Annotated in this window: 222 protein-coding genes, 4 tRNA genes and 3 pseudogenes (2 of these 229 only partly in view); 140 read left to right on the plus strand and 89 right to left on the minus strand. The window is 67.4% G+C overall.

What is annotated here, in order from left to right; all coding sequences use genetic code 11:
- The 9 genes from hisA to tatC form a co-directional block, all read left to right on the plus strand.
- Positions 1-229, plus strand: the 3' portion of a protein-coding gene (gene hisA, locus ACPYIS_RS06985; RefSeq protein WP_424859717.1) for a 1-(5-phosphoribosyl)-5-[(5-phosphoribosylamino)methylideneamino]imidazole-4-carboxamide isomerase. 512 nt of this gene lie to the left of the window's left edge; only the last 229 of its 741 coding nucleotides appear in the window; its start codon lies beyond the left edge, outside the window; it ends in the stop codon at positions 227-229.
- A gap of 16 nt (positions 230-245) precedes the next feature.
- A complete protein-coding gene (gene hisF / locus ACPYIS_RS06990) occupies positions 246-1,046 on the plus strand; it encodes an imidazole glycerol phosphate synthase subunit HisF (protein WP_314227498.1) in 801 nt (266 codons plus the stop codon).
- A gap of 41 nt (positions 1,047-1,087) precedes the next feature.
- Positions 1,088-1,486 carry a phosphoribosyl-AMP cyclohydrolase gene (gene hisI / locus ACPYIS_RS06995; RefSeq protein ID WP_299020855.1) on the plus strand — a complete coding sequence of 133 codons (399 nt, stop codon included), beginning with the start codon at positions 1,088-1,090 and terminating at the stop codon, positions 1,484-1,486.
- Positions 1,487-1,891 carry a phosphoribosyl-ATP diphosphatase gene (locus ACPYIS_RS07000; protein WP_299020854.1) on the plus strand — a complete coding sequence of 135 codons (405 nt, stop codon included), beginning with the start codon at positions 1,487-1,489 and terminating at the stop codon, positions 1,889-1,891.
- Positions 1,884-2,246 carry a DUF4870 family protein gene (locus ACPYIS_RS07005; protein WP_299020852.1) on the plus strand — a complete coding sequence of 121 codons (363 nt, stop codon included), beginning with the start codon at positions 1,884-1,886 and terminating at the stop codon, positions 2,244-2,246. Before ACPYIS_RS07000 ends, ACPYIS_RS07005 begins: the two co-directional genes overlap by 8 nt.
- A gap of 30 nt (positions 2,247-2,276) precedes the next feature.
- Positions 2,277-2,636 carry a histidine triad nucleotide-binding protein gene (locus ACPYIS_RS07010; RefSeq protein WP_299020851.1) on the plus strand — a complete coding sequence of 120 codons (360 nt, stop codon included), beginning with the start codon at positions 2,277-2,279 and terminating at the stop codon, positions 2,634-2,636.
- A 136-nt stretch (positions 2,637-2,772) separates the two neighbouring features.
- Complete coding sequence (tatA, locus tag ACPYIS_RS07015) at positions 2,773-3,012, plus strand: Sec-independent protein translocase subunit TatA (protein WP_299020850.1); 240 nt, start codon at positions 2,773-2,775, stop codon at positions 3,010-3,012.
- 16 nt (positions 3,013-3,028) lie between these two features.
- Positions 3,029-3,520: a Sec-independent protein translocase protein TatB gene (tatB, locus tag ACPYIS_RS07020; RefSeq protein WP_299020849.1), complete on the plus strand. Its 492-nt coding sequence runs from the start codon at positions 3,029-3,031 to the stop codon at positions 3,518-3,520.
- Positions 3,521-3,523: 3 nt separating this feature from the next.
- Positions 3,524-4,315 (plus strand): twin-arginine translocase subunit TatC, encoded by a 792-nt coding sequence (tatC, locus tag ACPYIS_RS07025; RefSeq protein WP_299020848.1) that lies wholly within the window; start codon positions 3,524-3,526, stop codon positions 4,313-4,315.
- Here the strand turns inward: tatC and ACPYIS_RS07030 are convergent.
- The gene (locus ACPYIS_RS07030; RefSeq protein ID WP_424859716.1) at positions 4,312-5,451 is read right to left on the minus strand and encodes a S1C family serine protease; all 1,140 of its coding nucleotides are present in this window, start codon (positions 5,449-5,451) and stop codon (positions 4,312-4,314) included. The genes tatC and ACPYIS_RS07030 overlap by 4 nt on opposite strands.
- A 129-nt stretch (positions 5,452-5,580) precedes the next feature.
- Here ACPYIS_RS07030 and ACPYIS_RS07035 point away from each other — a divergent pair, with 129 nt between their 5' ends.
- From ACPYIS_RS07035 to ACPYIS_RS07075, 9 genes are all read left to right on the plus strand, one after another.
- Positions 5,581-5,727: a DUF3149 domain-containing protein gene (locus ACPYIS_RS07035; protein ID WP_424859715.1), complete on the plus strand. Its 147-nt coding sequence runs from the start codon at positions 5,581-5,583 to the stop codon at positions 5,725-5,727.
- A 63-nt stretch (positions 5,728-5,790) separates the two neighbouring features.
- Positions 5,791-6,594: a Nif3-like dinuclear metal center hexameric protein gene (locus ACPYIS_RS07040; protein WP_424859714.1), complete on the plus strand. Its 804-nt coding sequence runs from the start codon at positions 5,791-5,793 to the stop codon at positions 6,592-6,594.
- A complete protein-coding gene (pdxA, locus tag ACPYIS_RS07045; RefSeq protein ID WP_424859713.1) occupies positions 6,594-7,652 on the plus strand; it encodes a 4-hydroxythreonine-4-phosphate dehydrogenase PdxA in 1,059 nt (352 codons plus the stop codon). Before ACPYIS_RS07040 ends, pdxA begins: the two co-directional genes overlap by 1 nt.
- A gap of 137 nt (positions 7,653-7,789) precedes the next feature.
- Positions 7,790-8,389 (plus strand): ubiquinol-cytochrome c reductase iron-sulfur subunit, encoded by a 600-nt coding sequence (petA, locus tag ACPYIS_RS07050; RefSeq protein WP_424859712.1) that lies wholly within the window; start codon positions 7,790-7,792, stop codon positions 8,387-8,389.
- Between the two features lie 41 nt (positions 8,390-8,430).
- Positions 8,431-9,852 (plus strand): cytochrome b, encoded by a 1,422-nt coding sequence (locus ACPYIS_RS07055; protein WP_424859711.1) that lies wholly within the window; start codon positions 8,431-8,433, stop codon positions 9,850-9,852.
- A 23-nt stretch (positions 9,853-9,875) separates the two neighbouring features.
- A complete protein-coding gene (locus tag ACPYIS_RS07060) occupies positions 9,876-10,646 on the plus strand; it encodes a cytochrome c1 (RefSeq protein ID WP_424859710.1) in 771 nt (256 codons plus the stop codon).
- 97 nt (positions 10,647-10,743) lie between these two features.
- Positions 10,744-11,355 (plus strand): glutathione S-transferase N-terminal domain-containing protein, encoded by a 612-nt coding sequence (locus ACPYIS_RS07065; RefSeq protein ID WP_299023123.1) that lies wholly within the window; start codon positions 10,744-10,746, stop codon positions 11,353-11,355.
- Entirely contained in the window at positions 11,355-11,750 is a 396-nt protein-coding gene (locus ACPYIS_RS07070; RefSeq protein ID WP_314227176.1) for a ClpXP protease specificity-enhancing factor, read from the plus strand. Before ACPYIS_RS07065 ends, ACPYIS_RS07070 begins: the two co-directional genes overlap by 1 nt.
- Positions 11,751-11,838: 88 nt before the next feature.
- A tRNA-Thr gene (locus ACPYIS_RS07075) sits at positions 11,839-11,914 on the plus strand.
- 106 nt (positions 11,915-12,020) lie between these two features.
- Here the strand turns inward: ACPYIS_RS07075 and ACPYIS_RS07080 are convergent.
- From ACPYIS_RS07080 to ACPYIS_RS07100, 5 genes are all read right to left on the minus strand, one after another.
- A tRNA-Ser gene (locus tag ACPYIS_RS07080) sits at positions 12,021-12,113 on the minus strand.
- Positions 12,114-12,165: 52 nt separating this feature from the next.
- Positions 12,166-13,458 carry a tryptophan--tRNA ligase gene (locus ACPYIS_RS07085; protein WP_425974090.1) on the minus strand — a complete coding sequence of 431 codons (1,293 nt, stop codon included), beginning with the start codon at positions 13,456-13,458 and terminating at the stop codon, positions 12,166-12,168.
- 48 nt (positions 13,459-13,506) lie between these two features.
- Positions 13,507-14,175 (minus strand): site-2 protease family protein, encoded by a 669-nt coding sequence (locus tag ACPYIS_RS07090; protein WP_424859708.1) that lies wholly within the window; start codon positions 14,173-14,175, stop codon positions 13,507-13,509.
- Between the two features lie 34 nt (positions 14,176-14,209).
- Positions 14,210-14,845 (minus strand): L-threonylcarbamoyladenylate synthase, encoded by a 636-nt coding sequence (locus tag ACPYIS_RS07095; protein WP_424894812.1) that lies wholly within the window; start codon positions 14,843-14,845, stop codon positions 14,210-14,212.
- A 6-nt stretch (positions 14,846-14,851) separates the two neighbouring features.
- Positions 14,852-15,709 carry a 3',5'-nucleoside bisphosphate phosphatase gene (locus tag ACPYIS_RS07100; protein WP_299023132.1) on the minus strand — a complete coding sequence of 286 codons (858 nt, stop codon included), beginning with the start codon at positions 15,707-15,709 and terminating at the stop codon, positions 14,852-14,854.
- Positions 15,710-15,746: 37 nt separating this feature from the next.
- Here ACPYIS_RS07100 and murJ point away from each other — a divergent pair, with 37 nt between their 5' ends.
- Both murJ and ACPYIS_RS07110 read left to right on the plus strand, forming a co-directional pair.
- Positions 15,747-17,309 (plus strand): murein biosynthesis integral membrane protein MurJ, encoded by a 1,563-nt coding sequence (gene murJ, locus ACPYIS_RS07105; RefSeq protein WP_299023134.1) that lies wholly within the window; start codon positions 15,747-15,749, stop codon positions 17,307-17,309.
- A 4-nt stretch (positions 17,310-17,313) separates the two neighbouring features.
- On the plus strand, positions 17,314-18,165 hold the full coding sequence (locus ACPYIS_RS07110; RefSeq protein WP_299023136.1) for a SirB1 family protein: 852 nt from the start codon (positions 17,314-17,316) through the stop codon (positions 18,163-18,165).
- Positions 18,166-18,187: 22 nt separating this feature from the next.
- Here the strand turns inward: ACPYIS_RS07110 and purM are convergent, their stop codons facing one another.
- Positions 18,188-19,219, minus strand: a complete 1,032-nt coding sequence (gene purM, locus ACPYIS_RS07115; protein WP_299023138.1) for a phosphoribosylformylglycinamidine cyclo-ligase — start codon at positions 19,217-19,219, stop codon at positions 18,188-18,190.
- 82 nt (positions 19,220-19,301) lie between these two features.
- On the opposite strand from purM, the gene ACPYIS_RS07120 reads away from it, so the two are divergent.
- The 5 genes from ACPYIS_RS07120 to folK all read left to right on the plus strand — a co-directional run bounded on the left by ACPYIS_RS07120 (position 19,302) and on the right by folK (position 23,792).
- Positions 19,302-20,402 carry an AI-2E family transporter gene (locus ACPYIS_RS07120; protein ID WP_299023141.1) on the plus strand — a complete coding sequence of 367 codons (1,101 nt, stop codon included), beginning with the start codon at positions 19,302-19,304 and terminating at the stop codon, positions 20,400-20,402.
- Between the two features lies 1 nt (position 20,403).
- Positions 20,404-21,090: a DnaA regulatory inactivator Hda gene (hda, locus tag ACPYIS_RS07125; RefSeq protein WP_299023143.1), complete on the plus strand. Its 687-nt coding sequence runs from the start codon at positions 20,404-20,406 to the stop codon at positions 21,088-21,090.
- 80 nt (positions 21,091-21,170) lie between these two features.
- Positions 21,171-21,845, plus strand: a complete 675-nt coding sequence (locus ACPYIS_RS07130; RefSeq protein WP_424895258.1) for an HAD family hydrolase — start codon at positions 21,171-21,173, stop codon at positions 21,843-21,845.
- Positions 21,842-23,311: a polynucleotide adenylyltransferase PcnB gene (pcnB, locus tag ACPYIS_RS07135; RefSeq protein ID WP_424894810.1), complete on the plus strand. Its 1,470-nt coding sequence runs from the start codon at positions 21,842-21,844 to the stop codon at positions 23,309-23,311. Before ACPYIS_RS07130 ends, pcnB begins: the two co-directional genes overlap by 4 nt.
- Positions 23,304-23,792, plus strand: coding sequence for a 2-amino-4-hydroxy-6-hydroxymethyldihydropteridine diphosphokinase (gene folK, locus ACPYIS_RS07140; RefSeq protein WP_424859704.1), 489 nt, complete (start codon positions 23,304-23,306; stop codon positions 23,790-23,792). Before pcnB ends, folK begins: the two co-directional genes overlap by 8 nt.
- Here the strand turns inward: folK and pdxH are convergent.
- Complete coding sequence (pdxH, locus tag ACPYIS_RS07145; RefSeq protein WP_424894809.1) at positions 23,789-24,427, minus strand: pyridoxamine 5'-phosphate oxidase; 639 nt, start codon at positions 24,425-24,427, stop codon at positions 23,789-23,791. The genes folK and pdxH overlap by 4 nt on opposite strands.
- Positions 24,428-24,486: 59 nt before the next feature.
- On the opposite strand from pdxH, the gene ACPYIS_RS07150 reads away from it, so the two are divergent.
- The 23 genes from ACPYIS_RS07150 (at position 24,487) to ACPYIS_RS07260 (ending at position 44,766) form a co-directional block, all read left to right on the plus strand.
- Positions 24,487-25,125 (plus strand): YceD family protein, encoded by a 639-nt coding sequence (locus ACPYIS_RS07150; RefSeq protein WP_424894808.1) that lies wholly within the window; start codon positions 24,487-24,489, stop codon positions 25,123-25,125.
- 82 nt (positions 25,126-25,207) lie between these two features.
- Complete coding sequence (gene rpmF, locus ACPYIS_RS07155) at positions 25,208-25,390, plus strand: 50S ribosomal protein L32 (protein ID WP_234266733.1); 183 nt, start codon at positions 25,208-25,210, stop codon at positions 25,388-25,390.
- Between the two features lie 84 nt (positions 25,391-25,474).
- Positions 25,475-26,527 (plus strand): phosphate acyltransferase PlsX, encoded by a 1,053-nt coding sequence (gene plsX / locus ACPYIS_RS07160; protein WP_424894807.1) that lies wholly within the window; start codon positions 25,475-25,477, stop codon positions 26,525-26,527.
- Positions 26,528-26,567: 40 nt separating this feature from the next.
- On the plus strand, positions 26,568-27,587 hold the full coding sequence (locus ACPYIS_RS07165) for a beta-ketoacyl-ACP synthase III (RefSeq protein WP_424894806.1): 1,020 nt from the start codon (positions 26,568-26,570) through the stop codon (positions 27,585-27,587).
- Between the two features lie 26 nt (positions 27,588-27,613).
- Positions 27,614-28,567, plus strand: coding sequence for an ACP S-malonyltransferase (gene fabD, locus ACPYIS_RS07170; protein WP_424859699.1), 954 nt, complete (start codon positions 27,614-27,616; stop codon positions 28,565-28,567).
- Positions 28,568-28,607: 40 nt separating this feature from the next.
- Positions 28,608-29,357 carry a 3-oxoacyl-ACP reductase FabG gene (gene fabG, locus ACPYIS_RS07175; protein WP_424859698.1) on the plus strand — a complete coding sequence of 250 codons (750 nt, stop codon included), beginning with the start codon at positions 28,608-28,610 and terminating at the stop codon, positions 29,355-29,357.
- An 85-nt stretch (positions 29,358-29,442) separates the two neighbouring features.
- A complete protein-coding gene (acpP, locus tag ACPYIS_RS07180) occupies positions 29,443-29,682 on the plus strand; it encodes an acyl carrier protein (RefSeq protein ID WP_068606668.1) in 240 nt (79 codons plus the stop codon).
- Between the two features lie 6 nt (positions 29,683-29,688).
- Positions 29,689-30,933 (plus strand): beta-ketoacyl-ACP synthase II, encoded by a 1,245-nt coding sequence (fabF, locus tag ACPYIS_RS07185; protein ID WP_424859697.1) that lies wholly within the window; start codon positions 29,689-29,691, stop codon positions 30,931-30,933.
- Positions 30,934-30,936: 3 nt separating this feature from the next.
- A complete protein-coding gene (locus tag ACPYIS_RS07190; protein WP_424859696.1) occupies positions 30,937-31,446 on the plus strand; it encodes a hypothetical protein in 510 nt (169 codons plus the stop codon).
- The gene (gene rpoE / locus ACPYIS_RS07195; protein WP_424859695.1) at positions 31,443-32,078 is read left to right on the plus strand and encodes an RNA polymerase sigma factor RpoE; all 636 of its coding nucleotides are present in this window, start codon (positions 31,443-31,445) and stop codon (positions 32,076-32,078) included. The genes ACPYIS_RS07190 and rpoE overlap by 4 nt, the downstream gene beginning before the upstream one ends.
- 37 nt (positions 32,079-32,115) lie before the next feature.
- On the plus strand, positions 32,116-32,775 hold the full coding sequence (locus ACPYIS_RS07200) for a sigma-E factor negative regulatory protein (protein ID WP_424859694.1): 660 nt from the start codon (positions 32,116-32,118) through the stop codon (positions 32,773-32,775).
- Between the two features lie 81 nt (positions 32,776-32,856).
- On the plus strand, positions 32,857-33,813 hold the full coding sequence (locus ACPYIS_RS07205; RefSeq protein WP_424894805.1) for a MucB/RseB C-terminal domain-containing protein: 957 nt from the start codon (positions 32,857-32,859) through the stop codon (positions 33,811-33,813).
- Between the two features lie 38 nt (positions 33,814-33,851).
- Positions 33,852-35,375, plus strand: a complete 1,524-nt coding sequence (locus tag ACPYIS_RS07210; RefSeq protein WP_424860135.1) for a DegQ family serine endoprotease — start codon at positions 33,852-33,854, stop codon at positions 35,373-35,375.
- A gap of 93 nt (positions 35,376-35,468) precedes the next feature.
- Positions 35,469-37,283 carry a translation elongation factor 4 gene (lepA, locus tag ACPYIS_RS07215; protein ID WP_424859693.1) on the plus strand — a complete coding sequence of 605 codons (1,815 nt, stop codon included), beginning with the start codon at positions 35,469-35,471 and terminating at the stop codon, positions 37,281-37,283.
- The gene (gene lepB, locus ACPYIS_RS07220; RefSeq protein ID WP_424859692.1) at positions 37,280-38,260 is read left to right on the plus strand and encodes a signal peptidase I; all 981 of its coding nucleotides are present in this window, start codon (positions 37,280-37,282) and stop codon (positions 38,258-38,260) included. The genes lepA and lepB overlap by 4 nt, the downstream gene beginning before the upstream one ends.
- Positions 38,257-38,676, plus strand: a complete 420-nt coding sequence (locus ACPYIS_RS07225; RefSeq protein WP_424894804.1) for a DUF4845 domain-containing protein — start codon at positions 38,257-38,259, stop codon at positions 38,674-38,676. Before lepB ends, ACPYIS_RS07225 begins: the two co-directional genes overlap by 4 nt.
- Positions 38,677-38,691: 15 nt before the next feature.
- Positions 38,692-39,384: a ribonuclease III gene (gene rnc, locus ACPYIS_RS07230; RefSeq protein WP_299019225.1), complete on the plus strand. Its 693-nt coding sequence runs from the start codon at positions 38,692-38,694 to the stop codon at positions 39,382-39,384.
- Between the two features lie 2 nt (positions 39,385-39,386).
- Positions 39,387-40,322 (plus strand): GTPase Era, encoded by a 936-nt coding sequence (gene era, locus ACPYIS_RS07235; RefSeq protein WP_299019227.1) that lies wholly within the window; start codon positions 39,387-39,389, stop codon positions 40,320-40,322.
- A gap of 1 nt (position 40,323) precedes the next feature.
- Positions 40,324-41,118, plus strand: a complete 795-nt coding sequence (gene recO, locus ACPYIS_RS07240) for a DNA repair protein RecO (protein ID WP_299019193.1) — start codon at positions 40,324-40,326, stop codon at positions 41,116-41,118.
- The gene (locus tag ACPYIS_RS07245) at positions 41,115-41,906 is read left to right on the plus strand and encodes a pyridoxine 5'-phosphate synthase (protein WP_299019195.1); all 792 of its coding nucleotides are present in this window, start codon (positions 41,115-41,117) and stop codon (positions 41,904-41,906) included. Before recO ends, ACPYIS_RS07245 begins: the two co-directional genes overlap by 4 nt.
- Positions 41,903-42,298 carry a holo-ACP synthase gene (gene acpS, locus ACPYIS_RS07250; protein WP_299019197.1) on the plus strand — a complete coding sequence of 132 codons (396 nt, stop codon included), beginning with the start codon at positions 41,903-41,905 and terminating at the stop codon, positions 42,296-42,298. The genes ACPYIS_RS07245 and acpS overlap by 4 nt, the downstream gene beginning before the upstream one ends.
- Positions 42,295-43,380, plus strand: coding sequence for a beta-N-acetylhexosaminidase (nagZ, locus tag ACPYIS_RS07255; RefSeq protein ID WP_424859690.1), 1,086 nt, complete (start codon positions 42,295-42,297; stop codon positions 43,378-43,380). The genes acpS and nagZ overlap by 4 nt, the downstream gene beginning before the upstream one ends.
- Before the next feature lie 174 nt (positions 43,381-43,554).
- Positions 43,555-44,766 carry a urate hydroxylase PuuD gene (locus tag ACPYIS_RS07260; protein WP_424859689.1) on the plus strand — a complete coding sequence of 404 codons (1,212 nt, stop codon included), beginning with the start codon at positions 43,555-43,557 and terminating at the stop codon, positions 44,764-44,766.
- A gap of 9 nt (positions 44,767-44,775) precedes the next feature.
- Here ACPYIS_RS07260 and ACPYIS_RS07265 read toward each other — a convergent pair whose 3' ends face one another.
- From ACPYIS_RS07265 to pilB, 4 genes are read right to left on the minus strand one after another with little or no spacing between them, the layout of a single operon-like run.
- Complete coding sequence (locus ACPYIS_RS07265) at positions 44,776-46,422, minus strand: tetratricopeptide repeat protein (protein WP_424859688.1); 1,647 nt, start codon at positions 46,420-46,422, stop codon at positions 44,776-44,778.
- A complete protein-coding gene (locus ACPYIS_RS07270) occupies positions 46,419-48,116 on the minus strand; it encodes a tetratricopeptide repeat protein (protein ID WP_299019204.1) in 1,698 nt (565 codons plus the stop codon). Before ACPYIS_RS07270 ends, ACPYIS_RS07265 begins: the two co-directional genes overlap by 4 nt.
- Positions 48,117-48,118: 2 nt before the next feature.
- The gene (locus ACPYIS_RS07275; protein ID WP_424859687.1) at positions 48,119-49,333 is read right to left on the minus strand and encodes a type II secretion system F family protein; all 1,215 of its coding nucleotides are present in this window, start codon (positions 49,331-49,333) and stop codon (positions 48,119-48,121) included.
- A 51-nt stretch (positions 49,334-49,384) separates the two neighbouring features.
- The gene (gene pilB, locus ACPYIS_RS07280) at positions 49,385-51,112 is read right to left on the minus strand and encodes a type IV-A pilus assembly ATPase PilB (protein ID WP_299019208.1); all 1,728 of its coding nucleotides are present in this window, start codon (positions 51,110-51,112) and stop codon (positions 49,385-49,387) included.
- Positions 51,113-51,221: 109 nt separating this feature from the next.
- Here pilB and accB point away from each other — a divergent pair, with 109 nt between their 5' ends.
- From accB to ACPYIS_RS07305, 5 genes are read left to right on the plus strand one after another with little or no spacing between them, the layout of a single operon-like run.
- Positions 51,222-51,692, plus strand: coding sequence for an acetyl-CoA carboxylase biotin carboxyl carrier protein (accB, locus tag ACPYIS_RS07285; protein ID WP_299019210.1), 471 nt, complete (start codon positions 51,222-51,224; stop codon positions 51,690-51,692).
- Positions 51,693-51,702: 10 nt separating this feature from the next.
- On the plus strand, positions 51,703-53,055 hold the full coding sequence (gene accC, locus ACPYIS_RS07290; protein ID WP_299019212.1) for an acetyl-CoA carboxylase biotin carboxylase subunit: 1,353 nt from the start codon (positions 51,703-51,705) through the stop codon (positions 53,053-53,055).
- Positions 53,042-53,980 (plus strand): 50S ribosomal protein L11 methyltransferase, encoded by a 939-nt coding sequence (gene prmA, locus ACPYIS_RS07295; protein ID WP_424894800.1) that lies wholly within the window; start codon positions 53,042-53,044, stop codon positions 53,978-53,980. Before accC ends, prmA begins: the two co-directional genes overlap by 14 nt.
- 8 nt (positions 53,981-53,988) lie before the next feature.
- Positions 53,989-54,870 carry a zinc-ribbon and DUF3426 domain-containing protein gene (locus tag ACPYIS_RS07300; RefSeq protein ID WP_299019217.1) on the plus strand — a complete coding sequence of 294 codons (882 nt, stop codon included), beginning with the start codon at positions 53,989-53,991 and terminating at the stop codon, positions 54,868-54,870.
- Positions 54,871-54,900: 30 nt separating this feature from the next.
- A complete protein-coding gene (locus tag ACPYIS_RS07305) occupies positions 54,901-55,788 on the plus strand; it encodes a carbohydrate kinase family protein (RefSeq protein WP_299019219.1) in 888 nt (295 codons plus the stop codon).
- A gap of 56 nt (positions 55,789-55,844) precedes the next feature.
- On the opposite strand, the gene ACPYIS_RS07310 is transcribed toward ACPYIS_RS07305, so the two are convergent.
- The 5 genes from ACPYIS_RS07310 to ilvA all read right to left on the minus strand — a co-directional run bounded on the left by ACPYIS_RS07310 (position 55,845) and on the right by ilvA (position 63,442).
- Positions 55,845-56,600, minus strand: coding sequence for a histone H1 (locus ACPYIS_RS07310; protein WP_424859683.1), 756 nt, complete (start codon positions 56,598-56,600; stop codon positions 55,845-55,847).
- Positions 56,601-56,673: 73 nt separating this feature from the next.
- Positions 56,674-57,927 carry a ribonucleotide-diphosphate reductase subunit beta gene (locus ACPYIS_RS07315; protein WP_424894799.1) on the minus strand — a complete coding sequence of 418 codons (1,254 nt, stop codon included), beginning with the start codon at positions 57,925-57,927 and terminating at the stop codon, positions 56,674-56,676.
- A 155-nt stretch (positions 57,928-58,082) separates the two neighbouring features.
- Positions 58,083-60,986, minus strand: coding sequence for a ribonucleoside-diphosphate reductase subunit alpha (locus ACPYIS_RS07320; protein WP_424894798.1), 2,904 nt, complete (start codon positions 60,984-60,986; stop codon positions 58,083-58,085).
- Positions 60,987-61,168: 182 nt separating this feature from the next.
- Entirely contained in the window at positions 61,169-61,786 is a 618-nt protein-coding gene (gene ampD, locus ACPYIS_RS07325) for a 1,6-anhydro-N-acetylmuramyl-L-alanine amidase AmpD (protein ID WP_424894797.1), read from the minus strand.
- 60 nt (positions 61,787-61,846) lie between these two features.
- Positions 61,847-63,442, minus strand: coding sequence for a threonine ammonia-lyase, biosynthetic (ilvA, locus tag ACPYIS_RS07330; protein ID WP_424859669.1), 1,596 nt, complete (start codon positions 63,440-63,442; stop codon positions 61,847-61,849).
- A 245-nt stretch (positions 63,443-63,687) separates the two neighbouring features.
- Between ilvA and ACPYIS_RS07335 the strand changes: the two genes are divergently transcribed.
- Positions 63,688-64,140 carry an OsmC family protein gene (locus tag ACPYIS_RS07335; protein ID WP_299019284.1) on the plus strand — a complete coding sequence of 151 codons (453 nt, stop codon included), beginning with the start codon at positions 63,688-63,690 and terminating at the stop codon, positions 64,138-64,140.
- 26 nt (positions 64,141-64,166) lie between these two features.
- Here ACPYIS_RS07335 and coq7 read toward each other — a convergent pair whose 3' ends face one another.
- From coq7 to ACPYIS_RS07365, 6 genes are all read right to left on the minus strand, one after another.
- Positions 64,167-64,841: a 2-polyprenyl-3-methyl-6-methoxy-1,4-benzoquinone monooxygenase gene (coq7, locus tag ACPYIS_RS07340; RefSeq protein ID WP_424859668.1), complete on the minus strand. Its 675-nt coding sequence runs from the start codon at positions 64,839-64,841 to the stop codon at positions 64,167-64,169.
- A 14-nt stretch (positions 64,842-64,855) separates the two neighbouring features.
- Positions 64,856-65,581: a DUF411 domain-containing protein gene (locus ACPYIS_RS07345; RefSeq protein WP_424894796.1), complete on the minus strand. Its 726-nt coding sequence runs from the start codon at positions 65,579-65,581 to the stop codon at positions 64,856-64,858.
- Positions 65,578-66,108: a cupredoxin domain-containing protein gene (locus ACPYIS_RS07350; protein WP_299019288.1), complete on the minus strand. Its 531-nt coding sequence runs from the start codon at positions 66,106-66,108 to the stop codon at positions 65,578-65,580. The genes ACPYIS_RS07345 and ACPYIS_RS07350 overlap by 4 nt, the downstream gene beginning before the upstream one ends.
- Entirely contained in the window at positions 66,092-67,495 is a 1,404-nt protein-coding gene (locus ACPYIS_RS07355; protein ID WP_299019290.1) for a multicopper oxidase family protein, read from the minus strand. Before ACPYIS_RS07355 ends, ACPYIS_RS07350 begins: the two co-directional genes overlap by 17 nt.
- Positions 67,496-67,497: 2 nt before the next feature.
- Positions 67,498-68,802, minus strand: a complete 1,305-nt coding sequence (locus tag ACPYIS_RS07360) for a TolC family protein (protein ID WP_424859666.1) — start codon at positions 68,800-68,802, stop codon at positions 67,498-67,500.
- Positions 68,803-69,329: 527 nt separating this feature from the next.
- Positions 69,330-69,839 carry a hypothetical protein gene (locus ACPYIS_RS07365; protein WP_424894795.1) on the minus strand — a complete coding sequence of 170 codons (510 nt, stop codon included), beginning with the start codon at positions 69,837-69,839 and terminating at the stop codon, positions 69,330-69,332.
- 123 nt (positions 69,840-69,962) lie between these two features.
- On the opposite strand from ACPYIS_RS07365, the gene ACPYIS_RS07370 reads away from it, so the two are divergent.
- Positions 69,963-70,958, plus strand: coding sequence for an MDR family oxidoreductase (locus ACPYIS_RS07370; RefSeq protein WP_424894794.1), 996 nt, complete (start codon positions 69,963-69,965; stop codon positions 70,956-70,958).
- Here the strand turns inward: ACPYIS_RS07370 and ACPYIS_RS07375 are convergent.
- Complete coding sequence (locus ACPYIS_RS07375) at positions 70,948-71,817, minus strand: DUF2189 domain-containing protein (protein ID WP_424859664.1); 870 nt, start codon at positions 71,815-71,817, stop codon at positions 70,948-70,950. The two genes, ACPYIS_RS07370 and ACPYIS_RS07375, sit on opposite strands and share 11 nt — an antisense overlap.
- 123 nt (positions 71,818-71,940) lie before the next feature.
- Between ACPYIS_RS07375 and ACPYIS_RS07380 the strand changes: the two genes are divergently transcribed.
- Positions 71,941-72,681: a 2OG-Fe dioxygenase family protein gene (locus tag ACPYIS_RS07380; protein ID WP_299018916.1), complete on the plus strand. Its 741-nt coding sequence runs from the start codon at positions 71,941-71,943 to the stop codon at positions 72,679-72,681.
- Between the two features lie 27 nt (positions 72,682-72,708).
- Here the strand turns inward: ACPYIS_RS07380 and ACPYIS_RS07385 are convergent, their stop codons facing one another.
- Positions 72,709-73,698, minus strand: coding sequence for a Bug family tripartite tricarboxylate transporter substrate binding protein (locus ACPYIS_RS07385; RefSeq protein WP_424859663.1), 990 nt, complete (start codon positions 73,696-73,698; stop codon positions 72,709-72,711).
- 70 nt (positions 73,699-73,768) lie between these two features.
- Here ACPYIS_RS07385 and ACPYIS_RS07390 point away from each other — a divergent pair, with 70 nt between their 5' ends.
- Genes ACPYIS_RS07390 through ACPYIS_RS07400 form a run of 3 tightly spaced genes read left to right on the plus strand, consistent with a single transcriptional unit; the run spans position 73,769 to position 75,940 of the window.
- Positions 73,769-74,629: a TatD family hydrolase gene (locus tag ACPYIS_RS07390; RefSeq protein WP_299018912.1), complete on the plus strand. Its 861-nt coding sequence runs from the start codon at positions 73,769-73,771 to the stop codon at positions 74,627-74,629.
- Positions 74,626-75,162: a DNA-deoxyinosine glycosylase gene (locus ACPYIS_RS07395; protein WP_299018910.1), complete on the plus strand. Its 537-nt coding sequence runs from the start codon at positions 74,626-74,628 to the stop codon at positions 75,160-75,162. Before ACPYIS_RS07390 ends, ACPYIS_RS07395 begins: the two co-directional genes overlap by 4 nt.
- Position 75,163: 1 nt before the next feature.
- On the plus strand, positions 75,164-75,940 hold the full coding sequence (locus tag ACPYIS_RS07400; RefSeq protein ID WP_424859662.1) for a spermidine synthase: 777 nt from the start codon (positions 75,164-75,166) through the stop codon (positions 75,938-75,940).
- On the opposite strand, the gene ACPYIS_RS07405 is transcribed toward ACPYIS_RS07400, so the two are convergent.
- Positions 75,937-77,253, minus strand: coding sequence for a diguanylate cyclase (locus ACPYIS_RS07405; protein WP_424894793.1), 1,317 nt, complete (start codon positions 77,251-77,253; stop codon positions 75,937-75,939). The genes ACPYIS_RS07400 and ACPYIS_RS07405 overlap by 4 nt on opposite strands.
- A gap of 115 nt (positions 77,254-77,368) precedes the next feature.
- On the opposite strand from ACPYIS_RS07405, the gene ACPYIS_RS07410 reads away from it, so the two are divergent.
- Positions 77,369-78,175, plus strand: a complete 807-nt coding sequence (locus ACPYIS_RS07410; protein ID WP_424859660.1) for an SDR family oxidoreductase — start codon at positions 77,369-77,371, stop codon at positions 78,173-78,175.
- A gap of 17 nt (positions 78,176-78,192) precedes the next feature.
- Here ACPYIS_RS07410 and ACPYIS_RS07415 read toward each other — a convergent pair whose 3' ends face one another.
- Positions 78,193-79,131, minus strand: a complete 939-nt coding sequence (locus ACPYIS_RS07415) for a DMT family transporter (protein WP_424859659.1) — start codon at positions 79,129-79,131, stop codon at positions 78,193-78,195.
- 159 nt (positions 79,132-79,290) lie between these two features.
- On the opposite strand from ACPYIS_RS07415, the gene ACPYIS_RS07420 reads away from it, so the two are divergent.
- Positions 79,291-80,280 (plus strand): quinone oxidoreductase family protein, encoded by a 990-nt coding sequence (locus ACPYIS_RS07420; protein ID WP_424859658.1) that lies wholly within the window; start codon positions 79,291-79,293, stop codon positions 80,278-80,280.
- Positions 80,281-80,296: 16 nt separating this feature from the next.
- On the opposite strand, the gene ACPYIS_RS07425 is transcribed toward ACPYIS_RS07420, so the two are convergent.
- The 4 genes from ACPYIS_RS07425 to ACPYIS_RS07440 form a co-directional block, all read right to left on the minus strand.
- Positions 80,297-80,692 carry a hypothetical protein gene (locus ACPYIS_RS07425; RefSeq protein WP_299021631.1) on the minus strand — a complete coding sequence of 132 codons (396 nt, stop codon included), beginning with the start codon at positions 80,690-80,692 and terminating at the stop codon, positions 80,297-80,299.
- A 65-nt stretch (positions 80,693-80,757) separates the two neighbouring features.
- Complete coding sequence (lspA, locus tag ACPYIS_RS07430) at positions 80,758-81,267, minus strand: signal peptidase II (protein ID WP_424859657.1); 510 nt, start codon at positions 81,265-81,267, stop codon at positions 80,758-80,760.
- Between the two features lie 9 nt (positions 81,268-81,276).
- Positions 81,277-84,177, minus strand: coding sequence for an isoleucine--tRNA ligase (ileS, locus tag ACPYIS_RS07435; protein ID WP_424859656.1), 2,901 nt, complete (start codon positions 84,175-84,177; stop codon positions 81,277-81,279).
- On the minus strand, positions 84,174-85,238 hold the full coding sequence (locus ACPYIS_RS07440; RefSeq protein WP_424894792.1) for a bifunctional riboflavin kinase/FAD synthetase: 1,065 nt from the start codon (positions 85,236-85,238) through the stop codon (positions 84,174-84,176). The genes ileS and ACPYIS_RS07440 overlap by 4 nt, the downstream gene beginning before the upstream one ends.
- A gap of 77 nt (positions 85,239-85,315) precedes the next feature.
- Here ACPYIS_RS07440 and ACPYIS_RS07445 point away from each other — a divergent pair, with 77 nt between their 5' ends.
- Entirely contained in the window at positions 85,316-85,873 is a 558-nt protein-coding gene (locus tag ACPYIS_RS07445) for an HNH endonuclease (protein ID WP_144328744.1), read from the plus strand.
- A 99-nt stretch (positions 85,874-85,972) separates the two neighbouring features.
- On the plus strand, positions 85,973-88,117 hold the full coding sequence (locus ACPYIS_RS07450) for a hypothetical protein (RefSeq protein ID WP_424894791.1): 2,145 nt from the start codon (positions 85,973-85,975) through the stop codon (positions 88,115-88,117).
- 9 nt (positions 88,118-88,126) lie between these two features.
- On the opposite strand, the gene ACPYIS_RS07455 is transcribed toward ACPYIS_RS07450, so the two are convergent.
- The 4 genes from ACPYIS_RS07455 to ACPYIS_RS07470 form a co-directional block, all read right to left on the minus strand.
- Positions 88,127-89,593 carry an aldehyde dehydrogenase family protein gene (locus ACPYIS_RS07455; RefSeq protein WP_424859653.1) on the minus strand — a complete coding sequence of 489 codons (1,467 nt, stop codon included), beginning with the start codon at positions 89,591-89,593 and terminating at the stop codon, positions 88,127-88,129.
- A 66-nt stretch (positions 89,594-89,659) separates the two neighbouring features.
- Positions 89,660-91,318 (minus strand): GMC oxidoreductase, encoded by a 1,659-nt coding sequence (locus tag ACPYIS_RS07460; RefSeq protein WP_424894790.1) that lies wholly within the window; start codon positions 91,316-91,318, stop codon positions 89,660-89,662.
- A 235-nt stretch (positions 91,319-91,553) separates the two neighbouring features.
- The gene (locus ACPYIS_RS07465; RefSeq protein WP_424859651.1) at positions 91,554-92,666 is read right to left on the minus strand and encodes an acyl-CoA dehydrogenase family protein; all 1,113 of its coding nucleotides are present in this window, start codon (positions 92,664-92,666) and stop codon (positions 91,554-91,556) included.
- Positions 92,667-92,691: 25 nt separating this feature from the next.
- On the minus strand, positions 92,692-93,864 hold the full coding sequence (locus ACPYIS_RS07470; RefSeq protein ID WP_425973455.1) for an acyl-CoA dehydrogenase family protein: 1,173 nt from the start codon (positions 93,862-93,864) through the stop codon (positions 92,692-92,694).
- 176 nt (positions 93,865-94,040) lie between these two features.
- Here ACPYIS_RS07470 and purN point away from each other — a divergent pair, with 176 nt between their 5' ends.
- Both purN and ACPYIS_RS07480 read left to right on the plus strand, forming a co-directional pair.
- Positions 94,041-94,670 (plus strand): phosphoribosylglycinamide formyltransferase, encoded by a 630-nt coding sequence (purN, locus tag ACPYIS_RS07475; RefSeq protein WP_424859649.1) that lies wholly within the window; start codon positions 94,041-94,043, stop codon positions 94,668-94,670.
- Positions 94,671-95,000: 330 nt separating this feature from the next.
- Entirely contained in the window at positions 95,001-95,990 is a 990-nt protein-coding gene (locus ACPYIS_RS07480) for an alpha/beta fold hydrolase (protein ID WP_424565384.1), read from the plus strand.
- Here the strand turns inward: ACPYIS_RS07480 and ACPYIS_RS07485 are convergent.
- Positions 95,912-96,952 (minus strand): integron integrase, encoded by a 1,041-nt coding sequence (locus tag ACPYIS_RS07485; protein ID WP_132963361.1) that lies wholly within the window; start codon positions 96,950-96,952, stop codon positions 95,912-95,914. The two genes, ACPYIS_RS07480 and ACPYIS_RS07485, sit on opposite strands and share 79 nt — an antisense overlap.
- Positions 96,953-97,196: 244 nt before the next feature.
- On the opposite strand from ACPYIS_RS07485, the gene ACPYIS_RS07490 reads away from it, so the two are divergent.
- The 7 genes and pseudogenes from ACPYIS_RS07490 to ACPYIS_RS07520 all read left to right on the plus strand — a co-directional run bounded on the left by ACPYIS_RS07490 (position 97,197) and on the right by ACPYIS_RS07520 (position 101,556).
- The gene (locus ACPYIS_RS07490; protein WP_424894789.1) at positions 97,197-97,493 is read left to right on the plus strand and encodes a hypothetical protein; all 297 of its coding nucleotides are present in this window, start codon (positions 97,197-97,199) and stop codon (positions 97,491-97,493) included.
- Between the two features lie 101 nt (positions 97,494-97,594).
- Positions 97,595-98,071, plus strand: a complete 477-nt coding sequence (locus ACPYIS_RS07495; protein WP_145867884.1) for a DM13 domain-containing protein — start codon at positions 97,595-97,597, stop codon at positions 98,069-98,071.
- A gap of 457 nt (positions 98,072-98,528) precedes the next feature.
- Complete coding sequence (locus ACPYIS_RS07500; RefSeq protein WP_001007673.1) at positions 98,529-99,356, plus strand: oxacillin-hydrolyzing class D beta-lactamase OXA-2; 828 nt, start codon at positions 98,529-98,531, stop codon at positions 99,354-99,356.
- 36 nt (positions 99,357-99,392) lie between these two features.
- Positions 99,393-100,231, plus strand: a pseudogene (locus tag ACPYIS_RS07505) (AadA family aminoglycoside 3''-O-nucleotidyltransferase).
- 21 nt (positions 100,232-100,252) lie between these two features.
- Entirely contained in the window at positions 100,253-100,549 is a 297-nt protein-coding gene (locus tag ACPYIS_RS07510; protein ID WP_424894789.1) for a hypothetical protein, read from the plus strand.
- A gap of 174 nt (positions 100,550-100,723) precedes the next feature.
- Complete coding sequence (gene qac, locus ACPYIS_RS07515; protein WP_000800531.1) at positions 100,724-101,056, plus strand: quaternary ammonium compound efflux SMR transporter QacL; 333 nt, start codon at positions 100,724-100,726, stop codon at positions 101,054-101,056.
- 125 nt (positions 101,057-101,181) lie between these two features.
- Positions 101,182-101,556 (plus strand): cupin domain-containing protein, encoded by a 375-nt coding sequence (locus ACPYIS_RS07520; protein WP_339584963.1) that lies wholly within the window; start codon positions 101,182-101,184, stop codon positions 101,554-101,556.
- A gap of 288 nt (positions 101,557-101,844) precedes the next feature.
- Here ACPYIS_RS07520 and ACPYIS_RS07525 read toward each other — a convergent pair.
- Positions 101,845-103,297 (minus strand): annotated as a pseudogene (locus tag ACPYIS_RS07525) (IS5 family transposase).
- 187 nt (positions 103,298-103,484) lie between these two features.
- Positions 103,485-103,874, minus strand: coding sequence for an AraC family transcriptional regulator ligand-binding domain-containing protein (locus ACPYIS_RS07530; protein WP_132963668.1), 390 nt, complete (start codon positions 103,872-103,874; stop codon positions 103,485-103,487).
- Between the two features lie 172 nt (positions 103,875-104,046).
- Between ACPYIS_RS07530 and ACPYIS_RS07535 the strand changes: the two genes are divergently transcribed.
- Both ACPYIS_RS07535 and ACPYIS_RS07540 read left to right on the plus strand, forming a co-directional pair.
- Positions 104,047-104,433 (plus strand): cupin domain-containing protein, encoded by a 387-nt coding sequence (locus ACPYIS_RS07535; protein ID WP_279388356.1) that lies wholly within the window; start codon positions 104,047-104,049, stop codon positions 104,431-104,433.
- Positions 104,434-104,471: 38 nt separating this feature from the next.
- Positions 104,472-104,786, plus strand: a complete 315-nt coding sequence (locus tag ACPYIS_RS07540; protein ID WP_132963670.1) for a cupin domain-containing protein — start codon at positions 104,472-104,474, stop codon at positions 104,784-104,786.
- Positions 104,787-104,838: 52 nt separating this feature from the next.
- Here ACPYIS_RS07540 and ACPYIS_RS07545 read toward each other — a convergent pair whose 3' ends face one another.
- Together ACPYIS_RS07545 and ACPYIS_RS07550 are read right to left on the minus strand one after the other, a co-directional pair.
- Complete coding sequence (locus ACPYIS_RS07545) at positions 104,839-105,423, minus strand: YqaA family protein (RefSeq protein WP_132963671.1); 585 nt, start codon at positions 105,421-105,423, stop codon at positions 104,839-104,841.
- 37 nt (positions 105,424-105,460) lie between these two features.
- Positions 105,461-107,080 (minus strand): peptide chain release factor 3, encoded by a 1,620-nt coding sequence (locus ACPYIS_RS07550; RefSeq protein ID WP_424859647.1) that lies wholly within the window; start codon positions 107,078-107,080, stop codon positions 105,461-105,463.
- 41 nt (positions 107,081-107,121) lie between these two features.
- Here ACPYIS_RS07550 and ACPYIS_RS07555 point away from each other — a divergent pair, with 41 nt between their 5' ends.
- Positions 107,122-108,471 carry an RsmB/NOP family class I SAM-dependent RNA methyltransferase gene (locus ACPYIS_RS07555; RefSeq protein WP_424894788.1) on the plus strand — a complete coding sequence of 450 codons (1,350 nt, stop codon included), beginning with the start codon at positions 107,122-107,124 and terminating at the stop codon, positions 108,469-108,471.
- A 34-nt stretch (positions 108,472-108,505) separates the two neighbouring features.
- Here ACPYIS_RS07555 and ACPYIS_RS07560 read toward each other — a convergent pair.
- Positions 108,506-108,590: transfer RNA gene (locus ACPYIS_RS07560), tRNA-Leu, on the minus strand.
- 75 nt (positions 108,591-108,665) lie between these two features.
- On the opposite strand from ACPYIS_RS07560, the gene ACPYIS_RS07565 reads away from it, so the two are divergent.
- On the plus strand, positions 108,666-109,289 hold the full coding sequence (locus ACPYIS_RS07565; protein WP_424859645.1) for a DUF6806 family protein: 624 nt from the start codon (positions 108,666-108,668) through the stop codon (positions 109,287-109,289).
- Between the two features lie 68 nt (positions 109,290-109,357).
- Here the strand turns inward: ACPYIS_RS07565 and ACPYIS_RS07570 are convergent, their stop codons facing one another.
- Together ACPYIS_RS07570 and ACPYIS_RS07575 are read right to left on the minus strand one after the other, a co-directional pair.
- Positions 109,358-110,908: a fumarate hydratase gene (locus ACPYIS_RS07570; RefSeq protein WP_424894787.1), complete on the minus strand. Its 1,551-nt coding sequence runs from the start codon at positions 110,906-110,908 to the stop codon at positions 109,358-109,360.
- A gap of 44 nt (positions 110,909-110,952) precedes the next feature.
- The gene (locus ACPYIS_RS07575; protein ID WP_299019692.1) at positions 110,953-111,546 is read right to left on the minus strand and encodes a TIGR00645 family protein; all 594 of its coding nucleotides are present in this window, start codon (positions 111,544-111,546) and stop codon (positions 110,953-110,955) included.
- A gap of 164 nt (positions 111,547-111,710) precedes the next feature.
- Here ACPYIS_RS07575 and acs point away from each other — a divergent pair, with 164 nt between their 5' ends.
- Entirely contained in the window at positions 111,711-113,705 is a 1,995-nt protein-coding gene (gene acs, locus ACPYIS_RS07580; protein ID WP_425973457.1) for an acetate--CoA ligase, read from the plus strand.
- Positions 113,706-113,846: 141 nt separating this feature from the next.
- Here acs and ACPYIS_RS07585 read toward each other — a convergent pair whose 3' ends face one another.
- Complete coding sequence (locus tag ACPYIS_RS07585; protein WP_299018923.1) at positions 113,847-114,152, minus strand: c-type cytochrome; 306 nt, start codon at positions 114,150-114,152, stop codon at positions 113,847-113,849.
- Positions 114,153-114,313: 161 nt separating this feature from the next.
- On the opposite strand from ACPYIS_RS07585, the gene ACPYIS_RS07590 reads away from it, so the two are divergent.
- Positions 114,314-114,553 carry a TIGR04438 family Trp-rich protein gene (locus ACPYIS_RS07590; protein ID WP_299018925.1) on the plus strand — a complete coding sequence of 80 codons (240 nt, stop codon included), beginning with the start codon at positions 114,314-114,316 and terminating at the stop codon, positions 114,551-114,553.
- Positions 114,554-114,648: 95 nt separating this feature from the next.
- Entirely contained in the window at positions 114,649-116,559 is a 1,911-nt protein-coding gene (gene ilvD, locus ACPYIS_RS07595; RefSeq protein ID WP_424894786.1) for a dihydroxy-acid dehydratase, read from the plus strand.
- Between the two features lie 16 nt (positions 116,560-116,575).
- On the opposite strand, the gene ACPYIS_RS07600 is transcribed toward ilvD, so the two are convergent.
- Positions 116,576-116,842 (minus strand): hypothetical protein, encoded by a 267-nt coding sequence (locus tag ACPYIS_RS07600; protein WP_299018929.1) that lies wholly within the window; start codon positions 116,840-116,842, stop codon positions 116,576-116,578.
- 107 nt (positions 116,843-116,949) lie between these two features.
- Between ACPYIS_RS07600 and lgt the strand changes: the two genes are divergently transcribed.
- Positions 116,950-117,744 (plus strand): prolipoprotein diacylglyceryl transferase, encoded by a 795-nt coding sequence (gene lgt, locus ACPYIS_RS07605; RefSeq protein WP_424894785.1) that lies wholly within the window; start codon positions 116,950-116,952, stop codon positions 117,742-117,744.
- Between the two features lie 2 nt (positions 117,745-117,746).
- Positions 117,747-119,291: a malonate--CoA ligase gene (locus ACPYIS_RS07610; protein ID WP_424894784.1), complete on the plus strand. Its 1,545-nt coding sequence runs from the start codon at positions 117,747-117,749 to the stop codon at positions 119,289-119,291.
- A 16-nt stretch (positions 119,292-119,307) separates the two neighbouring features.
- On the opposite strand, the gene ACPYIS_RS07615 is transcribed toward ACPYIS_RS07610, so the two are convergent.
- The 4 genes from ACPYIS_RS07615 to modA form a co-directional block, all read right to left on the minus strand.
- Positions 119,308-119,751: a universal stress protein gene (locus tag ACPYIS_RS07615; RefSeq protein WP_299018935.1), complete on the minus strand. Its 444-nt coding sequence runs from the start codon at positions 119,749-119,751 to the stop codon at positions 119,308-119,310.
- Positions 119,752-119,855: 104 nt separating this feature from the next.
- Positions 119,856-121,052 carry an ABC transporter ATP-binding protein gene (locus ACPYIS_RS07620; RefSeq protein WP_424859641.1) on the minus strand — a complete coding sequence of 399 codons (1,197 nt, stop codon included), beginning with the start codon at positions 121,050-121,052 and terminating at the stop codon, positions 119,856-119,858.
- Positions 121,049-121,729, minus strand: a complete 681-nt coding sequence (gene modB, locus ACPYIS_RS07625) for a molybdate ABC transporter permease subunit (protein ID WP_299018939.1) — start codon at positions 121,727-121,729, stop codon at positions 121,049-121,051. The genes ACPYIS_RS07620 and modB overlap by 4 nt, the downstream gene beginning before the upstream one ends.
- 19 nt (positions 121,730-121,748) lie before the next feature.
- Positions 121,749-122,588, minus strand: a complete 840-nt coding sequence (gene modA / locus ACPYIS_RS07630; RefSeq protein ID WP_299018941.1) for a molybdate ABC transporter substrate-binding protein — start codon at positions 122,586-122,588, stop codon at positions 121,749-121,751.
- A 77-nt stretch (positions 122,589-122,665) separates the two neighbouring features.
- Here modA and ACPYIS_RS07635 point away from each other — a divergent pair, with 77 nt between their 5' ends.
- From ACPYIS_RS07635 to ACPYIS_RS07680, 10 genes are all read left to right on the plus strand, one after another.
- The gene (locus ACPYIS_RS07635) at positions 122,666-123,088 is read left to right on the plus strand and encodes a winged helix-turn-helix domain-containing protein (RefSeq protein ID WP_299018943.1); all 423 of its coding nucleotides are present in this window, start codon (positions 122,666-122,668) and stop codon (positions 123,086-123,088) included.
- 62 nt (positions 123,089-123,150) lie between these two features.
- Positions 123,151-125,562 (plus strand): heavy metal translocating P-type ATPase, encoded by a 2,412-nt coding sequence (locus tag ACPYIS_RS07640; RefSeq protein WP_425973458.1) that lies wholly within the window; start codon positions 123,151-123,153, stop codon positions 125,560-125,562.
- Positions 125,563-125,576: 14 nt separating this feature from the next.
- Positions 125,577-125,714 (plus strand): cbb3-type cytochrome oxidase assembly protein CcoS, encoded by a 138-nt coding sequence (ccoS, locus tag ACPYIS_RS07645; protein ID WP_299018948.1) that lies wholly within the window; start codon positions 125,577-125,579, stop codon positions 125,712-125,714.
- Positions 125,715-125,786: 72 nt separating this feature from the next.
- Positions 125,787-127,223: a cytochrome-c oxidase, cbb3-type subunit I gene (gene ccoN, locus ACPYIS_RS07650; RefSeq protein ID WP_299018950.1), complete on the plus strand. Its 1,437-nt coding sequence runs from the start codon at positions 125,787-125,789 to the stop codon at positions 127,221-127,223.
- A gap of 19 nt (positions 127,224-127,242) precedes the next feature.
- A complete protein-coding gene (gene ccoO / locus ACPYIS_RS07655) occupies positions 127,243-127,938 on the plus strand; it encodes a cytochrome-c oxidase, cbb3-type subunit II (protein ID WP_299018952.1) in 696 nt (231 codons plus the stop codon).
- A gap of 12 nt (positions 127,939-127,950) precedes the next feature.
- Positions 127,951-128,088: a cbb3-type cytochrome oxidase subunit 3 gene (locus ACPYIS_RS07660; protein ID WP_299018954.1), complete on the plus strand. Its 138-nt coding sequence runs from the start codon at positions 127,951-127,953 to the stop codon at positions 128,086-128,088.
- Between the two features lie 22 nt (positions 128,089-128,110).
- Positions 128,111-129,016 (plus strand): cytochrome-c oxidase, cbb3-type subunit III, encoded by a 906-nt coding sequence (gene ccoP, locus ACPYIS_RS07665; protein ID WP_424894782.1) that lies wholly within the window; start codon positions 128,111-128,113, stop codon positions 129,014-129,016.
- Positions 129,017-129,101: 85 nt separating this feature from the next.
- The gene (gene ccoG, locus ACPYIS_RS07670; protein WP_424894781.1) at positions 129,102-130,520 is read left to right on the plus strand and encodes a cytochrome c oxidase accessory protein CcoG; all 1,419 of its coding nucleotides are present in this window, start codon (positions 129,102-129,104) and stop codon (positions 130,518-130,520) included.
- A gap of 66 nt (positions 130,521-130,586) precedes the next feature.
- Entirely contained in the window at positions 130,587-130,880 is a 294-nt protein-coding gene (locus ACPYIS_RS07675; RefSeq protein ID WP_299022632.1) for a nitrogen fixation protein FixH, read from the plus strand.
- A gap of 35 nt (positions 130,881-130,915) precedes the next feature.
- Entirely contained in the window at positions 130,916-131,239 is a 324-nt protein-coding gene (locus ACPYIS_RS07680; protein ID WP_299022634.1) for a hypothetical protein, read from the plus strand.
- Here the strand turns inward: ACPYIS_RS07680 and fnr are convergent.
- Positions 131,214-131,936: a fumarate/nitrate reduction transcriptional regulator Fnr gene (fnr, locus tag ACPYIS_RS07685; RefSeq protein WP_424859638.1), complete on the minus strand. Its 723-nt coding sequence runs from the start codon at positions 131,934-131,936 to the stop codon at positions 131,214-131,216. The genes ACPYIS_RS07680 and fnr overlap by 26 nt on opposite strands.
- A gap of 210 nt (positions 131,937-132,146) precedes the next feature.
- On the opposite strand from fnr, the gene hemN reads away from it, so the two are divergent.
- Positions 132,147-133,541 (plus strand): oxygen-independent coproporphyrinogen III oxidase, encoded by a 1,395-nt coding sequence (hemN, locus tag ACPYIS_RS07690; RefSeq protein WP_425974106.1) that lies wholly within the window; start codon positions 132,147-132,149, stop codon positions 133,539-133,541.
- Positions 133,542-133,584: 43 nt separating this feature from the next.
- On the plus strand, positions 133,585-134,256 hold the full coding sequence (locus ACPYIS_RS07695) for a sulfite exporter TauE/SafE family protein (RefSeq protein WP_299022645.1): 672 nt from the start codon (positions 133,585-133,587) through the stop codon (positions 134,254-134,256).
- Here the strand turns inward: ACPYIS_RS07695 and ACPYIS_RS07700 are convergent.
- The 7 genes and pseudogenes from ACPYIS_RS07700 to metG form a co-directional block, all read right to left on the minus strand.
- Positions 134,225-135,181 (minus strand): DMT family transporter, encoded by a 957-nt coding sequence (locus ACPYIS_RS07700; protein WP_424894780.1) that lies wholly within the window; start codon positions 135,179-135,181, stop codon positions 134,225-134,227. The two genes, ACPYIS_RS07695 and ACPYIS_RS07700, sit on opposite strands and share 32 nt — an antisense overlap.
- Positions 135,178-136,797 carry an L-aspartate oxidase gene (gene nadB, locus ACPYIS_RS07705; RefSeq protein ID WP_424859637.1) on the minus strand — a complete coding sequence of 540 codons (1,620 nt, stop codon included), beginning with the start codon at positions 136,795-136,797 and terminating at the stop codon, positions 135,178-135,180. The genes ACPYIS_RS07700 and nadB overlap by 4 nt, the downstream gene beginning before the upstream one ends.
- A gap of 36 nt (positions 136,798-136,833) precedes the next feature.
- Entirely contained in the window at positions 136,834-137,682 is an 849-nt protein-coding gene (locus ACPYIS_RS07710; protein WP_424859636.1) for a segregation and condensation protein A, read from the minus strand.
- Positions 137,679-137,891, minus strand: a complete 213-nt coding sequence (locus ACPYIS_RS07715) for a DUF3460 family protein (RefSeq protein WP_299022656.1) — start codon at positions 137,889-137,891, stop codon at positions 137,679-137,681. The genes ACPYIS_RS07710 and ACPYIS_RS07715 overlap by 4 nt, the downstream gene beginning before the upstream one ends.
- 35 nt (positions 137,892-137,926) lie before the next feature.
- Positions 137,927-138,385: a SulP family inorganic anion transporter gene (locus ACPYIS_RS07720; RefSeq protein WP_425973460.1), complete on the minus strand. Its 459-nt coding sequence runs from the start codon at positions 138,383-138,385 to the stop codon at positions 137,927-137,929.
- A gap of 187 nt (positions 138,386-138,572) precedes the next feature.
- Positions 138,573-138,722, minus strand: a pseudogene (locus ACPYIS_RS07725) (hypothetical protein); the annotation flags it as partial.
- 177 nt (positions 138,723-138,899) lie between these two features.
- A complete protein-coding gene (gene metG / locus ACPYIS_RS07730; RefSeq protein ID WP_424894778.1) occupies positions 138,900-140,987 on the minus strand; it encodes a methionine--tRNA ligase in 2,088 nt (695 codons plus the stop codon).
- A gap of 188 nt (positions 140,988-141,175) precedes the next feature.
- On the opposite strand from metG, the gene apbC reads away from it, so the two are divergent.
- From apbC to ACPYIS_RS07755, 5 genes are read left to right on the plus strand one after another with little or no spacing between them, the layout of a single operon-like run.
- Entirely contained in the window at positions 141,176-142,267 is a 1,092-nt protein-coding gene (gene apbC / locus ACPYIS_RS07735; RefSeq protein ID WP_425973461.1) for an iron-sulfur cluster carrier protein ApbC, read from the plus strand.
- Between the two features lie 30 nt (positions 142,268-142,297).
- Positions 142,298-142,921, plus strand: a complete 624-nt coding sequence (locus ACPYIS_RS07740) for a DUF3305 domain-containing protein (RefSeq protein WP_424860130.1) — start codon at positions 142,298-142,300, stop codon at positions 142,919-142,921.
- A complete protein-coding gene (locus ACPYIS_RS07745; protein ID WP_424859632.1) occupies positions 142,918-143,607 on the plus strand; it encodes a DUF3306 domain-containing protein in 690 nt (229 codons plus the stop codon). Before ACPYIS_RS07740 ends, ACPYIS_RS07745 begins: the two co-directional genes overlap by 4 nt.
- Positions 143,604-145,706 carry a 4Fe-4S dicluster domain-containing protein gene (locus tag ACPYIS_RS07750; RefSeq protein WP_424859631.1) on the plus strand — a complete coding sequence of 701 codons (2,103 nt, stop codon included), beginning with the start codon at positions 143,604-143,606 and terminating at the stop codon, positions 145,704-145,706. Before ACPYIS_RS07745 ends, ACPYIS_RS07750 begins: the two co-directional genes overlap by 4 nt.
- 14 nt (positions 145,707-145,720) lie before the next feature.
- Positions 145,721-146,353, plus strand: a complete 633-nt coding sequence (locus ACPYIS_RS07755; RefSeq protein WP_424859630.1) for a TorD/DmsD family molecular chaperone — start codon at positions 145,721-145,723, stop codon at positions 146,351-146,353.
- A 7-nt stretch (positions 146,354-146,360) separates the two neighbouring features.
- Here ACPYIS_RS07755 and ACPYIS_RS07760 read toward each other — a convergent pair whose 3' ends face one another.
- Both ACPYIS_RS07760 and ACPYIS_RS07765 read right to left on the minus strand, forming a co-directional pair.
- Complete coding sequence (locus ACPYIS_RS07760; protein WP_424859629.1) at positions 146,361-148,406, minus strand: sensor histidine kinase; 2,046 nt, start codon at positions 148,404-148,406, stop codon at positions 146,361-146,363.
- The gene (locus ACPYIS_RS07765) at positions 148,403-149,788 is read right to left on the minus strand and encodes a sigma-54-dependent transcriptional regulator (RefSeq protein WP_424859628.1); all 1,386 of its coding nucleotides are present in this window, start codon (positions 149,786-149,788) and stop codon (positions 148,403-148,405) included. Before ACPYIS_RS07765 ends, ACPYIS_RS07760 begins: the two co-directional genes overlap by 4 nt.
- Positions 149,789-150,201: 413 nt before the next feature.
- Between ACPYIS_RS07765 and ACPYIS_RS07770 the strand changes: the two genes are divergently transcribed.
- The 9 genes from ACPYIS_RS07770 to ACPYIS_RS07810 all read left to right on the plus strand — a co-directional run bounded on the left by ACPYIS_RS07770 (position 150,202) and on the right by ACPYIS_RS07810 (position 159,913).
- Positions 150,202-150,414 (plus strand): formate dehydrogenase, encoded by a 213-nt coding sequence (locus ACPYIS_RS07770; protein WP_424859627.1) that lies wholly within the window; start codon positions 150,202-150,204, stop codon positions 150,412-150,414.
- Between the two features lie 11 nt (positions 150,415-150,425).
- Positions 150,426-153,392: a formate dehydrogenase subunit alpha gene (locus ACPYIS_RS07775; RefSeq protein WP_424859626.1), complete on the plus strand. Its 2,967-nt coding sequence runs from the start codon at positions 150,426-150,428 to the stop codon at positions 153,390-153,392.
- Positions 153,393-153,402: 10 nt separating this feature from the next.
- Positions 153,403-154,005, plus strand: a complete 603-nt coding sequence (gene fdh3B, locus ACPYIS_RS07780) for a formate dehydrogenase FDH3 subunit beta (protein ID WP_424859625.1) — start codon at positions 153,403-153,405, stop codon at positions 154,003-154,005.
- A 2-nt stretch (positions 154,006-154,007) separates the two neighbouring features.
- Positions 154,008-154,259, plus strand: a complete 252-nt coding sequence (locus tag ACPYIS_RS07785; RefSeq protein ID WP_424859624.1) for a hypothetical protein — start codon at positions 154,008-154,010, stop codon at positions 154,257-154,259.
- A 16-nt stretch (positions 154,260-154,275) separates the two neighbouring features.
- Complete coding sequence (locus ACPYIS_RS07790) at positions 154,276-155,427, plus strand: formate dehydrogenase subunit gamma (RefSeq protein ID WP_424859623.1); 1,152 nt, start codon at positions 154,276-154,278, stop codon at positions 155,425-155,427.
- 16 nt (positions 155,428-155,443) lie between these two features.
- Complete coding sequence (locus tag ACPYIS_RS07795) at positions 155,444-155,782, plus strand: hypothetical protein (RefSeq protein ID WP_424859622.1); 339 nt, start codon at positions 155,444-155,446, stop codon at positions 155,780-155,782.
- A 117-nt stretch (positions 155,783-155,899) separates the two neighbouring features.
- Positions 155,900-156,691 carry a formate dehydrogenase accessory sulfurtransferase FdhD gene (fdhD, locus tag ACPYIS_RS07800; RefSeq protein ID WP_425973465.1) on the plus strand — a complete coding sequence of 264 codons (792 nt, stop codon included), beginning with the start codon at positions 155,900-155,902 and terminating at the stop codon, positions 156,689-156,691.
- Positions 156,688-157,332, plus strand: a complete 645-nt coding sequence (upp, locus tag ACPYIS_RS07805) for a uracil phosphoribosyltransferase (protein WP_424859620.1) — start codon at positions 156,688-156,690, stop codon at positions 157,330-157,332. Before fdhD ends, upp begins: the two co-directional genes overlap by 4 nt.
- Positions 157,333-157,381: 49 nt before the next feature.
- Positions 157,382-159,913, plus strand: coding sequence for an ABC transporter permease (locus ACPYIS_RS07810; protein WP_424859619.1), 2,532 nt, complete (start codon positions 157,382-157,384; stop codon positions 159,911-159,913).
- A gap of 29 nt (positions 159,914-159,942) precedes the next feature.
- On the opposite strand, the gene ACPYIS_RS07815 is transcribed toward ACPYIS_RS07810, so the two are convergent.
- Entirely contained in the window at positions 159,943-160,605 is a 663-nt protein-coding gene (locus ACPYIS_RS07815; protein WP_424859618.1) for a Smr/MutS family protein, read from the minus strand.
- 51 nt (positions 160,606-160,656) lie between these two features.
- On the minus strand, positions 160,657-161,370 hold the full coding sequence (gene radC / locus ACPYIS_RS07820; RefSeq protein WP_299020712.1) for a RadC family protein: 714 nt from the start codon (positions 161,368-161,370) through the stop codon (positions 160,657-160,659).
- Between the two features lies 1 nt (position 161,371).
- Here radC and ACPYIS_RS07825 point away from each other — a divergent pair, with 1 nt between their 5' ends.
- Positions 161,372-161,818, plus strand: a complete 447-nt coding sequence (locus ACPYIS_RS07825) for an FKBP-type peptidyl-prolyl cis-trans isomerase (protein ID WP_299020707.1) — start codon at positions 161,372-161,374, stop codon at positions 161,816-161,818.
- On the plus strand, positions 161,818-162,777 hold the full coding sequence (gene ispH / locus ACPYIS_RS07830; protein WP_424859617.1) for a 4-hydroxy-3-methylbut-2-enyl diphosphate reductase: 960 nt from the start codon (positions 161,818-161,820) through the stop codon (positions 162,775-162,777). The genes ACPYIS_RS07825 and ispH overlap by 1 nt, the downstream gene beginning before the upstream one ends.
- A gap of 48 nt (positions 162,778-162,825) precedes the next feature.
- Here ispH and ACPYIS_RS07835 read toward each other — a convergent pair whose 3' ends face one another.
- The 5 genes from ACPYIS_RS07835 to ACPYIS_RS07855 all read right to left on the minus strand — a co-directional run bounded on the left by ACPYIS_RS07835 (position 162,826) and on the right by ACPYIS_RS07855 (position 170,223).
- On the minus strand, positions 162,826-166,011 hold the full coding sequence (locus tag ACPYIS_RS07835) for a type I restriction endonuclease subunit R (protein WP_425973466.1): 3,186 nt from the start codon (positions 166,009-166,011) through the stop codon (positions 162,826-162,828).
- Complete coding sequence (gene rhuM / locus ACPYIS_RS07840) at positions 166,011-167,012, minus strand: RhuM family protein (RefSeq protein ID WP_424894776.1); 1,002 nt, start codon at positions 167,010-167,012, stop codon at positions 166,011-166,013. Before rhuM ends, ACPYIS_RS07835 begins: the two co-directional genes overlap by 1 nt.
- A complete protein-coding gene (locus ACPYIS_RS07845; protein WP_425973467.1) occupies positions 167,009-168,361 on the minus strand; it encodes a restriction endonuclease subunit S in 1,353 nt (450 codons plus the stop codon). Before ACPYIS_RS07845 ends, rhuM begins: the two co-directional genes overlap by 4 nt.
- Before the next feature lie 90 nt (positions 168,362-168,451).
- A complete protein-coding gene (locus ACPYIS_RS07850) occupies positions 168,452-168,676 on the minus strand; it encodes a hypothetical protein (RefSeq protein ID WP_424859611.1) in 225 nt (74 codons plus the stop codon).
- Complete coding sequence (locus ACPYIS_RS07855) at positions 168,673-170,223, minus strand: type I restriction-modification system subunit M (protein ID WP_424894775.1); 1,551 nt, start codon at positions 170,221-170,223, stop codon at positions 168,673-168,675. The genes ACPYIS_RS07850 and ACPYIS_RS07855 overlap by 4 nt, the downstream gene beginning before the upstream one ends.
- A 70-nt stretch (positions 170,224-170,293) precedes the next feature.
- Between ACPYIS_RS07855 and serS the strand changes: the two genes are divergently transcribed.
- From serS to ACPYIS_RS07885, 6 genes are read left to right on the plus strand one after another with little or no spacing between them, the layout of a single operon-like run.
- Positions 170,294-171,622: a serine--tRNA ligase gene (serS, locus tag ACPYIS_RS07860; RefSeq protein WP_424859609.1), complete on the plus strand. Its 1,329-nt coding sequence runs from the start codon at positions 170,294-170,296 to the stop codon at positions 171,620-171,622.
- A gap of 13 nt (positions 171,623-171,635) precedes the next feature.
- Positions 171,636-172,196: a sigma-70 family RNA polymerase sigma factor gene (locus ACPYIS_RS07865; protein ID WP_299018316.1), complete on the plus strand. Its 561-nt coding sequence runs from the start codon at positions 171,636-171,638 to the stop codon at positions 172,194-172,196.
- A gap of 37 nt (positions 172,197-172,233) precedes the next feature.
- Positions 172,234-173,289, plus strand: a complete 1,056-nt coding sequence (locus tag ACPYIS_RS07870; protein ID WP_424859608.1) for a permease — start codon at positions 172,234-172,236, stop codon at positions 173,287-173,289.
- A 39-nt stretch (positions 173,290-173,328) separates the two neighbouring features.
- The gene (locus ACPYIS_RS07875) at positions 173,329-174,267 is read left to right on the plus strand and encodes an MBL fold metallo-hydrolase (protein ID WP_425973468.1); all 939 of its coding nucleotides are present in this window, start codon (positions 173,329-173,331) and stop codon (positions 174,265-174,267) included.
- A 5-nt stretch (positions 174,268-174,272) separates the two neighbouring features.
- Positions 174,273-174,509, plus strand: coding sequence for a thioredoxin family protein (locus ACPYIS_RS07880; RefSeq protein ID WP_299021476.1), 237 nt, complete (start codon positions 174,273-174,275; stop codon positions 174,507-174,509).
- Positions 174,510-174,521: 12 nt separating this feature from the next.
- Complete coding sequence (locus ACPYIS_RS07885; RefSeq protein ID WP_299021473.1) at positions 174,522-174,779, plus strand: DUF2789 domain-containing protein; 258 nt, start codon at positions 174,522-174,524, stop codon at positions 174,777-174,779.
- 23 nt (positions 174,780-174,802) lie between these two features.
- Here the strand turns inward: ACPYIS_RS07885 and ACPYIS_RS07890 are convergent, their stop codons facing one another.
- From ACPYIS_RS07890 to ACPYIS_RS07900, 3 genes are read right to left on the minus strand one after another with little or no spacing between them, the layout of a single operon-like run.
- Positions 174,803-175,948, minus strand: coding sequence for a S1C family serine protease (locus ACPYIS_RS07890; protein ID WP_424859607.1), 1,146 nt, complete (start codon positions 175,946-175,948; stop codon positions 174,803-174,805).
- Positions 175,945-176,331, minus strand: coding sequence for a lactoylglutathione lyase (gene gloA, locus ACPYIS_RS07895; RefSeq protein WP_424894773.1), 387 nt, complete (start codon positions 176,329-176,331; stop codon positions 175,945-175,947). Before gloA ends, ACPYIS_RS07890 begins: the two co-directional genes overlap by 4 nt.
- 29 nt (positions 176,332-176,360) lie before the next feature.
- Positions 176,361-178,091, minus strand: coding sequence for a DEAD/DEAH box helicase (locus tag ACPYIS_RS07900; protein ID WP_424859605.1), 1,731 nt, complete (start codon positions 178,089-178,091; stop codon positions 176,361-176,363).
- 319 nt (positions 178,092-178,410) lie between these two features.
- On the opposite strand from ACPYIS_RS07900, the gene ettA reads away from it, so the two are divergent.
- From ettA to ACPYIS_RS07915, 3 genes are read left to right on the plus strand one after another with little or no spacing between them, the layout of a single operon-like run.
- Complete coding sequence (gene ettA, locus ACPYIS_RS07905; protein ID WP_314226665.1) at positions 178,411-180,075, plus strand: energy-dependent translational throttle protein EttA; 1,665 nt, start codon at positions 178,411-178,413, stop codon at positions 180,073-180,075.
- Between the two features lie 2 nt (positions 180,076-180,077).
- Positions 180,078-180,665, plus strand: a complete 588-nt coding sequence (locus tag ACPYIS_RS07910) for a DUF1415 domain-containing protein (protein WP_424894772.1) — start codon at positions 180,078-180,080, stop codon at positions 180,663-180,665.
- Positions 180,666-180,701: 36 nt separating this feature from the next.
- Positions 180,702-181,415: a helix-turn-helix domain-containing protein gene (locus ACPYIS_RS07915; RefSeq protein ID WP_424859603.1), complete on the plus strand. Its 714-nt coding sequence runs from the start codon at positions 180,702-180,704 to the stop codon at positions 181,413-181,415.
- Between the two features lie 15 nt (positions 181,416-181,430).
- Here the strand turns inward: ACPYIS_RS07915 and ACPYIS_RS07920 are convergent, their stop codons facing one another.
- The gene (locus tag ACPYIS_RS07920) at positions 181,431-181,922 is read right to left on the minus strand and encodes a YqaA family protein (RefSeq protein WP_424859602.1); all 492 of its coding nucleotides are present in this window, start codon (positions 181,920-181,922) and stop codon (positions 181,431-181,433) included.
- Between the two features lie 100 nt (positions 181,923-182,022).
- Here ACPYIS_RS07920 and dusB point away from each other — a divergent pair, with 100 nt between their 5' ends.
- Genes dusB through purH form a run of 3 tightly spaced genes read left to right on the plus strand, consistent with a single transcriptional unit; the run spans position 182,023 to position 184,912 of the window.
- On the plus strand, positions 182,023-183,036 hold the full coding sequence (gene dusB, locus ACPYIS_RS07925) for a tRNA dihydrouridine synthase DusB (protein WP_424894771.1): 1,014 nt from the start codon (positions 182,023-182,025) through the stop codon (positions 183,034-183,036).
- Positions 183,033-183,272 (plus strand): helix-turn-helix domain-containing protein, encoded by a 240-nt coding sequence (locus ACPYIS_RS07930; protein ID WP_424859601.1) that lies wholly within the window; start codon positions 183,033-183,035, stop codon positions 183,270-183,272. Before dusB ends, ACPYIS_RS07930 begins: the two co-directional genes overlap by 4 nt.
- Before the next feature lie 53 nt (positions 183,273-183,325).
- A complete protein-coding gene (gene purH / locus ACPYIS_RS07935) occupies positions 183,326-184,912 on the plus strand; it encodes a bifunctional phosphoribosylaminoimidazolecarboxamide formyltransferase/IMP cyclohydrolase (protein WP_299018574.1) in 1,587 nt (528 codons plus the stop codon).
- Positions 184,913-184,958: 46 nt separating this feature from the next.
- Here the strand turns inward: purH and ACPYIS_RS07940 are convergent, their stop codons facing one another.
- The gene (locus ACPYIS_RS07940; protein WP_424859600.1) at positions 184,959-185,744 is read right to left on the minus strand and encodes an SAM-dependent methyltransferase; all 786 of its coding nucleotides are present in this window, start codon (positions 185,742-185,744) and stop codon (positions 184,959-184,961) included.
- Between the two features lie 8 nt (positions 185,745-185,752).
- Positions 185,753-186,349, minus strand: coding sequence for a Maf family nucleotide pyrophosphatase (locus ACPYIS_RS07945; RefSeq protein WP_424859599.1), 597 nt, complete (start codon positions 186,347-186,349; stop codon positions 185,753-185,755).
- A 66-nt stretch (positions 186,350-186,415) separates the two neighbouring features.
- Here ACPYIS_RS07945 and ACPYIS_RS07950 point away from each other — a divergent pair, with 66 nt between their 5' ends.
- The 4 genes from ACPYIS_RS07950 to ACPYIS_RS07965 are packed head-to-tail and all read left to right on the plus strand — an operon-like array spanning position 186,416 to position 190,123.
- Positions 186,416-186,784 (plus strand): Rieske (2Fe-2S) protein, encoded by a 369-nt coding sequence (locus tag ACPYIS_RS07950; protein WP_424859598.1) that lies wholly within the window; start codon positions 186,416-186,418, stop codon positions 186,782-186,784.
- A 36-nt stretch (positions 186,785-186,820) separates the two neighbouring features.
- A complete protein-coding gene (locus ACPYIS_RS07955; protein ID WP_424859597.1) occupies positions 186,821-187,828 on the plus strand; it encodes a S49 family peptidase in 1,008 nt (335 codons plus the stop codon).
- 14 nt (positions 187,829-187,842) lie between these two features.
- Positions 187,843-189,072, plus strand: coding sequence for an FAD-dependent monooxygenase (locus ACPYIS_RS07960; protein WP_424860129.1), 1,230 nt, complete (start codon positions 187,843-187,845; stop codon positions 189,070-189,072).
- A gap of 46 nt (positions 189,073-189,118) precedes the next feature.
- Complete coding sequence (locus ACPYIS_RS07965) at positions 189,119-190,123, plus strand: Bug family tripartite tricarboxylate transporter substrate binding protein (protein WP_424859596.1); 1,005 nt, start codon at positions 189,119-189,121, stop codon at positions 190,121-190,123.
- 164 nt (positions 190,124-190,287) lie between these two features.
- Here the strand turns inward: ACPYIS_RS07965 and ACPYIS_RS07970 are convergent, their stop codons facing one another.
- Positions 190,288-191,802, minus strand: coding sequence for a potassium/proton antiporter (locus ACPYIS_RS07970; protein WP_424859595.1), 1,515 nt, complete (start codon positions 191,800-191,802; stop codon positions 190,288-190,290).
- A 29-nt stretch (positions 191,803-191,831) separates the two neighbouring features.
- Between ACPYIS_RS07970 and msrA the strand changes: the two genes are divergently transcribed.
- Both msrA and ACPYIS_RS07980 read left to right on the plus strand, forming a co-directional pair.
- Positions 191,832-192,377 carry a peptide-methionine (S)-S-oxide reductase MsrA gene (gene msrA / locus ACPYIS_RS07975; protein WP_299020337.1) on the plus strand — a complete coding sequence of 182 codons (546 nt, stop codon included), beginning with the start codon at positions 191,832-191,834 and terminating at the stop codon, positions 192,375-192,377.
- A 29-nt stretch (positions 192,378-192,406) separates the two neighbouring features.
- Positions 192,407-193,393 (plus strand): AEC family transporter, encoded by a 987-nt coding sequence (locus ACPYIS_RS07980; RefSeq protein WP_424859594.1) that lies wholly within the window; start codon positions 192,407-192,409, stop codon positions 193,391-193,393.
- Here the strand turns inward: ACPYIS_RS07980 and ACPYIS_RS07985 are convergent.
- Positions 193,383-193,838, minus strand: coding sequence for a hypothetical protein (locus ACPYIS_RS07985; protein WP_299020342.1), 456 nt, complete (start codon positions 193,836-193,838; stop codon positions 193,383-193,385). The genes ACPYIS_RS07980 and ACPYIS_RS07985 overlap by 11 nt on opposite strands.
- A gap of 4 nt (positions 193,839-193,842) precedes the next feature.
- Positions 193,843-194,376 carry an N-acetyltransferase family protein gene (locus ACPYIS_RS07990; RefSeq protein ID WP_424859593.1) on the minus strand — a complete coding sequence of 178 codons (534 nt, stop codon included), beginning with the start codon at positions 194,374-194,376 and terminating at the stop codon, positions 193,843-193,845.
- A gap of 115 nt (positions 194,377-194,491) precedes the next feature.
- On the opposite strand from ACPYIS_RS07990, the gene rpsP reads away from it, so the two are divergent.
- From rpsP to ACPYIS_RS08015, 5 genes are all read left to right on the plus strand, one after another.
- Positions 194,492-194,761: a 30S ribosomal protein S16 gene (gene rpsP, locus ACPYIS_RS07995; protein WP_299020346.1), complete on the plus strand. Its 270-nt coding sequence runs from the start codon at positions 194,492-194,494 to the stop codon at positions 194,759-194,761.
- A gap of 14 nt (positions 194,762-194,775) precedes the next feature.
- Entirely contained in the window at positions 194,776-195,369 is a 594-nt protein-coding gene (rimM, locus tag ACPYIS_RS08000; RefSeq protein WP_424859592.1) for a ribosome maturation factor RimM, read from the plus strand.
- 26 nt (positions 195,370-195,395) lie between these two features.
- Complete coding sequence (gene trmD / locus ACPYIS_RS08005; protein WP_424859591.1) at positions 195,396-196,205, plus strand: tRNA (guanosine(37)-N1)-methyltransferase TrmD; 810 nt, start codon at positions 195,396-195,398, stop codon at positions 196,203-196,205.
- Between the two features lie 108 nt (positions 196,206-196,313).
- The gene (rplS, locus tag ACPYIS_RS08010; protein ID WP_299020354.1) at positions 196,314-196,670 is read left to right on the plus strand and encodes a 50S ribosomal protein L19; all 357 of its coding nucleotides are present in this window, start codon (positions 196,314-196,316) and stop codon (positions 196,668-196,670) included.
- Positions 196,671-196,827: 157 nt separating this feature from the next.
- A complete protein-coding gene (locus tag ACPYIS_RS08015) occupies positions 196,828-198,165 on the plus strand; it encodes a DUF3422 family protein (RefSeq protein ID WP_424894770.1) in 1,338 nt (445 codons plus the stop codon).
- Positions 198,166-198,213: 48 nt separating this feature from the next.
- Here ACPYIS_RS08015 and ACPYIS_RS08020 read toward each other — a convergent pair whose 3' ends face one another.
- Entirely contained in the window at positions 198,214-199,179 is a 966-nt protein-coding gene (locus tag ACPYIS_RS08020; protein WP_424859251.1) for an IS481 family transposase, read from the minus strand.
- Between the two features lie 327 nt (positions 199,180-199,506).
- On the opposite strand from ACPYIS_RS08020, the gene ACPYIS_RS08025 reads away from it, so the two are divergent.
- A complete protein-coding gene (locus ACPYIS_RS08025) occupies positions 199,507-200,472 on the plus strand; it encodes an IS481 family transposase (RefSeq protein WP_424894768.1) in 966 nt (321 codons plus the stop codon).
- Here the strand turns inward: ACPYIS_RS08025 and ACPYIS_RS08030 are convergent.
- The 4 genes from ACPYIS_RS08030 to ftsY form a co-directional block, all read right to left on the minus strand.
- The gene (locus ACPYIS_RS08030) at positions 200,415-200,921 is read right to left on the minus strand and encodes a c-type cytochrome (RefSeq protein ID WP_424894767.1); all 507 of its coding nucleotides are present in this window, start codon (positions 200,919-200,921) and stop codon (positions 200,415-200,417) included. The genes ACPYIS_RS08025 and ACPYIS_RS08030 overlap by 58 nt on opposite strands.
- 146 nt (positions 200,922-201,067) lie before the next feature.
- Complete coding sequence (locus ACPYIS_RS08035) at positions 201,068-202,354, minus strand: FCSD flavin-binding domain-containing protein (RefSeq protein WP_424895257.1); 1,287 nt, start codon at positions 202,352-202,354, stop codon at positions 201,068-201,070.
- Between the two features lie 21 nt (positions 202,355-202,375).
- Complete coding sequence (locus ACPYIS_RS08040; RefSeq protein ID WP_424894766.1) at positions 202,376-202,675, minus strand: c-type cytochrome; 300 nt, start codon at positions 202,673-202,675, stop codon at positions 202,376-202,378.
- A 181-nt stretch (positions 202,676-202,856) separates the two neighbouring features.
- Positions 202,857-203,954, minus strand: a complete 1,098-nt coding sequence (gene ftsY / locus ACPYIS_RS08045) for a signal recognition particle-docking protein FtsY (RefSeq protein WP_424894765.1) — start codon at positions 203,952-203,954, stop codon at positions 202,857-202,859.
- Positions 203,955-203,986: 32 nt separating this feature from the next.
- Here ftsY and ACPYIS_RS08050 point away from each other — a divergent pair, with 32 nt between their 5' ends.
- From ACPYIS_RS08050 to ACPYIS_RS08070, 5 genes are read left to right on the plus strand one after another with little or no spacing between them, the layout of a single operon-like run.
- Positions 203,987-205,444, plus strand: coding sequence for a M16 family metallopeptidase (locus ACPYIS_RS08050; RefSeq protein WP_424894764.1), 1,458 nt, complete (start codon positions 203,987-203,989; stop codon positions 205,442-205,444).
- A complete protein-coding gene (locus tag ACPYIS_RS08055) occupies positions 205,441-206,781 on the plus strand; it encodes a M16 family metallopeptidase (protein WP_424894763.1) in 1,341 nt (446 codons plus the stop codon). Before ACPYIS_RS08050 ends, ACPYIS_RS08055 begins: the two co-directional genes overlap by 4 nt.
- Positions 206,778-207,389, plus strand: coding sequence for a 16S rRNA (guanine(966)-N(2))-methyltransferase RsmD (rsmD, locus tag ACPYIS_RS08060; protein WP_424894762.1), 612 nt, complete (start codon positions 206,778-206,780; stop codon positions 207,387-207,389). Before ACPYIS_RS08055 ends, rsmD begins: the two co-directional genes overlap by 4 nt.
- On the plus strand, positions 207,386-207,895 hold the full coding sequence (gene coaD / locus ACPYIS_RS08065) for a pantetheine-phosphate adenylyltransferase (RefSeq protein ID WP_299020375.1): 510 nt from the start codon (positions 207,386-207,388) through the stop codon (positions 207,893-207,895). The genes rsmD and coaD overlap by 4 nt, the downstream gene beginning before the upstream one ends.
- 34 nt (positions 207,896-207,929) lie before the next feature.
- Positions 207,930-208,211: a YfhL family 4Fe-4S dicluster ferredoxin gene (locus ACPYIS_RS08070; protein WP_424894761.1), complete on the plus strand. Its 282-nt coding sequence runs from the start codon at positions 207,930-207,932 to the stop codon at positions 208,209-208,211.
- Positions 208,212-208,230: 19 nt separating this feature from the next.
- Here ACPYIS_RS08070 and pth read toward each other — a convergent pair whose 3' ends face one another.
- The 7 genes from pth to ACPYIS_RS08105 form a co-directional block, all read right to left on the minus strand.
- A complete protein-coding gene (pth, locus tag ACPYIS_RS08075) occupies positions 208,231-208,890 on the minus strand; it encodes an aminoacyl-tRNA hydrolase (protein ID WP_424894760.1) in 660 nt (219 codons plus the stop codon).
- A gap of 120 nt (positions 208,891-209,010) precedes the next feature.
- The gene (locus ACPYIS_RS08080) at positions 209,011-209,637 is read right to left on the minus strand and encodes a 50S ribosomal protein L25/general stress protein Ctc (RefSeq protein WP_299020384.1); all 627 of its coding nucleotides are present in this window, start codon (positions 209,635-209,637) and stop codon (positions 209,011-209,013) included.
- Between the two features lie 126 nt (positions 209,638-209,763).
- Positions 209,764-210,738, minus strand: a complete 975-nt coding sequence (locus ACPYIS_RS08085; protein ID WP_299020387.1) for a ribose-phosphate pyrophosphokinase — start codon at positions 210,736-210,738, stop codon at positions 209,764-209,766.
- 38 nt (positions 210,739-210,776) lie between these two features.
- Positions 210,777-210,853: transfer RNA gene (locus ACPYIS_RS08090), tRNA-Gln, on the minus strand.
- A gap of 63 nt (positions 210,854-210,916) precedes the next feature.
- The gene (gene ispE / locus ACPYIS_RS08095; protein ID WP_299020389.1) at positions 210,917-211,807 is read right to left on the minus strand and encodes a 4-(cytidine 5'-diphospho)-2-C-methyl-D-erythritol kinase; all 891 of its coding nucleotides are present in this window, start codon (positions 211,805-211,807) and stop codon (positions 210,917-210,919) included.
- Positions 211,808-211,815: 8 nt separating this feature from the next.
- On the minus strand, positions 211,816-212,334 hold the full coding sequence (locus tag ACPYIS_RS08100) for a lipoprotein insertase outer membrane protein LolB (protein ID WP_424859581.1): 519 nt from the start codon (positions 212,332-212,334) through the stop codon (positions 211,816-211,818).
- Positions 212,331-213,776 (minus strand): tetratricopeptide repeat protein, encoded by a 1,446-nt coding sequence (locus tag ACPYIS_RS08105; RefSeq protein WP_424894759.1) that lies wholly within the window; start codon positions 213,774-213,776, stop codon positions 212,331-212,333. Before ACPYIS_RS08105 ends, ACPYIS_RS08100 begins: the two co-directional genes overlap by 4 nt.
- Positions 213,777-213,848: 72 nt before the next feature.
- Here ACPYIS_RS08105 and mutM point away from each other — a divergent pair, with 72 nt between their 5' ends.
- Both mutM and mutY read left to right on the plus strand, forming a co-directional pair.
- Positions 213,849-214,661, plus strand: coding sequence for a bifunctional DNA-formamidopyrimidine glycosylase/DNA-(apurinic or apyrimidinic site) lyase (mutM, locus tag ACPYIS_RS08110; protein ID WP_424859579.1), 813 nt, complete (start codon positions 213,849-213,851; stop codon positions 214,659-214,661).
- 5 nt (positions 214,662-214,666) lie between these two features.
- A complete protein-coding gene (gene mutY, locus ACPYIS_RS08115; RefSeq protein WP_424859578.1) occupies positions 214,667-215,746 on the plus strand; it encodes an A/G-specific adenine glycosylase in 1,080 nt (359 codons plus the stop codon).
- Here the strand turns inward: mutY and rapZ are convergent.
- Both rapZ and recN read right to left on the minus strand, forming a co-directional pair.
- Positions 215,704-216,651, minus strand: a complete 948-nt coding sequence (gene rapZ, locus ACPYIS_RS08120) for an RNase adapter RapZ (protein ID WP_424859577.1) — start codon at positions 216,649-216,651, stop codon at positions 215,704-215,706. The two genes, mutY and rapZ, sit on opposite strands and share 43 nt — an antisense overlap.
- A protein-coding gene (gene recN / locus ACPYIS_RS08125; protein ID WP_299022312.1) for a DNA repair protein RecN crosses the window boundary here: on the minus strand, positions 216,648-217,814 show its 3' portion. Its footprint extends 480 nt past the window's final position; the window shows 1,167 of its 1,647 coding nt (coding positions 481-1,647); its start codon lies beyond the right edge, outside the window; it ends in the stop codon at positions 216,648-216,650. The genes rapZ and recN overlap by 4 nt, the downstream gene beginning before the upstream one ends.

Raw genomic sequence — 217,814 nt, forward strand, 5'->3', positions numbered from 1 at the left:
CCGTGACGGCATGCTCACCGGCATCAACGTCGAAGCCACCGTGCGGCTGGCGCAGGCGCTGTCCATCCCGGTCATCGCCTCGGGCGGCCTGTCGGGGCTGGACGACATCTGCCGACTGTGCGAGGTCGAGTCCGAGGGCGTGGAGGGCGTGATCTGTGGCCGCGCCATCTACAGCGGCGAGCTAGACTTTGCCGCCGCGGTGCGGCTGGTCGACGAACTGGGCGCCTGACGGCCGCCCCGACGCCATGCTGGCCAAGCGCATCATCCCCTGTCTGGACGTCACGGGTGGCCGTGTCGTCAAGGGCGTCAACTTCGTGCAACTGCGCGACGCCGGCGACCCGGTCGAGATCGCCGCGCGCTACAACGACCAAGGCGCCGACGAACTCACATTTCTGGATATCACCGCCACCAGCGACGGGCGCGACCTGATCCTGCCCATCATCGAAGCGGTGGCCTCGCAGGTGTTCATCCCGCTGACGGTGGGCGGTGGCGTGCGCACGGTGGAGGATGTGCGCCGCCTGCTCAACGCCGGGGCGGACAAGGTCAGCTTCAATTCCGCGGCCATCGCCAACCCCCAGGTCATCCGTGACGCCTCGGGCAAGTACGGATCGCAGTGCATCGTGGTGGCCATCGACGCCAAGCGCCGCACTCCCGCCGATGAGGCGCGGCCCGGCCCCGACGGCCAGCCCATCGGTCCCGGGTGGGACGTGTATTCGCACGGCGGCCGCAAAAACGTCGGGCTGGACGCCGTGGCCTGGGCGCGCCAGATGGCCACTCTGGGCGCGGGCGAAATCCTGCTCACCAGCATGGACCGCGACGGCACGCAAGCGGGCTTCGACCTGGCGCTCACCCGTGCCGTCAGCGACGCGGTGGACATCCCTGTGATCGCCTCTGGCGGCGTCGGCACCCTGGAGCACCTGGTCGAGGGCATCCAGCAGGGCGGCGCGGACGCGGTGCTTGCGGCCAGCATTTTCCATTACGGCACCTACACGATCGCCCAGGCCAAGCAGCGCATGGCCGAAGCGGGCATCCCGGTGCGGCGCTGACGCCGCCGCCATCCCCTTGACGGACGTGCTACGCTAGACCCATGACGACGTGGCTGGACGACGTGCGCTGGGATGCGCAAGGGCTGGTGCCGGTGGTCGCGCAAGAGCGCGACAGCGGTGACGTGCTGATGGTGGCGTGGATGAACCGCGAGGCGCTGCAAAAGACCGCCGAGCTGGGCCGCGCGGTCTACTACAGCCGCTCGCGCGGCCGGCTTTGGTACAAAGGCGAGGAGTCCGGGCACGTGCAACGCGTGCACGAGATTCGCTTGGATTGTGACCACGACGTCGTGCTGCTCAAAGTCACGCAAACCGGCCACACCCCGGGCATCGCCTGCCACACGGGGCGGCACAGCTGCTTTTATCAGCGGCTGGATACGGCGCAGGGTGCGTGGCAGGCGGTCGACCCCGTGCTCAAAGACCCTGAGACCATCTACCGCTGAATGGCCATGACCGACACCGCCCCGCCGCTGGACACCCTGCTGCGCCTGGCCGCTGTCATCGACAGCCGCAAGCCCGCCGCTGGCGGCGACCCGCAGCGCAGCTATGTCGCGCGCCTGCTGCACCAGGGGCCAGACGCCTTTCTGAAAAAAATCACGGAAGAAGCGGGCGAAGTGGTGATGGCCGCCAAGGACCTGCAGCATGGCGCCGGCAGCGCCCAGGCGCTCGTGGGCGAGGTGGCCGACCTGTGGTTCCACAGCCTGATCGTGCTGGCGCACTTCGGCCTCGGGCCCGCCGACGTGGTGGCCGAACTCGCGCGCCGCGAGGGTTTGTCGGGCCTGGACGAAAAAGCGCTGCGCAAGGCGCGCGAGCGCGAGGCGGCCCACCCCGGAGCGGCCCATGGATGATCCCCGCATCATCGACGTTCGTGCCACGACGCCGCAGCAGCTCGAGAGCCTGCGCCGCCTGACGCTGGCGGTGTATCTGCTGTATGCCGCGTCGTGGTTTTTGGCGGTCACCGCGCTCATCGGCATCATCATCAACTACGTCAAGCGCGAGGACGTCGTCGGCACCCTCTACGAGAGTCACTTCACCTGGCAGATCCGCACCTTCTGGTGGAGCCTGTTGTGGGCGGTGCTCGGCTTCATCACCCTGTTCATCGGCGTGGGAGCGGTCATTTTGATCGCGGCGGCCATCTGGTCGCTGTACCGGCTCGTCAAGGGCCTGTTGTACTGGAACGACCGCAAGCCCATGCCCGTTTGAGGCGCCCGCATCCTTACGATGTCACCGACCATGTCGCACGACCCGAACTGCATCTTTTGCAAGATCGTCACCGGCCAGATCCCCAGCCGCAAGGTGTACGAGGACGACGAGCTGACCGCCTTTCACGACATCCACCCTTGGGCGCCGGTGCACTTTCTCATCGTGCCCAAGGCGCACATCCCGTCGATGGCGCAGCTCACGCCCGAGCACGAGCGCCTCATGGGCCGCCTGATGGTGCTGGCCCCGCGCTTGGCGCTGGAGCAGGGCTGCGAGCCGTATCCAAAAGGGGGGTTTCGCATCGTGTGCAACACCGGCGAGCACGGCGGGCAAGAGGTGCATCACCTGCATGTGCACGTCATCGGCGGGCCGAGGCCCTGGCGCAAGGGGTGAGCCCCGCCGGTCTTCGTCGCACGGCCGCGCTTTCGGGCACAATCACGGCAGGCGCTATTGGCGGTGCGGTGAACCCTCGGAGGCCGCACCGGATCGAAGGCATTATGGGGCGCAAGCCCCGTCATTGGAGTGAACCATGGGCAGTTTTTCCATTTGGCACTGGCTGGTCGTGCTGCTGATCGTGGTGCTGGTGTTTGGCACCAAGAAGCTCAAGAACATCGGCTCGGATCTCGGCAGCGCCGTCAAGGGTTTCAAGGATGGCCTGAAGGATGGGGGTTCGGCCCCCGACGCGGCCGCCACCGCCACGGCACAGGTCGGCCAGGACAAGGCGGCCGAGAAGACCACCATCGACGTCGACGCCAAGACCAAGTCGTGATCGCGGCCACTCCCGCATGATCGACCTCGGCATCTCCAAGCTCGCCCTCATCGGTGTCGTGGCGCTCGTCGTCATCGGCCCCGAGAAGCTGCCGCGCGTGGCCCGCACGGTGGGTGCGCTGCTGGGCAAGGCGCAGCGCTACGTCGCCGACGTCAAGGCCGAAGTCAACCGCACCATCGAGCTCGAAGAGCTCAAGCGCATGAAGGAGACGGTCGAGAAGACCGCGCGCGAGGTGGAGTCGCAAGTCAGCGCCACCGCCAGCGACTTCGAGCGCGACTGGGCCGAGGTGACCGCCGGGCTGGGTGGCACGTCGTCATCGGATTCGTTGGCCGACTCGTCCTCGATCGGCAGCCCCGTCTATCCCCAATACCGCCGGCCGAAGAAAAACTTCCGCCTCAAGCGCCAGGCCGTCCCCCAGTGGTACAAGGCTCGTGCCGGTGTTCGCACGCGGGCGTTGTCCGGTGCGGCCCGGGTGGCGCGTTACCGCCCCAAGATTCCCCCGCGCTGAGCCATGGCCGATTCCAAAGAGCCCGCCGACGAGCTTGCCGGCACCGAGCAGCCCTTCGTCGCGCACCTGATGGAATTGCGCGACCGAATTCTCTATGCCCTCTATGGCGTGGGGGTGGCGATGGCGCTGCTGGCCATCTGGCCCGGCCCCAGCGGCCTGATCGATCTGATCGCCGTGCCCATCCGTGCCCACATGCCACCGGACGCCAAGCTGATCGCGGTGGGGGTGTTCACGCCGTTTTTCGTGCCCCTGAAGGTGCTGATGATGGCGGGCCTGCTGCTGGCGCTGCCGTGGGTCATCTATCAGATCTGGGCCTTCGTCGCCCCGGGGCTGTATAGCCACGAAAAGCGCTTTGCCCTGCCGCTCATCATCAGCGGTAGCGCGTTGGCCTATCTCGGCATCGCGTTCGTGCAGTTTTTCGTGCTCGACAAGATGTTTGCCTTCATCCAGGGCTTCACGCCCGCCAGCGTCAACGCCACACCCGACATCGCCTCCTACGTCGAGGCCATTCTGTCGCTGTACCTGGCGTTCGGCCTGGCCTTTCAGGTGCCGGTGGTGGTGATGCTGATGGTGCGCTTCGACATGGTCACCATCGACAAGTTGAAGGCGTTTCGGGGCTATTTCATCGTCATCGCGTTCGTGATCGCCGCCATCGTCACGCCGCCGGACGTGATCTCGCAGCTGGCCCTGGCCGTCCCCATGTGCCTGCTCTACGAGCTCGGCATCTGGGGAGCGCGCTGGTTCGTCAAAACCAAGCCCGCCGAGGACGAGTCCGCCGCTGCAGACAGTCGCTAGCGGGCAGAAGGGGGCGGACGGCGCGCCGGAATCACCGTCAGCGTGCGGCGGCCTTCGCGCCGCAGCACCTCGACCTCGGTGGCCACTCCCGGTTGGCGTGCCGCCACCGCCGCCAGCAGGCCGGCAACGTCGCGCACGGGCGTGTCGCCCACGCGGCTGATGACGTCGCCGGGGCGGATGCCGGCTTGCGCCGCCGGCCCGTCTTGCAGCACGCCCGCCACCACCACGCCCTGCGCGCCTGGCAGGCCCAGGTGGTCGGCCAGTTCTGGGGTCAGCTCTTGCGGCTCCACACCGATCCAGCCGCGCGTGACCGCGCCATCACGCACGATCGCTTCCATCACCTCGCGCGCGGTGGCGATCGGGATGGCGAACCCGATACCCATCGAGCCGCCCGAGCGCGAGTAGATCGCGGTGTTGATGCCCACCAAATGCCCCTCGGCATCGACCAACGCGCCGCCTGAGTTGCCCGGGTTGATGGCGGCATCGGTCTGGATGAAGTTCTCGAACGTGTTGATGCCGAGTTGGCTGCGGCCCAGTGCGCTGACGATGCCCGCCGTCACGGTCTGTCCGACACCGAACGGATTGCCGATCGCCAACACCCGGTCGCCCACTTCCAGCAACTCCGAGCGCCCCAGCACGATCACGGGCAGATCGTCCAGCGCGATGCGCAGCACCGCCAAGTCGGTCTCGGGGTCGGTGCCGATGACCTGCGCCGGCGCTTGCCGACCGTCGCTGAGCTGCACCAGTATCTCGTCGGCCTCTTCGATCACGTGGTTGTTGGTCAGGATGTAGCCCGCTGGGCTGACGATGACGCCCGAGCCCAACCCCGTCTGTGGCTCGAATTCGGGTCGGTCGCCAAAAAAGAAGCGAAACCACGGCTCCTGCGCGTGCGGGTGGCGCACCGCCTTGCTGGTGCTGATGCTGACCACGGCCGGTGCCGCGGCGCGGGCGGCCGCGCTCAGGCTGGCGCTGGCGATGGTGGGGCTGCGTTGGTCGCCTTCGATCTGGAATACCGGCACCACGCTGGCCAGCGAGGGCCGCTGCGCGAGCCAGTGCGGCTTGAGCGTCGCGACGACGAACCACACCGCCAGCAGCACGGTGACGGTTTGCGAAAAGAGCAGCCAGTGGCGTTTCATGGGTTCCTCGGGCCGGTGCAGGCAAGTTTCATACCCCTGTTTGCAGCGGGGTTGATATGGGTCAATGCGTCGGCGGGCGCGCACCGCTTCAATGGAGGTCGCGTTTGTCGAACGACGCAGGAGCCGAACATGAAAGCGATTGTGGACCTTTTTTCGACCGACTATGGGCTCATGAGCGCCGGGGTGATTGCCTTCGTGATCGTCATGGGGGTGTGGTTCTACCGATTCTTCGCGCGCAAGATCGCCGAGTCGGAGCAAGCCGCGCGCAAGTCCTGACGCCCGGCGTGGCGCCAGCGGTCCGTCCGGGGCCGGGGCCGTCCGCGATGCGACAATGCGGGCATGTCTGATCGAAACACGGTCACCGACGCGTTGACGCCAGCGGACGGCGCGCCGCGCGAGGAGCTGCTGGCAGCGTTCGATGCGCTGCTGGAGCCCACGCGCTTTCAGGACTACGGCCCCAACGGCCTGCAGGTCGAGGGCAAGCCCCGCATCCGCCGCTTGGTCAGCGGCGTCACCGCAAGCCTGGCGCTGATCGAGGCCGCGGTCGAGGCGGGTGCCGATGCCATCGTTGTGCACCACGGGCTGTTCTGGCGCGGCCAGCGCGGCACCGTCACCGGCTGGATGAAAGCGCGCCTGCAGCGGTTGCTGGTACACGACATCAACCTCTACGCCTACCACCTGCCGTTGGACGCCCACGCCGAGCTGGGCAACAACGCCCAACTCGGGCGCCGCCTGGGCTTCGTGCCCGACGAAGGCGGCTGGCAGCGCTTTGGCGAGCAGCAGCTCGGGTTTTTGGGTGCGTGGGAGGGCTCGCACGCCCAGGCGCTGGCCGACCACGTGCAGCGGGTGCTGGGGCGCGCCGTGGTCTGCGTGCCGGGTGATGGGCGGCCGATCCGGCGTGTGGCCTGGTGCAGCGGTGGGGCGCAGGGCTATTTCGAGGCTGCCATCGCCGCGGGTGCCGACGCCTTTCTGACGGGTGAAATCTCGGAACCGCAGGCGCACTTGGCACGCGAGTGCGGGGTGGCATTCTTGGCCTGCGGCCACCACGCCACCGAGCGCTACGGGGCCCCCGCGCTCGCGGCACACGTGGCCGCGCAGTTCGGCATCGAGCACCGCTTCATCGACATCGACAATCCCGCCTGATGACCGACTCGCTCCCGATGCCGCCCGTGGCAGGCACCCTCCCGCTCGCGATCACCATGGGTGACGCAGCCGGCATCGGCCCGGAGATCGTCGCCGAGGTCTTTCGCCGCCGCCCCGAGTGGTCGCCGCGCTGCGTGGTCGTGGGCGACGTAGCGGTCATGCGGCGCGCGGTGCAAGTCACCGGTGGCGCATTGCCCATCGCCGTGCTCGACGGGCCCGCCGACGCGCACCGCGCGCCGCCGCGCTGCGTGCCGCTGTGGCCTGCCGTCAGCCTATCGGCCCTGCCCCGCTTCGGCGAGGTCAGCGCGGCATCGGGGCGTGCCGCGGCCGACGCCGTCATCGTGGCGGCGCAGGCCGCGCTGCGCGGCGAAGTTGCGGCGGTGGTGACGGCGCCGCTGAACAAAGCGGCCTTGGCGGCCGCTGGGGTCGATGCGCCGGGACACACGGAACTGCTGCAGGCGCTGGCGGCCCAACACCGTGGCGTTGCACCGGCCGATTTGCCCGTGCGCATGATGCTGTCCAACGACGAGCTGCGCACGGTGCTGGTGAGCATTCACGTGTCGTTGCGCGACGCCATCGCCGCCGTCACCGAAGCGGCAGTGTGGGAGACGCTGCGCATCACGCACGAACACTTTACCCGGTTGCTGGGCTGGCCGCACTGCCGCATCGCGGTGGCGGGCCTCAACCCGCACGCGGGGGAAGGGGGTTTGTTCGGCCGCGAGGAGATCGAGCACATCGCACCGGCCATCGCGCGCGCTCAGGCAGCGGGCTGGGCGGTCAGCGGCCCGCACCCACCGGACACGGTGTTCATGCGCGCGCGCCGCGGGGAGTTCGACGTCGTCGTGGCCATGTACCACGACCAAGGCCTGATCCCGGTCAAATACCTGGGCCTGGAGCGCGGCGTGAACACCACGCTCGGGCTGCCGTTCGTGCGCACCAGCCCCGACCACGGTACCGCGTTCGACCTCGCCGGGCGGGGCCGGGCCGATCCGTCCAGCCTGATCGCGGCGTTGGAGGCGGCTTGGGCGATGCGCGCGGGCCAGCGCGAAGTGGCATAGGCCAACGGGGTTGTTTGCGTCTCGTCAAGGTTTGCCCCCGTGGCGATCCCTTACAATGCCAAATGGTTTATACGCGGCGTGGCGTCCATGCTGCCAAGAGTCCGTCCATCGCATCCCGTTTTACCAGAGAGTCTCCCATGAGCGAAGCCACCCCAGATCCAGAACGCCGGACTTGGCTGATCACGTCGTGCGCTGTGGGCGGCGCAGGCGTGGCCGCCGCCGCGGTTCCCTTCGTTGCGTCCTTCGCGCCTTCCGAGCGGGCCAAGGCCGCCGGTGCCTCGGTCGAGGTGGACGTCTCCAAGCTGCAACCGGGCGAAAAAATCGTCGTCGAATGGCGCGGCAAACCGGTGTGGATCATGCGCCGCACGCCAGAGATGTTGGCCTCGCTGGAAAAGGTGGAGGATCAACTGGCCGACCCCAACTCCGACCGTAAGGCGTACCCCACGCCGCCTTACGCCAAGAACCGTCACCGCTCCATCAAGCCGGAATACCTTATTGCGGTGGGTATCTGTTCGCACCTGGGCTGCTCGCCCATCGACAAGCTGCAGCCCGGTGCGCAACCGTCGCTGCCCGACGACTGGCAAGGCGGCTTCTTGTGCCCCTGCCACGGCTCCACGTTCGACCTGGCCGGGCGCGTGTTCAAGAACAAACCGGCGCCCGACAACCTCGAAGTGCCGCCGCATTACTATGTCTCTGACACGGTGGTGCTGATCGGCGAAGACCCGCCCAAGGCCTGATTCATCGCCTTCGCACCGTCTCCACGCATGAGGGAACCACCATGGCCGAGTTCAAGGAAGCCCCACCCAACGCGTCCCGCGGCGAGCAGCTCCTGACCTGGATCGACAACCGCTTTCCGTTGTCCAAGCTCTACAAGGAGCATCTGGCGGAGTACTACGCGCCCAAGAATTTCAACTTCTGGTATTTCTTCGGGTCGCTGGCGCTGCTGGTGCTGGTTATCCAGATCGTCACCGGCATCTTCCTCGTCATGCACTACAAACCGGACGCGTCGCTCAACGCTGCCGGCGTGCCCGTGGCGTTCGCCTCGGTCGAGTACATCATGCGCGACGTGCCCTGGGGCTGGTTGATCCGCTACATGCACTCCACCGGCGCCTCGGCGTTCTTCGTCGTGGTGTACTTGCACATGTATCGCGGTCTCATCTACGGTTCGTACCGCAAGCCGCGCGAGCTGGTGTGGATCTTCGGGTGCGCGATCTTCCTGGTGCTGATGGCCGAGGCCTTCATGGGCTACCTGCTGCCCTGGGGTCAGATGTCGTACTGGGGCGCGCAGGTGATCGTGAACCTGTTCTCCGCGATCCCCTTCATCGGTCCCGATCTGGCCATCCTCATTCGTGGTGACTTCGTCGTCAGCGACGCGACGCTCAACCGCTTCTTCAGCTTCCACGTCATCGCCGTGCCGCTGGTGCTGCTGGGGCTGGTGGTGGCGCACATCATCGCGCTGCACGAGGTGGGCTCCAACAACCCCGATGGCATCGAGATCAAGGCCACGAAGGGCCCCGACGGCAAGCCGCTGGATGGCATCCCGTTCCATCCGTACTACACCGTGCACGACATTCTGGGCGTGTCCGTGTTCCTGATCGTGTTCTCGGCGATCGTGTTCTTCGCGCCCGAGCTCGGCGGCTACTTCTTGGAGTACAACAACTTCATCCCGGCCGACCCGTTGGTGACGCCGCCGCACATCGCGCCAGTGTGGTACTTCACGCCGTTTTACTCGATGCTGCGCGCCACGACGTCCGAGATGATGGTGGTCTTGGTGGCGGTGGTGCTCATCGGCGCCGTGCTGGCCGCGCTCAAGTCGCCCATGGGCATGGTCGGCAAAGCGGGCCTACTCGGTGGCGCCGTGGTGCTGTCGGCGCTCATGCTGACCATCGACGCCAAGTTCTGGGGCGTGGTCGTCATGGGGGGTGCGGTCATCATCCTGTTCTTCCTGCCTTGGCTGGACAAGGCCCCGGTCAAGTCGATCCGCTACCGGCCGAGCTGGAACAAGTATCTGTACGGCCTGTTCGTCATCAACTTTCTGATCCTGGGCTACCTGGGTGTGTTGCCGCCGTCGCCGATCGGCGAGCGCGTCTCGCAAGTGGGTACGCTGTTTTACTTCGCGTTCTTCCTGCTCATGCCGTGGTGGAGCCGCTTGGGTGAGTTCAAGCCCGTTCCGGCCCGCGTCAATTTCCAGGCCCATTGACAGACACACAGGAGTCGATTTCCATGAAACGATGGATTGCCACCGGCCTGGTGGCCTTGGGTGCGATGCTGGGCGGGGCCACCGCAGCCCTGGCGGCGGGGACGAATTTCCCGATGGACAAGGCCCCCCGCCTGACCACCGATCAGGCGGCGCTGCAAAACGGCGCCAAGATCTTCGTCAACTACTGCCTGAACTGCCACTCGGCGTCGTTCGTGCGCTACAACCGCCTGACCGAGCTGGGGTTGACCGAAAAGCAGATCAAGGAAAACCTGATGTTTACCACCGACAAGGTGGGGGACTTGATGATCGCGACCATCGATCCCAAGCAGGCCAAGGCATGGTTCGGCGCCCAGCCGCCGGATCTGTCGCTGGTGGCGCGCTCGCGCGCGGCACAAATGAGCTACAGCGGCAGCGACTACCTCTATACCCTGCTGCGCGGGTACTACCGTGACCCCAACCGCCCCACGGGCTGGAACAACGTCGTGTTCCACAACATCGGCATGCCCCATCCGCTGTGGGAACTGCAGGGCGAGCGCAAACCCATCTTCGAAAAGGTGGTCAGCCACGGGCACGAGACCGAGGTCTTCCGCGGCTGGGAGGTGGTCAAACCCGGCAAACTGACCGAAGCCGAGTACGACCGCACCGTTGCCGAGTTGGTGGCGTTCTTGGAGTGGATGAGCGAGCCCGTCAAAAACGATCGCATCCGCCTGGGTGTGTGGGTGCTGATCTTCCTGGGTATCTTTACCGTGATCGCCTGGCGCCTCAACGCGGCGTACTGGAAAGACGTCAAATGATCCCCATCTGACCGCGCGCCTGCGCGGTCTGCACAGTGGGTGCGCCAGCCGGCAGGCGGCCATCCACTGCTTTGCTTTGTCGAGGAGCGAACACACCATGATGGTTTTGTACTCGGGCACCACCTGCCCGTATTCGCACCGCTGCCGTTTCGTGCTGTTCGAAAAGGGCATGGACTTCGAAATCCGCGACGTGGACCTCTACAACAAGCCGGAGGACATCGCGGTCATGAACCCGTATGGGCAGGTACCGATCCTGGTCGAGCGTGACCTGATCCTGTACGAGTCCAACATCATCAACGAGTACATCGACGAGCGCTTTCCGCATCCCCAACTCATGCCGGGCGACCCGGTGGACCGCGCACGCGTGCGGCTGTTCCTGCTCAATTTCGAGAAGGAGCTGTTCACGCATGTCTCGGTGCTGGAACAGCGCACCCCGAAGCCGACGGACAAGCAGATCGAGAAGGCCAAGCTGCACATCCGCGACCGGCTGACGCAGCTCGCGCCCGTGTTCCTGAAGAACAAGTTCATGCTGGGCGATCATTTCTCGATGCTGGACGTGGCCATCGCGCCGCTGCTGTGGCGGCTCGACCACTACGGTATCGAACTCAACAAAAACGCGGCGCCGCTGCTCAAATACGCCGAGCGCATCTTCTCGCGCCCGGCCTACATCGAGGCGCTGACCCCGTCCGAAAAGGTCATGCGCAAGTGATGGACGCCGAACTGCCCTCCACCCGCCCGTACCTGATCCGTGCCATGCACGAGTGGTGTACGGACGGCGGTTTTACGCCCTATATCGTGGTCGCCGTGGACGAGCACGTGCAGGTGCCGCGCGAGTACGTGCGCGACGGCCAGATCGTGCTCAACGTTGGCTACGAGGCCACGGGCGGGCTGGTATTGGGCAACGACGAGATTCGCTTCAAGGCCCGCTTCGGCGGCGTGGCGCGCGAGGTCGTGGTCCCTGTCGACCATGTGATCGCGATTTACGCGCGCGAAAACGGCCAGGGTATGGCATTTCCGGCACCCGAGCCCTCGGCGGCTGAGGACGATAGGGAGCCGCCGGTGCCCCCGGGCAGCAAGCGTCCGGCACTCAAGCGCATCAAGTGAGGGCCCCGGCGGTGGGGCGGCACAAGGCACTACAATAACGAACGCTGCGGGGCCATCGGCGTCATCGGTCCGGTCGTGCGTCCCCCGAGCCGCTTTAGCTCAGTTGGTAGAGCACCCGCCTTGTAAGCGGTAGGTCGTCTGTTCGAGTCAGACAAGCGGCACCAGCGATGGCACCTTTGCGCACGGTGGCCACGAACGGCCCGCACTCCGTCGCGACACCCTAAAAAAACAAAAACCCTTTCCGCACGACCCATGCAGGAAAGGGTTGAGTGGCGGAGAGAGAGGGATTCGAACCCTCGATACGGGGAAGACCCGTATACCGGATTTCGAGTCCGGCGCATTCGACCACTCTGCCATCTCTCCGCAGGTGTCAAGCCTGCTATTGTAGCAGGCCCGTCGGGGGTTCTGCGGTGGCTCAGGTTTCGCGCAGCGCGGCCAGCGCTGCTTCGATGCGCTGCGGGTCGGCCAACGCGTGCACCTGGGTGTGCAGGTCGGCGCAGGCGGCCCAACCCTCGGTTTTGAGGCGCGCCACAGCCTGACCGGCTGTCTTGGGCGAGTCGAAGCCCGCGCTGTGCAGCAGCACGTGTCCCTTGGCGTCCGTGAGCTTGAAATAAAAGCGCCCGTCGGCCTCGCGGTATTGTTTAAAGATGGGTGGCGCGCTTTTGCTCGTGCGGACGGTGTCGGCTGGCGGCTGAGCGAGCGCGTCCAGCGACCGCAGACCGACGGCGGCGCGCAACCGGGCGGCAAAGGGGGTGGCTTGGGCACGGGCTTTGGCCGCCCCCGCGCGCAGGATGGCTTCGACGCGCTGCGGGTCGGCCATGAGGGCGTCGTAGGTGGCGCGCATGGGGGCGATCTCGCGGTCGATGCGCTCGAACAGCCGCTCTTTGGCCTGGCTCCAGGCGATGCCGGCGGCGAACTCGCGTGCAAAGACCGCCGTCTCCTCGGGTGTGGCAAAGGCCTGAAAGAGCTGGAATACGGCGGAGCCCTCCGTGTCCTTGGGTTCGCCTGGCACGCGCGAGTCGGTGACGATGCCCATGATGAGGCGACGCAACTGCTCGCGCGGCGCGAACAGCGGAATCACGTTGTCGTAGCTCTTGCTCATCTTGCGCCCGTCCAGTCCGGGCAGGGTCGCCACCTGCTCGTCGATGACCGCTTCGGGCAGGGTGAAATGCTCGCCGTAGAGGTGGTTGAAGCTCGACGCCAGGTCGCGCGCCATTTCGATGTGCTGGATTTGGTCGCGTCCCACGGGCACCCGGTGGGCGTTGAACATCAGGATGTCGGCCGCCATCAGCACGGGGTACATGAACAGCCCCATGGTCACGCCGTCGTCGGCGTCACGCCCGTCGGCCAGGTTTTTGTCCACCGCTGCCTTGTAGGCGTGGGCGCGGTTGAGCAGCCCCTTGCCGCAGACACAGGCCAGCAGCCAGGTCAGTTCGGGGATTTCCGGGATGTCCGACTGCCGGTAGAAGGTCACGCGCTCGGGGTCGAGTCCGCAAGCGATCCAGGTGGCGGCGATCTCCAGCGTGGAGCGCTGCACGCGTGCGGGATCGTGGGTGGAGATGAGGGCGTGGTAGTCCGCCAGAAACAGGTAGCTGTCGATGCCGGGCTCGCGGCTGGCGCGCACGGTGGGGCGAATGGCGCCGACGTAATTGCCCAGGTGGGGGGTGCCGGAGGGTTTGATGCCGGTGAGGACGCGAACGGTGGTCATGGGGCGGCAGGGTAGGGAGAAAAGCGGCGGTTTCAGGTCCGCCTTCGGTCAAAACAGCAGCCAGCGCAACGGGGTGAGCAGCACTTCGATGGCCTGAGCCGTCACGCGCATGAGGGGGCGCAGCCAAAGCGTGCTGACCACCCCGGTGAGCACGAGCGCCAGCACGATGAAAAAACCATAGGGCTCGACGCGCGACACGGCGATGGCCTGGCGCGTGGGCAGCAGGCCGACCAGGATGCGGCCGCCGTCCAGCGGAGGCAGCGGAAACAGGTTGAAGACGAACATCACGATGTTGACCAGCACGCCCGCACGCGCCATCCCATTGAAAAATGGCTCTTGCACGCCGCCCGCCACGAGCAGGTAGCCAACGGCGGCCCAGGCGATCGCCTGGATCAGATTGGCCCCGGGCCCGGCCAGCGCCACCCACACCATGTCGCGCTTGGGGTGGCGCAGGCGGCCAAAGTCGACCGGTACGGGCTTGGCATAGCCGAACAGAAAGGCCCCCGCCGTGGCAAAGTACAGCAACAGCGGCATGGCGATGGTGCCGATGGGGTCGATGTGCCGCATGGGGTTGAGCGTGATGCGGCCGAGCCGCTCGGCGGTGGGGTCACCGAAGTACCGTGCCGCGTAGCCGTGCGCTGCCTCGTGCACGGTAATGGCGAACAAGACCGGCAGCGCGTAAATCGTGACGGTCTGGATGATGTGGGCGATGTCCATGGTGGGATTGTCGCAGGTGCGCCGCGGCGCCGCCTCACAGCCCCAACGTGGCCAGCGGACCACGGCCAACGCGCAGCACCTCGGGGTCGCCGCCAGTGCTCATGGGCGTCAGATCGACGACGGTGGTGGGCTCTTGCGGGCACGAGCCAGCGTCGATGACGGCCGCCACGGCGTGTTGCAGCCGCTCGCGGATCAGGGCCGCGTCGTTGAGCGGGCTGTCGTCGCCCGGCAGGATGAGGGTGGTGGCCAGCAGTGGCGCGCCGTGCAGCGCCAGCAGTTCGCTCAGCGCCCGGTGTGCGGGCACGCGCAGGCCGATGGTTTTACGTTGCGGGTGGCTGACGCGGCGCGGTACTTCCTTACTCGCTTCCAGGATGAAGGTGTAGGGCCCCGGTGTGGCTGCCTTGAGCAGGCGGTACTGCCGGTTGTCCACGCGCGCGTAGCTGGCCAGCTCCGACAGGTCGCGGCACAGCAGGGTCAGGTGGTGCCGTTCGTCGATGCCGCGGATGCGCCGCAGGCGCTCGACGGCAGCCTTATCGTCCAGGTGGCACACCAGCGCGTAGCAGGAATCGGTCGGTACCGCCAACACCGCGCCCGCGTGGAGCGCCTGCACCGCCTGGCGCAGCAGGCGCGGCTGCGGATTGTCGGGGTGGACCTCGAACAACTGGGCCATGGTCGCTCAGTGCAGCACGCGGTGGGCCAGCAGCTCCCACACCGGGGTGAGCCGCCCGTCCAGATAGGGCAGCGCGCCCAGATCGGTGTGCGACTCGTCGGGGCTGTGGAAGTCGCTGCCGCGCGAAGCGGCCAGGTCGAACTCGCGCGCCATGTCGGCGTAGCGCACGATCTCGGCGCTGCTGTGGCTGCCGGTGACGACCTCGACCGCACGGCCGCCGTGCGCCTTGAACTCGGCAAACAGCGCATACTCCTGCGTTGCATTGGCCCACGCGTAGCGCGCCGGGTGGGCGATTACGGCGACGCCGCCCGCGTCGGTGATCCAGCGCACCGCGTCACCCAGGGCCGCCCAGCGGTGTTCGACGTAGCCAGGTTTGCCCTCGGTCAGAAAACGGCGAAACACCTCGTGCGTGTCGTGGCACACGCCAGTCTCGACCAGATAGCGCGCAAAGTGGGTGCGCGAGATCAGCTCTGGGTTGCCGACGTATTTGAGGGCCCCATCGTAGGCGCCGCGGATGCCGACGGCGGCGAGCTGCTCGGCCATCTCTCGCGCGCGCCGCTCGCGCCCGCCGCGCGTGTGCGCCAACCCCGCGACGAGTTGTGCATCGTCCGGGTCGATGCCCAGGCCCACGATGTGCACCGTCATCCCGGCGAAGGTGACCGAGATCTCGACGCCGCACAGATACGGCAGCCCCAGCGCCTGTGCGGCCGCTGCCGCCCGGTGTTGCCCGCCCACCTCGTCATGATCGGTCAGCGACCACAGCTCCACCCCGTTGCCGTGGGCGCGCGCGGCCAGCGCTTCGGGCGTGAGCGTGCCGTCCGAGACGATGGAGTGGCAGTGCAGGTCGGCGTTGACGATGCGCATGGCACGCCCATTGTAGGCGCGCGGCTACACTCGCGCGGTGTCTCTGTTCAAATCCGCTTCCATCGTCTCGCTACTGACGTTGGCGTCGCGCATCACCGGCTTGGTGCGCGAGCTGCTGATTGCTGCCACGTTCGGCGCCAGCGCGCTCACCGACGCCTTCAACGTCGCGTTTCGCATTCCCAACCTGCTGCGGCGCCTGTTCGCGGAAGGGGCGTTTTCGCAGGCCTTCGTGCCGGTGCTGGCGGCGACGCGCGCCACCGACGGTGACGCCGCCACCCGGGAGCTGATCGACCGCGTGGCCACCGTGCTGTTAGCGGCGCTGCTGCTGACTTGTGTGGTGGGCGTGCTGGGCGCCCCGGTGCTGGTGTGGGCCATGGCAGCGGGTCTGCAGCAGCACCCGCAGGGCTTCGAGACCGCGGTGGTGCTGACGCGCTGGATGTTTCCCTACATCGGCTTCATGTCGCTGGTGGCGCTGAGTGCCGGCATCCTCAACACCTGGCGTCGCTACGCGATACCCGCGGCCACGCCGGTGCTGCTCAACCTGGCCATGATCGCCGCCGCTTGGTGGGGGGCGCCCGCGCTCGCCCGTTGGGGCGTGGAGCCCATCTATGCGCTGGGCGGGGGCGTGATGCTGGGCGGGGTGTTGCAGTTGGGTGTGCAAATTCCGGCACTGGCGCGGCTGGGGCTGCTGCCGCGCGTGCGCCTGTCGTGGGCGGGCGTGCGCGCGGGCTGGCAGTATCCGGGCACGCGCCGGATACTCACGCTCATGGCGCCTGCGCTGCTGGGGGTGAGTGTGGCGCAGATTTCGCTGCTCATCAACACCCAGATCGCCTCGCACCTGGGGGCAGGCAGCGTGTCGTGGCTCACCTACGCCGACCGGCTGATGGAGTTCCCCACCGCCTTGCTGGGCGTGGCGCTGGGCGTGGTGCTGTTGCCGCAGTTGTCGGCGGCGCAGGCGGCGGGTGACGCAGATCGCTACAGCCAACTGCTCGACTGGGGGCTGCGCTGGGTGGTGCTGCTGGCCGTGCCCAGCGCGCTGGGGCTGCTGTTGTTTGCCCAGCCGCTGGTGGCGGTGCTCTACCACTACGGGGCCTTCACGGTGCACGATGTGCGCCAGACCGCGCTGGCGCTGACCGGCTACGGCGTGGGGCTGTTGGGGCTGATCGCGATCAAGGTGCTCGCCCCGGGGTTTTACGCCCGACAAGACATCCGCACGCCGGTACGCATCGCCATCGTGGTGCTGGTGTTCACCCAACTCATGAATGCGGTGTTGGTGCCGCGGCTGGCACATGCTGGCCTGGCGCTGGCCATCGGCATGGGCGCGCTGCTCAATGCAGGCTGGCTGCTGGTGGGTCTGGTGCGCCGGGGGGCGTATCGCCCGCAGCCTGGGTGGGGGCGCTTCGGGGGACAGGTGCTGGCGGGCGCGGTGCTGTTGGCGGTGTATCTGCTGTGGTTGGCGCAGGCATTCGATTGGACCGGCACATCCGCGCGTGCCCTGCGGGCGGGCGTGTTGGCCGCGGGGGTTGCCGGTGCGGCGGCGGTGTACTTCGGGGCCTTGGCGCTGGCGGGTTTGCCGCTGCGGCAATTTGTGCGAAAGTAGTGCCATGAACTGGGCTGCACGGGTGCCGTCGTCGCTGGACTACTTTGCTGCGCTGGTGGCGCAGGACGAGGGCTTCCCGTTGCTGGAGGCCACCGCCGCCGTGGCGCTGGATGAGTACCCGGAGCTCGATATCCAGTCCGTGTTGGACGACGTGGACCGGATGCTCGAGCGGCTGCGCCGCCGCCTGCCGGCGGATGCGGGCCACCTGCACCGGCTGCGCGTGCTCAACCAGTACTTTTTTCACGAATTGGGCTTTGGCGGCAACGTCAACGACTACTACGACCCCGAAAACAGCTACCTGCACACGGTGCTGCGCACGCGCCGCGGCATCCCCATCAGCCTGGCGGTGATTTGGCTCGAGCTGGCGCAGGGCATACGCCTGCGCGCGGCGGGCATCAATTTTCCCGGGCACTTTTTGGTCAAGGTCAACCTGCCGCAGGGGCAGGTCATCCTCGACCCGTTTACTGGCCAGTCACTCAGCCGCGAAGACTTGGCCGAGCGGCTGGAGCCGTACAAACGCCGCCATGGGCTGGTGGACGACTTCGACGTGCCGGTGGGCTTGTACCTGCAGGCGGCAGCGCCACGCGACATCGTGGCCCGCGTGCTGCGCAATCTGAAGGAAATCCACCACTCACAGGAGGACTGGTTGCGCCTGATTGCGGTGCTCGATCGGCTGATCGTGCTGCGGCCCGACGCCTGGGCCGAGGTGCGCGACCGAGGCCTGGCCTGGGCCGAGCTGGGGCAGCCCCAGCGCGCGCTGCAAGACTTGGAAGCCTACCTGCCACACGCCGACGATCCGCTGGAGGCGCAGGCGATCGCTGACCGGGTGGCTGCGCTGCGGCGGGCGGGCGGGTAGGGCAGGGCCAGTTTGGGCTATCTTAGCCGACGACCACCGCGGCACCATCGCCGCGCGGGGCGATGGTGCCGATGCGGTAGACCGTCTCGCCCTGGGCGGCCAGCGTCGCCGCAGTGGCGTCGGCGTGCGTGGGGTCGACGATGACCACCATGCCGATGCCGTTGTTGAAGGTGCGGTTCATCTCGTGGTCGTCGATACCCGCGGTGCGCTGCAGCCACGCGAACAGCTCGGTCTGCGGCCAGCTGCCCTTGACCAGGTGCGCCGCCAGCCCGTCGGGCAGCACGCGCGGGATGTTTTCCAGCAGGCCGCCGCCGGTGATGTGCGCCAGCGCTTTGATGGGGTGCTGCTGCAGCGCGGCGAGCACGGGTTTGACGTACAGGCGGGTGGGCGCCATGATCGCCTCGCGGAACGGGCGCCCGTCCAGCGTGGTGGGCAGGTCGTGCCCCGCGCGTTCGATGCACTTGCGCACGAGGCTAAAGCCGTTGGAGTGCACGCCGCTGGAGGCCAGCCCCAGCACCACGTCGCCCGCGCAGACGTCGGCGCCGGTGAGGATGCGCGATTTTTCGACCACGCCGACGCAAAAGCCCGCCAGGTCGTACTCGCCCGGAGGGTACATGCCGGGCATCTCCGCCGTCTCGCCGCCGATGAGTGCGCAGCCTGATTCTTCGCAGCCGCGCGCGATGCCGCCCACGACCCGCGCCGCGGTGTCGACATCCAGTTTGCCGCAGGCGAAATAGTCGAGAAAGAACAGCGGCTCGGCGCCTTGCACCAGCACGTCGTTGACGCTCATGGCCACCAGGTCGATGCCGACGGTGTCGTGCATATTCCAGGCGAAGGCGAGCTTGAGTTTGGTGCCGACGCCGTCGGTGCCACTGACGAGTACCGGCTCACGGTAGCGCCGGGGCACCTCGAACAGGGCACCAAAGCCGCCGATGCCGGCCAGCACGCCATCGCGCAGGGTGCGTCGTGCCAGCGGTTTGATGCGCTCGACCAGCGCGTCCCCGGCATCGATGTCGACGCCGGCATCCTTGTAAGAAAGCGGTGTGGTGTTCATGGGGTCGGTAGAATCCCCACGATTGTACGGGCGTCCCGACCCCCGGGGCCCGCAAGCGCGCTGTGCTGCTGCCACCCCTGCCATGCTGACCGAATCTCAACGACACGCCCTGCTGTGGCTGGCGCTGGCCGTCGCCGCCTGGTGGGGCGTGTCGGTGCTGGCGCCGGTGCTGCTGCCATTCGTGGTGGCGGCGGTGCTGGCCTATGCCTTGCAGCCCGCGGTGGCGTGGCTGGCGGCGCACCGGGTGCCGCGCGCGCTGGGGGCGGGCCTGGCCATCGCGCTGCTGATGCTGCTGTTGCTGGCGGTGGCCTTCATCATCGTGCCCGTGGTCAGCCAGCAGTGGCCCCTGTTGCGCGAGCAGATTCCCGCGCTGCTGGAACGGCTCAATGCCTGGCTGGTGCCGCTGTTGCGGCGCCACGGGATCGATTTGTCGATCGATGTCGATGGGGTGCGGGCCTTGTTGCGGCGCATGGTCAGCGGCCACGAGGATCAGTTGCTCGAGCACGTGCTGGCGTCGCTGCGCATCGGCGGCAGCGCGCTGCTAGCGCTGCTGGGCAACCTGGTGCTCATGCCGGTGGTGGCGTATTACTTGCTGTTGGATTGGGACGCGGTGGTGGCGCGCAGCGCCGCGCTGGTGCCGCCCGCGTGGCGATCTTCGGTGGGGCGTTTTTTGGCCGATGTGGACGCGGTGCTGGGCCAATATTTGCGGGGGCAACTGCTGGTCATGGGCATCATGGCCGTGTTCTACGCGGCGGGGCTGTGGTTGGCGGGGCTGCAATTGGCGGTACCGATTGGGGTCTTCACCGGGTTGGCGATGTTCGTGCCCTACTTGGGCTACGGGATCGGCCTGGTGCTGGCGCTGCTGGCGGCGCTGCTGCAATTCCAGAGTCTGGGGGGCGTGTTGCTGGTGGTGGCGGTCTATGCAGTGGGGCAGGTGGTGGAGAGCTTCTTCCTGACCCCGCGTTTGGTGGGCGAGCGCATCGGCCTGCATCCGATCGCGGTCATCTTCGCCCTCATGGCGTTTGGGCACTTGTTCGGGTTCGTCGGCGTGTTGATCGCGTTGCCGGCTTCCGCCGTGTTGTTGGTGGCGGTGCGCCGGTTGCAAGTGCTGTATGTGCGCAGCCCGCTGTATCGCGAGCGGCGGGCAGCGGCGGGGGCCGGACGCGCGGGGCAGGAGGACTAAAGTGGAGCAGCTCGTGCTCGACCTGGGATTGGCGCCCCAGCCGACGCTGGCCAATTTCGTGCCCGACGGCAACGAGTCCGCTTGGGAGTACCTGCGTGTGTGGCTGCAGGGTAGCCCCCGCTCGCCGCTGCCGCTGTACCTTTGGGGCCCCACTGGCAGCGGCAAGACCCATTTGTTGCGTGCCGTTGCGCTGGCGCTGCAGGCGCGTGGCGAGGCGGTAGGCTGGCTTGCACCCGACGTCCACGCGCCGGGGCCGTTCGACGAGCGCTGGTCGGCGGTGCTGTTCGACGACGTGCATCGGTACACGACCGAGCAGCAGGCGGCGGCGTTCAATTGGTTCGTCAACGCCCAGTCACCCGCCAGCGGCGGCCAGCGCGCCGTGCTGGCCAGCGGGGATCGCCCCCCGGCCGACCTGCCGCTGCGCGACGATCTGCGCAGCCGCCTGGGCTGGGGTCATGTCTTCCAACTGCAGCCGCTGGACGAGCGCGCCCGCCGTGCCGTGTTGCGTCGCGCGGCCGATGCGCGTGGCGTCGCGCTATCCGATGAGGTGATCGATTTTCTGCTCAGCCGCTTCGCGCGTGACCTGTCCAGTTTGATGGCCTTGCTCGATCGCCTGGACGGCTACGCGCTGCGCACCCAGCGCGCCATCACCATTCCACTGGTGCGCGCCATGCTCGCGACCGATTGATGTTGTCGATGTCGTCTGCTTCCTCCTCTGTTTCGCCTGTGGCAGCGCCGCCTGCTGCTTCCACCTTGCGCGATGGGCGCATCGCCGTTGCGCTGTTCGACCTCGACCACACGTTGCTGCCGCTCGACTCCGACTATGCGTGGGGTGAGTTCACCACGCGCATCGGCTGGACCGATCCGCAAGACTTCACGCGCCGCAACGATGCGTTCTTTGCCGACTACCAGGCGGGGCGGCTGGACGTGCATGCCTATGTGCGCTTTGCCACCGAGGCGGTGCGCCTGCGCGGGCCGCAGGCCGCGGCGCAGGCGCACGCGCGCTTCATGGCCGAGGTGATCGCGCCCGCCATCCGGCCCGAGGCGCGTGCCCTGGTTGCGGCCCACCGCGAGCGTGGCGAGCGCATCGCCATCGTCACCGCGACCAACGCCTTCGTCACGCGCCCAATCGCGCATGCGTTCGGGGTGGATGCACTCATCGCCGTGGAGCTGGCGCGTGGGCCCGACGGCTGGATCACCGGCGAGATCGACGGCGTGCCCTCGTTTCGCGAGGGCAAGGTCACGCGCGTGGCGCAGTGGCTGGCGCAGCAGGGCTTGGGCTGGGACGACGTGCACGTGACGTTTTATTCGGACTCCACCAACGACCTGCCCCTGCTGGAGCGTGCCGACGTCCCCGTGGCGACCAACCCCAGCGCGGGCTTGCGCGAGCTGGCGCGTGCGCGCGGCTGGCGCATCCTCGACCTCTTCGAACCCCACCCATGATCAAGACCCTGATCGACAAACTGCTCGACAAGACCGTGCGTCCGACGTTGCGCCGTTCGCGCTTTGGCAAGCGGCAGGACGTGCCGGCCACGGTGCATGGCATCGACCCGTCGCTGGTCGACGGGCGCGCCATCGACGTCGTGCGCACGCTCAAGCGGGCCGGCTACGAGGCCTACATCGTCGGCGGCGCGGTGCGCGACTTGCTGCTGGGCCTGCGACCCAAGGATTTCGACGTCGCCACCAACGCCACGCCAGAACAGGTCAAGGCGCTGTTTCGGCGCGCCTTCATCATCGGGCGGCGCTTTCGCATCGTGCACGTGGTGTTTGGCCGCGGCCGCGAGCACGAGGTGATCGAGGTCTCGACCTTTCGCGCCTATCTGGATGCCAACGCCGCCGAGGCCGTGGCGGGCGACGAGCGCAGCCACAAGCGAGAGCTGGCCGGCGTGTCGCACGCGGTCGATGCCAGTGGCCGCGTGCTGCGCGACAACGTTTGGGGCCCGATCGAGCAGGATGCGGCGCGGCGCGATTTCACCATCAATGCCATGTACTACGACCCGGAGACCGAAACCGTGGTCGATTTCCACCACGGCATTCGCGACGCGCGCAAGCGCGTGCTGCGCATGATCGGCGACCCCGCGACCCGCTACCGCGAGGATCCGGTGCGCATCGTGCGCGCGGTGCGCTTCGCAGCCAAGCTCAGCCACCTGGGTTTCAAGCTCGATGAGAAAACCCGCGCGCCCATGCTGCCGTGCTTGCCGCTGCTGGCGGACGTGCCGCCGAGCCGATTGTTCGACGAGATGCTCAAGCTGCTGCAGACGGGGCACGCGATCGCCAGCATCGAGGCGCTGCGGGCCAACGGGCTGGCGCGCGGCATCTATCCGCTGCTGGACGTGGTGGTGGCGCGCGGCGACGAACCCTTCGTGCGCGCGGCGCTGCTGGACACCGACCGGCGGGTGGCCGAAGGCAAGCCCGTCGCGCCGAGCTTTTTGCTGGCGTGCGTGCTGTGGCAGGACGTGCGTGCCGCGTGGCAGCGCCGCTTGGGCGAGGGCGTGCCGACGTTCCCGGCGCTGGCGGAAGCGGTGGACGAGGTGTTCGAGTCGCGCATCGGCGACGTCTCCGGGCGCGGCAAGCTGGGCGCCGACATGCGCGAGATCTGGATGATGCAGCCGCGCTTCGACAAGCGCACGGGGCAAAGCCCCTTCACGCTGGTGGAGCAGCCGCGGTTTCGGGCGGGTTTTGACTTTTTGCGCCTGCGCGCTCAGGTGGGCGAGGTGGAGGAGGAGTTGGCCCACTGGTGGGAAACCTTCAGCCTGGCGGGCGAGGCAGTGCGGCGCGACATGATCGAGGCCATCCGGCTGGAGCAACAGCGCAGCAAAACCCCGGGCAAGCGCCCGCGGCGCCGCCGCAAACCCGCCGCCGGGGGCGGTAGCGCGGCAGAGGCAGCGGGGCCTGTCCCCGATGCGTGAGGCGGTCACGGCCTACATCGGGGTCGGCGCCAACCTGGGCGAGCCGGAAGCGCAGGTGCGCACGGCGCTGCGCTGGCTCGACGAGCTGCCGCAGTCGCAGCGGGTAGCGGTCTCCAGCCTGTGGCGCACCGCGCCCTGGCAGGCCAGCGGCCCGGACTACTGCAATGCCGTCGCGGCCGTGTCGACGCGGTTGACGGCGCCGGACCTGCTGGCCGCACTGCAGGCGCTGGAAGCGCGCGCGGGTCGCGAGCGCCCATACCCCAATGCGCCGCGCACGCTCGACCTCGATCTGTTGCTCTACGGCCAGGCGCGTATCGCCTCGCCCGACTTGACCGTGCCGCACCCGCGCCTGTGGGCGCGCGCGTTCGTGCTGGTGCCGCTGGCGGAGGTGGCGCCCGCGTTGGTGCCCGTACACGCCCTACAGGCGGTGGCGGGGCAGGGCATCGAGCGCTGGGCCTCGGGTGGGGCCTCAGGCGACTAAGGGGCCAGCCGCTCGCGTACCCACCGCCCGTTGTCGAGCCGGTAGCGCAGCCGGTCGTGCAGGCGGCTCTTGCGGCCCTGCCAGAACTCCCAGGCGTCGGGCTTGAGCCGGTAGCCACCCCAGTGCGGCGGGCGTGGCGGGTTCAGTAGAAACTGCGCTGCGTACTTGGCCGCGTTGGCCACCAGCACCGCGCGGCTGTCGATGACTTGGCTTTGCGGACTGGCCCAGGCGCCGATGCGGTGGTCCAACGGGCGGCTGGCAAAGTAGGCGTCGCTTTCTTCGGGGGAGACCTTTTCCACCACGCCCTCGATACGTACCACGCGCTCGAGCTCCACCCAGTGAAACTGCAGCGCGGCATAGGGGTTGCCGGCCAGTTCGCGCCCCTTGCGGCTGTCATAGTTGGTGTACCAGACGATGCCGCGCTCGTCGCAGCCTTTGATGAGCACGACGCGCGTGCTGGGGCGCAGGTCGCTGCCCACGGTGGCCAGTGTCATCGCGTTGGGCTCGGGCAGCTCGGCGCGGATGGCTTCGTTTAGCCACTGGTCGAACTGCTGCAGTGGGTCGGCGTGCGAGGCGTCCTCGCTCAGCTCGGCTTTTTCGTAACTCTTGCGCAAGTCGGCGATGTTCATGCTCATGCCCATCAGTATGGCACGCGACCTTTGCGCCGCGCCACGGTCGGGGGATAATCGCGTCCATGTCCCCGCCCCCTTCCGACACCGCTGACACCCGCCACGAATGGATCGACGTCGAGGCCTTGGCGCGCCGCGCCGAGCCGCTTGCGGGGCGTTTTGCACTGTCCCGGCTGCCGCGCCTGCTGCTCGACGCGCCCGGGCTGCGGGACAGGGATCCCGCAGCGATCGACTGGCACGTCCGCGCCGAGTGGCGCGATCCGCCGCCCGCGGTGACGGCGGCCGTGCGGGCATTGGCGGGCGGCCGGCGCGCGGCCGTGCCGCGTCAGCTCTGGCTGCACCTGCGCTTGGCAGGCGCGGTGCCACTGGTGTGTCAGCGTTGCCTGGAGCCGTACTGGCAGCCGCTCGCGGTGGATCGCTGGTTTCGCTTCGTGGCCGACGAGGCGACCGCCGAGGCCGAAGACGAGTCGTGCGAGGAAGACCTGCTGGTACTGGCGGGGACGCGCTACCCGTTGCGCGAGTTGGTGGAGGACGAGCTGCTGCTGGCAGCGCCGTTGGTGCCCATGCACGACGCCTGCCCGCACCCGATTGCCCTGACCAGCGGGGAGGTGCTGACGCCTGCCGTCGCAGACGGGGACGAATCGGCCGAGGCGCGACGCCGTCCCTTCGAGGTGCTAGCCGCCCTCAAAGCGCGTCGGCCCTGAGGGCGCGTTGCCCCGATGACGGGCGGCCGGCTATAATACGGGGTTTTCCTAGACTATCCTTGTCTTTTTCCAGGAGCCGATCATGGCCGTTCAGCAGAACAAGAAGTCGCCGTCCAAGCGCGGCATGCACCGCTCGCACAACGCGCTGTCGGTGCCTGGGATCGCCGTTGAGCCCACCACGGGCGAGACGCACCTGCGCCACCACATCAGCCCCAACGGCTTTTATCGCGGCCGTCAGGTGCTCAAGAACAAGTCCGAGGCTTGATTTCCGCGACGGTTCCCGTCACGCGGGTGTCGGTCGCGCGCCGAGGTGGGCGCAGCGGGCCGCCCGCGCGCGCATGAAGCCACCGTGATCCGGATTGCCGTCGACTGCATGGGGGGCGACCACGGCCCCTCGGTGACCCTGCCGGCTTGCGCCGCGTTTCTTGCCAGCCATCCCGAGGCGTGCTTGCTCTTGGTGGGTCGGCCCGACGCGCTGTCGTCGCTGCCTGCCGGGCTCGACGCTGCCCGTTGCAGCGTGGTGCACGCCTCCGAGGTCGTGGCGATGGACGATCCGGTCGAGGTGGCCCTGCGCCGCAAGAAGGACTCGTCCATGCGCGTGGCGATCGCGCAGGTCAAGGACGGGGCGGCCGATGCGGCTGTGTCTGCTGGCAACACGGGGGCGCTGATGGCGATTGCGCGCTACGTGCTCAAAACGCTCGACGGCATCGACCGACCCGCCATCGCGACCCAAATGCCCAACGCGGCCGGTGGGGCGACCACCGTGCTGGACCTGGGGGCCAATGTCGATTGCACCGCCGAGCACCTGTTGCAGTTCGCGGTCATGGGCTCGGCGCTCGTGGCCGCCAGCGGTCGCGAGAACCCGACCGTGGGGCTGCTCAATATCGGCGAAGAGGTCATCAAGGGCAACGACGTCATCAAGCGCGCGGGGCAGTTGCTGCGCGAGGCCGCCGCGCGCGGTGACCTGAACTTCCACGGCAACGTCGAAGGCAACGACATTTTCAAAGGCACGGTCGACATCGTCGTCTGCGACGGCTTCGTCGGCAACGTCGCGCTCAAGGCCAGCGAGGGGCTGGCCAGCATGATCAGCACCTTTTTGCGCGAGGAGTTTGCGCGCAGCGCGTATGCGCGGCTGGCGGCGCTGGTGGCGTGGCCGGTGCTGATGCGCTTCAAGCGCCGGGTCGATCATCGGCGCTACAACGGCGCGGCGCTACTGGGCTTGCGCGGCCTGGTGTTCAAGAGCCACGGCTCGGCCGACGCGTTTGCGTTCGAGCAGGCGCTGCGGCGTGCGTATGATGCGGCCGAGGCCCGATTGCTGGATCGTGTGCAGCGTCGCATCGCCCACGCGGCCCCGTTGATGGCGACGGCCGCGCACGGGGTCGAGGCCGGCCCGTTTACTTGAGCAGGTCGTCCATGGTCTGTTGCCAACCACCGGAGCACCGATGAGTCTGTACGCCCGCATCACTGGCACGGGCAGCCATTTGCCCCAGCGGCGCCTGACCAACCAGGACATGGCCGAGTGGCTCGCCCAGCGCGGGCTGCAGACGAGCGACGAGTGGATCGTCGAGCGCACGGGCATTCGCGCGCGCCACTTCGCCGCCGACGGTGAGATGGCGAGCGACTTGGCGCTGGCTGCCAGCCTGCGCGCCTTGCAGGCCGCGGGGCGCGAACCGCACGAGGTCGATCTGATCGTGCTGGCCACGTCCACTCCGGACATGGTGTTTCCGTCCACGGCCTCCATCCTGCAGCGCAAGCTGCACGAGGCCGCCAGCGCCGAGGGCGGGCGCGGGCCGATCGGTGCGCCCGCGTTCGACGTGCAGGCGGTGTGCACCGGTTTCATCTACGCGCTGACGGTGGCTGATGCGCTCATCCGTACCGGCACGGCACGCTGCGCGTTGGTGGTGGGGGCCGAGGTGTTTTCGCGTATCCTCGACTTCGATGACCGCACGACCTGCGTGCTGTTTGGCGACGGCGCTGGCGCCGTGGTGCTGGAGGCCACCGAGCACGACGGCAGCGGCCCGGGCGTGCTGGCCACCGACATCCACGCGGATGGTCGGCACACGGGCATCTTGTGCGTGCCCGGCGGGGTGGCCGGCGGGCAGGTGCTGGGTGAGCCGCTGCTGCGCATGGATGGGCAGGCGGTCTTCAAGCTGGCGGTGCATGTGCTGGAGGAGACGGCCCGCACCACGCTGGCCAAGGCGGGCAAGACCGAGGCCGACGTGGACTGGCTCATCCCGCATCAGGCCAACATCCGCATCATGCAAAGCACGGCGCGCAAGCTGCGGCTGCCCATCGAGCGCGTGGTGGTCACCGTCGATCAGCATGGCAACACGTCGGCGGCATCCATCCCGCTGGCGCTGGACCACGCGGTGCGCGCCGGCCGTATCCAGCCTGGCCAGCTGCTGCTGCTCGAAGGGGTCGGGGGCGGCTTTACCTGGGGATCGGCCCTGGTGCGGGCATGAGGCGACGAACGACTCTAGGAGACACGATGACCGCATTTGCTTTCGTTTTTCCGGGGCAGGGCTCGCAATCGGTGGGCATGCTCGACGCCTGGGGTGATCACCCGGAGGTGCGCGCCACGTTGCAGGAAGCCAGCGACGCGCTGGGCGAGGACTTGGGCGCCCTGATCCATGAAGGCCCGAAGGAAGCCCTGGCGCTGACCACCAACACCCAGCCGGTGATGCTGGTGGCCGGGGTCGCCGCATGGCGGGTGTGGAAGGCCGAGGGCGGCGCCGACCCGATCGCGCTGGCCGGCCATTCGCTGGGTGAATACAGCGCGTTGGTGGCGGCCGGTGCCCTGACGCTGGCCGAAGCGGCGCCGCTGGTGCGCTTTCGCGCCCAGGCGATGCAGCAGGCCGTCCCCGTGGGTGCGGGGGCCATGGCCGCCATTCTGGGACTGGATGCCGATGCCGTGCGCACGGGCTGCGCGCAGGCACAAGCCGCCTTTGCCCCGGACAGCGGCGAGGTGGTGGAGGCCGTCAATTTCAACGATCCGGCGCAAACCGTCATCGCTGGCTCCAAGGCCGCGGTGGACAAAGCGTGCGAGGTGCTCAAAGGCATGGGGGCCAAACGGGCGCTGCCACTGCCGGTGTCGGCGCCGTTTCACTCCAGCCTGATGCGGCCGGCCGCCGAGGCGTTGCGCGAGCGTTTGGCCAGCGTTCCCCTGCGGCCGCCTGCCATTCCCGTGGTCAACAACATCGACGTGGCGGTCGAGACCGAGCCCGATCGCATCCGCGACGCCTTGGTGCGCCAGGCCGCTGGCCCCGTGCGCTGGGTGGAGTGCGTGCAGGCGCTGCGCGCACGTGGCGCACAGGCGATCGTCGAGTGCGGGCCGGGCAAAGTGCTCATGGGGTTGACCAAACGCATCGCGCCCGACGTGGCCGCCGCCGCTCTGTACGATCCCGCCAGTTTGACCGACGTCAAGGCGATGCTGGCGCGTTGACGCCAGTATCCCTTCCCGATATCCACAGGAGGAGCACCGCATGACCGAACCCATCTGGGAGGGGCAAATCGCCCTCGTCACCGGCGCCACACGCGGCATCGGCGCGGCCATCGCGCGCGAGCTGGCCAGCCGCGGCGTGCGCGTCATCGGCACCGCCACCACCGACGATGGCGCGCAACGCATCACGCAGGCGCTGGCCACGTATCCCGGGTGCCGCGGCGTGCGGCTGGACGTCACGGACGGCCCCGCAGCCGAAGGCTTGGTCGACGCGCTCGTCAAGGAGCACGGGGCGCTGCACATCCTGGTCAACAATGCCGGCATCACGCGCGACATGCTGGCCATGCGCCTGAAGGACGAGGACTGGGACGCCGTGCTCGACACCAACCTCAAGGCGGTCTTTCGCCTCTGCCGCGCCGCGATCCGCCCGATGATGAAGCAGCGCTACGGCCGCATCGTCAACATCACGAGTGTGGTGGGGGCGGCGGGCAACCCCGGGCAAGCCAACTACGCGGCGGCCAAGGCCGGCGTGGCGGGCATGACGCGCGCGCTGGCGCGCGAGCTGGGCAGCCGGCGCATCACCGTCAACTGCGTCGCGCCCGGCTTCATCGAAACCGACATGACCGCCAGCCTGCCGCCGGAGCAGCAGCAAGCGCTGCTGGCGCAGATCCCCCTGGGCCACCTAGGCAAGCCGGCCGACGTGGCGCACGCGGTGGCCTTTTTGGCCAGCCCGCAGGCGGGCTACATCACGGGACAGGAAGTGCACGTCAACGGCGGCATGTTCATGGCCTGATACCGGCCAGGCGCGCTGCCCTGGCCTATGCCGCGCCGGGGCCGCTACAATGCCGGGGCTTTTCAACCACCCGACGAGGGAATCCATGAGCGACATCGAAGCACGCGTCAAGAAGATCATCGCCGAGCAGCTCGGCGTCGAAGAGAGCCAGGTGACACCGGAGAAGGCGTTCGTCGCCGACCTGGGCGCCGACTCCCTCGACACCGTCGAGCTGGTGATGGCTCTCGAAGACGAGTTCGGCATCGAGATCCCCGACGAGGACGCCGAAAAGATCACCACCGTCCAGCAGGCGATCGACTACGCCAAGGCGCACCAGAAAGCCTGATCGCCCATGAGCCGCCGCCGTGTCGTCGTGACCGGCCTCGGCTGCATCAGCCCCGTGGGCAACACGGTCGATGCCGCCTGGGCCAATCTGCTCGCGGGGCGATCGGGCATCGATCGCATCACCAAGTTCGATGCCAGCGCCTTTGCCTGCCAGATCGCCGGTGAAGTCAAGGACTTCGATCTCGAGTCCTACCTCCCGCCCAAAGAGGCGCGGACGATGGACACCTTCATCCATTACGGTATCGCTGCGGCGGCGCAGGCCGTGGCGGACGCAGGATTGCCGGTGGGGGAGGCGCTGTCCGAAGACGAGGCGTGCCGCATCGGCTGCGTGATCGGCTCGGGCATCGGCGGCCTGCCCCTGATCGAGGCGACACACACCGAGCTCACGAATCGAGGGCCGCGTCGCATCTCGCCGTTTTTCGTGCCCGCGTCCATCATCAACATGGTCTCGGGCCACGTCTCCATGCGCTACGGCTTCAAAGGGCCCAACTTGGCGGTGGTGACGGCGTGCACCACCGGCCTGCACTGCATTGGCGAAGCGGGGCGCATGATCGAATACGGCGACGCCGACGTGGTCATCGCCGGTGGCACCGAGGCGACGGTCTCACCGCTGGGTATTGGCGGCTTTGCTGCCATGCGCGCGCTGTCGACCCGCAACGACGATCCGCAGGCCGCTTCACGCCCGTTCGACAAGGGGCGCGACGGCTTCGTGCTGGGCGAGGGGGCCGGGGTGATGGTGCTCGAATCCTACGAGCACGCCAAGGCACGCGGCGCGCGCATCTATGCCGAGCTCGCAGGCTATGGCATGAGCGCGGATGCCGGGCACATGACGGCGCCCAACATGGACGGCCCGCGCCGCGCCATGCTGGGCGCGTTGCGCAATGCGGGTCTGAATCCGCACCAAGTGGACTACCTCAACGCGCACGGTACCTCCACCCCGCTGGGCGACGTCAACGAAACCAACGCCATCAAGGCGGCGCTCGGCGATCACGCACGCCGCGTCGTGGTCAGCTCGACCAAATCCATGACCGGTCACCTGCTGGGCGGCGCGGGCGGGCTGGAGAGCGTCTTCACCGTGTTGGCCCTCTATCACCAGAAGATTCCGCCCACCATCAACCTGGTCGACCCCGACCCCGAGTGTGACCTAGACTACTGCGCCAACACCGCACGCGATGCGCGCATCGACGTGGCGCTGAAGAACAACTTCGGTTTTGGCGGCACCAACGGTACGCTGGTGTTCAAGCGCGTCTGACGCATGGACGACGGCGACACCGTCGAGGTGCGCGTGCCCGTGCGCTCGCGCGGGCCAGAAGCGTGGATGAGCGGCGTCGGCGGGTCGCTGGCCGGGCTGGCCCTGGCGCTGTGGGCGGTGCAGCGCCCGGATTTGCCCGGCCCTTGGTGGCTGATGCTGGTTGGGACAGGGCTGTCGGCGATCTGGACGTCGTGGGTTTGGCGGCGTCCGCTGCAGGGGACATTGCTGTATCGCGCGCCGCCGGATGCGGGCCTCGGGGTGACGGGTGGGTGGTTTTGGATCAGCCCGGCGCGGCCGCACGGGGTGGCGCTGACGGCGCCGCGCGTGGCCATCGACACGCCGTACGCCGTGCTGATCGACGCGCGGACGCCCGATGGTTTGCGTCTGTGGCTGTGGTGTCGGCAGCGCGAGGCCTCCACCCCGGCCGACTGGCTGGCGCTGCGACGGGCGCTGGCTGCCGGCGCTGGCGAGGGGCGATCGGGTATATTCGGGCCCGCCACGCCCGCGCCATGAAAGATGATCCGCCCCGCTCCCCTGATGCCGACGCCGCGCTTGTCCAGCGCGCGGTCGAGGGCGACCCGCGCGCGTTCGAGTTGCTGGTCATCAAATACCAGCGTCGCGTCGAGCGCCTGATCGCGCGCCTGGTGCGCGACAGCGACCTGGTGCAGGACCTGGCGCAGGAGACGTTCATCCGCGCCTACCGGGCGCTGGGCCAGTTTCGTGGCGACGCCAAGTTCTACACCTGGCTCTACCGCATCGCCGTCAACACCGCCAAGAAAGCGCTGCAGGAGCGCAAGCGCGACCCGGTGGTGACCATGAGCAGCCTGCACAACGGGGACGAGGGCGATGAAACTTCCAGCCTGGAACAGGAACTAAACGCCCAGGTGGCCGACACCGAGACGCCCGAGGCGGTACTGGCGAGCAAGGAGATCGCCCAGGCCGTGCAGTCGGCGGTCGAGGCGCTGCCGACCGAGCTGGCCCAGGCGATCACCTTGCGCGAGATCGACGGCTTGAGTTACGAGGAGATCGCGCAAGCGCTCGACTGTCCGATCGGAACGGTGCGTTCGCGCATCTTTCGCGCCCGAGAGGCGATTTCGGCGCGTATCAAGCCGATGCTGGAGCGGCAAAGCGGCAAACGTTGGTGACATGTCAGTGTGGCGTCACCCCACTGGATGAATGACCATGAAGCCTGAAGTCTCTGCGAACGAGTGCCGTACGGACGACGCCAGCGCCACCCGTGGCGAGTGGCTGTCCGCGCTGTTCGATGGTGAATGCACGATGCCGCAGGTCGAGGCTCTGTTGACCCGAGGCGACGCGGCGGCTGACCGCGCCACGTGGGATGCGTACCGTTGCATCGGCCAGGCGTTGCGGGCACAGGCCGCGGCGCACGGCGGGGCGGACCCGGCGTTCGTGCGTGCGGTGATGGCGCGCGTAGCGCACGAGACCGGCGAGACCTTTGTGGCGGCCTCGTCGGTATCTGAGGCGGCCACGCCGGGGGCTGTGTCCGCGCGGATGCCGGCCGCCAACGACGCGGTGTTTCGCTGGAAGGTGGTGGCAGGCGTAACCGCGGTGGCCGCCATCGTCGCGGTCGTGTGGGGTTCGGGGGCGCTGTCCGGTGCGCCCTCGGGTGGGGCGCAGTGGGCAGGGAGTACGCACAACAGTGCCCCGGTGCCCATCGTGGTGTCCGCGCCGGTGGTGCCCGCCAGCGCCAGCAGCGGCGTGGTCCGCGATCCCCAGATCGAGGAATGGATGGCCGCGCACCGCCAGTGGGGGGGCGCTTCGGCGCTGCAGACCAGCGCGGGTTTTCTGCGCGCGGCCAGCTATGACGTGCCGGCGCGCTGACACCCTGGCCCCCAAGCGATGATGCACGAGTCGATCGCCCTCGACCCTCTCCGCCGGCGCTGGGCGCGGCGCGTCGGGACCGTGCTCCTGGGTTTGGTCGTGTGGACGGCGGCTGCACCATCGATGGGGCGCGACGCGGCAGAGCCGCCGCGCGACATTCAAGGATGGATCGCCCGTCTGCACGAGGCCACGCGCAACCGTGCTTACAGTGGCACTTATGTGGTCACGCGCGGCAGCGAGATCGCCAGCGCCCGCATCGCCCACGTCTGCGATGGGCGCCAGCAAATCGAGCGTATCGAGGCGCTCAGCGGCCCCGCGCGGGTGACGTGGCGCCGCGACGACGAGGTGATGACGCTGATGCCGGAGCGCCAATGGGCCGTGCGCGACCGCCGCGAGCTGCTGCGCCTGTTTCCGGGGCCGCTGAAGGTGCCGGGTATCGATGTGGCCGATTTTTATCGCGCCGAGCTGCGCGGCAGCGAGCGCCTGGCCGGCTTCGACGCGTGGGTGGTGGAGTTTTTGCCCAGGGACGCCCTGCGCTATGGCTACCGCATCTGGTCCGAGAAGCGCACGGGGCTTGCGCTCAAGCTCCAAACCCTCGATGGTGGCGCGCAGGTGTTGGAGCAGGTGGCGTTCACCGAACTGCAGATCGACGCGCCCCTGCGGCTGGACGTGTTGGCGCGCCAGATGGAGGACACGCGCGGCTACCACATCGAGCGGCCGACGTTGCGCAAAACCACGCTCGAAGCCGAGGGCTGGCGCCTGGGGGCGGAGGTGCCAGGCTTTCGGCCGGTGACGTGCTGGCAGCGGGTCGAGGAGTCGAATCGACCGAGGTCCCCGCTGCAGTGCGTGTTCTCGGATGGTTTGGCGTCGGTGTCGTTGTTTTTCCCCGCGGGCGATGGCACGTCTGTCAACCAGGTGCGGGCGGGGGCAACGCACATGCTTTCGCGGCGCGTGGCGGGTCAGCTCGTCGTTGCCCTCGGTGAAGTGCCTCCGCAGACCCTGGAGCGATTTCTGGCTACGCTGGAGCGTAGTCGGTGAGTGTGTTTCGACAAGACCAAGGATAGGACATCATGGACATGCGTGAACCTTCTGCCGCGGCGGCCGCGTCGCCGCGTCGCCGCTCGGCCGTTTGGGCCGCCGTCTCGCTGCTGGCGGCGGTGGCCTTGGTGTGGGGCGCCAGCCAGCACGGCGTGGGCGCGCAGACCGCGCCCCGCAGCGCCGCGGCAGCCAGTGCATCGGCAACGCCGGGCGACGCGCCGCGCTTGACTGGTCTGCCCGACTTCACCGTGCTGGTGGACGAGGTGGGCCCATCGGTCGTCAATATTCGCACCATCGAGCGCGTGCAGCGCGAGCCCGATGCCGGCGGGCCCGACGAAGACATGCGCGAGTTCTTCCGTCGCTTTGGCATCCCGCTGCCGCCGGGCGCGTTTCCGCGCTCGCCCCAGCGTCCTGGGCCTGGCGGCCCCCAGGAGCGCCAGCGCGGCGTGGGCTCGGGCTTCGTCTATGGCGCAGACGGCTACATCATGACCAACGCCCACGTGGTCGACGGGGCTGACGAGGTGATCGTGACGCTGCCGGACAAGCGCGAATTCAAGGCGCGCGTCGTGGGGGCCGACAAACGCACCGATGTGGCCTTGGTCAAGATCGACGCCACCGGTCTCAAGCCGGTGCGCATCGGCGACGTCGAGCGGCTGCGCGTGGGCGAATGGGTCATGGCCATCGGCTCGCCGTTCGGGCTGGACAATACGGTCACCGCGGGCATCGTCAGCGCCAAGCAGCGCGAGACGGGCGACTTTTTGCCGTTCATCCAGACCGACGTGGCCATCAACCCCGGCAACTCCGGCGGGCCACTCATCAACATGCGCGGCGAGGTGGTGGGTATCAACAGCCAGATCTACTCTCGCTCGGGCGGCTTCATGGGGATCAGCTTCGCCATCCCGATCGACGAGGCGGTGCGCGTGGCCGAGCAGCTCAAGGCCACGGGCAAGGTCACGCGCGGGCGCATCGGCGTGGCGATCGAGCCGGTGGACAAAGAGGTGGCGGAGGCGCTGGGCCTGCCGCGTGCCGGTGGCGCGCTCGTGCGCGGGGTGGAGGACGGCTCGCCCGCAGCCAAGGCGGGGATCGAGCCGGGCGACATCATCCTGCGCTTCGATGGTCGGCCCATTGAAAAATCGGCCGATTTACCGCGCATCGTCGGCAACACCAAGCCGGGCACGCGCGCCACGGTCGAGCTCTGGCGGCGTGGCGCCACCAAGACCGTCACCGTGACCGTGGGCACGTTCGAAGAAGAAACCGCCGCCGCGCCCGCCGACAAGCCGCAGGCCGCCAAGGCTGGGCCGCTCGGGCTGACGGTGCGCGAGCTGACCGCTGCCGAGCGGCGCGAGCTCAAGCTCAGCGGTGGCGTGCGCGTCGACGAGGTGGCGGGCCCGTCCGCAGCCGCCGGTGTGCGCCCGGGCGATGTGATCGTGGGTGTGGGCAATCAGGAGGTCTCGGGCGTGCGCGAGTTCGAGCGCGCCGTCGCCGACTGGCCCAAGGGGCGGCCCCTGGGCCTGCTGATCCGGCGTGGCGATTGGGCCCAATGGGTGCTGGTGCGTCCCTGACGGGTGGCGGCGTGCGCGTGCCGCACCGCCTACAATCGGGGGTTTGATTTGATCGGGCGCGCTGCTGGTGGAGCGCGCCCTTTTTCTGTCGCCATGAAGCACATCCGCAACTTTTCCATCATCGCGCACATCGACCACGGCAAGAGCACGCTGGCCGACCGGCTGATCGCGCGCTGCGGGGGCTTGAGCGAGCGCGAGATGACCGAGCAGGTGCTCGACTCCATGGAGCTCGAGAAAGAGCGCGGCATCACCATCAAGGCCCAGACCGCCGCGCTGCAATACACCGCGCGCGACGGGCAGGTGTACAACCTCAACCTCATCGACACGCCCGGCCACGTGGACTTTTCCTACGAGGTGAGCCGATCCCTGTCGGCCTGCGAGGGGGCGCTGCTGGTGGTGGACGCGAGCCAGGGGGTGGAAGCGCAGACGGTGGCCAACTGCTACACCGCGCTCGACCTGGGTGTGGAAGTGCTGCCGGTGCTCAACAAGATGGACTTGCCGCAGGCCGACCCCGACCGTGCCAAGCAAGAAATCGAGGACGTGATCGGCATCGACGCCTCGGAGGCGATCCCCTGCTCGGCCAAAACCGGCATGGGCATCGACGATATCCTGGAGGCGGTGGTGGCCAAGATCCCGCCGCCGCGCGGCAACCCCGATGGTCCGCTGCGTGCGATGATCATCGACTCGTGGTTCGATAACTATGTGGGCGTGGTGATGCTGGTGCGCGTGGTGGACGGGTGCCTCAACCGTGGCGACCGCATCCGCCTGATGGCCACGGGCGCGCAGTACCAGTGCGAAAAGCTCGGCGTGTTCACGCCCGCCAACCAGCCGCGCGACCGCTTGCAGGCCGGCGAGGTGGGTTATGTGATCGCGGGCATCAAGGAGCTCAAGTCGGCCAAGGTGGGCGACACCATCACCTCATTCAAGGCCGCCAGCGGCGCCAACCTGACGGCCGCCACCGAGCCGCTGCCAGGTTTCAAGGAAGTGCAGCCCCAGGTGTTCGCGGGCCTGTACCCCACCGAGGCGAGCGAGTACGACCAACTGCGTGACGCGCTGGAGAAGCTTCAGCTCAACGACGCCTCGCTGCACTTCGAGCCCGAGGTGTCGCAGGCGCTGGGCTTTGGCTTTCGCTGCGGCTTTTTGGGCCTGCTGCACATGGAGATCGTGCAGGAGCGCCTTGAGCGCGAGTTCGACCAGGACCTCATCACCACGGCGCCGAGCGTCGTGTACCAGGTGGTCAAAGGCGACGGCGAGGTGCTGATGGTGGAAAACCCCTCGCGCATGCCGGAGCCGAGCAAGATCCAGGAGATCCGCGAGCCCATCGTCACCGTGCACATCTACCTGCCGCAGGACTATGTGGGCCCGGTCATGACGTTGTGCAATGGCAAGCGGGGGGTACAGCTCAACATGGCCTACCACGGCAAGCAGGTGATGCTGACCTATGACCTGCCGCTGGCCGAGATCGTGCTGGACTTCTTCGACAAGCTCAAGTCGGTCAGCCGCGGCTATGCGTCGATGGACTACGAGTTCAAGGAATACCGCCCGTCCGACGTGGTCAAGGTGGACATCTTGCTCAACGGCGAGAAGGTCGACGCGCTGTCGATGATCGTGCACCGCAGCCAGGCGCAGTCGCGCGCGCGGGCGGTGGTGTCCAAGATGCGCGAGATCATCAGCCGTCAGCAGTTCGACGTGGCCATCCAGGCCGCCATCGGGGCGCAAATCATTGCGCGCGAGACGGTCAAGGCGCTGCGCAAGAACGTGCTGGCCAAGTGCTACGGTGGCGACATCACGCGCAAGCGCAAGCTGCTGGAAAAACAAAAGGCGGGCAAGAAGCGCATGAAGCAGATCGGCACGGTCGAAGTCCCGCAGGAGGCGTTCCTGGCCATCCTGCAGGTGGAGGAATCATGAACGACCAGACCATGGGCACGCTGACCGGGGTCGTGCTGGGTGCTTTCGTCGGCTATGGGGTGGCGTGGTACCTCGGGGCCATCGACGGCAATTTTTCGCTGCTGCTGCTGCTGGCAGTCGTGGTGACGGGCGTGTATTGGGCGGCCGAGCGCTGGGTCTTTTTGCCCCGGCGACGCGCGGCGGCTGAGCGCGCCGTGGCCGACGCCCAGCGCCGCCAGCAGGAGCTGGCGCGCCAGGGCATCGCCGCCGAGCCGACCGACCTGCAGGCACTGCACCAAAAGCTGATGGCGCAGCCCTGGTGGCTGGACTGGACCGCGGGGCTGTTCCCGGTGATCCTGGCGGTGTTCCTGCTGCGCTCGTTTCTGTACGAGCCGTTCAAAATCCCGTCCGGCTCGATGATTCCTACGCTGCACATCGGCGACTTGATCCTGGTCGACAAGTACCACTACGGCGTGCGCTTGCCGGTGGTGCACACCAAGGTCATCGACAACCACGAACCGCAACGTGGCGATGTCATCGTTTTTCGCTACCCGCCGCAGCCGAGCCTGGACTACATCAAGCGCGTCGTCGGCCTGCCCGGCGACGAGGTGGCGTACCTGAACAAGCAGCTCTTCATCAATGGGCAGGCGGTGCCGCGCCAGCCCACCGACGATTTTTACGACGCCGAGGCGATGCGCTACCGCAAGCAGTTCATCGAGGAGATCGGTGGGCGGCGGGTGCGCACCCTGATCGACGACGAGCGACCGGCGTTCATCCCCGCGGTGGTCGATTTTCCGGGCCGCGAAGCGTGTCGATACACGGTCGAAGGTGTGACCTGCCGTGTGCCGGCGGGGCACTACTTCGTGATGGGCGACAACCGCGACAACTCGCTCGATTCGCGCTACTGGGGTTTCGTGCCCGAGCGCAACATCGTCGGCAAGGCAGTGCTCGTGTGGATGAACTTCCGCGACCTGAGCCGCATCGGCCGTTTCGAATGACGCCTGAGCGTGGTTTGCCGCTATCATGGCCCCAGGCCGCCATGGCGGCGGCCCACGACGATCCGGGGGTGGTGCAGATGCGACAACGTGGCGTGACCGTGTTCGGGATGTTCTTCGTCGGCGTGGTCGTCGCCGTGTGTCTGGTGCTGGCGGCCAAGATCGTGCCCGCGGTGACCGAATACCTGGCAATCCAGAAAGCCGTCAACCGGGCCGCCCAGAGTAGCAGCACGGTGGGTGAAATCCGCAGCGCCTTCGAGCGCGCCCGCACCGCCGACTACTTCGAAGCCGTCACGGGCAAGGATCTCGAGATCAGCAAGGACGGCGAACGCATCGTGGTCGAGTTCGCCTACGACAAGGAAATCCACCTGGCGGGCCCGGCGTATCTGCTGCTCAAGTTCCGCGGCCGTAATCAGTGATCCATGGCTGATCCCCTGTCCCCTGGGCTGGAGGCCCTGCAGAGGCGCCTCGGTCACCGTTTTCGCGACCCGGGTTTGCTGCTGCGCTCGCTGACGCACCGCAGCTATGGCGCCGATCATTACGAGCGACTGGAGTTTCTCGGCGATGCGGTGCTCGGCTTGGCCGTCTCGACGCTGCTGGTCGAGCGGCTGCCGCAGCAGCCCGAGGGCGAGCTCTCGCGCCTGCGCGCCAGCCTGGTGCGCCAGGATGCACTGCATCGCATTGCGCTCGACCTGGGGCTGCCGCCGTTGCTGCGCCTGGGCGAGGGTGAGCAGCGCTCGGGCGGACGCGAGCGCGCATCCATCCTGGCCGACGCCGTCGAGGCCTTGCTGGGCGCGCTGTATCTGGATGCGGGATACGAGGTGGCGCAGGCCGTGGCGCGTCGTTGGTACGAGGGGCTCGAACTGCGCCCGGGGCAGGGCAAGGATGCCAAGACCGCGCTGCAGGAGTGGCTGCAGGCGCGCCGCCGCCCCCTGCCGACATATGAGGTGGTGGCCATCCACGGCGAAGCGCATGCCCAAACCTTCGAGGTCGCGTGTCGGGTCGAGGGGGCTGGGCCCACGGTCGGGCGGGGGCCATCGCGTCGCGCCGCCGAGCAAGCCGCTGCCGCGCATATGCTCGAACTCCTGCAAACGGGCGGCACGAGCCGCCGCGCCCCTACGCCATGACCATGCTGCCTGCCGAGTCGTCTGCTGCGCCTTCCCCGTCTGCGCCCGCGCCGTCGTCGGCGCAGCGTTGTGGTTTCATCGCCATCGTGGGCAAGCCCAATGTCGGCAAGTCGACCTTGCTCAATGCCCTGGTGGGCCAAAAAATCAGCATCACCTCGCGCAAGGCGCAAACCACCCGGCACCGCATCACGGGCATTCGCACCGAGGGCGCGACCCAATTCCTGTTCGTGGATACCCCCGGCTTTCAAACCCGGCATGCCAGCGCCCTCAACCGCGCGCTCAACAAGGCCGTGCTGGGTGCGGTGACCGACGTCGATCTGGTACTGTTCGTGGTGGAGGCGGGCCGCTTCGACCTGGCCGACGCCAAGGTGCTGGCCCTGCTGCCGCCCGGGGTGCCGGTGATCCTGGTGGCCAACAAGCTCGACCGCGTGCACCGCCGCGTCGAGATCGCGCCCTGGCTGCGCAGCATGCAGGAGCGCCACCCGTTTGCCGAGTTCTTTCCGATGTCGGCCAAGCAGCGTCGCGACGTGCAGCGCCTGCTGGCGCTGTGCGAGCGCTACCTGCCCGAGCAGCCCTGGCTGTACGAGGCTGACGACCTGACCGACCGCAGCGAGCGCTTTTTGGCCGGCGAGCTGGTGCGCGAGAAGCTGTTTCGCCTCACGGGCGATGAGCTGCCCTACACCTCCACCGTGGTCGTCGATCGCTTCGAGCAAGAAGGCGAGCTGCGCCGCATCGCTGCCACCATCATCGTCGAGCGCGAAAGCCACAAGGGCATGGTGATTGGCGAGGGTGGCGAGCGGCTCAAGCGCATCGGCACCGAAGCGCGGCAGGAGCTGGAGCGCCAGTGGGGCGGCAAGGTGTACCTGGAACTCTGGGTCAAGGTGCGCTCCGGCTGGTCGGACGACGAAGCGCGGGTGCGCGCCTACGGCTACGAGTGACGTGGGATCGCGGCCGCGCGCGCGGGTGCACGACGAGCCCGCCTTCGTCCTGCATCGGCACGACTGGAGCGAGTCCAGCCTGATCCTGGAGCTGCTCAGCCGCCACCATGGGCGCGTGGCCCTGGTGGCCAAGGGGGTCAAACGCCCCACGTCGCAGTTTCGGGCCGTGCTGCTGCCGCTGCAGCCGCTGCGCGTGGATTGGTCCGGCGACGCCGAGGTGCGCACCCTCAAGGCTGCTCATTACGCTGGCGGACACGTCATGCCCGCGGGTGACGCGCTGTTGGCGGGCTACTACCTGAACGAGCTGCTGCTGCGCCTGATGGTACGCGACGACCCGCACCCGGTGCTGTTCGACCACTACGCGCGCGCGGTGTGCGCGCTCGCCCTGGGCGATGACGCCGCGGTGGTGTTGCGCGCGTTCGAGTTGTTGCTGCTGCGCACCTTGGGGTGGCTGCCCGATTTGGCGCGCGACGGCCTGCGGCTGCTGCCGCTGGAGCCGGCGCAGCCGTGCCGGCTCTCGCCGCACGCCGGCTTGCAGCCCGCCGCTGGTGAGTCGGCCGACACCTTGCCCGCCGCCGCGTGGACCGCTTTGCAGGCCGCGCTGGACGGCCCTGACCCGTGGGCAGCGCTGTGCACGCAGGCGCCGCTGCTGGCCACTGCCGCGCTGCGCACGGGGCTCGCCGGCCTGCTGCACTACCATAGCGGGGTCGCGTCGTTTCGTACCCGTGAGCTGATGCGGGCCGTGCGCCGCATCGCCCCCCGTCCGTTGCCGCCCACGAGCGAGCCCACACCATGAGTCCAGGTCTGCCATCCGCGCCCGTACGCACCGCGCTGTCCGTCAACGTCAACAAGGTCGCCCTGTTGCGCAACAGCCGGCATTTGGGCATTCCCAGCGTCACGCGGGCCGCCACGCTGTGCCTGCAGGCCGGGGCCGACGGCATCACCATCCACCCCCGACCGGACGAGCGCCACATCCGCTGGCACGATGTGTTCGATCTGGGGCACCTGATGCAGGCCTGGCCGCAGCGCGAGTTCAACATCGAGGGCAACCCGTTCCACAACCTGCTCGACGTGGCGCGCGAGCTGGTGCAGCAAGGCCTGCCGTTGCATCAACTGACCTTCGTGCCCGACGCGATGGACCAGTTCACCAGCGACCATGGCTGGCGTTTTCCGGACGACGCCGAGCGCCTGCGTCCGGTCATCGAGCAGGCGCACGCGCTGGGCGCTCGCGTCAGTCTTTTCATGGACCCTGTGCCCGAGCAAATGGCCGCGGCGCGGGCGGTGGGGGCGGACCGCGTCGAGCTCTACACCGAACCCTACGCCGCTGCTTGGCCTGACCCGGCGGCGCGCGCGGTGCAGCTGCAGCGCTACCGCGCCGCGGCCGAGGCGGCGCACGTCGTCGGGCTCGCCGTCAACGCTGGCCACGACCTCAACCGCGACAACTTGACTGACTTTTTGCGCGCCGTCCCGGGTGTGGCAGAGGTCTCCATCGGCCACGCCTTGATCGCCGACGCGCTCGAGCTCGGCTACACGGCCACGGTCCAGGTGTACCAGCGCTGCATCGACGCGGCGCACGCGCCATGATCGTCGGCATTGGCACCGACCTGTGCGATGTGCGCCGCATCGCCGCGGCCTTGGAGCGCCATGGCGAGCGCTTTGCGCGCCGGGTGCTGGCCGACGGCGAGCTGGCCACCTGGCACGAGCGGCGCCAGCGCTGGCCCGAGCGCGGTGTGCGTTTCGTGGCCACGCGTTTTTCGGCCAAGGAGGCGTTCGCCAAAGCCGTTGGCCTGGGCCTGCGCGCCCCCATGACCTGGCGCGACTGCGAGGTCATCCACCTGCCCGGCGGGCGTCCCGCCTTCCGGCTGCACGGACCGCTGCAGCAGTGGTTCGAGGCGCGGCGCTGGCGCGCGCACCTGAGCCTGACCGACGAATCCGACCATGCCGCCAGCTTTGTGGTGGTGGAGCAAGACCCATGACCCTGCATGCCCCCTTGATCATCGACATCGCCGGTACCCGGCTGACCGAGGCCGACCGTGCCCGGCTGAGCCACCCGCTGGTCGGTGGCGTGATTCTGTTTGCCCGCAACTGGCGCGACCGCACCCAACTGCAGGCCCTGTGCCGCCAAATCAAGCGTGTGCGCAAGGATCTGCTCATCTGCGTTGACCACGAGGGCGGGCGCGTGCAGCGCTTTCGCAGTGACGGCTTTACCCACCTGCCGCCGATGCGCGAGTTCGGCCGCTTGTGGCGCGAGGCGCCCGAGGCGCGCGCAGGGGAAGCCGCGCTGATCGCGTGCAATGCCGCCACGGCGGCGGGCTACGTGTTGGCAGCCGAGCTGCGCGCCTGTGGCGTGGACCTGAGCTTTGCCCCGGTGCTGGACCTGGACCATGGCCGCAGCGACGTGATCGGTGACCGCGCGTTCGACGCCGATGCGCGCGTGGTGACGCTGCTCGCGCAAGCGCTGATGCACGGCATGCGGTTGGCGGGCATGGCCCACTGCGGCAAACATTTTCCGGGCCACGGCTGGGCCGAGGCCGATTCGCACGTCGAGCTGCCCATCGACGACCGGCCGCTGGAAGCGATCCTGGACGACGACGCCGCGCCGTACGGGTGGCTCAGCGCATCGCTGGCCGCCGTGATGCCGGCGCACGTGGTCTATCCGCGGGTGGACGATGGCCCCGCCGGTTTTTCGCGTCGCTGGCTGCGCGACATCCTGCGCGAGCGGCTGGGCTTTACCGGCGCCATCTTCAGCGACGATCTGTCCATGGCCGCTGCCCGCCAATTGCGGGGGCAGTCGCTGACGTACACCGAAGCCGCACTGGCGGCGCTGGAGGCTGGCTGCGACCTGGTGCTGCTGTGCAACCAGAGCACGCAAGCGGGCGGCGTGGCGATCGACGACCTGATCGAAGGCCTCAGCCGCGCGGTATACGAGGAGCGCTGGCTGCCCGACGAGACGGCCGAGGTGCGCCGCCGCGCGTTGCTGCCCAACGGGCCGGCGCTCGATTGGGATGCGCTCATGGCCGATGCGCGTTACCAGCACGCGCTGGAGTGTTTGCCCTGAGCCCCCTCGCGGTGGCTGGCCAGCCGGTACACTAATACGGTTGGTCGCAGCGGCGCAGCGGCCACGCTTCGGATCCGCCGGGGCGTGACGCCGCAGGTCGCGGCCTGGGGCCCCCACAGCGCCCGCGGTGGTGGGGGTCGCACCACGTGCGCCACCGGGCGCATGGAGCGTGCCGTGGATGCCTATCTTCTGGACTGGGCCAACCTGTTGTTGCGTTGGTTGCATGTGGTGGCGGCCATCGCCTGGATCGGGTCGTCGTTTTACTTCGTGTTTCTGGACAGCAGCCTGACGCCGCCCGCGGACGAGCGCCTGCGGCGAGATGGCGCGACCGGTGAGCTGTGGGCGGTGCACGGGGGAGGGTTTTATCACCCCGTCAAGTACGCCGTCGCGCCGCCCCGCCTGCCCGAGCGGTTGCACTGGTTTTACTGGGAGAGCTACACCACCTGGCTCAGCGGTTTTGCGTTGCTGGCGGTGTCGTACCTGTGGCAGGCCGACATCTATCTGGTGGACGCGCGGGTGTACGCGTGGCCCGCGGCGTGGATGGCGGGCGCGGCGGCGATCGCGTTCCTGGTCGTGTTTTGGTTGCTGTACGACGCCATCTGCCGCTGGTGGGGTCAGACGCCTGGTGGCGACCGTAAAGTCGGGCTGGCGGTGGCGCTGCTGGTGGTGCTGGCCACGTGGCTGGCGTGCCAGTGGTTTGCGGGGCGTGCGGCGTTTTTGATCATTGGCGCGATGCTGGCCACCGCGATGAGCGCCAATGTGCTGTTTTGGATCATCCCCGGCCAGCGCAAGGTGGTGGCGGCGCTGCAGGCGGGGCAGACCCCGGATCCGCGCCATGGCCAGCGCGGCAAACAGCGCAGCGTGCACAACACCTACTTCACGCTGCCCGTGGTGCTGGCGATGCTGAGCAACCACTACGGCTTTCTGACCGGGCACGAGGCCAACTGGCTCGCCCTGCTGGGCTTGATGGCGGGGGGTGCGGCCATCCGGCAGTTTTTCGTGGCCCGACATGGGTACCGGCTTGGCCGCTGCGCGCACCCCTGGCCGTACGCAGCGGTGGGGGTGGCGCTGGTCGGGGCCGTCATCGTCGGGATACGCCCGGCGGCGCCGCAGGCGGGCGCGGCAGGCGACACGCCCGTCCCCCACGTAGAGCCGGCCCAGGTGTTGGCCGTGGTGCAGCAGCGCTGTGTGCCGTGTCACGGCGAGGCGCTGGCCTCCAAGGGCGTGCGGCTCGACAGCGCGCCGGCCCTGGCGCAGCACGCGCCAGCGGTGTATCAGCAGGTCGTGGTTACGCGGCAGATGCCGATCAATAACGCCACGGGTTTGACCGAGGCGGAGCGGGCGTTGATCGCCGCCTGGTGGCGCGCGGGGGCACCGGTTCCCTGACCAGGCGGGTCAGTCCTCGACGGTCTTGACGTCCATCACGCGCAGGCTGACGCCGCCGGCCTGGCGCGCCGCCTTGTCGCCGATGACGGGCTTGTTGGCGTAGGACTGGTAGCGGGTGCGCAGCGGCTGAATCGCCTGTGCCAGTTCTGCTGCATCATCGATGCGCGCTTCGTAGCGCTTGAGCACGCCCCAGGCCGACTCGATGATTTTGGCGTTGCAGGTGACACGCCCCTGCTCGAGGAGTTCGAGCACCGCGGCGCGCGGGTTGCCCGCCAGGCTTTGGCGCATGGCGTGCTCGATGATGCTCAGCACCTCGGTGTGCAGACTGGACAGCCGCTCGGCGTACGGCGGGTGGGCGTTGGCGGCCTGAGCCAGCAGCGCCGTCAGCGCCTTGGAGGTACAAAAACGCCGTCCGAGCACGGTCAGTCGCTCTTGCACCTCGTCGATCTGGATCGCGCGCTGCGCCACATACGCCAGCAGCGTCGTCAGGTTGCACGCCGCCTCGAAGTCGAAGTCCTCGTCGGTGATCGTGGCCATCATGGCGCGCAACTGTTGCAGCACGCGGGCCACTTGGGCGTCGTGCAGCAGCAGCGCGATTTCGAGCACCTCGGCCAGTCGGCGCAGGCGCTGCGACTGCGGGTGGCGCTCCACCATGCGCAGGGCATCATCCCAGTAGCGCTGCAAGCCCTTGCGGTCGCCCGCCTCGAAACGCATGAATCCCAACAGCACCAGCGACTGAGCGTCGAACATCTTGGAGTCCAGCCCCAGTCGCACCGAGCGCGCCAGCAGCTCCTCGGCCAGCGCGGTTTGGCCGCAGTAATGCGCCAGCATGCCATGCCGCTGCAGCCGGCTGATGGAGGCGGGCGTCAGGTCGGTGGCCATTTTGTAGACGGCCAGTGCGGCGTCGAAGTTGCCCAGCTCGATCTGCGCCCGGCCCATGACGTCGTAGGCGTCGGCGTAACCGGGGTCGTCGTCGATCAGGCTTTGCAGGGTTTGGCTGGCGCGCTGTGGCTGTCCGGCTTCGAGCTGCGCGCGCGCCACACCCAGGCGTGCCCAGGGCAAGGCCTTGGCCTCGACGACGGCTTCGTACAGGCGCTGAGCCTCGTCGTAACGCTCCAGTCGCAGCAGCAGTTCGGCGCCGACCCGGGCCGCGTACAGCCAGTAGTCGGCGCGCTCGCGAAAGCGCTGCAGGCACAGCTCGGCCGCACGCTCGAAATCGCGTTTTTCGACCGCCTCGAAAATGTCTTTGAGCACCGCTTTGCGGTGGCGCGCCTGCCCGATGCGCTGGGCGAGTTGGTTGGCGGTGAAGGGCTTGAGCAGGTACGAGTCGAGGGCGGATTCGGCGGCTTCGGCCACTTTCGAGTACGACGCCTCGGACGTGACCATGATGAAGACGGTGGCAAAGGGCAGCAGCCCCGCACGACGAAGGTCATCGAGCAGGGCTTGCCCGGTGCCGCTGTCGTTGGGAAAGTGCTGCTCGCACACCACCACGTCGAAGGTGCGAAATTCGAGCTGGCGGCGCGCATCCGCGATGCGCGGGCTTTGCGCGACGGTGCGCGCGCCCATGTCGCGCAGCTGTGACACCAGGATCGAGCGCGAGGTGGGATTGCCGTCGATGACGAGTGCCGTGGCGCCGTAGAGATCCATCGGGCTCATGCCGCCACATTATCGACCCGCACTGGCGCTGGCGCGCGATCCATCGGGCCCAGATGCACGCCACCCGAGGGGCGCAGGCGCGGGTCGCCCAGCGCCGGCCGGTTGCGGGCGGTGCCATAGCCCTGGCGCAGCGCCTGCACGCGCTGTTGCCAGCGTTCGGGGTTGGGCATGTCACGCTGGTAACGCTGCAGCACCAGCCAGGCCGACTCGACGGCGCGTGCGTTGAGCGTGTCTTGTGCGAGTGTGCACAGCTCGGCCAGTGCCAGCACCGGCTCGCCGTCGTGGGCGCGGCGCAGCGCTTGTTCGATGCGCTGCACCATCGTGGTCTCGCATTCGCGCAGGCGCTGCGCGTAGCGGGTGTGGTGGCTGGCGGCGCTGGCCAGCAGTTCGCCCATCGCCTTGGAGGTGGCAAAGCGCAGCCCCAGCCGCTCCACCAGCGCGTCGTGTTCCGGCGTGTAGCCCTGGTGCGCCAGCGCCGCCAGCGCGGCGAGCAGGTTGCACGCCGCCTCCATATCGAAGTCGGGCGTGCCCACACCGGGCGCCATCGCGGTCAGCTCGGTCGCCACCCGTGTTCGGCGCTCCTCGTCCGGGGTGGGCAGGGCCTGCGCCAGCAGATCGACGAGGGCGACGAAACGCTGCAGCCGGTTGTCGTCGGGATAGCCGCGCGCGCGCTTGGCAAGCTCGGCCTGGTGGCGCTCCAGTTCGGCCGCGTCGTGCCGCTCGAACGCCGCGATGGCCAGCAACACCAGGCTCTCGGCGTCGAACATCTTGGAGTCCAGTCCCAGGTAGGTGGCGCGCTGCAGCAGCTCGACGGCCTTGTCGCGGTTGCCGAGAAAAAATGCCAGCATTCCCAGCCGCTGCTGGCGGCCGATCGCCATCGGCGTCGCCTCGAGCGCCCGCTGCAGGCTGTCGAGCGCGTCGTCGAAGCGGCCCAGCTCCATCTGGGCGCGACCCAGCACGTCGTAGGCATCCGGGTAGTCGGGCGCGACTTCGATCAGTTGGCGCAGTGTCTCCAGCGCCGCCGAGGGCGCGCCGCTGTCGAGCTGGCAACGTGCCACCCCCAGCAACGCCCAAGGCTGGGCTTGCGCATCCCAGATCGACTGGAACAACGCCTGCGCCTGCCCGAAGCGCCCCAGCCGCAGCATGATCTCGGCCCCCCAGCGGGCCGCCGACAGCCACTGGGGGCCCTGGGTGGCAACGCGCTCCAGGCAGCGCTCGATCGCATCGTCGTAGCGGCGCTCCTCGAGCGCGCGGTAGATTTCCCACAGCGCCGCCTTGCGCCGCTGGGCCTGCTCGATGCGGTCGTACAGCGTGGCGGCCGAGTAGGGGCGCACGATATAGCTGTCCACCGAGGATTCGGCGGCTTCGACCACCTTGAGATAGGTGGCCTCGTCGGTGATCAGGATGAACACGGTGCCATACGGCAGCAGGCCCGAGCGGCGCAGATCGTCGAGCAGCTCCTGTCCGGAGCCACCGCGCGGGAAGGTGTCGGCGCACACCACCAGGTCGAACGGGTGGCGCTCGATTTCGCGCCGCGCATCGGCAATGCGCCCGGTCTGGCTGATGGAGGTGAAGCCAAAGCTGCGCAGCTGGCCCGCCAGCGTCATGCGCGTGGTCGGGTTGGCATCGACGACCAGTGCCGCGTTGCGCCGCAGGTCTGCCGGCAGGGGGGCGCCGGATCCGGCTGCGGACATGGTCAGACCACCGCGCCCAGCTTGAAGATCGGCAGGTACATCGCGACCACGATGCCGCCGATGATGGTGCCCAGAATGACGATGATGACGGGCTCCATGAGGCTCGACAGGCCAGCGACCATGTCATCGACTTCCTGCTCGTAAAAGTCGGCCGCCTTGCCCAGCATGTGGTCCAGCGAGCCCGACTCCTCGCCGATGGCGCACATTTGCAGCACCATTGAGGGGAAGATGCCAGCGTTGGTCATGGCCTGCGTCAGCGAGGTGCCGGTGGCGACCTCTTGCTGGATCTTGGCGGTGGCATCGGCATACACCGAATTGCCGGCGGCGCCGCCCACCGAATCGAGCGCCTCGACCAGCGGCACGCCGGCGGCGAACATCGTGGACAGCGTGCGCGTCCAGCGCGCGACGACGGATTTTTCGATCAGCTGGCCGAAGATGGGCACGCGCAACAGCAGCCGGTCCATGAAACGCTGAACCCGCTCGTCGCGCTTCCAGGCCTGGAAGAAGAAGTACAACCCGCCACCCAGTGCCCCGAAGATGAGCCACCAGTACGCGACGAAAAATTCGCTGATCGCGATTACCGCCAGCGTCGGTGCCGGCAGATCGGCGCCGAAGGAGGTGAACACCTCCTTGAACGCCGGTACCACGAAGATCATGATCACCGACACGACGATGAAGGCCACCACCATGACCGCGGTCGGGTACATCAGGGCGGACTTGACCTTGCTCTTGATCGCCTCGGTCTTTTCCAGGTACGTTGACAGCCGGTCCAGGATATCTTCCAGGATCCCGGCCGCCTCGCCCGCTTCGACCAGGTTGCAATAGAGCGAGTTGAAGTACGCCGGGTGTTTGCGAAACGCCGCGCTGAGTGAGGTGCCGGTCTCGACGTCAGAGCGAATGTCGTACAGCAGTCGGGCCACGCTCGGGTTGGGGTTGCCGCGTCCGACGATGTCGAAGGCCTGCAACAGTGGCACGCCCGCCTTCATCATGGTGGCGAGCTGGCGTGTGAAGATGGCGATGTCCTTGGGGCGGATGCGCTTGGCCGAGGCGAGCCGGCGCTTCTTGACCTTTTGCACCAGGATGCCCTGGCGCCGCAGTTGCGCCTGCACCTGGGCCTCGCCGGCCGCGCGCAGCTCGCCCTTGACCGTCTTGCCGTTGCGGTCCTTGCCTTCCCACTCGTAGACGTATTCTTTGATGGTCGGGGCTGTCGTGGCCATGGGTGCTCCGCTGCGGTTCGGGACGATGGGGCGTGCCGGGCGATGATTCGGTCAGTCGTTGGTCACCGCCAGAACCTCCTCCAGTGACGTGATGCCCATCTTAACCTTGCGCAGCCCACTTTCGCGCAGGGTGCGCACGCCTTCGGCGCGTGCCTGGGCGGCAATCTCCAGCGCGCTGGCGCCGCGCAGGATCAGCTGCTGGATGGCTTCGGTCACGGGCATGACCTGGTAGATGCCGACCCGGCCCTTGTAGCCTTCGTGGCAGGCCGGGCAGCCCACGGGGCGGTACGGTTGCCATTGGCCGTCCAGGTCCTCGGGCCGAAAGCCCGCGTCCAGCAGCGCACGCTCGGGAATGTCATGGTGCGGCACTTTGCACTTGGGGCACAACCGCCGCGCGAGGCGCTGCGCCGTGATCAGGTTGATGCTGGAGGCGATGTTGAACGGCGCCACCCCCATGTTGAGCAAGCGCGTGAGGGTGGAGGGCGCATCGTTGGTGTGCAGCGTGGATAACACCAGGTGGCCGGTCTGCGCCGCCTTGATCGCGATGTCGGCGGTTTCCAGGTCACGAATCTCGCCCACCATGATGATGTCGGGGTCCTGACGCAGAAACGCCCGCAGCGCAGCGGCAAAGGTCAGCCCCGCCTTTTCGTTGACGTTGACCTGGTTGACGCCCGGCAGGTTGATCTCAGCCGGATCCTCGGCCGTGGAGATGTTGACCCCGGGCTGATTGAGCAGATTCAGGCAGGTGTAGAGCGAGACGGTCTTGCCCGACCCCGTGGGGCCGGTGACGAGCACCATGCCATAGGGCCGGTTGATGGCTTCCAGCAGCTTGGCCTTTTCGTCGGGTTCGTAGCCCAGCGCGTCGATACCCATCTGGGCGCTGCTCGGATCCAGGATGCGGATCACCACTTTCTCGCCGAACAGCGTGGGCAGGGTGCTGACGCGAAAGTCGATCACCTTGTCGGGGCCGACCTTGAGCTTCATGCGCCCGTCCTGCGGCACGCGCTTTTCGGCAATGTCGAGCTTGGAGATGACCTTGATGCGCGACGCGAGCTTGTCCTTGATCGCCACCGGGGGAGAGGCGACCTCGCGCAGCTCGCCGTCGATGCGAAAACGCACGCGGTACTGGTGTTCGTAGGGCTCGAAATGCAGGTCCGAGGCACGCATCGTGTAGGCGTCGAGCAGCATTTTTTGCAAAAACCGCACGATGGGCGCGTCCTCCACCTCGGCCGACACCTTGTCGGCGGGCTCGTCCGAGGTCATTTCGATACCGTCGGCCGCGAAGTCGAACGTCTGGCCGACGATCTGGTCGATCACCTGCTGGGCACTCGCGGTGAAGGATTCGACCAGCTTGCCCAGCTTGTTGACCTCTGCGATGATCCAGTCGACGCTGAGCTGGGTTTCGAACTTGATTTTTTCTGCCGCCTGCAAGTCCGACGGATCCGCCGTGGCCACCGACAGCCGGTTACCGCGCCGCCCCAGGGGCACGACGCGGTACTGCTGGCAGGTTTTGGGGTCGAGCAATCCGTGGGGCAGGCGCTGCGGGTCGACGGCGTCGAGGTCGATCAGCGGCGCGGCAAAAGCCACCGACATCACGTGCGCCAAGTCACGCGGCGACACCGACTGGCTGCCGATGAGTTCGGTGATGAAGCCGGTCTGGCGCGCCTGGGCCTGGGCGTAGAGTGTCTCGGCCTGGCGCTGCGTGAGCACGCCCGCGCCGATCAGGGCGCGCGCCAGCCCCGGTAGGGCCATCGTGGCGACGCTGTCGTCATCGGTCATCGGGGGTTCCTGTGGGCGACGGTGGACAAGGGCTCGTGTATATTTCGCGCTCTTTCCGCGATGTTCGCGGCACGATCAACGCATGTTGGGTGCATCATACGGAGTCACCATGGATCTTCGCAAACTCAAGACGCTCATCGACCTGGTCTCGGAGTCGAACGTCTCCGAACTCGAGATCACGGAAGCCGAAGGCAAGGTCCGCATCGTCAAGGCGGCTCCCGCAGCACCCATGATGGTGCCTGCCCCCGCCCCGGCCCAGGCCGTGCCAGCCGCGCCCATCACCCTCACGGCGCCCGCGCCCTCGCCAGTGCCGCCGGCGGCGTCGGCCGCGCCGGCGCAGATCGAGGGACACGTGATCAAATCGCCCATGGTCGGAACCTTCTATCGTGCACCCAGCCCGGGGGCCAAGCCCTTCGTGGAAGTGGGCCAGGCGGTCAAGGAAGGCGAGCCGGTGTGCATCATCGAAGCCATGAAGATTCTCAACGAAATCGAGGCCGATCGTGCAGGTGTCATCAAGGAAATTCTGGTCGAGAACGGCCAAGCCGTCGAGTACGGCCAGCCCCTCTTCGTCCTCGAGTGAGGGCGCGGGCATGTTCAAGAAGATCCTGATCGCCAACCGCGGCGAGATCGCGCTGCGCATCCAGCGCGCCTGCCGCGAGTTGGGCATCAAGGCCGTTGTCGTGTACTCCGAGGCCGACCGCGAGGCCAAGTACGTCAAGCTCGCCGACGAGGCGGTCTGCATCGGCCCGGCGCCGTCGGCGCAGAGTTACCTGAGCATGCCGGCCATCATCTCGGCCGCCGAAGTGACCGACGCCGAGGCCATCCACCCGGGCTACGGTTTCCTGTCCGAGAATGCCGACTTTGCCGAGCGCGTCGAAAAGAGCGGCTTCGTTTTCATCGGCCCCACGCCCGAGTCGATCCGCCTCATGGGCGACAAGGTCTCGGCCAAGCAGGCGATGAAAGCGGCGGGCGTGCCCACCGTGCCGGGCTCGGACGGCGCCTTGCCCGACGACCCCGCCGAGATCAAGCGCATCGCGCGCAGCATCGGCTACCCCGTCATCATCAAGGCCGCGGGCGGCGGCGGGGGGCGCGGCATGCGGGTGGTGCACACCGAGGCCGCGCTGCTGCACGCGGTGCAGACCACCAAGAGCGAAGCGGGCGCCGCATTCAACAACCCGGAGGTGTACATGGAGAAATTTCTCCAGAACCCCCGGCACATCGAAATCCAGGTGCTGGCCGACCAGTACCGCAACGCGGTGTACCTGTTCGAGCGCGACTGCTCGATGCAGCGCCGCCACCAAAAGGTGATCGAGGAAGCGCCGGCGCCCGGCATCCCGCGCCGCCTGGTCGAGCGCATCGGCGAGCGCTGCGCGGCCGCCTGCAAGAAGATGGGCTACCGCGGCGCGGGCACGTTCGAGTTCCTGTACGAGAACGGCGAGTTCTACTTCATCGAGATGAACACGCGCGTGCAGGTGGAGCACCCGGTGACCGAAATGGTCACCGGCATCGACATCGTGCGCCAGCAAATCCTCATTGCCGCGGGGGAAAAGCTCCCGTTCACGCAGCGCCAGATCCAGCTGCGCGGCCACGCCATTGAGTGCCGCATCAACGCCGAGGATCCGTACAAATTCACCCCGTCGCCCGGGCGCATCACGGCCTGGCACGCACCGGGCGGTCCGGGGGTGCGGGTCGATTCGCACATCTACACCGGCTACACCGTGCCGCCCCACTACGACTCGATGGTGGGCAAGATCATCGTGCACGGCGACACGCGCGAGCAGGCGCTGGCGCGCATGCGCGGGGCGCTGGCCGAGGTGGTCATCGAGGGCATCAAGACCAATGTGCCGTTGCACCGCGAGCTGATGGTGGACGCCAACTTCGAGGCCGGCGGCACCAACATCCATTACTTGGAAAGCTGGTTGGCCCAACGTGAGCGCAGCTGACGCCGCCCCCGCCCCCGCCGCGCGCTGGCACGAGCTGGTGCTGCAGGTGCCCGAAGCCCAGGTAGAAGCCGTCTGCGACGCGCTGGAGGCGCTCGACGCGCTGAGCGTGGCGGTGGAAGATGCCGACGCCCACACCCCCGCCGAGCGGGCGCTGTTTGGCGAGCCGGGTCTGCCGCCACCGGCGGCGGGTTGGCAGCGCTCGCAGGTGGTGGCGCTGTTCGACACCGAAGCCCAGGCGCGCGAGGCGGCCGGGCTGTTGGCGGTGCAGGACTTCATGGCCGACGCGGCCGTGGTCGGCGTGCGCCCGGTGGCCGATACCGACTGGGTGTGTCTGACCCAGTCGCAGTTCGAGCCGGTGGCCATCACGCCCGACTTCTGGATCGTCCCCACTTGGCACGAGCCGCCAGCGGCAGCGCGCACCGTGCTGCGGCTGGACCCGGGCCTGGCGTTCGGCACCGGCACCCACCCCACCACGCGCATGTGCCTGCGCTGGATTGCCGCCCACCCGCCGCGCGGACGGCGCGTGCTGGACTATGGCTGCGGCTCGGGCATCCTGGCGATGGCGGCGGCGCGGTTTGGTGCGCAGGCGGTGGATGCGGTCGACATCGACCCCGCGGCCGTGGAAGCCACCCAGCGCAACGCTGCCGCCAATGGGGTGCGGCTGTCGGCCGGGTTGCCCGAGCGGGCGCAAGGCACCTACGACGTGGTGCTGGCCAACATCCTTGCCACGCCGTTGAAGGTGCTCGCGCCGCTGCTGTGTGCGCACGTCGCACCGGGCGGGCACCTGGTGTTGGCCGGCATCCTGGAGCGCCAGGCCGAGGAGCTGCGCGCGGCCTACGCGCCGTGGCTGGCGTTGCAGGTGCAGGAGGCGGACGAGGGTTGGATCCTGATGACGGCACAGCGTCCGGGGGCAACGCCGCCATAATCCGGGGCATGAGCTTCATTACCCGCTGCCCCTCGTGTGGAACGGCCTTCAAGGTCGTGGCGGATCAGCTCAAAATCGCCGATGGCTGGGTGCGCTGCGGGCGGTGCCAGCACGTATTCGATGCCACGCTGGATCTGGAGCCGGCCTCCGTGCCGCTGCCGACCGAGGCGCCGCGCCCGGCGACGCCAGATCCCCCACCCCCCCCGCCTTCCTCGTCCCCCGAGGTGGCGGCCCCCGATGTCGCCGACGCTCACGACACGGCGCGCCCCCCGACCGAAGATTGCCCGTCGCAGCCCCCTGACGAGTCGCCACCGGGATCCCTGCCCGAGGCCGCGCCGCCGAGCGTGCCCTTGTCAGACGGGTCGTTGCCGGACTGGTCGTTCGTGCGGCAGGCGCGCCGTCGGGCGTTCTGGCGCCGGCCGTGGGTGCGGGCGACGCTGATACTTGCAGCGCTGGGGTTGACGGCATCGCTTTTGGGCCAAGCGGTATGGCACTGGCGGGACACGCTGGCGGCGCGTTACCCCGAATCGCGGCCCGGGCTGCAGGTGTTTTGCGAAGTGCTCGGATGCACGATCGCGCCGCCCCGGCGGCCACAGGACGTGGTCATCGAAGGGTCGGTGCTGCTGCGCCGCGCGCCCGACCGCTACAGCTTCCATCTGGTGGTGCGCAACCATGCCGACATCGAGATCGCCGCGCCGGCGCTGGAGCTGACGTTGACCGATGCCCAGGATCGGGTCTTGGTGCGCCGGGTGTGGCTGCCGGCCGAATGGCCGCAGCCGCGGGCCACGCTGGCACCGGGGCAGGAGTGGCCGCTGCAGTTCGAGTTGGCGTTCGATCACCCGAAGGCGGCCCGCATGGCGGGCTACCGGGCAGTCTTGTTCTATCCCTGACCCGTTCGGGTCTCCTCGCGAGTCTTTTTCATGACCATCCTCGTTTGCGGTTCCCTGGCCTTCGACACCATCATGGACTTCGAAGGCCGTTTTGCCGACCACATCCTGCCGGACCAGCTGCACATCCTGAACGTGTCGTTTTTGGTGCCGGCGTTGCGGCGCGAGTACGGCGGCTGCGCGGGCAACATCGCTTACGGCTTGCGGCAGCTGGGGGCGGCGGTGCGGCCCGTGGCCACGCTGGGTGCCGACGGCCAGCCCTATCTGGCACGCCTGCAGGCCATGGGGGTGGACGTGTCGGCGCTGCGGGTCACGCCCGAGCATTTCACCGCCCAGGCGATGATCATGACGGATCGGGACAACAACCAGATCACGGCGTTTCATCCCGGAGCGATGGCGCTGGCGCACCACAACCCGATCGCAGAGACGGCCGGCGTGTCGATCGCCATCCTGTCGCCCGACGGCAAGCAGGCCACCTGGACGCACGCCGAGCAGCTGCACGCGGCGGGCGTGCCGTTCGTCTTCGATCCCGGGCAGGGGTTGCCGATGTTCGACGGCGCCGAACTGCGACAGTTGGTCGAGTGGGCCGATTGGGCCGCGCTCAATGACTACGAGGCCCGACTGCTGTGCGATCGCACGGGCCTGTCGCTGGCTGCCCTGTCACAGCGGTTGCGGGCGCTGGTGGTGACGCTCGGGGAGCACGGCTGCGACGTCTGGCAAGATGGCCAGTGCACGCGCGTGGCCGGCGAGCGCGCCAGCGCCATCGTCGATCCGACCGGCTGCGGCGATGCCTTCCGGGCCGCCCTGCTGTACGGGCTGGCGCACGGCTGGGGTGTCGAGCAGGCCGCGCGACTGGGCAACCGCATGGGCGCGGCCAAGATCGCCACCCAAGGCGGGCAGAACTACCGTTTCAGCCTTTGAGCCCGATGGGCCAAAGCCACCCCGCCACGCGGCAGGGAAGCGCAAGGCACCCGCACTCAGGGCCGTGGACCGGTCGGGAACGGCCACGCCGCCTTGGGGTTGAGCTTGGTTTGGGCGCTGGGCGCGGCAGCGGCCTCGGCCTTGCCTTTGGACTTGGCCTTGGCGCCAGACGCTTGGGTAGGAGCCTTGTCGCCAGCGGATTCGCCTTTGGCGGCTTTGTCCGTTTTGCCTGCCTTGGCGGTTTTTTTCGCCTTCGGCGCCTCGTCCTTCGAGGCCGTCGCCTTCGAGGCTTTGACCACTTTCTCGGCCTTGACGGCCGGTGTGGCGCTCGGGGTGGCCGTCTTCGCGCTCGATGTCTTTTTTGCCGGTGCTTTCACCGCCGTCTTTTCGGTCGTTTTTTCGGCCGCCTTTTTCGCCGGGGCGCTGGCCGCGGTGGACGTCGACTTCGCTGCGGTCGTCTTGCCGCTCGCGCTGGCGGCTGCGCTCGTTTTAGCCGCAGGTTTCTTGGTCGTGGGCTTCTGGGCGGTCGCCGCGGGTTCGGCGGTCACCGCGGCGGCCTTTTTCTTGGGCGCGGCTTTCTTGGCCGGCGCGGAAGCGCTGGCTGCCGTGGGGGCTGCGGTCTTGCTCGTCGCCTTGGGTGTGGCTTTGGATGACGCCTTGGTGGCCGCTTTGGAGGGCGCGGGTTCGGCGCCCGCCGCAGCCGTGGCGGGCGCTTTCTTGGCCGTCACCTTCTGGGTTGTCGGCGCAGCGGCGGCCGTCTTTTTCTTCGCGGACTCGGTGGCCGCGGCGGCGGCCTTCTTCGCGGTTGCCATGGGGGGTCTCCTGCTTGAGGTTGGCGGGTGGGGAAAACGGTGACGGCCGCGCGACCCAGGCGTTGGCGGGGGATCAGTCCCAGGACAGGGCGCCGCCGGACTGGTACTCGATCACGCGCGTCTCGAAGAAATTGCGCTCCTTCTTCAGGTCGATCATCTCGCTCATCCAGGGGAAGGGGTTTTCCTCGTTGGGGAAGAGCGGCTCCAGGCCGATCTGGGTGGCGCGCCGGTTGGCGATGTAGCGCAGATAGCCCTTGAACATGCTGGCGTTGAGCCCGAGCACGCCGCGCGGCATCGTATCCTCGGCGTAGCGGTATTCCAGGTCCACTGCGGTCAGAAACAGCTCCTTGATCTCCTGCTTGAACTCGGGCGTCCACAGGTGGGGATTTTCGAGCTTGAGCTGGTTGATCATGTCGATGCCAAAGTTACAGTGCATCGACTCGTCGCGCAGGATGTACTGGTACTGCTCGGCCGCGCCGGTCATTTTGTTTTGCCGGCCCAGTGCCAGGATTTGGGTGAAGCCGACGTAGAAGAACAGCCCCTCCATCAGGCAGGCGAAGACGATCAGGCTCTTGAGCAGTTTCTGGTCGTTTTCGGGCGTGCCGGTGCGGAAGTTGGGGTCCATGATCGCGTCGATGAACGGGATCAAAAACTCATCCTTGTCCCGAATCGACGGGATTTCGTGGTAGGCGTTGAAGATTTCGCCCTCGTCCAGCCCCAGCGACTCGACGATGTACTGGTAGGCGTGGGTGTGGATCGCCTCTTCGAAGGCCTGCCGCAGCAAAAACTGCCGGCATTCGGGTGCGGTGATGTGGCGATACGTGCCCAGCACGATGTTGTTGGCTGCGAGCGAATCGGCCGTGACGAAAAAGCCCAGGTTGCGCTTGACGATGCGGCGTTCGTCCTCGGTCAGGCCGTTGGGGTCTTTCCACAGCGCGATGTCGCGTGACATGTTGATTTCCTGCGGCATCCAGTGGTTGGCGCAGGTGGCGAGGTATTTCTCCCACGCCCATTTGTATTTGAACGGCACGAGCTGGTTGACGTCGGTCTGGCCGTTGATGATGCGCTTGTCGGCCACGTTGACGCGGCGGTATTGGGTGCCCGGCTGCGCCGACGCTGGCGAAACGGCAGTGGCCGCGGCAGGAGGATGCGCGCCGATCGTGGCGCTGACCGGCGACACATAGTCGAAACCCGCGACGGTCTGCGCAGGGCGTGCACCAAACACGGGCTGGGCCGCCACCGACGGCCGGTGCGTTGGAGCGGCATCGGGCGCTGGACGTGCCGGTTGGGGGGCAGCGGTGGGGGTGTGGTCTTCCCAAGTCAACATGGTGGTGTCCGATTCGGTGAATTATTGAAAAATCTCGTCGAAATGACAAGGGTTTGACGGGGCGTTGCGACTTTTGCGGGGGCTTGATGCCCCGGACTGTGGCGCCGGGGCATCAATCGGGTCATCCGCACGGGTGTCGTGGGCGCTGGCTCTCGTCATTGGCAGGCTTCGCAGCCCGGGTCGTCGATGGCGCAGAATTTGATGTCGGTCGCGGGCTCTGTCACCCTGGGCGTCATGGCAGGCGGCACGGTGGCCGCGGCGAGCGCCGACGTGCCACCCGCCGTCGGCACCGCGTTGAGCGCGCCGCTGCGCACGGTGGCTTTTTCAGCGTGCGTGGCGCTGGTGGTGCGCAGGTAGTAGGTGGTCTTGAGGCCGCGGATCCACGCGAGTTTGTAGGTTTCGTCCAGTTTTTTGCCCGAAGCGCCCGCCATGTAAATGTTGAGCGATTGGGCCTGGTCGATCCATTTCTGGCGCCGTGCCGCTGCCTCCACCAGCCACACCGGCTCGATTTCGAACGCCGTGCGGTACAGCTCTTTGAGCTCCTGTGGCACGCGATCGATGGGCCAGAGCGACCCGTCGAAATGCTTCAGGTCCATGATCATCACTTCGTCCCACAGGCCCAGGCGTTTGAGGTCCTTGACCAGGTAGTGGTTGATGACCGTGAATTCACCTGACAGGTTGGACTTGACCGACAGGTTGCCAAAGCACGGTTCGATCGAGGCGTCGACGCCAACGATGTTGGAAATCGTGGCCGTGGGGGCGATGGCGATGCAGTTGGAGTTGCGCATGCCGTCGCGCGCGATCTTGGCACGCAGCGCGTCCCAGTCCAGCGTGCGCGAGCGGTCCACCTCCAAATAGCCGCCGCGCTCTTGCGCCAGCAGGTCCAAGCTGTCGGGCGGCAGGATGCCGCGCTCCCACAGCGAGCCTTTGTAGGTCGAGTACCGACCGCGCTCCACCGCCAAGTCGCTGCTGGCCCAATAGGCGTAGTAGCACACCGCCTCCATCGACCGGTCGGCGAATTCGATCGCCTGCGGTGACGCATAGGGGATGCGCAGCTCGTAGAGCGCGTCTTGAAAGCCCATGATACCCAGGCCCACCGGTCGATGGCGCAGGTTGGAGTCGCGCGCTTTCTTGACGGCGTAGTAGTTGATGTCGATCACGTTGTCGAGCATGCGCATGGCCACCGTGATGGTGCGCTGCAGCTTGTCGTGGTCGAGTTCTTTGCCCGCGGGGCCGTCTTTGAGGTGCTGAGCCAGGTTGATCGAGCCCAGGTTGCACACCGCGGTTTCGGTGTCGCTGGTGTTGAGGGTGATTTCGGTGCACAGGTTGGACGAATGCACCACGCCGACGTGCTGTTGTGGGCTGCGGATGTTGCAGGGGTCCTTGAACGTGATCCAGGGGTGCCCGGTCTCGAACAACATGGTCAGCATCTTGCGCCACAGGTCGACGGCGCGCACCTGCTTGCTGGGTTGGATTTCGCCACGCGCGGCTTTTTCTTCGTAGGCGAGATAGGCTTCTTCGAACGCGCGCCCGACCTTGTCGTGCAGATCGGGCACGCTGGAAGGCGAAAACAGCGTCCACATGCCGTTTTCCATCACGCGCTTCATGAACAGGTCTGGAATCCAGTTCGCCGTGTTCATGTCGTGTGTGCGGCGCCGGTCGTCGCCGGTATTTTTGCGCAGCTCCAGAAATTCTTCGATATCGAGGTGCCAGGTCTCCAAATAGCAGCACACCGCGCCCTTGCGCTTGCCGCCCTGGTTGACAGCGACGGCGGTGTCGTTGACCACTTTCAGGAACGGCACCACGCCCTGCGACTCGCCATTGGTGCCCTTGATGTGGCTGCCCAGCGCGCGCACGCGCGTCCAGTCGTTGCCCAGGCCGCCGGCAAATTTGGACAGCAGCGCGTTTTCCTTGATGGCGTCGTAAATGCCTTCCAGATCGTCCGGGACGGTGGTGAGGTAGCAGCTCGACAATTGCGAACGCAGCGTGCCGCTGTTGAACAGCGTGGGCGTGCTGCTCATGAAGTCGAACGACGACAGCACTTCGTAGAACTCGATGGCACGCGCTTCGCGGTCGATTTCGTTGAGCGCCAGGCCCATGGCCACGCGCATGAAGAACGCTTGCGGCAGCTCGATGCGTTGCTTGCGTACGTGCAGAAAGTAGCGGTCGTACAGCGTTTGCAGACCGAGGTAGTCGAATTTCAGATCGCGCTCGGCCTTGAGCGCCGCGCCCAGCCGCTGTAGGTCGAACGTGAGCAGCTCGGGGTTGAGCAGCTCCGCCTCCACGCCTTTTTTGATGAAGGCGGGGAAATACTCCGCGTAACGCGTGTGCATTTGCGCATGCGTGACCTCCTCGCCCAGCACCTCTTTGTAGATGGTGTGCAGCAGCAGGCGCGCCGTGGCGTAGGTGTAGTCGGGGTCGGTTTCGATCTTCGTGCGCGCGGCCAGAATGGCGGCCTTGTGCACCTCTTCCAGCGGCACGCCGTCGTAGAGGTTGCGCAGCGTCTCGGCGACGATGGGTTCGGCCTGCACGTCCGGGCCCAGCCCTTCGACGGCGGAGTGGATCAAGGCCTTGAGTTGCGCCAGGTCGAGCGGGCGGCGCTCACCGCGGTCGAGTACATGCAGCACGGGCTGCACCGGCTGCGCCTGTGCGGCTTTGGCGGCGCGCTCTTGCGCCCGGCGCTCGCGGTACAGCACGTAGGCGCGCGCGACCTCGTGGTGGCCGCCGCGCATCAAGCCCAGCTCGACCTGGTCTTGCACGTCTTCGATATGGAACGTGCCACCGCCAGGGCGCGAGCGCATGAGCGCGCGCACGACCGCCTGCGTGAGTTGATCGACCGTCTCACGCACGCTGGCCGACGCGGCGCCCTGCGGGCCGTGCACGGCCAAGAAGGCCTTCATCATCGCGACGGCGATTTTGCTGGGCTCGAATGGCACCACGGCGCCGTTGCGCCGAATGATCTGGTAGTGCGGCAACGTGCCGGCGGGGAGGGGGCGGGCGGCCTCGGGCACGGCCGCGACGCTGGCGCCGGACGGGGGGGTGGAGAGGGTGGTCTGCATGGAGCCTCGCTGAGGGTGATGTCCACAGGGACGACGGCGAAACACTAGATCTAGTGTCCGTCGTTGAGAAAAAACACTACCGCTAGTGTAGCGGGCATGGCGGGCGGGACAAGAGGCCAGGCGCGAAAATTTTTCAATCTCGACGCCCCGCCGATATCCTCGGGTTGCCCCGGAGGGGACGACTAGCGCGGCATGGGGGCCGCGCCTGCGGTGCTGGCAAAGGCGTGCGCGGGCCAGCCGGTCAGCGCGATCAGGCGTGCCCAGTCGAAGCCGGGGCCCGGGTCACGCTTGCGGCCCGGGGCGATGTGTTCGTGGCCCGCCACCGCGCACAAGGTGGGCCAGCGCGCGCGCAAGGTATGGCACAGCTCGGCCAGTGCGTCGTACTGTGCGGGTTCGAAGGTGTCGCCTTCCAACCCCTCCAGCTCCACACCAATGGAAAAATCGTTGCAGTTGGCCCGCCCCTGCCACTGCGACACGCCGGCGTGCCAGGCGCGGCGCTCGCAGGCGACGAATTGCACGAGCTCGCCGTCGCGCCGGATCAGGAAGTGGCTGGACACCTCCAGCCCGCGGATGCGCTGAAAGTAGGGGTGCGCCTCCCAGTCAAGCGTGCCGGTGAAGAGCTGCTCGATCGCGGCGCCGCCGTATTCGCCGGGCGGCAGGCTGATCGAGTGCACGACGATCAAATCGAGCGACGCGCCGGGCGGGCGCGGGCCGTGGTGCGGCGACGGCACCCAGCGTGCCTGGGCCAGCCACGTGCCCTCGGTGGGGGCGGGGTGGTCGGGGGGTGCGAGAGGGATCATGCACTCCTCGGGGCGGATCAGCGCACCAGTTGGTTGAGCTGGAACGAGTTGGGAGTGGAATCACCCGCGCAAAAACAACCGGTACACGGGATTGTCGGTTTCTTCGACGTAGGGGTAGCCCAGTTCGCGCAGGAAGCGCTGGAATGCCTTGTCGTCCTTTGGGGGCACCTGCAGGCCGACCAGGATGCGGCCGTAGTCGGCGCCCTGGTTGCGGTAGTGGAACAGGCTGATGTTCCAGCTCGGGCGCATGAGGGTGAGAAACTTCAGCAACGCGCCGGGCCGTTCGGGAAAGACGAAGCGCAGCAGCCGCTCGTCCTGCGCCAGCGGCGAGTGACCGCCGACCATGTGCCGGATGTGCTCTTGCGCCAGGTCGTCGTGGGTGAGGTCCAGCGTCGCAAAGCCGTGCTTTTCGAAGGCCGCCGCGATCTTGGCGCTCTCGCCCCGGCCGTGCGTGGTCAGGCCCACGAAGACGTGGGCCTGCTGCGCGTCATGGATGCGGTAGTTGAACTCGGTGACGTTACGCGGCCCGCCGGGCAGGCTGCCGATGGCCTGCAAAAAGCGCAAAAAGCTGCCGCGCTCTTCGGGAATGGTGACGGCAAACAGCGCCTCGCGCTCTTCGCCGACCTCAGCGCGTTCGGCCACGAAGCGCAGGCGGTCGAAATTCATGTTGGCGCCGCACAGGATGGCGGCGTACGTCTCACCCCGCGTCTTGTGCTGGGCGACGTATTTTTTGATCGCTGCCACCGCCATCGCGCCCGCAGGCTCGACGATGCTGCGCGTGTCGACGAACACGTCCTTGATGGCGGCGCACACTTCGTCGGTGTCGACGGTGACATAGTCATCGACCAGTTCCCGTGCGATGCGAAAGGTCTCCTCACCCACGAGCTTGACCGCGGTGCCGTCGGAAAACAGCCCGACTTCATCCAGCTGCACCCGTTGGCCCGCGCGCACCGAGCGCAGCATGGCGTCGGAGTCGCTCATTTGCACGCCGATGACGCGGATGTCGGGTCGCACCGCCTTGAAGAAGTTGACCACGCCCGCGATCAGGCCGCCGCCGCCGATGGCGACGAACACGGCATCGAGCCGGTTCGACCCCAGGCCCTGCAGTTGGCGCAGCATTTCCATGGCGATGGTGCCCTGGCCAGCGATGACGTCCGGGTCGTCGAAGGGGTGCACGAAGGTCAGCCCCTGCGCTTGGGCCAGCGCGGTGGCGTGCTGGGCCGCGTCGGAGTAACTGTCGCCGTGCAGCACCACATCGCCACCGAGCGCGCGCACGGCGTCGATCTTGACCTGTGGCGTGGTGGTGGGCATGACGATGACTGCGCGCGCGCCCAGCTTGTGCGCGCCCAGCGCCACCCCTTGCGCATGGTTGCCAGCCGAGGCGCAGATGACGCCGCGCTGCAACTCCTCGGGCGACAGGTGCGCCAGCTTGTTGTAGGCGCCGCGCAACTTGAAGCTAAAGACCGGCTGCTGGTCCTCGCGCTTGAGCAGCACCTTGTTGTGCAGGCGGCGGCTGAGATGGCGCGCGGGCTCCAGCGGTGTCTCGCGCGCCACGTCGTATACGCGCGCGGTGACGATCTTTTTCAGATAGTCGGCCGGGGTCAATTCGGTGGCCGAGCCTAGAGCAGGGTGAGATGGAGGGGCTTTGGCGGGCATGACGATGACGTGAGCGTTGCGTCTATCATAAGGTGCCGTCGGCGCTGCGGCCCGCCGCCGGTGTTCAAAAAAAAGCCCAGGCGCGATGCCTGGGCTTGGAACCACCCATAGAGGGCAGAGGAGACAACCGTTGGAGGCTGAGCGCTTTTCGCGTCGCCCACGCCCTCTATTATAGCTGGCTGATATTGCGGTGCAACATTTTTGGCGTCACGAGGCGGTGCTCGTGTCGTTCTGGAGACAGTCGTATGGAATGCTCGGTGACCTGGACCGGCGCCCTGGGTGCCGGCTCGAACATGGGTTTCGTGGCCGCGACGGGCAGCGGGCACGTGGTGGCGATGGACGGCGCGGTCGACCCCGCCCAGCCGCAGACCAGTGGCGCCAATCTGGCCCCACGCCCGATGGAGCTGGTGCTGGCAGGCACGGGTGGCTGCACCGCCTATGACGTGGTGCTGATCCTGCGCCGGGGCCGCCACGACGTGCGCGGCTGCCAGGTGCAGCTCAAGGCCGAACGCGCCGAGACCGACCCCAAAGTGTTCACCGCCATCCACATGCACTTCGTGGTGCACGGCAAGGGCGTGCCGGCCACTGCGGTGGAGCGCGCCATCGCGCTGAGTCACGAAAAATACTGCTCGGCCAGCATCATGCTGGGCAAAACGGCCGCCATCACCACCAGCTACGAGGTGGTCGACGTCGCTTGACGGGCAGCGGTGCCAGAGCGCCGGCGTCAGATCCGGTGCGCGACCGTGGTCATGACTTTGGCGGCGGCGCGCATGACCCATTTGACGGGGGCCGGCAACTCGACCCCGCCGGCCTGCTGCGCCTCGCGTGCGTGGCGGACTTCGTCCGCTTTCATCTGCGCCACGATGGCGCGTGAGGCCTGGTCGGGCACGGGCAGGCGCTCCAGGTGGCCGTCCAAGTGAGCCTCGACCTGGCGCTCGGTCTCCACCACGAAGCCCAGGCTGATGCCGCGCCCAGCCAGCCCGGCACCCAGGCCGATGGCGAGCGCCCCGGCATACCACAGCGGGCACAGCAGCGAGCGGCGGTCGCCCAGTTCGTCCAGCCGCTGCTGACACCACGCCAGGTGGTCGGTTTCGTCCTGCGCGGCAGCCTCCAGATGGCGGGCCGTGCGCTCGCGCGTGCGGGCGTCGCCCGGTCCCAAGCGCGCGGCCAGCGCCTGGCCGGTGTAGAGTGCCTGGGCGCAGATCTCGCCGACGTGGTTGACGCGCATGAGCGCCCCCGACAAGCGCCGCTCCTCGGGCGACAGTGGCGCCGCCTCGCTACGTTGCCCCGACGCGGCACCCGGTGTGGGGCGTGCCGCGTGGTGCGGGGCCAGCAGCGTACGCAGCGCGTTGTCCGCGGTGATGAGCAAGGCGTCGGTCACGGTCGTCATGGCAAGCATGCTAGCCCAAACCGTCATGGCGCGGGTTTGATCTCGGTCACGACATACGCGCCCTGGTGTTTCTGGGCGCGAAAGCGCACTTTCATTCCCACTTGCAGGCCTTGCAGCATACTCGGGTCACGCACCTGAAAGGCCATGGTCATGGGCGGCATATCCAACTCGGCGATCTCGCCATGGCGCAGCGTGATCTTGCCCGCGCTCGGGTCGAGGCGACGCACCTCGCCGTCGGCCCAACCGGGCTCCACCCCCGGTGTGGCAGCGGTCGGTGCCTGTGTCTGGTGGTAGCTGGCATAGACCCGGGTAGTGCCGTCGCGCTGCACCAGCAATACATCGTACGGGTCGCGGCGGCCACCGTACTCGGGGCCGTCCATGCCGGGGCTGCCGACCGGCATGCGCGGCACGGCCAGTCCCAGCGCCGCCGGACGCTCGCGCAACAGCCGTTGGATGTCACTGGCGGGCACGTGGCCCTCGATCACATAGCCCCCCACGCGCGCGGTGTGGCACGAACCCAGCGCCTGGGGCATGCCGAGCCGCTGGCGTGCGGCGGTGTTGCCCACGTCGTGCGCCCGTACCCGAAACCCGTGCGCTTGCAGGTGGCGAATCCAGTCGTTGCAGCAGCCGCAGTTGGGGTCTTTCCACACCTCCACCTGCGGGGCTTCGGGCGCTTGTGCGAGCGCCAACCCCGCGGCGCTGGCGGCGATCCAGCCAGCACTCAGTCTGAGACAGTCGCGTCGTCTCATCGCGTGTTCCCCTTCTGCGCGGGTTCGACCCGGATACGTCCGACCATGCCGGCCTCGAAATGGCCCGGTATCAGGCAGGCGAACTCGAAGTCACCGGGGCGGTTGAAATGCCACACGATCTCGCCCGTCTGGCCCGGGGCCACGTGTGCCATGTACGGTTCGTCGTGTTCCATGCCCGGGTGTTTTTTCATGAGTTCGGCGTGGGCGGCGAGTTCCTCGGGCGTGCCGATGACGATTTCGTGCAGGACGCGGCCACGGTTGACCGCGCGCAGCCGCACCGTCTCGCCCTCGCGCACGGTCAGCCGGTCGGGGGTGAAGCGCATGTCGTCGCTCATGCGGATCTCGATGGTGCGGCTGACGCGGGCCGGATCGCCAGCGATACCCCAGGGCTTTTGCTCGGCTAGCATGGCGGCGCGCGCGGGGGCACCATGGCTGCCGTGGTGGCCCTGGGGGCCGTGGGCGGCGGCGTTCAAGGGCAGCCAAGCGGCCAGCGCCAGTGCCGCCAGACGTTCAATGGTGATGACCATGGTGAGCTCCTTGGGGTTTGCGGGCGTCGTAGGGGGCAGCGGCGGGCGCGGGCTGCGGCGACCGCGCGTCGGCCGGGGCAGCCACGTTGGCAGCGGGCCGGGCTTGGGTGCCGGGCGGCTGTCGGTACCAGCCCGGGTCCCGGTAGTCGCCGGGTGCCAGGTCGCGCCGCACCTTCAGGGTGGTGAACATGCCGCCCATCTCGATCGGGCCATAGGGGCCGCGGCCCGTCATCATGGGGGCGGTGTTGTCGGGCAGCGGCATTTCCATCTCGCCCATGTCGGCCATGCCGCGCTCGCCCATGACCATGTAGTCGGGCACCAGCCGCTGCAGGCGGTGCACCAGCCCGCGGTGGTCGACACCGATCATGGTGGGCACGCCATGCCCCATCGGACCCATGGTATGGTGGCTCTTGTGGCAATGCATGGCCCAGTCGCCTTCCTCGTCGGCGATGAATTCGATCTGCCGCATCTGGCCCACCGCGATGTCCACCGTGACCTCGGGCCAGCGCGATTCGGGCCGCGTGGGGCCGCCGTCCGTGCCGGTGACCTCGAACTCGATGCCGTGGATGTGGATGGGGTGGTTGGTCATGGTGAGGTTGCCGACGCGTACCCGCACCCGCTCGCCCAGGCGCGCCACCAGCGGGTCGATGCCGGGAAAGACGCGGCTGTTCCAGGCCCAAATGTTGAAGTCGAGCATGGTGTTGACGTTGGGCGTGCGCGCTCCGGGCGTGACGTCGAAGGCGTTGAGCAAGAAGCAGTAGTCGCGATCGACGTCGGCGATCCAGGGGTGTCGGCCCTTGGGGTGGGTGACCCAAAAGCCCATCATGCCCATGGCCATCTGCACCATCTCGTCGGCGTGGGGGTGGTACATGAACGTACCGGGGCGGCGGGCGACGAATTCGTAGACGAACGTCTGGCCCGGCGGGATTTGTGGCTGGTTGAGGCCGCCCACCCCGTCCATACCGTTGGGCAGGCGCTGTCCGTGCCAGTGAATGGTGGTGTGCTCGGGCAGTCGGTTGGTGACGTAGATGCGCACCCGGTCACCCTCGACCACCTCGATGGTGGGGCCGGGGCTGCTGCCGTTGTAGCCCCACAGGTTGACCGAAAAGCCGGGGGCGAATTCGCGCACCACGGGCTCGGCCACCAGGTGGAACTCCTTGACCCCGTCCTTCATGCGAAACGGCAGCGTCCAGCCGTTGAGGGTGACGACGGGCCGGTAGGGTCGACCGGCGCCAGTCACGCCCGGCGGCGTCCATGGCGCGGCGGTGTCCGTGCTCGTGCGGATGACGGGCTCGGGCAGACCCGCCAGCGCGTGGCGGCCCACCGCGGCGCTGGCCACCGCGGCGGTGCCCACCAGCGCTTGAGTGAAAAAACGACGTCGTTGCATGATCAGTGTCCTTTCGCGGCGGGGGTGGCGGCGTCACCGACGGGGCCGTCGGCGCGCGGTGTGTAGGGCAGTGCGGCCAGCACCGCTTGCAAGTCCAACCAGGCCAGCCAGGCATCGCGTGCGGCGGCCACGCTGGCTTGTTGGGTGGCCAAGCGCTCGCGCGTGGCCGCCAGCAAATCCCAGGTGCTGGCCAGCATTCCGTTGACGCGCAGCAGGGTTTCGTCTTCGAGCGCTTGGGCCAGCGGGAGCAGGCGCTGCTGGGTCTGCTGCCAGCGCTGCGTCTGGTGGTGCGCTGCAGCGAGCGCCAGCTCGAGATCGGTGTCGAGCTGTTGCGCCCGCTGCGCTTGCGCTTGCTGGGCGAGCAGTGCTTCTCCCCACGCGTGGGGCCAGCGGCGCGTGGGCGGATCGCGGTCGGCCAGCGCGGCGTCGAGGTTAGCGCGGGTCGCATCGGCCAGCGCGCGCTCGATGAGCGCCCAGGTGGCCGGCGCCAGCGCGGCCCGCGTCCGCTCGGCGTCTTGTCGCACCTGCTCCCATGCCGGGTCGTGGTCGCGCTGTTGGGTGGCCAACTGGGGGCGCTGCCCCTCGTCGGGGGGCGCAGGGGGGGCGGGCAAGGTCAGGGGCAAGCGTTGCGCCAGCGCCGTGGGTGGGTCGGCCAACCCCAGCCGCTGGCGCAGCCGAAGCAGTGCCTGTTGCTCGCGCCAGCGTGCCTGCTGCAGACGTGCCTGCACGTTCTCTAGCACCAGCGCCTCGCGCTGCAGGCGCTCGGCGCTGAAGTGGCCCACCTGGTGCATGCGCCGAGCCAGCTCGTGGCCGATGTCGGCCGCCTCGGCCATCCGTTCGGCCAGGCGGCTTTGCTCACGCGCCGCCACGGCGTCGATCCAGGCCGTTTGCGCCGCCAGCGCCACGCGGGTGGCGGCTTGGGCGCGCTGGCGCCGCTCGCGCTCGCTGAAGGTGGGCATGAGCAGCCAGGCGGCATCGGCGCGCAGGGCATGCTGGACGGCGGCGTCCAGGGTCAGCGGATCCCGCGGCGGTTCGTCGTCGGCCGGCGCACCGGTCCAGCCCTGGGCCTGTTCCCAGCGCAGCAGGTCTGCATGCCCGCGCGGGAACGCGCCCACCGTGTCGTTGGCGGCACGCCAGGCGGCGGCCGGATCAGCAGTGGGCAAAGGGGCCGCAGCCGCTGTGTGTGGGGTGTCGGGTACCCGGTCTGATTTGGGGGCCGGGTGGCTGTGGACTTGGGCATGGGCGGTCGGCAGCCAAGCCAGGGCCAACAGGCCCAGCAGGCGCCAGCCCATCGGGGGGTACGGCATGATGGTCGATCTCCTGAAAAAACCTCAGAACGCACGGCAGCCCGTAGGCGGCCGAGACGGTGCAGCGGTGTTCAGGCGATCGGGGGCTTGCGCGGCGGTGCCGGAAGGAGGGTGGGGGGCAGGGGCACCTGGGTCAGCGCCCAGTGGTGCTTGATGCTGTCGGACGCCCGGGCCGGGTGAGACAGGACCAGCCGCGGGTTGTGACAGACGTCACACACAGCGCACGCGGCATGGCCTGCAGCTGCCCACGGGTCACAGCCCGCGTGTGTGCCTGCGGATGGCTGCACGGAGGCGTCCTCAGGGGCGCCGTGAAGCGATCCATGATCGGCGTGAGAAGGGCCATGCGCTGGCGCCAGTGCCATGCTGGCGGCGACGTACCCGGCCGACGCGTCAGCGGCGCACGGCTGCAGCGGCATGGTGCCCGCCGCCCACAAGCGCCAGGGCAGCAGTACCAGCAAGCACCAAAGCATCCATCGCCGCATGAATGCGATGATAGCGGGCTTTCGGATGTCCGGGGGGCGACGAGTTCATTCGGCGCGGCGCGGCCGCTGCGGTCCGCCGGGCGGCAGCGCGAGCGTGGCCAGCGCCGCTGCGACGAATAGTGCGCCCAGCCAGGACAAGCGTTCGAAGCCGACGACGGCCAGCGCGGCACCGCCGATGGCCGAACCCAGCGCCGTGCCGATATAGACCATGGAGGCATTCACGCTCAGCAACAACGGGGCTTGTGTGAAGGCCAGCTCTGCCAGGCGGGATTGCTGCGGCGTCATGAGCCCGAAGCCGCACACCGTCCACACGGCAAACACGGCCGCCGTCCACGCCAGGTGGCCGGCCGTCCATGGCACGGCCACCATGACCAGCGACAGGATGCCCAGCAGCAGCGCGATCGTGCGCCGCGGGCCCAGGTAGCCCGTCATGCCAAAGGCGCCCGTGCCGATGACGAAATTGCACGCCGCAAACCACCACAGCAGCCCGGGCAGCGTGCGGGGATCATCCGGATCGTGGGTACTAGCGGCGGTGGTGGAGGAGGGACGGCTCATCTACCCGCATGGTAGGCCACCCCTGCCAGGCTGGGGTGGTACGCAGGTGACGCGGGGGCGTTCGCCCCGCCACCGTCGATGTGCCACAATGCCTCAGGATCGTGTCATGGAGTGGCTGCTGCCATGTTCAAAGCCCTGCTGATCGACAAAACCGACGCTGGTTATGGCTGTACGCTGGCCGAGTTGCCCGAGGAGCGCCTACCGCCGGGCGATGTGACGGTGCGCGTGTCGCACTCGACGCTCAACTACAAGGACGCGCTGGCGATCACGGGGCGCGCGCCAGTGGTGCGGCAGTTTCCGATGGTGCCCGGCATCGATCTGGCCGGCACGGTGGAGGCGAGTGACGACCCGCGCTTCGCACCCGGCGACGCCGTGTTGCTCAATGGCTGGGGCGTGGGCGAGGTGCACTGGGGCGGCCTGGCACAGCGCGCGCGCGTCAAGGCCGATTGGTTGCAGCCCTTGCCCGCGGGACTGTCGGCGGCCGAGGCGATGGCGATCGGCACTGCCGGCTACACCGCCATGCTGTGTGTGATGGCGCTGCAGGCGCACTGGCAGGCACAGGGCGTGACGCCCGGCAGCGGTGACGTGCTGGTCACCGGCGCCGGTGGTGGCGTGGGTAGCGTGGCCATCGCGCTGCTGGCGCGTGCCGGGCACCGGGTGGTGGCCTCCACCGGTCGGCCCCATGAGGCGGATTACCTGCACGCGCTGGGCGCGGCCGACGTCATCGATCGCGCCCAGCTTTCCGCGCCGGGCAAGCCGTTGCAGAAGGAGCGCTGGATCGGCGTCGTCGATGCGGTGGGCAGCCACACGTTGGCCAACGCCTGTGCCAGCACGCGCTATGGGGGTGCGGTGGCGGCGTGCGGGCTCGCGCAGGGCATGGACTTTCCGGCGACGGTGGCGCCCTTTATTCTGCGCGGGGTCACGCTCTACGGCATCGACAGCGTCATGGCGCCGATGGCGCGGCGCCGCGAGGCATGGTCGCGGCTGGCGGCGGAGTTGGATCGGGCGGTGCTGGCGCGCATGACGCAGACCATTGGACTCGCCGACGCCATCGGCGCCGCGCACGACGTGCTCGCTGGCCGGGTGCGGGGGCGGCTGCGGGTCGACGTCAACGCGTGACGGAGGCCGCCGCCGGTCCGGCGCCTTCGGCCACGGTGGCAGGCGGCGGTACGATGTGCCGGTAGGCGTGCCAAGTGGCGTGGCCCAGCACGGGCCCCACCACCAACAGCCCCAAAAAGGCGGGCAGCATCGCCAGCGCGCACAGCAGCGTGATCAGCGCGCCCCACAGCAGCATCACCCCCGGGTTTTGCAGGCAGGCCCGAAAGCTCATCAGGGCGGCCGAGACGGCGTCGGTCTGCCGGTCCAGGATCATGGGGATCGAGATCGCGCTGCTGACGAAGATCAGACCGGCAAAGATCGCCCCGACGATCACATAGGTGATCAGAAACTCCAGGTTGTCCAGACTCACCAGCGCGGCCAGCATGTTTTCGTTCGAGGGCATGGTGTTCATCGTGACCGCAAAAACCACCAGCGAGGCGCGGCCCCAGAGCATTTCCAGGATCAACAGCACACCGGCAAAGATGGCCATGGTCGACAGCGTCGGACGCCAGGCCAAGAGGGACGCGCGCAGCGATGGTTGCCGCCCCTGCTCCAGCGCCCGGCTGGCGTCATAGAGCCCCAGCGCCAGAAACGGCCCCAGCAGCAAAAACCCGGCGCTGAGCGCCAGTACGTAAGCGGGGGCATGCTGAAACACCTGCCACAGCGCCTGTCCCATGAGGGCGAAACACGCCCCGTAGAAAAGTCCAATACGCGGGCAGCGCCGAAAATCGCGCCACCCGAGCGCCAGCCAGCGCAGCGGGTCGCTGGGCCGCAGCGACGCCAGCGGCAGCGAAAAGACCGACTCGCGTGGGGCAGTGGCCTCGGTCGACGACGACGACGTCTCGGGCGTCGCGTCAGATTCGGGGTGCGTGACGGCCATCGGGTCCCTCCAAGCAAACCAACAGTTGATTTTTGTCAACCGGAAACGATAGGCCAGCGCGGCTGCGGCGTCCATAGCGTTTACCCGCATGTCGGCGGTGTGGGCGGCTACACTTGCGCCACCATGACCGTTCAATTCCCGCCCCCCGCCGTTGCTGCCGATGCGCTCGATACCACGCTGGCCCGCCAAGGCTATGCAGTGCTGGATGCGGCGGCCGTGCGGGCGTGGCTGGGGCTGGAGGCGGCCGCGCTGGCGGCGCTACAGCCGGCTTGGGACGACTTGCCCCCCGACCGCTACTTGAAAGACGGGGGGCGCTATCGGCGCCGTCGGCACGGCTGCTATGTGGTGGATGGCGAGCGCGTACAGCGAATGCCCGAGCGCGCGCACTACCAGCCTGTGGAATACAACGCCCTGCACGGGGGGATGTACCGCTGGTTTGCGCCGCTGACCGATGTGCTGACGGCGCAGCCCGCGTGGACGCGTCTGTTGCAGCGCACGGGAGAGGTCGCCTCGCGACTGCGCGGGGCGCAGCCCTGGTACGTCGAGGCGCACCCGTTTCGCATCGACACCACGGGGGGCATTGGTCGTCCCACGCCCGAAGGGGCGCACCGCGATGGGGTCGATCTGGTGGCCGTCTTTCTGGTGGCGCGCGAGCGCATCAAGGGGGGCGAGAGCCGCGTCTTCGAGGCCGACGGCCCCAATGGTCAGCGCTTCACCCTCACCGAGCCGTGGTCGGTACTGCTGCTCGACGATGCGCGCGTCATCCATGAGACCACGCCCATCCAGCCCGTCACCGAGGGCGAGGTGGGCTGGCGCGATACCCTGGTGTTGACCTACCGGGCAAGTGGGTTTTTGGGCGATTGACGCGCGCAGCGCGCGGGCGGTACGCCGTCACTGGGGCTGAAAGCCGCTGTCGCGAATGATGCGCGCCCATACCTCGGTGTAGGCGCGCTCGCGCTGGGCGAGTTGCTCGCCGCTCATGAATCCCACCGCCAACCCCATGGCGGTCAGCCGATCGCGCACCGTGGGCTGGGCCAGCGCCTTGGCCAGGGCGGCGCTGATCGGCTCCAGTGCCGCGCGTGGTGTGCCGGCGGGTGCGAACAGGCCGTAGTAGGGCACCTCCTCGAAGCCGGTGATGCCCAGCTCGGCCAGCGTGGGCACCTCGGGCAACAGCGCTTGGCGCGCGCGGCCCATCACGGCGACCACATGCAGCTTGCCCGCTTTGTGGTTTTCGATGAAGTCAGGGATCGAGCCCACCCCTGCGGGAATCTGGTTGCCCAGCATGTCGGCCATCATCGGCGCGCTGCCGCGGTACGGCACGGCCACGAGGTCGAGCTGCTCGCGCCGCGCCAGCGACTGCACCAGGAACTGCGGCACCGACGCCGGTGCCGGAATGCCCACGTTGGCGCGCCCACCCTGCTGGCGCACCCAGGCGATGAAGTCCCGATAGCTGCGCGCGGGCGTGGCGCCAGAGACCGCCAGCGCGTTGACGAACGTGGCAAAGCCTGCCACTGCGACGAAATCTTTGGCCGGATCGAACCCCGGGTTGCGCAGCACCTGCGGCAGGATGGAAATCGTGTGGTCGTGCGTCAGAAACAGCGTGCTGCCATCGGGGGCCGCGGCCTTGAGGGCCTGGGCGGCGATCTGCCCGCCGGCACCCGCGCGGTTTTCCACCACCACCGGCACACCCAGCGCCTCGCGCAGGGGCTCGGCCAGCAGGCGAGCGATGGCGTCCGTGCCGCCGCCGGGCGGAAAGCCCACCAGCAGTTTGACCGTGCGGCTGTCGGCCCAAACGGGCGCGGCGGGGGCTGCCAGCCCCACGGTGGCGCCGGCCAAGGCGGCGCCCAGCAGGTGGCGGCGTGTGAATCGGGACGCAGTCATCGGTGATCCTCCAAGCGACACCCGAGATGGTAACGCCGAGCGGCGCCGCTGGTCGATAATCGTGCGTACGATGTGGATCGACACCCACTGCCATCTAGACGCCCCCGAGTTCGGGCCGGATGCCCCGGCCGTGCGGGCGCAGGCGCGTGCGGCTGGCGTGGCGTGCTGTGTGCTGCCAGCGGTACAGGTGGCCAATTTCGCCACGGTGCGCGCGCTGGCGCACGCGTGGGGCGACGTGTATGCGCTGGGCATCCACCCGCTTTACGTTCCGCAGGCCAGCGACGATGACCTGGAGCGTCTCGCGCAAGCCCTGCGAGACTGGCGTGACGACCCGCAACTGGTGGCGGTGGGCGAGATTGGACTGGACTACTTCGAACCTGCCCTGTGCACCCCCGAGATGCGGACGCGTCAGCGGTATTTTTATCGCGCCCAGCTGCGGCTGGCGCAGCAGGCAGGTTTGCCCGTGATTCTGCACGTGCGCCGCGCGGTGGACGACGTGCTGGCCGGGCTGCGCGAGCAAGCCCGCGCGGGCCGGCGCTTGAGCGGTGGCATCGCGCATGCGTTCAACGGCAGCCTGGCGCAGGCGCAGGCCATGCAGGCCCTGGGGCTGCGCATCGGGGTGGGCGGGGCCGTGACGTTCGACACCGCGCGGCGGCTGCGCGCGTTGGCCAGCACCGCGCCGCTGGATGCGCTGGTGCTGGAGACCGACGCGCCCGACATCCCACCGCAGTGGCTGTACGTGCCGGCGGCCGAGCGGGCCGCGGGGCGGCCCCAGGGGCGCAACACCCCCGCCGAGTTGCCGCGCATCGGCGCCGTCTTGGCCCAGCTGCGCGGGCTGATGTCCGGCGAGCTGGCCCAGGCCACCACCGCCAATGCCTGCGCGGCGCTGCCGCGCCTGGCGGCGTGGTTGGCGCGGGAGGGCTGGGCATGATCGCGGGCGGCACCCGTTTGCAGGGCCTGCCCCCCGTCTTGGATCCCCGCACCCGACTGGTGGTGCTGGGGAGCTTCCCCGGCGCGGCGTCGCTGCGTGCTCAGCAGTACTACGCCCACCCGCACAACCAGTTCTGGACGATTCTGGGCGCCTTGTGGGGCTTGCCGCTGCGCGATTGGCCCTATGCCGACCGGCTGGCCGCGCTGCTGGAACATGGCCTGGGGTTGTGGGACGTGTACGCCGAGTGCGAGCGCGAAGGCAGCCTGGATAGCGCCATTCGCGCGCCGCGCCTCAACGACCTGGCGGCGTTGCGCCAGCACTGCCCGGCGTTGCGCGCCATTGCCCACAACGGCGGTGAAAGCTGGCGCCATGCCCATCTGACCCGCGCTTTGGGGGTGGCCGTGGAGCGGCTGCCTTCCACCAGCCCTGCCAACGCCTCCTGGAGCCTGGCGCGCAAAACCGCCGCCTGGGGCGCGGTGCTGGCTCGCCATGGCGTCCCGGTGCGGATCGCGGTAACCTCGCAAGGAGTTTGACATGGCGCCCCGAGCTGCCCCGGCTCGCCAACCGGCTGCTGCTTTGCCGCCGGTCACGCTGTCCGAAGAAGGTGGAGTGCGCCACCTGCACCTGGGCACACCGTGGATCCAAGGCAGCATGCGCATCGACCGCCCGACGGATCTGGTGCTGGAGTACGTGCAGCGCATGATGGCGTGGCTGCTGTTTGTGGAGTCCGACACCGTCCCCGCGCGTCGGGCGCTGCAGCTGGGGCTGGGGGCAGGTGCCCTCACCAAGTTTTGCCACCGTCGCCTGGGCATGGATACCACGGCCGTGGAGCTCAACCCGCAAGTGGTGGCGGCTTGCCGGACGTGGTTTCGCCTGCCGCCCGATGGCCCTGGGTTGCGGGTGGTGCTGGGCGATGCGGCGCACTGGGTGCACCATCCGGACTGGCAGGGCACGGTGGATGCGCTGGCGGTGGATCTGTACGACCACGACGCCGGCGCGCCCGTGCTGGACAGTGCGGCGTTCTACGCCGACGCACGTGGCCTGCTCACCCCGGACGGGTGCTTGACGGTCAACCTGTTTGGCCGGCGCGCCAGCTTGGCCCGTTCTCTCGACGCGCTTGCGCAGGCGTTCGGGCCCGAAGCGCTATGGGTTTTCAAGCCCACGCGCGAGGGTAACACCGTCGTGCTCGCCCAGCGCACACCGCAACGCCCCGCGCGCGAAGTCTTGCAGGCCCGAGCCGAGATCATCCGCAGCCGCTGGCGTCTGCCCGCCCCCCACTGGTTGCGCAGCTTGCAGCCGTATCAACCCTAACTGGGCTGGCGCGATGCAGGCGCCAGGCGGACGGTGTCGCGTCCAGCCGCTTTGGCCTCGTACAGGGCGGCGTCGGCACGGGTGAAGGCTTGTTCCAGGGTTTCCTGGCTGTCGGGCGGGATGACGGCCACCCCGACACTGATGGTGACCGGCCCGTCGGGCGTGCGCACGCTGCGCGCCACGCGTTCGCGCAGCGCGTCGGCCTTGCGCAGCGCCACTTCCTGTGGGCAGTCGGCCAGCAGGATGACGAACTCCTCGCCACCGTAGCGAGCCACCAGGTCGTGCGCCCGCACCCCGGTGGCCAGCGCCTGCGCCACGGCAGCCAACACCGTATCCCCGAACGCATGGCCAAAGCGGTCGTTGACACGCTTGAAATGGTCGATGTCCACCACCAGCAGCGCTATCGGTTTGCCGTCCCGCCGCGCGCGCTGCAGGTGCCTTGGGCCGAGTTGGTCGTAGGTGTGGCGGTTGGCGATCTGGGTCACCGGGTCGGTCAGCGCCATCGCTTGCAGCAAGCGTTCGCGGTCGCGCAGCTGCTGGTACAGCCGCCGCATGTAGACCAGGTTGTACACCCGCGCCAGCAGCTCGACGTCCGCCGGCGGTTTGACGACGTAATCGTTGACGCCCAGTCGATACAGCTCGTTCTTGCGCGCCGTGTCGTGGTAACCCGTCAGCACGATGATCGGGTGCTGCACGAAATCCTCCGGCTTGCGCCGCAGCTGGCGGATCAGACCGATGCCGCTTTGTGCGCCCATGAGCACCAGATCGATCAGGTACAGCTCGTATTCGTGCGCGGCGATGCATTCGCGCGCCTCATCCACGCTGCTGGCCGTATCGACCACATACCCGCGGTGCTGCAGGATCGCAGCCAGGTGCCGCTGCTGCGCGGCCGAATCCTCGACCAACAGCAGCCGCGCGCCCTGCACCGTGTCGGTCAGCGACGACAGGAAGTAGCGCAGGAAGTTGTCCAGGTGCTCCAGATCGTCGCGGGTGAACACGTCGGTCACCCCGGCCCGAAACGCGTCGTCGAGCAGCAGCGGCGAGGGACTGGCGCTGACGAGCACGATGGGCGTGGACTCGCGCACCACCGTTCGCAACTGGCGGGTCAAGGTGACGCCGTCGCCATCGGCCAGCAAACCGGCGGTCAGCACCAGGTCGAACGGCTGGCGCCGTGCAAGCGACAGGGTATCCGCCATGGTGGCCGCACGCAACACACCCAGGCCGAACTGCTGGAGCTTTTTCTCCAACACCAGGGATGCTGCCTCATTGGGGTCGACCAGCAGGGTTTGTAGTGTGGGGGTGGGCGTCGTCATGGTGGTCGGCTAACGGGCGTGTCGCGCATGTCTGCCCCCTGAGGTCGATCGGTTTTTATGATGGCGCGACGCTGAAATCATAACCAACCCGAAATGGCAAACGAGGAGGTCGGTCATGGACTTGGGCATCGCAGGCCGTTGGGCCATCGTGTGTGGGGCCAGCCGGGGGCTGGGCTGGGGGTGCGCGCGGGCGTTGGCGCTAGAAGGGGTACACGTGATCATGGCCGCGCGCGGGGCCGAGGCATTGCAGGCGGCCGCGGCGCGGCTGCGTGCCGAGCTGCCCGCGGGTGCCACCAACCGGGTGCTGGCCGTCGTGGCCGACGTGACCACCCCGGAGGGGCGCGCGGCGCTGCTGTCGGCCCCGGGCGGGCCAGGGCGGGACGTGGACATCGTGGTGACCAACGCGGGCGGGCCGCCACCGGGTGATTTTCGCCAGTGGGACCGCGACGCCTGGCTGCGCGCCATCGACGCCAACATGCTCGCCCCGATCGAGCTCATCAAATCGACGGTGGACGGCATGGCCGCGCGCGGTTTCGGCCGCATCGTCAACATCACCTCCAGCGCCGTCAAGGCGCCGATCGACATCCTGGGCCTGAGCAACGGCGCGCGCAGCGGTTTGACCGGCTTCGTCGCCGGGCTGGCGCGCAGCGCGCTGGCGGCGCGGGGCGTGACCCTCAACAACCTGCTGCCGGGCAAGTTCGCCACCGACCGGTTGCGCGCCACGCTGCAGGCCATGGCCGACAAGACCGGCCAGCCGCTGGCGGCCATCGAGCACCAGCAGCTCAGGGTCATCCCCGCCGGGCGCTTTGGCACACCCGAGGAATTTGGCGCTTTCTGCGCTTTCCTCTGCAGTGTGCAGGCCGGATATTTGACGGGGCAGAATATCTTGCTCGACGGCGGTGCCTATCCGGGGACGTTTTGAGCGCCGCTGCGCCGCCGTCACCCTCGCCGCGACGACACCACGATGCCGGCGACGATGAGTGCGAACGCCACCGCGTGAAACGCCTGCGGGGGCTCGCCCAGAAACGCCGCAGACATGATGGCCGCGAACAGGGGCGTCAGGTTGGTGAAAAAGCCGGCCACCGTCGGGCCGGCGCGCTGCACGCCGGCGCCCCAGCAGCGGTAGGCGATGATCGACGGCCCCACGGCCACGAACAGCAGCACCGCCGCCAGTGCCCCGCTCCAGTGAATGGTGGTGGGCATGTCGGTGGGCGCCGCGGTCGCGAGCCACACCCATTCGCCAGCCGTCAGCGCGGCTGCGCTGACCAGCCCCATCGTGGTCTGGGCGAGCAAGAAGGCGGCCCAGTCGTGGCGGATTTCGGGCGCCTCGTCGCGGCGCGTGAGCAGCCAGCTGTAGCAGGCCCAGGTGAAGGCGGCGGCCAGCATCCAGGCGTCGCCGGGCACGAAGTGCAGTTGCAGCAGCCGCTCCCACTGACCTTGCGACAGCACCACCAGCACCCCAGTCAGTGACAGCACGGCGCCCGCCAACTGCCGCGGCTGCACGGCAGCCCCAAAAAACAGCCGACCCACCAGCATCATCCACACTGGCATGCTGGAGGCCACCAGCGTGACGTTGAGCGGCGTGGAAGTGTGCAGCGCCAAATACTGCAGCATGTTGTAGCCTGCCACGGCGAGCAGCCCGAGCACGGCAAAGCGCCGCCACTGCCGCCACAGCGGGCTGTCTGCCCGTAGCACCCATGCCGCCAGCGGCAGCAGCAGCGCAAAGGCGATGACCCAGCGCAACAGATTGAAAGTGATGGGTGGAATCCACGCCGCCGCCAGTCGGCCCACCACGGCGTTGCCAGCCCACATGAGGGGCGGGATGGTCAGCAGCACAATGGTGGAGGCGTTCAAGGGCGAAGGCGTGGCGCGCGTCATATTCCGACTGTAGCCGAGCCGTCGGGTAGCGCCACGTCGCCTGCGCGCCACCCCGAGCCCCGAGGTTGGCCGCCAATCGTGGCACCATCACGGGTTGGGCGCTGTCCGCCGCGTTTCGCGCGCCAGCGCGTGGTCCACGACTCATTGGTAGGAGTTCCCATGACGCTCAGCCGTGCCGTGCAAATCGACGCCCCCGGCGGCCCGGAGGCGCTGCGCCTCGTCGATGTGGCTGTCGCAGACCCCGGTCCGGGGGAGGCACGCATCCGCCACCACGCCATCGGCCTGAACTTCATCGACGTCTATCACCGCACCGGGCTCTACCCGCTGCCGCTGCCGGCCCGCTTGGGCATGGAGGGCGCGGGGGTGGTGGAGGCGGTGGGCGAGGGCGTGACGCACCTGGCTGTGGGCGACCGCGTGGCGTATGCCGCGCAGCCACCGGGCAGTTACTGCGACGTGCGTGTGATGCCGGCGATGAACGTGTGCCGGCTGCCCGATGCCATCTCGTTCGAGGAGGGGGCGGCCATGATGCTCAAGGGCCTGACCGCGCAATACCTGCTCAAACACTGCCGCCCGGTCGAGGGGCTACAACCGGGGGATTTCGTCTTGTTCCACGCGGCGGCCGGTGGCGTCGGGCTGATCGCCTGCCAGTGGGCGCGCGTGCTGGGGCTGCGCCTGATCGGCACCGCGGGCACCGACGACAAATGCGCACTGGCCATCGCCAACGGCGCTGAGCACTGCATCAACTACCGCACCCAAAACTTCGTGGAAAGCGTGCGTGCCATCACCGGCGGCAAGGGCGTCAAGGTGGTGTACGACTCGGTCGGCAAAGACACTTGGGACGGCTCGCTGGACTGTCTGGCCCCGTTCGGGCTGATGGTATCGTTTGGCAACGCCAGTGGGCCGGTGCCGCCATTCGCGCCGGGCATTCTGGGTCCCAAGGGGTCGCTGTACGTGACGCGGCAGACGCTGTTCACCCACATCACGAGCCGCGAGCGCACGCAGGCCATGGCCGACGATCTGTTCGCCGTGGTCGCGTCGGGCCAGGTGCGCATCCATGTCGAGCAGCGCTATCCGCTGGAGCGGGTGCAGGAGGCACACCGGGCGCTGGAGGCGCGCCAGACGACGGGCTCGACCATCCTGCTGCCCTGAAGGGCCGCGTCACCCATCACTGCCGCGGCGGCAGATGTTCGCACCAGTAGGTGAGTTCGTTGCCGCGCACCGGCTCGCGTACCACCTGCAGGCCGGTAAAGCCGTGCGGCCCGGTGACGGGGGCACCGGGCAGATAGCTGGCCTGATGCAACAGCTGTGGTTGTCCCTCGCGCACGCTCAGCGTGCGCACGGTCACGCCGGCACCGGGGGCCGGGGGCAAGCGGTTGACGATTTCGACGGCGATGGACGAACTGGTGAGTTGGGGATCGGTCGGTTCGGCGTGCGCGCTGGGCGCAACGACAACGGTGCGGACCGCGCCGGCGTACGCCACGTGGCAAGCGACGGGTTGCGCCGAGGCGCCCGCACATGCCAGCGCCCCGATCAACCCCAACCAGACGAAGACACGTTTCATGCCGACGTTATAACCGACAGTCAAGGATCGCGGTCCATCGGCTCCGTCGCGCCTGGAGGTGGCCGTCAACGACTGCGGCGCACGCGCAACAGTTCGTCGACGATCAGGCCGACCGCCCCCACGGTGATGGCGGCGTCGGCGACGTTGAAGGAGGGAAAGTGCCCCCCCGCGAACAGGGGCGCAAGCCAGCGAAAGTGAAAGTCCAGCATGTCCACCACGTAGCCGCGCAGCAGGCGATCGATCACATTGCCCAGCGCGCCGCCCAGCAGACACGCCAGCGAAAAGGCAAACAGCCGCTGGTGCGCGTGGCTGCGCAGCGTCCAGACGATGAAGACGGCCACCGCCAGCCCGATGGCGGTGAAGAGCCAGCGTTGCCAGCCTCCGGCGTTGGCCAGGAAAGAAAACGCCGCCCCGGGGTTGTGCACGCGCACGATGTTGAAAAACGACGTCACCGGGGTGACCTCGCCCAGTCGGTAGAAGCCGACGATGAGTGTTTTGGTGAACTGATCGAGCAGGACGATGGCAAATGCCAGTCCGAGCCAGGTGAGCATGCCGCGCGACGATGCCTTGGCCATGGCGTGCCCTCAGGCGGCGTGGCGCGGCTCGCCCGCGCCGAACAGGTTGCTCGTGCAGCGGCCGCACAAGTGGGGATGGGCGGGGTCGTGCCCGACATCGGCGCGCCAGTGCCAGCAGCGCGCGCACTTGGGGTGGGGGGAGGGCGTGACCGACACCGCCAGCGCGGCGCCCGCGTGCAACGTCAGCGCCGAGACGATGAAGACGAACCGGGCGTCGTCGCCCAGGCTGGCCAGCAGCGCGTGGTCTTCCGGCGGCAGCGTCAGCGTGACTTCCGCCTGCAGCGAGGGGCCGATGCGGCCGGCGGCGCGTTCGTCCTCGATGGCTTTGTTGACCGCATCGCGGATGGCCAGGATGCGGCCCCACTTGGCCAGCAGCGCTTCATCCGGGCTGGGCAGGGCCCAATAGGTTTCGGTGAAGATGCTGGGCGTGTGCCCGATCAGGGCCCACGCTTCCTCGGCGGTGAAGGACAGGAACGGCGCCATCCAGCGCAGCAGTGCGTGCGTGATCTGGTGCAGGGCGGTTTGCGCGCTGCGGCGCGCCAGACTCTTGGGCGCGGTCGTGTAGAGCCGGTCTTTGAGCACGTCCAGATAAAACGCACCGAGGTCTTCCGAGCAAAAGACCTGCAGCTTGGCCACCACCGGGTGGAATTCGTAGCGTTGGTAGTGCGCCAGCACCTCGGCTTGCAGCTGCGCGGTGCGGGCGAGCGCCCAACGGTCGATCTCCAGCAACTGCGCTGTCGGAACCGCGTCGGCCTGCGGGTCGAAGTCGCTGATGTTGGCGAGCAAAAAGCGCAGCGTGTTGCGCATGCGCCGGTAGGCGTCCACCACGCGCGCCAGGATTTTGTCGTCGATGCCCAGGTCGCCCGCGTAGTCGGTAGCGGCCACCCACAGGCGGATGATCTCGGCGCCGAGCTTGTCGCTAACCTCCTGCGGGGCCACCACGTTGCCGAGCGACTTGCTCATCTTGCGGCCCTGGCCGTCCACCGTGAAGCCGTGGGTGAGCAAGCCGCGGTAGGGCGCGCGGCCGTACATGGCGCAGGCGGTCAGCAGCGAGGAGTGGAACCAGCCGCGGTGCTGGTCGTGGCCCTCCAGGTACAGGTCAGCCTCGGGCCCCTCGTCGTGCCCGGCGCCCGCGTGGCTGCCCTTGAGCACCGTGGTGTGCGTGGTGCCGGAGTCGAACCACACTTCCAGGATGTCGGTGCTCTTGGTATAGAGGCTTGGGTCGGTCGGGTCGCCGATGCGCTGCAGGATGTCGGTCACCGTGAGCTTGCTCCAGGCCTCGATGCCGCCAGCCTCGACCACCTCGGCCGCCAGATCGATGATCTCGGGTGTGCGCGGATGCGGCTCGCCACTGTCCACGTGCAGCAAGAAGGGCAGCGGCACGCCCCAGCTGCGTTGGCGGCTGATGCACCAGTCGGGCCGATGCGCGATCATGTCGCGCAGCCGGGCGCGCCCGCTTTCCGGGTAGAACTGGGTGTGTTCGATGGCGTGCAGCGCCATTTCGCGCAGCGATTGCGGCGCCGGGTCGGTGGCGAAGATGCCGCGCGTGGCCTCGGTCGGGGCGTCCATGCGCACGAACCACTGCGCCGCCGCGCGGTAGATGACCGGTGTTTTGTGGCGCCAGCAGTGCGGGTAGCTGTGCGTGATGGTCTGGGTGGCGAGCAGCCGCTCGGCTTGGCGCAGCGTGTCGATGATGAGCGGGGTGGCGTTCCAAATCGACTGGCCGCCAAAGAGTGGCAGGTCGCCGGCGTACACCCCGTTGCCCTGCACGGGGTTGAGGATGTCGGCCAGCGCCAGGCCGTGCGCGACGCAGGAATGGAAGTCTTCCACGCCGTAGGCCGGGGCCGAGTGCACGATCCCGGTGCCGTCCTCGGCGGTGGCGTAGTCCGCCAGGTACACGGGGGACAGGCGGTCGTATCCCGGGTGCACGTGTGCCAGCGGGTGGTGGAACGCGATGCGATCCAGCACCCGGCCCGGCGCCACGGCCAGTACCTGGCCTGTCAGCCCGTAGCGCTGCAGGCACGACTCGACCAGGGCCTCGGCCAGGATCAGCAGGCCGCGCGGCGTGTCCACCAGCGCATACGGCAGCTCGGGGTTGACGTTGAGCGCCTGGTTGGCGGGAATGGTCCAGGCGGTGGTGGTCCAGATGACGGCATACACGTCGCGCCCGGCCAGCGCGGCCAGGTCGGCGTGCGGCAGCGGGCTGGCGCTGGCAAACGCCTGCAGCACCGCATCGGGCTGGGCGCAGCGAAACGCCACGTCCAGCGTCTGGCTTTGTTTGTCGGCGTATTCGATCTCGAACTCGGCCAGCGACGAGCCGCAGTCGAAACACCAATACACGGGCTTCAAGCCCCGGTACACGAAGCCGCGCTCCATCACGCGCTTGAAGGCGCGGATTTCCTCGGCCTCATTCTTGAAGTCCATCGTGCGGTAGGGGCGCTCCCAATCGCCCAGCACGCCCAGGCGCTTGAAGTCGGCCATCTGTTGCGCGATCTGCTCGGTGGCAAAAGCCCGCGCCTTGGCCTGCATCTCATCGCGGCTCAAGCCCCGGCCGTACAGCTTCTCGATGGCGTTTTCAATCGGCAGGCCGTGACAGTCCCAGCCCGGGATGTACTGCGCGTCGAAGCCGGCGAGCTGGCGCGCCTTGACGATCATGTCCTTGAGAATCTTGTTGACGGCGTGCCCGATGTGAATGCGGCCGTTGGCGTAGGGTGGTCCGTCGTGCAGGATGAACTTGGGCGCGCCGGCGCGCGCCTCGCGCAGACGCCGATAGATGCCCTGTTCCTCCCACTGGCGCACCCAATCCGGCTCGCGCTGCGGCAGGTTGCCGCGCATCGGAAACGGCGTGTCGGGCAGGTTGAGCGTGTGGCTGTAATCGGGCAAAGTGTCGGCGGCGCGGCGTTCGGTCATGATGGGCGGGCGGGCGTGGGGCCGTGCGCGGCAAACCAAGCGCGGGCATCGGCGCAATCGTGGGCGATGCCGGCGGTCAGCGCATCGAGGCTGTCGTAGCGGCGCTCGTCGTGCAGCTTGTGCAGCAGCTCGACGCGAATGATTCTACCGTAGGCCTCCCCCGGCGTTGGCGCGTGCGCCAGTGCCGCTTGCACGCGCTCGGGCCACGCCAGGCAGTGGGTTTCCAGCAACACGCGCCCGCCGTTGACATCGTTCGGATCCAGCGAGGGCCGCACGCCCAGGTTGGCCACACCCGGCAACGGCGCCGCCCCCGGGGTGGGATCGAGCCCGTACACCTGCACCACGAAGATGCCGCTGGCGGCCGGCTTCCAGTGGTCGAAGCGCAGATTCAGCGTGCGAAAGCCGTCGCCGCGCTCGGGCGCCGAGGCCCCCAGCGCACGCCCCAATTTGCGGCCGTGCACCACATGCCCGCTGATGGCGTAGGGGCGTCCCAGCAGCGCGGCGGCGCGCGCCATGTCGCCGGCGGCGAGCGCGGCGCGCACCTCGGAGCTGGAGACGCGCACACCGTGTACCTCGTAGCTGAGCATGCGCGCGACGTCGAAGCCGCGTGCCGCGCCCGCTGCGTCGAGCAGCACATAGTCGCCGCGGCGCTGTGCACCGAAGCGAAAATCATCGCCCACCAACACATAGCAGGCGCCCAGCGCCTGCAGCAGCACCTGGTCGATGAAGGCTTCGGCTGACAGGGCAGCCAGCGCATCGTCGAACGGCAAGATGACGCATTCGTCGATGCCACAGCGGCGCAGTTCGGCCAGCTTGTCGCGCAGCGTGGCGATGCGCGCCGGGGCCAGCTCCGGGCGGCGCTGGCGCGCCGCGAAGAAATCGCGCGGGTGCGGCTCGAATGTGACCGCACAGGCGGGCACGCCGCGGTGCCGCGCCTCGTTGATGAGCAGCGCCAGCATGGCCTGGTGGCCGCGGTGCACGCCGTCGAAATTGCCGATCGTCAGCGCGCGCGCGCTGCGCGGGTGGCGGCGCAGGTTGTGCAGACCATACAGTATTTTCATCGGGACCCAAAACGCTCGCAGGGGGCAAGGGCGCGTGTCATGCGCGTGTCGCCAAAGCGCGCTACTATGACACAGCCATGAGAGTGCTCAAACTCACCGCGCAAGGCCTGCCGCAGGCGTGGCTCACGCTGGAGGAGGCCGTGTTGCACTATGCCGCCGGCGACGTGCGCTGGGTGGCCGGGGCGCACATTGCCACGTTTCGTGGCGGCGTCAATGCCCGCACCGGACGGCTATCGATGGTGGAGGTGCATTCGATCATCGGCACCCGCGGGCATATGCCGGTCAATCCGTTCGACGTGGTGCCGAGTCTCACCAACGCCAAGCTGTTTGCCCGCGACCGCCATCTGTGCGCCTACTGCGGCGACTGCTTCGACGAGGCGCTGCTGACGCGCGAGCACATCGTGCCGCTGGCGCAGGGCGGGCGCGATCACTGGATGAACGTGGTGACGGCCTGCCGGGCTTGCAACCACCGCAAAGGCAACCGCACGCCCGAGCAGGCGCGCATGGCGCTCCTGTATGCCCCCTACGTGCCCAGTCTGTGGGAAGACTTTATCCTGCGCAATCGCCGCATCCTGGCCGACCAGATGGAATTTTTGATGGCGCACCTGCCGCGCCACTCGCGCCTGTGCGCTTGATGGCCGGCGCCATGCCCTACACTGTGGCCATGGTCGTCGCCGATCGGGCACACCCCGGCTCGGCACGGTGTTGACAACCGGGCTGCCGAGGAGACGTCGATGAGTGCCATGCCCCCACGCCCCCCGATCGCCCATCGATGGCGGTTTTTTCGCGCGGGCGGGGTTGATCAGCCGCGTATCGACGACGCCGATGACCTGCGCGCGCTGCCGACGCTCGATGCCAAGCTGTGGGCGGCGCTCGCATGCCCCGTCCAAGGGTTGGACATGGCGCCGCAGACGCTGGCGCTGCTGGACCACGATGGTGATGGGCGTCTGCGCCGGCCCGAAGTCGTGGCCGCTGTGCAATGGGTGTGCGAGCGCCTGCATGACCCCAGGCTGCTGTGGCAACCCGGCGATGCGCTGCCTCTGGACGCGCTGGCCACCGATGGCGAAGGGCAGGCGTTGCGCACGGCAGCCAGCGCTTTACTGCAGCGCCTGGGGCGGCCACCCACCGTTCTTGCGCCAGCCGATGTGGCCGAGCCGGCGCGTCTTTTCCCGCCCGACCAGCCCAATGGCGACGGTGTCGTGCCCGCCGCCTTGGCCCAGGCCATCGATCCCGACGCGGTGCCGTGGCTCGAGCGCGTTGGCGCTGCGGTGGGGTGGATGCCCGACCGCAGTGGGCAGCAGGGAATCGATGCCGATGCGCTGCTGCGCTGCGCCGAGGCCGTGCGGGCGGTGCGCGCGTGGCGCGCCGCCCAGCCCGAGGGGGTGGCGGCGGTGCTGGATGCCGCGCTGGCGGCGCTGCAAGCGGTGGCGGCCAAGGTGGACGATCATTTCGTGCGCTGCCAGTTGGCGGCGTTCGACGCGCGCGCGGCCATCGCCCTGGATGTGCCGCTGGAGCCGATACAAGCGCTGGCGGCCACCACCCTGGCCGCCGGGCAGGCCGAGCTGGTGGCGTTGCCTTTGGCGCACGTCGATGCCGAGGCGGTGTTGCCGCTCACTCGGGGACTCAACCCCGCATGGCAAGCGGCGATGGCGCGCCTGTACGCCGACGCGGTGCTGCCGCTGCTGGGTGCGCGCGATCATCTGAGCTGGGCCGATTGGCAGGCGCTGCGGGCGCGCCTGGCGGACTGGGAGGCATGGCGCGCGCAGCGTCCGGATACGCCGGTGGCCGATTGGGACGAAGCGCTGCTGCAGGCGTGGGAGGCGCAGCGCGTGGGCGAGCGTTTGGGCGCGCTCATCGAGCACGACCGCAGTGCAGCCGCCTTGGCGCAGCGGCTCGACGATCTCGTCAAATTGCTGGCGTTGCGCCGAGATCTGGTCCGGCTATTGCGCAATTTCGTCAACTTCGCGGATTTTTACGGTGCCGCAGACGGTCTGTTCCAGTGCGGTCGGCTCTATATCGACCGGCGCGAGTGCCTGTTGTGTCTACCGGTGGCCGATGCGGCCGCGCATGCCCAGCTGGCGGGCTACAGCGGACTGTATTTGGTGTACTGCCACTGCGAGCGCGCTGACCAAGCCCCCCAGACCATCGTTGCGGCGCTGACGGCCGGCGATGCACCGGACTTCATGGTGCCGGGGCGCAATGGCGTATTCATCGACCGACAGGGCCGCGATTGGCACGCGCGCGTCGTCAAGGTGGTGGAAAACCCGATCAGCCTGCGCCAGGCCTTCTGGGCGCCGTACAAACGGGTGGCGCGGCTGGTGGGCGAGCAGGTGCGCAAGTGGGCCGCAGCGCGCGAGCAGCAGGTACAGACCGGCGCGGCGCAGCAGGTCGAAGGCCAGGCCGAGGCCGCGGCCGGCGCAGCGCGCAAAGAGGGCTCGGCGACGTTCGACATCGCGCGCTTTGCCGGCATTTTTGCCGCGATCGGGCTGGCCTTGGGCGCCCTGGGCTCGGCCCTGGTGGCGGTCGTCACCGGCTTCGTGCAGCTGGCCTGGTGGCAAATGCCGCTGGTCGTCGTCGGCGTCATGCTGTTGATTTCGGGGCCGTCGGTGCTGTTGGCCTGGTTCAAGCTGCGCGCGCGCAACATCGGCCCCTTGCTCGATGCCAATGGCTGGGCCGTCAATACCCGTGCCCGCATTGGCCCGGTTTTCGGGCGGCGCCTGACGGCGCTGGCTGCTTTGCCAGAGGGTGCCGAGCGCAGCGCTGCCGACCCCGATGCCAGCCGTGGGCTACCCTGGGGCTGGATCATTGCGGTGGCGGTGTTGGCGCTGGCAGCGCTGGGGTGGCGACTGGGTGGGTGGGCGAGCCTGGCCGGGTCGTGAGCGGCAGGCTCAGCGCCGCAGCATCCAGCGCAGTAAGCGCTGTGTCCAGGCCCCGTAGGGCGGACGCACCCAGCGGTCGAAAATCGCGCCTACCAGGGGGTGTTGCAGGTAGACCCCCTTGAGGTGCGAAAAACGCTCGAAGCCATGACGCCCGTGGTAGGCCCCGATGCCACTGAGGCCGACGCCGCCAAACGGCAGCCCATGCTGCGGCTGGTGCAGCATGCAGTCGTTGACCGTCACGCCGCCGCTGGTGGTGGCCTGCAGCACCCGCTCGATGGTGGTTTGGCGCTGGCTGAAGAGATACAGCGCCAGCGGCCGTGGGCCGGCGTTGACGTGTGCGATGGCGGCTTCGATATCGCCGTCGTAGCCCAGCACCGGCAGCAGCGGACCGAAGATTTCCTCGCGCATCAGGGCGCACTGCGGCGGTGGCTCCAACACCGCGATCGGGCCCATACGGTGCGCATTGGCGTCGCCATACGGTGACTCGTCTGCCATCAGCGGCACCAGGGTGGCGCCAGCGGCCGCTGCTTCCTGCGCCAGGCGCTGCATGCGCTGCCAGGCGGCACTGGACAGCAGGGACGTGTAGTCCGCATCGGCCAGGCCGCGTGGCCAGCGCCGCCGCACACTCGCACGCAGCGCCGCAACGAAGGCGTCACGCCGCGCGCGCGGCACCAGGCAATAGTCCGGGGCGATGCAGGTCTGCCCCGCATTCCAGCCCTTGGCGCTGGCGATGCGATCGGCGGCTTCGTCGAGGTCGGCGTCGTCGGCCACGACGGCCGGCGACTTGCCGCCCAGCTCCAGCGTCACCGGGGTCAGGCGCTCGGCAGCGGCCTGCATCACCCAGCGACCGACCCGGGTCGAGCCGGTGAACAGCAAGTGGTCCAACGGGGCAGCGGCCAGCGCTGCCGCCACGTCGGCACCGCCGATGACCACGCACACCACGTCGGGGGCGAAGGTGTCGGCCAGCACCCGTCGCAACAGGGCTGCCGTCTGTGGCGCCAACTCCGAGGGTTTGAGCAGAACGTGGTTGCCAGCGGCCAAGGCGTTGGCCAGCGGCGACAGCGTCAGCTGCACGGGGTAGTTCCAGGCGCCGATGATGCCCACCACTCCCAACGGCTGCGGCACGATGCGTGCCCGCGCGGGCCAAAACAGGGAGTTGACGCGCACCGGGCGTGGGCGCATCCAGCGCGCCACGTGGCGCCGCAGGTGGCGAATTTCATCGGCCAGTGGTGCGAGCTCCAGCAAGCGCGTCTCGGTGCCGCTGCGCCCGCCAAAGTCGGCATCGATGGCGCGTACCCATTCGGTTTCATGGTCCAGCACCGCTTCCAGCAGCCGCGTCAAGCGCTCGCGCCGCGCATCGGCGCTGGCCGCAGCCGAGACACGCCAGGCCGCGCGCATGCGCTCGCACTGGGCTTGCAAGGCCGCAGGCAGATCGCCAGGGGGCAAGTGGCTGAAATCGTGTCGCCAGGCATTCATCGTGGACGGTACGCGTGGGGGGTGAGCGATGCGGTCGCCTTCGCGGCGGCGGCGCCATGGGACCAATTACACCGCAGATTCGGCGGCGGCGTGGGCGTTGGCCGCGTGCGCCGTATGGGCCGGGGGAATCAAGCTGCAGGCGCGCTCAGCCAACGCGGCGATGGTCAGGCTGGGGTTGACTCCCAGGTTGGCCGCGATCACCGAGCCGTCCATGATGTACAGGTTGTGCTGACCAAAGACACGCTGCTGCGCGTCACACACGCCGGCGTCGGGGTGGGCCGCCATCACGGCGCCACCCAGGCAATGCGCGGTCATGGGGATGTGAAACAACACTTCGGGCAGAGACGCCATCGGCACCCCGCCGGTGGCGGCAGCGGCGCGCCGCGCAAAGGCCTGCGCCACCGCGATGGTGTGGGGCAGCGGCGCGCCATGGCTGCGCAGCCGGGGGACAAAGGGCCACCACCAGGGGCGCTCCCAACGCAGGGTCAAGGTGCCGTCCAGGGTCTGCATGCACAGCAAAATCATCGATTCGCGGGCCCAGCGGCCGGGCCACAGCAGCCGCGCCGTGGCCTGTGGGTGGCGCACAAGCTGCTGCACCAGCGTCGCCAGCCAACCCAAACGGGTGTTGTCGCGCCCCATCACGGTGGACAACAGCGCCATGGCGTCTGAACCCGCAGGGTAGCGTGTGGCCTCCACGGTCGTGTAGGCGTCGAGCCGGATCTTGGAGCCGATGGCCACACCGCGCGAGAGGTCTTCGGCACAGCCCGGCCAACGTATGCCGATCAGCGACTCGGCGTTGGTGCGCACGTGGCGTCCCAAGGCCGGTGAGAGAAACGGGAGATCACCACGGCGGCGCGCCTCCATCAGCAGCGCCTGGGTGCCCAGCGAGCCCGCGGCGCACACCACGGCGCGTGCCCGCACGATCGCGCGCTGCCGGGTGCCGCCGTCACTGCCGACCGTGTGCACGGCATAGCCATACTGCCCCCCGGGGGCGGCGCTGCCGTCGGGGGCGGGCAGGGGCACGATGCGCGTCACACGGGTTTGTGCTCGCAGCTCGGCACCGCGCCGTTGCGCCAGGTACAGGTAGTTGCGGTCCAGCGTATTTTTGGCGCCGACGCGGCAGCCCACCATGCAAGCGCCGCAGCCGGTGCACGAGGTGCGGGCCGGGCCCTCGCCCCCAAAGTAGGGGTCGGGGTAGAGGCGACCACCGGTGTCGTCGGCATCATCGCCGAAAAAGACACCAACGTCGGTCAATTGCCAGCTGTCGGCCACGTCGCAGGCCTCGGCCATGGCACGCAGGCGCTCGTCGGCGGCGGCGGCGCGCCGGTTGCGGGTCACGCCCAGCATGCGCTGGGCGGTGGCGTAGTGGCCTGGCATCACGCGGGCCCAGTCGTCCAGCGCGGCCCAGCTGCCTTGGGTCCATACCTCGGCCGGTGGCACCAGCAGCGTGTTGGCGTAGGTGATCGACCCGCCGCCTACCGCATTGCCGTGCAGCACCACCACGTGGCGGAAAAAGCGCAGGCTGAAAAATCCCTGGCAGCCCAGCGCCGGGTGCCACAGCCAGCGGCGCCAATGCCAGTTGGTGGCAGGAAAGTCCTCGGGCCGCCAATGCCGCCCTTGTTCCAGCACCACGACACGGTAGCCTTTTTCGGCCAGACGCAAAGCCGCCACCGCGCCGCCGAAGCCCGAGCCGATGATCGCGTAATCGACCTCATGTGCGTGCATGCCACGCATCGTCGGGCGAGCCCGCTGCGTGCTGCCAGCGGGAAAACCCGCAGACCGATGGCTCAGATGTCGCGGCGCCGACACCCGCGATCCACATCCGTGTTGCTTCGACCGTCTGCGCGCCGTGTGAGGCCGCGCCACTGGCCCCTATCGATCCAGCGCCTGGGCGCTGGCGCTGCCCGGCGTCCCCTGGCCCCGTCCCGGCCACCGCCGGAGCTCTGCCGCTGGCCGCGATTCAGGCGCCAACGGTAGCCTCTTCGGTCATGCCGGCGGCAACGATGCCCAGATGATGTGAGGTATCGCCCCAGCTGAGCTCCAGCTGCGTCAGCGTCTTGAAGCAGTGACCGATGGCGTATTCGTCGGTGACGCCGATGCCGCCGTGCAATTGCACCGCCTGCTGGCCGATGAAACGGGCCGACTGGCCCACCTGCACCTTGGCGCGTGCCACGGCCTGGCGGCGCTCGGCCTCGGGTGCGGTGAGTTTGAGCAGCGCATAGACGGCCATACCGCGCGCCAGCTCCAGCGCCATCTTCATGTCGGCAGCACGGTGCCGCAGTGCCTGGAAGCTGCCGATGGGCACACCAAACTGGTGGCGCGTCTTCAGATAGTCGACGGTCAGGGCCAGCGCCCGCTCCATGACCCCCACCGCCTGTGCGCAGGCCAAGGCAGCGCCGACATCGGCGCCCCACTGCAGGGTGGCAGCACCATCGCCCGGCAAGCGCTGCGCCGGTGTGGCTTCCAGCACCAAGTCGGCGGCTCGGCTGCCGTCTTGCAAGGGATAGGGCGATAGATGCACCCCGGCAGCGCTGCGCTCCACCCAAAACAGCGCCAACCCGTCGGGCGCGCGCGCCGAGACGATCCAAGCGGCGGCCTGATCACCGGCGGGCACCACGTGTTTGCGGCCGCTCAAGCGCCAATGGTCGCCGTCGGCACTGGCTTGGCAGGCCACACGCCCCAGGTCGTGACGGCTGCGCCGCTCCAGCAACGCCGGCACCACCAGTTCGCCCGCCGCCAGCCGCGGCAGCCACACCGCCTGCAGTGCCGAACCTCCGCCGTGCTGCAGCATGGCCGCCGCCACCCAGGCGGCAGCCAGCGGCTCCAGCAGCAGCGCGCTGCCCAGCGTCTCCATGACCACCAGGGCCTCCACCGGGCCCTGGCCCATGCCGCCGTGCGCCTCGGGGACGGTCAGTCCGGTCAAGCCGAGTTCGGTCAAAGCCTGCCAAACGCCCGAGTCAAAGCCACCGGCTGCGATGTGGGCGCGGCGTCGCTCGAAGGTGTAGGCGCGCTCGGCCCAGCGCGCCACCGCATCGCGCAGCTGCAGCTGCTCGTCGGTGAAGTCGAAATCCATGGTGCGTGCTCCGGTGTCGTGGGGGTCAGCCCAGCAGGGTTTGGGCGACGATGTTGCGCTGTACCTCGTTGCTGCCGCCGTAGATGGTGGTCTTGCGCATGTTGAAGTAGCGCGGCGCCAGCGGGGCAAGCGACGCATCCGCCGCGTCCACCGGCAGGCCGCTCAACGCCGGCTCCAAGTAGGGTAGCGCCATCGGCCCGGCTACGAGCAGCATCAGCTCGGTCAGGCGCTGCTGGATTTCGCTGCCGCGGATTTTGAGCAGCGCGGCGATGTCCAGCGCGGGCTTGCCGCTGCGCTCGGCGGCCAGCACCCGCAGCACCAGCATTTCCAGCGCCACGATATCCACCTCCAGCTGCGCGATGTGGTCGCGCAGACGGGCGTCGTCCCAGACCCCTTCGGCTTGCGCCAGGCGCTTCAGGCGCTTGAGCTCGCGCTTGCTGCGGTTGACGTCGGCGATGTTGGCGCGCTCGTGCGACAGCAGATATTTGGCGATCGTCCAGCCCTGGTTTTCTTCGCCGATACGGTTGTCCACCGGCACGCGCACGTTGTCGAACCACACCTCATTGACTTCGTACTCACCATCCAGCAGCCGGATGGGGCGCACGGTCACGCCCGGTGACTTCATGTCGATCAGCAAAAAGCTGATGCCGCTTTGCGGCTTGCCTTCGGCGCGTGTGCGCACCAGGCAAAATATCCAGTCGGCGTGCTGGGCCAGCGTGGTCCAGGTTTTCTGGCCATTGACGACGTAGTGTGCGCCGTCGCGCTCGGCGCGTGTGCGCAGGCTGGCCAGGTCGGAGCCTGAGCCCGGCTCGCTGTAGCCCTGGCACCACCAGACGTCGCCGCTGGCGATGCCGGGCAGAAAGCGCTGCTGCTGCTCGGGCGTGCCAAAGGCCATGATGACCGGCGCCACCATCACCGGGCCGAAGGGCAATATGGGCGGTGCACCCGCTTCGGCCAGGGCCTCATCGAACAGGTGCTGTTGCACCGGCGACCAGCCCGGGCCGCCGAAGGCGCGCGGCCAGCGGTACGCCAGCCAGCCTTGCCGGCCCAGGGTGCGTGCCCAGCCCTGGATCTCGTCTTTGCTCAGACGCAAGCCAGCGAGCACCTTGGCGGCCAGGGCCGGGTCGAGATGGGCGTCGATCCAGGCCCGTACCTCGTTGCGAAACGCCCGCTCTTCGGGCGTGAACGCCAGCTCCATCGCGTTGTCTCCTCTGCCGTGTGATGACCGACTTTATGCCGCAAACGCCGCACCGTACCTGTCGGACGGGTGACAGTGCGCGGTCGTGCCCGCCAGCGCCGATACCGGCCACTTCTGTCGCCTGCCGGGCGCAGCGCTGGGGTGGCTCGGGCTGCGCGCGCCGTTACACTGTCGGCATGGGTGTGAGCACACAGCACGAAGCGCGGCCGCCGCGGCCGCTGCTCATCTTGATCTCCGGCACGGGCTCGAATATGCAGGCCATCGTGCGCGCGGCGCAGGCGCAGCGCTGGCGCGAGCGCCATGGGGCGTTCGTCGCCGCCGTCATCAGCAACCGGCCCGACGCCAAAGGGCTGGCCTGGGCGGAAGGGGAGGGCCTGCCGACCGCGGTGGTGGACCACAAGGCCTACCCCAGCCGGGAGGCGTTCGACGCCGAGCTGGCGCGCACCCTCGATCGCTTCGACCCGCTGGGCAACGCGCTGGTCGTTCTGGCCGGCTTCATGCGCATCCTCACGCCGGATTTCGTGCAGCGCTATGCGGGGCGCATCGTCAATATCCACCCGTCGCTGCTGCCGGCCTTCCCCGGCTTGCATACCCACCGCCGCGCCATCGAGGCCGGTTGTCGCTTTGCCGGCGCCACCGTGCATCTGGTGACGGCCGAGCTGGACCACGGCCCGATCCTGGAGCAGGCGGTGGTGCCGATCCTGCCCGGCGACACTGCCGAGACCTTGGCCGCACGTGTGCTCACGCAAGAACACCTGATCTATCCGCGCGCCATCGAGCGTTGGTTGCGCGGTGCTGGCGCCTGAACGCACCGCTGGCGCCTGAACGCATCGCTGGCGCCTGAAGTCCATTGTCTGGCGTCATCGGTGATCGCCCAGGCGCGCCGCATCCGGCACAGTGGGGGTCTCGTTTGACCCCTTGTCGTTGGAGCCGTTTGCATGTCCGCCACAGGCCGTCTGTTGACTCGCATCGGGGCCGCTGCCGCCCTGACCCTACCCCTGACCCTGCCCCTGGAGGCAGGGGCGGTGACGAGCCCCATTCCGCCAGCCGTCACCCGTTACCTGACGCTGCCCCACGGCCGGATCGCCTATGACGATACCGGCGGATCCGGGCCGCTGGTGCTGGCCATCCCCGGCATGGGCGATTTGCGCCACGAATACCGCACCCTGCGGCCGTTGCTGTGGCGTGCCGGCTACCGGGTGGTGACGATGGACATCCGTGGTCACGGTGAGTCGTCGGTCGCGTGGGACGACTATTCGGCTTACGCCATCGGGCACGATGCGCTGGCCCTGATCGCGCATCTGCAGGCCGGCCCGGCGGTGATCCTGGGCAACTCGTTCGCCGCCGGCTCGGCACTGTGGGCCGCGCACGAGGGGCCGGCGTCGGTCACGGGTGTGGTGCTGCTGGGGCCCGTGGTGCGCGACGGCGAGCCGCCGTGGTGGGCGCGGGCGGCGGTGGCCGTCGGCTTTGCCGGGCCATGGCGTACCGCGTTTTGGTTGGCGTTTTGGGATAGCCTCTTTCCCCTGCGCAAGCCGGATGACCACGCGCAGGCGCACGCCGCCCAGCGGGTCGCCACCCACGGCGTCCTGAGCCCCGGGCACGTCGGTGAGGTCGATGTAGGCCTCGTCGATGCCGCGGTCCTCGATCTGCGGCGCGATCTCGGCCACCGCCGCCTTGAACAGTCGCGAGTAGCGACGGTACTCGTCGAAGTCGGTCGGCAGCAGCACCACCTCGGGCGCGAGCGCCGCGGCCTTCATGAGGCCCATGCCCGAATGCACACCCAGCGCCCGTGCCTCGTACGTGGCGGTCGTGATGACACCCCGTCCCGCGTACTCGACCAGCCGAGCGTAACGGCGGGTGCCGTCGGCCAGCAGCTCGGGCTGATGCCGGTGGCCGCCGCCGATCACCACCGGCTGACCGCGCAGGTCCGGGTAGCGCAGCAGCTCCACCGACGCGTAGAAGGCGTCCATGTCGAGGTGGGCGATGTAGCGGGGCATGGGAACGGGGCGGGAACAGCGGCCGGGACCGTGTCGCCCAGGCGCGGGGCTCAGTGTGTCAGCAGGGTGTCCAGGCGGTCGAGGGGGCTGTGCACACCGCCCCCGCCCACCTTCAGCACATGGGTGTAGATCATGGTGGTGCTCACGTCCGAATGGCCCAGCAGTTCCTGCACGGTGCGGATGTCGTAGCCGGCCTGCAGCAGGTGTGTGGCGAAACTGTGGCGCAGGGTGTGGGGTGTGGCCGCCTTGTGGATACCTGCTGCCTGCAATGCGCGTTTGAAGGCGCGCTGGAACGTCTGGTCGTACAGGTGGTGGCGCCGCACCACGCCGCTGCGCGGGTCCACCGCGTGCTGTGCCTGCGGAAACACCCAGAACCAGGGCCACGAGGCGCCGGCCCGGGGGTACTTCCGGGCGAGCGCATCAGGCATTTCCACCCCGCCGCGGCCGGCCTGCCGGTCGGCCACCCACAGGGCATGGGCCCGGGCCAATTGCTCGCGCAACGGTTGCTCCAGCGTGCGCGGCAGCATCAGCACGCGGTCCTTGCCGCCCTTGCCGTCGCGCACCACGATGGCCCGGTGGGCAAAGTCGAGGTCTTTCACCCGCAGGCGCAAGCCCTCGGTCAACCGCATGCCGGTGCCATAGAGCACCTGGGCCAGCAAACGGTGCTCGCCCTCCATCAACGCCAGCACGGCGGCCACCTCCTGCGCCGAAAACACCACCGGCAGCCGCCGCCGCGGCTGCGGCCGGGCGATGGTGTCCATCCAGGGCAGTTGCACGCCCAGCACCTTCCCGTACAAGAACAGCAGCGCCGACAACGCCTGCCGGTGGGTGCTGACCGACACCCCCCGCTCGCTCGCCAGCCAGGTGAGAAAGGCTTCAACCTCCGGCCCACCCATCTCGGCCGGGTGACGCAGCCGGTGAAACCGGATGAAGGCGCGGCACCAGTACACATAGGCCTCTTCGGTGCGCAGGCTGTAATGCAGGGCGCGGATGCGCTCCCGCAGTTGATCGAGCAGCCGCGTCGATTTCAACGGCGGCAGTGCCTCACCGCGCCGTGGCGGCCTGCCCGCCGCCGGATGGGTTTCATGCATCTTGTTCTCTCCCTTGGGGCCCCCTTTCGGGGGGGGGGTTGCCAACGCCCGCGCGCACAGGTAAAGTGCGTGGTACGAACGTTGCGCCAATTTGCATGAAATTTAGTACTGTACAAACATCCAGTCAATGCCTGGAAACGCAGGCTGGGCGCGGCTTTACGCCCGATCGAGCCGCCGGTGTTAGGGAGACAGCCGTCGGTGTTATGCAGCAGTTTTGCTCCCTATAACACGTTAGGGGTTACGCATGAAAGACATCGTGCTACTGCTAAGCTCGTTTGCTGGCGGCTTGTTCCTCGGCTACTTAACAGCCATCCTCACCTTCTTCGTATGGGGGCTAGTCAAGGAAGGCTTCGAGGCTCCAGGCCAAATGGCAATTCCAGCAATTTTTCTACTTGCAATATTCGGCACTGCGCTAGGTTACCTAACGGTTTTCGTGTTTCAGAGTTGGCCGGTATTCATCGGCGCAGCTATTACCTTTGCTCACGGGGCTCGCCCACTATTCCGCTCGGAAGAAGTCGATGATCAAACACAAAACCCCTAACTGGCCGCTCCAGCCGACCGTCAAAAAGCTGCGCTTTTTGCCGTCGGCTGAGCTTTCACGTTAGGCGTCACATCTGACCACCTGTTCACCTCCGCGTACCGATGAAAACACGAACAGCCATCCTGCTTGTTGCAACCCACCTAGCCGTAGCGGCAGCTGGCTTTGCTGGAGGCATCTACGCGCTGCCAATCCTCACGGCGCCAGCCCCACCAACGATGGACGAGATCAAAGCAGCTACTGGGCAAGCTCTGTTCTCAGGAGAGTTCAAACGTGAGCTCAAAGACAGCGACGCGCTGCATTGGGGCGAAGGCACCGTCACCATCGGGTCTAGCTCCATATCCTTCGTAGGAAAACTAGCACCGGGGCCAGACTACAAGCTCTACCTTTCACCCGAGTTTGTGGAAACCGAGTCAGACTTCAACCGCCTGAAGAACCAGATGGTTCGAGTAGGCGACGTGAAGACCTTCGAGAATTTCGTGGTCACAGTTCCTGGCGGCATCGATCCAGCCAAGTACAGCGCTGTTATTGTCTGGTGCGAGAGCTTTGGGCAGTTCATCACTGCAGCAAAGTACAGGTAGTGCAAGGTGCCGCCTAACCCCTCGGTCAAGCTGAGCACCAACGGCAGGCCACCAGGCCCGAGCCACAGGTACGGTGTACATTTTCTGTGGCTCGGGCCTGGCGTCCTGCCGTTGGCGCCAGCTTACCTCGAACGTTAGGCCGCATGGGCTTCCTGATCAGTGGAGTAGCTCGCATCGTGGCGGATCACGTGCTCCGGCTCTTTTCTGCACTGGCTCGCGGTTGCGCCCGGATGGTGTCGCGGCAGCTGGGCACCGTGGCTTCCTTGCTCCAGACAGCGTTTCCCGCGGCTTCTTCGCCGGGCGCCCGGTTCTGGTCGGATCTCGGGCCGTGGCGCTGGGGCGCTCTCGTCTACCCATTGCTGTCGCGCCGCGCTACAGTGCGGCCTAACAGTTCATTCAAGCCGACGCCGCTTCGCGGCGCGGCTTAATTCAGGCGTTGGGCATTAAGGAAAAGTTAATGGCAATCCGAATCTTCGCGATACTTTTCTCCATTTTTTCTCTTGCCACTTTCGCGCATGCGCAAGAAGGCACGCTAGAACGTTCTGACTGGAGGAAGTTTTTCAGCGAATTTCAAGCCAAAGGCACGATAGTTGTGGCAGACGAACGCCAAGCGGATCGTGCCATGTTGGTTTTTGATCCTGTGCGATCGAAGAAACGCTACTCGCCTGCATCGACATTCAAGATACCTCATACACTTTTTGCACTTGATGCAGGCGCTGTTCGTGATGAGTTCCAGATTTTTCGATGGGACGGCGTTAACAGGGGCTTTGCAGGCCACAATCAAGACCAAGATTTGCGATCAGCAATGCGGAATTCTACTGTTTGGGTGTATGAGCTATTTGCAAAGGAAATTGGTGATGACAAAGCTCGGCGCTATTTGAAGAAAATCGACTATGGCAACGCCGATCCTTCGACAAGTAATGGCGATTACTGGATAGAAGGCAGCCTTGCAATCTCGGCGCAGGAGCAAATTGCATTTCTCAGGAAGCTCTATCGTAACGAGCTGCCCTTTCGGGTAGAACATCAGCGCTTGGTCAAGGATCTCATGATTGTGGAAGCCGGTCGCAACTGGATACTGCGTGCAAAGACGGGCTGGGAAGGCCGTATGGGTTGGTGGGTAGGATGGGTTGAGTGGCCGACTGGCTCCGTATTCTTCGCACTGAATATTGATACGCCAAACAGAATGGATGATCTTTTCAAGAGGGAGGCAATCGTGCGGGCAATCCTTCGCTCTATTGAAGCGTTACCGCCCAACCCGGCAGTCAACTCGGACGCTGCGCGATAAAACCGCGCAGCGCCGGTTACTTCAACGTTAGACATCATGAGGGAAGCGGTGACCATCGAAATTTCGAACCAACTATCAGAGGTGCTAAGCGTCATTGAGCGCCATCTGGAATCAACGTTGCTGGCCGTGCATTTGTACGGCTCCGCAGTGGATGGCGGCCTGAAGCCATACAGCGATATTGATTTGTTGGTTACTGTGGCCGTAAAGCTTGATGAAACGACGCGGCGAGCATTGCTCAATGATCTTATGGAGGCTTCGGCTTTCCCTGGCGAGAGCGAGACGCTCCGCGCTATAGAAGTCACCCTTGTCGTGCATGACGACATCATCCCGTGGCGTTATCCGGCTAAGCGCGAGCTGCAATTTGGAGAATGGCAGCGCAATGACATTCTTGCGGGTATCTTCGAGCCAGCCATGATCGACATTGATCTAGCTATCCTGCTTACAAAAGCAAGAGAACATAGCGTTGCCTTGGTAGGTCCGGCAGCGGAGGAATTCTTTGACCCGGTTCCTGAACAGGATCTATTCGAGGCGCTGAGGGAAACCTTGAAGCTATGGAACTCGCAGCCCGACTGGGCCGGCGATGAGCGAAATGTAGTGCTTACGTTGTCCCGCATTTGGTACAGCGCAATAACCGGCAAAATCGCGCCGAAGGATGTCGCTGCCGACTGGGCAATAAAACGCCTACCTGCCCAGTATCAGCCCGTCTTACTTGAAGCTAAGCAAGCTTATCTGGGACAAAAAGAAGATCACTTGGCCTCACGCGCAGATCACTTGGAAGAATTTATTCGCTTTGTGAAAGGCGAGATCATCAAGTCAGTTGGTAAATGATGTCTAACAATTCGTTCAAGCCGACCGCGCTACGCGCGGCGGCTTAACTCCGGCGTTAGGGGTTACGCATGAAAGACATCGTGCTACTGCTAAGCTCGTTTGCTGGCGGCTTGTTCCTCGGCTACTTAACAGCCATCCTCACCTTCTTCGTATGGGGGCTAGTCAAGGAAGGCTTCGAGGCTCCAGGCCAAATGGCAATTCCAGCAATTTTTCTACTTGCAATATTCGGCACTGCGCTAGGTTACCTAACGGTTTTCGTGTTTCAGAGTTGGCCGGTATTCATCGGCGCAGCTATTACCTTTGCTCACGGGGCTCGCCCACTATTCCGCTCGGAAGAAGTCGATGATCAAACACAAAACCCCTAACTGGCCGCTCCAGCCGACCGTCAAAAAGCTGCGCTTTTTGCCGTCGGCTGAGCTTTCACGTTAGATGCCAGATTTGGCGTTGCGTATGCTCACAGAAAATCGATAGCCGCAAGACTGTTTTTGGCAACTCATAGCCACTACTATTTCTCCTTCATGCCGTAGAGGAGATTGCACGTGAAGAACTGGCTCTTTCTGGCTATTGCAATCTTTGGTGAGGTCGTCGCAACTTCCGCACTGAAGTCCAGCCATGGATTCACCAAGTTAGTTCCTTCTGTTGTAGTTGTGGCTGGCTACGGGCTTGCGTTCTATTTCCTCTCTCTCGCACTCAAGTCCATCCCGGTCGGCATTGCTTATGCTGTTTGGGCTGGCCTCGGCATCGTACTTGTGGCAGCTATCGCTTGGATCTTCCATGGCCAGAAACTAGACTTGTGGGCGTTCGTTGGCATGGGACTTATCGTTAGTGGCGTCGCCGTTCTAAATCTGCTATCCAAGGTCAGCGCACATTGACCGGGCTGGCATCTAACAATTCATTCAAGCCGACGCCGCTTCGCGGCGCGGCTTAACTCAGGTGTTAGGCGCTTGGTGCGCGGCGTAGTTCTTGCTTGCTTTGCACCATAACTCTCGGAGCAGCCATGAGCAGTCAGCGCGTATTCAAATCAAGTGACCACATGCAAGTAAGCGACGGTGAGCCGATCCGCTCCGTTGTCCAAGAGTCTGAACATTCAGTGATCGTCGCTTGGCACGTTGAGCCGGGACAAACGATAGCTGCGCATACGCATCCAGAAGGCCAAGATACCTGGACAATTCTGTCCGGTCACGGCGATTATCAAATCGACGAACAAGGCAACACCGTTGTGGTCACATCAGGCGATGTTGTCGTAGCCAAACGAGGCCAAGTGCATGGCGTCACTTGCACGAGCAGAGAACCATTGCGTTTCATTTCCGTAGTCGCACCATTCGAAGCAGGTTATGTTCTTCTTCCACCACGCGCGCGGGTTGACACGTGAAGTGCAACACTCAAAGCTTCAGGTCGAACTACTATGAAGACCTTCCACTCCGCGCAGCCTAACTGTTAGTTCAACGTGGACGCCAACAGCGGCCATGCCTTCGGCATTTTATTGGCCGCTGTTGGTGCCCTGCGCCCTTCGGGCTCCGGCGCCAGTTAACTCGTTCGTTAGGGGCTCTATGCCGTTTTGTGTGGAAACGCTTCGCGTCATGTCGGCATGGCTGGCGCGAACGGACTGGCCGGCAGGTGCTTGAGCTTGGACATGCGTAGGTAGTCGGCCCTGCAAAATTCATCTCGCGGCGCCGACGAGAAGCGCCGGACGTGCAAGAGTAGCGAGTCGATTCGCGGACGCTGCGAGCGCTGACAGCAGCCAAAGCGAGCGCAAAAAGGCTGGAGCAATGCCCCGCCGGGCGATGGCACGCAGCAGCCAGCGGATGTTGAAGCCGGCTGCGCACAACACCGCATGCAGCGCGTCACCCTCAGCGCCCTTGAGCCAGCAGCGCTTCATGCCGTGATCGTGCTTGGCATGCCCGATGGCCGGCTCGACCGCCTGACGCCGCTTCAGCCAGCGCCGCTGGCTGCGCGTGAGCGAGCGGCTCTTGCCGCGATGGATCAATGTCACCGCGCCAATGTGGGCATCCGCCCCCCGGTAGCCCAGGTCGACGATGGCCGTGTGCGGCTTGACGCCCAGCTCCTGCAGCAAGACGGTGGTCTGCTCCAGTTGCTCGGCCAGCGTGTGGCCGTCGTAGGGGTTGCCCGGCAGGCTGCGCGCACCGACCATCAAGCCCTGTTTGGCCGTGACGGCCACGCTGACCTTCACGCCGAACTCGTAGGGCTGGCGGGCCTTGCCCTTGCCGATGCACTCGACCTGCGGCGCATGCAGCGCGTACAGCTTGTGCTTGTCCTTGGGGCGCTGCGAGCGGATGCGCTCGGCGCGCTCCAGCCATGGCTGCAGGCGATCACGCACGTCTTGCGGCGCTGCCAGCAGGCGGCGTTGCACGTCGCGCAGCACGCGCCCGAGCACGGTGCGCTGGCGCTTGAGCACCCGGCGCAGCCGCTTGAACTGCTTGGCGTGCGCATAGCCGCCGGCACGCCGGCGCAGGCTGCGGCCCTCGCGCTCGAAGGTCTGCTTCAGCCGCAGCCCGGCGCGCTGCGCCAGTTGCACCACCTTGGCCCGCGCCACTTCCAGCAGCCGGCTGTCGGTGGGATAGGCCACCGCCTTCTCCTGCACCGTGGTGTCCACGATCACACGCTGCAGTTCGCTCTTGCGCACCACCTGCATCTGCACGGCCGCCTCGATCGTCTTGGCCAGCAACTCCTGCACGCCGGCCTCGCCCAGCACCCGCCTGAAGCGCCCGATCTGCGTGGCATCGCACGGCAGGCGTGGCTCGTAGTACTCCTGCCCGCTGAAGAACTGCCACACCACGTTCTCGGCCCAGCGCTCGACCACGGCCTGGTCGCTCAGGCCATAGGCGTGCTTGAGGTACAGCAGCGACACCATCCAAGCGGATCGCCAGGCGCGGGCGGCCTGCCGCGCTCACGCCTGCGCCGACCACCTGCAGCGTGGGGCCGAACAGGTCTGTACCTTCGATGCTGCGCCCGCGCCGGTCCTTGCGCGCCAGCAGCGGCGCCACGCTCGCTTCGATCTGCTGCCACGGCATGCGCGTGGCCAGCACCGCCAGCGGGTGGCGCAGGTCGATCATCTGGTCCAGTCGGGCGCGGAAAAAGTCCGGCGTGCTCATCGAAATCCCTCTCCAAACTCCCAGAAATTCGCATCGAGCCGATTCATCTTCGGGAGTTCCAACCCCGCAACATCACCTCACCAACTCAGTGTCCATGCGGCTTCAGGGCGTTTTGCAGGGCTGACGAATTCCACTGCATGTCGGCTGGGGCGGACGCTCGGGTCGGCAAACCGGTGTTCGATGCGCGTCACCGTGCCCTCGGGCTGGATGTCGAACGTGGCCACATCGTGCAGCAGCCGGTTGTAACGCGCCAGCCGCTGCAGGGCTGTGCCCAGATCGGCGCCGTGCGCACCGCATAGTCCAACACCTGGAACATCCCGGGACGGATCGCGGCGGCCACATGCAGACCGAAAGCCGGGTCTGCGCTGCGCTGCGCCGCCTCGTCCCACAGGCGCGTCTCGACCGTCAGCGGTATGCGCGCGTCGGGGTCGTGCAGCCAGGCGGGGTCGAAGCCGGCCGCAGCCATGAGCCCGTCGGCTGCCACACCGCGCGCCGCAGCTGCGGCCACGATCATGGCGCCCATGCGGGCAGACACCGTTGCAGAGGGGGACGCCGCGGTCGCGGCGGAATGCTTCATGATTGAAAATCGACCACGGCGAAAGCAAAGAACCCCATCCGGCAGCGCCAGCCGGCAGGAATCTATCGTTATGACACCTCATCTCCCAGGTCCGACCAGTGCGGCCGTTGTTGCCGCACATGTTCCACCCCGCACCCAGCCATCGCTCTATCCGCCACCGTTTGCGGCCCGCATGGCCGGCCGGGTCAAGCGCGCGCTGGGCGATGTGTTCGGGCTCAGGCGGTTTGGTGTCAACCTCACCGAACTGGCGCCTGGTGCGCTGTCGTCGCTGCGTCACGCGCACAGCCATCAGGACGAGTTCATCTACATTTTGCAAGGCTACCCCGTGCTGCGCACCGACGCTGGCGACACGCCGCTGGCTCCCGGCATGTGCGCCGGTTTTGCCGCGGGGCGTGGCGATGCGCACCAGCTCTTCAACCCGACGGCCGAGACGGTGATCTATCTGGAGGTCGGCGATCGAACCCCGCAGGATACGGTGTACTACCCCGACGATGACCTACGAGCCGTGCACATCGACGGGCGCTGGGTTTTTACCCACAAGGACGGCCGACCCTACTGAGGTCGTGTGCCGATCCCCCGTGACCCCGAAAGCGTTTCATGCCCACCATCACCCATCCCCGTGATTTCACCGCCGAGCGCGCTTGGGGGGCCCTCCAGATCGCCCAGCTCGACGGCGTCACCGTGCGTCTGCACTGGACCGATGCACCCTACCACTGGCACGTCAATGACGGTTCGGAGGTGTTCACCGTGCTCGACGGTCGTGTCGAGATGCGTTGGCGCGAGGCCGGCCAGGAGCGCTGCACGCTGCTCGCGCCGGGCGATATTTTCTTTGCCGAGACGGGCTGTGAGCACGTGGCCCATCCGCAGGGGCCAGCGCGCATCCTGGTGGTGGAGCGAGCCGGGTCGGTATAAGCGCCGAGACGATCGGATCGTCAGGGCCAGCGTCACCGAATCGGGTAGCGGGTCAGCGCACGGCGTACGCTACCGCGCCCACCACCACCAGCGCCACGATGGCCCAGCCGACGCGGTCGATATGCCGCCGCAGTTGTGCCTCCATCCGCGCGCCCCCCCAGCGCAACAGGGCCGCCACCAGGAAGAAGCGCGCCCCACGTCCGACCAGCGAGGCCAGCGTGAACGGTAGCACCGCCATCGACAGCGCGCCGGCCGCGATGGTGAATACCTTGTAGGGTATGGGCGAGAAGCCGGCCACGAACACCGCCCACACGCCCCACTGGCCGAACCAGGCCACCGCCTGTTGGTACGCGGCCGCGTAGCGACTGGCCAGCAGCCATGGCTCGATGGCGGTGAAGGCAAGCGCCCCGATGCCGTAGCCGATCAGGCCGCCCAGCACCGAGGTCCACGTCGTCAGCCAAGCCAGCCGCCAGGCTGCCTGCGGCTGCGCCAGCACCATCGGCGCCAGCATGACGTCGGGCGGCACCGGAAAAAACGACGACTCGGCGACGCTGATCGCGGCCAGGTAGCGCGGCGCGTGCCGGTGCCGTGCCCAGCCCAGCGCGCGGTCGTATAGCTGCCGAAACATTGATGCCATAAAACGCTCACCAACAAGAGGCCATTCCTGCGCGCCTTCACGCGTGGCCGTGAAAAACCAGCCCCGCGTGCTCGCGCATCGCGTGGAAGCGGATCTTGGGCCAGTTGCTCTCCACCGCCCGCAGCGTGGCAGCGTGATCGAGCAAGATGGCCGGCGCCTCCACCGCATCCCAGGCCATGCGGTGGACGTTGGCGTCGATGAAGCGCTTGAGTTCCGCCTCGCCGCCGTTTTCCGGCGGGCAGGTCACCCAGCGCACCACGTGGTAGGGGCTGGCGCCGATACGCGCCTTGACGCCGTACTCCGTCTCCAGCCGGTGCTGCACCACCTCGAACTGCAGCTGCCCCACCGCGCCCAGCAGCAGAACCGACCCTGCCATCGGCCGAAACACCTGGATCGCGCCTTCCTCGCCCAGTTGCTGCAGCCCCGCCTTGAGCTGCTTGGTGCGCAGCGGGTCGGCCACCTCTACGCTGCGAATGATCTCGGGCGCGAAAAACGGCAGCCCCGTGAACTGCAGCGCCTCGCCCTCGGTGAGCGTGTCGCCCAACTGCAGCAAGCCATGGTTGGGAATGCCGATGATGTCGCCTGCGTAGGCCTCCTCCAGCAGTTCGCGCCGTTGCGACAGGAACGACACCACGGTGTTGGGCTTGAACTCCTTGCCCGTGCGTGTGATGCGCAGCTTCATGCCGCGCTCGAAGCGCCCGCTGGCCACCCGCACGAAGGCGATGCGGTCGCGGTGTGCCGGGTCCATGTTGGCCTGAATCTTGAACACCACGCCACTGAATTTGGGCTCGGTCGGCGCCACCTCGCGCTGCAGCGCCGGTTTGGGCCCAGGCGGCGGCGCCAGCTCCACCAACGCGTCCAGCACCTCCTTGACGCCGAAGTTGTTGATCGCCGAGCCGAAGAACATCGGCGTCTGCGTGCCGGCCAAAAATGCCGCATGGTCGAAGGCCGGCGTGGCGCCTTCGACCAGCTCCAGCTCGTCGCGGGCCTGCTGCCACTCCAGGCCATAGCGCTCGGCAATCGCCGGGTTGTCACGGCCAGCCAGCACCTCCTCGTCGCCGCCGCGACGGTCCTCACCCGCCGTGAAGACGCGCATTTGATCGGTGCGCCGGTCCCACACCCCGTGGAAGCGCTTGCCCATGCCCACTGGCCAGGTGAACGGCACCACCGTCATGCCCAGCTCGCGTTCGATCTCATCGAGCAGGTCCAGCGGTGCCTTGACCTCGCGGTCCATCTTGTTGATGAAGGTCAGGATCGGCGTGTTGCGCGCGCGGCAGACCTGCAGCAGCCGCCGCGTCTGCGGCTCGACCCCGTTGCCAGCATCGATCACCATCAGCGCTGCGTCCACCGCGGTGAGCACACGGTAGGTATCTTCGGAAAAATCCTGGTGGCCGGGGGTGTCGAGCAGATTGATCACGCAGTCGCGGTACTCCATCTGCATGACCGAGCTGGCCACCGAAATGCCGCGCTGCTTTTCGATTTCCATCCAGTCGCTGGTGGCATGACGCGCGGCCTTGCGCGCCTTGACGCTGCCGGCAATGTGGATGGCCCCCGAAAACAGCAACAGCTTTTCGGTCAGCGTGGTCTTGCCCGCGTCGGGGTGGGAGATGATGGCGAAGGTGCGGCGCCGCCGCACCTCGGAGGCGATGTCTGGCATGGGCCGCGATTATCCCGCAGCGCTGGGCGACAATCGCGGCCATGTCGCGATCGTCTCGCCCATCGGCACGCCCGCCGGTCTCGGCCTCGCCCCTGGCGCTGGCCGCGCACCTGTTGCAGCAAACGCTGCAGTTTCAGCAGCCGCCCGACGCCTTGCTGGCCCACGCCATGCGCGGGCCGTCGCGGCTGGGCGCACGCCTGCGCACGGCCGTGGCCGACGCGCTCTTTGCCGCGCTGCGTGACTTGCCGCGCTGGCATTGGCTGGCCGCCCACGTGCGCGGGCGGGCGGCGACGCCGCTGGACGTCGCCCAATGGCGCCAACAGCCCGGCTGGTGCGAGGACATCGTCCGGCTCGCCTGGCCGTCGGCGGCGCTGCCTGCGCTGGCCGAGGCTGACGCGCATGCGGCCGCGGACGTGCAGCAGTGGCAGCAGCAGGTGGCGGGCGTCGATCTGGCGTCGGCGCCCGAGTCGGTCCGCCTCGGCCTGCCGCCGTGGCTGCTGCAACGCCTGCACGAGGTGGTGGGGGATGAGCGGGAGGCGCTGGCGGCGGCGTTGCGCCAGAGCGCCCCACTGGACTTGCGCGTCAACGCCTTGTGCGCCAAGCGCGCGGCCGTGCTGGACGAGCTGCGAGCGGCCGGCCTGCCCGCCGAGCCCACCCCGCACGCGCCCTGGGGCATCCGCCTGCCCCTGCGCGCGCCGCTGCAGCGCTTGGATGCGTACGCGCGTGGCGCCGTCGAGGTGCAAGACGAGGGCTCCCAACTGATCGCCGCGCTGGTGGGCGCGCGCCGAGGCGAGACGGTGGTCGATTTTTGCGCGGGCGGCGGCGGCAAAACGTTGGCGATGGGCGCCGACATGCGCGACACCGGGCGGCTCTACGCCTTCGACACCGTGGCCGCGCGCTTGCAAGCGCTGCCCGAGCGCGCCCGCCGCGCGGGCCTGACCCAAGTGCACACGATGGCGTTGGCGCACGAGCACGACGAGCGGCTGCTGCGGCTGGCGGGCAAAATCGACCGCGTGCTGGTGGACGCGCCTTGCAGCGGGCTGGGCACCGTGCGTCGCCACCCGGAACTGTTGTGGCGTCACACCCCGGCCGCGGTGAGCGAGTTCGCCGCGCTGCAGCAGCGCATCCTGGCAGCGGCGGCGCGGCTGGTGCGCCCCGGTGGGCGGCTGGTGTACGCCACCTGTAGCCTGTTGCCAGAGGAAAACGAAGCCCTGGCCGAGGCGTTCGAGCGTGCCGCGGCGGGGGACTTCGTGCCGCTCGAGGCTGCGCCGCTGCTCGCGCAAGCGCGTGTCAACGCCCCGGATGGGTTGGTGCAGGGGAGGTATCTGCGCCTGTGGCCGCACCGCCACGGGACGGACGGTTTTTTTGCTGCGGTCTGGCAGCGGCGCTGAGCGGTGCGTTGTCGGCCGCGCATGGGGCGCAGTTTGGTGCGAGTGGCGGGACTCGAACCCGCACGGCTTGCGCCTCAGGATTTTAAGTCCTGTATGTCTACCGATTCCATCACACTCGCCGCAAGAGTAGGTGCGGGCCAGATTCTACCGATGGCCCAGGTCGTACAATGCGCGTTTTGAGTCGGGTCGCGACCATGAGCCAAGACAACCCTCCGTTCGAGATCCACGTCCACGGCGACGTCCCGCTGCGCGACGACGTGGACTACACCCACATCCAGGAGGCGCTGCGCCCGTTGTGGAGCTATGTCGGTGCGCGCTCGCTCGTCGACGCTGCCGCCAGCGCCTACGAGGAAGAGCCCGGCATCCGCTTCGATCCGCAGGCGCACGTCCTGCAGATGTGCTGGACCATCGAGGGCGACGAGGATTTTCGACTCGCCATCGAAGAGGCCTGCATGGGCCTCAACGACATCGCGGCCGCCGGTGCGGCCATCGAGGTGTCGTTCTACGACCTCGAGTTCGACGAAGACGAGGCCCCCGAGGACGCGCAGGCGCGCGACGACTTTGTCATGTGCTTCGTGGGGCCGACGCCCGCGGCCATCATGCAGGTGCAGCGCGACTTGTTGGTGCAAGACGTGGTGCAGCTGATGGAGCGCCACTTCGACGCTTCCGAGCTGGGCGGCGTGGTCGAGGCGATCGACCAGCTGTTTGCCAACCGGTTCGACGCGATGGTCAACTCGCTGCAACTCGGCCGCCCGCCGCGCGGCGCGGGACCGAGCGGCGGCCACGGCGGGCCGCGCAAGCCGCGCCACTTGCACTGAACTGCAGCGGTACCTAGCCGCGACACCCGGCTCGCGACTGGGGTACAGCAGTACCGGGCGCCCTACCGTCAAGCGGCCGTGACCGCAATGCCTTTGAATTCGCCGCGCGCGATGCGCTCGCGCCACTCAGCGGGGCCGGTTTCGTGCACGCTGGTGCCGGTCGCGTCCACCGCCACCGTCACCGGCATGTCGCGCACCTCGAATTCGTAGATGGCCTCCATGCCCAGGTCTTCGAACGCGACCACGCGCGCCGAGCGGATGGCTTTGGCCACCAGGTACGCGGCGCCGCCCACCGCCATCAGGTAGGCCGAGCGGTTGTCTCGAATGGCCTCAATGGCGACCGGGCCGCGTTCGGACTTGCCGATCATCGCGATCAACCCGGTCTTTTCCAGCATCATGCGCGTGAACTTGTCCATGCGCGTGGCGGTCGTGGGGCCAGCGGGGCCGACCACCTCGTCGCGCACCGGGTCCACCGGGCCCACGTAGTAGATGACGCGGTTGGTAAAGTCGACGGGCAGCGGCTCCCCGCGCGCCAGCAAGTCGGCGATGCGCTTGTGCGCCGCGTCGCGGCCGGTCAGCATCTTGCCGTTGAGCAGCAATTTCTGGCCCACTTTCCACGACGCGACTTCTTCCTTGGTCAGGGTGTCGAGGTTGACGCGCGTGGCGCTTTGCGTGTCCGGCGTCCAGGTGACGGCCGGCCAATCCTCCAGCCGCGGCGGCTCCAGCCGCGCCGGGCCGCTCCCATCCAAGTGGAAGTGAACATGGCGCGTCGCGGCGCAGTTGGGGATCATGGCCACCGGCAGCGACGCCGCGTGTGTCGGGTAGTCCAGGATCTTGACGTCCAGCACCGTCGTCAGCCCCCCCAGCCCCTGCGCGCCAATGCCCAGCGCGTTGACCTTTTCGTATAGCTCCAGCCGCAGCTGCTCCACGCGCGTGAGCGCCGCGCCACTGCGCTGCTTGTCGATGAGCGTATGGATGTCCACCGGCGCCATGAGCGCTTCTTTGGCCAGCAGCATGGCTTTCTCTGGCGTGCCGCCGATGCCGATGCCCAAAATGCCCGGCGGGCACCAGCCCGCGCCCATGGTCGGCACGGTCTTGAGCACCCAATCCACGATGGAGTCTGACGGGTTGAGCATCACCATCTTGGACTTGTTTTCCGAGCCGCCGCCTTTGGCAGCGCAGATCACCTCGACGCCGTCACCGGGCACGATCTCGAAGTGCACGACGGCGGGGGTGTTGTCGCGCGTGTTCTTGCGCGCGCCCGCCGGGTCGGCCAGCACCGAGGCGCGCAGCGGGTTGTCCGGGTTCAGATACGCGCGGCGAACGCCTTCGTCGACCATCTGTTGCACGCTCATCGTCGCGTCGGGCCAGGTGACGTTCATACCCACCTTCAAGAACACGACCGCGATGCCCGTGTCCTGGCAAATGGGCCGATGCCCCTCGGCGCTCAGGCGCGAGTTGGTCAGGATTTGCGCGATGGCATCCTTGGCTGCGGGCGACTGCTCGCGCTCGTACGCCTGGCCCAGCGCCCGGATGTAGTCCAGCGGATGATAGTAGCTGATGTACTGAAAGGCGTCGGCGATCGATTGGATCAGGTCTTCCTGGCGAATGGCAGTCATGGGGGACTCCTGGGGGCGGTCGGTGTTTACTGACACCAGTCGTGTCAATGCGCCTCGCCGTCCGTGGTTTGGTGGATGAGCTTTTCGGTCAGGGCGATGGCCAGGGCGCTGAGCAAGAAGACGGCATGGATCACCGTCTGCCACAGCAGCACCTTGTCGGTGTAGTTGGCGGCGTTGATGAAGGTTTTGAGCAAGTGGATCGAGCTGATGCCGATGATGGCGGTGGCCAGCTTGACCTTGAGCACCCCGGCGTTGACGTGGTTGAGCCACTCGGGCTGATCCGGGTGGCCCTCCAGTCGCAGGCGGCTGACGAAGGTTTCGTAGCCGCCGACGATGACCATGATGAGCAGGTTGCTGATCATGACCACGTCGATGAGCGCCAGCACCACCAGCATGATGATGGTCTCGTTGAGACCGTCGAGCTGGGTTTCGGCCACGTAGCCGATGGAGCGCACCAGTTTGTCCAGTGCCTGCTGGTTGCCGAATGCCGCTTCGATCAAGTGCACCAGCTCCACCCAGAAGTGGTAGACGTACACCATTTGCGCCACGATCAACCCGATGTAGAGTGGCAACTGCAGCCAACGGCTCGCGAAGATCAATTTCGGCAAGGGCGGAATCGGCTTGTGGATCTGAGTCATGACACGCTCGGTGACGGATTGGGCGGGCCAATTGTAGTGGCGGGGCACATTCGGCGGGGCCCCACGGCGGTCGGCGTGCCGTGCGTAAGGGCCTCGTCAGAGACCCGCTGCACAGTCTTAGGCTGTCGTTTTTTGCATCCCAACGTCCCTGAGGAGACCCCGACATGGCTGAATCGACCGCCGCCATTGCCTCGATGCTGGTGGAAAACCGCGTCTTCGAACCCAACCCTGAGCTGGTCGCGCAGGCCCGTGTCTCGGGCATGGAGGCGTACCACGCGCTGTGCGCCGAGGCCGAGGCCGACTACGAAGGATTTTGGGCCCGGCGCGCGCGCGAGTTGCTGGTCTGGCACAAACCGTTCACCCAGGTGCTCGATCAGTCCAACAAGCCCTTCTACCGGTGGTTCCAGGACGGCGAGCTCAACGCCTCGGTCAACTGCCTGGACCGCCACATCGGCACCCCCGTCGAAAATAAAACCGCCATCATCTTCGAGGCCGACGATGGCGCGGTCACGCGCATCACGTACAAAGAACTGCTGGCGCGCGTGAGCCAGTTTGCCAACGCGCTCAAGGCCATGGGCGTGCGCAAGGGCGACCGCGTGGTCATCTACATGCCGATGACGATCGAGGGCGTGGTGGCGATGCAGGCCTGTGCGCGCATTGGCGCCACCCATAGCGTGGTGTTCGGCGGTTTTTCGGCCGGCGCGCTCAAAGACCGCATCCAGGACGCGGGCGCGGTCGCCGTGATCACCGCCAACTATCAGATGCGCGGCGGCAAGGAGCTGCCGCTCAAGGCCATCGTGGATGAAGCCATCGCCCTTGGCGGCTGCGAGACCGTGCGCCAGGTGGTGGTGTTTCAGCGCACGCCCACCGCGTGCCACATGGAGCCCGGCCGCGACGTCTGGATGCACGACGCGCTTGCGGGCCAGCCCACCGAATGTCCGGCCGAGATGGTGGGCGCCGAGCATCCGCTGTTCATCCTCTACACCTCCGGCTCCACGGGCAAGCCCAAGGGTGTGCAGCACAGCACCGGCGGCTATTTGCTTTGGGCCAAGCAGACCATGCTGTGGACCTTCGACCTTAAGGACAGCGATGTGTTCTGGTGCACGGCCGACATCGGCTGGATCACCGGCCACACCTACGTCGCCTACGGGCCGCTCGCCGCGGGCGCGACGCAAATCGTGTTCGAAGGTGTGCCCACCTATCCGAACGCCGGGCGCTTCTGGCAGATGATCGAAAAGCACGGCTGCACCATCTTTTACACCGCGCCGACGGCGATCCGCTCGCTCATCAAGGCCAGCGACACCGACGAAAAGGTCCACCCGAAGAACTGGAATCTGTCGACGCTGCGCATCCTGGGGTCGGTGGGCGAGCCGATCAACCCCGAGGCCTGGATGTGGTACTACCGCCACGTCGGCGGCGAGCGCTGCCCCATCGTCGACACCTTCTGGCAGACCGAAACCGGCGGCCACATGATTACCCCGCTGCCGGGCGCCACGCCGTTGGTGCCCGGATCGTGCACCCTGCCGCTGCCGGGTATCGCCGCGGCAATCGTCGACGAGCAAGGCAACGACATGCCCAACGGACAGGGTGGCATCCTGGTCATCAAAAAGCCCTGGCCGTCGATGATCCGCACCATCTGGGGTGATCCGGAGCGCTTCAAGAAGAGCTACTTCCCCGAGGAGCTCAAGGGCTACTACCTGGCGGGCGACGGAGCGGTGCGCTCCGAAGACCGCGGCTACTTCCGCATCACCGGCCGCATCGACGACGTGCTCAACGTCAGTGGCCACCGCATGGGCACGATGGAGATCGAGTCCGCCCTGGTGGCCAAGACCGACCTGGTGGCGGAAGCCGCCGTCGTCGGTCGACCCGATGACATCACCGGTGAGGCCATCGTCGCTTTCGTCGTGCTCAAGCGCCCGCTGCCGCAGGGGGAGGAAGCCAAAGCCATCGCCAACGAGCTGCGCAACTGGGTGGCCAAGGAGATCGGACCGATCGCCAAGCCGAAGGACATTCGCTTCGGCGAAAACCTGCCCAAGACGCGCTCAGGCAAGATCATGCGGCGCCTGCTGCGCGCCATCGCCAAGGGCGAGGCCATCACGCAAGACGTCTCGACGCTGGAAAATCCGCACATCCTGGAGCAGCTGGCCAAGACCAACTGAGCCACGGCAGCGGCTGCTGCGCCGCGGCGCGGGCCGCGGTGCCTGCGTGGGCCAGGCGGGCGCCAAGAAAAAAGGCTTGCCGTGCGGCAAGCCTTTCATCAGGTGCGCGTGGCCGCCCCGGCGGCGACGCGCACACTGCCGTCACTTCAGGCCCAACACCCAGGTGGCCAGCTTTTTGGCCTCGGCGTCGCTGACCTGAGGGTTGGCCGGCATGGGGATCGCGCCCCACACGCCCGCGCCGCCCTTCTGGATCTTGGTGGCCAGCATGTCGGCGGCCTTGGCGTCGCCGGCGTACTTTTTGGCGATGTCTTTGTATGCCGGGCCCACAAGCTTTTTGTCCACCGCGTGGCAGGCCATGCAGTTTTTGGCCTTGGCCAGGGCCTCGTCGGCCAGGGCGGGGCCAGAGATGGCAGCGGTTGCCGCCAGAATGAGCAGAGCGTGTTTCATGGTTTCAGTCCTCACTGTGGATTGAGGGAATCGGCGTTTCGGTATTTCCATTCTAATGAGGCGGTCCTCGGGCACAATGTTTGGTCACAGTTTGTTGCAAACGATACGACCCGGTACGCGGAGCCTAGGCCGCACCCGGTGGGTTTTCGAAGGGACGCACGATGGCCTTGTTGCTGGTCGGGGTGGTGTTGCTGGCCCTGAAGTGGGCCGAGGTCGGGCCGGTGGCGCAGTGGGGCTGGGGCTGGGTGCTGGCCCCCTTTGGTCTGGCGGCCGTTTGGTGGTGGTGGGCCGACTGGTCCGGCTATACGCAGCGCAAGGCCGTGGAAAAGGAAGAGGCGCGCAAAGCGGCGCGGCTGGCCAAGGCGCGCGACCGGCTCAAGCCCCCCGTGTCGCGCCGTTGAGGACGGCTGCTGGCACAATGCGGCCCAAGCGGCTGTGCCATCGGACGATGGAGCGCCGCGTTATCTTGGCTTGACTGCAAAACCCGAGCGTGACCATGCCCACCTACCGTTCCCGCACCACCACCGCCGGCCGCAACATGGCTGGCGCCCGCGCGCTGTGGCGCGCCACCGGCATGAAGGATGGCGACTTCGACAAACCCATCATCGCCGTGGCCAATTCGTTCACCCAGTTCGTGCCGGGGCACGTGCACCTGAAGGACTTGGGCCAACTCGTGGCTCGCGAGATCGAGGCGGCCGGCGGGGTCGCCAAGGAGTTCAACACGATTGCGGTCGACGACGGTATCGCCATGGGCCACGATGGCATGCTGTACTCGCTGCCCAGCCGTGAGCTCATCGCCGACAGCGTCGAGTACATGGTCAATGCGCACTGCGCGGACGCGCTGGTGTGCATCTCCAACTGCGACAAGATCACGCCCGGCATGCTGATGGCGGCGCTGCGCCTGAACATTCCGGTGGTGTTCGTCTCGGGCGGGCCGATGGAGGCTGGCAAGGTGCGCCTGGCCGTGCCGGGTGAGCAGACGGTGCAGATCAAAAAGCTCGATTTGGTCGATGCCATGGTCATGGCCGCCAACCCCGACGTGGACGATGCCACGGTGGCCGAGGTGGAGCGCTCGGCGTGTCCGACCTGTGGCTCGTGTTCCGGCATGTTCACCGCTAACTCGATGAACTGCCTGACCGAGGCGCTGGGCCTGTCGCTGCCCGGCAATGGCACGGTGCTGGCCACCCACGCCGACCGCGAGCAGCTGTTCCGGCGCGCCGGGCGCCTGATCGTCGAGCTGGCACGGCGCTACTACGAGCAGAATGACGAGCGCGTGCTGCCGCGCAGTATTGCAACCTTGCGCGCCTTCGAAAACGCGATGACGCTCGACATCGCCATGGGCGGCTCGACCAATACCGTGCTGCACCTGCTGGCCGCGGCGCAGGAGGCACAGGTGCCCTTCACCATGGCTGACATCGACCGCCTGTCGCGCCGCGTGCCCACCCTGTGCAAAGTGGCGCCCAACACCAACAAGTACCACATCGAAGATGTGCACCGCGCCGGTGGCATCATGGGCATACTGGGCGAGCTCGACCGCGCTGGCTTGCTGCACACTGACGTTCCCACGGTACACAGCGCCACGCTCAAAGACGCCCTCGACGCCTGGGACGTGATGCGTCAGCCCAGTGAGGCGGTGCAAACCTTCTACCGCGCGGGACCCGCCGGTATTCCGACCCAGACGCCGTTCAGCCAGGACACGCGTTGGCCGTCGCTGGACTTGGACCGCCGCTCGGGCTGCATTCGCAGCGTCGAGCACGCCTATTCCCGCGATGGCGGGCTGGCCGTGCTCTATGGCAACCTGGCGGTCGATGGTTGTATCGTCAAGACGGCGGGCATCGACGAGAGCATGTTCGAGGCCGAGCAGCTGCGCTACACGACCAGCGTGCCGACCTCGGTGCTGCGCGTCTTCGAGGGGCCGGCGCGCGTCTTCGAGAGCCAGGATGCGGCGGTCGAAGCGATCTTGGGCGACCAGATCCGCCCGGGGGACGTGGTCGTGATTCGCTACGAGGGGCCGCGCGGCGGGCCGGGCATGCAAGAGATGCTCTACCCGACGTCCTACCTCAAGTCCAAGGGCTTGGGCAAGGTGTGCGCCTTGCTGACCGACGGGCGCTTCTCGGGCGGCACCTCGGGGCTGTCGATTGGGCATGTCTCGCCCGAGGCGGCGGCGGGCGGCACCATCGGCTTGGTGCGCGACGGCGACCGCATTCGCATCGACGTCACCGGGCGCTCGATCGAGCTGCTGGTCAGCGACGAAGAGCTGGCCCGCCGGCGTGCCGAGCAGGACGCCAAGGGCTGGAAGCCCGCGCAGCCGCGCGCCCGCAAGGTGTCGGCCGCACTCAAGGCCTACGCGATGCTGGCCATGTCGGCCGACAAGGGAGCGGTGCGTGACCTCAGCCGGCTGGACTGAGCGGCCGCTGCCGCCGTCATCCGGCGTCGGTGTGGTTCTGGCGCCGACGCGCCTGGTGGGTGCGCTGCAGCGCCTGCACCAGCACGTACACTTGCAGCATGTCCAAATGGGGGTAGTGCTCGCGCAGGGTCAGGATGGCCTGATGCACCATGGGAACCCCCCGAATGCCGCGCTGCGGATCGAGGAAGGGCAGACAACGTTCGTAAGCATCCTCGAAGATGTCGCGCAATGCCGTGTCCCGGCGGCGTTCGCGTGGCGCCTTGTCCGCAATCGTGGTGGGCATGGTGACTCCCGTCAGGTTGGTTGTGGGTCGTTGTGGTTCGGGTCTGCGCGTCATGGTAGCGCGGAACCGCCCCGGTGCCCAAACCCGTTCGCGACAGGAGGCCGGGGATGTTGATGCATCCGGGCTGGGACCCCGTGGCGGTGCGCATTGGCCCGCTGGCCGTGCACTGGTACGGGTTGATGTACCTGGTCGGTTTTGCGCTGTTCGTCTGGTTGGGGCGGCGGCGCCTGCGGCACGAACCCTACCGCAGCCTGGGCTGGCAGCCGCGTGACGTGGAGGACATGCTGTTTTGGGGCGTGCTCGGGGTGATCCTGGGCGGGCGGCTGGGCTACGTGCTGTTCTACAAGCCGCTCGACTATTTGGCCGATCCGCTGCAGATTTTTGCCGTCTGGCAGGGGGGGATGAGCTTTCACGGTGGGCTGCTCGGGGTGCTGATCGCGCTGGCCCTGTGGGCGCGTCGGCACGGGCGGCCGTGGCTGCAAGTCATGGACTTTATCGCGCCGTGCGTGCCGACGGGGCTGGCGGCCGGGCGCATCGGCAACTTCATCAACGGTGAGCTTTGGGGTCGGGTGGCCAGTCCGGACCTGCCGTGGGCGATGGTGTTCCCGGGCGCTGGCCCCTTGCCGCGACACCCCTCGCAGCTGTATCAGGCGGTGCTGGAAGGGGTGTTGTTGTTCGTGCTGCTGTGGCTCTACGCGCGCCAGCCGCGCCGCCTGGGCGAGGTCTCGGCGGCCTTTCTGACGGGCTATGGGCTGCTGCGATTCGCGGCGGAGTATTTTCGTGAACCCGACGCCCACCTGGGCCTGCTGTCGCTGGGCTTGAGCATGGGGCAGTGGCTGAGCCTGCCGATGGTGCTGGCGGGCGTGGCGCTGTGGTTCTGGGCGCGCCGGGCTGCTCGATGACCATGACCATGACCAATCTGTACGACGCCCTGCGTGCGGCCTTTCCGGCGGACGGGGATGCCTGGGCCATCGAGACCGGCGATGGCCTGGTCTACACCTGGCGCGACCTCGACCGGGGCAGCGCCATGATTGCCAACCTGTTGGCCAGCCTCGATTTGCCGCCCGCGTCTCGTGTGGTGGCGCAGGTCGACAAGTCGGTCGAGGCGCTCATGCTGTACTTGGCGACGCTGCGCGCCGGTCACGTCTACGTGCCGCTCAACACCGCTTACCAGCCGGCAGAAGTCGAATCCTTCATCGCCGATGCCGAACCGGCAGTCGTGGTGTGCGTGCCCGAGCGCTTCGGGTGGGTCAGCAAGCTCGCCTTCCGGGCCGGTGCGCGCGCGGTGTTCACGCTGGGTGCCGATCGCAGTGGCACGCTGCTGGAGCGCGCGGCGCACCAGTCGGACGAACAGGGTCCGGTGGCGGTGGGCGCGCAGGCGCTGGCCTCCATCATCTACACCAGCGGCACCACGGGGCGCAGCAAGGGCGCCATGCTCACGCACGGCAACCTGTTGGCCAATGCTCAGGTGTTGCACGACTATTGGGGCTGGCGTGCGGGTGACGTGCTCATCCACGTGCTGCCCACGTTTCACGTGCATGGGTTGTTCGTGGCGGTGCATGGCGCGCTGCTCAACGGCAGCCCCATGCTGTGGGCGGCCCGGTTCGATGCGCGCACCGTGCTGGGCTGGTTGCCGCGCGCCACGGTCTTCATGGGCGTGCCCACGCTCTACACCCGCTTGTTGGCCGAGCCAGACCTCACGCCCGAGCGCTGCGCGTCCATGCGGCTGTTCATCTCCGGCTCGGCCCCGCTGCTGACCGAGACCTTCCACGCCTGGCAGGCGCGCACCGGCCACACTATCCTGGAGCGATACGGCATGAGCGAGACCCTTATGCTGACCTCCAACCCGTATGGGCCGGATCCGCGCTATGGCGGGCAGGCCGAACGCCGCGCCGGCACGGTGGGTTTTCCGCTGCCCGGGGTGGCGTTGCGCATCGCGGGCGACGACGACCGCCCGTTGCCGGTGGGTGACGTGGGCGGCGTGCAGGTGCGCGGCCCCAGCGTCTTTCAGGGCTACTGGCGCCTGCCCGACAAGACGCGTGCCGAGTTCACCGCCGATGGCTGGTTTCGCACCGGCGACGTCGGCTTCGTCGACGCGCGCGGGTATCTGACGCTGGTCGGGCGCAGCAAGGATTTGATCATCAGCGGCGGCTACAACGTCTACCCGGCCGAGGTCGAGGGCGCCATCAACGAGCTGCCCGGCGTGGCCGAGAGCGCGGTGATCGGCGTGCCGCACCCCGATTTCGGCGAAGTCGGGGTCGCGTTGGTGATTCCCCGCCCCGGCGCCCAGCCCGACCCGGAGGCGATCCTGGCGGCGCTGCGCACGCGGCTGGCCAACTATAAAATCCCCAAGCGCTGCGCGATCGTGGACGAGCTGCCGCGCAACGCGATGGGCAAGGTGCAAAAGAACCTGCTGCGCGAGCGTTGGCGCGACACCTTCACTGCTTGAAGCGCCCCGCGCGCCGTCAGCGCAGCACCAACACGGGCGTGTGGGAGTGCGTCAACACCTGTTGCGTCTCGCTGCCCAGCAGCAGGCGCTTGAGCCCCCGGCGCCCGTGCGAGGCCATCACGATCAGGTCGCATTTGTGGCGCTTGGCCGCAGCGATGATGGCTTCGGCGACCAGGTCCGACTTGACCGTGAGGGGCTTGACCTTGACCTGCCGCGGCTGGGCCCGGGTCTTGACCGCCTGCACCGTCGCGCGCGCTTCGTCTTCCCATTGCTTTTCGATCTGGCGCACCTCGGCCGTGCCCAGCGCCACCCCCCCTTCGAAGTAGGTCTGTGGGTAGCGCGGTACCACGCGCAGCGCCACCAGCTCGGCACCGGTCAGGTCGGCCAGGGCGATGGCGTGATCGACGGCACGGTCCGACAGCTCCGAGCCATCGGTGGCTACCAGAATGCGTTGGTACATGGGTGACTCCTCATCCGTTTTTTGAGACAGCGCCAGCGTAACCGCGCCGCCCGTCACCGATTTGACCCACGTCAAGCGCCGCGCAGAGCGCGCGTGTCCGCGTCTCAGGGGCGCCGCGTGGGCATGACGTGCACCCAATCGGGATCCAGCCGCACGCACAACCGCTGGCCCTGCTTCAGCCCCGTGCGTTGCGCCCCGGCCAGCGTCAGGCGCAGCCGCGTGCCCGGCACCTCGGTCAGCGTCAGGGTCGCCAGCGACAAGTCGCCCAGGTAGCGCAGCTCGGCGACCTGGGCACACAGCACGCTGGGGTTGCCAGGGGCGACCGGCGCATCGAGCAGGTGCAGCCCGTCGGCCTGGATGATCCAACTGACCCGCTGACCCGCGGGGATCCGGCCCTTGTCAGGCACGCGCAGGCGCCGTACGGGGGCGTCGGCGTCGCTGTCGTCGGCCAGCCAGCCCAGCCAGCCCATGCCAGGTTGGTCCTCGCACGGGCCCAGCCACACGCCCTGAAAGCGGTTTTGTACCCCCAGCAGGTCGGCCACGCGGGCGTTGCGCGGGCTGCGGTACAGGCGCGCCGGGCTGCCTTGTTGCAGCACCTCGCCGCCATCCATGACGGCCAGCGTGTCGGCCAGGTGGCGGGCCTCCTGCAAATCGTGGGTGACCAGCACGATGGGGATGTGCAGGTCGGCGCGCACGTCGGCCAGCGTGCGATAGAGGTCTTGCCGCAGCATCTGGTCCACGGCGGAAAACGGCTCGTCGAGCAGCAGCAGCCGCGGCGCGCGCGCCAGCGCGCGCGCCAGCGCGACGCGTTGCTGTTGCCCCCCGGACAGGGCTGCGGGGCGGCGCGCCTGCTGCTCGCGCGTCAGCTGTACCCGGTCCAGCCACTGCCGTGCCTGCGCCAGGCGCTGCGCCCGCGGCAGATGCAACAGCGCCAGCGCCACGTTGTCCAGTGCGCTCAGGTGCGGCATGAGGGCATAGTGCTGAAACATCAAGCCGACGCGGCGCTGCTGCGGCGGCAGGTGGATGCCAGCCTGCGTGTCGGACCACACCTGGCCATCCACGGCCACGTGGCCCTCGCTAGGGCGCAGCAACCCGGCCAGGATGCGCAGCAGCGACGTCTTGCCCGCACCCGAGCGCCCCACCAGGGCCAGCAGCTCGCCGGGCGGGCAGTGCAGCCGGGCGTGCACGCGCATCGGTCGATCTTGCTGTACCTCGACCCACAGGCCTTGCGTTGCTGCCGCCTGCGAGGCAGCAAGGGCATACGCTCCGTGCGCATCGTGAGACACGGACGCTGCGCTCATGACTGGCGCTCCCCGCGGGCGCGCGTCAAGCGCGCAGTGGCCACGAAAGAGGCCGCCACGGCCACCAAGGAGAGCAAAAAGAGCAGTCCCGCCATGCGATTGGCATTCTCCAGGTCGAACGCCTGCACGCGGTCGTAGATCGCAATCGCGATGGTCTTGGTCTCGCCCGGGATGTTGCCGCCCATCATCAACACCACGCCAAACTCACCCAGGGTGTGCACGAACGTCAAGATGCACGCCGAAAGGATACCCGGCCACGCCAGCGGAAGTTCCACCCGCCACAGTGTCGACCACGTCCCCAAACCGCTGACGTGCGCGGCCTCGATCAGCCGCGGATCGATCGACTCGAAGGCGCGCTGTATCGGCTGCACGATGAACGGAATATTGAAAACGATCGAGGCGATGAGCAGCCCTAGAAAATTGAACGTCAGCGCGACACCCCATGTCTCCTGCGCCCAGCGCCCGATAGGCGACGCGCCGCCCAACCCCACCAAGAGGTAGTAGCCCAGCACCGTGGGTGGCAAAACCAGGGGCAGCACCACGGCCGCTTCGATCAGTACCTTGCCCGCAAACTGGCGATACGCCAACCAACGACCCAGCCACAGTCCCACGGGCAGCAGCACGAGCAGAGTAGCCGTCGCCAACTCCAGCGATAGGGTCAACGCCTGCCAATCCATCCTGCCTCCGAACTGGCGTTCAGCGGGGCATTTCGAAACCGTATCGCTTCATGATTGCCTGTGCGGCGGGCGACGCGATGAAATCGTAGAACGCATCCGCTTGCGGCGGCGCCCCGGTGATGACCGCCATGCGTTGCGCCAGCGGCTGATGCCACTGGGCTGGGATCAGGTCGAAAGACCCGGTGCGCGCCACCTGGGGCGCCAACGCCAGCGACAGTGCGATGATGCCGCCCTGAGTGCTGCCAGAAGTGGCAAACTGCGCCGTCTGCGAGATGTTTTCACCCAGCACGAGAAACGGCTGGATCTCAGACCACAGTCCGGCGTGCTGCAGCGCTTCGCGCGCCCGCATTCCGTAGGGCGCATGCTCCGGGTTGGCAATGGCAAATTTTTTGAGCCGGCCATCACGCAGGGCAGCGCCCAAATCCTTGAGGCTGCCATCGGCTTTGAGCGGCGAGCCGTGTGGAACCATGATCCCGATGCGCCCGTAGGCGTAGAGCCGACCGCGGTCGCGCGTTTTGCCCGCATCGGCCAGCTTGAAGACGAACCCCTCATCGGCCGACATGAATACATGAAACGGCGCGCCTTGCAGAATCTGTGAGTAAAAATTGCCCGAAGACCCCAGCACCAACCGCACTTTGTACCCCGTCTGGCGCTCAAAGATCACACCCACCTCCTCGAGCGCGAACTTCAAATCCGACGCCGCGGCCACCGTCAAAGCGGTGGGCGATTGGGCGCGTGCCGCGACGGGAGAGGCTATGGCCAGCGTGGCGGCGGCCCATTGCACGAAGGCGCGGCGGTGGAGGGAAACCGTGGCACCCGAGCATCGGACGACAGACGCGTCGGCGCGAGCGTGGTTCATCCAATATCTCCTGTAGGCGATATCTACAGCTAAGTATAACCATAAAATCGGACGTGCATATGGGGGGCTGCACTGCCATGACATCTCAACTCCTTGCAGCGGCGGACGGTTCGGACCGCCCGCGCTTTCGCATTCAGGTCAAACACGCGATCGCCATCGGACCTGGCAAGGCGCAGCTGCTCGCGCTGATCGACGAGTGCGGCTCGATCGCCCAAGCCGCACGTCGGTTGGACATGAGTTATCAGCGCGCCTGGACGTTGGTCCATGCCATGAACCAGCATTTCGTTGGCCCTTTGGTCGCCAAGCACCGGGGGGGAGGGCAAGCGCGCGGTGCCCAACTGACCCCGCTGGGGAGGGAAGTGCTGCAGCTGTACCGCCAGATCGAGTCCGAAGCGGCGCGGGCGATCACCCCCTATCTGTCCCGCTTGGAGGGCTTGATCCGTACCGACGTGGTACCGCAGACGCGCCAAGCGACGCGAATCGAACGCGGTGGGGGTTAACCCCGATTCGTCATTTGACACTAATCAAACCAAGGTTGATGTCATTTCCGTAAGCTCCGCGCATGTCTGGAGTTGCGCCTTCCGCGGATCATGTACCTGCATCCGTTGTGCAGGCGGACGGGACGTCGCATTTACTCGGTGAGCACCGAGGGCCGCTCGTGGTGGCCGACGATTTTGCGGTGCTCGACGACCCCCTGGAGCAACAGGCATTCACCCAGGCAAGCGAGGCCGACGACGGTTTCGTCAACGAGTCGGTCCTGATGGTGCAAGGCATGTACTGCGCGGCGTGCGCCGATACGGTGGAGTCTGCCCTGGCGCGCTGCCCCGGTGTGCTCGAGGCGCAAGTCCATGCTGCCACTCGGCGCCTGACGCTGCGCTGGGATCCGGCGCGTACCCGTTTGTCCGAGCTGGCGCAGGCCGTCGGCCGCACCGGCTACCGGCTGCTGCCGATGCAGCAGGCGCTGGGCGTGAGCGAGCGGGTGAAGGAAACCCGCCAGGCCCTGTGGCGGCTCTTCGTCGCCGGTTTTTGCATGATGCAGGTGATGATGTACACCTGGCCGGAGTACGTCACCGCGCCGGGGGAAATTCCCGCCGACATCGTGCAACTGTTGCGCTGGGCGTCGTGGGTGCTCAGTTTGCCCGTGATGCTGTTTGCCAGCGGGCCGTTTTTTGCCAGCGCGTGGCGCGATCTCCGGCAGGGGCGCATCGGCATGGACACGCCGGTGTCGATCGGCATTTTGGTCACGTTCGTCGCCAGCAGCTTGGCCACGTTCGACCCGACCGGGCCTTGGGGGCAGGACATCTGGTTCGATTCGCTCACCATGTTCGTCTTCTTTCTGCTCGGCGGACGCTACTTGGAGCTCAAGTTGCGCGACCGCACGGCCGGCGCGCTCGACGCGCTCATGAATCGCCTGCCCGAGCAGTGCGAACGGGAGCGCCCCGACGGCACGGTCGAGCGCGTCTCCCTCAAGCGTTTGCAGGTGGGTGACGTGGTTCGCGTCGAAGCGGGACAAGCGTTTCCGGGTGACGGCACAGTGCTCAGCGACGCTGCCACCGTGGACGAGGCGCTGCTGACTGGCGAGTCGCATCCCATCACGCGCCGCCGGGGTGGCGCGGTCGTTGCCGGTAGCTACAACCTCGGCGGCACCGTGCGCGTGCGCATCGACCGCCTGGGCCGCGACACGCGGTTTGCGCAAATCGTCTCGCTCATGGAGCAGGCGAGCACGGAAAAACCGCGCCTGGCGCGGCTGGCGGATCGCATTGCCGCGCCGTTCTTGGTGCTGGTGTTGCTGGCCGCCGCCCTGTCGGCCCTGCTGTGGTGGAGCGTCGATCCGCACCGCGCGGTGGCCACGGCGGTGGCGGTGCTCATCGTCACCTGTCCGTGCGCCTTGTCGCTGGCCACGCCAGCTGCCATGTTGGCCTCGGCCGGGGCGCTGGCGCGGCGCGGCATCTTGACGCGGCGCCTGCAAGCCTTCGAGGCGCTGGCCGCCGTCGATACCGTGGTATTCGACAAGACCGGCACCCTGACGCAAGACCGCGTGGTGGTGCGCGAGGTGCGCGTGCGCGACGGCTGGACGGTCGAGCGTGCCCTGCGCGCGGCCGCGCCGCTGGCCCGCGCTTCGCTGCACCCGGTGTCGCGCGCCCTGGTGGCGCGGTTCGAAGACACCGCCACCGGCGATGGCCCGGCGCCGCTGCTGGAGGTGGCGGAAACCCCAGGGCGCGGGTTGACCGCCCGCGACACCGAGGGGCACGAGTGGCGCTTGGGGTCGGCCGCGCACTGCGGGTTGGACGAGGCCGCGTTGGTTCAGGCCGGGCGCAGCGTGGCGGACATGCCGTGTGCGTATCTGGCCGATGCGCATGGCTGGGTGGCGACGTTCGTGCTGGACGAAGGGGTGCGCCCCGATGCGCGCGCAGCGATCGAGCGGCTGCGCGCACTTGGTTTGCGGGTGCACTTGCTGTCGGGTGACCGGCTCGGGGCGGCGCTGCGCGTGGCCCGTCCGCTGGGGATCGACACCGCGGTTGCCGAGGCCAGCCCCGAGCGCAAGCTCGAACAAGTCGCCCGCTGGCAGGCGGGGGGGCACCGAGTGGCGATGGTGGGCGACGGACTCAACGACGGGCCGGTGCTCGCCCGCGCCGACGTGTCGTTTGCGCTGGGGCATGGCGCGCCGTTGACGCAGACCCGGGCCGATTTCGTGGTGCAAAGTGGTCGGCTCAGCGACGTCGTGTTCGTGGTCGAGCAGGCGCGCGCGACGATGCGCATCGTGCGCCAAAATCTGGCCTGGGCCGCCGGCTACAACGCCATCAGCGTGCCGTTGGCCTTGGTGGGCTGGATGCCTCCTTGGGCGGCAGGCCTGGGGATGGCGGCCAGTTCCTTGCTCGTCATCGGCAATGCCATGCGGCTGTCGCGCATGGTGGCCAAGGCACTCTCCAACGGCCTCCCCGCCGTTGCCGCTCCCACCCCCACCCCTGTCTGACGACGCCCCCCACCATGGAAATCTTGTACCTGCTCATTCCCCTGTCGGTCGTGCTCGTGCTGCTCATCATCGGCGTGTTCTGGTGGGCGCTGCAGTCTGGCCAGTTCGACAACATCGAGCGCGAGGGCGAGCGCATCCTGCGCCAGGATTGACTTAAGTCAAGGGCGCGCAAGGCCTCGTCCCGGATACTGCGCGCGAAAGATTTTCTCAACAGGAGTGTTCCTATGTCTGCAACCACTGCGGGATCCCACGGAGGGGTCTACAACGACAAGGTCGTGCGGCAGTTCGCCATCATGACCGTGGTCTGGGGCATCGTCGGCTTTCTGGTCGGCGTCATCATTGCCGCCCAGCTGGCGTGGCCCGAGCTCAACTTCGGCATCGAGTACCTGACGTACAGCCGCTTGCGACCGCTGCACACCAACGCGGTGATCTTCGCCTTTGGCGGCAGTGCCCTGTTCGCCACCGCGTACTATGTGGTGCAGCGCACTTGCCAGACCACTCTGTTCGCGCCGGCGTTGGCCTCGTTCACGTTCTGGGGCTGGCAGGCGGTCATCGTGCTGGCCGCGATCACTCTGCCCCTGGGCATCACCAGCGGCAAGGAGTACGCGGAACTCGAATGGCCTATTGACCTGCTGATCGCAGCCGTTTGGGTGGCCTTCGCGGTGGTCTTCTTCGGCACCATCGGCACCCGTAAGGTGCGCCACATCTACGTGGCCAACTGGTTCTATGGCGCCTTCATCATCGCCGTGGCCATGCTGCACATCGTCAACAGCGCGGCCATCCCGGTGAGCTTCTGGAAGTCCTATTCCGCCTACGCCGGGGTGCAAGACGCCATGGTGCAGTGGTGGTACGGCCACAACGCCGTGGGCTTTTTCCTCACGGCCGGCTTCCTGGGCATGATGTACTACTTCATCCCCAAGCAGGCCGAGCGCCCCGTCTACAGCTACCGGCTGTCGATCGTGCACTTCTGGGCGTTGATCTTCACCTACATGTGGGCGGGTCCGCACCACCTGCACTACACCGCGCTGCCCGACTGGGCGCAGTCGCTGGGCATGGTGTTCTCGCTCATCCTGCTCGCGCCGTCCTGGGGCGGCATGATCAACGGCATCATGACGCTGTCCGGCGCGTGGCACAAGCTGCGTGATGACCCGATCCTGCGCTTCCTGATCGTGTCGCTGTCGTTCTACGGCATGTCCACGTTCGAAGGACCGATGATGTCGATCAAGACCGTCAACGCCCTGAGCCACTACACCGACTGGACCATCGGCCACGTGCACTCCGGTGCCCTGGGCTGGGTGGGCTTGGTGACCATGGGCTCGATGTACTACCTGATTCCGCGCCTGTTTGGGCAAAAGCAGATGTACAGCGTCAAGGCCATCGAGCTGCACTTCTGGGTCGCCACCATCGGCATCGTGCTCTACATCGCCGCCATGTGGATCGCCGGCGTCATGCAGGGCCTGATGTGGCGTGCCGTCAACCCCGATGGGTCGCTGACCTACACCTTCGTCGAGTCCGTCAAGGCCAGCTATCCGTTCTATGTGATCCGCTTGCTGGGTGGCGTGCTGTACCTGGCTGGCATGTTCGTGATGGCGTGGAACGTCTGGAAGACCGCCACGCAGGGCAAGATCGAGCCCGTGGCCATCCCCGCCCCGGCTCACTGATGGAGGAAAGGGAAACACCATGGCTGCACAAGACCACAAGCCCAGCGGTCACGAGCGCATCGAGACCAACAATTTCCTCATGATCGTCCTCATCACGCTGGTGGTATCGGTCGGGGGGTTGGTAGAGATCGTCCCGCTGTTTTTCCAGCACTCGACCACCAAGCCGATCGAGGGCGTCAAGCCCTACCCGGCGCTGCAACTGGCCGGGCGCGACATCTACGTGCGCGAGGGTTGCTATGTCTGCCATTCGCAGATGGTGCGTCCGTTCCATGCCGAGACGCTGCGCTATGGCCCGTACTCGGTCGCGGGTGAGTTCGTCTACGACCACCCGTTCCAGTGGGGCTCCAAGCGTACGGGTCCGGATCTGGCGCGCGTGGGCGGCCGCTACTCGGACGAGTGGCACCGGGTGCACCTGATCAACCCGCGCGACTTGGTGCCCGAGTCCAACATGCCCGCCTACCCGTGGCTGGAGCGCCGCACGGTGGACGCCGAGTCGCTGCCCGCCAAGATGCAGGCGCTGCGCAAGCTGGGCGTGCCCTACACGGATGAAGAGATCGCCAAGGCGGTCGAGGAGGTGCAGGGTAAGACCGAAATGGAGGCGCTGATTGCGTACCTGCAGGGATTGGGCACCGCGCGCTCGTGGGACAAGCTGGCCAAGCCCCAGGCAGCGCAGGCGGCACAGGCCGATGCGCCCAGCACCGTGACCCAGCAATGACGGAGGCCGACCATGGACGTCAATGACCTGCGCGTCATCGTCACGGTGCTGAGCCTCGTGACTTTCGTCGGCATCTGGGCATGGGCCTGGTCCAAGAAAAACCGGGCCCGGTTCGAGGAAGCGGCACGGCTGCCGTTCCAGGACGAGTGAGCCCTGACAGGAGAGCATCATCATGAGCGATTTCATCAGCGATTTCTGGCATCTCTTCGTGGCCGGGGTCACCCTCGTCAGCATCTTGGCGTGCGCCTTCTTCCTATGGGCGAGCGGCAAGACGCGGGTGATCGCCGCGGCCGACAACACCACCGGGCACGTCTGGGACGGCGACCTGCGCGAGATGAACAACCCCTTGCCGCGGTGGTGGGTGTACCTGTTCATCATCACGGTCGTGTTTGCGTTGGCCTATGGACTGCTGTACCCCATGTTCGGCAAGTCGCAGGGCCAGCTAGGGTGGTCGTCCCATGGTCAGTGGGAAGTGGAGCGCAACAAGGCGCTGGCAGCGGTGGAGCCGCTGTACGCCAAGTTTCGCGGCATGGACCCGAAGGACTTGGCCAAAGACCAGCAGGCCATGGCCGTGGGGGAGCGCCTGTACATGAACTACTGCGCGCAGTGCCACGGTTCGGATGCCCGCGGCAGCAAGGGCTTCCCCAACCTGACGGATGCCGACTGGCTGGGCGGTGACGGTAGCCCCGAGTACATCCACAAGACAATCGTCGAGGGCCGGCAGGGCATCATGCCGCCGATGGCTGCCGCCGTCGGCACGGCTGAGGATGTCCGCAACCTCGCTCACTACGTGTTGAGCCTCTCAGGTAGCCCACACGACAGCGTTCGTGCTTCGCAGGGGGCGGCCAAGTGGGGCGCGTGCGCGGCCTGCCATGGCGCGGACGGCAAAGGCATGCATGCCACCGGCGCGCCCAACCTGACCGATCAGATCTGGTTGCACGGTTGGGGGGAGGAGGCGATCGTCCGCGCGATCGAGAAGGGTATCAACAACGTGATGCCGGCGCAAAACGCGCTACTGACGCCGGACCAGATCCACGTGCTGACGGGCTACGTCTGGAAGCTGTCGAACGCGAACTGAGGTTTGTTCAAAGTCAAACCCTTGGGCATCCGGTCGGGGTACCATACTCCGACCGGTTTTTGTTTCGCCGGCACGAGGTGACTCCATGAACACGGCCGCCAACATTCCCAGCTCTGCCTCCACCGACGAAGCGGTGGAGATTTCCCTGTACGCTGCGCGCAAAAAGCTCTACCCGCGTTCGGTGACGGGTACGTTCGCTCGTTGGCGTTGGGTCTTCGTCTGGCTGACGCAGCTCGTCTTCTATGGGTTGCCCTGGCTGCAATGGGGGCAGCGGCAGGCGGTGCTGTTCGATCTGGAGGCGCGCCGGTTCTACATTTTCGGGCTCGTGCTGTATCCGCAGGATTTCATCTACCTGACGGGTATTTTGGTGGTGTCGGCGCTGTCGCTGTTCCTGTTTACCGCCATCGCCGGCCGGCTGTGGTGCGGTTACGCGTGTCCGCAGACGGTGTACACCGAGATTTACCTGTGGATGGAAAAGCTCTTCGAGGGTGACCGTTCGGCGCGCATGCGACTGGACCAAGAGCCCTGGAGCCTGCGTAAGCTGGCACGCAAGGGCGGCAAACAGATCGCATGGATTGTGTTCGGTCTCTGGACCGGGTTTACGTTTGCGGGTTATTTCACGCCCATCCGTGAGTTGGGCGCTGCCGTCCTCGAGTGGAACCTGGGTCCGTGGCAGACCTTCTGGATTTTCTTCTACGGTTTTGCCACTTACGGCAACGCGGGCTACATGCGCGAGCAGGTCTGCAAATACATGTGCCCGTATGCGCGCTTCCAGAGCGCCATGTTCGACAAGGACACGATGATCGTGACCTACGACGCCGAGCGCGGCGAGCCGCGCGGCGCGCGCAAGAAGTCGGCTGACCCGAAGGCGTTGGGATTAGGTGACTGCATTGACTGCACACTGTGCGTGCAGGTGTGCCCCACCGGCATCGACATCCGCAATGGTCTGCAGTACGAGTGCATCGGTTGCGGTGCCTGCGCCGACGTCTGCGACGAGGTGATGGAGAAGATGGGCTATCCCAAGGGGCTGGTCAAGTACTCGACCCAAAACGGCATGGCCAACCACTGGAGCCGCGCCCAGATGATCCGCCGGGCGTTTCGTCCGCGCGTCTTGATCTACAGTGCCATTTTGCTCACCATCGTGGCGGCGCTCGGTGTCAGTCTGTGGATGCGGGTACCGCTCAAGGTCGACGTCATCCGGGACCGTGGCGCGCTGGCCCGCATGGTCGAGATGGGCCGGATCGAAAACGTCTACCGCGTGCAGTTCATGAACGCGTCCGAGTCCGAGCGCGAGCTGCAGGTGGCGGTCGAGGGCTTGCCGGGGGTGACGCTCGCGTCGGATCCCGTCGTACATCTGCTGCCCACCGAGGTGCGCTCGGTGCCGGTACGTGTGCAGGTTCCCCCGGGGTTGCAGCCCGGCTCTCACCCCATCGTTATGACTTTCCGCACCGCCGACGGCTCGATCGCCATGCGCGAGAAAACCACCTTCCTGATACCCCGATGACCCCCCAGGGTATTCGGGTTGATCCGTATCCCAAAGTACTCGCCAAAGGCCTACACTATGTCCACCATGTCTGGTACGCCCTCCGCGTCATCCGCCCCTTCCCGACCCTGGTACCGCGAGCCCATGGTCTGGATGGTCATCGGTGGCCCCTTGGTGGTCGTGATCGCGTCCATCGTGACGGTCACGATCGCCGTGCGCAATCCAGACCCCGTGCTGCCGCGCGAGGCGATGCCGGCGCCGGTCGCGGTCGCGCCGGAGCGCATGACGCCGGAGGAGCGCCTGCAGGCCGAAAAAGCGGTGCTGCCTGCCAACCAGGCGCGTAACCACGTCGTGTCCCCGACGTTGCCTAAAGACGATTGAGGCGGCGCGGGGCAACAACAAAGAGGAGACTGTCGATGCTGGCCCAACGCGTGATGTGGATTGCTTGGCCCGCTTTTTTGATGGCGGCTGTGATCGAAATGGTGGTGTTCGCCTTCGTCGATCCCCACGATCTGCACTGGGCGGGCGAATCGCTCGGTTGGTCGCGGCAGGCGGTCTACACGGTCGCGTTCTTCATTTTTTGGGCGCTGACCATGGCGTCGAGCGCGCTTACCACGCTGTTGTCGCTGTCGCCGTGGGAAATCAACCGCTGCCCGGTGCCGCCAGATCAGCGCCCGGCTGACTGCGCGCGCAACGCGCCGCTCAACTCCCCGCTTAATTCTCCTCGCGGCTCTGGTTGACAATGGCCGCGAGCGCGTCCGGGTCGAGGATGCGAACGTAGCGCTGCTTGACTTCGATGATGCCCTCGTCCTGAAAGCGCGAAAACGTACGACTGACCGTCTCGAGCTTCATTCCCAGGTAGCTGCCGATTTCCTCGCGCGTCATGCGCAACACCATCTCGGTGCGTGAAAAGCCGCGCGAATGCAGGCGCTGCACGAGGTTGAGCAAAAAAGCCGCCAGTCGTTCTTCGGCGCGCATGCTGCCCAGCAATAGCATGACGCCTTGATCGCGTACGATCTCGCGGCTCATGATGCGGTGTACGTGGTGCTGCAGCGTGCTGAACTCGCGCGAGAGCTGCTCGAGCTTGTCGAATGGCAGCACGCACACCTCGGCGTCTTCGAGCGCCACGGCCGAGCACGAGTGCTTGTCCTGCACGATGCCATCGAGCCCCAGGATTTCGCCCGCCATTTGAAACCCGGTGACCTGATCGCGGCCGTCCGCCGTCGTGACCACGGTCTTGAAAAATCCGGATCGTACCGCGTACAGCGACGTGAAGCCGTCGCCCGCGGCAAACAGGGTCCCGCCCCGCCGCACCCGGCGACGCGTGCTGATCAGGTTGTCGAGCTGCTCCATCTCGTCCGGCTTGAGGCCGACCGGGATGCAGAGCTCGCGCAGGTTGCAGCTGGAGCAGGCGACCTTGATGCTGTGCAGATCCATGAGGCGATGGGGGCCGGTGTGAGGCAGAGGTGGGTGAAACGAGGCGCAGACTCGCCATGAACGATATGCGCCCGATCATAACAACCCGATGCGCGTGCCGCCCCGTGCGGTGGGCCCATGCCCTGCAGGGTTTTGGGGAACGTCGCTCCCGCAGGGGGTTTGACTCACGTCAACCCACGCAAGGCTACGCTGGTGCACAGTTCGTCGCCTATGGAGCTGCCCGCCGTGAAACACGTCATCGACGAAGATCTGCTGCGCCGGTTCGACATTCCGGGCCCGCGCTACACGTCCTACCCGACGGCGGACCGGTTTGTCGAAGCGTTTACCGAGCGTGACTACGTGCAAGCCCTGCAACAGCGGCGAGCGGGGTCGCTGGCGCTGCCGCTGTCGGTGTATGTACACATCCCGTTTTGCGAGTCGCTGTGCTACTACTGCGCATGCAACAAGGTGGTGACCAAGCACCACGAACGCGCGGCGGAGTACCTGCGCTACCTGTCGCGCGAGCTGGAATTGCAGACCGAACACGTCGGGCGCGGGCACCGCGTGACGCAGCTGCACCTTGGGGGGGGCACGCCGACCTTCCTCAGCGACGCGGAGTTGTCCGACCTGATGGCGATGATCCGGCGCCACTTCGAACTCGTCCCTGGGGGCGAGTATTCGATCGAGGTCGACCCCCGCACGGTGACCGCGCAGCGCTTGGCCCATCTGCACCAACTGGGGTTCAACCGCCTGAGTTTTGGCGTGCAGGACTTCGATGGCGCGGTGCAGCGGGCGGTGCACCGGATTCAGCCGGCCGAGCAGGTGTTCGCCCTCGTGGCCGCGGCGCGCGAGATCGGCTTTGAGTCGGTCAACGTCGACCTCATTTACGGACTGCCTCAGCAGACCCCAGAGTCGTTTCGGCGCACGCTCGAGCTCGTCGAGCGCCTGCGGCCGGATCGCATCGCGCTCTACGCTTATGCGCATCTGCCGGCGCGCTTCAAGCCGCAGCGGCGCATCCACGCGGCGGAGTTGCCCAGTCCGGCGGACAAGTTGGCCATGTTGTCGCTGTCGCTCGACCATCTGAGTGCCGTGGGTTATGTGTACGTGGGCATGGACCATTTTGCGTTGCCCAACGATGCGCTGGCGGTGGCCAAGCGGCAGGGGCGGCTGCGCCGCAACTTTCAGGGCTACAGCACGCAGCCCGATTGCGACCTGATCGCGCTGGGGGTATCGGCCATTGGCCGCATCGGCGCCACCTACAGCCAAAATGCCAAGACGCTGGAGGAGTACTACGACGCGCTCGACCAAGGGCGGCTGCCCATCGTGCGCGGGCTGGCGCTGACGCGCGAGGATCTGTTGCGCCGCAGTGTGATCATGGCCATCATGTGCCAGGGGTTGGTCGATTTCGAGTCGATCAATCTGGCGCACCTGATCGATTTTCGCCAGCACTTCGCGCGCGAGCTGGAGCAGCTGCGCGCGTTCGAGCGCGATGGGCTGGTACGCATCGGCGATGCCCACATCGAAGTGACGCCCACGGGCTGGTATTTGGTGCGCGCCGTCGCCATGGTGTTCGACCGCTACTTGCAGGTCGATCAAGACCGGGCGCGGTTTTCCAAGATCATTTGAGGTGCTACCGGCAGGCCCAGCCGCGGGCTGTTAGCATCGTGCCATGCTGACCTCGATGACGCTGTCGGCCCTGGTGATGGGGCTGGTCGGCGGCCCGCACTGCGTGACCATGTGTGGTGCCGCCTGCGCGGGTATTGCCCGTGCCGCTGGCCCGCACCCGCAGCGGGCGCTGTGGACGTGGCAGTTCAGCCGGCTGGCCGGCTATGCGCTGCTGGGGGCGTTGGCGGGCGGCACGGTACAGGGCATGGGCTGGCTGGGGCAGCAGACCGCGGTGCTGCGGCCGGTGTGGACCATGATGCACGTGGCGGCGTTCGTGCTCGGGCTGGTGCTGCTGTGGCAGGCGCGGCAGCCGGCCTTTCTGGATGGCTGGGCGCAGGCCGTCTGGCGGCGGGTGCGCCCGGTCATGGCCCGCTTGGGCGCGCGCGCGCCCGTGGCGCTCGGGCTCGGCTGGGCGTTGATGCCCTGTGGGCTGCTCTACTCGGCGCTGCTGGTGGCGTCGTTGTCGGCGTCGGCGTTATCGGGCGCTGCCATCATGGCCGCGTTTGCCATCGGGACCATGGTGTCGCTGGCGGCAGGGCCGTGGCTGTTGCTGCGGCTGGCGCAGGCGCGCTCCGGTGGCTGGGGCATCCGCTTGGCCGGGTTGGCGCTGGCGGCCACGTCCGGCTGGGCGTTGTGGATGGGCATCACCCAGCCGACGGGTCTGTGGTGCGCGTAGGCGTGCGCCCGGGCAGGGTCGCCACCACCAGCCCCACCAGCGCCACGCCAAACGCCAGCCACTGCAGCGGCGTTAGCCGCTCGCCCATGAACAGCACACCGATCGTGGCCGCGCTGACGGGCAGCATCACGGTGAATACGCCAGCCCGGGCGGCGGGTACGTGGCGCAGGCCCGTCATCCACAGCCACACCGTCCAGACGCTGGCGGCCAGGCCATAAAATAGCAGCAGCGCCCACAGGCCCAGCGACAGCAGCGCCCAGCCGTCGAAGCGCAGCGCGGCCCACAGGCCCAGCGGCGTCATGAGCGCCAGGCCCCACAGGTTGATGATCGCCGCGATGCGCCGCGCGCCCAGTTGACCGGTCAGCCGCTTGCCGATGACGACGTAGGCGGCCTCACACACGACAGCGGCAAAGACCAGCGCGTTGCCCCACAGTGGCAGCGGCACGCCCAGCCACATGCCGTGCGCCGCGGCGGCGCCGGGGGCGGCCTTGTCGAGCGAAAACAGCCCGATGCCGACGGCCGCCAAGACCACCGCGGTACCGGATCGCATGTCCAGCCGCTCGCGCAGGAAGAGCGCCGACTGCAGCGCGACCACGGCGGGAATGGCCGCCATGATGACGCCAGCGGCGCTGGCCGTGGTCAGGCTGACGCCAAACAGCATGCACAGCGAAAACAAAAAATTGCCCAGCAGGGCCTGTAGGAAGAGCAGCCCGTGCGTGTGCCGGTCGAGCGCCGGCTCCGACGCCGGTTTGCGCAGCCAGTGCACCATGGCGGCCGCGCCGATCAGGTAGCGCAGCCACGCCAGCAGGAACACCGGCAGCGCCGCCACCAGCGGTTTGGACAGGGCCACGTAGCTGCCCACCAGTGCCATGCTGGCCGCCAGCGACCCGTAGGCCAGCCATGGGGTAGCAGGGCGGGCGCTCATCGGGCGTCGGGCGTGAGGAGGGTGGGTCGCGCCTGCGGCAGGGTGTAGGGGTAGTCGCGGCTATAGTGCAGGCCGCGGCTTTCCTTGCGCAGCTGGGCGCAGCGCACGATCAGGTCGGCCACTTGCACCAGGTTGCGCAGCTCCAGCAAGTCGCGGCTGACGTGAAAGCGCGCATAAAACTCCTGGATTTCGGCCTGCAGCAGGGCGATGCGGTGCGCGGCGCGCTCCAGCCGCTTGTCGGTACGCACGATGCCCACGTAGTCCCACATGAAGCGGCGCAGCTCGTCCCAGTTGTGGCTGATGACGACTTGCTCGTCGGCGTCGATGACGCGGCTGTCGTCCCACGGCCGCACGGGCGCTGTGGGGATGCGCGCTTGCGCCGCCATGTCACGCGCGGCGGCGCGGGCAAACACCAGGCATTCCAGCAGCGAATTGCTGGCCAGCCGGTTGGCGCCGTGCAGCCCGGTGTAGCTGGCCTCGCCCACACAGTACAGGCCGGGCAGGTCGGTGCGGCCGCGCAGGTCGGTCACCACCCCGCCGCAGGTGTAGTGGGCAGCAGGCACCACCGGGATGGGCTCACGCGTGATGTCGATGCCCAGCTCGGCGCAGCGTTGGAGGATGTTGGGAAAATGCTCGTGCAAAAACGCCGCGGGCTGGTGCGAGATGTCGAGATAGACGCACGGGATGCCGTGCTTTTTCATCTCGAAGTCGATGGCGCGTGCCACGATGTCGCGCGGTGCCAGCTCGGCGCGCGGGTCGTGGTCGGGCATGAAGCGGTGGCTGCCCAGGTGGGGGGGCAGCTTGAGGATGCCGCCTTCACCGCGCACGGCTTCGCTGATCAGAAAGCTCTTGGCCTTGGGGTGGTACAGGCAGGTGGGGTGGAACTGGATGAACTCCATGTTGGCTACCCGGCAGCCCGCTCGCCAGGCGGCGGCGATGCCGTCTCCCGTGGCCGTGTCCGGGTTGGAGGTGTAGAGATACACCTTGCCTGCGCCCCCCGTGCACAGCACCGTGTGCGGGGCGGCAAAGACCTCGATGGTGTCGGTGGCCTCGTCCAGCACATACGCGCCCAGCACCCGCCGCGGCAGTTCGCGGCGCGCGGCGTGGCGGTCGCTCAGGATCAGGTCGACCAGCGCGTGGGTTTCGAACACGTCAATGTGACGGGCGGCACGCACCCGCTCGATGAGTGTTTGCTGGATGGCCGCGCCGGTCGCGTCCGCCGCGTGCACGATGCGGCGCGCGCTGTGGCCACCCTCGCGCGTCAGGTGCAGGCCGTCGCCTTCGGCCGTGAAGGGCGTGCCCAACTCGCGCAACCAGGCGATCGCCTCGGGTGCGTGCTCGACCGTGAAGCGCGTGGCGGCCGGATCGCACAGGCCGGCACCCGCGATCATCGTGTCTTGGATGTGCTGCTCGAAGCTGTCGTCGTCGGCCAGCACGGCGGCGATCCCCCCCTGGGCCCAGCCGCTGGAGCCGTCTGCGATGGAGCGTTTGGTGACGATGGCCACGCGCCAGTCGCTGGGCAGCAGCAGGGCCGTGGCCAGTCCGGCCAGACCGCTGCCGATGATGAGCACGTCGTAGTCGCGTGGTGGGGCCGGGTTCGGGGTGGAATCGGTCATGGTGGCGGCGTGGTCAAGCGGTATGGGCGTGTCCGGTCAAGAGGGCACGTAGGCCAAGCGGACGTAGATGGGGGCGTAGGCCTCGGCCTGCGTCAGCTCGATCAGGTGTTCCTTGGCCAGCTCGAGCATGGCAACGAAGGTGACCACGGCCACCGCCACACCGCGCGCGGGGTCGAACAGCTCGGTGAACTCGACGAAGCGGCGCCCCTGCAGCGCGCGCAGCACCGCGCTCATCGACTCGCGTACCGACAGCGTCTCGCGCGTGATGGTGTGCCGCTGCGCGAGTCGGGCCCGGCGCAGGATATCACGCCAGGCCGCCCGCAGGTCGTCCACGCACACCTCGGGCCAGCGCGGGGTGAGCGACTGCTCGATGTGCACCTGCGCGCGCCAGAAATCGCGCCCGAGTTGCGGCAGCGCCTCGAGCTGGCGCGCGGCCAGCTTGATTTGCTCGTACTCCAGCAGTCGGCGCACGAGTTCCGCGCGCGGGTCCTCGGGCTCCGTGCCGTCGGCGCTGGGCGTCGGGGGCAGCAGCATGCGCGACTTGATCTCGATGAGCATGGCCGCCATCAGCAGGTATTCGGCAGCGAGTTCGAGGTTGCGCTGACGAATCTGCTCGATATACCCGAGATATTGGCGCGTGACCTCGGCCATGGGGATGTCGAGGATGTTGAAGTTTTGCCGCCGGATCAGGTACAGCAGCAGGTCCAGCGGTCCCTCGAACGCCTCGAGAAAGACCTCGAGCGCATCCGGCGGGATGTACAGGTCCTGCGGCAGCGCAAACAGGGGCTCGCCGTACAGGCGCGCGATCGCGACCTGATCCACCACGGCCGGTGGGTCGGTCGCTGGCGCGGGCGCAGGCGGGAGCTCGGCCAATGGGCCGTTCACTTCAGCGACGGCTCGGTTTGGTAGACGTAGGGCTTTTGCGGCACGCGGGCGTGCTGCGCTTCGCGCCAGAAGTCGCGATCCTGCGGCCGATCCCACAGCAGGGCTCGGCCCGCGCGCTGTTCGGCCTCCAGGCTGGGCTTGTTGCGCTTGAGCGATTCGAGGAACTGGGTGGCGTCCGAGACGTAATCAGGCAAACCAAGCGGGTTCATGGTGGTGCGCAATCCAACAAAACGACGCGCGCATTTTAGGCGGGCCCCGCCGTGGATGGGTCGGCGCAGGCAGACCAGCCATGCACGCGCTCGAGAAAACCGCTGCGCTGCATCAGCGACAGCGGCTGCGCGTGCAGCTGCTCGATGACGAGGGTACCGCCGCGCCGCTCGATCGTTTGGGCGAGTGATTCCAGCGCATCGAGCCCCTGGTTGGGATCGTGTTTGCGCCCGGCGTGCAGCTGATCGGCGACGCGCGCGCACAGCAGGGATTCGATGGCGCCCAGCGCGGCGATCGTCAGCGTGGGCATGACCAGTTGGCGAACGGTGTCCCAACTGACATCGGGCCACACCAAAGTCGGCAGACTCTGGGGAATGCCGCCGAAGCGGCTGCCGATGGTTTCCACCGGCCAGTCGAGCCAGGCGGCCAGTAGGCTGAGGGTGACGAGCACCACCACGGGCGCGGGCAGGCGCGACGTGGCACGCAGCGCCGACACGCCCTCCAGGGTCTGCAGCCGCTGGCGAAAGGCGGAATCCTGGGCCCAGAGCCGGGGCCAGATAATCGGGGCCGGTACACAAACAACAGCAGCCCGGCGCAGAAGGTCGACACCAGCAACCCGCCGACTCCGCGACGATGGCCGTCCACAACCCGGCCTGGGGCGACAGCCCGCTGGCGATGGAAAACGCCATGGCCAGTGGCAGTGCCACCACGCCGACAGTCAATCCTGCACCGATGTCACGCCACAGGCGTGTGCGGTCATAACCCGAAAGATCGTCCAGCAGCCGGGGACGAAACCGGTGAACATTGCATTGCGCCATGATCCCCATCTCCATTCCACGTTTGGCAAGCGAAAAGCCCCTCGGCGGCGAGATGGGGATGGGGCGGGCCGCAGTGGCGCAGCCGCGTGATGAAACGCCGCCTTGCCGTCAGACCGGTGGAGCGGCGATGGGAGGGGTGGCGCTGAGTGGGACCCATTCGGACCGCAGTGTACGCCATCCACAACGCGATGCTCAACGTACCCGCATGCCGGGGGTGGCCCCGTCGTGGGGTTGCAGCAGAAACAACCCAGGTTGGCCGCCGTCGGCGGCGCTCGCGGCGAGCACCATGCCCTCACTGACGCCAAACTTCATCTGACGCGGTGCAAGGTTGGCCACCATCACCGTCAGTTGCCCCACCAGTTGCTCGGGCGTGTAGGCCGAGGCGATGCCAGAGAACACTTGCCGCGTGCGGCCCTCGCCGACGTCCAGCGTCAGGCGCAACAGCTTGGTCGAGCCTTCGACCCGCTCGCACGCGACGATGCGCGCGATGCGCAAGTCCACCTTGGCAAAGTCGTCGATGGTGATGGTGGGGGCGATCGGCTCCCCGCCCGGCGCGGGCGCGGACGGGGCTGCCGCTGGGGCCGCAGCCGGCTCGAACAGCGCGTCCAGGGTCTTCGCATCGACGCGCTGCATCAAGTGACTGTAGGGCTCAATGGCGTGTCCGGCCCCCAAGGGCTGGCGTGCGTTGTCGAAGTCCAGCGGCGCGCAGCGCAGGAAGGCCTCCACCCGCTCGGCGGTGGCAGGCAACACCGGCTTCAGCATCGCCGTCAGCAGCCGGAATGCCTCCAGGCAGGTGGTGCAGACGTCGTGCAGGCGCTCGCTCAGGGCCGGGTCCTTGGCCAGCTCCCAGGGCTTGTTTTGATCCACGTAGGCGTTGACGCGGTCGGCCAGGGCCATGATGTCGCGCACGGCCTTGCCGTATTCGCGCTCGGCCCACAGCTGCGCCACCGCAGGCAGCGCGGCCTGCAGGGTGTCCAGCAGCGCCTCGCCGTCGGGCGAGATGGCGCCCAGTTGCCCGCCAAAGCGCTTGGTGATGAAGCCCGCCGCGCGCGAGGCGATGTTGACGTATTTGCCGACCAGGTCGCTGTTGACGCGAGCGACGAAATCGTCCGGGTTGAAGTCCACGTCCTCGACGTGCGGGTTGAGTTTGGCTGCCAGGTAGTAGCGCAGCCACTCGGGGTTGAGTCCCAGGCGCAGGTAGCGCATGGGGTCGATGCCGGTGCCGCGGCTCTTGCTCATCTTTTCGCCGCTGACCGTGATGAAGCCGTGCACGAAGACGTGCGCGGGCGTTTTGCGGCCCGAAAAATGCAACATGGCCGGCCAAAACAGCGTGTGAAAGTAGGTGATGTCCTTGCCGATGAAGTGGACCTGTTCCACTGCCGGGTCGGCCACGAACTCGTCGAAGCTCTGTGCGGTGCGCGACGGGGCGTGCCAGTGCTGCGCGGCCTGTCCCTTGTCGAAATGGTTTTTTAGGCTGGCCAGATACCCGATGGGAGCATCGAGCCAGACGTAGAAATATTTGCCCGGTGCGTCGGGGATTTCGATGCCGAAGTAAGGTGCGTCGCGGCTGATGTCCCAGTCGCTCAGTGCCCCGCCCGAGCCGTCACCCAGCCACTCGCGTATTTTGTTGACCACCTCGGGCTGCAGGCGCCCGGGGGTGCTGGTCCAGTCCTGCAGAAATTGCACGCAGCGCGGGTCGGACAGCTTGAAGAAGTAGTGCTCAGACTGGCGCAGCTCCGGCGTGGCGCCCGACAGCGCGGAGTACGGCTGGCGCAGCTCCGTGGGGGTGTAAACCGCGCCGCAGGCTTCACAGGCGTCACCATACTGATCCGCAGCACCGCAACGCGGGCACTGTCCCTTGATGTAGCGGTCGGGCAGGAACATGCCCTTGACCGGGTCGTAGAACTGCTCGATGGTGCGGGTCTCGATCAGTCCCGCCCCCTTGAGCGCCCGGTAGATGTCCTGCGCGAGCTGGTGGTTTTCGGGTGCATCGGTGCTGTGCCAGTTGTCGAAGCGCACGTGAAAGCCGTCCAGGTAGGCCTGGCGGCCGGCGGCAATCTCGGCCACGAACTGCTGGGGCGTCTTGCCGGCCTTCTCCGCGGCGATCATGATCGGCGCGCCGTGCGCATCGTCGGCGCCGACGAAATGCACCTCGTGCCCCAACAGCCGCTGGGTGCGCACCCAGATGTCGGCCTGGATGTATTCCATGATGTGGCCGATGTGAAAGTGGCCGTTGGCGTAGGGCAGGGCAGTGGTGACGAACAGTCGGCGCTGTGGCATGGGGCAGTCCTGTGACGGCGAACGGGGCCGGACCATCGGGCGGCCGGCAAGGGGCAAAGGTGACCCGTCGCACAAGTCCGCGATTTTACTGAGGGCACTTCGCCGGCGCCGGCGCGAAAATCGCCCGACAGCGGCTAGACTGCACGGTTATCGGCCACACTGACCCGTTACCAGGAGACACCCGATCCATGAGCATCAACCCCGAAGTGCTGCAGCGCGCGCTGCAAACCGTCGTCGACCCCAACACCGGCAAGGATTTCGTTTCCACCAAGGCGCTGCGCAACCTGCAAATCAGCGGCGGTGATGTGGCGTTCGAGGTGGAGCTGGGCTACCCCGCGCGCAGCCAGTGGCCCGAGTTGCGGCGCGCGCTCATCGCGGCCGCCAAGGGCGTGCCCGGCGTGGACAACGTGTCGGTGCAGATCGTCACCCGCATCCAGGCCCATGCGGTCCAGCGCGGCGTGCAGCTGCTGCCGCAGGTCAAGAACGTCATCGCGGTGGCGTCCGGCAAAGGTGGCGTCGGCAAAAGCACCACCACCGTCAACCTGGCGCTGGCGCTGGCGGCGGAAGGGGCCCGTGTGGGTATCCTGGATGCCGACATCTATGGGCCCAGCCAGCCGATGATGATGGGCATCGAGGGGCGGCCGGAAAGCCTGGACGGCAAGACCATGGAGCCGCTGGAGAACTACGGCGTGCAGGTCATGTCGATTGGTTTTCTGGTGGACAAGGACGAGGCCATGATCTGGCGCGGCCCCATGGCCACCCAGGCGCTGGAGCAGCTGCTGTGGCAGACCAACTGGAAGGATTTGGACTACCTGCTGGTGGATATGCCACCGGGAACCGGCGACATCCAGCTCACGCTGTCGCAGCGCGTGCCGCTGACCGGGGCGGTGATCGTGACCACCCCGCAGGACATTGCCTTGCTCGACGCCCGCAAAGGCATCACGATGTTTCAGAAGGTGGGCGTGCCGATCCTGGGCATCGTGGAAAACATGGCCGTCTATTGCTGTCCGCAGTGCGGACACACGGAGCACATTTTTGGTGCCGACGGCGGCAAACGCATGGCCCAGGAGCTGGGCGCGGCCTACCTGGGCGCGCTGCCGCTGAACCGGCAGATCCGCGAGCAGGCCGACACCGGGCGCCCGACCGTGGTGGCCGACCCGGAGGGCGAGATCGCCAAGATATACGCTGCAGCGGCGCGGCAGGTGGCCATCGCAGTGGCGGCGCGCGCCAAGGACTATTCGAGTAAGTTTCCCACGATCACCATCAGTCGAGAGACGTAAGCGACATCGGCTCCGGTGCAGACCATGGATATGCTGACGGGCAGCAACCCTTCTCCTGCCCCCCGGGCGGCGGAGCGGATCGTGACGGGCGTCGTGATGCGACGCGAGCCCGTGCCGGGCCCGATGGCGCGCTGGCAGCCGTGGCGCTGGACGCTGGCAGACGTGCAGGTGCTGCAGGGGCCGCACGAGCTGACCTGCGCCGTCTGGCCGACACTGGCCGGGCGCGGGCCGGTGGCGCTCGAGCCTTGTGATGCCCCCGCGTCGGCCGCCCAGAGTCATTGGGGTTTTCCGGGCTACGTCGTGTCGTTGCACCCGGAGGATGCCGAGGGCTTGTATTTGAACCTGACCGCGCCGCAGCCGTGCTTTTGGGTGATGTGGCGCTCGGGGGAGACCGACGACGATTTACCCGAACCCCAGATCGTCACGCTCAGCTACCACGACGCGGGGCGCTGGCTCGATGCCCAAGAGCGGGTGGACCAGGTGCCCGCGCCTGCCGACGTCATCGGCTGGATGGCGCGGTTCGTGCAGCGGCACTACCGGCCCGAGCCCAAACGTCGGGCCAGACCGGCGAGTTTTCAGCCGCTGACGGATCGGTTTGGGCAGTCCGTGCGCATCAGCACCGGCGCACGCCCTGCGCGCGAGGAGGGGACATGAGTGCGGATGAAGAGGGGTTTTTCTCACGCTGGTCGCGCCGCAAGGCGCTGGCCCGCGCAGGGCAGTCGCTGCCGCCCGAGGAGGGGCACCCGCCCGAACCGATGGCTGAGCTGGCGCCCGGCTGCCCGCCATCGGTGTCGCCAGCGGTGGATCGGGCCGTGGTGCCAGTTGATGATGTGACCCAGGTCGAGCAGGGGCGCGAGGGGAGTTCGCAGCCACCGGCGCCCGCAACGTCCCCCCCGCCGCCCACCCTGGAGGATGTGCGTCAGCTGACGCTGGACGCCGATTTCCGCCCCTTCGTGGACCGCCGGGTGCCCCCTGAGGTGCGCAATGCCGCCTTGCGCAAGCTGTTTTCCGACCCGCACTTCAACGTGATGGACGGGCTCGACGTCTACATCGACGACTATTCGCGCCCCGATCCGTTGCCGACCGAGATGGCGCGCCGCATGGTGGCGGCGCAGTTCATGGGGTTGTTCGACGAACGGCCCGCCCCCGAGTCGGCGAAGTCGGCCGAGGACGCCTCCCATGCGGCCAACCCCGCACAGTCGGCTGCTGCCGACGCGGTACGGGCGGAGCCGCCATCCCTCTCGCCGTCGGGCGACGAAACGGCCGATGGCGCCGATTGCCCCGACGTGACCGAGTGCACCCGCCACCCCATCGATCGCCCCCAGGCTTCTGCGACATGACCACGCTCGTCTGCAACTGCAACCGCACCATGCCGCTGGATGGCGCAGCCCTGAGCCGCGCCCTCGGTGAACACCTGGACGTGCACACCACGCTGTGCCGTCGCGAGGCCGCGGCTTTCCAGCGCGCAGCACGCCTGCCGGAGGCGCTCGTCGTGGCCTGCACGCAGGAGCAGCCGCTGTTTACCGAACTGGCCGAGGCGACCGTGGGTGCGGTGCCATTGCAGGAGCGACCGATCCGCTTCGTCAACCTGCGTGAGACCGGCGGCTGGTCGCGGCAGGCTGCCCACGCCATGCCGAAAATGGCCGCGCTGTTGGCAGTCGCCCGTCTGCCGGATCCCGAACCGGTTCCCGTGGTGCGCTACGAAAGTCAGGGGCGGCTGCTCATCATCGGTCCGTTGCCCGAGGCGGAAGCGATGGCCGATCGGTTGCGTGACGTGTGGCAGGTCACGCTGCTGGCAACGGGTGGGGACGGCGGACAATACCGGCGCGACCCGGTGCTGGCCGGCCGTGTGCTGAGCCTGACCGGATGGTTGGGGCAGTTCACGCTGCGCTGGGCAGAGGACAACCCCATCGCACTCGACCTGTGCACGCGCTGCAATGCATGCATCGCGGCCTGCCCGGAAGGCGCCATCGGGTTGGACTACCAGATCGACCTGGCGCGCTGCCGCAGCCATCGCGACTGCGTACGGGTGTGCGAGGCACCGGGTGCCATCGACTTTCAGCGCGAGCCCGAGCCGCAGGAAGCGACCTTCGACGCCGTGCTCGACCTGCGTCCGGCGCCGGCGTTCACCCAGCACGCCCTCCCGCAGGGCTACGTGCACGTGCCGCCCTCGCTGGGGGCCGAGCAGCGCGTGGAGCGCCTGTGGTGGTTGCGCGACGCGGTTGGCACTTTCGAGAAGCCCAAGTTTTTCCGCTACCAGCAGCGCCTGTGTGCGCACGCACGCAACGAAAAAGTGGGTTGCAGCGCGTGCGTGGAGGTGTGCTCGGCCAGCGCCGTGCGCAGCGACGTGGCGCACCACCGTATCGTCGTCGAGCCCCATTTGTGCGTCGGCTGTGGTGCTTGCACCACGGTGTGTCCCACGGGGGCACTGACCTATGCCTACCCGGATGCCACGTACCAAGGACGGGTCTTCAAGACCCTGCTGTCGACGTTTCGCGCCGCAGGCGGGCGCGATGCGGTGCTGCTGTTGCACAGCCAAACGGCGGGACAGCGCCTCATCGAAGCCTGGGGCCGGGCAGCGCAATTGGACCGCGACGTGCACGGCGTGCCAGCCCGTGTGCTCCCGTGGGCGCTGTGGCACACCGCAAGCGTCGGGCTGGAGTTGTGGTTGACCGCCATCGCCTACGGCGCCAGCCAGGTTTGGGTGCTGCTGACCGATGAGGAAGCGCCCCAGTATCGCGACGCGTTGCAAGCCCAAATGGCCGTGGCGGAAGCCATCTTGCAAGGCTTGGGCTACGAGGGGGAGCACTTCCGCCTGTGGCAGGCGCGCGATGCGCGCGATATCGCCACGCTCGACCAAGCGGCTCGGGTGCCGGCGGCGCGCGGTGTGGCAATGGTGGCCAGCTACGCGGTGCAAGCGGATAAGCGGGCCACGCTGGAACTGGCGCTGGAGCACCTGATCGCCCAGGCACCTGCCCCCATCGGTGCCGAGATCGTGTTGCCAGCCACCGGGGCGCCGCTGGGCACGCTGCACCTCGACACCGAGGCCTGCACGCTGTGCATGAGCTGCGTGGGGGCCTGCCCGACGGGCGCGCTGCAGGACAATCCCACTGCGCCGCAGTTACGCTTCATCGAAAAAAACTGTGTTCAGTGCGGCTTGTGTGTCAAGACTTGTCCAGAACAGGCCCTGCGGTTGCAGCCCCGGCTGTGGCTGGACGGGCAGCGTCGGCAGGCCCGCATCCTGCACGAGCAGGAGCCATTCCGATGTGTGCGTTGCGGCAAGCCCTTCGGCACGCTCAAAGGGGTGGAGACCATGATCGCGCGCCTGGCTGGTCATGCGATGTTTCAGGGCGCGGCCGCCGAACGGCTGCGTATGTGCGGCGACTGCCGGGTGATCGACATCCACACCGGTCCGCAAGCCCGCATCACCGATCTGTGAGGAGCCGTGCCACCATGTCGTCCACCACCGTCACCGTGCATCCGATGCCCTCACGCTCTGCGTTCGACGAGGAGACGGCACGCGCCGAGATTTATGGCGTGCTGGCGACCCTGTTCTATGCCCCGCCCGATGAGACGCTGCTCGCGCGACTGCGGGTGTCGGTGACCGAAGTGGGTGCCGACGGCGCGTTTCTGCAAGAACCCTGGCGTGCCCTGGTGGCGGCGGCTCGCGCCCAAACGGCGCCGGCCATCCGCGACGAATACGAGGCACTGTTCGTCGGCGTCGGGCGCCCCGAGGTGCACCTCTATGGCTCGCACTACTTGTGCGGCTTTCTCAACGACAAGCCGCTGGCAGCGCTGCGGGACGATTTGGCAGCGCTCGGTCTGGGCCGCAGCGAGACGATGCCGGAGACCGAAGATCACATCGCCTATCTGTGCGAGGTGATGCGCTACCTCATCGCTGGTGACGATGCAGCCGTGTGCAACCTGGCGCGCCAGCAAGCGTTCTTCGCCCGCCACCTGCAGCCGTGGGTGGTCGCGCTGTGCGATGCGATCGAGGCCCAACCCAATGCCCGTTTCTACGCCGCGCTGGCCGCTTTCACCCGCGCCTTCATGCAAGTCGAGGCGCAGGCATTCGACCTGTTGTGACCCCGCGTCAGGCACCCGGCTCCGTTGGCAGCTCTGCGCTGCCGGCGGCGGGCGTTGGTTCTTGCGGCTCGCTGTAGAGCCAAACGCGGAAGATCGCCCCGGACCGATCGGTTCGGTTGTCGGCCTCCAGCCGACCCCCGTAGCGCTCTACCAATCCCAGACTGATCCATAGGCCCAGCCCGTTGCCCTCGGGCTTGGTGGTGAAGAAGGGGCGGAATAACCGTTCTCGCACCGTGGCATCCAGCCCCGGCCCCTCGTCGATCACGGCCAGCCACGCGCCCACTGGGCGGCCGTTTTCTATCCAGTCGCCCGTCTTCAACTCCAGCCGCCCACTCGCAGGCGATGCCTGGATGGCATTGACCAACAGATTGATCACCACTTGCTGCAGTTCTTGCCGGTTGCACGCTACCCGTACGTCTGCACGGTCGTCACGCGTGACGACCAGCTGGCGCTGCTGCACCAGGTGGGCCACGAGTACCAAGCAGTCATCGACCACGGATGACAGGGTCAGCGGCTCCACGTAGCCCGCAAACTCCGTCGGACGCGCGTATTGCAGCAGGCGCGTCACGATCAGCCGCATGCGCTCGATCTGCGCGTCGAGCAGCGCCATTTCGGCTTTGACCGGATCGGCGGCGGGGCCCAGGGTTTCGCGGATCAGGTCCAGGTTGCCCTGGATGACGGCGATGGGATTGTTGATTTCATGGGCGACGCTGGCGGTTAGCTGGCCGATGGCGGCGAGCTTTTCGGATTTCACCAGTTGTTGCTGGGCCAAGCGCAGCTCGCGTGTGCGCTCGGCCACTTCACGGTCCAGCGTTTCTCCCCACGATCGCAAGCGTTGGGTGTTGTCGGCGATCACGTCCAGCAGTCGGTCCAGGTGCTGGGCCAGCGTGCCGAGTTCGTCTTGCGACGGCAGCGGGCCTACCCGTGCCGTCGTGTCGCCCTCTTCGATGCGCCGCATGGTGGCATGCATGCGCTCCACCGGCTGGATCAGCGCGCGCGCCCAGCGCAGTGACCACGCGACCGTCGCCACCATGACGGCCGCGAACAGCGCCGCAGTACCGATCAGCACCCCCAGGCGTACCCAACGCAGCGGCGCTTCGAGGATGCCGACGTACAGCATGCCAATGCGGTGCCCCGATGCGTCGTGCAGGGGTTCGTACGCGCTGACGTACCAGTCATTGACCACGAAGGCCCGATCCAGCCACGTCTGGCCCTGTTCGAGCACCGCGTCGCGCACCGCTTGCGACACGCGCGTGCCAATGGCACGCCGATCGCCAAACAGCCGCACGTTGGTGCTGATGCGCACGTCGTCGAGGAACAGCGTGGCCGTGCCCTGGCTACCGAAAGGCAGCGCCCCCTCGGGATAGACAATGCGGTTGATGTGATCGATCAAGTCGAGGTTATGGTTGAGCAGCAGCCCTCCATGCAGTACCAGTCCTGGCACGGGTGCATCCGGGGGCACTGGCATGCTCGCCAGCATCAGCATCGCTCGGTCTTCGATGGTCCGGTCGGTGGGCGCGGCATTGCGCGTGGGCATCAGCGGGATGGCCGCCCGCGCTGCCAGGCCCGGTGCGTGCGTCTCCAGTTGCGCCGCAGACCAGACGACCAGGCGAGCGGCGCTGTCAAGGGTTTGGGCAGGCGCCGCCATGGAGTCGTGTATGGGGCGCAGCACCAAAAAGTCCAGCCCCAAGCGCGCTCGTTCGCGCTCGAGCCAGTCGAGCAGTGCCGGATCGTCGAGCGGGGCACCTCGTGGCTCGCGCGACTGGCGTGCGCGGGCGGTCCGCAATCTTTCGTGCAGGGCGTGTGAGATGGCTGCCGCGCGCGTGCCTGCTCCCACTTCGGCCAGAACCTGGCCAAAATAGCCCCGGGCCACCGCCAAGTCGGCGCGTACCTTGGTGTGCAACAGGCGATCGTAGGCAAAGTCGGTCCACGCGGACAGCGCCAGCAGCAACAACGGCAGCGCGATCAATAGTGGCGCCAGCGCGATCGCGAGCAACTTCAGCCGCACCGAGCGGCCCAGGCGCTCGCGCCAGCGCTGCACGATCGCGATCACGTTCCGGCTCCCCCTTGCGCTGCCCACTCGGCCACGCGGCGCTCCAGGGTGCGCCGCGATACCCCGAGCAGTTGGGCGGCGCGTGCTTTATCGCCTCCCACCGATTCGAGCACGGCCAAGATATGGCGGCGCTGCAGGGTTTCGAGGTCCAACCCGTCCCCTGCCACCGCGGGCGCGGCTGCGTGCAGCGGCGGATACAGCGCCGAGACGTTGACCTCGCCCAGGATGAGGGAGCGCTCGACCCAGTTGCGCAGCTCGCGCACATTGCCCGGCCAGCGGTAGGCACGCAGCAGGGCCATGGCTTCGGTACTCACCTGCAGCGGAGCCACGCCCAGCGCTGGCGCCAACACGTGAATGAAGTGCTCGACCAGCATCGGAATGTCCTCTGGGCGCTCGCGCAGCGGCGGCAGTGTGATGTCCACCACGCGCAGGCGAAAGTAGAGATCCTCGCGGAACCGGCCAGCCGTTACTTCGTCCGCCAGCGAGCGGTTGGTCGCGGCGATGATGCGCACATCTACCGGTATCGTCTGTTGGCTGCCCACGGGGCGAACCTGCAGCTCCTCCAGCACGCGCAGCAGGCTGGCTTGCACCGGCAGCGGCAGGTCGGCCACTTCGTCCAAGAACAACGTGCCCCCTTCCGCGTACACGAACAGACCGTCGCTGGCCATCTGGTTGCCGCGGGCCAAGCCGAACAGCTCCTGGGCAATGTGCTCGGGCGACAGCGCGCCACACTGCACCGGCACGAAGGGCCGGTTGACTTGCGGACTGCAGGCATGCAGTGCGCGCGCCACCAGCTCCTTGCCGGTGCCCGACTCGCCTTGAAGCAGCACGGTGCTGGGCGTGGGGCCGATGCGCTCGATCGTGGCGCGCAACTGGCGGGTGGCCAGCGATTCGCCGATCAAGGGGGTACCGATGGAGCGTGAGACGGTGGCGGCGCGCCGCAGCACGAAGTTTTCCCGCCGCAGGCGCGCCCTTTCGTGGCACTGTCGAATGGCGTTGAGAATCTGTGGTACCCGAAACGGCTTGAGAATGAAGTCCGACGCCCCTGCCCGCAAGGCCTCGATGGCGGTGTCGAGTGCCGCGAAGGCGGTGATCAGGATCACCTCGCCCATATAACCCTGCGCGCGCAGCGCCTGCAGCCACTGCACGCCGCTTTGGCCCGGCAAGGCAATGTCCAGAATCACGACGTCGAAGCGCTGGGTCCGCATCCACTGCGCCCCTTCTTCGGCGCTGCCCGCGGCGGCAACGAACCGGCAGCGCGGAGCCAAGACCTTGATGAGAAAGTTGCGCATGCCCGGCTCGTCGTCGACGATCAGGATCGAGCCTTCGGGCCACGCGTCCGGTTTGTTTTCGGCGGGGGAGGGCGATGCGGGAATCGTCATGCCCGGGATTGTATGAATTCCGACCAAAAAAGTCGGAATGTGTCACGTACGAGACAGGGTGATGGGGTGGCCATGGCGGGCGCGCTTGCGACAAATTGTCGCAGCGCGTCCGTCAAATCGGACGCGCCAAACGCAGCGTTCAGGCATACGGTCGGTGAACGCGTCACCATGGTTTCATATGTTGCATCGCGTCAAAAATCCATTCATCATCGACGGCTGATGGAATGAAGTTTGCTTGAATCGAAAACCAAGCATCGCTTGAATGGACCTCTCGACGGACCTCCCGCGGCGTACGAGGAGGTACCTGACATTTCTCACCTTGCGCGCTGGCTCCAGCGGCGTTAGCCTTACTGCACCAAACACGTTGGCGCAAGGTGAGTGCGCCGACTTGCGTGCAGCCCGAGGAGAGTCCCATGGAATCCAAGTCATCCGCTTTCGTTGCCGGCCGGCGACGCTGGTTCGTCGCGGCGGGCACTCTTGGTGCCGCTGCCGCCGTCGCCAGTGTCGTGCCTGCCACCCCGGTGGCCCCCGCGCAGTCATCGCCGAGCCGCCCCACCCCGAACCGCGGCGGTGGCTATCACGTCTCTGCCCACGTCGAGCACTACTACCGCACTGCCCGCATTTGAGGAGCGCTGCCATGCTACTGACCAAAACGTCTGCACGGACCCACGGGTCGCGCGCCGAAGGGGCCCTGGTCGATCGTCTGCGTCAGGGGCTGGCGCGTGCCATTCCCACGGTCGATCGCCGAACGTTTCTGCGCCGCTCGGGGCTCGGGCTGGGTGTTGGTTTGGCGGCCACCCAGTTGTCGTTGGTTCGGCGTGCCGAAGCCGCAGCAAAGTCTGCACCCGGCGAGGTGGGCGGCAAGATCGAGGTCAAGCGCACCGTCTGCACGCATTGTTCGGTCGGTTGCGCCATCGATGCCGTTGTCGAAAACGGTGTCTGGGTGCGGCAAGAGCCCGTTTTCGATTCGCCCATCAATTTGGGTGCTCATTGCGCGAAAGGTGCCTCGATACGTGAGCACGGGCATGGCGAATATCGCTTGCGCTATCCTATGAAGCTGGTCAATGGCAAATACCAGCGCATTACGTGGGATCAAGCCTACGACGAAATCGTGGCCCGGATGAAAGCGCTACGCGATGAAAGCGGGCCGGATTCGGTGTATTTCGTCGGCTCGTCCAAACACAGCAACGAACAAGCTTATTTGTTGCGCAAGTTCGTCAGCTTTTGGGGCACCAACAACTGCGACCACCAGGCGCGCATCTGCCACTCGACGACGGTGGCGGGCGTGGCCAACACCTGGGGTTACGGGGCGATGACCAATTCGTACAACGACATGCAAAACAGCAAGGTGGCGTTGTACATCGGCTCCAACGCGGCGGAGGCGCACCCCGTGTCCATGCTGCACATGTTGCACGCCAAGGAGCTGGGCTGCAAGATGATCGTGGTCGATCCGCGCTTCACGCGCACGGCCGCCAAGGCGGATGAATATGTGCGCATCCGCTCAGGCACCGACATCCCCTTCCTGTTTGGGGTGCTCTACCACATCTTCAAAAACGGCTGGGAAGACAAGCAGTACATCCACGACCGCGTCTACGGCATGGATAAAGTCCGCGAGGAGGTGCTGGCCAAGTGGACTCCCGACAAGGTCGAAGAAGCCTGCGGCGTCAAGGAGGAGCAGGTCTTCAAAGTGGCCAAGATGATGCACGAGAACCGGCCGGGCACCATCGTCTGGTGCATGGGGCAGACGCAGCATACCATCGGCAATGCCATGGTGCGCGCTTCCTGCATCTTGCAACTGGCGTTGGGCAATATCGGCGTCAGCGGTGGTGGGGCCAACATCTTCCGCGGGCACGACAACGTGCAAGGCGCCACCGACGTCGGCCCCAATCCGGACTCGCTGCCCGGCTATTATGGCCTGGCCGAGGGGTCGTGGAAGCATTACGCGACCGTGTGGGGCGTGGACTTTGATTGGATCAAGTCCCGCTACGCCGAGGGCATGATGACCAAACCCGGCATCACCGTCTCGCGCTGGATCGACGGGGTGCTGGAGAAAAACGAGCTGATCGACCAAGGGCCCAACATCCGCGGCATGTTTTTTTGGGGGCATGCGCCCAACTCGCAAACGCGCGGGCTGGAGATGAAAAAAGCCCTGGACAAGCTCGACTTGCTGGTCGTCATCGACCCGTATCCTTCGGCGACGGCGGCGATGGCAGCCATGCCCGGGGATCCGGCCGATCTCAACCCCAACCGCGCGGTGTACTTGCTGCCCGCGGCCACGCAGTTCGAGACCAGCGGCTCGTGCACCGCCTCCAACCGCTCCATCCAGTGGCGCGAAAAAGTCATCGAGCCGCTGTGGGAGAGCCGCACCGACCACATGATCATGTACCAGCTGGCCCAGCGGCTGGGTTTCGACAAGGAACTGTGCAAGAACTACACGTTCCAGAAAGTCAAGGGCATGGACGAGCCGGTGCCCGAAGACATTCTGCGTGAAATCAACCGCGGGGTGTGGACGATCGGCTATACGGGCCAGAGCCCGGAGCGCATCAAGGCACACATGCGCCACATGCACGCGTTCGATGTCAAGACGCTCAAGTGCAAGGGTACCGTCGTCGACAAAGAAACCGGATACGACTTGACCGGTGACTATTTCGGTCTGCCGTGGCCCTGCTTCGGCAAGCCCGAGCTCAAACATCCGGGTTCGCCCAATTTGTACGACACGTCCAAGCATGTCATGGAGGGGGGCGGCAACTTCCGCGCCAACTTCGGTGTCGAGCGCGACGGCGTCAGCTTGCTGGCCGAAGACGGCTCGCATTCCAAGGGGGCCGACATCACCACGGGCTATCCGGAGTTGGACCACATCCTGCTCAAGAAGCTGGGCTGGTGGGACGAACTCACCGAAGAAGAAAAAAAGGCGGCCGAGGGCAAAAACTGGAAGACGGACCTGTCGGGCGGCATGATTCGCGTCTTCATGAAGAACCACGGCTGTCATCCCTTCGGCAACGCCAAGGCGCGCGCGGTCGTGTGGAATTTCCCCGACCCCATCCCGCAGCACCGCGAGCCGATTTACGGCACTCGTCCCGATTTGATCGCCAAGTACCCGACGCACGACGATCAGAAGAACCGCTGGCGCCTGCCCATCCTGTACAAAACCCTGCAGCAAAAGAACGTCGAGGAGCGGCTGCACGAGAAATTCCCGCTCGTCATGACCTCCGGGCGGCTCGTGGAGTACGAAGGCGGCGGCGAGGAGACACGCTCCAACCCCTGGCTGGCCGAGTTGCAGCAGGAGATGTTCGTCGAAATCCACCCCGCGGCGGCGGCGCAGCGAGGCATTCGCAACGGCGACCGCGTGTGGGTGACCACCCCCACCGGAGCGCGCATCAACGTGCAGGCGCTGGTAACCGAGCGGGTCGCGCAGGATCACGTCTTTCTGCCGTTCCATTTTTCGGGGCGCTGGCAGGGCAAGGACATGTTGCCCTATTACCCCGAGGGGGCCTACCCGATCGTGCGCGGAGAGGCGGTCAACACCGCCACGACGTACGGTTACGACATCGTGACCATGATGCAAGAAACCAAGACCACGATCTGCAACGTGGAACGCGCCTGAGGAGCACGCCATGGCCCGCATGAAGTTTATTTGTGATGCCGAGCGCTGCATCGAGTGCAACGGCTGCGTGACCGCGTGCAAGAACGAGCACGAGGTACCTTGGGGCGTCAACCGCCGGCGCGTGGTCACGCTCAACGACGGCGTGCCCGGTGAAAAATCGATCTCGGTGGCGTGCATGCACTGCTCGGACGCGCCGTGCATGGCGGTGTGCCCTGTGCAGTGCTTCTACCGTACCGAAGAGGGCGTGGTGCTGCACGACAAAGACGTGTGCATCGGTTGTGGCTATTGCAGTTACGCCTGCCCGTTTGGCGCCCCCCAATTCCCAGCGCAGGGCACCTTTGGTGTGCGCGGCAAGATGGACAAATGCACGTTCTGTGCGGGCGGCCCCGAGCCCAACGGCAGTCAAGCCGAGTTCGAAAAGTACGGCCGCAATCGCCTTGCCGAAGGTAAGTTGCCGGCGTGTGCCGAGATGTGCTCGACCAAGGCATTGCTGGCCGGTGACGGCGATGTCATCGCCGATATTTTCCGCACTCGCGTCGTGCAACGCGGCAAAGGTGCCGAGGTGTGGGGATGGGGTACCGCGTACGGCGCCCAGTCCAAGGCAGGAGCATGACCATGAGCGCACGCCGTTTGACATGGATGATGGGGGCCGTGGCCATCGCATTGAGCCTGGCAGGTTGTGGCGAAAAACCCCAAACCGCCAGCGGCATCAAGTCGGATCAACCGCCCTACACCGGCGCGGGCGGCAGCCCGTTTGCCGAACGTGGCTGGACAACCGGTGACAAGACCTCATGGGCGCAGCACCTACGCGCGCGGGCACAGTACGGGCAAAACGAGTACAGCCGCCCCGCAAGCGCGGCCCAATGATTCCGGGAGCTTGGCCATGAACGCCCTGTTTCTCTCCAGCGCCGTCACTGCGTTGCGCAGTGGGTTGCTCGTGGCGACTTTGGTCGCGGCGGCAACCGTGTCGGCACAGTCAGCGCCGACAGCAGCGTTGCCGGAAGCCCCTGCGCGTGCGGTGTCCGACGCCTCCACGCTGCCAGGCTATGCCGCACAAAGCAACGCGGAGCGTGCCCAGGTTCAGCCGGGCAACAACGCGCCTATGTGGCGCCAAGTCGGGCAGGGTGTCGAAGGCACGGTCAACTTTCCGTACCGCGAGTACGGGGTGCTGATCCAGCCCACGGTGCAGTATCCTGGCGTGGCGCCCACCAACGCGGGTGAGGCATGGCGCCAAGTGCGCAACCGCTGGATCCTGCCGTATGGGGGGGCGCTCGTTTTCATCGCGCTGCTGGCAGTGGCCATCTTCTATTTCAGCCATGGGCCTCTCAAGCTGCATGGGGCCGAGACGGGACGCAAGATCGAGCGCTTCACGGCGTTCGAGCGGGCGGCACACTGGACCAACGCCGGCGCCTTCGTTTTGCTGGCCGTGTCGGGCTTGGTGATGGCGTTTGGTCAGTACCTTCTGTTGCCAATCATCGGCAAGACGCTCTTTGGCTGGTTGACGTATGCCCTGAAAAACGTGCACAACTTCGTCGGGCCGTTGTTTGCGGTCTCGTTGCTGATCGTGTTCGCGACTTTCGTGCGAGACAACCTGCCGCGCAAGGAGGATTGGGCGTGGATCAAGCGGTTCGGCGGCCTGTTCGGGGGCGAAGAAGTTCCTTCCCACCGATTCAACGCGGGCGAGAAGATCGTGTTTTGGGTGGGGGTGTTCGCGCTGGGGCTGGTGGTGGTGGGCTCCGGCCTGGTGCTCGACAAGCTGGTGCCCGGGTTCGACTACCTTCGGGGCAATATGCAGATTGCGCACATGATCCACGCCAGCGCTGCCATTCTGATGATCGCGCTGTTTATCGGTCACATCTATATGGGCACGCTTGGCACCGAGGGCGCCTATCAAGCGATGAAGACCGGCTACGTGGATGAGACCTGGGCGCGCGAACACCATGAGCTGTGGTACGAAGACATTCGCGCTGGTCGGATTCCAGCCGAGCGCAGTTCAACCGCTTCGGCCGCCTCGTCTGCAGAGGTTCGCGCTTGAGGAAGGAGATGCAGATATGAAGACTTCTTTGCGTGTGTCGGTGGTGCTGGGGCTGTTGGCGGCGCTCGGTACGGGTATTGCCCATGCCAAATTGCCTGCGCCCAACCTGACCGACGAGCAGAAAGCTGCGGCCGAGGTTGCCAAGGCCAAGGCCGCGCACCAGGCGAAGGTCGACGCCTATCTGACCTGCAAGGCCGCCGACAAGGCTGCGGCCCACTATTTTAAGAACCACCCGCAGGCTGCCAAGCCGGCCAACGCGCCCGCTTGTGTCGATCCTGGGCCATTCGTGCCGCCGACGGCCGCTGGTATGCCGGCGCCGGCTGCAACGACGCCGCCCGCGGCGAAAAAATCCTGAACGTGCCCGCTCGAAGGATGGTCTTCCATGTGGCTCAATGAACCACTGGCTTTCGGCGGGCTGCCATCCCGATCGTTGGCGCCTCCGTTGCCTCGGCTCAGTGCGGCCAGCGCTGCGATGACCCGGGCCGTCGAGATCGTCGACGAGTACGGCCAGCGGCGCACCCTGCGCATCCCTGCCGAGCGGCCGTTGACGGTGTACGTGGACAAGCGCGAGCTCATCACGCTGATGACGTTGGGCGCCCACCCCGAGTGGCTGGTGCTGGGGTATTTGCGCAATCAGCGCCTGATCCAGTCGGTACATGAAATCGAGTCGATCACGGTGGACTGGGACGTGGGGGCTGCGGCGGTGCGCACCCGTCATGGTCTGGCCGATATCGAGGATCGCACCGCCCGGCGCGTGGTGACCACCGGTTGCGGCCAGGGTAGTGTCTTTGGGGGGCTGATGGACGAGGTCGAGCGCATCCGTCTCAACCCCGACGCCCGGCTGCGCCAGTCTGAGTTGTACGGCATCCTGCGCGTGATTCGCGAGCAAGATTCGGTATATAAGCAGGCGGGTTCGGTGCACGGTTGCGCGCTGTTTCGCGGTGACGAGCTGCTGCTGTTCGTCGAGGACGTCGGCCGACACAACGCGGTGGACACGATCGCGGGTTGGATGGCGTTGCAGGGGGAAGACGTGGCTCGCGGTGATGACAAGGTGTTCTACACCACGGGGCGGCTGACCAGCGAAATGATCATCAAATCTGCGCAGATGGGGGTGCCAATCGTCGTGTCGCGCAGCGGCACCACCCAGATGGGGTTGGAGGTGGCCGAGCGCCTGGGGCTATGCGCCATCGGCCGCGCCACCCACACCCGCTTTTTGTGCTACACCCACGCGCACCGGCTGGTGTGGGATACTCCACCGCCATGAGCGAACCCAGTCTGCGACAAGTACACATCATCGATCACCCGCTGGTGCAGCACAAGCTGACGCTGATGCGCCGCAAAGACACGAGCACCAAGACCTTTCGCCAGCTCATCCATGAATTGAGCGCCCTGCTGGCCTACGAGGTCACGCGCGACATGCCCACGCAAGAGGTCGACATCGAGACCCCGCTGGAAAAAACCACCGGTCGCGTCATCGATGGCAAGAAAACCGTGCTGGCGTCCATCCTGCGCGCGGGTAACGGGTTTCTGGACGGGATGCTGGAGGTGTTGCCCAGCGCGCGCGTGGGCCACATTGGCCTGTACCGTGACCCGCAGACCCTCAAGCCCGTGGAGTACTACTTCAAAATGCCCTCGGGCATGGAAGAGCGCGATGTCATCGTGCTCGACCCGATGCTGGCGACGGGCAACTCGGCCGTGGCGGCGGTGGATTTGCTCAAACGGTTGACGCCGCGCTCTATTCGCTTTGTGTGTCTGGTGGCGTGCCCCGAAGGCATTGCCAACTTCCACGGCCATCACCCCGACGTGCCCATCTACACGCCGGCGGTGGATCGCGGGCTCAACGACCACGGCTACATCGTCCCGGGTCTCGGTGACGCGGGCGACCGTATCTTCGGAACCAAGTGAGCGCCGGGCCGGTCGTATCGGCGTGAATCCATCCACGGCTTACCCGTCCATGCTGCGCCCACCCTCAGCCTGGGCGCTGGGCTGGCGCGCGCTGTGGCGCGACTGGCGGGCCGGGGAGTTGACGGTGCTGGTGCTGGCGATCGCGCTGGCGGTGGCAGCGCTGACGGCCGTGGCCTTTTTTGCCGACCGCCTGCAGGGGGGGCTGCAACGCGACGCGCGGCAGTTGCTGGGGGGCGACGTGGTGCTGCGCAGCGACCATGCCTTGGCGACCGATTACGAGCAACAGGCACGAGCGCTCGGGCTGTCGGTGACGCGTCACTCGACCTTTCCAACCATGGCGCGCGCCGACGATGCCGACGGCGGCGAGGCGCGGCTGGTCTCGCTCAAGGCGGTGGCGCCCGGGTATCCGTTGCGGGGTGAGCTGCGCACCGCGCTGGACCCCGACGACCGCGTGGGCCAACCCGGCCCGGGCGTGCCTGCCCAGGGGGAGGCGTGGGTCGATGCCGCGCTGCTCGAAATTCTAGGGTTGCGCGTGGGCCAGCCCTTGTGGCTGGGTGAGCGGGTATTTCGCATCGCGCGCGTCATCGTGTTCGAACCCGACCGTGGCGCGGGTTTTTTGACCTTTGCGCCGCGGGTGTTGATCGCCGAGGCCGACCTGGACTCCACGGGGCTGGTTCAGCCGGCCAGCCGCATCCAATACCGGTTGGCCGTGGCAGGTGACGACGCGGCGGTGCGCCGCTTCGAGGCCTGGGCCAAGGCCCGCGTGGCCGCGACGGGCGAGCGCGGCACCCAGATCGAGAGCGTGGAGTCGGGTCGCCCCGAGTTGCAGCAAACCCTGCGCCGGGCCGAGCAGTTCTTGAGCTTGGTGGCGCTGCTGACGGCGCTGCTGGCGGCGGTCGCGGTAGCGGTGACAGCGCGCCAGTATGCCCAGCGCCACTTGGACGATTGCGCCATGCTGCGCGTGCTGGGGTTGGCTCAAGGCACGATGGCGCGCTCGTACACCGTGGCGTTCGGCCTGGCCGGTCTGGCGGCGGCCGTCCTGGGCACGCTCATCGGGTGGGCGGTGCACTTCGTGTTCGTGTGGTGGCTGTCCGGCTTGCTGCAGGCCGACCTGCCGCTGCCGGGCTGGCGCCCCGTGGGGCTGGGGCTGGGTGTGGGGTTGACGTTGATGGCGGCATTCGGGCTGCCGCCCGTGTTGCAACTGGCGCGGGTGCCGCCGCTGCGCGTCATCCGGCGCGACGTCGGCGGGGTGCGCGCCGCGTCCCTCGCGGTGCTCGTGGGCGGTGCGCTCGGGTTTGCGCTGTTGCTGCTCGTTGCCAGCGGCGACATCACACTAGGGGGCATCGCGGTGGGGGGCTTTGCCGTGGCCGTCGCGGTGTTTGCCGGGGTGGCCTGGGGGGCGCTGTCGCTGCTGCGGGTGTTGGTGCGCGAATCGCACGCACCGCGTTGGCTGGTGCTGGCGACGCGCCAGATCACGGCCCGGCCGGCCTACGCAGTGGTGCAGGTGGCCAGCCTGGCGGTGGGGCTGCTGGCGCTGCTGCTGCTGGTGCTGCTGCGTACCGACCTCATCGACAGCTGGCGGCGCGCCACACCCCCGGACGCACCCAACCGCTTCGTTATCAATATCCAGCCCGATCAAGCCGAGGCATTCCGTGCTCATCTGCGCGAACACGGCGTGGCACGCTACGACTGGTACCCCATGGTGCGGGGGCGGCTGGTGGCCATCGACGGCCAACCAGTAAGGCCAGAGCAATTCCAGGGCGACCGCGCGCAGCGGCTGGTCGAGCGCGAGTTCAACCTGTCGTACAGCCGCGATTTGCCCACGCACAACCCACTGGCCGCTGGGCGCTGGCAGCCCGACGAAGCCGGTGCCATCAGTATCGAAACCGGGCTGGCCGACACACTGGGGCTGCGCTTGGGCCAGCGCCTGACCTTCGACATTGCGGGCGTGGCGCACGAGGCGCGCATCACGAGCCTGCGCAAGGTGGACTGGGCGTCGATGCACGTCAACTTCTTTGCGCTCTTTCCGGTCGCAGCCATGCCGGGCGACGTCCCCTATACGTACATCGCGGCCTTTCGCGCCCCCGAGCAGGCGGGCTTCGATCGCGAGCTGTTGCGGCGTTTTCCCAACGTGACCAATGTGGACACGAGCGCCGCCGTGGCCCAGGTGCAGCGCGTGCTGGGGCAGGTGATCCGCGCGGTGGAGTTTTTGTTTGCTTTCAGCCTGGCGGCAGGCGTGGTGGTGCTGCTGGCGACGGTGGGGGCCACGCGTGCCGAGCGCGAGCGCGACTACGCCATTTTGCGTGCGCTGGGGGCGCAGTCGGCCGTGTTGCGCCGTGTGCAGCGGGCCGAGCTGTTGGGTGTGGGGGCACTCGCTGGGCTGCTCGCGTCGGGCGTGGCGGTCGTCGTCGGCTGGGCGCTGGCGCGGTTCGTCTTTGACTTCGAGTGGCGCGTTTCCGTCTGGGTGCCGTTGGCCGGCATCGGCGCTGGTGCCGCCCTGGCGCTGCTGGCTGGGTGGTGGACGCTGCGCGGCGTCTTGCGCACGCCGGTGGTGCAAACCCTGCGCCGCGCGGCGCTGTGAAGCGGGCTGCGGCGCCGTGGCCCCCGCCGTTACGCCCGGTGGTGTCCCCCGGCGCGCAGCAAGACGATCAAGGCACCCGCGCCACCGTCGGCCGGCCGCGCCTGCACGAAGGCCAGCACCTCACTCTTTTGCACGAGCCAGCTGTGCACCCGTCCTTTGAGCACGGGCGTCTTGCCGGGCGAGCCCAACCCCTTGCCGTGCACCACGCGTATGCAGCGCAGTCCCCGCCGCTGGGCTTCGCGCACGAACGTCGCCAGTTGCGTGCGCGCCTCGTCGGTGCGCAGGCCATGCAAATCGATTTCTGCCTGAATCGACCAATGCCCCAGGCGCAGGCGTCTGACCACGTCTGGCCCGATGCCGGGGCGGCGAAAGCTCAAGTGTTCGTCCGTGTGCAGCAGGGTTTCGACGTCGAAGCCGTCGCTGAGTGCTTCGTGCATCACGGCACGCTCGTCGGCCTGGCGCTGCTGCGGCACCGGGCGCGGCCGAGGGCGTTGCAGCTCGACGCGGCCATGTGGCGCGAGTCGCTGCACAGGGCCGACCGCACGCTCGAACAACAGCCGCTCGCGCTGGGCGCGCTCCTCGGCCTCGCGGCGGGCGGCCTCGGCGGCGGCGCGCGCAGCCGCGGCTTGCGCCGCACGTTGCGTCATCACTTGATGGATTTGCCGCAGTTCGGCCAGTGTTCGCACTTTCATCGCGGTGCCGATTTTGGGCCAAGCGACCGGGCCGCGCCGGGGGCAGCCGAATCAGACCAGGCCGCGCTCGGCCATCGAGGTGCAGCCCGCGCGCGTGACGATGAAGTGATCCAGCACCCGGATGTCCAACAGCGCCAGCGCCGCCTTGAGGTTGCGTGTGAGCGCTTCGTCCGCGCGCGAGGGCTCGGCCGCCCCGCTGGGGTGGTTGTGCGCCAGTACCACGGCCGCCGCTCCATGGTGCAGTGCCCGCAGCGCCACCTCGCGCGGATAGACGCTGGTCTGGTCCAGGGTGCCGCGAAACAGCTCCTCCAGCGCGATCAGCCGGTGCTGCGTGTCCAGAAACAGCACCGCAAACACCTCGTGCGGGCGGTGCGCCAGTTGCAGCCGCAGCACGTCGGCCACGGCGGCGGGGGAGTCCAACACCGGCCGCTCGCGCAGGCGCTGTGCCAGCGCGCGACGCACCATCTCGGTCACCGCCAGCAGCTCGGCCCGTTTGGCCGGGCCCAGTCCCTTGATGGCGGCGAGCTGCTCGGGTGTGGCCTGCAGCAGCGCGGCCAGACCGCCAAAGCGTTCCAGCAGGCTTTGGGCAAACGGCAACACCGATTGGCCCGCGACGCCGGTGCGCAGCAGCAGCGCCAGCAGTTCGGCATCGGCCAGTGCCTGCGGGCCGCGGCTGAGCAATTTTTCTCGGGGTCGAGCGTCGGGTGGCAATTCGCGCACTGGGGTTCCTCCCTGTTTTCTACAATGGCGATTTTGGCCCACCATCATGCCCGTCGTCGAGCCCGGTTCCTTTCTAACGCTGCACTACCGCCTGTCCGGCCCGGACGGCGCGGTATTTATCGACACGTTTGCCGCCCAACCCGCGACCCTGTCGCTGGGTGCGGGGGAGCTGGCCCCGGCGCTGGAGCAGCGGCTGCTGGGATTGGCCGAAGGCGAGCACGCCACGTTCGAGCTGCCCGCGGGCGAAGCGTTCGGCCCGCGCCAACCCGAGATGCTGCAGTGGGTCTCGCGCAAGCTGCTTGACGAGCTGGGCGACCCGAGCGAGCACTACGCCGTTGGCGACGTGGTGCAGTTTCCCACCCCAGATGGGGCGGGACAGTATGCCGGCGTCGTGCGCGAGGTGCGTGGCGACGGCGCCGTGCTGTTCGACTTCAACCACCCGCTCGCCGGCCAGCCGGTGCGGTTCGAGGTCCACATCATCGGGGTGTTGTGATGGGGGCGGTCGTACAGGAAGTGCTGCTGGCCGAGCCGCGCGGGTTTTGCGCCGGGGTGGATCGCGCCATCGAGATCGTCGAGCGCGCGCTGGCCAAGTTTGGCGCGCCCATCTACGTGCGGCACGAGATCGTGCACAACCGCCATGTGGTCGACGACCTGCGCCAGCGTGGCGCCGTCTTCATCGAAGACCTGGCCGATGTGCCAGCCGGTGCGGTGCTCGTCTTCAGCGCGCACGGCGTCAGCCGCGCCGTGCAGGCCGAGGCCGAACGGCGCGGCTTTCGCATCTTCGACGCCACCTGCCCGCTGGTGACCAAAGTGCACGTGGAGGTGGCCAAGCTGCGCCGCGAGGGCTACGAGTTCATCCTCATCGGTCACGCGGGTCACCCGGAGGTCGAAGGCACGATGGGCCAACTCGACGGCGGCGTTCACCTGGTTGAGTCGGTGGCCGACGTCGCACGCGTGCAGCCCGCGCAGACCGAGCGCCTGGCGGTGGTGACGCAAACCACGCTCAGTGTGGACGACACGGCCGAGATTCTGGCCGCGGTGCGTGCGCGCTTTCCGAACCTGCGCGAGCCCAAGCAGCAAGACATCTGCTACGCGACACAGAACCGGCAAGATGCCGTCAAGGCGCTGGCACGCCAGGTGGACGTGGTCATCGTGGTGGGCAGCCCGAGCAGCTCCAACACCAACCGCCTGCGCGAGCTGGCCGAGCGCCTGGGCGTGCCCACCTACATGGTGGACGATGCCTCCGAGCTGCGCGACGCATGGTTCGCGCACGCCCCGCGCGTGGGTGTCACGGCCGGGGCCTCGGCACCCGAAGCGCTGGTGCAGGGCGTCGTGCAGCGCCTCAAGGCGCTGGGTGCCACTGCCGTGCGGCGCATGGACGGACCGGTGGAGACGATGCGCTTTCCGCTGCCCAAGGGGCTCAAGATTGGCGACGACGCCCGGGCGGGGTAAGGCGGGGGCGGTGGCTCACGCCGGTCGCGGCGAGGTGTTCCGCTTGGGTCAGGCGCACCACGCGGCCGACACTGCCTCGGCCTGCGCCAACACCTGCTGGACGGCGGCATCCTGCAAATCGGGCGGGTAGCCATATTTGCGCAGAATGCGCTTGACCAGCACCCGCAAGCGGGCGCGGGCGGATTCGCGACGCGCCCAGTCCACGGTGATGTTGTCGCGCAGCTTCATCAACAGCTCGTGGGCGATCACGCGCAGCTTGGCATCGCCCATCACCTCGACGGCGCTGCGGTTTTCTGCCAGGGCCTCGTAAAAGGCCTGCTCCTCTGGGGTGAGTCCCTGTTCCTCGCCGCGCGCCTGCGCAGCGCGCAGATCGCGGGCCATGGCGATGAGCTCCTGCAGCACCTCGGCCGTGGTGATGGCGTTGCTGTGGTAACGCGCCACCGCCTGCTCCAGCCGCTCCGAGAACGCCCGTGCCTGCACCACGTGGGTGCGGGCACGGGCGCGGATCGTGTCGGCCAGCAGTTTGCGCAGCGCCTCCAGCGCCAGGTTCTTTTTCTCCATCTGCTGCACTTCGGCGAGGAATTCATCCGAGAGGATGGAGATATCGGGGTTCTTGATGCCCACCGCCTTCAAGATATCGACGATCTCGGTCGAGACCACCGCCCGGCTGACGATCTGCTGGATCGCCAACTCGCGCTCCCGTTGGCTGATGCCAGAGCCCGAGCCGCTCTTGACCAGCGCGGCACGGATGGCCTGGAAGAAGCCGACTTCCTCGCGGATGGCGCGGGCCTCATCCGAGGCCGCGGCCAGGGCAAACGCCTTGGACAAGGCCAGCACCGCGTCGGGGAAGCGCCGCAGCGCCGCTTTCTTGCCCTCGGGCGTGTGCTCTTGTGCGACCCATCGATGCTGCTGATCCAGAATCCACTCGATGGCCCCCGCCAGCACCGCCAGCCGCGCCTGCGGCGTGCCGGTGAGTGCTGGGTGGTAGTCGAACCCGTGGAACATGGCGCGCACAATCTCCACCTTCTCCAGCAGTACCGCGACCGCTTCGGCCTCGTCGATGCCGGTTTGTTCGCGGTCGCGCGGCGAATACTGCGCCAGCGCGTTTTTCAGGTTCTGCGCAATGCCGATGTAATCGACGATCAAGCCGGCGGGCTTGTCGCGAAAGACGCGGTTTACCCGCGCGATGGCCTGCATCAGCCCGTGGCCACGCATGGGCTTGTCCACATACATCGTGTGCATGCACGGCGCATCGAAGCCGGTCAGCCACATATCGCGCACGATCACGAGCTTCAAGGGGTCGTTCGGATCGCGCGCACGCTTGGCCAGCAAATCCCGCCGCGCCTTGTTGCCGATGTGCCGCTGCCACTCGGGCGGGTCGCTCGCCGCGCCCGTCATCACGATCTTCACCACGCCGGCGTTGTCATCGTCGCTGTGCCAGTCCGGGCGCAGCCTGATGATCGCGTCATAGAGCTTGACGCAGATGCGCCGGCTCATGCAGACGATCATCGCCTTGCCGTCGAGCGCGGCGACGCGGTCTTCGAAGTGGCGCACGATGTCCTCGGCCACCAGCCGCAGGCGCTTGTCGGCCCCCACCAGCGCTTCCACCGTGGCCCATTTTTGCTTGACGCGCTCGCGGGTCGGCTCTTCCTCGTCTTCGAGCAGGTCCTCGATTTCCGCATCGATCTTCGGCTTTTCGTCCTCGGCGAGTTCGATGCGTGCCAGCCGCGACTCGTAGTAGATCGGCACCGTCGCGCCGTCCTCGACCGCGCGGCTGATGTCGTAGATGTCGATGTAGTGGCCGAACACCGCCGGGGTGTTGACGTCCGCCGCCTCGATCGGCGTGCCGGTAAAGCCGATGAAGGATGCGTTCGGCAGCGCATCGCGCAGGTATTTGGCAAAGCCGTAGGAGACTTCGCCCGTCTTGGCGTCCACCTTGGCTTTGAAGCCGTATTGGCTGCGATGCGCTTCATCCGCGATCACGACCACATTGCGGCGCGTGGTGAGCGGCCCGTTGATCTCGCCGAACTTCTGTAGCGTCGTGAAAATCACCCCGCCCGAGGCGCGATTCAGCAGTTCCTTCAGGTGTTCGCGCCCCTCGGCCTGCACCGGCGTCTGCCGGATCAAATCGCGGCACATCGAGAAGGTCGAAAAGAGTTGGTCGTCCAGATCGTTGCGGTCGGTCAGCACCACCAGCGTGGGGTTTTCCAGTGCCGGGTGTTTGACCAACTGCCCCGCATAGAACGCCATCAACAGGCTTTTGCCGGAGCCTTGGGTGTGCCAGATGACACCGACGCGGCGGTCGCCCGGGCGTTGATCCTTGACCGAAGGCAGGCCATAGCGGGCCGGGTCTTCCCGCACAAGGTTCGCGGGCGGCATCGCGCGGATGGTTTGCTCCACCGCCTTCTTGACCGCATGGAACTGGTGGTAGCCGGCGATGATCTTCACCAGCCCCGCGCCGGTCTTGGCAAATACCGTGAAATCGCGCAGCAGATCGAGCAGGCGGCGATGCTCGAACACGCCTTCAATCAATGTCGAAAGTTCCGGCGCCCCTTTCGGGGCAACGTCCGTGCCGTCGGTGGTGCGCCACGGCATGAAGCGCTCGAAATCGGCCGAGAGTGACCCGACCCGGGCGGCGATGCCATCGGACGCCACCAGCAGCGCGTTGGTGTGAAACAGCGGCGGAATCTGCTGCTTGTAGGTCTGCAACTGGTGGAACGCGCCCAGGAGCGTTGCGTTTTCGCTGCCCGGCGCTTTGAGCTCGATCACCGCCAGCGGCAGGCCGTTGACGAACACCACCACGTCGGGTCGCCGCTTGTGCTGGCCGTGGATCACCACGAACTGGCGCACCGCCAGCCAGTCGTTGCGCTCTGGGCGCTCGAAGTCAATGAGCGCGACCTTGCCTGCCGTCAGCGTGCCATCCTCGGCGTAATACTCGACGTCCACGCCTTCCGTCATCAGCCTGTGCAGGCGGCGGTTTTCTTCAAGCAGCGATGGCAGTTCGGATTGCATCACCCGCCGCACGGCATCCTGACGCGCCGCCAGTGGCAGGTCGGGGTTGAGCCGCGCGACAGCGTCTTCGAATCGCTTCCGGAGCACGACCTCATCGTGACTCTCCCGCTCCGGCCGGCGTCCATCGGGGCCGATGTCCTCCTCGCGCTCGACGGCGTACCCCAGCGCGTGCAGCTGCTCCATCAGCGCGGATTCGAGGGCGGCTTCCGACAGAAACGCCATTACGGTTCTCCTAGCGTGACCGGCAACGCCAGCATGTTTTCGATCAGGCGGATCATCACGTCCTTGTTCTTGGCATCCGATTCGGCCACCAGCAGCGCGAGCGCGGCCAGACCCACGTCGTTGATCACCGGCTCGCCCGCGCGGATCAGCCGCCCGTTGCGGGCCAGAAAATCGACGAACAAAAACGCCCCAGTGCGCTTGTTGCCGTCGGAAAACGGGTGGTTCTTGATCACGAAATACAGCAGATGCGCCGCCTTGGTCTCCACCGTGGGGTAGGCCGGCTCGCCGAACACCGTCTGCTCCAGGTTGCCCAGAATCGCCGCGAAGGCATCGCCCCGCTCGCGCCCGAACAGGTCGGAGGCCTCGCCGCGTGCCATCAGGTCGGCCTTGAGCCGCGCGATCGCGGCGCGGGCTTCGTCCAGCGTGGGAAGTACGCCGCCGGGGCTGCCCTGGGGTTCTGCCAGCAGCCCCTCGTCATAGCGCTGCAGCCACAGAAAGGTTTGCGTGTAGCGGGCGATCACGTCCACCAGCCCGCGCCCCTGATCGGCGGTGAGGGCTTCGCCGGCGGCGGCCTTTTTCACCAGTTGCAATGCGGCTTCCAGCTCGGCGGCGTTCTTCTCGAAGCGCGCGCGGTCCAGCGAAAACCCGCGCGTCAGGTGCTCGCGCAGCACACGCGTGGCCCACTGGCGGAAGCGCGTCGCGCGCGTGGAGTTCACCCGGTAGCCGACCGAGATAATGGCGTCGAGGTTGTAGTACTCGATCTCCCGCACCACCTCGCGTTCGCCCTCCCGTTGAACTGTTGCATTTTTTGCAACGGTTGCCGCACGCTCCAGCTCGCCGCTGGCAAAGATCGCCTTCAGGTGCCGCGAGATAACCGACTTGTCGCGCCCGAAAAGCTCCGCCAGTTGCTGCAGGCTCAGCCAGACGCTTTCGCGCTCGACGCGCACCTCGACGCGCGCCTCGCCGCCTTCGTAAATCACCACTTGGTTATCGGCTTTCACAATCCACGCTCCTTCAGGAAGGCTTCGGCATCTTTCACCCGCAATTCGCCTGAGATGAGCTTGGGCAGCAGGTTGTCGCGCAGGGCGGCGAGGGTGCGGGATTCTTGTTCGTTTTTTTCGACCTCATCATCTAGGTTGGCCGCCAGCTTCTCATAAGTCAGCACGAGATCACGAGGCGGCTTTATGTGAGAAATCGAATGGAAGTCCTTTTTCCCAATTGACCCAAAAACTGTTCCCTCAGCATCAAATCGTGCGAATACGTCTGAGATGGAACTCATGAAGTGATACGTATAAGAACGAGAGCCGGTCTTATGCCGAACGGCGGCGACACCACGACCAATCGCGCAGTCCTCTAATGCCATGTTGATGTCACCGACTGGTGCGCGAACGCTAACGAGCGTGTCTCCGATTTTTGCTAATCGCGTCGGTGCTGTGCAAAAAACGCGCCTCTTGGGGAATCGGAATTCGAAATCTGCACGCCCTTGGTAAAAAGGCAACCCTTCACCAATGTCGTTGTAGGTACTGCCGGGTGGCGACTGCCCCATCGTGATATCAAACTCGGTATCAACGGATATCACCTCCCACCCCTCCGGAATTTCCCCCAACTCCGATTCGACGAGCCGGTCGGGGAAGAGGTCGTAGAGGTGCGCGGGCAGGCCGGGGAGGTTCTCGCCGCGCCGCCAGCGCCCCTCCATCTTGGCGCGCACCGGCTCGAAGTCCACGAACCACGCCTTGAACAGCGCCCGCGCCATCGCCTCCAGCGTCTCGTTCTGCTTGCGGTTGAGTTCGATCTTGTCGTCCAGCGTGCCGAGGATGTGGGCGATGGCTCGCTGTTCGGCCAGCGGCGGCTCCAAGAATGGGCATGCCGCCAAAATCGACGTGTTTAGGTTTGGCATGGTCGCGCCATGCGCATGCCGGACGATCCACTCGCGAACAACTGGATGACCAAGGTAGTACGACGCATACCGTGGATCGGCCCCGTTTTCGCCAAGGCGAACTCGAATGCAGCCAGTTCCACACAGCCACCCGTCCTCGTGATGCCCCACCAGCGCGCGCCGCTCGACATTCCCCCGGCGGCTGTAGACGATGTCGCCCCTGCGGACGAGATAACGGCTCAAGCGCCGAGCATCCTCTGGAGTAATCCGCGCGATCCCATCCTCGATGATTCGGTTGTCGCCAATGTTCTGGGGCATGATGGATGGGACGCCAACGGGCACATAGTCCGAAGCATGTAGTTGGCTACCAAACGGACCGGTTTGGATATCTCCACCGCCATCCTTGCAGGCCTCTCCGAGCGTCTTGTATTTCCAGCCCTTCGGAGCGGGCCCAACCAATTCCTCAACCGCCATACCCCAACTCCTTCAGGTCGGCCGCCATCGCAGCAGCGAGCTTCGCCGCATCAGCCTGTCGTTCCCAGAGCATTGCGCCCCCCGTCTCGCTCATACCGCCCCCTCCCCCATCTCCTCGAACAGCCGCAAGTAGGGCTCGAAGCCAAAGCGCCGGTTGCGGGCGTAGCCGGTGATCTCGCGGAATAAGCCGATACCCGTAAGCGGCGCCACGATCTGGTTGGCGCTCGTCGGCGCATCTTTCTGAACGGACCGCGCATGATCAACGCTGAGTTGAATACAGGCGCAAGCAGAAGCCATAGTCAACGCAGCGTTCAAAAGCCCAACTCCCGCAGGTTGGCGGCGATCGCCGCATCGAGCTTCGCGCCCTCGGTCTGCTGCTCGCGAAGCTGTGCCACCAGCCGCGCCATCTTTTCGGCGAAAGGCTCGCCGTCGTCTGCCTGCTGCGCTGCGCCGACATAGCGTCCCGGTGTCAGCACATGGCCGTGTTTGCGGATGTCCTCCAGCGTGGCGGATTTGCAGAAGCCCGGCACGTCGGCGTACTCGCCCGCGCCGGGTTCGCCGCGCCAGGCGTGGTAGGTGTCGGCGATGCGTTTGATCTCGTCATCGGTGAGTTCGCGCCGGGTGCGGTCCACCAGCACGCCCAGCTTGCGGGCGTCGATGAACAGCACCTGCCCGCGCCGGTCGCGCCAGCCTTTGCCAGGGTTTTTGTTGCGGGCCAAAAACCACAGGCAGGCGGGAATCTGCGTGGAATAAAAGAGCTGCCCCGGCAGCGCGACCATGCAGTCCACCGCGTCCGCCTCGACCATCGCCTTGCGGATGTCGCCCTCGCCGGACTGGTTGGAGCTCATCGAGCCGTTGGCCAGCACCACGCCCGCCGTGCCGTTGGGCGCCAAGTGCCACCAAATGTGCTGCAGCCATGCGTAGTTGGCATTGCCCACGGGCGGCACGCCAAAGACCCAGCGTTTGTCCTCGCGCAGCCGCTCGCCACCCCAGTCGGAGATGTTGAACGGCGGGTTGGCCAGGATGAAGTCGGCGCGCAGGTCGGGCAGTTCGTCCTTGTGAAAGCTACCTTCGTTGTTCCAGCGGATGTCGGCATCGATGCTGCGCACCGCGAGGTTCATCTTGCACAGCCGCCAGGTGGTGTAGTTGCTCTCCTGCCCGTAGATGGCAATATCGCCGATGCGGCCGCCGTGCTCTTGCACAAACTTTTCGCTCTGCACGAACATGCCGCCCGAGCCGCAGCAGGGGTCATAGACGCGGCCCCGGAACGGTTCGAGCATCTCGACCAGCACCCGCACCACCGAGCGCGGGGTGTAGAACTCGCCGCCACGCTTGCCCTCCGCCCCGGCGAACTGGCCCAGGAAGTATTCATACACGCGTCCGAGGATGTCCTTGGCGCGGTGCGCTTCATCGCCCAGCCCGATGTTTGACAGCAGGTCGATGAGCTCGCCCAGCATGACCTTATTGAGCGCGGGGCGGGCGTAGTCCTTGGGCAGCACGCCCTTGAGGGACTCGTTGTCCTTTTCGATGGCGCGCATCGCCTCGTCGATGAACACGCCGATGGCGGGATGTTTGGCGTTGGCGCGTAGGTGCGACCAGCGCGCCTCCTTGGGTACCCAGAAGATGTTGTCGGCGGTGTATTCGTCTTTGTCCTCCGCGGCGAGCGGGTCCTCGGCCATGAGGGCGGCATGCTTGGCCTCGAAGGTGTCCGAGATATATTTCAAAAAAATCAGGCCCAACACGACGTGCTTGTAGTCGCTGGGCTCCATGTTGCCGCGCAGCTTGTCGGCGGCTTTGAAGAGTTCGGCTTCGAAGCCGAGTTGGGCGCCTTGACCGGCGGGCGCCTTGGCGGTGCGGGGCATGTGTTCTCCCTATGTCGGTGCATGGGTCGTGGACATGTTAGCGCAACGCCCCGCCTACAATTGCGCCACCATGCTCGATATCGCCACCCTGCGCCGCGACCTCGACGCCGTCGTCGCGCGGCTCGAAACCCGCAAATCCCCGCAACCCTACCTGGACGTCGCCGCCTTCACCGCACTAGAGCACGAGCGCAAAGCGCTGCAAGTGCGTACCGAGGAGCTGCAGGCGCGCCGCAACAGTCTGTCCAAGCAAATCGGCCAGCTTAAAGGCCGCGGCCAGCACGCCGAGGCCGAGGCCGCGATGGCCGAGGTGAGTGCCATCAAGGGCGAGCTGGAAGCATCGGCCGCGCGGCTGGAGCAGATTCAGGCCGAGCTGCAAGCGCTGCTGCTGGCGGTGCCGAACCTGCCGCAGCCCGAGGTGCCCGTGGGCCCTGACGAAAGCGGCAACGTGGAGCTGCGCCGCTGGAGCCCGACGGGCGGGCTGGGGGGCGATCCGGCGCCACTGCCGTTTGAGCCGCGTGACCACGTGGCGCTGGGGGAGCCGCTGGGGCTGGATTTCGAGACGGCGGTCAAACTCAGCGGTGCGCGCTTTGCGGTGCTGCGTGGCCCCATCGCCCGGCTGCATCGGGCGCTGGCGCAGTTCATGCTGGACGTGCAAACCACCGAGCACGGCTACACCGAGTGCTACACGCCCTACATCGTCAACGCCGAGACGCTGCGCGGCACGGGCCAGCTGCCCAAGTTCGAGGCCGACCTGTTTGCCGCGAAGAAGGGCGGCGCGGAAGGGGCAGACGACGGGGCGATGTACCTGATCCCCACCAGCGAGGTGACGTTGACCAACTTCGTGCGCGACACCATCCTGGCCGAGGATGACCTGCCCATCAAGCTGACGGCGCACACGCCGTGCTTCCGCTCCGAGGCGGGGGCGGCCGGGCGCGACACGCGCGGGCTGATCCGGCAGCACCAGTTCGACAAGGTGGAGATGGTGCAGATCGTGCACCCGCAGCACAGCCACGCCGCGCTGGAGGCGATGACGGCGCATGCCGAAGCCATCCTACAACGGCTGGGGCTGCCCTACCGCGTGGTGCTGCTGTGCACGGGCGACATGGGGTTTGGCGCCGCGCGCACGCATGACCTGGAGGTATGGCTGCCGGCGCAGGGTACGTACCGCGAAATCAGCTCGGTGAGCAACTGTGAAGCGTTTCAGGCCCGGCGGCTGCAGGCGCGCTTTCGCAACGCGCAGGGCAAGACCGAGTTGGTGCACACGCTCAACGGCTCTGGGCTCGCGGTGGGTCGGGCGCTGGTGGCGGTGCTGGAGAATTATCAAAACGCCGACGGCTCCATCACCGTGCCCGAGGCGTTGCGCCCCTACCTGGGCGGGCTGGAACGCCTGGCCCCCTGAAGGCGCGGGCACCATGCCTACCCTGCTCGCCGCGTGGGCGCGTCATGAGGGCGAGTTGCGCCGCTGGCTAGCGGCGCGCTGGCCGCTGGCGTCCGAGGTGGACGATTTGTTGCAGGAAGTGTTCCTCAAGGCATGGCGACATGCCGACGGCTTCGAGCGGATCGCGCAACCCCGTGCCTGGTTTTATGAAGTTGCGCGCAATACGTTGACCGACCGCTTGCGTACCTTGCGTACGCACGAGCCGCTGCCTGTCGATATAGACGCTGTGCCTGAGCCCGACGCCGCGGTGGATCCCGTCGATCTGTTGGCGCAGACCTGTCTGCCGCGTGTGCTGGCCGAGCTCGATCCGCAGGACCGCCAAGCCATCGAGCTGTGTGACCTGCAGGGCATCAGCCAGCGCGAGTTGGCCGAGCGCCTGGGCCTGTCGTTGCCAGCGGCCAAGTCGCGCGTGCAGCGTGCCCGGCAGCGGCTGCGTGCCCGGATGGTGGCCGCTTGCCAGGTGGTGCTCGATGCCGAAGGGCATGTGCAGGATTTCGTGCCCCGCGACACGCGGGCGAGCGACGGCCGGTGTTGATGTGCATCCTTTTGGCAGAAGTTTCGTCTTCTGGGGTATGAATACATCCATCGTCGCAACCCGTATTTCGCAGTGGCCCACCCGGCATCCGGTGGTGTTCGTGGTGCTGGCGGCGCTCGCTTGGTGGGTAGGCTACCGGATGCTGGTGCCGGCCTCAGAGGCGCTGGTGGCGGCGCTGCCGCTGGATGCGCACAGCCACCTGGGGCGCTCGCTGCAGTTTTTCTTTTACGACACGCCCAAGGTGTTGCTGCTGCTAACCGGGGTGGTGTTCGTGATGGGCATCGTCAATACCTACTTCACGCCGGAGCGCACGCGCGCGCTGCTGGCCGGGCGCGCCCCCGGGGTGGCCAACGTACTGGCGTCGGCGCTGGGGGTGGTCACGCCGTTTTGTTCCTGTTCGTCGGTGCCGCTGTTCATTGGCTTCGTGCAGGCGCGCGTGCCGCTGGGGGTGACGTTTTCGTTTTTGGTCACGGCACCCATGGTGGACACGGTCGCGCTGACGTTGCTGTGGTCGCTGTTTGGCTGGCAGATCGCGGCGGTGTATTTGGCGTTTGGTATGCTGCTGGGCGTGGTGTCGGGCTTGATCATTGGCGCACTGGGGCTGGAGCGCTACTTGGAAGACTGGGTGCGTGACATGCCCTCGGTCTCGGCGGAGGTGGCGCTGGAGTCGCTGACCTGGGCCGAGCGGGTGGCGGCTGGTCTGGAGGCGGTGCGCACCGTGGTGGGCAAAGTCTGGCCCTACGTGGTGGTGGGCATCGGGGTGGGGGCGGGCATCCACGGCTATGTGCCGCAGGACTGGCTGGCCAGCTTCATGGGGCGCGACGCGGCGTGGTGGTCGGTGCCGGCGGCGGTGCTGCTGGGGGTGCCGATGTACGCCAACACCGCTGGCATTTTGCCGGTGATCGAGGCGCTGACGGCCAAGGGGGCCGCCATGGGCACGGCACTGGCGTTCATGATGAGCGTGGTGGCGCTGTCGCTGCCCGAGATGATCATCTTGCGCAAGGTGCTCAAGCCGCGGCTCATCGCCACCTTCGTGGCCATCGTGGCCGCTGGCATACTGGCGGTGGGCTATTTGCTCAACGCGATTTTGTGACCCTTGGCTTCGGGCTCTGTACAGCGACAGGAGACGGCAATGGGATCGGTGATTCGGCGCGGATGGCTGGCCCTGGTGGCCCTGGTGGCCGCTTGGGCAGCAGGGGCGGCGCAGGCGGTGGAAGTGCGCTTCGAACCCGTGGCCCCCAACGTTTACGCCTACATCGGCGATCTGGAAGGGCGCACCTACGACAACGAGGCCCTCAACGCCAACTTGGGCCTGGTCGTCACGCCGGTCGGGGCCGTGCTCATCGACAGCGGCCCGACCGCCCAGGTGGCGCGCAAGATCGAGGCGGCCGTGCGCGCGGTGACGCCGCAGCCCATTCGCTGGGTCATCAATACGGGGGGGCAAGACCACCGCTGGCTGGGCAACGGATATTTTCGTGAGCGCGGCGCCGAGATCATCGCCCACCGCAGCGCCGAGGCCGACATGAAAGCGCGCGCCCCGGAGCATCTGGCGGCCCTGCGCCCGGTGCTCAAAGAACGCCTGGACGGTACCGAGCCCGTACTGCCCACGCGTTGGTTGACCGAACCGGATACTCGGCTGGAGCTGGGCGGCACGGTGATCGAACTCAAGCACCGCGGCGGCGGGCACACCCCGGGCGATCTGCTGGTGTGGCTGCCGCAGACGCGTGTGCTGTTCAGTGGCGACGTGGTGTACGTCGATCGTATCCTCGGCCTGCACCCGGTCAGCCGCACCAAGGCGTGGTTGGAGAGTTTTGCCGTCATCGATGCGCTGCAGCCGGCGATCATCGTGCCCGGGCATGGCCGCGTCACCGATCTGGCCACCGCGCAGCGGGATACGCGCGACCTGCTGCGTGCCCTGCGCGCGCACGCGGCCAAGGCGTTGGAAGCGGGGGTGGACATCGGGGAGGCCGTACGGCGCTTCGACGCCCGGCCGTTCATGTATCTGAAGCACGCGGAGGTCTGGCTGCCGCAGCTGGTCAATCGCACCTATCTGGAAGTGGAACAGGACTAAACGCCATGAAACACGTCAAAGTGCTCGGCAGTGGATGCGCGAATTGCCGCACCACGGTGGCCTTGATCGAGCAGGTCGCGCAAGCCAAGGGTGTGCCGATCCAGCTGGAGAAGGTGGAAGACATGCAGGCCATCGCCAGCCACGGGGTGATGCGCACGCCCGGCGTCGTCATCGATGGGCAGGTGGTGCATGCTGGGGGGGTCCCCAGCCGAGACAAGATCGAGCAATGGTTTGCGGCCTGATGAGGGAGTCCGATGGAGCCTCCGATTCACCGTTTTCATGAGCTGTTTGCCCAGCTCGGGCTGCCCAACAGCGCCCACGACATCGAGCGCTTCATCCAGACCCATGCCCCGCTGCCGATGCACGTGCCGCTGCCAGAGGCGCCGTTTTGGACGCCCGCGCAGGCCAGTTTTTTGCGCGAAGCGCTGCAAGCCGACGCCGATTGGGTGGAACTGGTCGAGCAGCTCGATGCCGCCTTGCGGGCCAAACCCGCTGCTGCGCAGGGGGCTTAGCCGCAAGGGCCGCGGCGCGTGCGTCAGACCCCGGGTTGCAAGGTGACGGCGACCTCGCGGATGTCTTCGCCACGGCGCAGCGTCACGCGCACGGTATCGCCGACGCGGTAGTCATCTAGACGCGCCAGCAGTTGCGCGACACTGGTCACCGGCTTGCCCTCCACGGCCACGATGACGTCACCGGGCACCAAGCCCTCGGCGCTGCGCGTGACGCCGCGCAGGCCGGCCTTGTCGGCCGCCGAGCCCGGGGTCACCCGCAGCACGAACACGCCTTCAATGCCGGTAAGCGCGCTCAAGCGCTCGTTGAGCGCTTCGTCGGCTTCGATGCCCAGCGCGGGCCGCACGTAGCGGCCGGTTTTGATGAGTTGCGGCACCACGCGCATCACCGTGTCCACGGGTACCGCAAAGCCGATGCCGGCCGATGCGCCCGATGGGCTGTAGATGGCGGTGTTGATGCCGATGAGGCGGCCCGCCGAGTCCAGCAGTGGACCGCCCGAGTTGCCAGGGTTGATGGCGGCGTCGGTCTGGATCAGGTGCTCGATGGGCGGGCCGCCGCGCTCGTTGGGCAGCGAGCGGTCCAACGCCGAGACGATGCCGGTTGTCAGCGTCCAGTCCAGCCCGAACGGATTGCCGATGGCAAACACCTTTTGTCCTACCTTGAGGTCGTGGCTGGTGCCGATGGGCACCGGCGGTGGGCGCTTGAACCCCACGCCGATGCGCAGCACCGCAATGTCGTGCGCGGGCGAGGCGCCCACGAGCGCGGCAGGATAGTCGCGTCCATCGGCCAGTTTGACCGTGGCCTGCGAGGCTCCTTCGATGACGTGGAAGTTGGTCACCACGTGGCCCGCGTCGTCCCAAATGAAGCCAGAGCCGGTGCCGCGCGGGACGGTAAAGACATTGCGCGTCCACACGTCCAACACCCGCTGCGCGGTGGAGATGTAGACCACCGAGTCGCGCGACTTCTCGAACAGCTCGATCGTGGCCCGCTCATCGGCCGCCAGATCGCCGCGGGGCGTGACGGTGCGCGGGGTGCCGTCGCGCGGCGCCCACCACGACTCGACCAGCGGCAAGGCATGCCAGAGCACCATCAGGGCGGCAATGCTGGCCGTGATGAGCAACCAGCGGCCGACGAAGCCCGGGCCGCGGCGGGGCTGGGGGGAGGGAATCATGGGCGTTGAATCAGCTCGATCTTGTAGCCGTCAGGATCGGTGACGAAGGCGATGATCGTCGATCCCCCTTTGACGGGGCCGGGTTCGCGGGTGATGGTACCACCCGCGGCGCGGATGCGCTCACAGGCCGCTGCCACGTCGGGCACGCCGATGGCGATGTGGCCATAGGCGGTGCCCATTTCGTAGGATTCGACCCCCCAGTTGTAGGTGAGCTCGATTTCGGCCTGCCCGGGGTTGCCTCCGTCGTAGCCCAAGAATGCGAGGGTGTACTTGTACTCTGGGTTGTCCGACATGCGCAGCAGCTGCATGCCCAGTACCCGGGTGTAGAAGTCGATCGAGCGCTGCAGGTTGCCGACCCGCAGCATGGTGTGCAGGATGCGCATGTTCGTATCCGTCTCAGCGTTGCATGGGGTTACTGGATGCGGCCAAAGCTGGTGCGCAGCGGGTCGATGCCGCCACCCCCACCCTTGCCGCCACCGCCGCGGTTTTTGTTGCGGTTGCGCCGCCCGCGGTCGTTGAGCGCGTCGATGCCGGTGCGCAGCGGGTCGGGCTGGCGTGCCGGGGCGGGGCCTTGTGGGGGTTTGCGGCCCCCCTGCGGCGCTTGGCCGGCGCGGCCGTCGCGCGGCGCGCGGCTTGGGCCCTGGCCGGCGCCGTCTGGGCGGGGCTGACCCGGTTGTCCGCTGGCAGCGCCCGTGCCCTTGCCCTTGGCGCGGCGGCGCCGGTTGCGGTTGCGCCGCGCCTCGGGGTCGATACGGGTGCGCGCTTCGCCGTCGGCGGCCGGTTCGGCGCCCTCGTCATCGGCGTCGGTTGCGTCCTCGGCGTCGGGCGAGGGGGCCGCTCCCTTGGCTGCCGGGCTGGCCTTGCGGCTGCGCAGGCGCTCGAGCATCTCGCGCCGCGCTGCCTTGGCAGCGGCTGCCATCACCTCGCGGCTGGGCGGGCGGCCCGCGCCGCCCCACAGTACCTGGCGGCCCATGGCGATCGGCTGTGCCTGCTCGTCCGGCTCCGGCATGAACTCGGGCAGCGCCTGCACCGGAATCTGCTGACCCGTAAAGCGCTCGATGGCCATCATCCAACCCTCTTCGTCGAGGCTGACGAAGCTCAGCGCCTCGCCCTCGGCGCCAGCGCGGCCGGTGCGGCCGATGCGGTGCACGTAGTCCTCGGGGATGTTGGGAATGTCGTAGTTGATGACGTGCGGCAGATCCTCGATATCGATGCCGCGCGCCGCAATGTCGGTGGCCACCAGCACGCGCAACTGGCCGCTCTTGAAGCCCTCCAGCGCCTGCGTGCGCGCCGTCTGGCTCTTGTTGCCGTGCAGCGCCATGGCGCTGATGCCGTTGTCGTTGAGGAATTGCGCCACCTGGTTGGCGCCGAACTTGGTGCGCGTAAACACCAGCACCTGCGACCAGCCGTTGCCCTCCAGCAGGTGCTTGAGCAGCGCCATTTTTTTGTCGCGGCCCACCGGGTAGATGGTCTGGCGGATGCGCTGCACCGTGGTGTTGGGCGGCGTGACCTGGATGAGCTTCGGTGCACGCAGCAGCCCTTCGGCCAGTGCCTTGATCTCGTCGCTGAAGGTGGCCGAAAACAACAGGCTTTGCTTGGCCTGCGGCAGCAGTGCCAGCACTTTGCGCACGTCGTGGATGAAGCCCATGTCGAGCATGCGGTCCGCCTCATCGAGAACGAGGATTTCCACTTTCGACAGGTCCAGGTGGCCTTGCTCGACCAGGTCGAGCAGGCGCCCCGGCGTGGCCACCAGCACATCCACTCCTTTGGAGAGCTTTTCGATCTGGGGGTTGAGTCCAACACCGCCGAAGACGACGGCCGACTTGAGCTTGAGGTGTTTACCGTAGGCCTTGACCGATTCTTCGACCTGGGCTGCGAGCTCGCGGGTGGGTGTGAGCACCAACGCGCGGATCGGGCGGGGCTGGCCGCGTTTGGGCGGCTCGCCGCGCGTGGCCAGCAGGTGCAACATGGGCAGCGTGAACGCGGCGGTCTTGCCAGTACCGGTTTGGGCACCGGCCAGCAGGTCGTGCCCGGCCAGGACGGCGGGGATGGCTTCGGCCTGAATGGGGGTGGGCGTCTCGTAGCCCTGCTCGCGCACGGCCTCGACGATGGCCGGCAGCAGTTGGAGTTCTTCGAATGTCATGTGAAGTGTCGGGCGCCCATGCCGGGGCGCGCGGCATCGGCCCTCGCCGCTTGCCGGCGGCACCCCGGTGGGTGCGTCGCGCGGATTGGGCGGCTCAGTCAGGGGCAGATGGGGTCAAAGGGTGAGCCGAGGGTGCCGACGACGGTGCAAAGACCTGACGGCGTGCCCGTGGGCCCGGGCATCCATGCCGATCGGGACACGACTGCTGGACCCGATCAACCGCGATTGTGGCATAACTGGGATAATCGCAAGGAACCCGGGCCGCGTACCCGGGACATTTTTTTCACGATCCGTTGCTTTTTTCTCGAGGGGTGCCCCGATGGCCCAGTATGTGTTTACGATGAACCGCGTCTCCAAGACCGTGCCGCCCAAGCGGCAGATCTTGAAAGACATCTCGCTGAGTTTCTTCCCTGGCGCCAAGATCGGCGTGCTCGGCCTCAACGGTGCGGGCAAGTCCACGCTGCTCAAGATCATGGCGGGTGTGGACAAGGACTTCGAGGGCGAGGCGGTGCCGATGCCCGGTATCAAGATCGGCTATCTGCCGCAAGAGCCGCAGCTTGACCCCGAACAGACCGTGCGCCAGGCGGTGGAAGAGGGCATCGGCGGCGCACTGGCGGCCAAGAAGCGCCTGGAGGAGGTGTACGCCGCCTACGCCGACCCGGACGCGGACTTCGACAAGCTGGCGGCCGAGCAGGCCGAGCTGGAGGCCATCATCGCCGCAGCGGGCAGCGAGAATACCGACCTGCAACTGGAGCTGGCCGCCGACGCGCTCAACCTGCCGCCGTGGGATGCGCTGATCAAAAACCTCTCCGGCGGCGAAAAGCGCCGCGTGGCGCTGTGCCGCCTGCTGCTGTCCAAGCCCGACATGCTGCTGCTGGACGAGCCCACCAACCACCTGGATGCCGAGAGCGTGCACTGGCTGGAGCAATTCTTGCAGCGCTTCCCCGGCACCGTGGTAGCCATCACCCACGACCGCTACTTCCTGGACAACGCGGCGGAGTGGATCCTGGAGCTCGACCGCGGCATGGGTATCCCGTACAAGGGCAACTACTCGCAGTGGCTGGAGCAGAAGGAGCGCCGCCTGGAGCAAGAGCAAAAGGCCGAAGACGCCCGCCGCAAGGCGATGAAGGAGGAGCTCAAGTGGGTGCGCTCCAACGCCAAGGGGCGGCAGGCCAAGAGCAAGGCGCGCCTGCAGCGCTTCGAGGAACTGAGCGACTATGAATACCAAAAGCGCAACGAGACCAACGAGATCTTCATCCCCGTGGCCGAGCGCCTGGGCTCGCAGGTCATCGAGTTTCGCAACGTCAGCAAGTCGTTCGGCAATCGCTTGCTCATCGATAACCTGAGCTTTTCCGTCCCGGCGGGGGCCATCGTCGGCATCATCGGGCCCAACGGCGCGGGCAAATCGACCCTGTTTCGCATGATCCAGGGCGTGGAAAAGCCCGACAGCGGCGAGATCATCATCGGTCAGACCGCCAAGCTGGCGTTCGTCGACCAAAGCCGCGACTCGCTCGACGGTGACAAGACGGTGTGGGAAGACGTCTCGGGCGGGCTCGACAACATCGTGGTGGGCAAATTCGTCATGCCCAGCCGCGCCTACCTGGGGCGCTTCAACTTCAAGGGTAACGACCAGCAAAAGCTGGTCAAAAACCTCTCCGGTGGCGAGCGCGGCCGTTTGCACCTGGCCAAGACGCTGGCCAAGGGCGGCAACGTGCTGCTGCTGGACGAGCCCTCCAACGATCTGGATGTCGAAACCCTGCGCGCGCTGGAGGAGGCGCTGCTGGAGTTTGCGGGCAGTGCGCTCGTCATCAGCCACGACCGCTGGTTCCTGGACCGGATTTGTACCCACATCCTGGCCTACGAGGGCGACAGCCAGTGGTATTTCTTCGACGGCAACTTCACCGAGTACGAGGCCGACAAGGTGCGCCGCCTGGGCGAAGAGGGCGCGCGGCCCAAGCGCGTGCGCTTCAAGTCGCTGGCGTGACCATGACGACGACTCCTCACGCCACGCCCGCAGCAGCCCCCGCCCCCGACGTGGCGGCGGTGGAGGCGGACATGCGCCGCTGGGTCGAGCGCGCCGTCATCGGCCTGAACCTGTGCCCGTTCGCCAAGGCGGTGTGGGTGAAAAACCAGGTGCGCATCGCGGTCAGCCAGGCGCGGCACCTGGACGCGTTTCTGGACGATCTGGACGCCGAGCTGCTGCGCCTGCGCGACACGCCGCCGGAGGTGCTGGACACCACGCTGCTGGTGCACCCGACCTTGTTTCCGGACTTTTTCGTCTTCAACGACTTCTTGGACGTGGTGGACCGTGTGATCGCCGAGCACGACTTGGAGGGTGTGATCCAGGTCGCGCCGTTCCATCCGGACTTCGTGTTCGACGGGGTGGAGCCCGACGACATCACCAACGCCACCAACCGCGCCCCTTACGCCACGCTGCACCTGTTGCGGGAGGACAGCGTGGCGCGGGCGGTGGCCTCGGGCGAGCCGGCCGAGGCGATCGTCGCCCGCAATCTGGAAACGCTGCGGCAACTGGGGGCGCAAGGCTGGCGCCGCCTGCTCGACGCGCCGCAGTGACGCAAAAAAGCGAATGCCTGCTAATATTGCGTCAAAATGACGACAGTGAAACCCGAAAAGCCGCCGATCGAACCACCGCCCGACACCGAGTCGTACTACACGACGCTCGAGGTAGCCCGTATGCTGGGCATGGCGGTGCGGTCGGTGCAGCTCATGGTCGATCGCGGTGACCTGCAGGCGTGGAAGACACCAGGCGGGCATCGCCGCATCACCGGCGCATCGTTGCAGCGCTGGCTGGCCAACAGCGGCGCCGGGCTCATACCGCCAGCGGCGACGCGGGCGGCGCGGCCGCGCCGCAGTGGCGCCCGCGGGCAGCGCTCACCCCGCATTTTGCTCATCGAAGACTCGTCGCATTCTCAGCAGTTGGTGCGGCTGCTGGTGCGGCAACGCTTTCCGCGCGCGGAGCTGCACATCGCGGGCGATGGCATCGCGGGGTTGGTGTCGTTCGGGCAATTGCGGCCCGATTTGCTCATCGTGGACATCCTGCTGCCCGGCATCGACGGTGCCTCCATGGTCATGGGGCTGCGCCAGCACGAGCTCTGTGGTAGTTGTGGGCTGATCGTGCTGACGGCGCTGGACGAAGCCGACCGGCGCGACTACGCGCACGCGCTGCAGGACGTGCCCGTGGTGCACAAGCCAAACCTGGTGCGTGAACTGCCGCCACTGATCGAGCGCCTGCTGGGGCAGCGGTTTCCCGATGTGGTCGAGTCCTCCGCCGGGCAAGTAGGGGACACGGTCAGGAAGCGCTGACGCGGGGGGGCGTCGTCAACCGGCCAGCCCCGACCAGTCGGCGGGAATCAGCCACAGCAGCCCTGCCGTCATGAGGGTGTAGCGCAGAAATTTGCCGATGGCCATGTAGACCACGCACGGCAGCAGCGGAAACTTGAGCCAGCCCGCCACCGCGCACAGCGGGTCGCCCACCACGGGCAGCCAGCTCAGCAGACAGGCCTTCGGCCCGAAGCGCTCCAGCCAGTCCAGCGCGCGCAGGTGGGTGGGGGAGCCGCGGGCGCGGTCGATGGCGGCGTGCGCGCCGTAGCCCATCGCCCACGAGACCACGCCGCCGAGCGTGTTGCCGATGGTGGCCACCAGCACGGCAGGCCAAAACAGGTCCGGGTTGAGCTTGACGAGCCCGAACACCGCGGGCTCCGACCCCATGGGCAGCAGCGTCGCCGACACGAACGCGACCACGAACACGGTGGTCAGGCCCACTTCGGGCAGGGCGAGCGTGTGCAGCAGCGAGGTGATCCAGGCGTCCATGGTCGCGGATGATGACGGGCGCCCGCAGTATAGGGGGTGGGGCATGGGCTGGTTACAATCGCGCAGATTTCCCTTCCCCAACCTCCCCCGTGTCTTTGCCATGACCGCCGGCCCCGCGATCGGCCCCTATGTGCTGCCCAACCGGCTGTTCGTCGCGCCCATGGCGGGTGTGACGGACCGGCCCTTTCGGCGTTTGTGCAAGCGGCTGGGGGCGGGTTATGCGGTCAGCGAGATGATCACGTCGCGCCCCGAATTGCGCGATAGCCTCAAGACCGCCCGGCGCGCCAACCACGAGGGTGAGGTGGGACCGATCGCGGTGCAAATCGCGGGCACCGACCCCGAGATGATGGCCGAGGCGGCGCGATACAACATCGACCGTGGCGCGCAGATCATCGACATCAACATGGGCTGCCCGGCCAAGAAGGTGTGCAACCGCTGGGCGGGCTCGGCGCTGATGCAGGACGAGGCGCGCGCGCTGGCGATCATCGAGGCGGTGGTGGCCGCGTGTGAGCCGCACGGCGTGCCCGTGACACTGAAGATGCGCACCGGCTGGTGTGCGCAGGTCAAGAACGCCCCCGTGCTGGCGCGCGCGGCCGAAAGCGCTGGCGTGCGGCTGCTGACCATCCACGGCCGCACGCGCGAGCAAGGCTATCGCGGCCAGGCCGAACACGAGACGGTGGCGGCCATCAAGGCCAGCGTGCGCATTCCGGTGGTGGCCAACGGCGACATCGACAGCCCCCAGGCCGCCGAGCGCGTGCTGCGCACGACTGGGGTGGACGCGGTGATGATCGGCCGGGCGGCGCAGGGCCGGCCGTGGCTGTTTCGCGACATCGGCCACTACTTGGCGACCGGCCGCCTGCCCGCGCCGCCCACACGCGCCGAGTTGCGCACCTGGATGCTCGAGCACCTGCATGACCACTACGACCTGTACGGCGAACACAGCGGGGTGCGCAGCGCGCGCAAGCATTTGCTGTGGTACCTGCGCTCGCTGGGCGGGTCGGCGATGGCGCAGCAGCGTCTGCGCGACGCGGTGCTGACCGCCGAGACCTGCGCGGCGCAGCTGGCGGCGGTGCAGGGCTTCTTCGACGATTTCGACCTTCCGTTGGCCGCATGAACCCCCCGGCGCTGCCCGACTGTGTACGGGCCAATCTCGAGGCGTACTTTGCCGACCTGGGCGACACCGAACCCGCCAATTTGCACGACATGCTCGTGCGCGCGGTGGAAAAGCCCCTGCTCGAGATGGTGATGGCCCGTGCGCGCGGCAACCAGTCGCGGGCCGCGCAGTGGCTGGGCCTCAACCGCAACACGCTGCGCAAAAAATTGCTCGAGCATGGTCTGCTCGGCGACTGACATTCGTTTTGCCCTTCTCCCAACGGCCGCCATCCCCTCAAGGACCCCCGACGATGAAAGCCCTGATTTCCGTTTCCGACAAGACCGGCGTGCTGGACCTGGCGCGCGAGCTGCACGCGCTGGGCGTGACGCTGATTTCCACTGGTGGCACGGCACGCCTGTTGGCCGACGCCGGCCTGCCCGTGACCGAGGTGGCCGAGGTCACGGGCTTTCCCGAGATGCTCGACGGCCGGGTCAAGACGCTGCACCCGGTCATCCACGGCGGCCTGCTGGCGCGGCGCGACGTGCCCGCGCACATGGCGGCGCTGCAGCAGCACGGTATCGACACCATCGACTTGCTGGTGGTCAACCTGTATCCGTTCGAGGCCACCGTGGCGCGCGACGGCTGCACGCTGGGCGACGCGATCGAAAACATCGACATCGGCGGCCCGGCCATGGTGCGCTCGGCGGCCAAGAACTGGCGCGACGTGGCCGTGCTGACCGACCCGGCACAGTACCCCGTGGTGCTGGCCGAACTCAAGGACGCGGGCCGCGTCAGCGACGCGACGCGGCTGCAACTGGCCATCGCCGCGTTCAACCGTATCGCCCAGTACGACGCGGCGATCAGCCAATACCTGTCGGCGCTGGATTTGTCAGCGGGCGTGCCGGCGGCCGACGCGGTGCCGGCGCGCCACGCGTTTCCAGGTCAGTTCAACGCCTGCTGGACCAAGCTGCAAGACCTGCGCTACGGCGAAAACCCCCATCAGCAGGCCGCCTTCTACCGCGACCCCGACGCGCCGGCCGGGTCGCTGGTCAGTGCGCAGCAGTTGCAGGGCAAAGAGCTCTCCTACAACAACATCGCCGACGCCGATGCGGCGTGGGAGTGTGTCAAGGGGTTTGCGGCGCCCGCGTGCGTGATCATCAAGCACGCCAACCCGTGTGGCGTGGCGCTTGGCACCACGCCGCTGGAGGCGTACCGCAAGGCGTTCCAGACCGACCCGACGAGTGCGTTCGGCGGCATCATCGCCTTCAACCGTGCCCTGGACGGTGAGGCGGCACAGGCGGTGGCGCAGCAGTTCGTCGAGGTGCTGATCGCGCCCGATTTCACGCCCGAGGCGCTGGCGGTGTTTCGTCCCAAGGCGAATGTGCGGCTGCTGCGCATCGCGCTGCCGGCGGACGCGGCCACGACTCGCAACCGCTGGCATTTGCAGCGCGTCGGCGGTGGCGTGCTGGTGCAGACGGCCGATCACCACGTGCTGCGTGCGTCGGACCTTAAAGTGGTCACCGAGCGCCGGCCCACGCCCGAGCAGCTACAGGATCTGTTGTTTGCGTGGTCGGTGGCGCAGTACGTCAAGAGCAACGCCATCGTCTTTTGCAAGGACGGCATGACGATGGGCGTGGGCGCGGGCCAGATGAGCCGGCTCGACTCCGCCCGCATCGCCAGCATCAAGGCGCAGGCGGCCGGCCTGAGCCTGCAGGGCACGGCGGTGGCGAGCGACGCCTTTTTCCCGTTCCGCGACGGGCTGGACGTGGTGGTCGACGCCGGGGCCACGTGCATCATCCAGCCGGGCGGGTCGGTGCGCGACCAAGAGGTGATCGACGCCGCCAACGAGCGCGGCGTGGCCATGGTCTTCACGGGCGTGCGGCACTTCCGGCACTGACCGGGCCCCGGCGGCGGTACCGTGGCGCCGCCGGGGTGGCGGCGCGTCAGGTGCCGAGCACGAACACCGCAGGCAGGTGCAGCGGCAGTGCGGGCGGCTGGCGGCGCCAGTCGGCCACGCGGGCGGCGTGTACGGCCTGGGTCGGCAGTCCCAGTCCGCACGCCAGTGCCAGCCGGGTGTCGGGCCGCAGCCCCTGCAACGCGGCCTGCAGCAATGCGGCGTTGCGGTAGGGGGTCTCGATGAACACTTGGGTCTGTCGCAGGCGGTGGGCGGTGGCTTCCAGCTCGCGCAGGCGTGCGGCGCGCTCGGCAGCGCCTTGGGGCAGATAGCCGACGAAGGCGAAATGCTGGCCCTGGCAGCCGCTGGCAGCCAGGGCCAGCATCAGCGATACGGGGCCGGTCAGCGGCACCACCGGTATCCCCAGTGCGTGGGCGGCGCGCACGATGGCGGTGCCCGGGTCGGCGATGGCGGGCATGCCGGCTTCGCTGACCAAGCCCAAGGCGTGGCCCTGCTGCGCGGGCGCGAGCAGCGCACGCGCCTGTGCGTCGGCGCCGGCCACAGGGTCGCCGTGCTTGTGCCAATCGCGCGGCAGCTGGGCGATGTGTTGTTGCTGCAGCGGCACGGCCAGCGGTCGCACCCCCTGTACGCGTTTCAGAAACGCGCGCGCGCTCTTGGCGTTCTCGGCGATCCAGTGCGTCAGCCCGGCGGCGATGTCGATCGTCGCCGCCGGCAGCGCATCGCGCAGATCCAACGCGGTGTCGCAGCCGAAATCCAGCGGCGTCGGCACCAGGTACAGCGTGCCGGGGGCCACCGCGGTGCCCGAAGGTGGCATGGGCGTGCTCATGGCAGCGTCAACCCCGCGCCGCGCAGCAGGCGCGCGGTGCGAATCAGCGGCAGGCCCACCAGGGCCGTGGGGTCGTCGCTGACGATAGCGTCGAGCAGTGCGATGCCCAGTCCTTCGCTTTTGGCGCTGCCGGCGCAGTCGTAGGGACGCTCGGCGAGCAGGTAGCGCTCGATCTCGTCGTCGCTGAGGTCGCGAAAGCGCACCTGTACCGCGGCATCGTCCTGCGCCGCGTAGCCGGTGGCGATGCAGACCACGGCCAGCGCGGTGTGAAAGACCACGGTGCGCCCGCGCATGGCGCGCAGTTGGGCAACGGCGCGCTCGTGCGTACCGGGCTTGCCCAGTGCCACGCCATCCAGGTCGGCCACCTGGTCACTGCCGATGACGATGGCCTGCGGGTGGCGCCGCGCGACCGCGTCGGCTTTGGCATGCGCGAGCCGACGCGCGAGGGTGGCCGGGGCTTCGCAGGGCAGCGGCGTTTCGTCCACGTGGGGCGCGGCGGTGTCGAAAGGCAGCTGCAGGCGCTCGAGCAGCGCGCGCCGGTACGGCGAAGTCGAGCCGAGGATCAACGGACGGGGCAAGGTTGGCGATGACATCCTATGATTGTCGCTGTTGGCGAGGGGTGGTGCGCGCGGCGGCGAGGACAAGAGGAGCGGGGTGACATGGAGGCGTCGGAAGACAAGGATGCGGCGGCCATGCCGTGGCATGCGCTGTGCTACTCGGCCGATTTGATCGACGGCGGCGATGCGGTGCCGTTCGACGTCCGCTATCGCGGGCAGACCTGCCGCGCGTTTGCGATCCGCTTCCAGGGTCGGGTGTACGCCTACCTCAACCGCTGCAGCCACGTTGCCATGGAGATGGACTGGATGCCCAACCGCTTCTTCGACCTCACGCGCCAGTATCTGGTGTGTGGTGCGCACGGGGCGCTGTTCGATCCGCGCACCGGGCGCTGCGTCGGTGGCCCTGGGCGCGGGCCGCTGGTGTCGATTCGCGTCCAGGAACGCGACGGGGTGGTGTTTTGGCAGTCATAATACGATCTTCAACCGGTCGTTTTTTGAACCCCCACCATGGCATCTACCGAGACCCCACCGCCCGCCGACACCACTGCGCCGCCACCGCCGGCCACGACGCCGGCCGCGCCCGATGCGCCTGGCTGGGAGCGGGCGGTGATCGAGAAGCTGGCACTTGCGACGCTGCAAGAGCAGCGTGCTGCGCGCCGCTGGCGCAATTTTTGGCGTTCGGTCTGGCTGCTGCTGGCGGGCGTCGTGGTTTGGTTACTGTACCGCGACGTCGTGCCGTCGCCGCCCACTGCTGCCCCGCACACGGCGATGATCGAGGTGCGTGGCGCCATTAGTGCGGAGTCGGAAACCAATGCCGCCAATATCGTCGCGGCGCTGCGTTCTGCGTTCGAAGACCCGGGGGCCAAGGCCGTGGTGCTGTTGATCGACTCACCCGGCGGCAGCCCGGTGCAGGCGGGCATCATCAACGACGAGATCTGGCGCCTGAAGGAAAAGCACGGCAAGCCCGTCTACGCCGTGGTCGAAGAGACCTGCGCCTCGGCGGCCTACTACATCGCCGTGGCTGCTGACCGCATCTATGTGGACAAGGCCAGTCTGGTGGGCAGCATCGGCGTGCTGATGGACGGGTTTGGGTTTACCGGGCTGATGGACAAGCTGGGCGTGGAGCGGCGCCTGCTGACCGCAGGCGAGAACAAAGGGTTTCTCGACCCTTTTAGCCCCCAGACGGAGCGCCACCGCGCGCACGCGCAGCAAATGCTCGACGACATCCACCAGCAGTTCATCGAGGTGGTGCGCAAGGGGCGCGGTGATCGCCTGAAAGAAATACCCGAGATGTTCAGCGGCCTGGTCTGGACGGGGCAGCGCGCGCGTGAGCTGGGTCTGGCTGACGATCTGGGTAATTTGGACTATGTGGCACGCGAGGTCGTGCAGGCCGAAGAGATCGTCGACTATACCCAGCGCGAGAGCATTGCGCAGCGGCTCGCGCGGCGGTTCGGGACCGGCGCGGTCGAGGGGGCGTGGCGCATCGCGCGTTCGGCCTGGCCGACACTGCGCTGAGTTCGGGGCGGCGCGTGCAGGAGCGGGTCGTCATCGTCGGGGGGGGTATGGCCGGGCTGGGCGCGGCCTTGGCATGCGCGCGCGCGCGGCCCGAGATGTCGATCGACTTGTTCGAACGGGCGCCAGAGTTTTCCGAGGTGGGGGCGGGCATCCAACTCGGCCCCAACGCCGTGCGCGTGTTGCACGACTGGGGTTTGCAGCAGCCGCTGGAGGCGGTGGCGGCGTTTCCCTCCGAGCTGCGCGTGCGCGCGGCCGTCGATGGCCGGGTGCTGGGCCGTTTGGCCTTGGGTGAAGCGATGCGGCAGCGTTATGGCGCGCCCTATGCGACCATCCACCGCGCCGACTTGCACCGGCTGCTGCTGCAGGCCCTGCTGGAGACGACCACGGTGGCGTTGCACACGGGGCAGGCCGTCATCGGTCACCAGACGGACTCCGACGGGGTGGCGATCACCACCGCCAGCGGTGCCCGCTGGCATGCCGACGCCCTGCTGGCGGCGGATGGGGTGTGGAGCGCCATTCGCACCCGGCTGCTGGGCGATGGCCGCGCGGCGTTCAGCGGCCATCTGGCCTACCGAGGTATGGTGCGCCGGGAGGATTTGCCGGCCGCCTTGCGCACACCGCAAGTCGTGGCCTGGCTTGGGGCCTGCATGCATGCCGTGCACTACCCCGTGCGCGCCGGTGAGTGGCTCAATGTCGTGGTGGTGGTCGAAGGCCCGTTGCCCCCGGCCGACGTCGAAGGCTGGGACCACGAAGCGCGCGTGGCCGAGCTGCGCCAGCGTGTGGGCCGCACGCACGAAGATTTGGACGCTGTGTTGAGGGCGGTGCCCGGCTGGCGCCTGTGGCCGCTGCACGTGCGCGCGCCAATGCGGGGGCCGCACGAGCATGCCCAGGGACGGGTGGCGCTGCTGGGCGACGCCGCGCATCCGACGCGGCCCTATCTGGCCCAGGGTGCGGCGATGGCACTGGAAGACGCGTGGGCGCTGGGGCGGCTGTTGGCGGCACAGTCCCGCACGGCGGTCGCGGACTGGCCCGTCTTGCTGGCTCGCTGGGCGCAGGGGCGCTGGGCGCGCAACGCCCGCGTGCAAGCCCGCTCGCGGCGCAATGGGACGGTCTTCCACGCCCGCGGGGCCCTGCGTTGGGCACGCGATGCGGCCCTGGCGTTGCTTGGCGAGCGGGCGCTCGACCAGCCGTGGTTGTATGGTGGGGCACCGGATCCACTGGCGGAGGCCGTCATCCGTGCGTGAAAGGCGCAGCGTTTGGCATGATGACGGCGCCGCCGCATGGGGCGGGATGCAGGAAGCGCCGATTCGGTTGCGCCGCTGGCTGTTGCGGGCGGCCGTGTCGGCTGCCGCGGGTGTCTGGGCCGTGCATGGGCGGGCCAACCCCATCCCGCCGGCGATTGCGTGGCCCACACGCCCATTGCGGCTGGTGGTGGGCTTTCCGCCGGGGTCGTCCGCAGACGAACTGGCGCGGGCACTGGAAGCGCCCCTATCCGAGGCGTTGGGTCAGCCCATCGAGATCGATAACCGTCCGGGCGCGGCGGGTGCGTTGGCCGCGTCGGTCGTGGCCCGCGCGAGCGACGATCACACGGTGGGATTGCTGTCGTGGGTGCATCTGACCGTGGCGCGGGATCTGAACCCGGCCGTGGGCTACGATCCCCTTGTCGACCTGCAGCCGGTGACCCTGGTTGCCACGGCGCCGCTGGCGTTGTGTGTCGCGCCGCGCTTGGAGTTACGGGCCGCCGCCGCGGTGCGCGCGATCCAGCGCGCGGGCGTTGCTTGGTATTACGGCAGTCCGGGAGTGGGGTCGCCATTCCATTTGGGCATGGAGTTGCTCAAGGCGGCGGCGGACTGGCAGGTGGCCCATGTACCCTATCCAGGTAATGCCCAGGTCGTCAATGCGCTGCTGCAGGCCGATGTGCAGTTGGCGCTGCTGCCGCCGTCGCTGGTGCTGCCATACTGGCGCGTCGGCAAACTGCCGGTGATCGGGGTCACATCGGCAACCCCCAGCGCGCTGCTGCCACGTGTGCCGCCGCTGGCGCAATTGGGGGTGACGGGGTTTGCCTTTGAACACTGGTATGCCTTGGCGGGCCCGCGCTCGTTGACGCCGGAGCAGGCGCTCTACCTGGCCCAGCGAGTGCGGCAGGTATTGCGCCAGCCGGCTCTGCAGCAGCGGTTGCAGTCGCTGGGGTGGGTCGCCCGAGGCTCCACCCCCGCCGCGCTGGCGCGCAGGGTGGCGGCAGAGTACGATCGCGTGCATGCGCTGATCGAGCGGCAGCACATCCGCCAGCCTTGACATGACCGCTCCCGCCACTGACGACTTGCCCGACGGGCTCAGGCTATCCCCATGCCCGCCGGTGCCGCGCGCAGCGCCTGGATTGGCACGAGCGCCTGGTGGTCGACAAGCACGGGATCGGCGGCATCCCTGGCACGCGCGGTTCGTGGGCGATGCGCTGGCCGTCATGACCGCCGTGGCGCCGCCTGCGCGGATCCGTCGCCCTCTTCCTCGATGCGGATGCCCACCCGCTCGATCGCCCCCTCGTGCACGCGGCGAACGCTCAGTTCGGCCGGCCCCCAGCGCAGTTGATCGCCCTCGACCGGCCGGTGTTGGCACACACGGTGAAACCACTCGCCTACGGTGAGCTGCTCGTCCTCGATCGGGGGCCAGCCGTAGAACTGGCACAGCGACGCCATGGGGGTGTCGGCCGGTACCTCGAAGTCGCCGTACACCTGTCGCGCGGCGACCGGATCGTCGCGGTCGGGCAGCGCGACGCCCGTGCGTCGCGCTGCCCAGGGTAGGGTAGTGCCTTGCAGCAGCAGCGACGCGAGCACCACGACGAACGCGATGTTGAAGAATGTCGTGGCACCCTCGACGCCCGCCATCACCGGAAACACTGCCAGCACGATCGGCACCGCACCGCGCAGGCCGACCCAGGCGATGAACCCGATCTCATGCGGCGGAAAGTGAAACGGCCGCAGGCACAGCCAGACCGCCACGGGGCGGGCCAGCAGCATCAACACCGCGGCCACTCCCAGCGCCGGCAGCAGCGTGCGCAGCGCCTCGGTGGGGGTCACCAGCAGCCCCAGCAGCAGGAACATGCCTGCCTGGGCCATCCAGGCGTATCCGTCCATCGCTTGCAGCGCCGGGGCAACCGAGCCGCGGGCGCGGTTGCCGACCACCAGCCCGAAGATGTACACGGCAAGAAACCCCGAGCCGCCGATCCAGGTCGTGAACGCGAACACCGCCAATCCTGCCGACAGCAGCAGCAGCGCCCGCACTCCGCTGGCCGGTCGGGTCAACCGTGCGAGCAGATGCAGACCTTCAGCCAGTGCCCAGCCCAGTCCGCCACCGATCACCAGCCCCCAGCCGAACTGCTGTAACAGCGACAGCAGCGGCTCCCATCCCGCCGTCAGCGATAGCGGCCCCGGCGTCATGGCCAGTCCGGTCAGCGCCAGGGTCAAAAACACGGCCATCGGGTCGTTCAGGCCCGATTCGATTTCCAGCGTCGAGGCGACACGTTCGTTGAGCCGCACGCCCGACGTCTGCAACAGCGAGAAAACGGCGGCGGCGTCCGTGGAGCCGACGATGGCGCCGAGCAGAAGCGCGAGCCGCCAGTTCAGGTCCATCAGCAGCCATGCACCCACTCCGGTGAGCGCCGCACTCACCGCGACCCCCACCGTGGCCAGCATCAGCGAGGGCTGCAGGCCAGTGCGGAAAGTGGCATAGCGTGTGCGCAGTCCGCCGTCGAGCAGGATCACCGCCAGGGCCACATTGCCGACCCAGAAGGCCAGCCGAAAATCCTCGAACACCACGCCGCCAGGGCCATCTTCGCCAAGCAGCATGCCCGCGACTAAAAACACCAGCAGGAACGAAAAGCCCAGTCGCGCCGAGAACAGGCCTGCCACCAGGCTCAGCAGCAGCAGCGCCGACGCGGTCAACAGCGGCAATGCCAGAAAATCCAGAGACAGCATCATGGTGTCGTGACCGTAGCAGAATTCGGACCATGACGACTGAAACCCTGGTGTTGGCGGGCGGCTGCTTTTGGTGCACCGAGGCGGTGTTCGACCGCGTGCGCGGCGTGCTCGACGTCGAGTCCGGCTACAGCAACGGGCAGGCCGCGCGCCCGACGTATGAGGACGTGTGCAGCGGCCGCACCGGCTGCGCCGAGGTCGTCCGGCTCGTCTACGACCCGGCGGTGATCGGCGTGCGCGAGCTGTTGACCATCTTCTTCGCGATCCACGACCCCACCACGCCCAACCGCCAGGGGGCCGACGTGGGCACGCAATACCGCAGCGGCATCTACTGGACCACGCCCGAGCAGGCCGCGGTGGCGCGCGCACTCATCGACGAACTGCAGGCCGAGGGCGTGTTCGATGCCCCCATCGTGACCGAGGTCGAGCCGTTGCGCCACTACTGGCCCGCCGAGGACTACCACCAGGACTTTTTTGCGCGCCACCCCCATCATGGCTACTGCCTGGCGGTGGCCGCGCCAAAGGTGGCCAAGCTGCGGCGTGCGTTTGCGTCCTACCTCAAGCCCGGCACGGGCTGAGTCCCCGGGGTCGCCCAGGTGCCAGCGCGATGGCGCTTCGCCCCGTTACACTGCCGGGCGTGAGCGTTGCCGACCATCCCGTCTTCCAGTCGCTCGCGCCGGTGTTTCTGCTCATCGGTGCGGGGGTGTTGGCCGGGCGCCGTGGCTGGGTGGCGGCCACAGCCGTCAAGGATCTGTCGAACCTGGTCTTTCTGCTGCTGATTCCGGCGCTGCTGTTTCGCACCATGAGCCAGGTGCGGCTGGAGGCGCTGGACTGGCGGCCCATCGCCGCCTACTTCAGCGCCGCGCTGCCGTGGCTGCTGCTGCAAATGGCGTGGCGCGGCTGGCACGCGCGTGGTATCGTGCTCGCGTTGGGGGGCACGTTTTCCAATCTGGTGATGATCGGCATCGCGCTCATCACCCTGGCTTACGGACAGCCCGGCGTGGTCACGCTGTTGACGCTGATTGCGGTGCATGCGCTGATCCTGCTGACGGTGGCGTCGGTGGCGTTGGAGCTGGCCGAGGGGCGCACCAGCCCCGGGGGCGAGCCGGGCGTGCGCTTGTGGCGCGCTGCGTGGTCGGCGGTGCGCGGCTCGGTCATCCACCCCATCCCGCTGCCCATCGCTTGCGGGCTGCTGTGGGGGCAGACCGGCATCGCCCTGCCCACCGTGGTGGACAAGCCGTTGCACCTGTTGGGGCAGGCGTTCGGCCCGCTGGCGCTGGTGCTGGTGGGCATCAGTTTGGCCTATACGCCATGGCGCGCACACTGGCGCGACGCGGTGTCGGTGACGGTGGCCAAAAACCTGGTGCTGCCGGTGTTGGTCGGCGCGAGCGCCTGGCTGTGGAGCGTGCGCGGTTTGCCGCTTGCCGTACTGGTCGTGGCTGCAGGGGTGCCCGTCGGGGCGAACGTCTTTTTGTTCGCGCAGCGCTACCGCGTGGCGCAGGCCGAAATCACCGCGGCCACAGGGCTGTCGACCGCTGCTGGCGTGCTGACGCTGAGCGCCTGGATGCTGTTACTTGCGCGCTTCACTGGCTGATGCGCAAGCCCTCTTCGATCTGGTATTCGAAGTAGCGCTGAAAGCTGAATGCCAGCCCGGCCATCAACGCCGTCGCGCCCAGCATGAGCGACAGCACCACGGCCACGATCGTGAGCCAATTCGTGGCACCCGGCCCCGCATCGGCCGGCAGTTCTGGGTTGTGCCGTGTGTTCCAGCGTTCGGGCGGCTGCAAGGCATACACGATGGCCGACAAGCACGCCGCGACCAGCCCCAACCCCAAAAATGGCAGCAGCACCCACGACAGCTTGTCGTCTTGCCCGTAGGACAGCACCCGGTCCACCCCCCAAAAACCGAGGGCGGTCGGGATGGCGTGGACCCAACCCCACACGTCGCTCAAGCCGTACAGGTAAAAACGGTGCCAGCCCAGGCCGCCGCCGATGAAGGCCAGCCACGCGGCGATGGTTTTGTTGCGGGGGTGTCGCATGCCGTTATTGTGGTGCTGGCGGTGTCTGGTCGCCAGGCCCCAGGGTTTTTTCCATCAACACGATGTCGAGCCAACGGTCGAACTTCCAGCCGCACGAGCGCACCACGCCCACGCGCTCGAAGCCGAGCGCCGTGTGCAGGCCGATCGAGCCCGCGTTGGCCGAGTCGCCAATCACCGCGATGACCTTGCGGATGCCGCGCGCCTCGAGCTGCGCGAGCAGCTCGGCCAGTAGCGCCCGACCCAGCCCGCGGCCGGCTACCTGTGGCGCCAGGTAGATCGAATCCTCCACCGAATAGCGGTAAGCCGCGCGGGGTTTGAACCAGTTGCCATAAGCGAACCCCGCCACTTCGCCGTCGACCTCGATCACCAGCCAGGGCAGTCCCTTGGCCAGCACGTCGGCGCGGCGCGCCGCCATGTCGGCCACGCTGGGGGGCTCGGTCTCGAACGTGCCGGTGCCGTGCCGGACGTGGTAGGCGTAAATGTGTGCGATGGCGTTCAGGTCGTCATCGCGACTGGGGCGGATCAGGGTGGGTTTCACAGCATGCGGGGTATAATGGCAGGTTTGCAACGTTTCGCTGGCCGGGTGGCCAGTCGTCCGTGTCTCAGGCGTTGCCTTTCCACCGTCTCGTCGAACCTGTTTGCAAGGATAACCCATGGTCGTGATCCGACTCGCCCGTGGCGGCTCGAAGGCCCGCCCGTTCTACCACATCGTCGTCGCCGACAAGCGCTGCCGTCGCGATGGCCGCTTCATCGAGCGCATTGGTTTTTACAACCCGATCGCGCGCGGCAACGACGTGCCGCTCAACATCGCGCAAGACCGCCTGACCTACTGGCTGGGCGTCGGCGCCCAGCCGTCCGACACGGTGGCCCGTCTGCTCAAGCAGGCGCCCAAGGTCGTCCCGGCCGAAGCTGCCGCCGCTTGAGGCGGCCCATCCCCATGGCCGAAGCCCTGCCCTGGCAGGTGGCCGAGCTGCCCGCTGATGCGGTCGAGATTGGCCACATCCAGGAGCCGTGGGGGTTGCACGGCTGGTCGCACGTGCACGCGATCAGCCGCGGTGGCGACACACTGCTGCACGCGCGTCACTGGTATTTGCAGCCCCCAGCTCCGCGCGCTGGGGCGCGCGTGCGCCCGTTCGATGCCTTCGCCGGTACCGTCGCCGTCACCGTAGCCGAGGCACGCTGGCACGGCGACGGCGTGGTCGTGCGCTTCGACGGCGTGTCCGACCGCGAGGCGGCGCAATCCCTGCGTGGCGCGCGCATTTTCATTTCCCGCGCTGACTTTCCCCCCACCACCGACGCGGACGAATACTACTGGGTCGATCTGATCGGACTGCAGGTCGTCAACCGTGAAGGCGTGATGCTGGGCGTGGTCGAGGATCTGTTGTCCACTGGCCCGCACGCGGTGCTGTGCTTGCGCGACGGCAGCGGCGATGCCGCCGTCGAGCGCATGATCCCGTTCGTCGCCGCCTACGTGGACACGGTCGATTTGGCGGCGCGCCGCATCACCGTCGACTGGCAGCCTGATTACTGACCCGTCCCGACCGACGTGTCGCTGCCATGCGTTTCGACGTCATCACGCTGTTTCCCGAACTGATCGAACCGTACTTGACGGTGGGGGTGACGCGCCGCGCCTTTGCCTCCGGGGCGGTCCAGGTGCGCCTGTGGCGCTTGCGCGACTTTGCCGAGGGGCCATATCGCCGCGTGGATGATCGCCCCTTTGGCGGGGGGCCAGGAATGGTCATGCTGGCCGAGCCGCTGCACCGATGCTGGCAAGCCGTGCGCGCCGACCGGGGCCTGGCCGCCTGCCGTGTACCGGGGGCGCCGGTGGACGTACCCACGGTGCTCTTTTCGCCGGCGGGCGAGCGCCTGTCGCACACCGTGGTGAGTCGCTACGCGCAACCCGGCGGCCCGGGTGCGATTTTGGTGTGCGGCCGCTACGAGGGCGTGGACCAGCGCTTCATCGATGCTTGCGTGGACGAGCAGCTCAGCCTCGGGGACTTCGTGCTCTCGGGCGGCGAGATCGCTGCGGTGGCGCTGCTCGATGCGGTGGCGCGCTTACAGCCGGGCGTGCTGGGTGATCAGGCCAGCGCCGAGCAAGACAGCTTCAACCCCGCACTGGACGGTTTGCTCGACTGCCCGCACTACACCCGGCCGGAGGTATGGGAGGGACCCGGCGGCGCGATGAGCGTGCCGTCGGTGTTGCTGTCGGGCCACCATGCACAGATCGAGGCCTGGCGTCGGGCCCAACGGGTCCAGATCACGGCGCAGCGCCGTCCCGACCTGCTCGCGCAGGCGCGCGCTCAAGGTCGGCTGCGGCCGTCGGATGAGCAGCTGTTGCGCGAACTGGGTTACAATAGAGAGCTTTGATCCTCTGTCTGGCTTCGGGTGTTTGATAATAAAAGCAACCCCGGGCGGGCTGGCGCAAGGGCGCTGGTTCGTGCAGTGTGCAGCGCAGACACGATCGTGGATGAGACCATGAACCTGATCCAAATCCTCGAGCAGGAAGAAATCGCTCGCCTGAACAAGACCATCCCTGACTTTGCCCCCGGTGACACCGTGGTGGTCAACGTCAACGTGATCGAAGGCAACAAAAAGCGCGTGCAGGCCTACGAGGGCGTTGTCATCGCCAAGCGCAACCGCGGTTTCAACTCCAGCTTCATCGTGCGCAAGATCTCCAACGGTGAAGGCGTGGAGCGCACCTTCCCGCTGTACAGCCCGTTGATCGCCAGCATCGAGGTCAAGCGCCGCGGCGACGTGCGCCGCGCCAAGCTCTACTATCTGCGCGGCCGCACCGGCAAGGCGGCCCGTATCAAAGAAAAGCTGGGCGCGTAAGCGGACAGCTTTCACCAAAAGCTGGGCGCGTAAGCGGACAGCTTTCACCAGAAGCTGGGCGCCTGTGCGCCTTGAGTGCCGAAAACCCCGCCAGTTGGCTGACCCGGCGGGGTTTTTTCATCGGGAATCCGTCCGGCGTTATGCTATGGTTGCGCCCATGACGCCAGACGATGCCATTGGGGGTATCAGCGCCGTCTTGCCCCCTGACGACAGCCGCCGCCGTGCCCTGCACAACGAAGTGCACGCGCGGCCGACCGCGCGTATTCGCCTGCCTGCGCTAGTGGTGTATGTGGCCGTGCTCAACGAAGGGGTGGATCGCGCACAGGAGCTGCAACATCTGCGGCGACTGCCCGGGCAGGAGGGGTTGACCGAGGCCGATCTGCAGGCGCACTTTCTGTGTCTGCGTTGCCCGGGGAGCTTTACCCTGAAATGGGAACGCCACACCGAGTTTACCCGTTACTCACTCGTACAGCCCTTGCCGCCCGAGGCCGGCCTGGAGGCGACGGATCCCCCTTTGTTGCCATCGCTGAAGGTGGCGCCCGACTGGTGGGCGGCCATCCCGGGACGCACCATCTGCGCCATCCAGTTGGCCATGGTCACAGCCGATTTGGCGGATCCGCCGAGCTTGCTCGCGCAGGCGCGCCGCTGGTTTGGTAATCAGCCCGTGGTCGCATCCCTCATCGGACGCGAGGGGCATTCGATCGTCGTGACCGATTTTCGGCTGCGGGGTAGCGGTTTCGAGCGCATGCTCGTGTTGGCGCCGCCAGAGACGAGCGAAACCCGCGCTGGCCGCATCTCGGCGCGGCTGGTCGAGCTGGAGACCTACCGCATGATGGCCTTGTTGGGGCTGCCGGTGGCCAAGATGCTGGCGGGCCCGCTTGCGCAAGCCGAGGCGCGGCTGGCTCGCCTGACGGCTGATATGGAGGCCAAGACCACATCCGATCAAGCCTTGCTGGACGAGCTCGTCGGGTTGGCGGCCAGCATCGAGCGCGCAATCGCCGAGCACGGCTACCGCTTCTCGGCCACGCGCGCCTACGACCACATCGTCAACCAGCGCATCGCCGAACTGCGCGAGCAGGCCATCCCCGGTACACAGACGATCAGCGAATTCATGCGTCGGCGGCTGGCGCCGGCCATTGCAACCGTGGTCTCGACCGAGCAGCGGCTGGTCGCGCTGTCGGAGCGCATCGCGCGTACCAGCGCCTTGTTGCGCACCCAGGTCGATATCGCGCGCGAGGAACAGAACCGGGTCTTGTTGGAAAAGCTGACCCGCGGGCAGGCACTGCAGTTGCGCTTGCAATCGACGGTCGAAGGGCTGTCGATCGCGGCCATCTCGTATTACGTGATCAGTCTGGTGCTCTACGGGGCGAAAGCGCTGAAGTCGGCAGGCGTGCCCCTGCATCCCGAGTTGACGGCGGGGGCCGCCATGCCGCTGGTGCTATGGGCCGTTTGGCGCTTGACTCGGCGCATCCACGCGCGCCTGCACGTCGATTGACCTCGCCTCGAAGAGCGGGGGGCCTTTGGCCCCAGGCTCATTTGGTGCTTAGGTGTCAGGTCCCGGACGATTACGTGGTTTGAAGATGAAAAGATCGGGGCGTTGAGCGTACCACTTTTTCAAGGCCTCCAGAGGTGTTATGTGTCCGATTGCCTTCTGGGGTAAATGATGGTTGTACAGCCAAACATAACGGGTCAAGGTAGTCTCGAGGTCCTCGGCGCTGTTGAAGTGATGGGTGGCAAGGACCTCGGCAATACGGCCGTTGAAGCGTTCGACCATGCCATTGGTCTGAGGGTGTCTGGGCTTGGTGAGGCGATGCTCGATGCCAAGGGCCTGGCAGAGCTGATCGAACTCGTGCTTCCCGGACGGTGCGCGCGCGCCTGAGGCGAAGAGGCGATCCGTGAACTCCTTGCCGTTGTCGGTGAGGATGTGCGTGATTCTGACCGGGCAGGTCTTGTGCAAGGCCTTCAGGAAGCTTCTGGCCGCGGCTGCGGTCTTGTTTGGCTTAATCTGGATGAAGACCCAACGGGTGGCGCGGTCAATGGCGACGAAGAGATAACGCCTCTGATGTTCGTCGGGCATCTGCGGCAGGTACTTGACGTCGATGTGCAGGTAGCCCGGCATGTAGGTCTTGAATGGCTTGGAAGCAGGCGCATCCTTGGCTTCACTGGGCAGTTGGGATAGGCCATGGCGCTTGAGCAGACGATACAGCCCAGAACGTGAGGCCCGGGGGTTGATGAACTCCCGTGTGACCACCAGCAGATCGTCAAGGGGTAGCTGGAGGGTCTTGCGCAGCTCCACCACCAAAAGCTCCTGCGCCGGGGTGAGCGTCGTCTGCAAACGATGCGCGGTATGCGGGCGATCTTCCACAAAGTCCCGACGCTTCCAGCGGCGGATGGTGTCTTCGGATACGCCCAACTCGGCTGCCAAGGCCGCAACCGACAAGGACGAGGACTGGATGTAGGCGCGGGTGGCGGGGGTTGTGGTGGCGTTTTTGTGTAGGCGAATAATCATGGTTGAGCGCTCCGGAGGTTGTCGATCAGCTCTCGCATCACTGCGCGACTAACGAAGAGTGCACGACGCGAAGGATCTATGCAATCGTCCGGAACCCTACACTTTAGGTACTCCGCGACCGCGGCCATTTCGAGCTCGGACATCTTCTCCGCGACGGTATGCATCACGATATTGTCGTTGGTGCGTTGTCGCTGGTTGAACTGTTTGAGCTGCGTGAACAAATAGCTGTAGGGTTCCGGACGATTGCATAGATCCTTCGCGTCGTGCACTCTTCGTTAGTCGCGCAGTGATGCGAGAGCTGATCGACAACCTCCGGAGCGCTCAACCATGATTATTCGCCTACACAAAAACGCCACCACAACCCCCGCCACCCGCGCCTACATCCAGTCCTCGTCCTTGTCGGTTGCGGCCTTGGCAGCCGAGTTGGGCGTATCCGAAGACACCATCCGCCGCTGGAAGCGTCGGGACTTTGTGGAAGATCGCCCGCATACCGCGCATCGTTTGCAGACGACGCTCACCCCGGCGCAGGAGCTTTTGGTGGTGGAGCTGCGCAAGACCCTCCAGCTACCCCTTGACGATCTGCTGGTGGTCACACGGGAGTTCATCAACCCCCGGGCCTCACGTTCTGGGCTGTATCGTCTGCTCAAGCGCCATGGCCTATCCCAACTGCCCAGTGAAGCCAAGGATGCGCCTGCTTCCAAGCCATTCAAGACCTACATGCCGGGCTACCTGCACATCGACGTCAAGTACCTGCCGCAGATGCCCGACGAACATCAGAGGCGTTATCTCTTCGTCGCCATTGACCGCGCCACCCGTTGGGTCTTCATCCAGATTAAGCCAAACAAGACCGCAGCCGCGGCCAGAAGCTTCCTGAAGGCCTTGCACAAGACCTGCCCGGTCAGAATCACGCACATCCTCACCGACAACGGCAAGGAGTTCACGGATCGCCTCTTCGCCTCAGGCGCGCGCGCACCGTCCGGGAAGCACGAGTTCGATCAGCTCTGCCAGGCCCTTGGCATCGAGCATCGCCTCACCAAGCCCAGACACCCTCAGACCAATGGCATGGTCGAACGCTTCAACGGCCGTATTGCCGAGGTCCTTGCCACCCATCACTTCAACAGCGCCGAGGACCTCGAGACTACCTTGACCCGTTATGTTTGGCTGTACAACCATCATTTACCCCAGAAGGCAATCGGACACATAACACCTCTGGAGGCCTTGAAAAAGTGGTACGCTCAACGCCCCGATCTTTTCATCTTCAAACCACGTAATCGTCCGGGACCTGACAAATAGCCCGAGAATTGTCCTGCCAGCCGTGGCAGGTTGTTGGCACCGTGCCCATCGGGCCCATGGCAGCTCACACAGGCGGGTACACCGCTGAATTTGTTGCCGTTTTGGTAGATGTAGGCGCCGACCGCGGCCAATCCGGTGTCTTTGACATTTTCGCGCACGGCGGGCAGTTTTTCGTAATAACGGCCGAGGGCCAGCATCTCGTCGTCGGTGAGTTTGGCCACCATCTCGGCCATCGCGGTGCTCTTGCGCTCGCCTGTCTTGAAGGCTTTGAGCTGTTTGGCGATGTATTCCGCGTTCTGGCCCGCCAGACGGGGGAAGATTTCGCTGGTCGATTCCCCATTCTCGCCGTGACACATGAAGCAAGTGCCATTGGCGATCTTGCGGGCACGCGCTTCATCGGCCTGTGCGTGGGCCGACATGGCCGCCGTGGCCAACAACCCGACGGTCACGAGGGATCGAACCAGAAGGGAGGGGATTGCGCAGGAAGCTCTCATAACCGTCTTATAGTCCGTGCTGATAAACCAATATGTCGGAGGGGAAAAACCCGACGCCGACTCCTGCGGGAGGTGTCGGCGTCGGGCGCCGCGCCGGACGCTCAGGCGAGCGTGTCCGCCCAGATGTTGCGCGCCCACGCCAGGGCGTAGCGGCCCTCGAGCTCGCTGGCACGCGCCGAGACGCCGCCCGAGCCCGGCACCGTCAGCATCGTCTTTTTCTCGGCGTCGTAGCGGTGCACGCTGGCCACGTGCACCACGTCTTCGTCGGTGACGAAGCTGTAGCAGGTGTTGGCGTACAGCGGCATCTTGGGCGGCTCTTTGCCCATGAGCAGACTGACGACCGCAGCGGCGCAGGTCTTGCCGTGCTGGTTGGCCATGTGACCGGACTTGGGCATGGCGGGTGCGATCTGGATCGCGTCACCCAGCACGTGAATGTTTTTGACCGCGACCGACTCGAAGGTCAGGAAGTCGACTTCACACCAGCGCTTGTTGGCGGTGGCCAGGCCGGTTTGCACCGCGATGTCGCCCGCGCGCATGTTGGGCACGACGTTGAGCACCGCGCCTTTGAAGTCGTCGTTGAACTCGAACTTGAGAGTGTTGGTGGCCACGTCCACGTCCACCACGCGGTGTTTGGGGCGGTATTCGATGATGCCCTTATAGTGTTCTTCCCACGCTTTAAGAAACAGCGCCTTTTTGGACTGAATGTCGTCGTTGGCGTCGAAGATGATGACTTTGCTCTTGGGCTTGGCCTTCTTGAAGTAGTGCGCGACCATACAGGCGCGCTCGTAGGGCCCGGGCGGGCAGCGGTACGGGGCCAGTGGGATGGACAGCGCATACACGCCGCCGTCCGGCATGGCTTCGAGCTGCTGGCGCAGCGCCACGGTCTGCGGGCCGGCCTTCCAGGCGTGCAGCACTTTGTCTTGCGCGCCCGGCTTATTCATGCCGGGCAGGGTTTCCCACATGAAGTCGATGCCGGGCGAGACGATCAGGCGGTCATAGCTGATCTCACCGCCGCCGGCGAGCTTGACCAAGCGCTTGTCGGCGTCGATCGCGGTGGCACGATCGCGCACGATCTTGACGCCGTGGCGTTTTTCCAGGTTTTCGTAGGGGATGGTGATGTCGGCCATCTGCTTGATGCCGCCGATCACCAGGTTGGAAATCGGGCAAGAGACGAATTGCGCGTTGGGCTCGATGAGCGTCACGCGCACTTTGCCTTCGGAGAACAGGCGCGTGTATTTGGCAGCCGTGGCCCCGCCATAGCCGCCGCCGATGACGACGACGTGGGGCCCAGAGCCGCCCGCCATGGTGGTGGCGCAACCCGAGATCAAACCCAAGGAGCCCAGCGCCGAGCCGGCCGCGACGGTGGAGACGAATTGGCGACGTTGCATCATGGTGTGACTCCTCAGGTGTTATTTTTTCTGCGCGGCGAAGTACGCGGCGATGGCGCGCAGCTCGTCGTCGGTGTAGCCCTTGCTGATCTGGTGCATGATGGTGGCGGGCTTGCGGCCAGCCTTGAAGTCGAGCAGCGACTTGGTCATGTCATCGACATTTTTGCCCGCCAAGGCTTCCATACCCGGCTGAGCGCGACCGTCGGTGCCATGGCAGTTGGCGCAGGCGGCTGCCCACACTCTGACCTGGTCGACCTGGGCATGCGCCAGGGTGGCAGCGCCGAGCGCGCTGGCTACCAAGATGGTTCGAAGTGCGTTCATTGTCATGGGGCTCCTCTGGGGGTGTTGCGGCAACCGTGCCGAATCGGGACGAATGTGTATCACGACGTGCTGATATAAGCAACTCGGGTAAATGCTAGTGGGCTAGCCTTCGCCAAGCTTACCGCGACGGGGCGGCGCGTCTATCGGGACAACCCCAACCCCCCAAGGGCGGCGCGGGTGTTCAGCCCAGCAGCGCTTGCGCAAACTCGCGCGCGTCGAAAGGTTGCAGGTCTTCGAGCTTCTCGCCAATGCCGATGAAGTAGACGGGCAGCTCGCGCCCTCGTTCGCGCGCCCACATGGCGATGGCGGCCAGCACGCCGCCCTTCGCGGTACCGTCGAGCTTGGTGACGATCAGCCCCGTGAGCTGCAAGGCGGCGTCGAACGCTTTGACCTGGGCCAGCGCATTTTGGCCAGTATTGCCGTCGATGACGAGCAACACCTCGTGCGGCGCACCCGCTTCGGCCTTGCCCACCACGCGCTTGATCTTGCGCAGCTCCTCCATCAGATGCAACTGCGTCGGCAGGCGGCCCGCGGTGTCGACGATGACCACATCCTTGCCGCGCGCGCGCCCGGCCGAGACGGCATCGAATGCCACCGCGGCTGGATCGCCGCCTTCCTGGCTGACGATATCGACGCCGTTGCGCCGGGCCCAGACGTCGAGCTGATCGCGCGCAGCGGCGCGAAAGGTGTCGGCGGCGGCCAACAGCACTGTGGCGCCGTGCTGCGCCAGGTGCCAGGTGAGCTTGCCGATCGTCGTCGTCTTGCCCGCACCGTTGACGCCTGCCACCATCCACACGGTGGGCCCTTCGGGCTGGGCGCCGACGGCCAGCGGTTTTTGCAGGGGCGCGAGCCAATCGGCGATCACGTCCACCAGCAGCGCGCGCACCTCTTGGGCGTCGGTGGCCCGCTGCGCCTTGACGCGTCGCTTCAGCTCGTCGAGCAGGTGGGCCGTGGCCTGGGTGCCGGCGTCGGCCATGAGCAGGGCCGCTTCGAGCTCCTCATACAGCGCATCGTCGATGCGAGCCCCGACGAAGACCGCGGTGAGGCTGCTGCCGGTTTTGCGCAGACCGGCGGCGAGCCGCCCGAGCCAACCCTGGCGGGTGGCGGCGCTGTCTGTGCTGTCCGTCGGGGGGGCGCTGGCCGCGGCCACCGCCGTCGTGGGTTCGGGCACGGGCGGTACTGCCGTCCCCGGCGCGGCCGCGGGCGCAGGGTCCGATGGCGACTGCTCCTCGGTGGGCTCGCGCGTGCCGAAGAACTTTTCTTTGAGAAATCGGAACATAAGAGCTTGCTGTCTAGAATGATCGACATTCTATGAAACCCCACCTCATGATTGCGGCCTGGTACCGGTTCAGCATCGGTGACGGCGACAGGATTCGCCGCCGATTCGCGCGCTTGGGCGCGGCGCTGCTGTGGCTGGTCGGTGGCGCGGTGCTGCCGATCACGGCCATGGCGGCCGAGGAGGCTGCCAACGCGCCGTCCTTGGCGCCACAGGCGCAGGTGTTGACCCTGGCCAATGGCCTGACCGTCATCGTTCAGCCCGACCGCCGCGCGCCCACGGCGGTCCAGATGCTGTGGCTGCGCGTGGGGTCGATGGATGAGCAGGACCACGAGTCCGGCGTGGCGCACGTGCTAGAGCACATGCTCTTCAAGGGCACGCCGACGGTACCGGAGGGCGAGTATTCACGCCGCATCGCCGCGCTGGGCGGGCGCGACAACGCCTTTACCTCGCACGACATGACGGCCTATCACGTGCAGCTGCCAGCGCCTCGGTTGCCGGAGGCGATGCGGCTGGAGGCCGACCGGATGATGAACAACACCTGGGCCGACGAGGCGTTCCAGCGTGAGCTGGCCGTGGTGCAGGAAGAACGCCGCCAGCGTATCGAGGACGAGCCGCGCGCGCAGCTCTACGAGCAGTTCAACGCCATGGCCTGGGTGGCGCATCCCTACCGGCGGCCGGTGATCGGCTGGATGGGCAACTTGCAGGCGTTGCAGCCCGAGACCGTGCGTGACTTCTACCGGCGCTGGTACGTGCCGGGCAACGCGGCGTTGGTGGTGGTGGGCGACGTGGACGTGGCGCAGGTGCTTGCCTGGGCGCAGGCGACGTTTGGCACGTGGCCCGCCCGCGCCGTGCCGGCACGCACGCCCGACGCCGAGCCGCCGCAGCGCGGCGTGCGCCGCTTCGAATGGCAGGCGCGCACGCCGCAGCCCGCGCTGGTGATGGGCTGGCGCGTGCCGCGGCTGGCGCACCCCGATGCGACCGATGAGGAGGCAAACGATGCGCTGGCGCTGGTGTTGCTGGCCGGCGTGCTCGACGGCCATCCGGGCGCGCGGCTGGAGCGCGTGCTGGTGCAGGGGCAGGGTGGCCCGCGTCTGGCCGATGCGGTGAGCGCATCGTATGGCTTGGCCGCGCGCGGGCCGGAGTCGTTCATGCTGAGCGCCACGCCGCGGCAGGGGGTGCCAATCGAGGCCGTGGAAGCCGCGTTGAAGGCCGAGATCGCGCGCGTCGCGCGCGACGGGGTGAGCGAAGCCGAGCTGCAGCGTGTCAAGACGCAGTGGATGGCCAGCGAGATCTACGCGCTCGATTCGATGTTCGCGCAAGCGCGCGCGCTGGGCATGCATTGGGTGTTAGGCTGGCCGGTGGATGCCAACCAGCGACTGTTGGCGCGCTTGCAGCGCGTCGGCACCGAGGACGTGCGCCGGGTGGCGCAGCGCTACTTCCAGGACGAGCGGCTCACCGTCGGCGTGCTGCGGCCGGAGGCAGGGTCATGAGCGCGCGGCATCGGAGGTGGGGTGGGTGGCTCGCGGCCTGCCTGTGGCTGGTGGCGGCTGCGGCACAGGCGGCGCTGCCCATCGAGCACTGGGTGCGGCCCGATGGCGCGCGCCTATACTGGGTGCGCATCGACGCGTTGCCGATGGTCGATGTGCGCGTGGAGTTCGACGGCGGCAGCCGACGCGATCCTGCGGGACAGGCGGGGCTGGCGGCCGCGACGGCGCTGATGCTGGGCCGCGGGGTGCTGGCCCACGACGGCCAGCCGGCGCTCGACGAAAATGCGTTGTCCGATGCCTGGGCCGACCTGGGGGCGCAGTGGAGCGCGACGGCGACCCTCGATCGTTTCAGCGTGTCGCTGCGCACGCTCACGCGCCCCGATCTGCTGGAGGGCGCCGTGGCGCTGGCGGCGCGGCAGTTGGCGGCACCGTCGTTCGACGCCGCCGTGTGGGCGCGCGAGCGCGAGCGGCTGATCGGGGCGTGGCGCGAGGCGCAGACGCAACCCGACACCGTGGCGCGTCAGCACTTCCATCGGGCGGTCTATCGGGGACACCCGTATGGCTGGGAAGCCACGCCCGAGACCTGGGCTGCCATCGACCGTGCGGCGCTCCAGGCCTTTTACCGGCGCCATGTCCGCCCCTGCGACGCGCGCGTCACGGTCGTGGGGGCGGTGACACGCGCGCAAGCCGACGCGATTGGCGAGCGCTTGCTGCGCGGACTGGCGCCGCACGGCTGCACGCCGCTGCCCGCCGTGCCGGAGGTGGCGCCGCTCGCGCAAGCGCAGACGCTGTCCGTGCCCTTCCCGGGCGCGGCGCAGGCGCAGGTCTGGGTGGGGGCGCCCGGTATCGCGCGCAACGATCCGGATTTTCTGGCGCTGCAGCTGGCCAACCACATCCTGGGCGGCGGGGGCTTTACCTCGCGCCTGATGCGCGAGATCCGGGAGCAGCGCGGGCTGACCTATGGCGTGTACAGCTACTTTCTGGCCGGGCGGCACGCCGGTGCGTTTACCGTGGCGCTGCAGACCCGGCCCGAGCAGGCCGCGCTGGCGGTGCAGTTGGTGCACGAATCGCTGCGGCGCTTCACGCGCGAGGGGCCGACCGACGACGAGCTGGCCGCGGCCAAGGAGGCGCTCATCAACGGGTTTGCGCTGCGGCTGGACAGCAACCGCAAGGTGCTCGATCAGGTGGCCGCGATCGCGTGGTCGGACCTGCCGTTGGACGAGCTCGAGACCTGGACCGCGCGCGTGGCCGCAGTCGACCGTGAGACCCTGATGCGCGCGTGGCGCCGTGTCATCGACCCGGATCGGATGGTGACCGTGGTCGTGGGAGGGCAGCCGTGACGGGGCGCGCGCGCCGCACGTCGCCCACGGGCGAGGTGCGCATCATTGGTGGGCGCTGGCGCCGCTCGCGCCTGCCGGTGGGCGACGTGCCTGGGCTGCGCCCGACCCCGGACCGCGTGCGCGAAACCCTGTTCAATTGGCTGGGGCAGGACTTGAGCGGTTGCCGCTGCATCGATGCCTTTGCCGGCAGCGGCGCGCTGGGGCTGGAGGCCGCTTCACGCGCCGCTGCCGAGGTGGTGCTGATCGAGCGCTCGCCGGCCGTGCAGGCCGCCTTGCGCGCCAACGTGCAGCGGCTGGGGGCGGAGACGGTGCGCGTCGTGGGTGGCGATGCCTTGGCCGTCCTGGCCGGGTTGCCCGCGGCGGCATGGGACGTGGTGTTTCTCGATCCCCCGTTCGACGACGCACACAGCGGGGGTGAGCGCCTGACGAGGGCGGCGCTGCAGGCCGCGCAGCGCCTGCTGCGGCCCGGTGGATGGGCGTATCTGGAAGCGCCGCGCGCCTGGGGCGAGCCGGAGTTGACGGCGCTCGGCTGGCGGCTGCACCGCCACTTGCGCGCGGGTGCGGTGCACGCCCACTTGTTGCAACCGATGGATAATCCCGTCCCATGACAGTGGCGATCCCTGCAGTGCGCACTGCCGTCTATAGCGGCACGTTCGACCCCATCACCTTGGGCCACGAGGATGTCATCCGCCGCGCGGCGGGGTTGTTCGACCGCTTGATCGTGGCGGTGGCGGTTGCCCACCACAAGCGGACCTTGTTTACCCTGGAAGACCGGCTGGCCATGGCAGCGCAGGCCCTCGCCGACTGCCCCGGCGTGCAGGTGTTGCCGTTCGACGGGCTGATCATGGACTTTTGCCGTGCGCACGGCGCGCTGGCCGTGGTGCGCGGCATCCGCAATCTGACCGACTTCGACTACGAGGCGCAGATGGCGGCCATGAACGCCAAGCTCTTGCCCACGGTGCAAACCGTGTTTTTGCTGCCGCAACCGCCGGTGCAGTGTATTTCCAGTACTCTCGTGAGAGAAATCGCCAAACTGGGTGGAGAGGTGTCGGGCATGGTCAACCCCATCGTCGCGCAGCGCTTGCGGCAGGCCACCGCAGCCCAGGCATCTTGACCAACGGTCGGCCATTTGGCGACAGGAGCGTGGCATGGCCCTGACCATCACCGACGAATGCATCAACTGCGACGTGTGCGAGCCCGAGTGCCCCAACCAGGCCATCTCGATGGGCGAGGAACACTACGTCATCGACCCTGGCCGCTGCACCGAATGCGTGGGGCATTTCGATGAGCCGCAGTGCGTACAGGTGTGCCCGGTGAGCTGCATCCCTATCCACCCCGATTTCGTGGAAGACCGCGAGACGCTGTGGCAGAAGTACCGCCGCTTGCAGGCGGCCACAGAGGCGGCCAAGGCCACGGGCGTCGCGGGTTGAGGGCCGGGCGCGTGCCGATTCAGCGCGGTGCCGCGCCGTGCTCGCCCGCATCGCTGGACGGCGGGCGCTGATCGGCGGCAGAAGGACGCGGTGGCTTGGCGCGCGGGGGCTGGCTGGTGTGGATGGCGCTGGTGGCCTTGGCGACGTCGCCGGCCAGCAACGAAGGCAGGGCGCGCGCCGCGCGCTCGATGGCGGCGTCGATCGCCTGCCGCTGCTCCAGCGGCGGTTTGCGCAGCACCCAGTGCACCACCTCGGCCTTGACGCCGGGATGACCGATGCCCAGCCGCAGCCGCCAGTAGTCGGCGCTGCCGAGCTGCGCGTGGATGTCGCGCAGGCCGTTGTGTCCCGCATGGCCGCCGCCGCGCTTGAGCCGGGCGTCGCCCGGCGGTAGGTCCAGCTCGTCGTGTGCGACGAGGATGTGTTCCGGCGCGATCTTGAAAAACCGCGCCAGTGCCGCCACCGCCTGGCCAGATCGGTTCATGTACGTGGTCGGCTTGAGCAGCCACAGCGGCTGGCCCTCGAATTGGGTACGTCCCACCAGACCGAAATACGCGCGCTCGGGGTGCAGCGTGACGCGCAGGTCCTGCGCGACGCGGTCGATCCACCACCACCCCGCGTTGTGGCGGGTGTCTTCGTATTCCGGGCCTGGGTTGCCCAGGCCGACCAGCAGCTTGATCATGGGTGCTTGGCAGGGTGGGGCGCATCAGCACCCCAGACGTGAAAAGGCCCGCACGCGGCGGGCCTCCATTGTGCCGGGTTCGTGGGGCCAAGGGGCGCTCGAGCGCGCCGCCCGCGGGCATCACTTCTTGCCTTTTTTGCCCTTCTTGTCGTCGGCCGCCGCGGCTTGCGGCGCGGTCACCACTTCTTCCACCGGCTCCACCACCGTGGCAATGGTGGGATTGGGCTTGCCGTGGGTGACGATCTTGACGCCCGGGGCCAGCTTGAGGTCGCTGGCGTGCAGGCTTTGGCCCTTGTGCAGCTGGCTCAGGTCGACTTCGATGAAGTCGGGCAGTTGGGTGGCCAGGCACTCGATTTCGATTTCGGTCAGCACGTGGTTGATCAGGCACTTGTCGGCCTTGACCGCGGGCGACTGCTCGGCGTTGACGAAGTGCAGCGGCACCTTCTTGCGCAGGCGGGTATTGTCGTCCACGCGCTGGAAGTCCACGTGCAGCACTTGGGGCTTGTAGGGGTGGTACTGCACGTCGCGCAGCACGACCTTGGTGGTTTGCCCGCCCAGCTCCATCTCGAGGATGGAGGTGTGGAAGGCTTCCTTCTGGATGGCTTGCCACAGCGCGTTGTGGTCCAGCTCGATGGCCTGTGGCTCGGCGCCACCACCATAGACGATGCCGGGGGTCTTGCCGGCGTTGCGCAGGCGGCGGCTCGCACCCGTGCCCTGCTGTTGGCGCTCGAAAGCGACGAATTTCATCTCGATGACTCCAAACATGCGTGGGGTGACCGCGACCAGTGCACCCCGGTTGCAAAAAACCGCCCCGTAGGCGGCGGGTGACCGGATGCCGCGTCAGCGCCGCATCCGGGGTGACGCCTCGCGGCGTCAGGCCTGGTTTTCCATCTCCGCCAGAAACTCCATGACCGAGTCACCGCTGGCGATGCGGGCGATGGTCTCGGCCATCAGTGGTGCGACGGTGAGCGCGCGGATCTTGCCGCAGGCGCGCGCCGCATCGCTGAGCGGGATGGAGTTGGTCACGACCAGCTCGTCGAGCGCATCGCCACGCGCCACGCGCTCGACCGCCGGGCCGGACAAAATCGGGTGGGTGACGTAGGCAAACACCTTGGCCGCGCCGCGCTCCTTGAGCACCTCGGCGGCCTTGACCAGGGTGCCCGCGGTGTCGACCATATCGTCCATGATGACGCAGTGGCGGCCCTCGATGTCACCGATGACGTGCATGACCTCCGACACGTTCGGTTTGGGACGCCGCTTGTCGATAATGGCCATGTCGCAGTCGAGCTGCTTGGCCAGCGCCCGCGCGCGCACCACGCCGCCGACGTCGGGCGAGACGACCAGCAGGTTGGGGTAGTTCTTTTGCCGCAGGTCGCCCAGCAGCACAGGCGAAGCGTAGATGTTGTCGACCGGGATGTCGAAAAAACCCTGGATCTGGTCGGCGTGCAGGTCCATCGTCAGCACGCGCTCCACGCCGACCACCTGCAGCATGTTGGCCACTACCTTGGCGCTGATGGGCACGCGGCTCGAGCGCGGGCGGCGGTCCTGGCGCGCGTAGCCGAAGTAGGGGATGACGGCCGAGATACGAGCGGCCGATGCCCGCTTGAGCGCGTCGACCATGATGACGAGCTCCATGAGGTTCTCGTTGGTCGGCGGGCAGGTGGGCTGGATGATGAAAATGTCGCGTGCGCGGACGTTTTGGCCGATTTGAACGGTTACCTCACCATCCGAGAAGCGGCCCACGTGGGCATTGCCCAAGGTGGTGCCCAGGTATTGGGCGATCTCGGCGGCCAGTGCCGGGTTGGCATTGCCGGTGAAAAGCATGAAATCGGGGGCGTGCGCTGACATCGAGCGTTCCATGGTGTAACCGGCACTGGGAAAGGATTTGGCAGGGGAGGAAGGATTCGAACCCTCGCATGTCGGAATCAAAATCCGATGCCTTAACCAACTTGGCGACTCCCCTACACAGGCTCACCGCTGACGCGGCGCGCCCCATGCAGCGTTGCTGTGTCAGCAGCAACAAGACTCATATTATAGCGTCTTTTTGCCACCCGACCAGCGGATGTTCTGACAACCCGTTGCAGATCTGCACCTGCCAACCGTCCGGCCAGTCGGCCTGCTCGACGGCCTGGGCGTCCGCATCGCTGGTGAGCACGGCAAAAACCGCGCTCCCCGAACCGGTCATGCGGGCCGACAAACCCAGCCGGCCGAGTCGCTGGAGTGCGGCGCCGACGTCGGGACACAGGCGAACCGCCACGGGTTGCATCACGTTGGCGCCCCACAGGCGGCCCGGGGCCGCTATGCAGGCGTCAACGAAGTCCTGCATTATAGCGCGGGGCGTGTCGCGTTCGAGATCGGGGGCCTGGTAAATGGCGGCGGTGCGGGTGCCGGCGCGCGGCTTGACCACGGCGTAGCGCGCAGGCGGCAGCTCGAGTGGGGTCAGGCGCTCACCGATACCCTCGACCCAGGCGTTGCGGCCGCCCAGGAAGAACGGCACGTCGGCGCCCAGTCGCGCGCCCAGCTCGATCAACGCGCGGCGTGGCCAGTTCAGGCCCCAGAGGCGATCGAGCGCGATCAGCGTGCTGGCGGCGTCACTGGAGCCGCCCCCCAGCCCGGCTTGTTGTGGGATGCGCTTTTCCAGCACGATGTGCGCTCCCAGCGGGCAGCCGCTGGCGGCGCGCAGCGCGCGCGCCGCGCGCAGGCACAGATCATCCTCGGGCAGCGCGGGCCCGTCGGTGGTGTGCAGATCCTCGCGCGAGAGCTGACCGTCGCGGCGCAGCTCGAAGTGCAGTGTGTCGGCCCAGTCGATCAGGCGAAACACCGACTGCAGTTCGTGATATCCATCGGCGCGCCGGCCGGTCACGTGCAGAAACAGGTTGAGCTTGGCAGGAGCGGGGACGTCGAGCAGTCGTTGCATGGAGGGGATCAGGGTTGCCAGATCAGCCGCAGGTCGGCCGCTGGGGGCGGATCGCTGCGCCGCAGGCGCAGCCGTCCTGTGGGCTGCTGCGACAGATCGACCTGCCAGCCCGGGGCCTCGTGGGGGACGCCGCGCAACCAGGCAAACAGCGCGGTGACAGGCACCGGTGTGCCGATCAAGTCGGCGGTGAGCGCATCCAGCCCGTCATAAGGGCGTGGGTCTGTGTCGCGTCGCTCGACCCAGGCACCGCTGCCGTCCCAACGGATCGTGGCCAGGGTCTGACCCAGGGGCGTGGACAGGCGCAGCTCGCCCTGCGCGGGCGTGCCGCTGAGCTCGAAGCCGGCCGACCAGTGTTGCGGCGGATCGGTGGCCAGGGACAGCGCCAGCCGTCCACTCCAGTGGGATGCGGCCGATGGTTTAGACGGCGCTGGCGGTGGCGGCGTGGCGCAGCCTGCCAAGAGGGCGACGGCGACCGCCGCCACCACCCCGCGCCAGCGCGCACGAGGGGACAGCAGAGCCAGACTCACGGTTGGACGCCGAGGCGCTGCAGCGTCTCGGTCAGGGTGCGGTTGCGGGCGTCAAGGGCAAGGCCCTGACGCCAGACGGCCAGCGCCTCTTCGCGCTCACCCAGCACCCACAGCACCTCGCCCAGGTGAGCGGCGATCTCGGCATCCGGGCGCTGCTGCATGGCTTGCGTGAGCAGTCGTCGCGCCTCGGGCCAATTGCCCAGACGGTATTCCACCCAGCCTAGGCTGTCGATGATGTAGGCGTCGTCCGGCGCGCGGCGCAGCGCTTCCTCGATCAGCGCCTTGGCCTCGGTCAGGCGCACGCCACGGTCGGCCAGGGCGTAGCCCAGCGCGTTGTAGGCGTGCGCGTCGTCGGGTTTGCGCGCGATGACGGCCCGCAGCAGCCGCTCCATCTCGTCGAGCCGACCGGTGCGCTCGGCCACCATCGCCAGCTCATACTGCAGATCGGGGTCGTCGGGCGTGTCGCGCAGGGCCTGGGTCAGCACGTCATACGCGGCTTGCGGCTGGTCTTGGTCGCGCAGCAGCCGCGCTTCGGCGATCAGCAGGCGGCGCCGTTCGTCCGGGCGCGCCGTACGGGTGTGCTGCAGTACCGCGCGCGCCTCGGCCATGCGCCCGCGCTCGGCCAGCGCTTGGGCATAGCTGATGGCGACCACCGGATCGGTGTCGGTGGCGTTGCGGGTCGCATGCAAGTAGCGCTGCACCAGAGGTTCGGCTTCTTCTGGGCGGCGTTCGAGCAGCTCCACGGCCAGCAAAGCACCCGCGGCGGCGCGCGGGGCGGCCTGGATGGCTTGGCGCGCGGCGTGCAATGCCTGTTCATCGTCGCCGGCTTGGCGATGCACGCGCCCGAGCGCGGCCCACGCCGCTGCCGAGGTCGGGGCCTCGCGCAAAAAAGGCTCGAGTGCGGTTTGGGCAGCGGCCACCGCCTCGGCCTTGTCCGACGCGCGCGCCAGCAGCGAGGGGATCACGGCAATCAGCGCAGGGCGTTGCGGCGCCGGGGTGGCGCGTATCCAGTCGCGCAGGACCGGGCCCGCCTCGCGTACCCGCTGCAGCCCGAGCAGTAATTGCAGTTCGGTGCGGCGCGCTTCGTCGTCGGCAGGCAGGCGTTGCCGCCATTCACGCACCGCGGACAGCGCCGCTTGTGGTGCGCGACCCTGCAGCGCGATTTCCATCGCGCGCCGAAAGAGCTCCGGGTGGCCAGTGCGTCGGGCCACTTCCAGGATGATGGAGTAGGCCGCGCCCGGGTCGTGGCGGCGTTGCAGTTCGGCGATCAGCAGTTGATAAAACAGCTCCGCATCGAGCCCCGAGGGGGCGGTGTCGGGCCTCGACGCTGGTGCGCCAGCGATGGGCAGCGCGGGTTGCCCAGCCGGTTGGGCGAGCGCCGGCGGCAGCGCCAAGCCGGCGAGCAGCCAGAGGATGACGAGCGGGGAGCGCAGGCGCGGCATGGACGGTCCGATCGGGGGTGTGCTCGGTTGATGATAATGCAGTGCGTCCATTTCCTCGTTCCGTGAGTCGTCATGCCCGAGTTGCCCGAAGTCGAAGTGACCCGATTGCGCATCGCCGACCGGTTGGCGGGGGCGCGCATCGAGGCCGTGTGCTGCGGGCTTCCGCTGCGCTGGCCGCTGGGGGTGGAGCCACCAGCGCTGGTGGGCCGTCGCGTGCAGGCGGTGCGGCGGCGTGGCAAGTACTTGCTGATCGAATTGGAGGTCGGTTGGCTGCTGGTGCACCTGGGCATGTCGGGCAGCCTGACGTGGTTGACGCAGCCGCCACCGCCAGGCCGACATGATCATTTCGATCTGGTGACCGACCGCGGCACGCTGCGCCTGCACGATCCGCGCCGGTTCGGGGCCGTGGTCTATGCGCACGCGCTCGACGCCCCGGTGGCGCAGCGGCTGTTGGGCGGGCTGGGGGTCGAGCCGCTGGACGAGGCGTTCGACCCAGTGCGTTTTCATGCCGCGTTGCGCCGGCGGCGCGCAGCCATCAAGAGCGTGCTGCTGGCCGGCGACGTGGTGGTGGGCGTGGGCAACATCTACGCCAGCGAAGCCCTGTTTTTGGCGGGCATCCGTCCGACTACGCCCGCGATGCGCATCAGCCGCGCGCGGGCCCAGCGACTGCATGCGGCGATCCGGCAGGTGCTGCAACGCGCGCTGGCCGTGGGGGGCAGCACGCTGCGGGATTTTCGCGCTGACGGGCAGGATGGGCACTTTCAGCTCGAGACGTGGGTCTATGGCCGCGCGGGCCAGCCGTGCCGAATCTGTGGTCAACCGATTCGTGTGATGCGTCAAGGGCAGCGCTCGACGTACTACTGCGCACATTGTCAGACGCGCTGAAACCCATGGATTTTTTTTCGCGCGTGGTGGCCTGGCAGCGCGTGCATGGCCGCCGGGGGCTGCCGTGGCAAGGCAGCCGCGACCCTTATCGAGTCTGGCTGTCCGAAGTGATGCTACAGCAGACGCAAGTCGCCACCGTGCTGCGCTATTACGAGCGTTTCTTGCAGCGTTTTCCAGACGTGTACACGCTCGCCGCCGCGTCGCTGGACGAGGTGTTGGCGCTCTGGAGCGGCCTGGGCTACTACAGCCGCGCGCGCCACTTGCATGCGTGTGCAAAGGCTGTGGTGCAACACCATGGCGGGGTGTTTCCTGCGACGGCCGATGCGCTGGCGACGCTGCCAGGCATCGGGCCATCCACGGCAGCTGCCATCGCCGCGTTTTGCTGGGGTGAGCGCCGCTCGATCCTGGACGGCAACGTGCGGCGGGTGCTGGCACGCGTGTGGGCCGATGCAGGCCCGGACGCGGCCGCGCATCGGTGGTGGTGGAACACCGCGCAGGCGCTGGTGCCCGCCGATGCGTCGGCCGATGACATGGCGGCGTACACGCAGGGCTTGATGGATCTGGGCGCGACGGTGTGTACCCGAACACGGCCGCGCTGTGCCGATTGCCCTGTGGCCACGCTATGCGCAGGCCACGCCAGCGGCGAGCCGACCCGCTGGCCGGCGCGCACGCCCCGTCCGGCGCGCCGCACCGAGACCTGGTGGCTGCCCCTGTATGTGCGCGCGGATGGCGCCTGGTGGCTGCAACGTCGCCCGGCGCGTGGTATTTGGGCCGGGTTGTGGTCGCCGCCCGTGCTGCGCGAGGAGGCGGGGCTGCGCGCCTGGTTGGCGTCGCATCCCGACGTGCGTGCGCAGTGGGCACCGGTCATCGACCACGCGCTGACGCACCGCGACCTGCGTTTGCAGCCCGTGTGCTGCCGTGTGCCGCTGGCCGATGCGGCGGTGGCACCCAATGCGCCGGGCGTGCTGCCCGACCAGGGGGCATGGTGGGTCCCGGCTGACGCGTTTGCGCTCGGCTTGCCAGCTCCGGTGCGTGCGTGGCTTCAGGCGCTGGGGGCGGGTGAGCGCACGTCCAGCTCGCGGTGACGGCGCTGCACCGACCACTGGGGAGCGAAGTGCGCGGCCAGCCGCTCGACCAGATAGACCGAGCGGTGCTGCCCGCCGGTGCAGCCGATGGCCACCGTGACGTAGCTGCGGTGATCGCGCACCAGGCGCGGCAGCCAATGCTCCAGAAAGCGGGTGATGTGCGTGCGCATCTCGGCGACCTCGGGTTCGGCCTCCAGATAGGCTGCCACCGCCGGGTCCAGCCCCGTCAGGGGCCGCAGTGCGGGATCGTAGTGGGGGTTGGGCAGCATGCGCACGTCGAACACGAAGTCGGCGTCCATCGGCACGCCACGTTTGAAGGCGAACGATTCGAACACCAGCGCCAGCGGCGCGGGGGTGCGCACCAGCAGCGACTTGACTTCGGTGCGCAACTGGGCAGCCTTGAGCTGGCTGGTGTCGATGACCAGGGCCCCTTCGCGCAGCGGTGCCAGCAACTCGCGCTCCAGCGCCAGTGCATCGACCAGCGCGCGTCGCTGGTCGGCGCTGTGGCGCACCGACAGCGGGTGCATGCGCCGCGTCTCGGAGTAGCGGCGGATCAGCACGTCGTCGCTGGCATCCAGAAACAGGATGGTGAGCGCCATGTCGCGCTCGCGCAGCGCGGCCAGCCGCTGCGGCAAGCCCGGCAGCGACGCGGCGCTGCGCACGTCGATCGCCACGGCCACCCGCTCGGCGTGGTGGCTGCGCTCGACGTCGATGAACGCCTCCAGCAGCTCCGGCGGCAGGTTGTCCACGCAGTAAAAGCCCGAGTCCTCCAACGCATGCAGGGCCACGGATTTGCCCGACCCCGACATGCCGGTGATGAGCACGAGCTGCAGCGGCCCACCCGCGGCAGGCGTCGTCTGCGGGGCGGCGTCGGCGTTGGGCGTGGGCTGGGTCGGTGGGTTCATGGCTGCAGCAGCTCCCGTGCGTGGGCCAGTGAGGTCTCCGAGCCGCTGCCGCCCAACATGCGCGCCAGCTCCTGGACGCGCGCGTCACCCTCCAGCGGCGTGACCAGGCTGACCGTGGCGCCGCCCTCGCGTGTCTTGCTCACGTGCAGGTGGTGATGGGCGCACGCGGCCACCTGGGGGAGGTGGGTGACAGCCAATACCTGGCGGTCGCCGCCTAACCGCGCCATCAACTGGCCCACCGTGTGCGCCACGGCACCGCCAATACCGCTGTCGATCTCGTCGAAGATCAGTGTGGGAGCCTCACCCAACTGGCTGGTGACGACCGCGATCGCGAGTGCGATGCGCGACAACTCACCGCCCGAGGCCACTTTGCCCACCGGGCGCGGCGTGGTGCCCGCGTGCCCTGCGACCAAAAACTCCACGCGCTCCAGCCCGCTGGCCTGCGGCTCGGGCAGCGGCTCCAGCCGCACCTCGAAGCGGCCACCGGCCATGCCCAAGCCTTGCATCGCCTCGGTGATGGCTGCGCCTAGCCTCGCGGCAGCGGGCTGCCGCGCTTGGGAGACGGCCTGCGCCTGCGCCAGGAAAGCGGCACGCGCCCGCTCAGCGCTGGCGCGCAGCGCATCCAGATCGGCTGCGCGTTGCAGCTCGCGCAGGCGGGCCTGCCAGTCCTGCCAGCGCTGGTGCAGCTCTTGCGGTGGGCAGCGGTAGCGGCGTGCCAGCGCCAGCCAGCGCGACAGGCGCTCGTCCAGGGCCGCCAGCGCGGCCGGGTCCAGTTCGGTGTGCGCGGCGTGGTGCTGCAAGTCGCGGCAGGCGTCGCTCACCTGGTCGAGTGCTTGCTGCAGCACGTCGGCCAGCTCGGCATAGCGGGGTTCGATGTGCGCCTGCTCGCGCAGCGCGTGGATGGCGCGACCCATCAGCCCGCTGGCGTTGATCTCGTCGCCGTCCAGCGCGGCCAGCGCGCTCTGCGCGGCGTCGATCAGCGTTTGCGCGTGCGCCAGCCGGGCGTGCTGGCGGTTGAGTTCGTCCCACTCGTCCGCCCCGGGCGCGAGCCGCGCCACCTCGTCGATTTGCCACTGCAGCCGCTCGCGTTCGGCGTCGCGCGTGGCTTGGCCCGCGATGGCGGCCTCCAGCGCCGCCTCGGCGCTGCGCCAGTCCAACCACGC

Origin of the sequence: Tepidimonas sp. HKU78 (assembly GCF_049860815.1) — a bacterium.
GTDB lineage: Bacteria > Pseudomonadota > Gammaproteobacteria > Burkholderiales > Burkholderiaceae_C > Tepidimonas.

Excerpts from the sequence above, each read along its gene's own strand:
- dusB (WP_424894771.1), top strand. The coding sequence starts at position 182,023 with ATGACCGCCGGCCCCGCGATCGGCCCCTATGTGCTGCCCAACCGGCTG.
- lgt (WP_424894785.1), top strand. The coding sequence starts at position 116,950 with ATGTTGATGCATCCGGGCTGGGACCCCGTGGCGGTGCGCATTGGCCCG.
- ACPYIS_RS08015 (WP_424894770.1), top strand. The coding sequence starts at position 196,828 with ATGACGCCAGACGATGCCATTGGGGGTATCAGCGCCGTCTTGCCCCCT.
- ftsY (WP_424894765.1), bottom strand. The coding sequence starts at position 203,954 with ATGTTCCGATTTCTCAAAGAAAAGTTCTTCGGCACGCGCGAGCCCACC.
- fnr (WP_424859638.1), bottom strand. The coding sequence starts at position 131,936 with ATGGATCTGCACAGCATCAAGGTCGCCTGCTCCAGCTGCAACCTGCGC.
- rplS (WP_299020354.1), top strand. The coding sequence starts at position 196,314 with ATGAACCTGATCCAAATCCTCGAGCAGGAAGAAATCGCTCGCCTGAAC.
- ACPYIS_RS07575 (WP_299019692.1), bottom strand. The coding sequence starts at position 111,546 with ATGACTCAGATCCACAAGCCGATTCCGCCCTTGCCGAAATTGATCTTC.
- ACPYIS_RS07350 (WP_299019288.1), bottom strand. The coding sequence starts at position 66,108 with ATGGTCATCACCATTGAACGTCTGGCGGCACTGGCGCTGGCCGCTTGG.
- ACPYIS_RS07370 (WP_424894794.1), top strand. The coding sequence starts at position 69,963 with ATGTTCAAAGCCCTGCTGATCGACAAAACCGACGCTGGTTATGGCTGT.
- ACPYIS_RS07640 (WP_425973458.1), top strand. The coding sequence starts at position 123,151 with ATGTCTGGAGTTGCGCCTTCCGCGGATCATGTACCTGCATCCGTTGTG.
- ACPYIS_RS07165 (WP_424894806.1), top strand. The coding sequence starts at position 26,568 with ATGAGTCTGTACGCCCGCATCACTGGCACGGGCAGCCATTTGCCCCAG.
- ccoN (WP_299018950.1), top strand. The coding sequence starts at position 125,787 with ATGTCTGCAACCACTGCGGGATCCCACGGAGGGGTCTACAACGACAAG.
- ACPYIS_RS08035 (WP_424895257.1), bottom strand. The coding sequence starts at position 202,354 with ATGCAACGTCGCCAATTCGTCTCCACCGTCGCGGCCGGCTCGGCGCTG.
- ACPYIS_RS07815 (WP_424859618.1), bottom strand. The coding sequence starts at position 160,605 with ATGAAAGTGCGAACACTGGCCGAACTGCGGCAAATCCATCAAGTGATG.
- ACPYIS_RS07315 (WP_424894799.1), bottom strand. The coding sequence starts at position 57,927 with ATGTTGACTTGGGAAGACCACACCCCCACCGCTGCCCCCCAACCGGCA.
- ccoS (WP_299018948.1), top strand. The coding sequence starts at position 125,577 with ATGGAAATCTTGTACCTGCTCATTCCCCTGTCGGTCGTGCTCGTGCTG.
- pcnB (WP_424894810.1), top strand. The coding sequence starts at position 21,842 with ATGATCAAGACCCTGATCGACAAACTGCTCGACAAGACCGTGCGTCCG.
- ACPYIS_RS07035 (WP_424859715.1), top strand. The coding sequence starts at position 5,581 with ATGAAAGCGATTGTGGACCTTTTTTCGACCGACTATGGGCTCATGAGC.
- ACPYIS_RS08050 (WP_424894764.1), top strand. The coding sequence starts at position 203,987 with ATGAAACCCCACCTCATGATTGCGGCCTGGTACCGGTTCAGCATCGGT.
- ACPYIS_RS07585 (WP_299018923.1), bottom strand. The coding sequence starts at position 114,152 with ATGAAACACGCTCTGCTCATTCTGGCGGCAACCGCTGCCATCTCTGGC.
- ACPYIS_RS07365 (WP_424894795.1), bottom strand. The coding sequence starts at position 69,839 with ATGAGCCGTCCCTCCTCCACCACCGCCGCTAGTACCCACGATCCGGAT.
- ispH (WP_424859617.1), top strand. The coding sequence starts at position 161,818 with ATGGGGGCGGTCGTACAGGAAGTGCTGCTGGCCGAGCCGCGCGGGTTT.
- ACPYIS_RS07030 (WP_424859716.1), bottom strand. The coding sequence starts at position 5,451 with ATGAAACGCCACTGGCTGCTCTTTTCGCAAACCGTCACCGTGCTGCTG.
- purN (WP_424859649.1), top strand. The coding sequence starts at position 94,041 with ATGGGTGTGAGCACACAGCACGAAGCGCGGCCGCCGCGGCCGCTGCTC.
- fabF (WP_424859697.1), top strand. The coding sequence starts at position 29,689 with ATGAGCCGCCGCCGTGTCGTCGTGACCGGCCTCGGCTGCATCAGCCCC.
- ACPYIS_RS07270 (WP_299019204.1), bottom strand. The coding sequence starts at position 48,116 with ATGTCCGCAGCCGGATCCGGCGCCCCCCTGCCGGCAGACCTGCGGCGC.
- ACPYIS_RS07190 (WP_424859696.1), top strand. The coding sequence starts at position 30,937 with ATGGACGACGGCGACACCGTCGAGGTGCGCGTGCCCGTGCGCTCGCGC.
- ACPYIS_RS07415 (WP_424859659.1), bottom strand. The coding sequence starts at position 79,131 with ATGACGCGCGCCACGCCTTCGCCCTTGAACGCCTCCACCATTGTGCTG.
- ACPYIS_RS07950 (WP_424859598.1), top strand. The coding sequence starts at position 186,416 with ATGGAGGCGTCGGAAGACAAGGATGCGGCGGCCATGCCGTGGCATGCG.
- ACPYIS_RS07150 (WP_424894808.1), top strand. The coding sequence starts at position 24,487 with ATGTCCCCGCCCCCTTCCGACACCGCTGACACCCGCCACGAATGGATC.
- metG (WP_424894778.1), bottom strand. The coding sequence starts at position 140,987 with ATGCCACAGCGCCGACTGTTCGTCACCACTGCCCTGCCCTACGCCAAC.
- ACPYIS_RS07460 (WP_424894790.1), bottom strand. The coding sequence starts at position 91,318 with ATGCACGCACATGAGGTCGATTACGCGATCATCGGCTCGGGCTTCGGC.
- ACPYIS_RS07765 (WP_424859628.1), bottom strand. The coding sequence starts at position 149,788 with ATGACGATTCCCGCATCGCCCTCCCCCGCCGAAAACAAACCGGACGCG.
- ileS (WP_424859656.1), bottom strand. The coding sequence starts at position 84,177 with ATGACCGAACGCCGCGCCGCCGACACTTTGCCCGATTACAGCCACACG.
- ACPYIS_RS07745 (WP_424859632.1), top strand. The coding sequence starts at position 142,918 with ATGAGTGCGGATGAAGAGGGGTTTTTCTCACGCTGGTCGCGCCGCAAG.
- msrA (WP_299020337.1), top strand. The coding sequence starts at position 191,832 with ATGACGACTGAAACCCTGGTGTTGGCGGGCGGCTGCTTTTGGTGCACC.
- ACPYIS_RS07275 (WP_424859687.1), bottom strand. The coding sequence starts at position 49,333 with ATGGCCACGACAGCCCCGACCATCAAAGAATACGTCTACGAGTGGGAA.
- ACPYIS_RS07225 (WP_424894804.1), top strand. The coding sequence starts at position 38,257 with ATGACGCCTGAGCGTGGTTTGCCGCTATCATGGCCCCAGGCCGCCATG.
- pth (WP_424894760.1), bottom strand. The coding sequence starts at position 208,890 with ATGATCAAGCTGCTGGTCGGCCTGGGCAACCCAGGCCCGGAATACGAA.
- ACPYIS_RS07210 (WP_424860135.1), top strand. The coding sequence starts at position 33,852 with ATGCGTGAACCTTCTGCCGCGGCGGCCGCGTCGCCGCGTCGCCGCTCG.
- acs (WP_425973457.1), top strand. The coding sequence starts at position 111,711 with ATGGCTGAATCGACCGCCGCCATTGCCTCGATGCTGGTGGAAAACCGC.
- ACPYIS_RS07570 (WP_424894787.1), bottom strand. The coding sequence starts at position 110,908 with ATGACTGCCATTCGCCAGGAAGACCTGATCCAATCGATCGCCGACGCC.
- ACPYIS_RS07875 (WP_425973468.1), top strand. The coding sequence starts at position 173,329 with ATGGGATCGGTGATTCGGCGCGGATGGCTGGCCCTGGTGGCCCTGGTG.
- ACPYIS_RS07980 (WP_424859594.1), top strand. The coding sequence starts at position 192,407 with ATGGCGCTTCGCCCCGTTACACTGCCGGGCGTGAGCGTTGCCGACCAT.
- ACPYIS_RS07470 (WP_425973455.1), bottom strand. The coding sequence starts at position 93,864 with ATGGAGCTGGCGTTCACGCCCGAAGAGCGGGCGTTTCGCAACGAGGTA.
- ACPYIS_RS07245 (WP_299019195.1), top strand. The coding sequence starts at position 41,115 with ATGAGTCCAGGTCTGCCATCCGCGCCCGTACGCACCGCGCTGTCCGTC.
- ACPYIS_RS08025 (WP_424894768.1), top strand. The coding sequence starts at position 199,507 with ATGATTATTCGCCTACACAAAAACGCCACCACAACCCCCGCCACCCGC.
- ACPYIS_RS07555 (WP_424894788.1), top strand. The coding sequence starts at position 107,122 with ATGTCGCGATCGTCTCGCCCATCGGCACGCCCGCCGGTCTCGGCCTCG.
- ACPYIS_RS07355 (WP_299019290.1), bottom strand. The coding sequence starts at position 67,495 with ATGCAACGACGTCGTTTTTTCACTCAAGCGCTGGTGGGCACCGCCGCG.
- ACPYIS_RS07265 (WP_424859688.1), bottom strand. The coding sequence starts at position 46,422 with ATGAGCCCGATGGATCTCTACGGCGCCACGGCACTCGTCATCGACGGC.
- purM (WP_299023138.1), bottom strand. The coding sequence starts at position 19,219 with ATGAACACCACACCGCTTTCTTACAAGGATGCCGGCGTCGACATCGAT.
- era (WP_299019227.1), top strand. The coding sequence starts at position 39,387 with ATGCTGCCTGCCGAGTCGTCTGCTGCGCCTTCCCCGTCTGCGCCCGCG.
- ccoO (WP_299018952.1), top strand. The coding sequence starts at position 127,243 with ATGGCTGCACAAGACCACAAGCCCAGCGGTCACGAGCGCATCGAGACC.
- ACPYIS_RS07485 (WP_132963361.1), bottom strand. The coding sequence starts at position 96,952 with ATGCATGAAACCCATCCGGCGGCGGGCAGGCCGCCACGGCGCGGTGAG.
- lepA (WP_424859693.1), top strand. The coding sequence starts at position 35,469 with ATGAAGCACATCCGCAACTTTTCCATCATCGCGCACATCGACCACGGC.
- ACPYIS_RS07335 (WP_299019284.1), top strand. The coding sequence starts at position 63,688 with ATGGAATGCTCGGTGACCTGGACCGGCGCCCTGGGTGCCGGCTCGAAC.
- ACPYIS_RS08020 (WP_424859251.1), bottom strand. The coding sequence starts at position 199,179 with ATGATTATTCGCCTACACAAAAACGCCACCACAACCCCCGCCACCCGC.
- ACPYIS_RS08055 (WP_424894763.1), top strand. The coding sequence starts at position 205,441 with ATGAGCGCGCGGCATCGGAGGTGGGGTGGGTGGCTCGCGGCCTGCCTG.
- ACPYIS_RS07090 (WP_424859708.1), bottom strand. The coding sequence starts at position 14,175 with ATGGACATCGCCCACATCATCCAGACCGTCACGATTTACGCGCTGCCG.
- ACPYIS_RS07005 (WP_299020852.1), top strand. The coding sequence starts at position 1,884 with ATGGATGATCCCCGCATCATCGACGTTCGTGCCACGACGCCGCAGCAG.
- ACPYIS_RS08080 (WP_299020384.1), bottom strand. The coding sequence starts at position 209,637 with ATGAAATTCGTCGCTTTCGAGCGCCAACAGCAGGGCACGGGTGCGAGC.
- ACPYIS_RS07110 (WP_299023136.1), top strand. The coding sequence starts at position 17,314 with ATGAACTGGGCTGCACGGGTGCCGTCGTCGCTGGACTACTTTGCTGCG.
- ilvA (WP_424859669.1), bottom strand. The coding sequence starts at position 63,442 with ATGCCCGCCAAAGCCCCTCCATCTCACCCTGCTCTAGGCTCGGCCACC.
- mutY (WP_424859578.1), top strand. The coding sequence starts at position 214,667 with ATGGATTTTTTTTCGCGCGTGGTGGCCTGGCAGCGCGTGCATGGCCGC.
- tatA (WP_299020850.1), top strand. The coding sequence starts at position 2,773 with ATGGGCAGTTTTTCCATTTGGCACTGGCTGGTCGTGCTGCTGATCGTG.
- ACPYIS_RS07680 (WP_299022634.1), top strand. The coding sequence starts at position 130,916 with ATGCTGGCCCAACGCGTGATGTGGATTGCTTGGCCCGCTTTTTTGATG.
- ACPYIS_RS07755 (WP_424859630.1), top strand. The coding sequence starts at position 145,721 with ATGTCGTCCACCACCGTCACCGTGCATCCGATGCCCTCACGCTCTGCG.
- ACPYIS_RS07530 (WP_132963668.1), bottom strand. The coding sequence starts at position 103,874 with ATGAAGCATTCCGCCGCGACCGCGGCGTCCCCCTCTGCAACGGTGTCT.
- ACPYIS_RS07405 (WP_424894793.1), bottom strand. The coding sequence starts at position 77,253 with ATGACGACGCCCACCCCCACACTACAAACCCTGCTGGTCGACCCCAAT.
- ACPYIS_RS07880 (WP_299021476.1), top strand. The coding sequence starts at position 174,273 with ATGAAACACGTCAAAGTGCTCGGCAGTGGATGCGCGAATTGCCGCACC.
- fabD (WP_424859699.1), top strand. The coding sequence starts at position 27,614 with ATGACCGCATTTGCTTTCGTTTTTCCGGGGCAGGGCTCGCAATCGGTG.
- ACPYIS_RS07510 (WP_424894789.1), top strand. The coding sequence starts at position 100,253 with ATGAAAGACATCGTGCTACTGCTAAGCTCGTTTGCTGGCGGCTTGTTC.
- pilB (WP_299019208.1), bottom strand. The coding sequence starts at position 51,112 with ATGACCGATGACGACAGCGTCGCCACGATGGCCCTACCGGGGCTGGCG.
- ACPYIS_RS07865 (WP_299018316.1), top strand. The coding sequence starts at position 171,636 with ATGCCTACCCTGCTCGCCGCGTGGGCGCGTCATGAGGGCGAGTTGCGC.
- ACPYIS_RS07550 (WP_424859647.1), bottom strand. The coding sequence starts at position 107,080 with ATGCCAGACATCGCCTCCGAGGTGCGGCGGCGCCGCACCTTCGCCATC.
- ACPYIS_RS07945 (WP_424859599.1), bottom strand. The coding sequence starts at position 186,349 with ATGTCATCGCCAACCTTGCCCCGTCCGTTGATCCTCGGCTCGACTTCG.
- ACPYIS_RS07480 (WP_424565384.1), top strand. The coding sequence starts at position 95,001 with ATGGGCGATTTGCGCCACGAATACCGCACCCTGCGGCCGTTGCTGTGG.
- ccoG (WP_424894781.1), top strand. The coding sequence starts at position 129,102 with ATGAACACGGCCGCCAACATTCCCAGCTCTGCCTCCACCGACGAAGCG.
- modB (WP_299018939.1), bottom strand. The coding sequence starts at position 121,729 with ATGGATTGGCAGGCGTTGACCCTATCGCTGGAGTTGGCGACGGCTACT.
- ACPYIS_RS07620 (WP_424859641.1), bottom strand. The coding sequence starts at position 121,052 with ATGAGCGCAGCGTCCGTGTCTCACGATGCGCACGGAGCGTATGCCCTT.
- ACPYIS_RS07455 (WP_424859653.1), bottom strand. The coding sequence starts at position 89,593 with ATGAATGCCTGGCGACACGATTTCAGCCACTTGCCCCCTGGCGATCTG.
- ACPYIS_RS07870 (WP_424859608.1), top strand. The coding sequence starts at position 172,234 with ATGAATACATCCATCGTCGCAACCCGTATTTCGCAGTGGCCCACCCGG.
- tatC (WP_299020848.1), top strand. The coding sequence starts at position 3,524 with ATGGCCGATTCCAAAGAGCCCGCCGACGAGCTTGCCGGCACCGAGCAG.
- tatB (WP_299020849.1), top strand. The coding sequence starts at position 3,029 with ATGATCGACCTCGGCATCTCCAAGCTCGCCCTCATCGGTGTCGTGGCG.
- ACPYIS_RS07545 (WP_132963671.1), bottom strand. The coding sequence starts at position 105,423 with ATGGCATCAATGTTTCGGCAGCTATACGACCGCGCGCTGGGCTGGGCA.
- ACPYIS_RS07835 (WP_425973466.1), bottom strand. The coding sequence starts at position 166,011 with ATGGCGTTTCTGTCGGAAGCCGCCCTCGAATCCGCGCTGATGGAGCAG.
- petA (WP_424859712.1), top strand. The coding sequence starts at position 7,790 with ATGAGCGAAGCCACCCCAGATCCAGAACGCCGGACTTGGCTGATCACG.
- purH (WP_299018574.1), top strand. The coding sequence starts at position 183,326 with ATGAAAGCCCTGATTTCCGTTTCCGACAAGACCGGCGTGCTGGACCTG.
- apbC (WP_425973461.1), top strand. The coding sequence starts at position 141,176 with ATGAGCATCAACCCCGAAGTGCTGCAGCGCGCGCTGCAAACCGTCGTC.
- rpmF (WP_234266733.1), top strand. The coding sequence starts at position 25,208 with ATGGCCGTTCAGCAGAACAAGAAGTCGCCGTCCAAGCGCGGCATGCAC.
- ACPYIS_RS07345 (WP_424894796.1), bottom strand. The coding sequence starts at position 65,581 with ATGAGACGACGCGACTGTCTCAGACTGAGTGCTGGCTGGATCGCCGCC.
- ACPYIS_RS07445 (WP_144328744.1), top strand. The coding sequence starts at position 85,316 with ATGAGAGTGCTCAAACTCACCGCGCAAGGCCTGCCGCAGGCGTGGCTC.
- ACPYIS_RS07420 (WP_424859658.1), top strand. The coding sequence starts at position 79,291 with ATGACGCTCAGCCGTGCCGTGCAAATCGACGCCCCCGGCGGCCCGGAG.
- ACPYIS_RS07450 (WP_424894791.1), top strand. The coding sequence starts at position 85,973 with ATGAGTGCCATGCCCCCACGCCCCCCGATCGCCCATCGATGGCGGTTT.
- coaD (WP_299020375.1), top strand. The coding sequence starts at position 207,386 with ATGACAGTGGCGATCCCTGCAGTGCGCACTGCCGTCTATAGCGGCACG.
- rapZ (WP_424859577.1), bottom strand. The coding sequence starts at position 216,651 with ATGAACCCACCGACCCAGCCCACGCCCAACGCCGACGCCGCCCCGCAG.
- fabG (WP_424859698.1), top strand. The coding sequence starts at position 28,608 with ATGACCGAACCCATCTGGGAGGGGCAAATCGCCCTCGTCACCGGCGCC.
- ACPYIS_RS07715 (WP_299022656.1), bottom strand. The coding sequence starts at position 137,891 with ATGAACCCGCTTGGTTTGCCTGATTACGTCTCGGACGCCACCCAGTTC.
- nagZ (WP_424859690.1), top strand. The coding sequence starts at position 42,295 with ATGACCCTGCATGCCCCCTTGATCATCGACATCGCCGGTACCCGGCTG.
- ACPYIS_RS07615 (WP_299018935.1), bottom strand. The coding sequence starts at position 119,751 with ATGTACCAACGCATTCTGGTAGCCACCGATGGCTCGGAGCTGTCGGAC.
- ACPYIS_RS07910 (WP_424894772.1), top strand. The coding sequence starts at position 180,078 with ATGACGACGACTCCTCACGCCACGCCCGCAGCAGCCCCCGCCCCCGAC.
- ACPYIS_RS07040 (WP_424859714.1), top strand. The coding sequence starts at position 5,791 with ATGTCTGATCGAAACACGGTCACCGACGCGTTGACGCCAGCGGACGGC.
- ACPYIS_RS07375 (WP_424859664.1), bottom strand. The coding sequence starts at position 71,817 with ATGGCCGTCACGCACCCCGAATCTGACGCGACGCCCGAGACGTCGTCG.
- ACPYIS_RS07610 (WP_424894784.1), top strand. The coding sequence starts at position 117,747 with ATGACCATGACCAATCTGTACGACGCCCTGCGTGCGGCCTTTCCGGCG.
- ACPYIS_RS07775 (WP_424859626.1), top strand. The coding sequence starts at position 150,426 with ATGCTACTGACCAAAACGTCTGCACGGACCCACGGGTCGCGCGCCGAA.
- ACPYIS_RS07120 (WP_299023141.1), top strand. The coding sequence starts at position 19,302 with ATGCTGACCGAATCTCAACGACACGCCCTGCTGTGGCTGGCGCTGGCC.
- ACPYIS_RS07060 (WP_424859710.1), top strand. The coding sequence starts at position 9,876 with ATGAAACGATGGATTGCCACCGGCCTGGTGGCCTTGGGTGCGATGCTG.
- ACPYIS_RS07385 (WP_424859663.1), bottom strand. The coding sequence starts at position 73,698 with ATGACTGCGTCCCGATTCACACGCCGCCACCTGCTGGGCGCCGCCTTG.
- ACPYIS_RS07520 (WP_339584963.1), top strand. The coding sequence starts at position 101,182 with ATGAGCAGTCAGCGCGTATTCAAATCAAGTGACCACATGCAAGTAAGC.
- ACPYIS_RS08070 (WP_424894761.1), top strand. The coding sequence starts at position 207,930 with ATGGCCCTGACCATCACCGACGAATGCATCAACTGCGACGTGTGCGAG.
- accC (WP_299019212.1), top strand. The coding sequence starts at position 51,703 with ATGTTCAAGAAGATCCTGATCGCCAACCGCGGCGAGATCGCGCTGCGC.
- ACPYIS_RS07700 (WP_424894780.1), bottom strand. The coding sequence starts at position 135,181 with ATGAGCGCCCGCCCTGCTACCCCATGGCTGGCCTACGGGTCGCTGGCG.
- ettA (WP_314226665.1), top strand. The coding sequence starts at position 178,411 with ATGGCCCAGTATGTGTTTACGATGAACCGCGTCTCCAAGACCGTGCCG.
- ACPYIS_RS07100 (WP_299023132.1), bottom strand. The coding sequence starts at position 15,709 with ATGCGCATCGTCAACGCCGACCTGCACTGCCACTCCATCGTCTCGGAC.
- ACPYIS_RS07940 (WP_424859600.1), bottom strand. The coding sequence starts at position 185,744 with ATGCCACCTTCGGGCACCGCGGTGGCCCCCGGCACGCTGTACCTGGTG.
- serS (WP_424859609.1), top strand. The coding sequence starts at position 170,294 with ATGCTCGATATCGCCACCCTGCGCCGCGACCTCGACGCCGTCGTCGCG.
- ACPYIS_RS07740 (WP_424860130.1), top strand. The coding sequence starts at position 142,298 with ATGCTGACGGGCAGCAACCCTTCTCCTGCCCCCCGGGCGGCGGAGCGG.
- radC (WP_299020712.1), bottom strand. The coding sequence starts at position 161,370 with ATGGTGGGCCAAAATCGCCATTGTAGAAAACAGGGAGGAACCCCAGTG.
- coq7 (WP_424859668.1), bottom strand. The coding sequence starts at position 64,841 with ATGCTTGCCATGACGACCGTGACCGACGCCTTGCTCATCACCGCGGAC.
- hisF (WP_314227498.1), top strand. The coding sequence starts at position 246 with ATGCTGGCCAAGCGCATCATCCCCTGTCTGGACGTCACGGGTGGCCGT.
- ACPYIS_RS07300 (WP_299019217.1), top strand. The coding sequence starts at position 53,989 with ATGAGCTTCATTACCCGCTGCCCCTCGTGTGGAACGGCCTTCAAGGTC.
- ACPYIS_RS08040 (WP_424894766.1), bottom strand. The coding sequence starts at position 202,675 with ATGAACGCACTTCGAACCATCTTGGTAGCCAGCGCGCTCGGCGCTGCC.
- pdxA (WP_424859713.1), top strand. The coding sequence starts at position 6,594 with ATGACCGACTCGCTCCCGATGCCGCCCGTGGCAGGCACCCTCCCGCTC.
- nadB (WP_424859637.1), bottom strand. The coding sequence starts at position 136,797 with ATGACCGATTCCACCCCGAACCCGGCCCCACCACGCGACTACGACGTG.
- ACPYIS_RS07965 (WP_424859596.1), top strand. The coding sequence starts at position 189,119 with ATGCAGGAAGCGCCGATTCGGTTGCGCCGCTGGCTGTTGCGGGCGGCC.
- rimM (WP_424859592.1), top strand. The coding sequence starts at position 194,776 with ATGGCCGAAGCCCTGCCCTGGCAGGTGGCCGAGCTGCCCGCTGATGCG.
- lepB (WP_424859692.1), top strand. The coding sequence starts at position 37,280 with ATGAACGACCAGACCATGGGCACGCTGACCGGGGTCGTGCTGGGTGCT.
- pdxH (WP_424894809.1), bottom strand. The coding sequence starts at position 24,427 with ATGAGCATGAACATCGCCGACTTGCGCAAGAGTTACGAAAAAGCCGAG.
- ACPYIS_RS07305 (WP_299019219.1), top strand. The coding sequence starts at position 54,901 with ATGACCATCCTCGTTTGCGGTTCCCTGGCCTTCGACACCATCATGGAC.
- ACPYIS_RS07635 (WP_299018943.1), top strand. The coding sequence starts at position 122,666 with ATGACATCTCAACTCCTTGCAGCGGCGGACGGTTCGGACCGCCCGCGC.
- ACPYIS_RS07400 (WP_424859662.1), top strand. The coding sequence starts at position 75,164 with ATGGCGCCCCGAGCTGCCCCGGCTCGCCAACCGGCTGCTGCTTTGCCG.
- ACPYIS_RS07310 (WP_424859683.1), bottom strand. The coding sequence starts at position 56,600 with ATGGCAACCGCGAAGAAGGCCGCCGCCGCGGCCACCGAGTCCGCGAAG.
- ACPYIS_RS07000 (WP_299020854.1), top strand. The coding sequence starts at position 1,487 with ATGGCCATGACCGACACCGCCCCGCCGCTGGACACCCTGCTGCGCCTG.
- ACPYIS_RS07920 (WP_424859602.1), bottom strand. The coding sequence starts at position 181,922 with ATGGACGCCTGGATCACCTCGCTGCTGCACACGCTCGCCCTGCCCGAA.
- ACPYIS_RS07380 (WP_299018916.1), top strand. The coding sequence starts at position 71,941 with ATGACCGTTCAATTCCCGCCCCCCGCCGTTGCTGCCGATGCGCTCGAT.
- ACPYIS_RS07825 (WP_299020707.1), top strand. The coding sequence starts at position 161,372 with ATGCCCGTCGTCGAGCCCGGTTCCTTTCTAACGCTGCACTACCGCCTG.
- ACPYIS_RS07085 (WP_425974090.1), bottom strand. The coding sequence starts at position 13,458 with ATGACCACCGTTCGCGTCCTCACCGGCATCAAACCCTCCGGCACCCCC.
- ACPYIS_RS07425 (WP_299021631.1), bottom strand. The coding sequence starts at position 80,692 with ATGAAACGTGTCTTCGTCTGGTTGGGGTTGATCGGGGCGCTGGCATGT.
- ACPYIS_RS07590 (WP_299018925.1), top strand. The coding sequence starts at position 114,314 with ATGGCCTTGTTGCTGGTCGGGGTGGTGTTGCTGGCCCTGAAGTGGGCC.
- ACPYIS_RS07540 (WP_132963670.1), top strand. The coding sequence starts at position 104,472 with ATGCCCACCATCACCCATCCCCGTGATTTCACCGCCGAGCGCGCTTGG.
- ACPYIS_RS07790 (WP_424859623.1), top strand. The coding sequence starts at position 154,276 with ATGAACGCCCTGTTTCTCTCCAGCGCCGTCACTGCGTTGCGCAGTGGG.
- ACPYIS_RS07410 (WP_424859660.1), top strand. The coding sequence starts at position 77,369 with ATGGACTTGGGCATCGCAGGCCGTTGGGCCATCGTGTGTGGGGCCAGC.
- acpS (WP_299019197.1), top strand. The coding sequence starts at position 41,903 with ATGATCGTCGGCATTGGCACCGACCTGTGCGATGTGCGCCGCATCGCC.
- trmD (WP_424859591.1), top strand. The coding sequence starts at position 195,396 with ATGCGTTTCGACGTCATCACGCTGTTTCCCGAACTGATCGAACCGTAC.
- ACPYIS_RS07065 (WP_299023123.1), top strand. The coding sequence starts at position 10,744 with ATGATGGTTTTGTACTCGGGCACCACCTGCCCGTATTCGCACCGCTGC.
- ACPYIS_RS07070 (WP_314227176.1), top strand. The coding sequence starts at position 11,355 with ATGGACGCCGAACTGCCCTCCACCCGCCCGTACCTGATCCGTGCCATG.
- ACPYIS_RS07320 (WP_424894798.1), bottom strand. The coding sequence starts at position 60,986 with ATGCAGACCACCCTCTCCACCCCCCCGTCCGGCGCCAGCGTCGCGGCC.
- ACPYIS_RS07440 (WP_424894792.1), bottom strand. The coding sequence starts at position 85,238 with ATGAAAATACTGTATGGTCTGCACAACCTGCGCCGCCACCCGCGCAGC.
- ACPYIS_RS07750 (WP_424859631.1), top strand. The coding sequence starts at position 143,604 with ATGACCACGCTCGTCTGCAACTGCAACCGCACCATGCCGCTGGATGGC.
- ACPYIS_RS07395 (WP_299018910.1), top strand. The coding sequence starts at position 74,626 with ATGATCGCGGGCGGCACCCGTTTGCAGGGCCTGCCCCCCGTCTTGGAT.
- ACPYIS_RS07785 (WP_424859624.1), top strand. The coding sequence starts at position 154,008 with ATGAGCGCACGCCGTTTGACATGGATGATGGGGGCCGTGGCCATCGCA.
- ACPYIS_RS07795 (WP_424859622.1), top strand. The coding sequence starts at position 155,444 with ATGAAGACTTCTTTGCGTGTGTCGGTGGTGCTGGGGCTGTTGGCGGCG.
- ACPYIS_RS07095 (WP_424894812.1), bottom strand. The coding sequence starts at position 14,845 with ATGGCCCAGTTGTTCGAGGTCCACCCCGACAATCCGCAGCCGCGCCTG.
- hisI (WP_299020855.1), top strand. The coding sequence starts at position 1,088 with ATGACGACGTGGCTGGACGACGTGCGCTGGGATGCGCAAGGGCTGGTG.
- ACPYIS_RS07695 (WP_299022645.1), top strand. The coding sequence starts at position 133,585 with ATGCTGACCTCGATGACGCTGTCGGCCCTGGTGATGGGGCTGGTCGGC.
- rpsP (WP_299020346.1), top strand. The coding sequence starts at position 194,492 with ATGGTCGTGATCCGACTCGCCCGTGGCGGCTCGAAGGCCCGCCCGTTC.
- ACPYIS_RS07465 (WP_424859651.1), bottom strand. The coding sequence starts at position 92,666 with ATGGATTTCGACTTCACCGACGAGCAGCTGCAGCTGCGCGATGCGGTG.
- ACPYIS_RS07055 (WP_424859711.1), top strand. The coding sequence starts at position 8,431 with ATGGCCGAGTTCAAGGAAGCCCCACCCAACGCGTCCCGCGGCGAGCAG.
- ACPYIS_RS07955 (WP_424859597.1), top strand. The coding sequence starts at position 186,821 with ATGGCATCTACCGAGACCCCACCGCCCGCCGACACCACTGCGCCGCCA.
- accB (WP_299019210.1), top strand. The coding sequence starts at position 51,222 with ATGGATCTTCGCAAACTCAAGACGCTCATCGACCTGGTCTCGGAGTCG.
- ACPYIS_RS07660 (WP_299018954.1), top strand. The coding sequence starts at position 127,951 with ATGGACGTCAATGACCTGCGCGTCATCGTCACGGTGCTGAGCCTCGTG.
- ACPYIS_RS07810 (WP_424859619.1), top strand. The coding sequence starts at position 157,382 with ATGCTGCGCCCACCCTCAGCCTGGGCGCTGGGCTGGCGCGCGCTGTGG.
- fdhD (WP_425973465.1), top strand. The coding sequence starts at position 155,900 with ATGACCCGGGCCGTCGAGATCGTCGACGAGTACGGCCAGCGGCGCACC.
- modA (WP_299018941.1), bottom strand. The coding sequence starts at position 122,588 with ATGAACCACGCTCGCGCCGACGCGTCTGTCGTCCGATGCTCGGGTGCC.
- ACPYIS_RS07495 (WP_145867884.1), top strand. The coding sequence starts at position 97,595 with ATGAAAACACGAACAGCCATCCTGCTTGTTGCAACCCACCTAGCCGTA.
- hemN (WP_425974106.1), top strand. The coding sequence starts at position 132,147 with ATGGAGCTGCCCGCCGTGAAACACGTCATCGACGAAGATCTGCTGCGC.
- ACPYIS_RS08085 (WP_299020387.1), bottom strand. The coding sequence starts at position 210,738 with ATGTCAGCGCACGCCCCCGATTTCATGCTTTTCACCGGCAATGCCAAC.
- ACPYIS_RS07010 (WP_299020851.1), top strand. The coding sequence starts at position 2,277 with ATGTCGCACGACCCGAACTGCATCTTTTGCAAGATCGTCACCGGCCAG.
- ACPYIS_RS07855 (WP_424894775.1), bottom strand. The coding sequence starts at position 170,223 with ATGCCCCGCACCGCCAAGGCGCCCGCCGGTCAAGGCGCCCAACTCGGC.
- ACPYIS_RS07970 (WP_424859595.1), bottom strand. The coding sequence starts at position 191,802 with ATGATGCTGTCTCTGGATTTTCTGGCATTGCCGCTGTTGACCGCGTCG.
- folK (WP_424859704.1), top strand. The coding sequence starts at position 23,304 with ATGCGTGAGGCGGTCACGGCCTACATCGGGGTCGGCGCCAACCTGGGC.
- lspA (WP_424859657.1), bottom strand. The coding sequence starts at position 81,267 with ATGGCCAAGGCATCGTCGCGCGGCATGCTCACCTGGCTCGGACTGGCA.
- ACPYIS_RS07675 (WP_299022632.1), top strand. The coding sequence starts at position 130,587 with ATGTCTGGTACGCCCTCCGCGTCATCCGCCCCTTCCCGACCCTGGTAC.
- rpoE (WP_424859695.1), top strand. The coding sequence starts at position 31,443 with ATGAAAGATGATCCGCCCCGCTCCCCTGATGCCGACGCCGCGCTTGTC.
- ACPYIS_RS07885 (WP_299021473.1), top strand. The coding sequence starts at position 174,522 with ATGGAGCCTCCGATTCACCGTTTTCATGAGCTGTTTGCCCAGCTCGGG.
- gloA (WP_424894773.1), bottom strand. The coding sequence starts at position 176,331 with ATGCGCATCCTGCACACCATGCTGCGGGTCGGCAACCTGCAGCGCTCG.
- mutM (WP_424859579.1), top strand. The coding sequence starts at position 213,849 with ATGCCCGAGTTGCCCGAAGTCGAAGTGACCCGATTGCGCATCGCCGAC.
- ACPYIS_RS07600 (WP_299018929.1), bottom strand. The coding sequence starts at position 116,842 with ATGCCCACCACGATTGCGGACAAGGCGCCACGCGAACGCCGCCGGGAC.
- acpP (WP_068606668.1), top strand. The coding sequence starts at position 29,443 with ATGAGCGACATCGAAGCACGCGTCAAGAAGATCATCGCCGAGCAGCTC.
- ACPYIS_RS07770 (WP_424859627.1), top strand. The coding sequence starts at position 150,202 with ATGGAATCCAAGTCATCCGCTTTCGTTGCCGGCCGGCGACGCTGGTTC.
- ilvD (WP_424894786.1), top strand. The coding sequence starts at position 114,649 with ATGCCCACCTACCGTTCCCGCACCACCACCGCCGGCCGCAACATGGCT.
- ACPYIS_RS07890 (WP_424859607.1), bottom strand. The coding sequence starts at position 175,948 with ATGATTCCCTCCCCCCAGCCCCGCCGCGGCCCGGGCTTCGTCGGCCGC.
- ACPYIS_RS07930 (WP_424859601.1), top strand. The coding sequence starts at position 183,033 with ATGAACCCCCCGGCGCTGCCCGACTGTGTACGGGCCAATCTCGAGGCG.
- ACPYIS_RS07360 (WP_424859666.1), bottom strand. The coding sequence starts at position 68,802 with ATGCCGTACCCCCCGATGGGCTGGCGCCTGCTGGGCCTGTTGGCCCTG.
- ACPYIS_RS07535 (WP_279388356.1), top strand. The coding sequence starts at position 104,047 with ATGGCCGGCCGGGTCAAGCGCGCGCTGGGCGATGTGTTCGGGCTCAGG.
- ACPYIS_RS08105 (WP_424894759.1), bottom strand. The coding sequence starts at position 213,776 with ATGCCGCGCCTGCGCTCCCCGCTCGTCATCCTCTGGCTGCTCGCCGGC.
- ACPYIS_RS07915 (WP_424859603.1), top strand. The coding sequence starts at position 180,702 with ATGACGACAGTGAAACCCGAAAAGCCGCCGATCGAACCACCGCCCGAC.
- ACPYIS_RS07390 (WP_299018912.1), top strand. The coding sequence starts at position 73,769 with ATGTGGATCGACACCCACTGCCATCTAGACGCCCCCGAGTTCGGGCCG.
- ACPYIS_RS07200 (WP_424859694.1), top strand. The coding sequence starts at position 32,116 with ATGAAGCCTGAAGTCTCTGCGAACGAGTGCCGTACGGACGACGCCAGC.
- ACPYIS_RS07900 (WP_424859605.1), bottom strand. The coding sequence starts at position 178,091 with ATGACATTCGAAGAACTCCAACTGCTGCCGGCCATCGTCGAGGCCGTG.
- upp (WP_424859620.1), top strand. The coding sequence starts at position 156,688 with ATGAGCGAACCCAGTCTGCGACAAGTACACATCATCGATCACCCGCTG.
- ACPYIS_RS07500 (WP_001007673.1), top strand. The coding sequence starts at position 98,529 with ATGGCAATCCGAATCTTCGCGATACTTTTCTCCATTTTTTCTCTTGCC.
- ccoP (WP_424894782.1), top strand. The coding sequence starts at position 128,111 with ATGAGCGATTTCATCAGCGATTTCTGGCATCTCTTCGTGGCCGGGGTC.
- ampD (WP_424894797.1), bottom strand. The coding sequence starts at position 61,786 with ATGATCCCTCTCGCACCCCCCGACCACCCCGCCCCCACCGAGGGCACG.
- fdh3B (WP_424859625.1), top strand. The coding sequence starts at position 153,403 with ATGGCCCGCATGAAGTTTATTTGTGATGCCGAGCGCTGCATCGAGTGC.
- ACPYIS_RS07565 (WP_424859645.1), top strand. The coding sequence starts at position 108,666 with ATGAGCCAAGACAACCCTCCGTTCGAGATCCACGTCCACGGCGACGTC.
- ispE (WP_299020389.1), bottom strand. The coding sequence starts at position 211,807 with ATGCAACGACTGCTCGACGTCCCCGCTCCTGCCAAGCTCAACCTGTTT.
- ACPYIS_RS07845 (WP_425973467.1), bottom strand. The coding sequence starts at position 168,361 with ATGGCGGTTGAGGAATTGGTTGGGCCCGCTCCGAAGGGCTGGAAATAC.
- ACPYIS_RS07490 (WP_424894789.1), top strand. The coding sequence starts at position 97,197 with ATGAAAGACATCGTGCTACTGCTAAGCTCGTTTGCTGGCGGCTTGTTC.
- ACPYIS_RS07985 (WP_299020342.1), bottom strand. The coding sequence starts at position 193,838 with ATGCGACACCCCCGCAACAAAACCATCGCCGCGTGGCTGGCCTTCATC.